The 230,686-nt window shown below is 27.6% G+C and carries 207 protein-coding genes, 4 tRNA genes and 2 pseudogenes (2 of these 213 only partly in view); 79 read left to right on the plus strand and 134 right to left on the minus strand.

What is annotated here, in order from left to right; all coding sequences use genetic code 11:
• The 4 genes from lysS to BMUR_RS03675 all read right to left on the minus strand — a co-directional run.
• Positions 1 to 285: the 5' portion of a lysine--tRNA ligase gene (lysS, locus tag BMUR_RS03660; RefSeq protein ID WP_013113251.1), read on the minus strand. Its footprint begins 1,239 nt before the window's first position; the window shows 285 of its 1,524 coding nt (coding positions 1-285); its start codon is at positions 283 to 285; the stop codon falls past the left edge of the window.
• Positions 286 to 733: 448 nt separating this feature from the next.
• A complete protein-coding gene (locus tag BMUR_RS03665) occupies positions 734 to 1,171 on the minus strand; it encodes a hypothetical protein (RefSeq protein WP_013113252.1) in 438 nt (145 codons plus the stop codon).
• 350 nt (positions 1,172 to 1,521) lie between these two features.
• Positions 1,522 to 3,129: a peptide ABC transporter substrate-binding protein gene (locus BMUR_RS03670; protein WP_013113253.1), complete on the minus strand. Its 1,608-nt coding sequence runs from the start codon at positions 3,127 to 3,129 to the stop codon at positions 1,522 to 1,524.
• 391 nt (positions 3,130 to 3,520) lie between these two features.
• Positions 3,521 to 4,099 carry an RNA 2'-phosphotransferase gene (locus BMUR_RS03675; protein WP_013113254.1) on the minus strand — a complete coding sequence of 193 codons (579 nt, stop codon included), beginning with the start codon at positions 4,097 to 4,099 and terminating at the stop codon, positions 3,521 to 3,523.
• A gap of 128 nt (positions 4,100 to 4,227) precedes the next feature.
• Here BMUR_RS03675 and BMUR_RS03680 point away from each other — a divergent pair, with 128 nt between their 5' ends.
• On the plus strand, positions 4,228 to 4,944 hold the full coding sequence (locus BMUR_RS03680; RefSeq protein ID WP_013113255.1) for a gamma-glutamyl-gamma-aminobutyrate hydrolase family protein: 717 nt from the start codon (positions 4,228 to 4,230) through the stop codon (positions 4,942 to 4,944).
• Between the two features lie 309 nt (positions 4,945 to 5,253).
• Here BMUR_RS03680 and BMUR_RS03685 read toward each other — a convergent pair whose 3' ends face one another.
• The 20 genes from BMUR_RS03685 to BMUR_RS03775 all read right to left on the minus strand — a co-directional run bounded on the left by BMUR_RS03685 (position 5,254) and on the right by BMUR_RS03775 (position 27,433).
• Positions 5,254 to 8,349 carry a DEAD/DEAH box helicase gene (locus BMUR_RS03685; protein ID WP_013113256.1) on the minus strand — a complete coding sequence of 1,032 codons (3,096 nt, stop codon included), beginning with the start codon at positions 8,347 to 8,349 and terminating at the stop codon, positions 5,254 to 5,256.
• Between the two features lie 183 nt (positions 8,350 to 8,532).
• Entirely contained in the window at positions 8,533 to 9,309 is a 777-nt protein-coding gene (locus tag BMUR_RS03690; RefSeq protein ID WP_013113257.1) for a patatin-like phospholipase family protein, read from the minus strand.
• A gap of 17 nt (positions 9,310 to 9,326) precedes the next feature.
• Positions 9,327 to 11,531: a flagellar filament capping protein FliD gene (gene fliD, locus BMUR_RS03695; RefSeq protein ID WP_013113258.1), complete on the minus strand. Its 2,205-nt coding sequence runs from the start codon at positions 11,529 to 11,531 to the stop codon at positions 9,327 to 9,329.
• 314 nt (positions 11,532 to 11,845) lie between these two features.
• Entirely contained in the window at positions 11,846 to 12,265 is a 420-nt protein-coding gene (locus BMUR_RS03700) for a helix-turn-helix domain-containing protein (RefSeq protein ID WP_013113259.1), read from the minus strand.
• Positions 12,266 to 12,268: 3 nt separating this feature from the next.
• Positions 12,269 to 12,952, minus strand: coding sequence for a JAB domain-containing protein (locus BMUR_RS03705; protein WP_013113260.1), 684 nt, complete (start codon positions 12,950 to 12,952; stop codon positions 12,269 to 12,271).
• Between the two features lie 151 nt (positions 12,953 to 13,103).
• Entirely contained in the window at positions 13,104 to 14,603 is a 1,500-nt protein-coding gene (locus tag BMUR_RS03710; RefSeq protein ID WP_013113261.1) for a hypothetical protein, read from the minus strand.
• A 126-nt stretch (positions 14,604 to 14,729) separates the two neighbouring features.
• Entirely contained in the window at positions 14,730 to 15,110 is a 381-nt protein-coding gene (locus tag BMUR_RS03715; RefSeq protein WP_013113262.1) for a hypothetical protein, read from the minus strand.
• 130 nt (positions 15,111 to 15,240) lie between these two features.
• Positions 15,241 to 17,358 carry a hypothetical protein gene (locus BMUR_RS03720; RefSeq protein WP_013113263.1) on the minus strand — a complete coding sequence of 706 codons (2,118 nt, stop codon included), beginning with the start codon at positions 17,356 to 17,358 and terminating at the stop codon, positions 15,241 to 15,243.
• Between the two features lie 105 nt (positions 17,359 to 17,463).
• Positions 17,464 to 19,044, minus strand: coding sequence for a hypothetical protein (locus BMUR_RS14310; RefSeq protein ID WP_013113264.1), 1,581 nt, complete (start codon positions 19,042 to 19,044; stop codon positions 17,464 to 17,466).
• Positions 19,045 to 19,105: 61 nt separating this feature from the next.
• Entirely contained in the window at positions 19,106 to 19,423 is a 318-nt protein-coding gene (locus tag BMUR_RS14885) for a hypothetical protein (protein WP_244833496.1), read from the minus strand.
• Positions 19,330 to 20,901 (minus strand): hypothetical protein, encoded by a 1,572-nt coding sequence (locus BMUR_RS03730; RefSeq protein ID WP_013113265.1) that lies wholly within the window; start codon positions 20,899 to 20,901, stop codon positions 19,330 to 19,332. Before BMUR_RS03730 ends, BMUR_RS14885 begins: the two co-directional genes overlap by 94 nt.
• A gap of 20 nt (positions 20,902 to 20,921) precedes the next feature.
• Complete coding sequence (locus BMUR_RS03735; protein WP_013113266.1) at positions 20,922 to 21,731, minus strand: hypothetical protein; 810 nt, start codon at positions 21,729 to 21,731, stop codon at positions 20,922 to 20,924.
• A 252-nt stretch (positions 21,732 to 21,983) separates the two neighbouring features.
• Positions 21,984 to 22,964: a hypothetical protein gene (locus BMUR_RS03740; protein WP_013113267.1), complete on the minus strand. Its 981-nt coding sequence runs from the start codon at positions 22,962 to 22,964 to the stop codon at positions 21,984 to 21,986.
• Positions 22,948 to 24,291, minus strand: a complete 1,344-nt coding sequence (locus BMUR_RS03745) for an LptA/OstA family protein (RefSeq protein ID WP_041749976.1) — start codon at positions 24,289 to 24,291, stop codon at positions 22,948 to 22,950. The genes BMUR_RS03740 and BMUR_RS03745 overlap by 17 nt, the downstream gene beginning before the upstream one ends.
• Entirely contained in the window at positions 24,275 to 24,841 is a 567-nt protein-coding gene (gene lptC, locus BMUR_RS03750) for an LPS export ABC transporter periplasmic protein LptC (RefSeq protein ID WP_013113269.1), read from the minus strand. The genes BMUR_RS03745 and lptC overlap by 17 nt, the downstream gene beginning before the upstream one ends.
• Positions 24,819 to 25,370, minus strand: a complete 552-nt coding sequence (locus tag BMUR_RS03755; RefSeq protein WP_013113270.1) for a KdsC family phosphatase — start codon at positions 25,368 to 25,370, stop codon at positions 24,819 to 24,821. The genes lptC and BMUR_RS03755 overlap by 23 nt, the downstream gene beginning before the upstream one ends.
• A 41-nt stretch (positions 25,371 to 25,411) precedes the next feature.
• Positions 25,412 to 25,484, minus strand: a tRNA-Arg gene (locus BMUR_RS03760).
• A 32-nt stretch (positions 25,485 to 25,516) separates the two neighbouring features.
• Positions 25,517 to 25,599 (minus strand) — tRNA-Ser (locus BMUR_RS03765).
• A gap of 64 nt (positions 25,600 to 25,663) precedes the next feature.
• Positions 25,664 to 26,407, minus strand: a complete 744-nt coding sequence (gene truA / locus BMUR_RS03770; protein ID WP_013113271.1) for a tRNA pseudouridine(38-40) synthase TruA — start codon at positions 26,405 to 26,407, stop codon at positions 25,664 to 25,666.
• A 66-nt stretch (positions 26,408 to 26,473) separates the two neighbouring features.
• Positions 26,474 to 27,433: an ABC transporter substrate-binding protein gene (locus BMUR_RS03775; protein ID WP_013113272.1), complete on the minus strand. Its 960-nt coding sequence runs from the start codon at positions 27,431 to 27,433 to the stop codon at positions 26,474 to 26,476.
• Positions 27,434 to 27,609: 176 nt separating this feature from the next.
• On the opposite strand from BMUR_RS03775, the gene BMUR_RS03780 reads away from it, so the two are divergent.
• The gene (locus BMUR_RS03780) at positions 27,610 to 28,662 is read left to right on the plus strand and encodes a DegT/DnrJ/EryC1/StrS family aminotransferase (protein WP_013113273.1); all 1,053 of its coding nucleotides are present in this window, start codon (positions 27,610 to 27,612) and stop codon (positions 28,660 to 28,662) included.
• 2 nt (positions 28,663 to 28,664) lie between these two features.
• On the opposite strand, the gene BMUR_RS03785 is transcribed toward BMUR_RS03780, so the two are convergent.
• Positions 28,665 to 29,723 (minus strand): DNA adenine methylase, encoded by a 1,059-nt coding sequence (locus BMUR_RS03785; protein ID WP_013113274.1) that lies wholly within the window; start codon positions 29,721 to 29,723, stop codon positions 28,665 to 28,667.
• A gap of 168 nt (positions 29,724 to 29,891) precedes the next feature.
• On the opposite strand from BMUR_RS03785, the gene BMUR_RS03790 reads away from it, so the two are divergent.
• Together BMUR_RS03790 and BMUR_RS03795 are read left to right on the plus strand one after the other, a co-directional pair.
• Positions 29,892 to 31,016: a hypothetical protein gene (locus tag BMUR_RS03790; RefSeq protein WP_013113275.1), complete on the plus strand. Its 1,125-nt coding sequence runs from the start codon at positions 29,892 to 29,894 to the stop codon at positions 31,014 to 31,016.
• 384 nt (positions 31,017 to 31,400) lie between these two features.
• Positions 31,401 to 32,150: an SDR family oxidoreductase gene (locus tag BMUR_RS03795; RefSeq protein WP_013113276.1), complete on the plus strand. Its 750-nt coding sequence runs from the start codon at positions 31,401 to 31,403 to the stop codon at positions 32,148 to 32,150.
• Positions 32,151 to 32,153: 3 nt separating this feature from the next.
• Here the strand turns inward: BMUR_RS03795 and BMUR_RS03800 are convergent, their stop codons facing one another.
• Positions 32,154 to 33,341 carry a hypothetical protein gene (locus BMUR_RS03800; protein ID WP_013113277.1) on the minus strand — a complete coding sequence of 396 codons (1,188 nt, stop codon included), beginning with the start codon at positions 33,339 to 33,341 and terminating at the stop codon, positions 32,154 to 32,156.
• Positions 33,342 to 33,482: 141 nt separating this feature from the next.
• Between BMUR_RS03800 and BMUR_RS03805 the strand changes: the two genes are divergently transcribed.
• A complete protein-coding gene (locus BMUR_RS03805) occupies positions 33,483 to 34,328 on the plus strand; it encodes a D-glycero-alpha-D-manno-heptose-1,7-bisphosphate 7-phosphatase (protein WP_041749977.1) in 846 nt (281 codons plus the stop codon).
• Between the two features lie 228 nt (positions 34,329 to 34,556).
• Positions 34,557 to 36,431, plus strand: a complete 1,875-nt coding sequence (locus BMUR_RS03810; RefSeq protein ID WP_013113279.1) for an ankyrin repeat domain-containing protein — start codon at positions 34,557 to 34,559, stop codon at positions 36,429 to 36,431.
• 95 nt (positions 36,432 to 36,526) lie between these two features.
• Here BMUR_RS03810 and BMUR_RS15140 read toward each other — a convergent pair whose 3' ends face one another.
• The 9 genes from BMUR_RS15140 to BMUR_RS14895 form a co-directional block, all read right to left on the minus strand.
• Positions 36,527 to 36,652 carry a hypothetical protein gene (locus tag BMUR_RS15140; protein WP_258074898.1) on the minus strand — a complete coding sequence of 42 codons (126 nt, stop codon included), beginning with the start codon at positions 36,650 to 36,652 and terminating at the stop codon, positions 36,527 to 36,529.
• 47 nt (positions 36,653 to 36,699) lie between these two features.
• Entirely contained in the window at positions 36,700 to 38,292 is a 1,593-nt protein-coding gene (locus tag BMUR_RS03815; protein WP_013113280.1) for a hypothetical protein, read from the minus strand.
• Between the two features lie 41 nt (positions 38,293 to 38,333).
• Positions 38,334 to 39,296 carry an ABC transporter ATP-binding protein gene (locus tag BMUR_RS03820; RefSeq protein ID WP_013113281.1) on the minus strand — a complete coding sequence of 321 codons (963 nt, stop codon included), beginning with the start codon at positions 39,294 to 39,296 and terminating at the stop codon, positions 38,334 to 38,336.
• A gap of 52 nt (positions 39,297 to 39,348) precedes the next feature.
• Complete coding sequence (locus BMUR_RS03825) at positions 39,349 to 40,326, minus strand: ABC transporter ATP-binding protein (protein WP_013113282.1); 978 nt, start codon at positions 40,324 to 40,326, stop codon at positions 39,349 to 39,351.
• 111 nt (positions 40,327 to 40,437) lie between these two features.
• Positions 40,438 to 41,421, minus strand: coding sequence for an ABC transporter permease (locus tag BMUR_RS03830; RefSeq protein WP_013113283.1), 984 nt, complete (start codon positions 41,419 to 41,421; stop codon positions 40,438 to 40,440).
• A gap of 19 nt (positions 41,422 to 41,440) precedes the next feature.
• Entirely contained in the window at positions 41,441 to 42,361 is a 921-nt protein-coding gene (locus BMUR_RS03835; RefSeq protein WP_013113284.1) for an ABC transporter permease, read from the minus strand.
• Between the two features lie 572 nt (positions 42,362 to 42,933).
• The gene (locus tag BMUR_RS03840; protein WP_244833498.1) at positions 42,934 to 43,248 is read right to left on the minus strand and encodes an META domain-containing protein; all 315 of its coding nucleotides are present in this window, start codon (positions 43,246 to 43,248) and stop codon (positions 42,934 to 42,936) included.
• A gap of 98 nt (positions 43,249 to 43,346) precedes the next feature.
• Complete coding sequence (locus tag BMUR_RS14890) at positions 43,347 to 43,595, minus strand: hypothetical protein (RefSeq protein WP_013113286.1); 249 nt, start codon at positions 43,593 to 43,595, stop codon at positions 43,347 to 43,349.
• Positions 43,592 to 43,852 (minus strand): hypothetical protein, encoded by a 261-nt coding sequence (locus BMUR_RS14895; RefSeq protein ID WP_013113287.1) that lies wholly within the window; start codon positions 43,850 to 43,852, stop codon positions 43,592 to 43,594. The genes BMUR_RS14890 and BMUR_RS14895 overlap by 4 nt, the downstream gene beginning before the upstream one ends.
• A 138-nt stretch (positions 43,853 to 43,990) precedes the next feature.
• On the opposite strand from BMUR_RS14895, the gene BMUR_RS03850 reads away from it, so the two are divergent.
• Complete coding sequence (locus BMUR_RS03850) at positions 43,991 to 45,994, plus strand: FUSC family protein (protein WP_013113288.1); 2,004 nt, start codon at positions 43,991 to 43,993, stop codon at positions 45,992 to 45,994.
• A 3-nt stretch (positions 45,995 to 45,997) separates the two neighbouring features.
• On the opposite strand, the gene BMUR_RS03855 is transcribed toward BMUR_RS03850, so the two are convergent.
• Entirely contained in the window at positions 45,998 to 47,161 is a 1,164-nt protein-coding gene (locus BMUR_RS03855) for a DUF6348 family protein (RefSeq protein WP_013113289.1), read from the minus strand.
• Positions 47,154 to 47,672, minus strand: a complete 519-nt coding sequence (locus tag BMUR_RS03860; protein WP_013113290.1) for a phosphoesterase — start codon at positions 47,670 to 47,672, stop codon at positions 47,154 to 47,156. The genes BMUR_RS03855 and BMUR_RS03860 overlap by 8 nt, the downstream gene beginning before the upstream one ends.
• A gap of 208 nt (positions 47,673 to 47,880) precedes the next feature.
• Between BMUR_RS03860 and BMUR_RS03865 the strand changes: the two genes are divergently transcribed.
• The gene (locus tag BMUR_RS03865) at positions 47,881 to 50,289 is read left to right on the plus strand and encodes a chemotaxis protein CheA (protein ID WP_013113291.1); all 2,409 of its coding nucleotides are present in this window, start codon (positions 47,881 to 47,883) and stop codon (positions 50,287 to 50,289) included.
• A 75-nt stretch (positions 50,290 to 50,364) separates the two neighbouring features.
• On the opposite strand, the gene BMUR_RS03870 is transcribed toward BMUR_RS03865, so the two are convergent.
• Complete coding sequence (locus tag BMUR_RS03870; RefSeq protein ID WP_013113292.1) at positions 50,365 to 51,792, minus strand: 6-phospho-beta-glucosidase; 1,428 nt, start codon at positions 51,790 to 51,792, stop codon at positions 50,365 to 50,367.
• A 230-nt stretch (positions 51,793 to 52,022) separates the two neighbouring features.
• Between BMUR_RS03870 and celB the strand changes: the two genes are divergently transcribed.
• Positions 52,023 to 53,369, plus strand: a complete 1,347-nt coding sequence (gene celB / locus BMUR_RS03875) for a PTS cellobiose transporter subunit IIC (protein WP_013113293.1) — start codon at positions 52,023 to 52,025, stop codon at positions 53,367 to 53,369.
• Positions 53,370 to 53,451: 82 nt separating this feature from the next.
• Here the strand turns inward: celB and BMUR_RS03880 are convergent, their stop codons facing one another.
• The 6 genes from BMUR_RS03880 to BMUR_RS03905 form a co-directional block, all read right to left on the minus strand.
• Positions 53,452 to 53,742 (minus strand): putative quinol monooxygenase, encoded by a 291-nt coding sequence (locus BMUR_RS03880; protein ID WP_013113294.1) that lies wholly within the window; start codon positions 53,740 to 53,742, stop codon positions 53,452 to 53,454.
• Positions 53,739 to 54,356 carry an aminoacyl-tRNA hydrolase gene (pth, locus tag BMUR_RS03885; RefSeq protein ID WP_013113295.1) on the minus strand — a complete coding sequence of 206 codons (618 nt, stop codon included), beginning with the start codon at positions 54,354 to 54,356 and terminating at the stop codon, positions 53,739 to 53,741. Before pth (BMUR_RS03885) ends, BMUR_RS03880 begins: the two co-directional genes overlap by 4 nt.
• Positions 54,353 to 54,943, minus strand: coding sequence for an aminoacyl-tRNA hydrolase (gene pth / locus BMUR_RS03890; protein WP_013113296.1), 591 nt, complete (start codon positions 54,941 to 54,943; stop codon positions 54,353 to 54,355). The genes pth (BMUR_RS03885) and pth (BMUR_RS03890) overlap by 4 nt, the downstream gene beginning before the upstream one ends.
• 23 nt (positions 54,944 to 54,966) lie before the next feature.
• Positions 54,967 to 55,557, minus strand: coding sequence for a 50S ribosomal protein L25 (locus BMUR_RS03895; protein ID WP_013113297.1), 591 nt, complete (start codon positions 55,555 to 55,557; stop codon positions 54,967 to 54,969).
• A gap of 20 nt (positions 55,558 to 55,577) precedes the next feature.
• Positions 55,578 to 56,531 carry a ribose-phosphate diphosphokinase gene (locus BMUR_RS03900; RefSeq protein ID WP_013113298.1) on the minus strand — a complete coding sequence of 318 codons (954 nt, stop codon included), beginning with the start codon at positions 56,529 to 56,531 and terminating at the stop codon, positions 55,578 to 55,580.
• Positions 56,532 to 56,556: 25 nt separating this feature from the next.
• A tRNA-Gln gene (locus tag BMUR_RS03905) sits at positions 56,557 to 56,628 on the minus strand.
• 208 nt (positions 56,629 to 56,836) lie between these two features.
• On the opposite strand from BMUR_RS03905, the gene BMUR_RS03910 reads away from it, so the two are divergent.
• On the plus strand, positions 56,837 to 58,288 hold the full coding sequence (locus BMUR_RS03910; protein ID WP_013113299.1) for an HD-GYP domain-containing protein: 1,452 nt from the start codon (positions 56,837 to 56,839) through the stop codon (positions 58,286 to 58,288).
• A 234-nt stretch (positions 58,289 to 58,522) separates the two neighbouring features.
• On the opposite strand, the gene BMUR_RS03915 is transcribed toward BMUR_RS03910, so the two are convergent.
• Both BMUR_RS03915 and mtnK read right to left on the minus strand, forming a co-directional pair.
• The gene (locus BMUR_RS03915) at positions 58,523 to 59,596 is read right to left on the minus strand and encodes an S-methyl-5-thioribose-1-phosphate isomerase (RefSeq protein WP_013113300.1); all 1,074 of its coding nucleotides are present in this window, start codon (positions 59,594 to 59,596) and stop codon (positions 58,523 to 58,525) included.
• Positions 59,597 to 59,628: 32 nt separating this feature from the next.
• The gene (gene mtnK, locus BMUR_RS03920) at positions 59,629 to 60,855 is read right to left on the minus strand and encodes an S-methyl-5-thioribose kinase (RefSeq protein WP_013113301.1); all 1,227 of its coding nucleotides are present in this window, start codon (positions 60,853 to 60,855) and stop codon (positions 59,629 to 59,631) included.
• A gap of 438 nt (positions 60,856 to 61,293) precedes the next feature.
• Between mtnK and BMUR_RS03925 the strand changes: the two genes are divergently transcribed.
• The 3 genes from BMUR_RS03925 to BMUR_RS03935 all read left to right on the plus strand — a co-directional run bounded on the left by BMUR_RS03925 (position 61,294) and on the right by BMUR_RS03935 (position 64,530).
• A complete protein-coding gene (locus BMUR_RS03925; RefSeq protein WP_013113302.1) occupies positions 61,294 to 62,652 on the plus strand; it encodes an FAD-dependent oxidoreductase in 1,359 nt (452 codons plus the stop codon).
• A gap of 218 nt (positions 62,653 to 62,870) precedes the next feature.
• A complete protein-coding gene (locus BMUR_RS03930; protein WP_013113303.1) occupies positions 62,871 to 63,428 on the plus strand; it encodes a hypothetical protein in 558 nt (185 codons plus the stop codon).
• A gap of 148 nt (positions 63,429 to 63,576) precedes the next feature.
• A complete protein-coding gene (locus BMUR_RS03935; protein WP_013113304.1) occupies positions 63,577 to 64,530 on the plus strand; it encodes a dipeptidase in 954 nt (317 codons plus the stop codon).
• Positions 64,531 to 64,752: 222 nt separating this feature from the next.
• Here BMUR_RS03935 and queA read toward each other — a convergent pair whose 3' ends face one another.
• The 7 genes from queA to BMUR_RS03970 form a co-directional block, all read right to left on the minus strand.
• On the minus strand, positions 64,753 to 65,829 hold the full coding sequence (queA, locus tag BMUR_RS03940; RefSeq protein ID WP_013113305.1) for a tRNA preQ1(34) S-adenosylmethionine ribosyltransferase-isomerase QueA: 1,077 nt from the start codon (positions 65,827 to 65,829) through the stop codon (positions 64,753 to 64,755).
• A gap of 24 nt (positions 65,830 to 65,853) precedes the next feature.
• On the minus strand, positions 65,854 to 67,488 hold the full coding sequence (locus tag BMUR_RS03945; protein ID WP_013113306.1) for a hypothetical protein: 1,635 nt from the start codon (positions 67,486 to 67,488) through the stop codon (positions 65,854 to 65,856).
• Between the two features lie 10 nt (positions 67,489 to 67,498).
• Positions 67,499 to 68,548, minus strand: a complete 1,050-nt coding sequence (gene lepB / locus BMUR_RS03950) for a signal peptidase I (RefSeq protein WP_013113307.1) — start codon at positions 68,546 to 68,548, stop codon at positions 67,499 to 67,501.
• 102 nt (positions 68,549 to 68,650) lie between these two features.
• A complete protein-coding gene (locus tag BMUR_RS03955) occupies positions 68,651 to 69,880 on the minus strand; it encodes a 5-methylcytosine restriction system specificity protein McrC (protein ID WP_013113308.1) in 1,230 nt (409 codons plus the stop codon).
• A gap of 5 nt (positions 69,881 to 69,885) precedes the next feature.
• Entirely contained in the window at positions 69,886 to 71,082 is a 1,197-nt protein-coding gene (locus tag BMUR_RS03960) for an McrB family protein (protein ID WP_013113309.1), read from the minus strand.
• Positions 71,083 to 71,110: 28 nt separating this feature from the next.
• Positions 71,111 to 71,500, minus strand: coding sequence for a hypothetical protein (locus BMUR_RS14900; protein ID WP_013113310.1), 390 nt, complete (start codon positions 71,498 to 71,500; stop codon positions 71,111 to 71,113).
• Between the two features lie 27 nt (positions 71,501 to 71,527).
• On the minus strand, positions 71,528 to 71,938 hold the full coding sequence (locus BMUR_RS03970; protein ID WP_013113311.1) for a hypothetical protein: 411 nt from the start codon (positions 71,936 to 71,938) through the stop codon (positions 71,528 to 71,530).
• 148 nt (positions 71,939 to 72,086) lie between these two features.
• Between BMUR_RS03970 and BMUR_RS03975 the strand changes: the two genes are divergently transcribed.
• Both BMUR_RS03975 and BMUR_RS03980 read left to right on the plus strand, forming a co-directional pair.
• A complete protein-coding gene (locus tag BMUR_RS03975; RefSeq protein ID WP_244833500.1) occupies positions 72,087 to 72,614 on the plus strand; it encodes a hypothetical protein in 528 nt (175 codons plus the stop codon).
• A 104-nt stretch (positions 72,615 to 72,718) separates the two neighbouring features.
• A complete protein-coding gene (locus BMUR_RS03980) occupies positions 72,719 to 73,591 on the plus strand; it encodes a glycine--tRNA ligase subunit alpha (protein ID WP_013113313.1) in 873 nt (290 codons plus the stop codon).
• Positions 73,592 to 73,724: 133 nt separating this feature from the next.
• Here BMUR_RS03980 and dsdA read toward each other — a convergent pair whose 3' ends face one another.
• Positions 73,725 to 75,041, minus strand: coding sequence for a D-serine ammonia-lyase (gene dsdA / locus BMUR_RS03985; protein WP_013113314.1), 1,317 nt, complete (start codon positions 75,039 to 75,041; stop codon positions 73,725 to 73,727).
• Positions 75,042 to 75,055: 14 nt separating this feature from the next.
• The gene (locus tag BMUR_RS03990) at positions 75,056 to 76,414 is read right to left on the minus strand and encodes a GntP family permease (protein ID WP_013113315.1); all 1,359 of its coding nucleotides are present in this window, start codon (positions 76,412 to 76,414) and stop codon (positions 75,056 to 75,058) included.
• Between the two features lie 288 nt (positions 76,415 to 76,702).
• Between BMUR_RS03990 and BMUR_RS03995 the strand changes: the two genes are divergently transcribed.
• Positions 76,703 to 77,260 (plus strand): helix-turn-helix domain-containing protein, encoded by a 558-nt coding sequence (locus BMUR_RS03995; RefSeq protein WP_041750062.1) that lies wholly within the window; start codon positions 76,703 to 76,705, stop codon positions 77,258 to 77,260.
• Here the strand turns inward: BMUR_RS03995 and BMUR_RS04000 are convergent.
• Positions 77,257 to 77,799 carry a shikimate kinase gene (locus BMUR_RS04000; RefSeq protein WP_013113317.1) on the minus strand — a complete coding sequence of 181 codons (543 nt, stop codon included), beginning with the start codon at positions 77,797 to 77,799 and terminating at the stop codon, positions 77,257 to 77,259. The genes BMUR_RS03995 and BMUR_RS04000 overlap by 4 nt on opposite strands.
• The gene (locus tag BMUR_RS04005) at positions 77,792 to 78,916 is read right to left on the minus strand and encodes a chorismate mutase (protein WP_013113318.1); all 1,125 of its coding nucleotides are present in this window, start codon (positions 78,914 to 78,916) and stop codon (positions 77,792 to 77,794) included. Before BMUR_RS04005 ends, BMUR_RS04000 begins: the two co-directional genes overlap by 8 nt.
• A gap of 1,143 nt (positions 78,917 to 80,059) precedes the next feature.
• Here BMUR_RS04005 and BMUR_RS04010 point away from each other — a divergent pair.
• Positions 80,060 to 81,316 carry a phospholipase D family protein gene (locus BMUR_RS04010; RefSeq protein ID WP_013113319.1) on the plus strand — a complete coding sequence of 419 codons (1,257 nt, stop codon included), beginning with the start codon at positions 80,060 to 80,062 and terminating at the stop codon, positions 81,314 to 81,316.
• Between the two features lie 90 nt (positions 81,317 to 81,406).
• Here BMUR_RS04010 and metK read toward each other — a convergent pair whose 3' ends face one another.
• Together metK and BMUR_RS04020 are read right to left on the minus strand one after the other, a co-directional pair.
• The gene (gene metK, locus BMUR_RS04015; protein ID WP_013113320.1) at positions 81,407 to 82,591 is read right to left on the minus strand and encodes a methionine adenosyltransferase; all 1,185 of its coding nucleotides are present in this window, start codon (positions 82,589 to 82,591) and stop codon (positions 81,407 to 81,409) included.
• Positions 82,592 to 82,754: 163 nt separating this feature from the next.
• Positions 82,755 to 83,741, minus strand: coding sequence for a vWA domain-containing protein (locus BMUR_RS04020; protein ID WP_013113321.1), 987 nt, complete (start codon positions 83,739 to 83,741; stop codon positions 82,755 to 82,757).
• 463 nt (positions 83,742 to 84,204) lie between these two features.
• On the opposite strand from BMUR_RS04020, the gene BMUR_RS04025 reads away from it, so the two are divergent.
• From BMUR_RS04025 to BMUR_RS04035, 3 genes are all read left to right on the plus strand, one after another.
• The gene (locus tag BMUR_RS04025; protein WP_013113322.1) at positions 84,205 to 85,161 is read left to right on the plus strand and encodes a TAXI family TRAP transporter solute-binding subunit; all 957 of its coding nucleotides are present in this window, start codon (positions 84,205 to 84,207) and stop codon (positions 85,159 to 85,161) included.
• An 80-nt stretch (positions 85,162 to 85,241) separates the two neighbouring features.
• Entirely contained in the window at positions 85,242 to 85,748 is a 507-nt protein-coding gene (locus tag BMUR_RS04030; protein ID WP_013113323.1) for a DUF1850 domain-containing protein, read from the plus strand.
• An 11-nt stretch (positions 85,749 to 85,759) separates the two neighbouring features.
• Positions 85,760 to 87,733 carry a TRAP transporter permease gene (locus tag BMUR_RS04035; protein WP_013113324.1) on the plus strand — a complete coding sequence of 658 codons (1,974 nt, stop codon included), beginning with the start codon at positions 85,760 to 85,762 and terminating at the stop codon, positions 87,731 to 87,733.
• A gap of 187 nt (positions 87,734 to 87,920) precedes the next feature.
• Here the strand turns inward: BMUR_RS04035 and BMUR_RS04040 are convergent, their stop codons facing one another.
• Positions 87,921 to 88,679, minus strand: a complete 759-nt coding sequence (locus BMUR_RS04040) for a formate/nitrite transporter family protein (RefSeq protein WP_013113325.1) — start codon at positions 88,677 to 88,679, stop codon at positions 87,921 to 87,923.
• 236 nt (positions 88,680 to 88,915) lie between these two features.
• Here BMUR_RS04040 and BMUR_RS04045 point away from each other — a divergent pair, with 236 nt between their 5' ends.
• From BMUR_RS04045 to BMUR_RS04085, 9 genes are all read left to right on the plus strand, one after another.
• Entirely contained in the window at positions 88,916 to 90,301 is a 1,386-nt protein-coding gene (locus BMUR_RS04045) for a sodium-dependent transporter (protein WP_013113326.1), read from the plus strand.
• Positions 90,302 to 90,422: 121 nt separating this feature from the next.
• Positions 90,423 to 90,761 (plus strand): cupin domain-containing protein, encoded by a 339-nt coding sequence (locus tag BMUR_RS04050; protein ID WP_013113327.1) that lies wholly within the window; start codon positions 90,423 to 90,425, stop codon positions 90,759 to 90,761.
• A gap of 161 nt (positions 90,762 to 90,922) precedes the next feature.
• Positions 90,923 to 91,594, plus strand: a complete 672-nt coding sequence (locus BMUR_RS04055; RefSeq protein WP_013113328.1) for a hypothetical protein — start codon at positions 90,923 to 90,925, stop codon at positions 91,592 to 91,594.
• A 28-nt stretch (positions 91,595 to 91,622) separates the two neighbouring features.
• Positions 91,623 to 92,630 carry a calcium/sodium antiporter gene (locus BMUR_RS04060; protein WP_013113329.1) on the plus strand — a complete coding sequence of 336 codons (1,008 nt, stop codon included), beginning with the start codon at positions 91,623 to 91,625 and terminating at the stop codon, positions 92,628 to 92,630.
• A 75-nt stretch (positions 92,631 to 92,705) separates the two neighbouring features.
• The gene (locus BMUR_RS04065) at positions 92,706 to 93,518 is read left to right on the plus strand and encodes a thioredoxin family protein (RefSeq protein WP_013113330.1); all 813 of its coding nucleotides are present in this window, start codon (positions 92,706 to 92,708) and stop codon (positions 93,516 to 93,518) included.
• Positions 93,519 to 93,569: 51 nt separating this feature from the next.
• The gene (locus BMUR_RS04070; protein ID WP_013113331.1) at positions 93,570 to 94,394 is read left to right on the plus strand and encodes a thioredoxin fold domain-containing protein; all 825 of its coding nucleotides are present in this window, start codon (positions 93,570 to 93,572) and stop codon (positions 94,392 to 94,394) included.
• 146 nt (positions 94,395 to 94,540) lie between these two features.
• Positions 94,541 to 95,437 (plus strand): Rpn family recombination-promoting nuclease/putative transposase, encoded by an 897-nt coding sequence (locus BMUR_RS04075; RefSeq protein ID WP_013113332.1) that lies wholly within the window; start codon positions 94,541 to 94,543, stop codon positions 95,435 to 95,437.
• Positions 95,438 to 95,440: 3 nt separating this feature from the next.
• The gene (locus BMUR_RS04080; RefSeq protein WP_013113333.1) at positions 95,441 to 96,445 is read left to right on the plus strand and encodes a glycosyltransferase family 2 protein; all 1,005 of its coding nucleotides are present in this window, start codon (positions 95,441 to 95,443) and stop codon (positions 96,443 to 96,445) included.
• A 154-nt stretch (positions 96,446 to 96,599) separates the two neighbouring features.
• Positions 96,600 to 98,189, plus strand: coding sequence for a tetratricopeptide repeat protein (locus tag BMUR_RS04085; protein ID WP_013113334.1), 1,590 nt, complete (start codon positions 96,600 to 96,602; stop codon positions 98,187 to 98,189).
• Between the two features lie 4 nt (positions 98,190 to 98,193).
• Here the strand turns inward: BMUR_RS04085 and BMUR_RS04090 are convergent, their stop codons facing one another.
• From BMUR_RS04090 to BMUR_RS04120, 7 genes are all read right to left on the minus strand, one after another.
• Complete coding sequence (locus tag BMUR_RS04090) at positions 98,194 to 99,138, minus strand: alpha/beta fold hydrolase (RefSeq protein ID WP_013113335.1); 945 nt, start codon at positions 99,136 to 99,138, stop codon at positions 98,194 to 98,196.
• A gap of 140 nt (positions 99,139 to 99,278) precedes the next feature.
• Entirely contained in the window at positions 99,279 to 100,637 is a 1,359-nt protein-coding gene (locus BMUR_RS04095; RefSeq protein ID WP_013113336.1) for a family 4 glycosyl hydrolase, read from the minus strand.
• A gap of 59 nt (positions 100,638 to 100,696) precedes the next feature.
• Entirely contained in the window at positions 100,697 to 101,728 is a 1,032-nt protein-coding gene (locus BMUR_RS04100; protein WP_013113337.1) for a deoxyguanosinetriphosphate triphosphohydrolase, read from the minus strand.
• Positions 101,729 to 101,808: 80 nt separating this feature from the next.
• Entirely contained in the window at positions 101,809 to 102,879 is a 1,071-nt protein-coding gene (locus BMUR_RS04105) for a hypothetical protein (RefSeq protein WP_013113338.1), read from the minus strand.
• 48 nt (positions 102,880 to 102,927) lie between these two features.
• The gene (locus BMUR_RS04110) at positions 102,928 to 103,428 is read right to left on the minus strand and encodes a BspA family leucine-rich repeat surface protein (RefSeq protein ID WP_013113339.1); all 501 of its coding nucleotides are present in this window, start codon (positions 103,426 to 103,428) and stop codon (positions 102,928 to 102,930) included.
• A gap of 17 nt (positions 103,429 to 103,445) precedes the next feature.
• Complete coding sequence (locus BMUR_RS04115) at positions 103,446 to 105,734, minus strand: BspA family leucine-rich repeat surface protein (protein ID WP_013113340.1); 2,289 nt, start codon at positions 105,732 to 105,734, stop codon at positions 103,446 to 103,448.
• Positions 105,735 to 105,744: 10 nt separating this feature from the next.
• Positions 105,745 to 106,749, minus strand: a complete 1,005-nt coding sequence (locus BMUR_RS04120) for a segregation/condensation protein A (RefSeq protein ID WP_013113341.1) — start codon at positions 106,747 to 106,749, stop codon at positions 105,745 to 105,747.
• Between the two features lie 123 nt (positions 106,750 to 106,872).
• On the opposite strand from BMUR_RS04120, the gene BMUR_RS04125 reads away from it, so the two are divergent.
• Positions 106,873 to 107,853: a Gfo/Idh/MocA family protein gene (locus BMUR_RS04125; RefSeq protein WP_013113342.1), complete on the plus strand. Its 981-nt coding sequence runs from the start codon at positions 106,873 to 106,875 to the stop codon at positions 107,851 to 107,853.
• A 115-nt stretch (positions 107,854 to 107,968) separates the two neighbouring features.
• Here the strand turns inward: BMUR_RS04125 and BMUR_RS04130 are convergent, their stop codons facing one another.
• From BMUR_RS04130 to gltA, 3 genes are all read right to left on the minus strand, one after another.
• The gene (locus tag BMUR_RS04130; protein ID WP_041749978.1) at positions 107,969 to 109,843 is read right to left on the minus strand and encodes a hypothetical protein; all 1,875 of its coding nucleotides are present in this window, start codon (positions 109,841 to 109,843) and stop codon (positions 107,969 to 107,971) included.
• 14 nt (positions 109,844 to 109,857) lie between these two features.
• Complete coding sequence (locus tag BMUR_RS04135; protein ID WP_013113344.1) at positions 109,858 to 110,478, minus strand: hypothetical protein; 621 nt, start codon at positions 110,476 to 110,478, stop codon at positions 109,858 to 109,860.
• Between the two features lie 451 nt (positions 110,479 to 110,929).
• On the minus strand, positions 110,930 to 112,330 hold the full coding sequence (gene gltA, locus BMUR_RS04140; protein ID WP_013113345.1) for an NADPH-dependent glutamate synthase: 1,401 nt from the start codon (positions 112,328 to 112,330) through the stop codon (positions 110,930 to 110,932).
• Positions 112,331 to 112,737: 407 nt separating this feature from the next.
• Here gltA and rpmB point away from each other — a divergent pair, with 407 nt between their 5' ends.
• Together rpmB and ispH are read left to right on the plus strand one after the other, a co-directional pair.
• The gene (rpmB, locus tag BMUR_RS04145) at positions 112,738 to 112,929 is read left to right on the plus strand and encodes a 50S ribosomal protein L28 (RefSeq protein WP_013113346.1); all 192 of its coding nucleotides are present in this window, start codon (positions 112,738 to 112,740) and stop codon (positions 112,927 to 112,929) included.
• 24 nt (positions 112,930 to 112,953) lie between these two features.
• Positions 112,954 to 114,705 carry a 4-hydroxy-3-methylbut-2-enyl diphosphate reductase gene (ispH, locus tag BMUR_RS04150; protein WP_013113347.1) on the plus strand — a complete coding sequence of 584 codons (1,752 nt, stop codon included), beginning with the start codon at positions 112,954 to 112,956 and terminating at the stop codon, positions 114,703 to 114,705.
• 87 nt (positions 114,706 to 114,792) lie between these two features.
• On the opposite strand, the gene BMUR_RS04155 is transcribed toward ispH, so the two are convergent.
• On the minus strand, positions 114,793 to 115,614 hold the full coding sequence (locus BMUR_RS04155; protein ID WP_013113348.1) for a DUF4912 domain-containing protein: 822 nt from the start codon (positions 115,612 to 115,614) through the stop codon (positions 114,793 to 114,795).
• A gap of 155 nt (positions 115,615 to 115,769) precedes the next feature.
• On the opposite strand from BMUR_RS04155, the gene BMUR_RS04160 reads away from it, so the two are divergent.
• Together BMUR_RS04160 and BMUR_RS04165 are read left to right on the plus strand one after the other, a co-directional pair.
• Positions 115,770 to 116,306 (plus strand): hypothetical protein, encoded by a 537-nt coding sequence (locus tag BMUR_RS04160; RefSeq protein ID WP_013113349.1) that lies wholly within the window; start codon positions 115,770 to 115,772, stop codon positions 116,304 to 116,306.
• A gap of 75 nt (positions 116,307 to 116,381) precedes the next feature.
• Positions 116,382 to 116,454, plus strand: a tRNA-Asn gene (locus tag BMUR_RS04165).
• 42 nt (positions 116,455 to 116,496) lie between these two features.
• On the opposite strand, the gene BMUR_RS04170 is transcribed toward BMUR_RS04165, so the two are convergent.
• The 4 genes from BMUR_RS04170 to BMUR_RS04185 form a co-directional block, all read right to left on the minus strand.
• On the minus strand, positions 116,497 to 118,173 hold the full coding sequence (locus BMUR_RS04170; protein ID WP_013113350.1) for an ABC1 kinase family protein: 1,677 nt from the start codon (positions 118,171 to 118,173) through the stop codon (positions 116,497 to 116,499).
• 94 nt (positions 118,174 to 118,267) lie between these two features.
• Complete coding sequence (locus BMUR_RS04175) at positions 118,268 to 118,582, minus strand: phasin family protein (RefSeq protein WP_013113351.1); 315 nt, start codon at positions 118,580 to 118,582, stop codon at positions 118,268 to 118,270.
• Positions 118,583 to 118,711: 129 nt separating this feature from the next.
• The gene (locus BMUR_RS04180) at positions 118,712 to 118,924 is read right to left on the minus strand and encodes a hypothetical protein (RefSeq protein ID WP_013113352.1); all 213 of its coding nucleotides are present in this window, start codon (positions 118,922 to 118,924) and stop codon (positions 118,712 to 118,714) included.
• Between the two features lie 22 nt (positions 118,925 to 118,946).
• Positions 118,947 to 119,744 carry a TM2 domain-containing protein gene (locus BMUR_RS04185; protein ID WP_013113353.1) on the minus strand — a complete coding sequence of 266 codons (798 nt, stop codon included), beginning with the start codon at positions 119,742 to 119,744 and terminating at the stop codon, positions 118,947 to 118,949.
• 148 nt (positions 119,745 to 119,892) lie between these two features.
• On the opposite strand from BMUR_RS04185, the gene BMUR_RS04190 reads away from it, so the two are divergent.
• Positions 119,893 to 120,633, plus strand: a complete 741-nt coding sequence (locus tag BMUR_RS04190) for a DNA methyltransferase (RefSeq protein WP_013113354.1) — start codon at positions 119,893 to 119,895, stop codon at positions 120,631 to 120,633.
• Positions 120,634 to 120,761: 128 nt separating this feature from the next.
• On the opposite strand, the gene flcA is transcribed toward BMUR_RS04190, so the two are convergent.
• The 4 genes from flcA to BMUR_RS04210 form a co-directional block, all read right to left on the minus strand.
• Entirely contained in the window at positions 120,762 to 124,856 is a 4,095-nt protein-coding gene (gene flcA, locus BMUR_RS04195; RefSeq protein WP_013113355.1) for a periplasmic flagellar collar protein FlcA, read from the minus strand.
• A 105-nt stretch (positions 124,857 to 124,961) separates the two neighbouring features.
• Positions 124,962 to 125,384 carry a F0F1 ATP synthase subunit epsilon gene (locus BMUR_RS04200; RefSeq protein ID WP_013113356.1) on the minus strand — a complete coding sequence of 141 codons (423 nt, stop codon included), beginning with the start codon at positions 125,382 to 125,384 and terminating at the stop codon, positions 124,962 to 124,964.
• A gap of 16 nt (positions 125,385 to 125,400) precedes the next feature.
• The gene (locus BMUR_RS04205; RefSeq protein ID WP_013113357.1) at positions 125,401 to 125,706 is read right to left on the minus strand and encodes a hypothetical protein; all 306 of its coding nucleotides are present in this window, start codon (positions 125,704 to 125,706) and stop codon (positions 125,401 to 125,403) included.
• A 30-nt stretch (positions 125,707 to 125,736) separates the two neighbouring features.
• Positions 125,737 to 126,150 (minus strand): acyl-CoA thioesterase, encoded by a 414-nt coding sequence (locus BMUR_RS04210; RefSeq protein WP_013113358.1) that lies wholly within the window; start codon positions 126,148 to 126,150, stop codon positions 125,737 to 125,739.
• Positions 126,151 to 126,338: 188 nt separating this feature from the next.
• On the opposite strand from BMUR_RS04210, the gene coaD reads away from it, so the two are divergent.
• The 4 genes from coaD to BMUR_RS04230 all read left to right on the plus strand — a co-directional run bounded on the left by coaD (position 126,339) and on the right by BMUR_RS04230 (position 130,076).
• Positions 126,339 to 126,824, plus strand: a complete 486-nt coding sequence (gene coaD, locus BMUR_RS04215; RefSeq protein WP_013113359.1) for a pantetheine-phosphate adenylyltransferase — start codon at positions 126,339 to 126,341, stop codon at positions 126,822 to 126,824.
• Positions 126,825 to 127,050: 226 nt separating this feature from the next.
• The gene (miaB, locus tag BMUR_RS04220) at positions 127,051 to 128,358 is read left to right on the plus strand and encodes a tRNA (N6-isopentenyl adenosine(37)-C2)-methylthiotransferase MiaB (RefSeq protein WP_013113360.1); all 1,308 of its coding nucleotides are present in this window, start codon (positions 127,051 to 127,053) and stop codon (positions 128,356 to 128,358) included.
• Positions 128,359 to 128,375: 17 nt separating this feature from the next.
• Positions 128,376 to 128,984, plus strand: coding sequence for a 4'-phosphopantetheinyl transferase family protein (locus BMUR_RS04225; RefSeq protein WP_013113361.1), 609 nt, complete (start codon positions 128,376 to 128,378; stop codon positions 128,982 to 128,984).
• Between the two features lie 93 nt (positions 128,985 to 129,077).
• Entirely contained in the window at positions 129,078 to 130,076 is a 999-nt protein-coding gene (locus BMUR_RS04230; protein ID WP_013113362.1) for a FecR family protein, read from the plus strand.
• On the opposite strand, the gene BMUR_RS04235 is transcribed toward BMUR_RS04230, so the two are convergent.
• Positions 130,073 to 131,518, minus strand: a complete 1,446-nt coding sequence (locus BMUR_RS04235; RefSeq protein ID WP_013113363.1) for a tetratricopeptide repeat protein — start codon at positions 131,516 to 131,518, stop codon at positions 130,073 to 130,075. The two genes, BMUR_RS04230 and BMUR_RS04235, sit on opposite strands and share 4 nt — an antisense overlap.
• Positions 131,519 to 131,708: 190 nt before the next feature.
• Here BMUR_RS04235 and rplU point away from each other — a divergent pair, with 190 nt between their 5' ends.
• From rplU to selD, 6 genes are all read left to right on the plus strand, one after another.
• Positions 131,709 to 132,020: a 50S ribosomal protein L21 gene (gene rplU / locus BMUR_RS04240; protein WP_013113364.1), complete on the plus strand. Its 312-nt coding sequence runs from the start codon at positions 131,709 to 131,711 to the stop codon at positions 132,018 to 132,020.
• On the plus strand, positions 132,020 to 132,376 hold the full coding sequence (locus tag BMUR_RS04245; protein ID WP_013113365.1) for a ribosomal-processing cysteine protease Prp: 357 nt from the start codon (positions 132,020 to 132,022) through the stop codon (positions 132,374 to 132,376). The genes rplU and BMUR_RS04245 overlap by 1 nt, the downstream gene beginning before the upstream one ends.
• Positions 132,366 to 132,620: a 50S ribosomal protein L27 gene (gene rpmA, locus BMUR_RS04250; protein ID WP_013113366.1), complete on the plus strand. Its 255-nt coding sequence runs from the start codon at positions 132,366 to 132,368 to the stop codon at positions 132,618 to 132,620. The genes BMUR_RS04245 and rpmA overlap by 11 nt, the downstream gene beginning before the upstream one ends.
• A 111-nt stretch (positions 132,621 to 132,731) precedes the next feature.
• Positions 132,732 to 133,478, plus strand: a complete 747-nt coding sequence (locus BMUR_RS04255; protein WP_013113367.1) for a BsaWI family type II restriction enzyme — start codon at positions 132,732 to 132,734, stop codon at positions 133,476 to 133,478.
• A gap of 3 nt (positions 133,479 to 133,481) precedes the next feature.
• The gene (locus BMUR_RS04260; RefSeq protein ID WP_013113368.1) at positions 133,482 to 134,720 is read left to right on the plus strand and encodes a DNA methyltransferase family protein; all 1,239 of its coding nucleotides are present in this window, start codon (positions 133,482 to 133,484) and stop codon (positions 134,718 to 134,720) included.
• Positions 134,721 to 134,779: 59 nt separating this feature from the next.
• Positions 134,780 to 135,856 carry a selenide, water dikinase SelD gene (gene selD / locus BMUR_RS04265; protein WP_013113369.1) on the plus strand — a complete coding sequence of 359 codons (1,077 nt, stop codon included), beginning with the start codon at positions 134,780 to 134,782 and terminating at the stop codon, positions 135,854 to 135,856.
• A 426-nt stretch (positions 135,857 to 136,282) separates the two neighbouring features.
• On the opposite strand, the gene BMUR_RS04270 is transcribed toward selD, so the two are convergent.
• Both BMUR_RS04270 and BMUR_RS04275 read right to left on the minus strand, forming a co-directional pair.
• Positions 136,283 to 136,831 (minus strand): DUF2271 domain-containing protein, encoded by a 549-nt coding sequence (locus BMUR_RS04270; protein WP_013113370.1) that lies wholly within the window; start codon positions 136,829 to 136,831, stop codon positions 136,283 to 136,285.
• A 75-nt stretch (positions 136,832 to 136,906) separates the two neighbouring features.
• Positions 136,907 to 137,416 carry a nitroreductase family protein gene (locus BMUR_RS04275; RefSeq protein WP_013113371.1) on the minus strand — a complete coding sequence of 170 codons (510 nt, stop codon included), beginning with the start codon at positions 137,414 to 137,416 and terminating at the stop codon, positions 136,907 to 136,909.
• Between the two features lie 255 nt (positions 137,417 to 137,671).
• Between BMUR_RS04275 and BMUR_RS04280 the strand changes: the two genes are divergently transcribed.
• Together BMUR_RS04280 and BMUR_RS04285 are read left to right on the plus strand one after the other, a co-directional pair.
• Positions 137,672 to 138,208, plus strand: a complete 537-nt coding sequence (locus tag BMUR_RS04280; RefSeq protein WP_013113372.1) for a 5-bromo-4-chloroindolyl phosphate hydrolysis family protein — start codon at positions 137,672 to 137,674, stop codon at positions 138,206 to 138,208.
• A 31-nt stretch (positions 138,209 to 138,239) separates the two neighbouring features.
• Positions 138,240 to 139,559 (plus strand): toxic anion resistance protein, encoded by a 1,320-nt coding sequence (locus BMUR_RS04285; protein ID WP_013113373.1) that lies wholly within the window; start codon positions 138,240 to 138,242, stop codon positions 139,557 to 139,559.
• A gap of 78 nt (positions 139,560 to 139,637) precedes the next feature.
• Here BMUR_RS04285 and BMUR_RS04290 read toward each other — a convergent pair whose 3' ends face one another.
• From BMUR_RS04290 to BMUR_RS04320, 7 genes are all read right to left on the minus strand, one after another.
• On the minus strand, positions 139,638 to 140,918 hold the full coding sequence (locus BMUR_RS04290; protein WP_013113374.1) for a hypothetical protein: 1,281 nt from the start codon (positions 140,916 to 140,918) through the stop codon (positions 139,638 to 139,640).
• Positions 140,919 to 141,232: 314 nt separating this feature from the next.
• A complete protein-coding gene (locus BMUR_RS04295) occupies positions 141,233 to 142,651 on the minus strand; it encodes a hypothetical protein (RefSeq protein ID WP_013113375.1) in 1,419 nt (472 codons plus the stop codon).
• A gap of 428 nt (positions 142,652 to 143,079) precedes the next feature.
• Entirely contained in the window at positions 143,080 to 144,393 is a 1,314-nt protein-coding gene (locus BMUR_RS04300) for a hypothetical protein (protein ID WP_013113376.1), read from the minus strand.
• Between the two features lie 107 nt (positions 144,394 to 144,500).
• Positions 144,501 to 144,890, minus strand: coding sequence for a hypothetical protein (locus BMUR_RS04305; protein WP_013113377.1), 390 nt, complete (start codon positions 144,888 to 144,890; stop codon positions 144,501 to 144,503).
• Between the two features lie 49 nt (positions 144,891 to 144,939).
• Positions 144,940 to 145,392, minus strand: coding sequence for a hypothetical protein (locus BMUR_RS04310; RefSeq protein WP_013113378.1), 453 nt, complete (start codon positions 145,390 to 145,392; stop codon positions 144,940 to 144,942).
• Positions 145,393 to 145,970: 578 nt separating this feature from the next.
• Complete coding sequence (locus tag BMUR_RS04315) at positions 145,971 to 147,356, minus strand: sodium-dependent transporter (protein WP_013113379.1); 1,386 nt, start codon at positions 147,354 to 147,356, stop codon at positions 145,971 to 145,973.
• Between the two features lie 55 nt (positions 147,357 to 147,411).
• Positions 147,412 to 147,975, minus strand: a complete 564-nt coding sequence (locus BMUR_RS04320; protein ID WP_013113380.1) for an OmpA family protein — start codon at positions 147,973 to 147,975, stop codon at positions 147,412 to 147,414.
• Positions 147,976 to 148,234: 259 nt separating this feature from the next.
• On the opposite strand from BMUR_RS04320, the gene ppdK reads away from it, so the two are divergent.
• On the plus strand, positions 148,235 to 151,210 hold the full coding sequence (gene ppdK, locus BMUR_RS04325) for a pyruvate, phosphate dikinase (protein WP_013113381.1): 2,976 nt from the start codon (positions 148,235 to 148,237) through the stop codon (positions 151,208 to 151,210).
• A gap of 81 nt (positions 151,211 to 151,291) precedes the next feature.
• On the opposite strand, the gene BMUR_RS04330 is transcribed toward ppdK, so the two are convergent.
• Positions 151,292 to 152,149, minus strand: coding sequence for a DMT family transporter (locus tag BMUR_RS04330; RefSeq protein ID WP_013113382.1), 858 nt, complete (start codon positions 152,147 to 152,149; stop codon positions 151,292 to 151,294).
• Positions 152,150 to 152,449: 300 nt separating this feature from the next.
• On the opposite strand from BMUR_RS04330, the gene secA reads away from it, so the two are divergent.
• Positions 152,450 to 155,392, plus strand: coding sequence for a preprotein translocase subunit SecA (gene secA, locus BMUR_RS04335; protein ID WP_013113383.1), 2,943 nt, complete (start codon positions 152,450 to 152,452; stop codon positions 155,390 to 155,392).
• Positions 155,393 to 155,575: 183 nt separating this feature from the next.
• Here secA and BMUR_RS04340 read toward each other — a convergent pair whose 3' ends face one another.
• Positions 155,576 to 156,787 (minus strand): hypothetical protein, encoded by a 1,212-nt coding sequence (locus tag BMUR_RS04340; protein ID WP_013113384.1) that lies wholly within the window; start codon positions 156,785 to 156,787, stop codon positions 155,576 to 155,578.
• Between the two features lie 547 nt (positions 156,788 to 157,334).
• On the opposite strand from BMUR_RS04340, the gene BMUR_RS04345 reads away from it, so the two are divergent.
• Positions 157,335 to 157,913, plus strand: coding sequence for a DNA/RNA non-specific endonuclease (locus BMUR_RS04345; RefSeq protein ID WP_013113385.1), 579 nt, complete (start codon positions 157,335 to 157,337; stop codon positions 157,911 to 157,913).
• Positions 157,914 to 157,975: 62 nt separating this feature from the next.
• Here the strand turns inward: BMUR_RS04345 and BMUR_RS04350 are convergent, their stop codons facing one another.
• The 7 genes from BMUR_RS04350 to BMUR_RS04380 all read right to left on the minus strand — a co-directional run bounded on the left by BMUR_RS04350 (position 157,976) and on the right by BMUR_RS04380 (position 166,990).
• A complete protein-coding gene (locus tag BMUR_RS04350; protein ID WP_013113386.1) occupies positions 157,976 to 160,462 on the minus strand; it encodes an ATP-dependent Clp protease ATP-binding subunit in 2,487 nt (828 codons plus the stop codon).
• Between the two features lie 177 nt (positions 160,463 to 160,639).
• Positions 160,640 to 160,969, minus strand: coding sequence for a hypothetical protein (locus tag BMUR_RS04355; RefSeq protein ID WP_013113387.1), 330 nt, complete (start codon positions 160,967 to 160,969; stop codon positions 160,640 to 160,642).
• Positions 160,966 to 161,538, minus strand: a complete 573-nt coding sequence (locus tag BMUR_RS04360) for an RNA polymerase sigma factor (RefSeq protein WP_013113388.1) — start codon at positions 161,536 to 161,538, stop codon at positions 160,966 to 160,968. Before BMUR_RS04360 ends, BMUR_RS04355 begins: the two co-directional genes overlap by 4 nt.
• A 79-nt stretch (positions 161,539 to 161,617) precedes the next feature.
• Entirely contained in the window at positions 161,618 to 163,432 is a 1,815-nt protein-coding gene (gene clpX / locus BMUR_RS04365) for an ATP-dependent Clp protease ATP-binding subunit ClpX (RefSeq protein ID WP_013113389.1), read from the minus strand.
• 17 nt (positions 163,433 to 163,449) lie between these two features.
• A complete protein-coding gene (rimO, locus tag BMUR_RS04370; protein ID WP_013113390.1) occupies positions 163,450 to 164,772 on the minus strand; it encodes a 30S ribosomal protein S12 methylthiotransferase RimO in 1,323 nt (440 codons plus the stop codon).
• A 139-nt stretch (positions 164,773 to 164,911) separates the two neighbouring features.
• Positions 164,912 to 166,237 (minus strand): helix-turn-helix domain-containing protein, encoded by a 1,326-nt coding sequence (locus BMUR_RS04375; protein ID WP_013113391.1) that lies wholly within the window; start codon positions 166,235 to 166,237, stop codon positions 164,912 to 164,914.
• Between the two features lie 15 nt (positions 166,238 to 166,252).
• On the minus strand, positions 166,253 to 166,990 hold the full coding sequence (locus BMUR_RS04380; RefSeq protein ID WP_013113392.1) for a LolA family protein: 738 nt from the start codon (positions 166,988 to 166,990) through the stop codon (positions 166,253 to 166,255).
• Positions 166,991 to 167,316: 326 nt separating this feature from the next.
• Here BMUR_RS04380 and BMUR_RS04385 point away from each other — a divergent pair, with 326 nt between their 5' ends.
• Positions 167,317 to 167,562 carry a hypothetical protein gene (locus BMUR_RS04385; protein ID WP_013113393.1) on the plus strand — a complete coding sequence of 82 codons (246 nt, stop codon included), beginning with the start codon at positions 167,317 to 167,319 and terminating at the stop codon, positions 167,560 to 167,562.
• A 21-nt stretch (positions 167,563 to 167,583) separates the two neighbouring features.
• On the plus strand, positions 167,584 to 167,928 hold the full coding sequence (locus BMUR_RS04390; protein ID WP_013113394.1) for a hypothetical protein: 345 nt from the start codon (positions 167,584 to 167,586) through the stop codon (positions 167,926 to 167,928).
• Between the two features lie 89 nt (positions 167,929 to 168,017).
• On the opposite strand, the gene BMUR_RS04395 is transcribed toward BMUR_RS04390, so the two are convergent.
• Complete coding sequence (locus BMUR_RS04395; RefSeq protein WP_013113395.1) at positions 168,018 to 168,413, minus strand: rhodanese-like domain-containing protein; 396 nt, start codon at positions 168,411 to 168,413, stop codon at positions 168,018 to 168,020.
• 174 nt (positions 168,414 to 168,587) lie between these two features.
• Between BMUR_RS04395 and BMUR_RS14720 the strand changes: the two genes are divergently transcribed.
• Positions 168,588 to 168,743 carry a hypothetical protein gene (locus tag BMUR_RS14720; RefSeq protein WP_013113396.1) on the plus strand — a complete coding sequence of 52 codons (156 nt, stop codon included), beginning with the start codon at positions 168,588 to 168,590 and terminating at the stop codon, positions 168,741 to 168,743.
• A 30-nt stretch (positions 168,744 to 168,773) separates the two neighbouring features.
• Positions 168,774 to 169,685 (plus strand): DMT family transporter, encoded by a 912-nt coding sequence (locus BMUR_RS04400; protein ID WP_013113397.1) that lies wholly within the window; start codon positions 168,774 to 168,776, stop codon positions 169,683 to 169,685.
• Positions 169,686 to 169,759: 74 nt separating this feature from the next.
• Here the strand turns inward: BMUR_RS04400 and BMUR_RS04405 are convergent, their stop codons facing one another.
• The 5 genes from BMUR_RS04405 to BMUR_RS04425 all read right to left on the minus strand — a co-directional run bounded on the left by BMUR_RS04405 (position 169,760) and on the right by BMUR_RS04425 (position 174,101).
• Complete coding sequence (locus BMUR_RS04405) at positions 169,760 to 170,443, minus strand: endonuclease III domain-containing protein (RefSeq protein ID WP_013113398.1); 684 nt, start codon at positions 170,441 to 170,443, stop codon at positions 169,760 to 169,762.
• Positions 170,444 to 170,471: 28 nt separating this feature from the next.
• Positions 170,472 to 171,524 (minus strand): DUF3298 domain-containing protein, encoded by a 1,053-nt coding sequence (locus BMUR_RS04410; protein ID WP_013113399.1) that lies wholly within the window; start codon positions 171,522 to 171,524, stop codon positions 170,472 to 170,474.
• Positions 171,525 to 171,669: 145 nt separating this feature from the next.
• The gene (gene tpiA, locus BMUR_RS04415) at positions 171,670 to 172,431 is read right to left on the minus strand and encodes a triose-phosphate isomerase (protein ID WP_013113400.1); all 762 of its coding nucleotides are present in this window, start codon (positions 172,429 to 172,431) and stop codon (positions 171,670 to 171,672) included.
• Between the two features lie 29 nt (positions 172,432 to 172,460).
• Positions 172,461 to 173,021 carry an isochorismatase family protein gene (locus BMUR_RS04420; protein WP_013113401.1) on the minus strand — a complete coding sequence of 187 codons (561 nt, stop codon included), beginning with the start codon at positions 173,019 to 173,021 and terminating at the stop codon, positions 172,461 to 172,463.
• A 132-nt stretch (positions 173,022 to 173,153) separates the two neighbouring features.
• Positions 173,154 to 174,101, minus strand: a complete 948-nt coding sequence (locus BMUR_RS04425; RefSeq protein WP_013113402.1) for a flagellar filament outer layer protein FlaA — start codon at positions 174,099 to 174,101, stop codon at positions 173,154 to 173,156.
• Between the two features lie 185 nt (positions 174,102 to 174,286).
• Here BMUR_RS04425 and BMUR_RS04430 point away from each other — a divergent pair, with 185 nt between their 5' ends.
• Complete coding sequence (locus BMUR_RS04430; protein WP_013113403.1) at positions 174,287 to 175,303, plus strand: SDH family Clp fold serine proteinase; 1,017 nt, start codon at positions 174,287 to 174,289, stop codon at positions 175,301 to 175,303.
• A 13-nt stretch (positions 175,304 to 175,316) separates the two neighbouring features.
• Here BMUR_RS04430 and BMUR_RS04435 read toward each other — a convergent pair whose 3' ends face one another.
• From BMUR_RS04435 to BMUR_RS04445, 3 genes are read right to left on the minus strand one after another with little or no spacing between them, the layout of a single operon-like run.
• Complete coding sequence (locus tag BMUR_RS04435) at positions 175,317 to 176,300, minus strand: glycosyltransferase family 9 protein (protein ID WP_013113404.1); 984 nt, start codon at positions 176,298 to 176,300, stop codon at positions 175,317 to 175,319.
• Between the two features lie 30 nt (positions 176,301 to 176,330).
• The gene (locus BMUR_RS04440; RefSeq protein WP_013113405.1) at positions 176,331 to 177,104 is read right to left on the minus strand and encodes a hypothetical protein; all 774 of its coding nucleotides are present in this window, start codon (positions 177,102 to 177,104) and stop codon (positions 176,331 to 176,333) included.
• Positions 177,105 to 177,113: 9 nt separating this feature from the next.
• Positions 177,114 to 177,800 carry a hypothetical protein gene (locus tag BMUR_RS04445; RefSeq protein ID WP_013113406.1) on the minus strand — a complete coding sequence of 229 codons (687 nt, stop codon included), beginning with the start codon at positions 177,798 to 177,800 and terminating at the stop codon, positions 177,114 to 177,116.
• A gap of 235 nt (positions 177,801 to 178,035) precedes the next feature.
• Between BMUR_RS04445 and BMUR_RS04450 the strand changes: the two genes are divergently transcribed.
• The 6 genes and pseudogenes from BMUR_RS04450 to BMUR_RS04480 all read left to right on the plus strand — a co-directional run bounded on the left by BMUR_RS04450 (position 178,036) and on the right by BMUR_RS04480 (position 183,346).
• Positions 178,036 to 178,707: a hypothetical protein gene (locus BMUR_RS04450; protein ID WP_013113407.1), complete on the plus strand. Its 672-nt coding sequence runs from the start codon at positions 178,036 to 178,038 to the stop codon at positions 178,705 to 178,707.
• Between the two features lie 5 nt (positions 178,708 to 178,712).
• Positions 178,713 to 179,216 carry a hypothetical protein gene (locus BMUR_RS04455; RefSeq protein WP_013113408.1) on the plus strand — a complete coding sequence of 168 codons (504 nt, stop codon included), beginning with the start codon at positions 178,713 to 178,715 and terminating at the stop codon, positions 179,214 to 179,216.
• Between the two features lie 412 nt (positions 179,217 to 179,628).
• Complete coding sequence (ftsA, locus tag BMUR_RS04465) at positions 179,629 to 180,876, plus strand: cell division protein FtsA (RefSeq protein WP_013113409.1); 1,248 nt, start codon at positions 179,629 to 179,631, stop codon at positions 180,874 to 180,876.
• 177 nt (positions 180,877 to 181,053) lie between these two features.
• A pseudogene (locus tag BMUR_RS04470) lies at positions 181,054 to 181,994 on the plus strand (Rpn family recombination-promoting nuclease/putative transposase).
• A gap of 201 nt (positions 181,995 to 182,195) precedes the next feature.
• The gene (locus tag BMUR_RS04475; RefSeq protein WP_013113411.1) at positions 182,196 to 182,711 is read left to right on the plus strand and encodes a YfbM family protein; all 516 of its coding nucleotides are present in this window, start codon (positions 182,196 to 182,198) and stop codon (positions 182,709 to 182,711) included.
• Between the two features lie 71 nt (positions 182,712 to 182,782).
• Positions 182,783 to 183,346: a hypothetical protein gene (locus tag BMUR_RS04480; protein ID WP_013113412.1), complete on the plus strand. Its 564-nt coding sequence runs from the start codon at positions 182,783 to 182,785 to the stop codon at positions 183,344 to 183,346.
• A 13-nt stretch (positions 183,347 to 183,359) separates the two neighbouring features.
• Here BMUR_RS04480 and BMUR_RS04485 read toward each other — a convergent pair whose 3' ends face one another.
• From BMUR_RS04485 to BMUR_RS04495, 3 genes are all read right to left on the minus strand, one after another.
• The gene (locus BMUR_RS04485) at positions 183,360 to 184,220 is read right to left on the minus strand and encodes a DUF368 domain-containing protein (RefSeq protein ID WP_013113413.1); all 861 of its coding nucleotides are present in this window, start codon (positions 184,218 to 184,220) and stop codon (positions 183,360 to 183,362) included.
• A gap of 166 nt (positions 184,221 to 184,386) precedes the next feature.
• The gene (locus BMUR_RS04490) at positions 184,387 to 185,721 is read right to left on the minus strand and encodes a PstS family phosphate ABC transporter substrate-binding protein (protein ID WP_013113414.1); all 1,335 of its coding nucleotides are present in this window, start codon (positions 185,719 to 185,721) and stop codon (positions 184,387 to 184,389) included.
• Between the two features lie 451 nt (positions 185,722 to 186,172).
• A complete protein-coding gene (locus tag BMUR_RS04495) occupies positions 186,173 to 187,354 on the minus strand; it encodes a cation:dicarboxylate symporter family transporter (protein WP_041749981.1) in 1,182 nt (393 codons plus the stop codon).
• Positions 187,355 to 187,594: 240 nt separating this feature from the next.
• On the opposite strand from BMUR_RS04495, the gene ispF reads away from it, so the two are divergent.
• The 5 genes from ispF (at position 187,595) to rsmG (ending at position 192,502) form a co-directional block, all read left to right on the plus strand.
• The gene (gene ispF, locus BMUR_RS04500; protein WP_013113416.1) at positions 187,595 to 188,074 is read left to right on the plus strand and encodes a 2-C-methyl-D-erythritol 2,4-cyclodiphosphate synthase; all 480 of its coding nucleotides are present in this window, start codon (positions 187,595 to 187,597) and stop codon (positions 188,072 to 188,074) included.
• Between the two features lie 12 nt (positions 188,075 to 188,086).
• Positions 188,087 to 189,079 carry a squalene/phytoene synthase family protein gene (locus tag BMUR_RS04505; protein ID WP_013113417.1) on the plus strand — a complete coding sequence of 331 codons (993 nt, stop codon included), beginning with the start codon at positions 188,087 to 188,089 and terminating at the stop codon, positions 189,077 to 189,079.
• A gap of 116 nt (positions 189,080 to 189,195) precedes the next feature.
• Entirely contained in the window at positions 189,196 to 191,118 is a 1,923-nt protein-coding gene (locus tag BMUR_RS04510) for a tetratricopeptide repeat protein (RefSeq protein ID WP_013113418.1), read from the plus strand.
• 45 nt (positions 191,119 to 191,163) lie between these two features.
• Positions 191,164 to 191,886, plus strand: a complete 723-nt coding sequence (locus BMUR_RS04515; RefSeq protein ID WP_013113419.1) for a hypothetical protein — start codon at positions 191,164 to 191,166, stop codon at positions 191,884 to 191,886.
• A 7-nt stretch (positions 191,887 to 191,893) separates the two neighbouring features.
• Complete coding sequence (gene rsmG, locus BMUR_RS04520) at positions 191,894 to 192,502, plus strand: 16S rRNA (guanine(527)-N(7))-methyltransferase RsmG (RefSeq protein ID WP_013113420.1); 609 nt, start codon at positions 191,894 to 191,896, stop codon at positions 192,500 to 192,502.
• Here rsmG and BMUR_RS04525 read toward each other — a convergent pair.
• From BMUR_RS04525 to BMUR_RS04550, 7 genes are all read right to left on the minus strand, one after another.
• Positions 192,499 to 193,503, minus strand: coding sequence for a lysylphosphatidylglycerol synthase transmembrane domain-containing protein (locus tag BMUR_RS04525; protein ID WP_013113421.1), 1,005 nt, complete (start codon positions 193,501 to 193,503; stop codon positions 192,499 to 192,501). The two genes, rsmG and BMUR_RS04525, sit on opposite strands and share 4 nt — an antisense overlap.
• A 12-nt stretch (positions 193,504 to 193,515) precedes the next feature.
• Positions 193,516 to 195,033: a DUF5312 family protein gene (locus BMUR_RS04530; RefSeq protein WP_013113422.1), complete on the minus strand. Its 1,518-nt coding sequence runs from the start codon at positions 195,031 to 195,033 to the stop codon at positions 193,516 to 193,518.
• Positions 195,034 to 195,140: 107 nt separating this feature from the next.
• A complete protein-coding gene (locus BMUR_RS04535; RefSeq protein ID WP_013113423.1) occupies positions 195,141 to 195,962 on the minus strand; it encodes a tetratricopeptide repeat protein in 822 nt (273 codons plus the stop codon).
• A gap of 80 nt (positions 195,963 to 196,042) precedes the next feature.
• A complete protein-coding gene (gene tgt / locus BMUR_RS04540; protein WP_013113424.1) occupies positions 196,043 to 197,164 on the minus strand; it encodes a tRNA guanosine(34) transglycosylase Tgt in 1,122 nt (373 codons plus the stop codon).
• A 319-nt stretch (positions 197,165 to 197,483) separates the two neighbouring features.
• On the minus strand, positions 197,484 to 198,128 hold the full coding sequence (locus tag BMUR_RS14905) for a methyl-accepting chemotaxis protein (RefSeq protein WP_244833503.1): 645 nt from the start codon (positions 198,126 to 198,128) through the stop codon (positions 197,484 to 197,486).
• A 50-nt stretch (positions 198,129 to 198,178) separates the two neighbouring features.
• Positions 198,179 to 199,330 (minus strand): PDC sensor domain-containing protein, encoded by a 1,152-nt coding sequence (locus BMUR_RS14910; RefSeq protein ID WP_244833505.1) that lies wholly within the window; start codon positions 199,328 to 199,330, stop codon positions 198,179 to 198,181.
• A gap of 109 nt (positions 199,331 to 199,439) precedes the next feature.
• Complete coding sequence (locus BMUR_RS04550) at positions 199,440 to 199,835, minus strand: hypothetical protein (protein ID WP_013113425.1); 396 nt, start codon at positions 199,833 to 199,835, stop codon at positions 199,440 to 199,442.
• A gap of 214 nt (positions 199,836 to 200,049) precedes the next feature.
• Between BMUR_RS04550 and BMUR_RS04555 the strand changes: the two genes are divergently transcribed.
• The 6 genes and pseudogenes from BMUR_RS04555 (at position 200,050) to BMUR_RS04580 (ending at position 206,161) form a co-directional block, all read left to right on the plus strand.
• On the plus strand, positions 200,050 to 201,894 hold the full coding sequence (locus BMUR_RS04555) for a methyl-accepting chemotaxis protein (RefSeq protein ID WP_013113426.1): 1,845 nt from the start codon (positions 200,050 to 200,052) through the stop codon (positions 201,892 to 201,894).
• A gap of 180 nt (positions 201,895 to 202,074) precedes the next feature.
• Positions 202,075 to 203,635, plus strand: a pseudogene (locus BMUR_RS04560) (peptide ABC transporter substrate-binding protein).
• Positions 203,636 to 203,850: 215 nt separating this feature from the next.
• Positions 203,851 to 204,687 (plus strand): DUF4349 domain-containing protein, encoded by an 837-nt coding sequence (locus BMUR_RS04565; protein WP_013113427.1) that lies wholly within the window; start codon positions 203,851 to 203,853, stop codon positions 204,685 to 204,687.
• Between the two features lie 145 nt (positions 204,688 to 204,832).
• The gene (locus BMUR_RS04570) at positions 204,833 to 205,042 is read left to right on the plus strand and encodes a hypothetical protein (protein ID WP_013113428.1); all 210 of its coding nucleotides are present in this window, start codon (positions 204,833 to 204,835) and stop codon (positions 205,040 to 205,042) included.
• 44 nt (positions 205,043 to 205,086) lie between these two features.
• Complete coding sequence (locus BMUR_RS04575; RefSeq protein ID WP_013113429.1) at positions 205,087 to 205,575, plus strand: Spy/CpxP family protein refolding chaperone; 489 nt, start codon at positions 205,087 to 205,089, stop codon at positions 205,573 to 205,575.
• A 118-nt stretch (positions 205,576 to 205,693) separates the two neighbouring features.
• Positions 205,694 to 206,161 (plus strand): hypothetical protein, encoded by a 468-nt coding sequence (locus tag BMUR_RS04580; protein WP_013113430.1) that lies wholly within the window; start codon positions 205,694 to 205,696, stop codon positions 206,159 to 206,161.
• A gap of 20 nt (positions 206,162 to 206,181) precedes the next feature.
• On the opposite strand, the gene BMUR_RS04585 is transcribed toward BMUR_RS04580, so the two are convergent.
• The 4 genes from BMUR_RS04585 to BMUR_RS15150 all read right to left on the minus strand — a co-directional run bounded on the left by BMUR_RS04585 (position 206,182) and on the right by BMUR_RS15150 (position 207,938).
• Positions 206,182 to 206,757 (minus strand): hypothetical protein, encoded by a 576-nt coding sequence (locus BMUR_RS04585; RefSeq protein ID WP_013113431.1) that lies wholly within the window; start codon positions 206,755 to 206,757, stop codon positions 206,182 to 206,184.
• A 2-nt stretch (positions 206,758 to 206,759) separates the two neighbouring features.
• The gene (locus BMUR_RS04590) at positions 206,760 to 207,248 is read right to left on the minus strand and encodes an STM3941 family protein (protein WP_013113432.1); all 489 of its coding nucleotides are present in this window, start codon (positions 207,246 to 207,248) and stop codon (positions 206,760 to 206,762) included.
• An 85-nt stretch (positions 207,249 to 207,333) separates the two neighbouring features.
• A complete protein-coding gene (locus BMUR_RS15145; RefSeq protein WP_280513014.1) occupies positions 207,334 to 207,462 on the minus strand; it encodes a hypothetical protein in 129 nt (42 codons plus the stop codon).
• A gap of 2 nt (positions 207,463 to 207,464) precedes the next feature.
• Entirely contained in the window at positions 207,465 to 207,938 is a 474-nt protein-coding gene (locus BMUR_RS15150; RefSeq protein ID WP_013113433.1) for an STM3941 family protein, read from the minus strand.
• 155 nt (positions 207,939 to 208,093) lie between these two features.
• Here BMUR_RS15150 and BMUR_RS04605 point away from each other — a divergent pair, with 155 nt between their 5' ends.
• Positions 208,094 to 208,978 (plus strand): DMT family transporter, encoded by an 885-nt coding sequence (locus BMUR_RS04605; RefSeq protein WP_013113434.1) that lies wholly within the window; start codon positions 208,094 to 208,096, stop codon positions 208,976 to 208,978.
• Here BMUR_RS04605 and BMUR_RS04610 read toward each other — a convergent pair.
• The 5 genes from BMUR_RS04610 to BMUR_RS04630 all read right to left on the minus strand — a co-directional run bounded on the left by BMUR_RS04610 (position 208,975) and on the right by BMUR_RS04630 (position 215,076).
• Positions 208,975 to 209,154, minus strand: a complete 180-nt coding sequence (locus BMUR_RS04610; protein ID WP_013113435.1) for a hypothetical protein — start codon at positions 209,152 to 209,154, stop codon at positions 208,975 to 208,977. The two genes, BMUR_RS04605 and BMUR_RS04610, sit on opposite strands and share 4 nt — an antisense overlap.
• Positions 209,155 to 209,224: 70 nt before the next feature.
• The gene (locus BMUR_RS04615) at positions 209,225 to 210,304 is read right to left on the minus strand and encodes a DUF3810 domain-containing protein (RefSeq protein WP_013113436.1); all 1,080 of its coding nucleotides are present in this window, start codon (positions 210,302 to 210,304) and stop codon (positions 209,225 to 209,227) included.
• Between the two features lie 40 nt (positions 210,305 to 210,344).
• Positions 210,345 to 211,148, minus strand: a complete 804-nt coding sequence (locus tag BMUR_RS04620; protein WP_013113437.1) for a hypothetical protein — start codon at positions 211,146 to 211,148, stop codon at positions 210,345 to 210,347.
• A gap of 45 nt (positions 211,149 to 211,193) precedes the next feature.
• Complete coding sequence (locus BMUR_RS04625) at positions 211,194 to 213,596, minus strand: ATP-binding protein (protein WP_013113438.1); 2,403 nt, start codon at positions 213,594 to 213,596, stop codon at positions 211,194 to 211,196.
• A 49-nt stretch (positions 213,597 to 213,645) separates the two neighbouring features.
• Positions 213,646 to 215,076 (minus strand): alpha-amylase family glycosyl hydrolase, encoded by a 1,431-nt coding sequence (locus BMUR_RS04630; protein WP_013113439.1) that lies wholly within the window; start codon positions 215,074 to 215,076, stop codon positions 213,646 to 213,648.
• Positions 215,077 to 215,515: 439 nt separating this feature from the next.
• Between BMUR_RS04630 and BMUR_RS04635 the strand changes: the two genes are divergently transcribed.
• Positions 215,516 to 216,220 carry an ANTAR domain-containing protein gene (locus BMUR_RS04635; RefSeq protein WP_013113440.1) on the plus strand — a complete coding sequence of 235 codons (705 nt, stop codon included), beginning with the start codon at positions 215,516 to 215,518 and terminating at the stop codon, positions 216,218 to 216,220.
• An 11-nt stretch (positions 216,221 to 216,231) separates the two neighbouring features.
• Positions 216,232 to 217,041: a bifunctional hydroxymethylpyrimidine kinase/phosphomethylpyrimidine kinase gene (gene thiD / locus BMUR_RS04640; RefSeq protein WP_013113441.1), complete on the plus strand. Its 810-nt coding sequence runs from the start codon at positions 216,232 to 216,234 to the stop codon at positions 217,039 to 217,041.
• A gap of 66 nt (positions 217,042 to 217,107) precedes the next feature.
• Here the strand turns inward: thiD and BMUR_RS04645 are convergent, their stop codons facing one another.
• From BMUR_RS04645 to BMUR_RS04660, 4 genes are all read right to left on the minus strand, one after another.
• Positions 217,108 to 217,854, minus strand: coding sequence for a hypothetical protein (locus BMUR_RS04645; protein ID WP_013113442.1), 747 nt, complete (start codon positions 217,852 to 217,854; stop codon positions 217,108 to 217,110).
• The gene (locus BMUR_RS14320; protein WP_013113443.1) at positions 217,841 to 219,223 is read right to left on the minus strand and encodes a restriction endonuclease subunit S domain-containing protein; all 1,383 of its coding nucleotides are present in this window, start codon (positions 219,221 to 219,223) and stop codon (positions 217,841 to 217,843) included. Before BMUR_RS14320 ends, BMUR_RS04645 begins: the two co-directional genes overlap by 14 nt.
• A gap of 19 nt (positions 219,224 to 219,242) precedes the next feature.
• On the minus strand, positions 219,243 to 221,273 hold the full coding sequence (locus tag BMUR_RS04655; protein WP_013113444.1) for an N-6 DNA methylase: 2,031 nt from the start codon (positions 221,271 to 221,273) through the stop codon (positions 219,243 to 219,245).
• A 65-nt stretch (positions 221,274 to 221,338) separates the two neighbouring features.
• Positions 221,339 to 222,451, minus strand: coding sequence for a tetratricopeptide repeat protein (locus BMUR_RS04660; RefSeq protein WP_013113445.1), 1,113 nt, complete (start codon positions 222,449 to 222,451; stop codon positions 221,339 to 221,341).
• A gap of 182 nt (positions 222,452 to 222,633) precedes the next feature.
• On the opposite strand from BMUR_RS04660, the gene BMUR_RS04665 reads away from it, so the two are divergent.
• The 3 genes from BMUR_RS04665 to BMUR_RS04675 all read left to right on the plus strand — a co-directional run bounded on the left by BMUR_RS04665 (position 222,634) and on the right by BMUR_RS04675 (position 226,486).
• The gene (locus BMUR_RS04665) at positions 222,634 to 223,677 is read left to right on the plus strand and encodes an ABC transporter substrate-binding protein (RefSeq protein WP_013113446.1); all 1,044 of its coding nucleotides are present in this window, start codon (positions 222,634 to 222,636) and stop codon (positions 223,675 to 223,677) included.
• A 63-nt stretch (positions 223,678 to 223,740) separates the two neighbouring features.
• Entirely contained in the window at positions 223,741 to 224,745 is a 1,005-nt protein-coding gene (locus BMUR_RS04670; RefSeq protein WP_013113447.1) for an ABC transporter substrate-binding protein, read from the plus strand.
• A gap of 76 nt (positions 224,746 to 224,821) precedes the next feature.
• Positions 224,822 to 226,486 (plus strand): ABC transporter permease, encoded by a 1,665-nt coding sequence (locus BMUR_RS04675; RefSeq protein ID WP_013113448.1) that lies wholly within the window; start codon positions 224,822 to 224,824, stop codon positions 226,484 to 226,486.
• Between the two features lie 258 nt (positions 226,487 to 226,744).
• On the opposite strand, the gene BMUR_RS04680 is transcribed toward BMUR_RS04675, so the two are convergent.
• Together BMUR_RS04680 and BMUR_RS04685 are read right to left on the minus strand one after the other, a co-directional pair.
• Positions 226,745 to 226,981: a hypothetical protein gene (locus BMUR_RS04680; protein ID WP_013113449.1), complete on the minus strand. Its 237-nt coding sequence runs from the start codon at positions 226,979 to 226,981 to the stop codon at positions 226,745 to 226,747.
• Between the two features lie 25 nt (positions 226,982 to 227,006).
• A complete protein-coding gene (locus tag BMUR_RS04685) occupies positions 227,007 to 227,774 on the minus strand; it encodes a biotin--[acetyl-CoA-carboxylase] ligase (RefSeq protein WP_013113450.1) in 768 nt (255 codons plus the stop codon).
• 184 nt (positions 227,775 to 227,958) lie between these two features.
• Here BMUR_RS04685 and BMUR_RS04690 point away from each other — a divergent pair, with 184 nt between their 5' ends.
• A complete protein-coding gene (locus tag BMUR_RS04690; RefSeq protein ID WP_013113451.1) occupies positions 227,959 to 228,723 on the plus strand; it encodes a basic amino acid ABC transporter substrate-binding protein in 765 nt (254 codons plus the stop codon).
• A 111-nt stretch (positions 228,724 to 228,834) separates the two neighbouring features.
• Here the strand turns inward: BMUR_RS04690 and BMUR_RS04695 are convergent, their stop codons facing one another.
• Both BMUR_RS04695 and glyS read right to left on the minus strand, forming a co-directional pair.
• On the minus strand, positions 228,835 to 229,569 hold the full coding sequence (locus BMUR_RS04695) for a hypothetical protein (protein ID WP_013113452.1): 735 nt from the start codon (positions 229,567 to 229,569) through the stop codon (positions 228,835 to 228,837).
• 164 nt (positions 229,570 to 229,733) lie between these two features.
• Positions 229,734 to 230,686, minus strand: the 3' end of a protein-coding gene (gene glyS, locus BMUR_RS04700; protein WP_013113453.1) for a glycine--tRNA ligase subunit beta. It continues 1,141 nt past the right edge of the window; only the last 953 of its 2,094 coding nucleotides appear in the window; its start codon lies beyond the right edge, outside the window — the gene reads right to left on this strand; the stop codon is at positions 229,734 to 229,736.

The raw sequence follows: 230,686 nt of genomic DNA on the forward strand, positions 1-230,686 counted from the left end.
AGCCTGAATAGTACCCTGAGAATCTTTTATAGTTAAAAATGAAGATTTACCCATTACTCTGTAAAGCATAATTCTTCCAGCAATGGATACCTCTGTCTGATTCTTTTCTAATTCATCAAATTTTTCTGCTATATCATGAGACTTATAAGTTACATCATAGCTGTTTGGAAAAGGATTAATACCCATATTCCTTAATGTGTTTAATTTCTCTTTTCTGTTTTCTTTTTCTGCACTAGTATTTTTTTCATTTTGCGTATTTTCAGAATTATTTTGATTTTCTGACATTAAATTATCCCTCTCAAATTATTTGTTATTTGTAATGAAAATAACATTAAAAATGTTCTATAACTATATATTAAAAATAAAAAAAATTCTATAGAAAAAATCCTAAAATATATAATGATTTTTTTTAGTTTTTTATTCAAGTATTACATCAGCACTCCATACATAACGGTACTTCCTTCAATGAGGACTGACAGACATCATAAAAGAACTATGGTTTCCAAAGGACATAGAGATTCGGGCTGTTACTGCTTTATATCCGCAGGCGTAATTCCCGAAAGAGGATAGCATCACAAAAGAAGTGGAAGTTATGCAGGGCTAGCCACTGAAAATAACAAAAATATAAAAACTAATTTTTGATAAACTATATTTGTTTATATATATACTAAAATTAATATAAATGGAGAGGAATTACCCTCCCCATCAATACAGAAGAAAATAAAAAGTTTTATTATTTACTGAAAGTTACACTGCCGCTTTCGCCTTTTCCTTCTGGTACAGTAATAGTTACTTTACAATTAACAGTTTCATTATCTTTAGTAAAATTAAGACTAACATTAACTTTATAATTATCATAAGTACCAGAGCCTGAGCCATCTGTAGGAGGTATATACACTTGTTTTTCAGTTTCAAAACTGTAATCATAAGATTGTTTTTCAGATGTTAAATCCCAAGGTATTAATTCTCCATATACACCATTTAATGATGCTAATACTCCTGCGGCATCTGAAGCAATACTAAAAGATACAGATCCTTCTGAGCCAACAGACATAGTTGATGAACCGTTTTTGTATGTACCTATTAAATTTGTTGTTCTTACTTTTGAACAAGCTGTTGAAAATAAAGTTAAAGCTGTTAAAACTAAAACCATTTGTAAAATTTTTTTCATTTTGTTTTACTCCTATTTGTTTTTTTATTAATAAAAAGTTATATCTCGAGCTATAACCAATTATTTGAGAAATTAATTTTTTTGAATGCAATACCAAAAGATGTATTGCTTTATATGATATAAAAAAAATATAAAAATATTTATTTATGAATAATAAAGAAATAACAAATAAATTATTGTTAGTTACTGTAGACTGTAGACTGTAGACTGTAGACTGTAGACTTGTCTTTAATATAAGAAATTACTTTTAATATCATAGTAAATGAATTATACATTATACAATTAAAATGTCAATTAAATTTATATATAAATCATTAAAATATTGCATATTAGTATTAACTATATATATTCTATTCTATATAAGCATTTCTAAAATCATACACAGAAAATATATCGTATTTTACACCATGCAGTTTTTTGCTTTGCATAACAGTAGCCTTATCATAATATATTGGTATTATAGCCATATCCTCTTCTATAAGTATGCGTTCTGCATCATATGCTGCTTTTATTCTTATATCTTCGTTAGCATTAGTCATAGCAATATCAACTAAATAATCATAAACTGCATTAGTATATCCGCCGTCATTACCAAGTCCGTCAAGCTGAAAAAGTCTTAAATAACCAGCAGCCTGATTATAGGCTACACTAGTACCAGCCTTAATCATTTGAAAACTTCCGTCTTTTATTGACTGCAAATATGATGTGGGCTCTTCATATCTTAATTTTAAATCTATACCTAAATTATTTTTATACATGTTTTGAATAGCTTCTGCAGCAAATAAAGATGACGGATTAGTAGTTGTTATTAATTCTATAATAGGGAATTTTTTTATATCGCTGTATCCTGCATCTGCAAGAAGTTTTTTAGCCTCTTCAATATTTTTCTGATAATCACTTTCTTTTAGAGAAATATATTCTGGTGCATGCTCTCTAAAATAATTAGTTCCTATTTTTACATTTATAGGCACAAATCCGTCAGCAGCAACTCTGCCGCCGCCTAAAACATTATTGACTATATAGTTTCTGTCTATTCCAAGTGCCAATGCTTTTCTTACCAAAGGATTATTAAAAGGTTTTCGTTTCAAGTTTACCATATAGTAGGCAATAGATGTTATATCTGCCTCTCTTCCTATACCCTGCTCTATTAAAGAAGCTCTTTCATTTTCTGGAGCCTCTGGATAAAATAATATACTGTCTGCATAAATTGCCGCAACAGCAGTATTCACATCTTCCAAAAACTCAAAAGTAATTTTTTGAGCCTTTACATTATCTCTATCCCAATAATAAGGGTTTTTCTCCATCACTATTTTTACAGCCTCATCATATTCTGTTATTATATAAGGTCCGTTTCCGATATAATGATCTTTACTCAAAGCCCAATCCTCTCCGTAAGTTTCTATAATATCACTTCTCACAGGCGAAGCAATATCACTAGCCATAGCCTCTTCAAAATATGGAAGCGGTATATCAAGTTCTATCTTCAAAGTATAATCATCTAATGCATATACTCCGAGCTCTTCTAAACTCTTTTCTCCTTTCATTATACTCTGAGCATTCTTTATTATATCAAAACCTAAAGAAAACGGAGAAGCAACTTTCGGGTCTATTAATCTTCTTAATGTATAAACAAAATCATTTGCTGTAACTTCTTTGCCGTCCGACCATTTTGCATTATCTCTTAAATAAAATATATAAACAGTATTATTGCTCATAGCCTCCCAGCTTTCAGCAAGTGCAGGAATTATAGTGCCGTCTTCATCTCTTTGAGTTAATGTTTCAAAAGTATGTGTTATGTAAACTGCTGTATTTATGCCTTTAGCAAATGCTGGGTCTAAACTGCTTGGCATTCCTCCTACAGAAACTACTATACCATCATTAGATGTTTTATTATTAGCAGAACATGAAAATAAAAATATACTAGCAATAAAAATTATTATAAAAATATTCTTCTTCATAAATATTTATTCTCTTTTTTTATCAATATATATTTAATGATAAGTCAATATATAATTATGTCAACTATATTATGTTAATAAATAATATATAATTAAAAATAATGAATTTTAATAGATTTAAATTTACTTTAATCCCCGCCCTTTATAGTTTATAAGTCAATTAAAAATCAAAGCATATTTATTTTTTTATATCTATTTATAAAAAGCACACCCGCCCAAATTTTATTTAACTTATAAAAACATAATTAACGCACGGTTAGCGGCATTATATTTATATAAAAAATTATGTTATTTTAATGTGTACATAATTTTTAGTCTATATAACGTGCGTTGTGTAAGTGAAAAATATAAATAAAACCAATGTTTTTTGAATGCATTCTTATTAAAACTTCTATTCAATAATACCTAAAATATATTTTGAATCTACATAATCACAAAGCCAAACCTTATTTTCTGATAAATAAAACTTAATACCGTCTTCATACATCTGTTTAGCATTAATCTTTATTATAGCAGGTTTTCCATGACGCTCTCCAACTTTTTTGGCAATATCTTCTGTTAATGATAAATGGACATGAAGTCTTTTCATTTTTTTAATACCTTCTTTTTTTATGCTGTCTATATTATTAATTGAAGTTCCATGAAATAAAATATCTGGAGGTTCTTTTTCTTCAAACTCTAAATCTACATCTATACTATGTCCTTGATTCGCCCTTATTAAAGTATGATTTTCATTAAAACTAAATCTCTTTTTATCATTATAAAGCACCACTCTATCAAGTATATCTTTATCAATATTTTTTCCTTTTGATTTTATTTTCTCTATTAGTTCATAAACATTAGCCCATCCGTCTTTTGATAATTTAAGACCTATATACTCCGGTCTGTGCCTCAATACCATACTTATGAACTTACTAATTTTTACTTCTTCTTTAGTTAATTTATCATTATTTAATCTATCATTTATCATCTTTATTCCTAAACTTTAATAAATAAAAAATAATATCATTTGGAAATTATTTCAACTATATTAATTATAACTTGTAAAAAAATTATTTTGTTTTAATATATATCACAAATATTTTTAAGGATTGTATTATGGCTGTTATAGGTTTATCCGGAAATCTCTTATATGAAAATAGTTCTATACCAAAAGCATTTGTTAATCGTTCATATGTTGATTCTGTTATAAGGTCAAAAGGAGTGCCTTTTTTAATGCCTATTACAGAAGACGAAGAAATAATAAAGAAAATGGCTGAAAATGTTGACGGTATTATAATGACTGGAGGTGTTGATGTTCACCCTTTTAGATTTAATGAAGAGCCTATAGAAAAAATCGGTACTATATCTGCTGAAAGAGATGACTTTGATTTTAAATTGATGAAATATGCTGCTGAAATGAATAAACCAATACTTGGAATATGCAGAGGAATACAGGTTATAAATGTATATTTTGGAGGCACTTTAATACAGGATATACCTGCTCAAAGAAATACAAATATACTTCATAGCCAAACTGCAGAATATCATGTAGCCACACATAAAATACAAATAGTGAAAGATAGTATTATTTATGATATGCTTGGTGAGAGTTCAGAGGTTAATAGCTTTCATCATCAGGCTATAGATAAATTAGCTAAAGATTTTAAAGTTACAGCTGCTTCAAAGGACGGAATAGTTGAAGCTATAGAATACAAGAAAAAAGATTCTTTTATTTTAGGAGTACAATGGCACCCAGAATTAATGAGTGCTAAAAGTGTAAAAATGCAGAATATTTTTGATATGTTTGTAGAAGTATGCAGGTCAAGAAAATAATCATAAAAAATAATTTTTATATTAGACTTATTTAAAAACTAATTTTATTTATAATTGTTGGGACTAGCCAACCGCTCTGCGTGCATTCAGCAGCGAAAGGTTATATTTCAGCTAAATTTAATAATTTATTATACATGTAAAACATGGTTATTACTATTTAGTATTATTTTTAAATTTGCACTTTCGCGAAGCGTGCCTTTGGCAGCAACTTTGACAAAGTCCAATGTGGTGTGCTGCGAGCCTCGCCAAAAGTTGAGTAAAAAATTGACAAACTTAAAAATTTTTAGTATTAAAAAATTATTAACTAAATTAATTAATAAGATTCTTTACTTCGTCCCAGCTTAATTTATTTATGTCTCCCATAGAGTCACCTACAACAGTATCAATTAGTACTCGCTTTTTATTTTGAAGTTCTAATATTTTCTCTTCTATAGTGCCTCTTGTTATGAGCTTATAATTAGTTACAACGCGTTTTTGTCCTATTCTGTACGCTCTGTCAGTAGCTTGATCTTCAACAGCTGGATTCCACCATAAATCATAATGCATTACAGTATCCGCCTGAGTTAAAGTAAGTCCAGTACCTGCTGCTTTTAAGCTTAGTAAAAATACAGGTGCCTCTCCTGCATTAAATCTGTGAACTAAATCCATTCTGTCTTTTGTAGCACCGTCCAAATAAAAATAATCTATTCCCAATTTCTTGAAAGCACTACGCATAAGATTAAGCATTCTAGTAAATGAGCTAAATACCAATACACTATGTCCGCCTGAAATAGCCTCTCTTATCATCTCTATAAACATGTTAAACTTACCGCTTGTATGACTCTCCCCTCTCAAATCATCATGCATAAGTCTAGGGTGGCAGCAAACTTGTCTTAACCTTGTTAATGCTGAAAATATCTCTATATGAGACTGAGCAAAACCTTTACGTTTAACTGTTTCAAATATTTCTATTCTAGCAGCTTCAAGTATAGACATATAAAGTTCTTTTTGATCTTTTGTCAAATCGCAGTAGCTTACAACAGTATGTTTAGGAGGCAAATCTGTAAGTACATCAGTTTTTAATCTTCTTAATATAAAAGGAGCTATTCTTGTCTTTAAATTATCCAAAGCCTCGCTTGAACTATCTAATCCTGCAAGTATAGGAGCTTCATAATCTTCAACAAAATCTTTATGCTTACCCAAAAATCCCGGCATAAGAAAATCAAACATAGACCACATCTCGCTTATACTGTTTTCTATAGGCGTACCGCTTAGAGCAAGTCTTTTTAATGATTTTAAACTTTTAACCATTTTTGCATTCTGAGTATTAGCATTTTTTATATGCTGTGCCTCATCTAGTATAAGATAATTAAACTCATTTTCACTAAGTGCCTTTACATCGCGTCTTAATGTAGAATATGATATTACAGCAACATCATAATTGCTGACTGCTTTAATCTTTTTCATTCTAGTTTTTAAATTTCCTGATAATACTATTACTTCAAGAGAAGGAGCAAATTTTTTAATCTCGCATTCCCAATTAGCAACGCATGAAGTAGGAGCAACAACCAAAGAAGTAAGTTTATTGCCGTTTTCTTTTTCTTTTAGTATTGTAGCTATAGTCTGAAAACTTTTTCCAAGCCCCATATCGTCAGCAAGTATACCGTTTAATGACATATCAGCCAATTTTCTAAGCCATTTATACCCTACTAATTGATAGCTCCTGAAATCTCCTACTATAGTTTTTGGAGGTGTTTCGTCATAATCTACCCTTTTTATATTCGCTATTGTGTCTATTGCATTATCGTCCAAGTCAAGCTCTATTCCGCTGTGTTTTTCAAGCATATCGGCAAAATAAGGAGCACTAAACATAGGAAGCAAGTATCTGTTATCCTCTTTTTGCTCTATAGGATTTTCTTTAAACATCTTTGCAATATAATCTATTACTTCCAAATCTATAGGTACAAATGAACCATTTTGAAGTCTTATATATTCTTTATTTTCTACTTTTACAGCCCTTACAATATCTGATAAATCATGAAGCTCTTTAACACCTTCAAAAGAAAAATTAATCTCAAAGAAGTTAATATCTTTAGTTAAAGAAACTCTCATTTTAAGAGGCTTAACATTCAATTTTAATGATTTGAAAGATTCGCTGTAATAACAAGTCCAGCCTCTATCCTGAAGTGCCGGAAGTATTTTGTAGCATAAATAAAATATCTTCTCATCATCTGAAGTAGCAAAAGTATAATCTCCTACCTTTTCCAAATATTTTGATAATGTTCTGCAGAAATATTCTTCTTTTTCAGTATCTCTGTAAATCTCTGTAACTTCATTATCAAACATATTACTGCTTGTAAACTTACCAGAATAAGGGTCAACAGTAAAAGAACCGTATTTAAATTTAATAGTTGAAAATACATTAGTGCCGTCATAATCCAAAAATACCAATGCTTGAGCTGGAAAAGCTAATATATCATTTTCTCTAATATCTTCTGGAAGTTCTATATCATCAAAGTCTTTTTTAAGATTAGGAAGTACTCTTGAACAGAAATCTTTTATATAATCTTTTTTTACTATTATGCTGTCTTTAAAAATATTCTTTTTTATTTTAGGGTATGACGGATTAGTTTCATAAAAAATATCTTTATAAAGTATAAAATCACAGTTCTCCCCAAATGTATATACTCTATTTAAATCAACATCTTTGATGCTCAAATTAAGCACTAAATCTTTTTCTTCGTTATAATAGCTTTCTAAATGTAAGTTTAAAATTTCATCGCTGAATGTTATAACTCTACTCTCAAGCCTTATATTTGGAACATCTTTTAATAATAGCAAACATTGATATGCATTATAGTCCTTAAACCATAATTTGCCGTTTTCCTGTATTTGTTTAGCCTCAGCATACAAATTATTTAAAAATCTTATTAATTTAGCCTCTGATTTACTAAAATCTTCAAGCTCTATAGTTTTTTCAATATCTTCTATGCTTTGTTTATCGCCTATAACACATGAAAATAAGAAACTCTCAAGCTCCCCTACTCTGTACTCTTTTTTATTTTCTAAGTCTATTAATTTTAAAGAAAGCCCTAATGTTCTTTCGTTATTGTTATCCCCCCTTAAAGATAAAAGAACCGAAAGGCTGTAATATTCTCTATAAAGATTATCTCTGTAATTATCCATTAAAGGAGATCTGGTATAATAAAGCCAATTCTTACGCGAAGGATCTATTATTTGAGCGGATTCCTCTTTTTTATTTCTATCTATTCTCTTATTATCGCTTTCTGTGATAACAACACTGTTTGCTATAGTTTTGATAGAAGCCTTTGCAAGCTCATCATTTTCTTTTGCATTTGCATTAAGATTTAAAAAAGGATTATCATTTTCCTTAATTTTCTTTTTAGACTTACCCCTAGTGTTCATTCCCATAACCTTACTATATTTTTACACATCATTTTTAATGGCTTTTATGATAATAGAATTATTAATAAAAGTCAATATTTTTAATGTATAAAAAAACATGATTTTTGTAAATATGTAAAAAGCAATAGTTTAAAATATATTATGATAACTAAATTATGTTAATTAAAGAGAAAAATAGTATTTTTATACATTATTTTTTGATGCCATAAATGATAAATACTTTTTGGCATCATTATAGCCCTGCTCTATTCTTCTTGAAGCACCTTCAGGAGAGAAATCCAAAACCCCATTAAAAAAGTTCCCCAAGTTTTTCGAAGGATATATTTCATACACATTAATATTATCTTTTTTCTTAACATGTTTTCTTTTATCCAAATGAACAACTATAATATCAGTACAGTCTTCATAATCATATAACGGAGATATAGGGCAGTCATCGGAATAATAACCATCAATATAATAATGATTATCAATATTTTCTATTGGAAAAACTGCAATTAATGCAGAAGTAGCAAGAAGTATTTTTTTTATTCTTTCATTAGAGCTGCCATTTAGCTTAAAATATTTAGGCTTTATAAAAAAAGGAGCTTTATACTCTGAACAGGAAGCATATATATTAAAATGATAATTAGAAATAATATTAAGATCTATATAGTTATCTATAATTTCAAGCAACCCTTCTCTTGAAAATATACCGAATAGGGAAGATTTATTAATCTTAAAATACTCTTTAAGTTTCTTTGCTGTAAGTATTTTAGTTTTTATCTCTTCTTTCCATACTTTTTCAGCCATATTGTAATTGTTCATAGCAAAAAGGCAGGAGTTCAAAGCTCCTACAGAATCCCCAGAAATAGCAGACACTTTATCATATATACCCGATTCTATTAAATATTTCCAAACGCCTATATGATAAGCACCTCTTCCTCCACCGCCGCCAAGTACAAGCCCCAATTTTTTCATAATATTATAATTACAGATTAATTTCCGCCTGCATTCTGATTAAGAGAAGATTCAAGTCTTTTTCTCTCTCTTTCAGCCTGCTGAAGTTCAGCCTGCATTTGATAATAAGAAGATAGTCTCTGTTGTCTGTATTCTTCTATTCTGTCTTTCTCATCGTCCATTCTTTTTTTATTGTCTTCCATACGGTTTCTTGTCATCATAATACTGTTTTCAACAATACCTCTAGTTTGAGAATAAGGTGTTACAAAATCACTCATAGTATAGGCAACACCAGTATCTGGTATATCATCTCCTGTTATATCATTAGAGAATAGCTCTTCTATACCGTCCATCTGAGTTTCTATTTTATTCATAAACTTCTCTTCATCAACCTGTAGAAAGCCTTTTTTAACCTTAGACCATTCTTCTCCTGCATTTCCTCTGTTTATACCTATTTGGTCAAGAAGAGCAAGTTCTTCTCCATATTCTGTTTCATAAGAATCAGCAACAATCATTCTTATACGCTGCGATATAGTGCTTACAAGAGTATTTCCGCTGAATACTCCTACATAATAAAGTTTTTTCTTTAAAGCGGAATCTGCCATCTCCGGATTATATTCTACACCCAAAGTAGTAGCCAAATCTATAAGCTCAGTTCTGTTCATATTTTCAATACCGTCTCTTATATCTCTGCTTAGAGGTCTTTGAGTGGTATCATTTAAAAGGTCAATAACATCATTGTATGCACTTATAAAATTTACTATTCCATCAACTACCTTTTCTTTATCAACTTCAATAGTAGTGGCAAATGCTTCAGGAGTAACTTTTTTAGCTGTTATATTAAGTCCGTTTACCACATCATTAAACTCATTACTATCACTAAGTACATCAACTCCATCGATTGAAGCTCTGGCATCAGTTGCTTCAGATATTAGATAATTAGGAGCATCTTCCTCTCTTCCCATATCTTCTATAAGCAAATCTTTATAAAATACATTGTATCCTGCATTTTTATTTATTAAAACAACCTCTGTTATAACATCTCCCTCTTCAAACTGACCGCCTATAGGTATATTAAGTCTCTGCCAAGATGAACTTATAGTAGGCAAAGCAAAGAATTTTTCTACTTCATCGCCTGCCTTATTAATATATTTTACTCCTATTATTTCAGCATTAAATCCAGTAGCGTCTATTGGTTCCGGGGCTTCTGCTTCCACTCCCTCTTTAGCTTTACGTTCTGCTTCTAATGCTTCTTTATATTTTTTTATATCTTCAAATGTTCTTGAACTGTCTGCAGGAGATAAACCTTCTCCGTATAGTTCAACATCTTTATATATTACACTGTCTATTTTGTTAAAAGTTACACCTGTATCAGGTATAGATAAATCCACTGTAGGAGGCATAATAGGAGGCTCTTCTGCATCGTCTAATGAATCTGAAACTCTGGCTGTTATTGATAAAGTAATATTTTCATTAGCCTCTGCCTCTCTATGCAAAGGAAGTGATAATTTATTCTCACCTTGAAGAACTATAAAGTCATTTTTTACCATATAGTTTGTAGTTAAATTATCTGATTCATCTTCCCATTTACTTAAAAGCTCTTGATTAAATATATGACCTAAATATCTGTAAGGTCTTCTAGTAAACATATTAAGCTCTTTTAATATGCCTGAATCATCGCTTACAACTTCAACTATATTTTTAGAACCAGTTTTTACCAAATCTATAGTAAGAACCTGTAAAGTTCTTGATTTTTGAGTTATTGTAGTTTTTATCTTTTTTCCAAATGCTTTATCTATAGCTTTTTGCAAATTTACCAAACTTCCGCCTGCAAAATCTATAGTTGTTTCCTCTTCCCCTATTTTCAATACTATTTTACCAGCAGGCAAAGTATCTGCCATATTAAATGCTTTTGAAGAAAATTTCTGACTGGCTGCTATATCTCTTATAGCTATATCATATGTTGTGGTATTAGCAAGTCTATTTGCAGTAACTGTAAAATAATCTGGAATACCGTCTCCAGTACCAACAAAATTTCTAAAAGGAGAACGAAAACCATATAGCTCTTTTGAAGCTGTAGAAAGAGTATCCAATCTGGCTTTCAAATCTTCATATGCCGAAATTTCTCTTTGATAATCTTTAGCATTATCAGCCAAATTAGAAAGCGTGGTACTTCTCTTATTAACTTCAGCTTCTACTGCATTTTGATATACTTCATCAAGAAAAGCTCCTGTTGTTGCCATATAAACATCTCTCCTTAAAATATACTCTATTAAATAAAACTAAAATTTAAATATTTATGTAAAAATAAATCTATTTTTTAATTTTCGGAAATATTAAAAAAATTGATAGCATTATTTATTTTTCATAAATATTAATTTTTATATAGTATATACCCAAACAATTATATTTTGTAAAAATTAATTTTTTTAGTTTTAAATATTATTTTGAATTATTATATAATAATATCACTATATATAAAATCACAGTATGTATAATAAATTCATATTAGATATATGCAAAAAATTATTGCATATATCTAATACATCAATAAAAATCAATCTATAATATTTTTCAAATCCTTTATAATAGTGTCTATATTTGATAACTGCATTATAGAATAATTTTTAAGTTTATTTGCTATACATAAAAGTTTTTTAGTTTTCTCAATATGATCATAACTAAAAAGTACAGCAATTGGCACATTCAAAGTTTTTGCTATTTTATTGAGATTTGTTATTGATATATTTCTTTTTCCAACCTCAACACTTTGTAAATATTTTGATGATATCCCAGACACTTCTGCTATTTCTGATATAGTTTTCATTTGAGATTTTCTTATAGCACGTATATTTTTACCAACAGAAGATATTAATTCCTCATCTTCAATAGGTCTTTCATTATTTTTATCATCTTCGGTTTTGCTGTCGCTGACAATATTATTGTAAAAAGGTTTTTTCAAATTAGTAGTAAGCATTAATCAAACCTCCGCACCATTTTTATATTTATCAAACATTCCGTCTTCTCTGAAACTGTAATAAGAATTAGCGGCAATTATAATATGATCAAGCATTTTTATATCAACCATTTTAAATGCTTTATACAGTACATTCGTTATATTAATATCCTCTTTAGAAGGTTTTGCTATACCGGATGGGTGATTATGAGATACTATTACATAACTAGACCCCAAAGATAATGATTTTTCTACTAAATCTCTAGGATATATAGTAGCTGAATCTATAGTTCCTCTGAATATATGCTCCATTGATATGAATTTTTTATTTACGTCTAAACAAACAATAGAAAAAGTTTCAAATTTTAATTTTCCTAATTTTATTATTAGATAATTTATCAAATCTCTTTTTTTAAAATTAGGCGTGTCCGCTTTTAAGCTGCTTAATAAATAGTATTCTAAAATAGAAGGTATGCTCTTTATAAGTTTTATCTTCTTATCATTAAGACCCTTTACTCTCAAAAGCTCCTTGTCTGAAGCATTAACTATATTATATAAATTATAAAAGCTGTAATATAACTTATCTACTATAGTATTTGCCCTCTCTAAAGATATGCCGTTTGATATAATAGAGGCTAATATTTGTTTTTCGTCTACTAAATCGGCATTACTAAATTGCAGGTTATTATTATAAAAATCATTATACATAAATACTTCCTTAATAAATTATAGTATAGCCTATAGTTAAACAAATTTTTTTTTAAAAATAAGCCATTTATTAAAGAAAATAAACAGTATATACTTTACTTTTTATAATTTTTTAAAAAAACTTAATATTATTATAAAAAAATTATACACTTTAATAAGTTAAAGAATATATTAATTTTATACTTCCAGACGCTTCATTAGCACCGATTGAAGAATTATTTATTGTAATCTCAAATTGTTTAGTTTCACCTTTTTTAAGAGTAAAAGTTCTATCAAATGAAACATCAGAAACATCTCCAGAAGATGAATCAAATACAAACATATCCTGAGTTTTATCATATCTAAACTTTATCAAAGGCTTATCTTGCTCTATCAAAATAGAAGCAGAATCAATTTGCGGTATTTTGTAAGTTCTGTCATACATTGTAATAGAAGCATCTAAATAAAAATAAATTTCATCGCTATCATCATACTGCACATCAAGAGTATATATTGTAGAAAGTATGCTCTTGCTTTCACCAACATTTACTGTGGTCAAGGAATCAAAGAATAAACTAGGCTTACCTTTTGAAGCAATTACATTATAATTAATAGTATCTGTATTTAAATTATAACTAAGTCTTATATCATAACTAAAACCTGCATAATTTAAATACTCTGATGCACCGCCAAGTTTTTTTGATAAACTTTGAGCACTAATATTTTGTATCTGCAAATCCTGAACCTGCAAAGCTATTTTATTTTTCTCAACTATCTTCATGGGCAAATAAGGAGAGCGTCCAGGACTTCCATTGCTTGCTACATTTCTTTTCAAATCGGTAGGACTTCCGTCAAGTCTAGGAGCATAACTATTGTCATTAGCTATAGATAAAGTACACCAAGGATATATTTCTATAGTACCATCAGAATGAACTATACCTACTGGGTCATACTCATAAAAATAAGTAAGCCCTTCAACAGCAAATTTATTCTGTTCATTTAAAGTGGCACTATCAGCACTGGCCTCCCATCCAAGTTCCACTGCACCCCACTCCATAGGAGCAGGTATTCCAAAAATTAATTTCCATTTTGTAGGTATGGCAAAGGCAAATACTAATTTTGAATAACGGTCTATTGCTATTAAATAATTATCAGTATCAAGACCTGCACTTCCAGTAAAACGATAAAACCAAAATCTTTCAAGTCTATCGCTTTTATTATATGCACTTGTTGATGAAAAAGTAGGATTCATATTTTTATACATATAATACTTTACTTTTGTAACAGTAAAACCTGCAGCTTTTGTATTAGTTCCGTCATAATAATATTCATTTCTTGACAAATCGAGAGGCTTCCAAGTATCATCTTTAATAAGCATGTATGTAGGCTCATTTTTAAGTCCGAAAGAAGCTGCTATTACATATTCACTGTCAAGATCAAGAGTAAAACCTCCATAATCATCATTATTCCATTCGCCAGTTTTAAAAGGATCTTCTGCATCACTTAAAATGCCTTCTCCTCCTATATCTGGTTCATCTGTATCACCGCTTATATCACTATTAGACCTTGACATCTCCTGATAATAATATCTAGGATTAAAACGGCTATTGCAAGTATTTAATAATAACACTGCTAGAAGCATTGATAAAATAATAAATATAGTATTTTTCATAGTATATAATTCTTATAAATAATTTTATAATATAATTATACTAATAAAATAAATTAAGTAAACAATATATAAAATTTATTTAAAAAAAAATAGTCAGAATTAAACTGCCTATAAATATAATTATTTTTATTTAGTTGAATTATTTAACTCTACATTTGATATTTTATAGCTTACCGAATCTCTCACACTAAAAAGTAAACTTGTATTTCCATAAAAATTAAGTATATATGTATATGAGCTATTAAGTTTAGACTTAATAGTAAAATTACCAGTAGTTACAACTGAAGTAATATCAAAAGTCTCGCTATTAACTGTAATACCATTAAATGCATAAACAACTATTTTAAGATTCTGCTTATCCTCTTTTGAAACAGTAACTATAATATTTTTATTTTTACTCTCATAAGTACCCGCTCTGTCTTTAAACTTCATTCCAGAACTTCCCAAAGAAGATGTACATGAAAGTATGAATAAAGATATAAGTAATAAAATAATTTTCTTAAACATTTTTATTTATCCTAACATTATTTATATTATTGTATTATATAAAAAAAATTGTGTTTGTAAATATAAAAATTTAATAAAAAGCGGAGAGATTCTTCAGGTACTCCCCGCTAATTTTGTTAATTATATATTATTATTTTCTATAACCCTCATCCCCTAAGAACCACCATTGAATTGTACCTTCTGTAGATGCTGGAGTTGATTTAATTATATCATCATTAGATGTCAATTCCACACCGTAATAATTATCAAACCACATATTATTTACTTTAACATAAACAGCCCTATATTTATATTCTGATTCATTATCATATCTATATAATGTCCAAGTATTTCCATTCCATTCTATAGTTTTACCGTCATCTTTGAATATATAAGTATTGCCATCATATTCAAATGTAGGGTTATCTCTCACTCTATCTAGGAATATAGGACCTTCATCCTTAAATGAAGTAGAACCAACAGCCTGATCTCCTCTATAAAGAGTTTCATTATCATATTTTATACTAAACTCTATAACAGTACCATCATGTTCATATTCAGCTGATTTATCTCCGCCAGATTTAAAAGTATAAGATGTAGTCTTAGTTTCACCTCTCCAAACTTGTTCACTAATATTAAGTGTTTGTCCGTTAGGCGTAAACTCATAAGTATATAATGTTAAACTTTTACCTGTTGCTTGATATTCATTAGGCAAAGGATTAGATAAATCATATTCGCTATAATCTCTAAATTTATATGTTTTACCTTTAACATTTTCTACAAAGTTACCAGAGGCAATATTTATATTTAAATATCCTTCATGATAGCTTATAGCACTTGTAGCTCCAGCAAAAGGAGAAGAACCCAAAGACCAATATAAAGTATCATCTTTATTTCCCTTAGTATTAGCTAATTTCAATCCCCAATATGCAAGACTACCTTCTTTATATTCAGCCTTATCCGAATCTTTATATTCGGCAGAGAATGTGTATGTAGCATCTAACTTACCACTTTTATATTCATATAAAGTATTACCATCTGGACTAAATTTATACTCATAACTTCCATCAGATGCTTTATATGTTTTACCTGCTACTCTGTCTATAAATGCAGGACCATTATCCTGATAGTTAAGAATATATTCTCTCGTACCGTCTTTTATTTTATCATAAGTACCAAGACCTGTTACAGTTAAGTCTCCATACTTTAATGATGTAGCTCCAACAGCCTTGCTGGCATCGCAAGTATATTGTGTAGTAGTTTGACCATCATAGAAATGATCTTTTGTTACAGTAAGAGTTTTTCCATCTTCAGAAAACTTATATGTATATAAAGTTAATCTATCTCTAGCTCCATAAGTTTTTCCTTTTAATTGATCTAATATAGTTTGAGGATCTATGTCATCAATATTAACCATATAGTATGGAGAACGACCTGCACTAGCTGGACCATCATAATAAGCTATGCCTCTGCTTGCATCATGTACTTGAGGGAAATAGGCATTAGCGTCTTTAGCCATTTCATTTTGATATTCTCTATATAAAGTTAATTTTAACGAATCTGATGAGGCATCATAAGCCATAAAACCTATAGGGTCATATTCATAAAAAGGTCTTTTCTCTCCATGAAGCTCTACCGCCTCAAAAGCTGTAGGATATGCCTGACCCATAGTGCTTCCTGTTTTGGTTATTTTACCATAGGCAAATACCAATTTTGAATATGTGTCTACTGCTATCAAATAGTTATTCAATGGAACAACTACGGCATTACCTACAAGTCTGTAGAATACAAATCTTTTCATTCTCTCAGATTTATTATAAGAATTTTCAGGTGCAATTAATGGGTTTTTATAATCATATCTATAGAAAGTAGCATCGCTTATACTATATCCCTGTGCTTTATTTGCCCCATCTTGTGCTTTATATTTATTTTCTGCTGTTGCTGCATCTGAAAGTGTCCAAACAGTACCATCTTTGAAGAAAGTATATACTGGAACATTATTTCCATCAAAACTTGCAGCAAATAAAAATTCTAATATTTTACTTCCGTCAAATTGATAATCAATAGAGTTCCATTGACCATTCAAAAATGGGTCTTGGTCAGTAGGAACTTCTGCAATTCCTAAATCCACATCGGCAGGAGTACCATCTTCTAATGTGCTAGTTGATGAACTTTTATTATAATAATATCTAGGATTAAAGAAATGTCCGCCGCAGGACATCATAAACATAGATATTATCACTAAAAATAATAAATAAGTTTTTTTCATATATATCTCCTTAATATTAAAAAGCTATTTTTCAAGCTCTTTACATAATAATAAACTTTAACATTATAAATACAATAAACAGCAATAATATTACAGTTTATTTTATTATTTAATTACTTCATTAATAGTAAACTTTAAATTTAATTCTATCTTATTATTAAGACCTGTTGCTCCTCCTTCAGGGACTGCATTATAATCTCCATCTTGTCCATCTAATTCAAGAGATATGCTTCCTTGTCCATTATTCAATGACAAACTAATATTAGAATCTATCATTCTTAATCTATTACCATATCCATCAACAGCCGAATCATAATTAAAAGTTTTTGTATCTTTATTATATTTTAATTTTATGTATATCTTATTATCTTCACTGTAACTATATGGCAAGAATAACTGATAACCTGTAATATCTGGATCCAAATATCTTTCATCATATTTTGTTACATTAATACCTATATTCATATACATATCATCACTTTCTTTATACTCTATCTCTATAGGAGACTGAAGCTCATTAATTAAATCCTTAGTCTCAGAGAGATTAACTTGTATACTATCTTTAACTTTGCTTCCTGTTTTTGAAGCAACTGTTGTATAAGAAATTATATCATCACTTGCTCCATAAATAGACATGCCAATATTATATAAGAAATTTCCATAATTAAATTTATCTTTAACTTCACCGTATTCTAATCCAAACCAACCGCCTAAAGTAGAATAAACCCTATTAGCACTTTGAGAATCTATATTTTTTATAGTACCACTAAATACTACATTGATATATTTTTTAGGTGTAGTATCTTCAACATAATATGGAGAGCGTCCCGGATTATCTCTTGTAGCCAATTCTCTAACTTTTCCATCTGATGTTTTATGCACAGAAGGAACATAATCTGTGGCACCTGACGCCATTTCATTTTTATATTCATCATATAAAATAACAGAACCATCTTTATGAACAAAGCCTATAGGATCGTATTCGTAAAATTTTCTTTTATCTGCATATTTTTCTATAGCATCAAATGCAGTAGGATATTTTTGTCCAAATGTAGAACCTGTACTAGTTATCTTAGCATAAGCAAAAATAAATTTAGAATATTTATCCACTGCTATAAGATAGTTATTCATAGGAACATTAGCAGCAGAACCATCAATTCTCATAAATATAAATCTCTCTAACCTAGAAGAAGAATTATAACTTCCATTGGCATCAAGCAAAGGATTTTTTCTTACATATTTGTATACCACCATACCTGATATAGATACATTTACTGGAGAAGTTACCTTATTTCCATCAGGAGAAGCATCGAATGAGAATTCATTTTTTAGAGCGTCCCCTTGTTTCCATATTCTACCATCTGTTGGAATAAAAAATTGGTAGCTTGGAACATTTCCGCTTCCAAAACTAACTTTCATGAACCATTTATCTATAATACTACCGTCAAAAATATAGTCTTCATTATTCCAGCCATCATATCCATCGCCTTTATAGTTAGGATCAAAAGGATCTTCTTCTGGAGATAAATTTTCATCTCCTAAATCTACATCTCCTCCTCCTGATTCTCCAGGATTTGAAGAACTGCTTGATTTATTATAATAATACCTAGGATTAAAGAAACGCCCGCCGCAGGACATCATAAACATAGATATTATTACTAAAAATAATAAATAAATCTTTTTCATGAAATATTTTCCTAACTATAATAGGCAAAAGACTGTTAAGTCCTTTACCTATTATATACTCTTATTTAATTCTATTTGCATTCATATCCAATCCCAAATTAGAAGTAGGATCATCTGGTATATCTATTTTACCCATACCAGGAACATTAATACCATATATACCTGATATAGGATGTAAAGTCATACTAGAACGTATCATATCTCCTTTATTCTCTGCAGGATTAGAAATAACATTTCCATTTGCATCCCTTAAAACAACCCTTATATAATTGCCCAAATCTCCAGTCAAATTAGAACTAATATTCTCATACTTAGCAGTCCAAGTATTTGCAGCATCAGAATCAAAACGTGCAAGTCTGAATTTATATTCAACTGGCACCCAATCTTCATTCCAAGGCAATAAAGCATCATCATATTGATACTTAATAGTAAGCTCTGTACCATCTTCATTAAAGATATATTCCAAATCTTTAAGGTTACTGCCTGTACTAACAGGGAAACTAGCAACAAGCTTTCCAAACCCCAAGCAATATTTTGCTCTCCATCTTTTTTGAAATTTGCATTTTTAAGTCTGTCTACAAATATTGGTCCATAATCTGCAAAATTAGGATCTAATACCTGTCCTGAAACTGATATTGTATTTTCTCCATTATAATCTACTATAGAAATTGAAATACTATCATTAGTATCAGAAATATTTGTATAAGTAGCTCTATCTTTAGCATTTATTTTACTAAGTTTATATGTTACAGTTGAGCTTTTAGTATTTTCAAAAGTTCTATCCTGTGAGATATTTAAAGTTTCTCCATTATCTGTCAATGTATATTTGTATAAAGTAATACTTTTTCCAGAGTATCCTTTTGCTCTCCAATCCTCCAAATCTATTTGAGCTTTTTCATCTGTATCATTTTTTACAAATCCTGAATAATCACGCCATTTATATTCTTTTTGTAATTTTGCGATTTCTTCTTTATATATATTTTTATCTTCTTCACTTGCCTCAGAATTATTAACCATAGGTATATATGGAGAATGACCAGGCTTATTCTCATTATGTTCAGCTACTGTGGTATATCCATGATTCATAGGTAAATATTCTGTAGGATTATTAACGAACTCAGTCTTATAATGCTGATAAAATACAACAGTACCAGTTTTATCAACATAACCTATAGGGTCATATTCATAAAAAGCATTACCTGTTTTTTCTATAGCCTCAAACTCCATAGGAACTTTATCATTCATAATTTCTTGAACATCTATAATTTTACCAAATGCAAAAACAAATTTAGAATAAGTATCAACGGCTATCAAATATTGCTGCAATGTAACTATTCCTCCACCTGTTTCTCCATATATAGAATAAAAGCGAAATCTATCCAATCTTCCTTCTAAATATCCACTTTTATCATAAAGAGGATTTTCTCCATTATATTTGTATATTGTAGCTTTATTTATTGGGAATCCTGAAGCTGTATTATCTCCGTCATTCGGATTATAAAAATCAGCAGACTTTTTCTTCCAATCTAAGCCGCCACTAGACCACTTTTTAGAAGTATCTGAAAAGAATTTATATATAGGTAATTTATCTCCTCTAAAACTAGATTTAAATAACCACTCATCAAAAATACTAGCGTCATATTCTCCATAATCAGGTCTATTCCAATCTCCAACCAAAAATGGATCTTCATTAGGTGAAACTTCTTTAGGAGGTTCTGTAGGGGTTGTATCTGTTTCTACATTAGAATTATAAGACGAACTTTTATTATAATAATACCTAGGGTTAAAGAAATGCCCTCCGCAAGACATCATAAACATAGATATTATCACAAAAAATAAGAAATAGTTCTTTTTCATATAGTGCCTCTAATTATTAATTATCCTTTAAATGCTAAACCTAATGTTATACCAAAATCTAATGAATTGATATAATAAGATTTTAAAGGTGTCTCCATAGTAAAATTAGGAGCTGCAGCCTGCATAAGTGTAAATAAAGAATCAGGCATTGTTATATATTTTGGAGAATACACATTAAATCTTGTATAAGCACCTAATATAACCTCAACTCTGTCATTTACAGGCTGATTATATTCTATCATAAACTTTATACTAAACATTACTGGATTCATATTCTTAATCATAAAGTCAGTAACAATTATCTCTCCTATTTCTGGGAAACCAGGCATTTCACTGTCAAAATAAGCCAAATATTCTGGAGATGTATCTGCTATCAATTTACCGCCTATATGAAGTCCTAAAGCTAATCTGCTGTTTAAGAAATAAGCTTTAGTACCAACCCCAAAACTTATTACTGGAGCATAAGAAACATTGATATAAGCATTTGCTGTTACTCCTTCTATAGTATTACCAGCTATTTGTCCTGCAAATCCGCTTCCTACACCTAAAGAACCAAATACGCTCATGCCGCTAAATTTAGCAGGATCCATTCCATTAAACCATCTTTCAGATCCGAATAAATAGCCAAGCTCAGCCTCTCCGTCCATAGTGTATCCTACAGATCCTTTCATATATGCAGCACCAATTTTATTTAAATCCGACTGACTTATTGAAGGCATGGTTGCTGTACCATTAAAGTTGGCCTTTAATGCCCATATAAAACCTTCGTCAAAACCATATGCAAGCGAAAAACTTGCCGCCATGAAAATATAGATAAATAATTTTTTCATAAGAATTTTCTCCCACTAATAAAAATCGACAAATTATAAAAAATGTTTATATCTACATTCTACTATTTATTTTTTTCTAAGTAAATACTATTTTTACAGAATTTTACAACAAATTTATGATTATGTTTATTCAAGCATAGCATGATAATACATTTAATACATATATTCCCGACATTATTTTAATTCTGTATTGTTTTTGATAGACATTTTTGAGATAATGTTTATTTTATTATAGTTAATTCATACTATTTTTTATGGAAGTGTATTTTTTATATTATCTTTATATTCTTTAATTGTTTTATAAGGGGTTTTTAATTGAAAGTTAACTATATTGCTATACCAAGAAACATAATCAAATCTGCTTACTTCAGACATTATAGAGTGTTTATCCTCGATAATATCATATTTAGGAAACATCATACCAATAGTTTGAATAACATAATAAGAAAACATTTTTTTTATTGTTTCATAGTCAGCATCAGACTGCAGAAATGTATATGTGCTTATTACAGATATAGATTTACAAGGCTTTATGTTATTATTTTCAAGTACAAGCCTATCTACAAAACCTCCGTCTGCGATGGACTTTGCACTCATTGATAAATAATTAGCAGTTAATGGCATATTTACTATAACTATAGAACTATCTTTAAACTCAGAAGCAGCTATCCTCCAATATAATGCTGTATAAATCATAAATCTGCCGCCGTCTAATAACTGGCTTCTATTTTTTAGAGGAGTATTCCAAACATTAAGTATGCTCTGTACATATGAAGGGGCTATATTTTTAGCTATAATATCCAAAGGAATATTGTATTCATATCCAAATAATTTTCTTATATTAGCCCTAGTTTCATTAGAAAGCGAATATAATATATAATATTGAAGCTCTTTATTATCAATATTTTTTATATCTATAAAATCTCTTCTAAATATATCAGCATTATCAGTTATAACTTTTCTATTTATTCTATAAAAATTATCATATTCCATACCATTTTTAAGATTATATTTTATATTATATCCTAAAATATTATATGTAAGTTTTGATAAGTCATCATCGAAAATATCAAGAAAATCTCTAGGGGAAAATGAGTTTATTGCATCATCTTCTATATATGTTATATTTACAGTATAAGTTTTTTCTTTATCAAGAGGTTCTGTACTGTTTTTACAAGATAAAAAGAATAATAAAAATATAATAATACTAGCTAAATTACTGAGGTATTTCACCGCTCACACCCATAGCCTCAACTTTTTGAGTATTTATATAATATTTTATTTCTCTTGCCCTTACAACACTTTCCTTTTGTTTTAAGTATGGATTCTCCCCCCAAAGTCTTAAATATTTCTGCTTATCAAAGTATGTAGCCCAAGCACTTTGCGAGTTCATATCTTTGCCTTCTACATATACATTTCCATTAGCACGCAGTTTTTCTTCATCATTAAACATCTGCATAGTAACTGATGTAATTTTAATACTTCTATTTTCGACATAGGCCTTAGGACTTCCGCTTACCGTTGCAACTTTAGTATCTGGGTCTAAATGCAGCAAATCGCCTTCCAATGATAAATTAGCATCATAATCAACCATCACAACATCATTGTGAAATATTACATCTTTAAACTCAGCATCTTTTTTATATTCTATCCACTCTCCAAAAGCTATAATTCCTCTATCTGGAATTCTCACAGAAGGCTCTTCATACATATACACATGTTCATTATCTATTTCATACTCAATATATCCGCCTTTAAGTATCATATTCTCCTCATAAAAAAATGCTGTAACATTACCATAAGCATATAAAGTACGTGTGTTATTATCTTTTCCACCGTATTCATTTAAAAATAATCTGTCTGCTACTATAATATTATAATTACTAACATTACTCTTTTTTTTATTTGTTTCTGATGTATTTATATAATTATTAGTCTGAAGAACATATATCTTTCCTCTGCCCATAACATTAGCTGTAGCAGTTTTTGCATTATATTCCAATATTTCGCCTTCAAGCCTATCAGAACCCTGATAAAGTCGAGGATTTCCAGTTAATACAGCTGTTTCTTTATCCATATCATAAACTAAATTATCTGCATAACCGTCAGTCTGTCTTTTGCTTTCTTTATCAACATGAGTTAAATGAACATTACTTATAGCTTTGGCAATAGGTGTATTAAAATCTCTCTCCATAAAAGAGCTTCTTATAGTCATATTGTTTGTAGGCGATTTTAATACCGGATTATTTTTTACATATGCATATCTTGTTTTTCCATTATAGCTTGCATACCCGCCTGTTATTGCTGAACCGTTTGTCTTACTCAAAAGTTTAACACTGCCGCTAAATGTTGCCAATTCTGTTTCCTGATAAAATGTCATAACATGGCTTGTGATAACAGCTGATGAATCTTCCATTTTAGCATTGCCTGTATATTGAAAAACCTTTGTTTTATTATTAAATGTAAACTTATCTGCACTTCTTCTTGACTGAGCATTTAAATATAATACTGATAAAAACAGCATAAAAATGGTAAAAACAAGTCTATTTTTCTTCAGCAACAGGTACTCCTATAGCATCCCCTTCATCAACTTCATTATATATCGTAATATGTTCAAGCCCCATATCTGCTTCCATACTGCTTCCAGTAAGCCAGCTTCCGTCTTCCTGTTCCACACGTATAGGAACAGGACTTTTTACCTTTTGGTTATCATTATCCCACTGAAGATATTCTGTATAGAGTGTTGTATTATTTGAAGATTTAGCAATAACATTAGTATATATCTCAGTATATAAGGTATCCTGATTTACTTTTACAAACTCACCTGAAATACTTGCTGCTACTGTACGATTAGAATCATATGTATATGTTCTGCTTTCATACAGCTCTATAAGTTTTTTTTTGTTATAGAATTTAGCATTAGTAGCAAAAGAGTCTAACTGTTTAAAATTTGTATCATAATTTTCTCTTCTAAAACCGTAAAATTCCATATCAGGCGGCGGAACAAAATCATCTTTCTGTTCAAATTCTTTACCGAGATCTTTAAAATTTGTGCAGGAAACACATATCAATAGCATCAATATTAAACTAAAACTGTTTAATAACTTCATTATAAATACCTTTAGCCTTGAGTATCATATCTATAACAACCCTCACAGCACCATATCCTCCTCTTTTATTGATGATTATATTAGCTGCCTTTTTAGCTTCATCTACGGCATCTTTAGGAGCAAATGATACACCTGCATATTTCATAACCTTAATATCTATTAAATCATCACCAATATATGACACTTCTTCTTTTTTTAAACCATATTTCTCAATTAAAGTTAAAATAACAGGCATTTTCTCTTCTTTACCCAATATCAAATCTTCAAAACCATGACGGCTAAACTTATCAAATCTAGCCTTTATGGCATTAGAACTGCTGCCGGAAATAACAGCTATTTTTATGCCCGATTTTAAAGCCATTACTATACCCATTCCGTCCTGAGTATGAAAAAACTTACTTTCCACTCCGTTATCATCAAATATAAGTCTTCCGTCTGTCATAACACCGTCTATATCTGATACTAAGAGTTTTATTTTTTTTAGCTTTTTAATATTAAACAAATATGATATATAATCTCTGAATGTCATTTTAGAAAATCTTTTTTCATTAAGAATTAGGATAAACAATTTGGGGCTTACAGGACTCGAACCTGCCCACACGGTTTAGGAAACCATTGCTCTATCCTGATGAGCTAAAGCCCCCTATAATAAAGAAGCTGTTCGTATTAAAAAATCGGAGAGTGTGGGACTCGAACCCACATGGGTGTTAGCCCGGCGGTTTTCAAGACCGCTGCTCTACCAATTGAACGAACTCTCCAAACAAATATGCTATATATTATAACATATATAAAATTTATTTCAAGTCTTTTTATAATTAAAAATCATTTAAAAAAGGCTCGTCTGAAATAAAGACCATGTGCAGGTGCTGTTACAAAGGCTTCTGTTCTGTTTTCTCTTTTTAATATATCTTCTATAAAATTTACAGGCATCTTCTTTTTCTGACCTTCTACCAAAGTACCTACTATAATCCTTACCATATTGTGTAAAAAAGCATTGCCCTTAATGATAAAATATATAGTGTCCCCTTTTCTTACAGCCTTCACTTTTTCTAAATATCTAAACTTACTGTCATTTTCATCTTCTGTAGAACAAAATGATGTAAAATTATGCTCGCCTATTAAATATTTAGCATATTCATTAATAAGTTTTTCATCTATAATGTTTTTTCTGTAAAACCAAGCATACCTCTCATAAAATGGAAAAGACGTACTGCTGTTATGAACTACATACAAATACTCTCTAAATGTTGCTGAAGCTCTAGCATTAAAATTATCGTCCATCTCTTCGGCTTTTATTATTCTCAAATCTCTGTCTAAACATGAATTCAAAGCTATATGCACCTTATTAATAGGAACAAGCATTTTAGGAACTCGAAAATTAGCAACCTGTCCTAAAGCATGCACGCCAGCATCAGTTCTGCCGCAGCCGTATATTGTAATTTTTTCTCCATATATTTTTTGAACAGCTTTATATATTTCGCCCTGAACTGTTCTTAAATTAGGCTGTATCTGCCAGCCGTAAAAATCTGTACCGTCATACTGTATTGTTATCTTTATATTATTCATAAATATCAAAATAAAAAGCCCATATAATATTTTATACAGGCTTCTTTATATAAAAAATTAAATATCTTACTGTAAATCAGCTGGTATTGTTATACCAAGTTTTTGAGCTGCATTAGTATTTACTTCTAACACTGGATTTTGTATATATTCTATAGGCATAGAAGCAGGCAAAGCCTCTCCTCTCAATATTCTTACTGCCTGTCTGCCTGTAAGTTTTCCAAGTTCATAATAATCTATACCATAAGTAGCAAGTCCGCCAGCTTCAAGCATACCAGCCTCTCCGCATATTACTGGTATTTTAGCAGGCTCTGTAATAGATATAACATTAGCCATACCAGCAGCAACCATATTATCTGTAGGAGCATAAATAGCATCTACTTTTCCTACCAAACTTTGAACTACCTGCTGTATATCATTAGGATTTGTTATAGTAGCATCTATATATGATATACCCATTTCATCTGCTTTTAATTTAGCCATATCTACTTGAAATTTAGAGTTTTGTTCGCTTGAATTATATAAAAATGCTACCCTCTGTACTGAAGGAACTAATTTTTTTAATAACTCCATTTGTTCTTTTACTGGTGTTAAATCTGAAGTTCCAGTAACATTGCCGCCTGGTACATTATTATCTGCAACCAATTTGGAATCTGCTGGATCAGTTACTGCTGTAACAAGTATAGGTATATCTTTTGTTGTATTTGCTGCCGCCTGTGCTGCAGGTGTTGCTATAGCAAGTATTAAATCGGCTTTATCATTAACAAATTTTTGTGATATTGTAATACAGTTTGCCTGTTCACCCTGAGCATTTTGATAATCTATAGTAATATTTTTACCATCTTCATAGCCTGCTTCTTTCAATCCGTCTACAAAACCCTTATTTGCAGCATCCAAAGCATTATGCTCTACCAACTGAAGTATGCCTATTTTAAACATTTTTTCACCATTTGAAGATGAATTAGATGAACTATTTGAACAGGACATAAATAATATACCTGCAAATAATATAATAAATAGTTTTTTCATTATTATATCTCCTTTAAATTCATAATTACTATTATTAGTATAATATAATATAGCTATAATAAAGTCAAATAAAAATTATAAATATATATTTTTTAAATTTATTGAAAACAATATAATTGAAAATAATATATTTTATGATATCATCATCTATAATATTATAATTACGGGGAAATAAATTGATTAGACATTCAAGACCTACTATAAGAAAAAAAGATTTAGAATCTGCTTTAAGAGTAATGATTAGCGATAACCTTGCAACAGGTGATATAATACACGAATTTGAAAGAACATTTGCCAATTATTTCGGAAAAGGTTTTACTGCGATATTTGTTAATAGCGGTACATCTGCATTAGAACTTATATTAAGACATCTTAATATAGGAGAAGGCGACGAAGTTATAATGTCTTCTTTTCTCAATGCCTCACCTCTTCAAGTTGTTACAAATCTAAAAGCAACACCCGTACTTATAGATATAGATGAAGACAGCTTTCAAATATCTATGGATAATGTTATAGAAACTATTAATGAAAAAACAAAAGCAATTATAGTTTCTCATATGTTTGGAAATTGTGCTTTGATTGATGAGCTTGCCGATATAAAAGTACCAATTATAGAAGACGCTTCTCATAGTCTTGGAGGAAAATATAGAGATACTTTACTTGGAAGTTTTGGAGATTTTGCCTACTTCTCACTTTCTGCAACTAGAATGATTACTTCAGGCGGTGCAGGAGGTATGATACTAACAAAGAAAAAAGGAATGGACGCTATAAGAGATATAATACATTATGACAAAAAAGATAATTTTATAAAAAGATTCAATTACTGTGCAACTGACCTTCAGGCTTCTATTGGTATAGAAGAGCTTAAACATCTTGAAAGAATGGTTGAAGTAAGGGCAGATATTGCTTCATTTTATGATAATGCAATACTTGAAAGTAATTTAATGAAATTATCTACTCATGATAGTGAAAGCCCTTCATATTACAGATATGTATGCATGCTAAACGGAAGTATGAATATATATGATGTTACAAAAATGTTTGAGCGTCATAATGTAGAGGCTGCAAGACCTATATTTAAGCCTCTGCATCAATATCTTAATTTACCTAATGAAAATTATCCTAATACTGAAAATGCATATTTAAAAAGCATATCGCTTCCTATATACCCTACACTACAAAAAAGTGAGGCAGAGCTTATATGCAAATTAATAAAACAAATAAGATAATATTATTTTACAATACAGTAATGCAGATATTCAAAAGTTGATGATGCTGAATTATTTCTTTTGCTGTCAGCCTTAAATCTGTTATACTCTTTGACAAATAAACCATATTCGCCCTTATTTGACATTATGGTTTTTATATCCTCTAATGATAATAACCCCTCGTTATTATAGCTTACAAATATATATTTTGACTTTGATTTATTTATTAAATCCTCAAATATATTATAAACATCATTTCTACTGCAGTATAAAGATTTTATTCTGTCATTTCTAAGACCTGTTTTGCCTTTTATATCTGGATTATCATATTTTGCTATTGTTTCAAGCATATGGTAATTATCAGAATACTGCCTTCTGTTATATGGAGGGTCAATATATAAAATATCTGTATCAATATTTTTAATTAACTCATTGGCATCTTTATTGTATACTTTATGACTTTTATCACTCAATACAAAATCGGACGGATAATAATAAAAAGTTTTTAAAGCAGTATTTTTTATATCTTTTAGAAATGCTCCGTATACAGATGCAGTATTGGCACATTTATCTATATTTTCAAGAAGACTTGTAAGAAGAAAATAATACTCATTTTTATTAATCTTATTATTTTGAAACCACTCTTCTATTTTCATCCTTACAGTATCGCATTTCAAAGCATTTTCATCTGAAAAATATATTCTTTGATATTCCTTATTTTTAGTGCCTCCTAAAGAATAATTATTATAAATAAAACCCTCTTTATAAGCTATATTATTTAAATATTCACATACAATTAAATATCTTTCTTTAATTTTACTTCCTTTTAAATCTTTTATATCATCAATAAGATTTTTAAAATATAAATATTTATGATTTTCTATATAATGTTTATTTATAACATAACTATAATACTGAATATCATTAGATATAATAGAAAAGTTTTTAGATTTAAAATATCTTCCCACAATACCAGTTCCTGCAAACAAATCACAGAATGAAGTGCTGTTTTTATCTATTACAGAATTAATAGACTGGTACAAAAAATCTAATAATGATAATTTACTTCCTATATAATTCATTAATATTCCTAAAAATATATAATAATTAAAATATATTCTAGTATACTATTTATAATTTTACAATAATAAAACACTTGACAATATTATTATAAATTTTATAATCCAGCTATAATAAAAAACACTGTATAAATTATACTTGTTTCATAAAATAAATAAGGAGCAGAACATATGCTTGAACATAAATGTGATAAATGCGGAATAGAATTGGGTTATAAAGGTTTATGCTTCAAATGTAAGGCAGAAGAAGAAAGAAATAAAACTCTTGCTTTAACTGATGATGAGATAAAAGAAATAATAAGTAAATATGTAAAAGATTTAAAAGAAAAAGATGTTGATAAAGAATTATTAAATGGTATTTACATTTATGATTTGATTGCATATAGAAATATTGACTTAAAAGATATAGCAAAAAAAGCATTGGAAAAGAAAATTTATTATCCTGAAGTATTTTATTATAAAGCCAGTGAAGAAATAAGAGATGAACTTATAAAAAGAATAAAAGCAACTAAAGATTATTCTGAAGGAGCTAATTTATTATCATGTTTGGCTATGCAGGGAGATGATGTTGCTCTTGACTGCTTATACGATTTTGAAATGAATCCAAGAGAATGGAGAAAAAAACTTTATGTTGATCCTTCTATTTATGCTGAATGTGCAGGATGGACTTTTGATAAGGATAAAAAAAGACAGATACTCAATTTTGATAAATGCTATTATTTAGAAAAGGCTAAAAACAAAGAAGAAAAAGATGAAAGCCCTATTAGTATAGCTTCATTGAGAGATGATAATTGCAAAGAATGCGGATGCAGAAACATTGACATTGCTATTATTGACGGAAGAGATGAAAGACTTAAATTTATAGGGGTTGATGGTATAATAAAGGCTTCATGTTGTCCTAACTGTGTAACTTATAATACTACTTATTCAAAATATGATTTAAAAGGAGGAAGCGAAATACTTCCTTTTGATAAAAAGTCCGAAAATTATTATCCTGCTGAAGAAAACTATATAAAAGAAGAAGAGCTAATTAATATGCAAAATAATAATTATGTACTCTCAGAACATGATGTACCTTTATTTTATGGGGCATTCGATGATACTTTAAATACGATAGGCGGATTTGCCAATTGGGTTCAGGATTGGGAGTATATGAAATGTCCAAGCTGCGGAAAAAAGATGAGATATTTAATGCAGATTCATTGGGATAGTATTGATAATTGCTCAGAAGGCACTTTATTTATAGAGATATGTACTGACTGCTCTATTACAGCAATGTTTCATCAGCAAACTTGATTTTTGAGTTTTAATAATTGTTTTTAATATATACCTAAACAATTATAATTTGTCTAATTTTAGTTATTTATAAATGTAATTATAATTTATTAATAATATAAAATATTATTAAGTATGTTAAAAATGTATTGCAATAAATATATTTTATTAAAAAAATGCAGTCCTTTTGCTTACTTCGTATGGTAGGTGCCTTGCCTACGGCACGCAGAGCGGGGACAAAGCCAGCACAAACAATAATTTTAAAAACTAACTTTTTGACAAGCTTAAAAATTTTCAGTATATAACTATTTATAACTTATTATAACTTATCATTACATTTGTAAATAGCTCAAAATTGACAAATTATATTTATTTAGATATATTTAAAATAAAAAGGAAATTAAAATGAAAAATAAAGTCTGCGTTATAACAGGTGCTTCAAACGGCATAGGAAAAGAAACAGCACTGCTATTTGCTGAAAAAGAATGCAATATAGCTTTCATTGATAAAGATGATGAAAATGGAAATAAACTATGCATACAAATAAAATCACTAGGAAGAGAATGCCTATTTATAAATGATAATATAGACAATGAAAAATCTATAAAATCATTCACTGACAAAGTAATAGAAAAATTCGGAAATATAGATTATTTAATAAATAATGCCTGCTATTCCAATAAAGGACTTTTAAGTAGCTGCAGTTATGATGATTTTTTGGAAATATTAAAAATAGGAGCAGCAGCCCCTTATGAGATTACAAAAAACTTTATTAATCATTTTAATGAAAAATCATGCATTATAAATATAGCTTCAACAAGAGCATTTATGTCGCAGAAAGACAGCGAAAGCTATAGTGCAGCAAAAGGTGCAATTATTGCTTTAACTCATGCTATGGCTGTAAGTTTATCTCATAAAGTGCGTGTAAACTCGATTAGCCCGGGCTGGATAAATACTGATGAAAAAGCAAAGTTCAGCAATGAAGATATGCTTCAGCATCCAAGTGCAAAAGTAGGAAATACTTATGATATTGCAAGTACTGCTTGGTTTATTTGTAATAATGATTTTATAAATGCAGAAAATATTACCGTAGACGGCGGTATGACAAAACTTATGATATATCATAATGATGAAGGCTGGCAATTAAATATATAAAAATTAATTAATATAGATAATAGGCATTACAAAACATACAAATAAAGAAAATATAAAATAAACATAAACAAATATAATTGGTTTACTATTTATAACAATGTTTAATGTATTATTATCTTCTCTGTTTTGAAATGAGTTTATAAAAGATTTAATAGTATTTAGAGAAATAAATATTAAATGTATGAAAAATATTATATTTAAGATGATTAAAGTTAATTTATTTGGTGTAAGCCCATAATTAATTATTCTATATATAGAAGCTGTTATAGTTAATATATCAAAAACTAATGCAAATATTGGGAGTATTACATACATTGCCTTTGTGAATATATTTGTCTTTTTATCCATTCTAACAAACATCAAATTTATCACAGTAAATGCCAAAAGAATATTATATATTATGTAAACTAATCTATTACTGTATGGTCTCAATTCATAAGGAAGCATAAAAAACATCATTATAAATATAGCAAATAAATCAATAACCAAAAACGCCCTTGAAACATATACCGATATAACAGACTTAGTTTTTACATATATTAAATAGGCTATAAACGGAACAAAACCATATAAAAATATGAATAAGCATATCACCAATTTAGCTATCGTAAATCCAATGTCTGAAGAAGATGCAAATAATGATACAACAGAAAAACCTACTACAATAAGCACATTAAATAATATAAATAAAACTGTGCTGCTTGCTGCATTAATTATTACAAACCATAAAAATATATCCCCAAATACAGTAAAAAAATCTGCAATTTTATCAGTATTTAAAGAATCGAATGAATTATATGAAAGCATTATAAGTACAAAAAATATTATATTAAAAAATACTGACCTATTTAATAATACCTGAAAATCAGGAGAATCTACAGGCGGCATATATACATAATTGAAAGAAATATTTGAAAAAACTGCTATAAGACTTATAAGCAAAAATGATAAAAATGTAATTAAAATAACTTTTTTATTTATTAAATTAATATGAAAAAGAATAGTAAAACAAAATAAATAAAATCCAATGAATAAATGGCTATTTAAAAAGATTGGAAATATATAACTTCTATCCATATTTGATAATGTTAGTATATAAATAGACAAAGGAATAGTTGATAATACAGATATAAGCAAATATTTTAATGCTTTTATAAATTTATCTTCGCTATTAATTACAATCTTATTCATTAAAAAAATCTCCGTAAATTTGCATAAATAATATATACCATAAATAAAAAAAATCAATTATTATAATAATATATATTTATTGATAAAAACTCTATTTTATATTAAACTATCTTTTATTGCTGATTTTGGATTTTACACACTATGAATAATAATAATAATAATAATATAGAAAATTACTTTATAAACTTTTATAATACTCTAGAAAAAAATGCCGTTTTAATAGCATTAGACTTTAATACAGATAATAAAAATAAATTACACACAATAGATAAAAACTATAAAATAATAAGAGATGATATAAAGAATCCTTTGTCTGGATATTCATTCAATAATTTTGCGGTTTATAATAATAAAATATATAAATATGATGTTTCTAATTCAGACATCAAAATAAAAATAGAAAATGCATTCAATGAAAATAAATTATACGGTATTCCAGCATATTTTACAGATAACACTAAAAAAATTAATAAAGCATTATTTTTAGACAGAGACGGAGTATTAATGCATGATGTAGGATATATAGGAACTACTGATAGAGTAAAAATAAAAAAAGAGTTTATAGATGTAGTAAAATATGCAAACAAAAAAGGCTATATAACAATAGTAACAACCAATCAGGCTGGAGTGTCATACAATTATTATACAAATGAAGATGTTAATAAAGTACATAATTATATTTATGAAGAATATAAAAAATGCGGAGCTTTAATAGACGATTTTTATTATTGTCCTTATCATATTAAAGGGCATGTTGAGCCTTACAATATATTATCAGTACTTAGAAAACCAGAGGCAGGAATGCATCTTCTTGCCTCAAAAAAATATAATATAGATTTAACTTCATCTTTTATGATAGGAGACAGAGACAGTGATATAATAAAAATACCGTATCTAAAAACTTTATTAATAGAAACAGATGTTTATGAAATAGAAAATAAAAGTAATGTAGTAAAAATAGAAGATATATATAACATACTTATTTAACAATTCTTATTTCAAAAGTACATTTATTAATCATATGTGCTATAAAAAACTAATAATATATTTACAAAAATATAGAAATCATTTAAGTATATAAGTAAATAATTATGTATTTATTTGAATAAGTTTTTTTACTATTTAAACAAAATACATTTTAATTGATATATATAAGTTTATAATGTATAATAATTTTACAAATTTAGAAAAATATTTATGAGGTTTATGAAAAATATGAAAAAAACTATTAGCAGAATAATTATACATTTTACTTTATTAATAATATCATCTTTATTTTTATACTCTTTATACTCAGAAGAATATGATACTAATTTCTATAAAAAACTTTTTGATGCAATGTTTGTAAATGAAGATGAATTAAAAGAAATGGGAAAAGACCCTAAAGAATATATGGAAAACTTGCTAAAAGAGGCAGAAGAAAAATCATTAAAAGAGAAAATGGAACTTTATAAAAAATATAATGTTATAGAAATAGATAGTTTAGAAGATGAATATCAAAGTACTGCAGAAGGTTATGGTAATTTAGAAGATGTTAAGAAGTTTATACAAAAATATGATATAAACGGAGTATATGACGGCTATACTTTGCTTTATACTTATTCAGGATATAGGGGCGAAACTAATATAATAGAGTTCTTAATTGAAAATAATGCTGATATTTATAAAAAATCTATTAATGGTAAAACGCCTCTTTACAGTGCTGTAGATGATTATTTTTATGATGCTGCTGAAGTTATTTTAAAACATTATAAAGACAATGATGATATAAATGATGAGTTTTTGTTAGCTGTTAATAATGAAAATGAGCCTATGTTAAGAATTTTATTAAAAAAGAAATTTTTATTCTTTGGAAATAAATTCAAAATGAATTTAGACAAAGGGCTTGAAATAGCACTTGATAAAGGCAATAAAGATATAGCAGCTGAATTAGTTTTAAGCGGTGCTAAAACTGATAATTTTTTATATTATTTTAAATTGGTATTTGGTAAATATTTAATTTTTATAGCTATTATGATTGCTTTATTTGCTTCTTTTATTTTTGTATATAAAAGAAGATATATTCCTAATATTTATGAAGAGAGTACAATGTTTATAACTTTTAAAGATAAAGTAAACAATATGTATATTTACTGTTATACTTATTATTCTTTCGGACTATTATCTACAATGCTGGGTTTTTTTGGAAATATATTTATAAATAATAATAAGCTAAAAGGATATTATAATATAAACAGTAGTTTAACGGGGAATTATATTGCTATTTATGATTTGTATGATAATAAAAAAAATGATAAGGAATATTTTAGCTGGTATGATGTTGACATAGAAGCAAATGAAAAAGCTATAATAAAATTCGATTGTTCTCTTTATGATTTTATAAAGAGTGATAAAAATGAAATTGAGTATATTGCGGAAATAGCTGACTCTAAAATTATGAATGGAGTTTTTGAAGTAAATAGAAATACTAATGTTAATGTAGAATATTCTAGATTAATGTTTAAAAAGGCTTCAAAAGGTAATCGTTTTATAGGGATGCTTTCCTATTTCTTTAATCTATATCATTTCAATATAAAGAATAAAGATAAAATTAATGCATATATAAACGGAGATAATAAATCGTATTCTGATAAAAAAAATGAATTGGAGATAAATGTTGAACAGATTTTAAAGAAACATGAGAGTATGTCATTAAACGATATTAAAACTAAATATTATGATAAACTTAAAGATTTTTATAATGCTGATAATATAGTATATTTAGATGATAAAACAATATGTGTATATAAAAGATTTGCTAAAATAGAAGCTAATAATAATCTTACAGTAAATAATATATCGCTTATAATTGATTTATATAATGAAAAATTAATAAGCCCTTATTTTAAAGATTTTGTTAATAATGCTGATGAGATATTAAAAAGATATAATACTAATTTTTCTAATAATATAGGCAATTTAATTTTTCTTATAACAGAAGCCGGTATTATATTAATGAAAGATAAGGGGCATAAAAAGATATTTATTTCTTTAGATGATATAAAAGATCATATTAATAAAGATCATTATTTGGCTTATTTGTTTGATTAATTTTTTCGTATACCTAAACAAAATAGTTCGTTAAATTTTAGTTGTTTATGAATGTAATTATAACTTATTAGTTAAAAACTTAGTATTTCATAAACTTATTCGAGTTTATGAAATACTGCTGTGCAAAACCATAGGAGATTTACTTCAGCAGAAAAAGAACTTGTGATAACAAATGCAGTTTCTCTGCTGCCTACAGCACCAAAAACTGGTAATTGCTTCAAATCAATCCATCAAGTATATAAATAATTATTTAAATATTTCACAAAAATTATTTTTCTATATATCTGTATACCTTTAATTTATCATCTCCTGCAATAAGTTCAGCATCATTAGGCAGATTATTTAATATATTATCATAAGGTTTTGATTTACCCGTTGTTTTTAGTCTAACATTTTCAACTTCATAATAGATAAAATATACTAATTTTGAATTATCATCTCTGCTCCAATCTAAATTTGGAAAATAAGCCAGCTTCATATTATCAAAATAATGTTCATCATAAGGTATTATTTTAAAAGCCCTGCCTTCAGCATCTTTAGATATAGCAGTTAATATATTTCTAAATTTTTGCTCTGTATATGGAGCTTCAAATAAATTATAATATCTAGGTAAATGTAAAAATCCCATATTAATACTATTTAATGTAAGAAGTATTATAGAAACCATAAGCAGTTTATTTTTATTTTTTAATAATTCATTAAATAGTATGATTATAGTTATAAAAGAAAAAGCAAATATTCCATATAAGTATCTAAAAGTACCGGGAGCTGATTTAAATATAAAGAATGTAAAACAAGTAGCTGGTATGAATAATAAATAAAATATAAATCCCTCTTTTTCTATAATATTAGCAGAGGTTGTTAATTCAATTTTTCTTGATTTAAACAAAAATATTATAGAATATATAAATGCTGCTAAAGAAATAACTGCAGTAATAGCTAAAAATATCATACCTATAAAGAAAGTATTTTCATTAAACCAAAAATAATTTACAGGTGCAGAATTAGTACCATATAAGACAGAAATCTCATTTGTAGGAAAAATAAGTATCGAATAAACTTGAGGAAGACCTTTAAAACTAGAAGTACTTTGCATATTCAGCATTAAATTAGTATTAAAAAAGCCATTTTTCATTTCTGAAACTAAGTATGGTAAATAAGTTAAAAAAGCTATAAATACGCCAAGCAAATGAGCTTTAATATATTTTAAAGTTCTTTTATATCTGATTATAAGATAAATAATTGTAGTAGGGACAACAGAAAAAAATACAGCAATATGCCCCTGGGCCATTAATGCCTCTATTGGAAAAATCAGCATTGCAGATATAAAAGCTAATTTTTCATTATTATTTGATACATATTCAGAAAATATTATTAAAAGTATAAAAGAAAGCATTAATGGTATATTAGGATTCCAAAAATCATTAGAAGAAAAAATAACATAACCATTAGTAAGTATTAATGCTGATAAAACGGCACATAAATACAGAGAAAACTTTTTATACACCCAAAACAAAAATAAAATAAGTATTATAGTACAAAGTATTATATAAATAATTCTAGCACCTGCAATAGAAGCTCCGCTTAAACTATAGCATAATAGATAAAGTATATAATAAAATCCGCCCGGTATCCTAGCATAACTAGTATTATCAGTAATATGTTCGGGATTCATAAGTCTATTACCAACAACAGGAATAGTTTTATTTTCATAATACTGTTTCATATCATATAAATGGTATATAGGATCTATATAAATAGCTGTTTTGTTAAATGCATAAATGTGTATAAATAACGCTGATATTATTGATATAAAAATTATTATAATAGTCTGTCTGTCTTCATATAATTTATTATCCATATGTGAAGTCTATATTAAAATTTAATAAATATCAAGTATTATTACACCAAATGGCAAGCACAGTAATGCCCGCTTTCTACTTCTCTAAACTCCGGTACTTTCTCAGCACAAACAGCCTCAGCTTTAGGACATCTTGTTCTAAACTTACAGCCTGAAGGAGGATTTATCGGAGAAGGTATTTCCCCAGAAAGTATTATACGTTTTTTAGTCTTTGCAACTGAAGGCTCGGATATTGGTATTGCAGAAATCAAAGACTGTGTGTAAGGGTGTAAAGATTTTGTATATAATGATTCGCTGTCTGTAAGCTCTACAATATTGCCCAAATACATAACACCTATTCTTTTTGATATCTGACGAACTACCGCTAAATCATGAGCTATAAAAAGATAAGTAAGCCCCATATCCTGCTGCATATCATAAAGCATATTGATAATCTGTGCCTGTATTGATACATCTAATGCAGATACCGGCTCATCGCAAACTATAAACTCCGGATTAACCGCTAAAGCTCTTGCTATACCTATACGCTGTCTTTGTCCGCCTGAAAACTCATGAGGGTATCTCTGTGCCTGCTCGGCATTAAGACCTACAAGTTTAAGAAGATTAATAACTTTTTCTCTTCTTTCATTTTTTGTAGAATAAAGTTTATGTACATCAAGAGCTTCACCTATTATATCTTCAACAGTCATACGAGGATTTAAAGAAGCATAAGGGTCTTGGAAAATTATCTGCATCTTTTTAGCATAATTACGGTAGTTTTCATTATTAACCTCTTCTCCGTCAAAAAATATCTTTCCGCTTGTAGGTTTATATAGATGAAGTAAAGTTCTTCCCAAAGTAGTTTTTCCGCTTCCAGATTCTCCAACAAGCCCAAAAGTTTCTCCTTTATTTATAGTAAAAGATACTCCGTCAACAGCCTTTACTGTTTGTATGCTTCTTCCAAAGAATCCGCCTTTTATCTTAAAATGTTGTTTCAAATCTTGTATTTCTATTAAAGGTTTCATAAAAACTCTCTTTTATTGCTTATATTATTTATTTACTATAATTAATCAAAAATTATTTAGGCATCTGATGAAGCCAGCAAGCTGAAAAATGACCTTTCTCAAACTCTGTTACAGGAGGCTTATTATCAATACATACTTTCATACATTCTTCGCATCTGGTACTGAATGGACAGCCAGCTTTCATGTTTAAAAGGTCAATAGGAGTTCCTTCTATAGGAATAAGCCTGTCCTGTTTTATATCAATACGAGGAAGTGATTTCAAAAGCCCCAATGTGTAAGGGTGTTTAGGACGCTCAAATATATCAAAAACTGTTCCGCGTTCTACTATGCCGCCTCCATACATTACTATAATATCATCTGCCATATCAGCAACAATTCCAAAGTCATGCGTAATAAGTATAACAGCCATTTGTATTTTTTTCTGTATATCTTTTATAAGCTCTAGTATCTGTGCCTGTATAGTAACATCAAGTGCAGTAGTAGGCTCATCGGCTATAAGTATTTTAGGACTTCCTGCAAGTGCCATAGCTATCATTATACGCTGACGCATACCGCCTGAAAGCTCATGAGGATACTGCTTTATTCTTCTTCTAGGCTCATTAATACCAACCAATGTAAGAAGTTCAACTATTCTCTCTATGGCATCTGTTTTGCTTATTTTCTGATGCGTAGTTAATGCTTCCATTAATTGATTACCTATAGTGTATACTGGATTAAGACAAGTCATGGGGTCTTGGAAAATCATAGATATTGAGTCGCCTCTGATTTTTTTCTTTTCATGTTCTGAAAGTTTTATTAAATCTCTGCCCTCAAAAAGTATCTCTCCATTCATAATTTTTCCTGGTTCATCAATAAGTCCCATAATAGAATAAGCTGATACGCTCTTACCGCTTCCGGACTCCCCTACTATACCCAAAACTTTAGATTTATCCAAATTATAAGAAATATTATTAACAGCCTTAACCTCTCCAAGAGGCGTAAAGAAAGATACGCTTAAATTTTTTATTTCTAATAAATGACCATTTTCCATATATAAAACTATCCCCTTCATTTATTTACTGATATTTACTAATAATTATATGTTTCCTCTATTACTATTTTATTTATTATTAATTTAATTAAACTATAACAATTTTTATAATTATCTGTTTTTCATTCTAGGGTCTAATGCATCTCTTAATCCGTCTCCAACCAAATTGAAGCAAAGTATTATAATACTTATCAAAGCAGCAGGAAATAGAAGCTGATAAGGATAAGAATAAACACCGCTTACCGCATTAGAAGTAAGAGATCCAAGTGAAACCATAGGGGCACTAACTCCCAAACCTAAGAAACTTAAAAAAGCCTCAACAAATATAGCATTAGGTATCTGAACCATAGCTGAAACTATTATAGCTCCCATAGCATTAGGTATTAAATGCTTGAAAATTATTCTGCTATGAGGAGTACCCAAAGCTCTGGCAGCTGTTACAAACTCCTGCCCCTTTAATGCCAAAATCTGCCCTCTTGTCATTCTAGCCATATTAGTCCAATAAAGCAGAGATATAACTATAAATATACTGAAAAGTCCGGGTCCTAAAAGTCCTATTCCTCTTAATGATTCATTTTGTAAAAATAATTTATCCATAGGAGCTTTGAGTACAACTGATAATAATACAACTACCAAAAGTGTAGGAACAGCACTTATTATATCAACTATACGCATCATAATACTGTCAGTAAGCCCGCCGAAATATCCTGATATAGAACCATAAACTATACCTATTATTACAACTAAAGTAGCTGATACTATACCTATTAAAAGTGAAATTCTAGCTCCTATCATACATCTTACAAGCAAATCTCTTCCCAAAGTATCAGTACCAAATGGGTGTTCAAAAGTAGGAAGGCTATTTTCTACTCCTCTGTTTATCTGAGCATATCCGTATTCTGAAACCATAGGTATAATAATAGAAAGAACTGCTATAATACCAATGACTATAATAGATACTAAAGCAACTCTGTTTTTCTTAAATCTTCTGTATGCATCCTGCCAATATGTTACACTCTCTCTTTTTACTTCAGCCGAAGCCTTTTCTTCATCTGTAGCTTTAACAAATAATGATTTATCCAAACTTTCTTCCATTGTGTATACTCCCCTTATATTAATCCTGTATTTTTATTCTAGGGTCTATAATTCCATATGATAAGTCAACCAAAAAATTCATAGCTATTAAAAAAGCTCCATAGAATATTGTAACACCTAATATTGTAGGATAATCTCTTTGAGTTATGCTTTCAACAAAATATCTTCCAAGTCCGGGTATATTAAATATCTTCTCAACTACAAATGAACCTGTCAATATTGCCGCAGCAAGAGGGCCTATATAAGTAACTATTGGTATAATGGCATTTCTTAAAGCATGCTTAAATATTATTATGCTTCTTGATATACCTTTAGCTCTTGCTGTTTTTATATAGTCCTGATGTATAACATCAAGCATAGAACTTCTCATAAGTCTAGCCATAAAACTTAAAGAACTGAAAGACAAAGCAAAACCCGGCATTATATACTGAGCAAAAGAATCAAATCCGTATGCTGGAAGAAGTCTTAATTTTACAGAAAATACAATAATTGAAACTGTAGCAACTACAAAACTAGGTACTGCTATACCTAAGGTAGCTGCCACCATTACAGCCCTGTCTACAAATTTACCATGCCTTAATGCAGCAACTATTCCAAATAATACCCCTATAGTAGTAGAAATAAACATGCTGAATATTCCGAGTCTAAATGATACTGGAAAAGCTCTTGCAATAGTTCCAGAAACAGACTGTCCTATTTTTGTAAGGGAAGTACCTAAATCGCCTCTTAAAGCATTTTTAAGATAATTTCCATACTGTACTATTTTAGGTTTATCTAGTCCGTATTTTTTATTTAAGTTTTCAAGAGCAACTTTACTAAGAGGCTTTTCTCCTACGAAAGGTCCGCCCGGTACTGTGTGCATCAAAAAGAATGTTATAGTTACTATAACAAAGAGGGTTAAAAGTGATACTAATAATCTTCTAACAACATAAGAAAACATAAAAATACCTTCTTAATTGGGATAATGCAAATAACAAAATTATTATTGACAGTATATTATCTATTAAAATTAAAGTTTTGTCAAACTTTAAATAAAATCAATTTTTAAACAAATTTATATAATAGTATTTTTTTAATCCCCCCATTTATACTTTTTTGTATATTTTTAAATTTTTAATTAGTTTATTGCCTAATCTCAAAATGCAAACCCACACAAGAGTTTATTAAATTTAGCATTTTACACAACGCACGTTTAATCAATTTTTTTATATGATAAAAATCAGAATCACAAATCAATCTATATTTAATAATTTTGCTTAACGTGCGTTACGGATATCATATTTTAAAACTAATTTTATTTATAATTACACACTCTGCATATCTTTAGCATCTGATAAAAATATTTATATGCTAAAATGATAATATAAAAGATTATATTTATAGTTTTCAAACTAAATAATTTTTAAGATAATATATTTAAGAACTATCGCAACTAATCTATTATTAAAAAATTACAGCTGCATATAACTTACAATGTTTTTATATAATAATTACTTAAATTAAATCATAATATTAGTTTATTTCTTCATACATAAGAGGTTCATCTATAAATGTTGTATATATTATAAGTCTGCTTCCGTCTATTTTAAATGAATATGAAGTCTGAAGTATGGATAAATAATCGCCTTCTATTCTTCTTTTTTCTGCAGTATCAGTTTTTCTGGTAGTTTTTATCATGTCTAATGATATTAAATCACCTTCTATTTTACAATTAGCATAATAATCATTTATAACCGACTTACCATACACTCTTCCATCATCTATACTAATAGTTATATTAGCATATGTATACATACTAATTAATTTATATACCTTAATTTTTTTCACTTCATAAGGTTTTTCTGCTATATAAACAGAATTATGAGAACATGATATTAACAGAAAAGCTATTAACAAAATAATATAATATAAAAATCTTCTATGTACTAAAATAAAGTAAGTTCTCCCTCTTTGCTTCCGCCGCCTGTAAGATCTTCAAATGTATCCATACCGCCTGCACTATTATCCATACCGCCTTTAGAATTACCTTTAAGTATATCCTCAAATATCGGAGAACTAATTAATCTAGTATAAGCCTGATTTGAGTTTTTCTCAAACTGTATATTAGGATTTGATTTAATAGCATGAGTTAAAAGCAGTTTAGCAAAACCATTTCTTCTATAAGGATAATTCATATATATATATATTTCAATACACCTTCTTTATTTATATAGTAATAACCATTAATTCTTCCGTCTATGGTTAAAAGTCCTATATTTGTATTGTTAGTATGAATTATTTTATTAAAATAAGCATCAGTATAAACTTCTTCTTTATTATCTTTTATTTTTATATTATGTATAAAATTCTGAAGTTCATTTCTGTATATACTGTTGTATTCGATAACAACCACTGAAGGATATTCTTCATGTTCTATAATTAGAGGCGGCATAATTCACTCCAAGCACTAAAATATATTATTTTAACTATCGGCAATAATTAAGAAATTATATAATTTTTTATTGACTATTTTTATATTTATAATATAGTCTTCTATATAATAATATAATAAAAAATAAAAATAAATTCAATGTTTTTTACAAATAAAAACTTTTATCAAAAACAAAAAGAGATTTTCATAGCTTTTCTAAAAAGAGCTGTAAACTTTGTACCAAGCGTATTAGTTGGAATATTTATACTTGTAATATCATCTAACCTATACGGAAGAGAAAACTCTACCATAGGAATAGTTGCTATTTTTATATGTGCATTTATGAGAGATAGTTTTACAGTATGGTCTTTTCCTGCTGTAGCTTTCAGAGTGCTTCTTTTAGGACTTCTTGCCACTATAGCAGAGCAGAATATTATATTAGTTATATCGCTTAATTTTATAGTACCTTTTTTAATAGTATTTTTACTTTCAGATGACTTTGTACCTAGAAACTATTTTATATACGGTTTTGCTTATGTAATATTTCAGGCATACAATATACCAATATCAAATATACATTTAAGAATGGAAGCTATATTAACTTCGCTTCTTATAGTATTTATATTTTTGGTTATTAATAAATTTATTACAAAACATAAAGTTTCTAATAGTCTAGCCTATAGAAGCATAAAATTGATAAACAAAAAATTAATGCTATTATACAATAAAACTTGCTCTTTAAATAGAAAAGATGAAATATTTTCTATAGTAAATGAATATACTTCGGCTATATATGTAGATTCATTAAAAAGACATGGTATTATGAATAACAGAAACATCAATCACTTTGAAATGGTTTTATTTCTTGAAGACATAAATCAGCTGATACAAAGAGAATATCAGAATATTGATAAACTGACTGACAATGACTGTGAATATTTTAAACATTTATATAATATACTTGAGAAAATAGCGAATTTATTAAAACATGATATATCAAAACATGAGAAAGAATATAATAGTGTAATGAACGCTATGCAGTATTTTAATGACAATTATTCTTTAAGCAATGAAAAAAGTAATTATGAATGGATATATGCTATAAAAAAATTAAAAGATATATTATCAAATATGTTTCAAAATAATAAAGATGACTTGGAAATAGAAAAACTTCTTAATTTAAAATTTATAAGATTAAAAAAAGAATTTAATATTAATAAATCTCATTTCAGATTTTCTTTAAAAATGGGTATAGTAATGTGTATATCATTTACTATCAGATATTTTCTTCCAGATGAAATAGCAGTAAGAGGTTATTGGCTTCCTATACTATCATACATCATGATATATCCATTTTATGAAGAACAGCAGGTTAATCTCAAAATAAATATATTAGGAAATTTTATAGGTGTATTTATATTTGCAGCTGTTTTTAAATATATGCCTTATGAAATGATTATACCTTCTATTGGAATATGTTTTGTACTTTCCTTTGCTTCAATAAATGATTTTTTAAAAAAGATTTACGGAACAATATCGGCTTTAATATCATCTTTTCCTTATATGCCCAAATTAATGTCTGCATCATCAAGAGCTGGATTTATAATAATAGCAGTACTGATAGTATGGGTATTCGATAATTTTCTTATAAAAACTGAAAGTCATAAAGGAATGGTAGATAAAATAAGCGAACTCATAGAAATGGATACTATAATACTTAATCAAATTAAAAAAGCTATAAATAATGAAGAGACTTCACCGTATTTATATGAATGTCTGCTTAAAGCATATATGATTAAAAATAATATTATTATTCATGAAAAAAATCAAACCAGATACAAAGGAACTCCTATAACTGACTCTCTTATAGAAAGCAACAGAAAATTTATAGTAGAAGCCGAACAAATAATATTTCTAATGAAAAAATATAATAGACCTGAAGATAAACATAATATGCTGATATTCACAGAATATATAGCAGGCATATTAGAAAACAGTGCCAAACTATTTAAAAATGAAATAATAGAGTTTAACAGCGGTGAAAATAAAAAGAAAGAAATTATAAAAAATAATTCTTATATTTTCTACAGACTTGAAAACTGCTTTAACTCTATAAATGAAATTAATAATTCTATAAAAAACAATATTGATAATATATTTTAATTTTTATATAAACTGATACTTCTCTGTAAAACTAAAAGTGCATGTTACAAATATATCTTTCATTGCTATGTTAGGTTTATTTTGAATGGTTTCGTATATTGTATTGTATGAACTGCTTATATGAACTAAATCATTAAATGTATCTTTATTAAAAATATTATTAGAAAATCCGTCTATCAAAGCATCTTCTATATGCTTATAGCTTGTAAACTGAGTTTTTAATATTTTGTAAGATTTTTCTCCTATATTAACCTGAGCAATATCATTAAAAACAACTTCTCTAAAAGCATGCTGAGTACATATTTCAGGTACAAAATTAATAATCTCTTCTCTTATATTATTATCAGCTATAATATTAGCTATGCTGTCAATAAACTTCTCATAATCCCCATCAAACTTTTCAAACTCAAGAACATACTCTATAACAAAATATTCAATTTCTTCTCTGCTGTAAGGATATTTAACATATGTAGTATCAGACTGAAGTATGAAGAAAAACTGCTTTATAGAAAAAAACTCCCCATCATTATCCCATTTAATAATCTCATTTTGCACGCAGTTTTCTAATATTTTATTATTAATATTATTAACAGAGCATTCTGCCATAATTTCCCCATCCGGCATTTTGGCTCCATAAGTCTTTATGAAACTCACTCTATTATTAGAAAGTATAAATGGCACCTCTTTTTTTATAGCATTCCATAAAAAACTAGAATATCCGTTATCCTCATCAAAACCTACATATTCATGATAACAGTCTTCTTTATTTTCTATATTTCCAAGCCCTATCATAGGACTTTCACATACTGTAAAAATCTTCTTATTATCAAGTATATAAGTTTCTATTTCATGATGATAAACACCAGACAAAAAGTCGAGTATACCCTGCAAAGCACAATATACAAAATTGTCTGAAGAAAGTGCTATAGCTCTGTATTCATCAGATGCTATACTAGAAGAAGATTCAAAGAATACATTATCAAAAAGAGGAGCTTTTACATAAAAATATATAGTGCATAATATACTGTTTTTCTTTTCTATCTGTACTATTTCAGGCTCAATAGTAATATCATAACTTAATAATCTAATAGAATCTTTTTCTATTAAATTTTTTTCTGTTATAGTTTTATGAAGTCTGTGTAACAGCATATCTTTATAACTATTCATACATCACCATTTTTAATATTTCATCTATGGATATTGGGCTATAATTATGAATATCACATGAAGCGTTAAATGCTCTCTTATGATATTTTTTATCATTATGCCAATGTCCATGTATTAGAACAGTATTATTATAATATCCTTCCCATTCTAATATTGGATAATGAAACAAAACAATATTTTTAATTTTTTTATTATATTCTTCTATATTCAAGAGATGATAATCTTTAATAAATAAAAATAATTTTTTGTCGAACTTATCATTATCTATAAACTTATCATTATTTCCTTTAATAAGATATTTATTTCCATTGAGTATTTTTAAAATATTTGAAGTTTTTATATATCCTTTTTCATTTGAAAAATCGCCTACAATGTATACATCATCTTTATCAGATACTTTTTTATTCCAATTATCTATTAAAATATTATGCATAGAATTACAATCATCAAAAACTTTTTTTCTTGCACTATGCATATAAAAAAAGTGAGTATCGGAAGTAAAATATATCATGTATAATAATATCCGTAAATAAAAACATTATATTAATTAAATATTTATTGTTTTCATTTCTTACATTTTTAATAAAAATATAGACATTTCATAGTTTTTATCATATAATAAATTATTATATTTTCAAGCAAAATATTATTTACTATAGACATTTTTATGTTTTTCCGATAATATATAGTAAGATTTTCAATTTTTACGGGGCGTGTAAATGGATGATTATATAAAAAGTCTGCTTAAAGATTTCTTTGAAGAAGCATTTGAAATGCTTGACAGACTAGAACAAAATATTCTTATTTTAGATAATGAAAGACACAATGTTGATGCCATACAGGAAATATTTAGAGCAGTACATACTTTAAAAGGAAGTGCTGGTGCAGTAGAACTTGTTGAAACACAAAAATACGCCCACAGATTTGAAGACTTACTAGATTTGATAAGAAATAATAAAATAGAAGTAGATGATGCTACGATAGATGTTCTTTTAAAAGGTATAGATATATTAAAAGACCTTATCAATACTGCAAGTGAAGAGGGCGAATATTCAGGCGATATAGAAGCAGAGATAAAAAAGCTGGAAGATTTTAAAAATGCAAAATTAGGCGGTCAGTCCTCTGCCCCTGAAACACCATCATCTAATACTTCTGAAAGTAAAGAGGCTGCTGCTCCAGAATCAGAAAAAAAAGTTAATAAATATGAGCTTTTACCTAATGACAGCGACTTGCTTGGTATAATAAGAGATAATGTTGAAGAGGGCGTAAAGACAAAGTTAGTACATGTAAGTTTTGACCCTGAAAGCCCTATGAGAACTGTTGGAGGTGTTCAGGTATTTGTTGCTCTTAAGGATCTAGGCGAAATAATGGGAAGTATTCCTCCGCTTGAATCTTTGGAAGGCGATGAGTTTTATGAACATGTTACATATATACTTGCCACTATTAATGAAGATAAAACAATAATAGATGCTATTACATTGCCTGATGTTACTAAAGAAATATCTATTGAAGATATTATATTAGAAGAATATGAGAAATTTCTTCAGGAGAAAAATCAAAAAGAAGCAGCACAAAAAGCTAAAGAGGCTGCTGCCCCTTCTGCAAATACTGCAAAAAAACCTGATGCTGCTAAAGGCGGAAAAGATCATAAAGTTGATAGACAAAGCTCTTTTTTAAGGGTTGAAAGCGACAGAATAGATGCTATGATGAATCAGGTTGGAGAGCTTGTAACAAATAAAAGTTCATATGTTCAGTATGATGATGATCTTACTTCATATCAGAAAATCATAGGAAACGGCATTAATGAAGTAAAAAGATACTACAGAGACAGCATTGTTCAGGTACTTAGAAAATTTGAAGAACATATGCAGAAAAAAGAAGCTAAAGAAATCAGAAATACATACATTGACGGATTTAACAATAAATTAAGCGAACTCGTAAAAATGGAAGAAGAGTTTAAAAATACATTAGACAGATTTAGAAACTCTTATCAGCTTCTTACTAGGGTAACTAATGAGCTTCAGGAAACAGTAATGAAAATAAGAATGCTTCCTATAGCTCAAACATTCAATAGATTTCCTCGTCTTATAAGAGATTTGTCAAGAGATTTAGGTAAAGAAGTAAAATTAGAAATGTACGGAGAAGAAACAGAATTAGATAAATCTGTTATTGAGGTATTAGTAGACCCATTAGTACACCTTGTAAGAAATGCTATGGACCATGGTATAGAATCTCCTGAGGACAGAGAAAAAGCTGGAAAGCCTAGAACTGGAACTGTTGTTTTGGGAGCTTCACATGAAGGCAACTTAATCATCATAAAAATATCTGATGACGGAAAGGGAATGATACCGCAGAAGATATTTGAAAGTGCTGTAAAAAAAGGTTTGGTTTCAGCTGATGCTAAACTTTCAGAAAGACAGATGCTTGAATATATATTTGCACCTGGTTTTTCTACTGCCGCTAAAATTACAAATGTATCAGGACGCGGTGTTGGTATGGACGTTGTTAAAAAAAGTCTTGAAAAAATTAATGGTACTATTGGTATAGAAACAGAATGGGGAAAAGGTTCTACTTTCTTTTTAAGAATTCCTCTTACTGTTGCTATTATTCAGGCTCTTATTGTTGATGCAGAAAAAGAATATTATGCCGTTCCTATCAACAGTATATTAGAAACTATAAAAATTGACGTGCAGGATATTCAAGAGCTTGAGGGTATAGAGGTTATTAAAGTAAGAGACGATGTAATAAATGTATTAAGCGTTAAGGAATTATTCAGACTTCCTTCGAGATATAATAATATAAAATCATACTATGCTGTTATACTTTCCTCAGAAGGCAAAAAGGTAGCACTTCTTGTTAACAACCTTATAGGCGAACAGGATATAGTTATAAAAACGCTTAAAGATAATATAACAAAAAGTGAAGGTTTGGCTGGTGCTACTGTATTGGGTGACGGTACGGTAAGTTTTATTTTGGATATTCAAACTATGGTAAGTTTAGGTACTAAGAGAATAATAGAAAGAGGAAAAGTTAATAACAGTTCAAAAACAAATAAAAATGATTTGAGAAGTTTTATAGAAAAATTAAAAAATAATGAAATACCAGAAGTAAATACAAATAAAAAATAATAAATTATTAAAAAATAAAAAGCAAGAAACTATATAAATAGAATCTTGCTTTTTTAATTTTTAAGTTTAACTAATTTATTCTAAATCTTCACCATTACTTTCAATAACTTTTTTATACCAGAAGAAAGATTTTTTTCTGCTTCTTTTTAAAGTGCCGTTGCCAAAATCATCTCTGTCAACATATATAAATCCGTATCTTTTAGACATTTCACCAGTACCAGCAGAAACTAAATCTATAGGTCCCCAAGTTGTATAGCCTATCAAATCTACTCCGTCAATCTCAACAGCGTCTTTCATATTTTTTATATGCTCTCTTAAATAATCTATTCTATAATCATCTTCAACATATCCGTTCTCATCAACTTTATCATAAGCACCGAGTCCGTTTTCAACTATAAACATAGGTTTTTGATATCTGTCATAAATATCATTTAAAGTAACTCTTATACCTAATGGGTCAACAGTCCAGCCCCAATCAGTTTGTTTTAATTCCGGATTTTTTATATCAGCTGCTATATTATCTTTGGGCATAATATATTTAGTTTTATCAGCACTTGCACATCTTGTAGTATAATAAGAGAAAGAGATAAAATCAACAGTATATTTTTCTAAAATTTCTAAATCTTCTTTTTCCATTTTTATATTTAAATTTTCTCTCTCAAATTTTTTCAAAGCATAAGAAGGATATTTTCCTCTTGACTGAACATCAACAAAGAAATACATCTCATCATTTTTTTGCTGAGCAGCTAGTACATCTTCAGGTTTTGAAGAATAAGGATAATAAGTTCCAGCAGCAAGCATACATCCTACTTTATTATTAGGATCAACCTCATGTGCTATTTTAGTAGCTAAAGCACTTGCAACCAATTCATGATGACTCGCCTGATACTTAACCTCTTCTTCATTTTCACCCTCTTCAAAACAAAGTCCTGCTCCCATAAAAGGGGCATGAAGTATCATATTAATTTCATTGAATGTAAGCCAATATTCAACCAATCCTTTATATCTGTTAAATATAGCATTGCAGAGATTTTCATAAAACTTTATGAGCTTTCTGTTTCTCCAGCCGCCGTATTCTTTTATTAGATGCATAGGGCAGTCAAAATGTGTTATTGTTACTAATGGTTTTATATTGTATTTTAAACATTCTTTAAAAACATCTTCATAAAATTTTAATCCTTCTTCATTAGGTTTATCTTCATCACCTTTAGGAAATATTCTGCTCCAAGCAATAGACATACGATAAACACTAAAACCCATTTCCGCAAATAACTTTATATCCTCTTTATAATGAGAATACATATCAATAGCATCTTTTGAAGGATAATAATGCTCCTTATCAAAATCAAACATTTTCATTTTACCAGTAATAACAGCGGCTCTATCTCTGCCATGAGGAGCAACATCAACATTTGCAAGTCCCCTTCCGCCTTTATCAAATCCGCCTTCACATTGATTAGCAGCTGTAGCACCGCCCCATAAAAAACCTTTTCTAAAAGCCATAAATAAACTCCTATTAAAAATAAATTTTATAATAACAGTAATATAGATAATAAAATAATAATATAAATAACTATAAACTCAAACAATAAAATTAGTACATTAATACGGAAATTATTTAATTGGAGTTTTATACTGCATTATGATATTATCATCAATATATAACTAAAATAACAATAATATAGATTATAAATAGTATAAATAGATAGATAAAAAATTAAGGAGACTCTAAAATGAAAGAAAAATTTAATGCTTTTATGGAAAGTAAATTTCTCCCTATTATGTCCAAAGTGGCAGGAAATAGATATCTTAACTGTATTAAAGATGGTTTTGTATTTGCAACGCCTTTCATTATAATAGGTTCATTTGTTTTATTACTTTTTAATTTGCCTCTAAATGATCCTACAAATTTTATGTATTTCAAACCTTATGAAAACTTTGTAAACGCATTTTCTAAACATTATATACAAATATTTAATGTAAGTATGGGAGTAATGTCTTTATTTATATCATTTGGAATAGGATATTCATTAGCCGGATATTATAATATAGATAAACTTACAAACGGATTTTTATCTATGTATTCTTTTTTGCTATTATCAGCAAAATCATTAGCTGTAACTGTAATAGGGGCGGCTTCTCAATTATTGTATGTTGCAGAAGAAACTAATGTAGCTGTATTGGATGCCAGATATATGGATGCTAAAGGTCTTTTTGTAGCTATTATTGCTTCTATATCAGCAGTAGAAATATCAAGATTTTTACTAAACAAAAAAATTATGATTAAACTTCCAGATTCTGTTCCTCCTGCAATATCAAAATCCTTTGAAATTTTAATTCCAGTTGCAGTCATATCTTTCTTATTCCAAACTATAAACTGGATAATACAAAACAGCATGCAGATTATGGTGCCGGATTTAATAATGAAAGTATTACAGCCATTATTAAGTATGTCTGACGGTTTGGTATCTATTATTATTATATTATTATTAGTACATATATTATGGTTCTGCGGTATACATGGGGCAAATGTTGTTCAAGCTATTATTAATCCTATAGTTTTAACTAATTTAGCATTAAACCAAACAGCACTTGCCGCAGGCGAACAAATACCAAAAGTATTTGCAGGAGAGTTTTTAAATAGTTTTGTATATATAGGCGGCTCTGGTGCTACTTTGGGATTATGTATAGCTATGATTATGAGTAAAAGCGAACACCTAAAATATGTAGGAAAACTTTCTATAGTACCCGGATTTTTTAATATCAATGAACCTATTATGTTTGGTGCTCCTATTGTTATGAATCCTATTTTTGTTATACCATTCATTATTACTCCTATTATAAATGCTGTTATATCTTATTCATTTTTGAAATTTAATATAATAAGCAGAATAGTAGGATTGGTGCCTTGGACTACACCTTCTGTATTAGGTTCTTTTATATCTACTAATTTAAACTTTTTAGCACCAGCATTGATAATAGCATTAATTGTATTGGATTATTTTATTTACAAGCCTTTTTTAAATATGTATATAAAAGAGTTAGAAAAAGAAGAGGCATCTAAGCAGCAAAATAACTAATATATTAAAAAACATTGTCTGTATAAAATAAATATATAGACAATGCTTTTTTATTTATGATAACTTTTAATTTTTTAACAAATTAAAAATTTTTTATTTCCTTATATAAAACAGTTTCTTTACCATTTTCTGTAAGTTCAGCTAGTTTAGGTACTATTGACTTGAAATGTTCGGTATTATTATGATTTTCTATAGCTTTCTCATCTTTCCATTCTTCTATAAAAGATAAGTATTTGCCATCTATACTTTCATATAAACTATATGATATGCACCCGTCTTCTTTTCTGCTTTTTTCTATAAGCTCTTTAGCAGTTTCAATAAATTTTTTTTTATTTTCTTCTTTAACAGGATTTTTAGATACTATTTTTATCATGTTTTTATTAACCTAGATTTATTAGAATTATCTTTATTATTGATTTTTTTATTATATTTATTTTGAGCTATTATAGGAGATTCAAATAATGCCGTTTTTACTGCCTCTATAACATTATCAGCAATAACAGTATTTAATTCTTCCATTTCTTTTTTACTAAAATTTGAAAGTACATAATCATTAACTTTTTTACCAGCATTAGGTCTTCCTATACCTATTCTAATTCTAGTAAAATCATCACTATGAAGCTGGGCAATTAAACTCTTTATTCCATTATGCCCTCCTGAACTTCCCCCTTTTTTTATCTTAAAAGTTCCGAAAGGTATATCCATATCATCGTATATTACTATTATATCATCAGTTTTTACATTAAAAAATTTGGATATATAAATGGCAGATTCTCCGGAAAGATTCATAAAAGTCTGAGGCTTAAGCAGTATATATTCTATATCTTTAGATTTTCCTCTTGTATATAAAGACTTCTTTTTATTAGTATCAAAATTAAGAGATAAATTTTCTGCTATTTTATCAATAAGAATAAAACCAACATTATGTCTGTTATTCTTATATTCATCACCGGGATTTCCAAGTCCTATAATTAATTTAGTAATCATGAATATTTCTTTTTTGCCGCCTGAGGAGAATCAAATAAAGCTATACAAGCAGCATCTACAACACTATCAGATATATCTTTAATTTTTTTTCTTTCATCTTTTGAAAAAGGTGCTAAAAGAAAATCGGCTTTTTCCTCATTTTCCGGGCAGGCACCTATTCCAACTCCAATTTTAGTAAAATTATAGCTTTTTAAAGATTCTCTTATACTTTTTATACCATTATGATCTATAGTGTATTCTTCAGTATCTTCTTCTGAATCATCAGTTTTTGAAGGTATAACTCTAAATTCGCCTATTGGCACGCTAGTATCATCATAAATTACGATAATATTTTCAACAGTAATTTTCATAAAGCTAGCCATATAAAGAGCTGCTTCTCCGGAAAGGTTCATAAAAGTAAGAGGCTTTAGAAGTAAATACTCCATTTTACCATGTTTGCCTCTGCCGAAAACTGTTTTTTTCTTTTTGATATCTAATTCAACATTAAGTTTCTTAGCAACTCTATCTAAAATCATATAACCTACATTATGTCTATGATTTTTATATTGTTCGCCCGGGTTGCCAAGTCCCATTACTAATTTCATCATTAAATAGCAATCCTAGACTATAATTATGCCTCAGCACCTTTATTAGCAGCTTCTTCATCTTGAGTAGTAACAACTGTAACAACGGCTTTAGAACCATCGCCAACAGGGTCAACACCTTCTGGGAATTTGATATCACTAATGTGCAAACTATCTCCTACTTTTAATTCACTTACATCAACAATTAATTCTCTAGGTATAGATCCCGGGAAAGCCTTGATAGGCAAACCATATTCAACCTGCTCAAGAGTACCGCCTCCCAAACGTACGCCTTCTGGTATGCCTTCTATATGTATAGGAACATAAGTTTTGATTTTTTTATTTCTATCTATTTCATAGAAGTCTATATGTCTGATACTTCTTTTTATACCATCTATTTGATAATCTTTTACTAATACTTCTCTAGCCTTATCATTTTCTATATCTAAAGTAATTATATCATGCTGACCTGCCAAAGAGAAAACTTTAACAAATTCTTTTAATTCTACAGCTATAGAGTACTGATTTTCTCTTCCATAAAGAGTAGCTAATGCATAGCCTTCATTTCTTAATTTACGGCCGACACTTTTAAATTTTGTATCTCTTTGTAAAGCTTTAATAGTATAATTCTCACTCATGTTTCTTTCCTTATTATATTTTACTTATCAAATAGAACACTTATAGAAAGTTCCATATGTATATGTCTAATAGCATCAGCAATTACAGGGGCTACAGAAAGAACTTCTATTTTGCTTCCTAATCTATCTTTCATAACTTTCAAACTATCTGTAATATAGAGTTTTTCTATATCACTTGCATTAATTCTCTCATAAACATCTCCAGAACATACTGCATGAGTTATAAACACATATATTTTTCTCATGCCTGCTTTTTTAAGAGCCTGCATACTTTTTATGAGAGTACCGCCTGTATCTATTATATCATCTATAATAATGGCATCTTTACCATTAACATCACCTATAATATTCATAACTTCGCATTCATTAGCTCTGTCTCTTCTTTTATCTATTATGGCAATATCAAGGTTAAGCTGTTTAGCTATAGCTCTAGCCCTGCCAACACCGCCTATATCCGGAGATACTATAATAGAATTAGACATATCAAGGTCTTTTCTTATTTTTTCCAAAAACACATTTTTTGAAAGCATATGATCAACTGGTATATCAAAAAAACCCTGTATTTGCGCCGCATGCAAATCAAGAGCTAAAACCCTATGAGCTCCAGCCTCCGATAGCAAATTAGCAACCAATTTAGCAGTTATAGGTACTCTAGGCTCATTCTTTCTATCCTGTCTAGAATAACCGTAATAAGGTATAACAGCCGTAATACGTTTAGCACTAGCTCTTTTTAAGGCATCTATAATACAATAAAGCTCCATCCAGTTCTCACTGCTTGAAGGACGACCTGTAGGCTGTATTATATATGTATCTTTATTCCTTACTGTTTCCTCTATTTGTACAAAAGTCTCACCATCAGCAAATTTACGTATTTCCATATTACCTAGCTTGAGACCGAGATTTTTAACAACATCTTCCGACAATTGAGGATTTGCTGTACCGCTTAATATTAATATTTCGTCTTCTATACCCATATAAATACCATTATAAGTAGAAAAGTTGGGGTGGAAGGATTCGAACCCTCGAATAATTGGACCAAAACCAATTGTCTTACCGCTTGACGACACCCCAGTATCAAATAAATTTAATATATTAAATCTACAAGTGTCATCATTCTACTATATTACAAAAATTTGTCAATACCTTTTTTAACAATATTTGAATTTTTTTATAATTAAAATTTCTAAAATAAAATAGAAAATCATATACAAAAAAGTTGATAAAAAAAATGAAATAGTTTATGATAGTTATCATAATATTGACAAGAGTTATAATTTTTATGAATATTAACTTAGATAAATATATTTTAGTAGATTTAGACTTTATAAAAGATAATAAGGATATTATAAAATTTCATGCTACAGAAATAATATGCACAAATGAAGATAATATATACTTCTCTTTGCCTAATTATAAAATAGATTTATTATTTAATAAAAATTATATCAATATCGATGTTTTTAATAAATTCTATATCACAAAATCATCTAAATATATACTGGATTTAGTAGCTGAACCAAAAAATACTAAAAATTATAAGCAAATTAAAAATATAGATCAATTCCTAAAAGTTTATAAAGACTGTCTTCCAGATAATGAAAAAACTAAAAGAATGGAATATGATATATTAGAGATAATACTTAAAAAAACACCTAAAGAGAGAATTATTTCATTAAAAAATTATTTAGATATATTAAATCAATACTATAATGAAAAATTATATAAAGAATCTGCTGAATATATATTAGATATTATGACAGAGCTTGCATTTATAGAAAGAGTAAATTTAATACATTTAGTAAACGCGGCAAAAGATAGCATAAATCAAATATATTTCGATAATGTTGAATCATATGATACACAATTTATAGCAAACAGCATAATATTATCTGCGGTAAAATTAATAGACAAAATATACCCAAATATTAAAATATTTTATGAATGCGACGCATTTAACTGCAGAAATATTATAGGACATGGAAACAGAATATTTATAATATTTATAGAGTTTTTATTATACTATAATAAGCAAGTAAAAAATAAATTCTCATTAAAAACTATAACAAATTTCAATAAGAAATTTAAAAAATATTATGAAAATGTCTTTAAACATTACAAAATAGAAAAAGATGATATAAAATTCGGGGATATATTTAAAAACGGACTAAAAAAAATATCTATTCAAAACATAGCAACATTCGCAGCCGGAGCATTCTGGCATGATGTTGTAAAAATTAAACAATTAGACTACCTTAATGTAAATAAATCAAAAGAATATACCTTGCAGTCTACATCTCATGCTATTAAAGGTTTTCAATTCTTAAAATTTTTCAGAAATTATAATGATGATATAGCATTAATTGTCGGAACACACCATGAATATTATGGTTATGGTCATAGTATTCTAAAAGGATTGATACAAAAAAATAGAAAAGAAAATAAAACTATAAAACCTTTATGGCTGATATCAAATAACTCGTCTGATATAGAAGCTCTTGACGCTCTAGCATTTTTCCCTGCTAAAGTTTTAGAAATAATAGATTTATATGACACAATAGTAACTCCTCAGAAAAATTATGAAAGAAAAGGAATAACATCTGAAGAAGCTGTAAAACTTATATTTAATAACTATATAAAAGATGAAACTCAAATAGACCCAATTATATTTGAATTATTTATCAATTTCTTATCCGATATAATGAAAGAAGATGTTTCAAATCCGTTTGATTAATATATAAACTCATATTACTTGTTTTTAAACTATTTTAATAACTATTGATAATATGATTTTATAATTAATATGCATATACCTAGCTTTATAGATGCTAAATATATTTTAGGTGATATCCACGTTGTAATCTCATATAATTAATTATTATATAGTTAAATAATTGTATTTTATCAAAATGAATTTGTATAATTTATATATTTGAATGTTAAAGCAGAAACTATAAAAAACTAAAAGTTAATACTCACCTTCATCATTACCTATATAATATTTAAACACATCATAAGGACTGTAAATACCCAAATCTGTTACAACAGCACTTACCAAATGAGGAGGAGTATAGTCAAAAGCAGGATAAAATCCTTTAACACCCTCTTTAGAAGTTTTTACCCCCATAGCTTCAGTTACAAGTTTTTCGTCTCTAAACTCAAAATGTATGTCATCAAATCCATGATAACCTTTATCAGGAGCTCCTGTTACAAAATAAGGAATACCCAAATATTTAGCCACTATTGCTATTTGAAAAGTTCCTATTTTATTTACTACAGCACCATTTAAACATATTAAGTCAGCAGCCGAAGTAAATACATCAATTTTTTTCTCCTGCATAGTGTATGCAACCATATTATCAGTTATAACGGTTACATCAGCACCCTGATCATAGGCAACTGTTGCTGTAAGTCTAGCACCCTGAAAATATGGTCTTGTCTCAGCACATACAACCTTTATATCCTTATTCTTTTTCTGAAACTCCTGTATCATAAATCCTACAACTGATTCTCCAAAGCATTGAGTAAGTATAGTACCTTTATCTGGAAACATTGATACAAGATTTTCTGCTATTTTTTTTATTTTGGAATATCTTTTTGTAGAAAGCTCTATTCCCCTATTAAACATAGCCTCTATCGGATCTTTGCCTGATTTTATAGCCTCAGTACCAGCTTCTAAACATGATTTTGTTATAGACATCATTCTGGCACTTGTTGTAGGTCTAGAATTGGCCAAAGTACTACAGGCATGAGTTAAAAAATCTATTCTATCATTACCTTGTAAATGTTTTGACTCATATCCGGCTAATGCCATACCCATAGCCACAGCAAGGTAGGGACCTGCACTCTGAGTTACCATATCGGCTATAGCTTTTGATACTTCTTTATGAGTTTTACATTCAACAAAATGTACTTTATTTGGATACACTCTTCTGTCTAATATCCTTACGCATCCGTCATCATACCAAGCAATATTTTCAAACTGAAGCATAAAAGCAAGCTCTTTATCTATTCTACTAGGTTTATTAAGTTCATCAGACATAAATGTTCTCCAAAATAATTTATTTAAATTTTTTAAATATTATCAAAATCAATTTTTTGAATTATATTATCTATAAATTTCATAAATTTCTCTTCTTCAGCTAATTTATCTCTATACATAATACATTCAATACCTATATTAAGAAGTACATATTCTATATTCCTTCTAGTTTCTTTATCATTTACAGATTCTATTTCTTTTACCTTAGCACAACCTGTAGTTCTTCTTAATATTTCAAGACCGCATATACCAAAAGCAGTTTTTAATACTTCAAGCAAATAAAACTCTATAAAATCCTCATTATTTTTTACAGAAATATCACTAGTATCATGTATAAATTTGGTAATAAATTTGTTTTTGAAAAGTCTTATAATATCATCTATAACAACAAAAAGAAATGAAGTATAATTCTTATCATTAGTAACATTAAAATGATAAACATAAGCAAATATAAAATTAGCTATTATTGTACCCAAATCATATCCTATAGGTCCGTAAAAAGCAAATTCGCAGTCCATAACCTTTATATAATCATCATTAACAAATATAGAACCTGTATGCAAATCTCCATGTATCAAAGCCTGAGCATTATTCATAAACTCATATTTTAATTTAGCAGCCTCAAGCTGTAAAGTTTTATTCTTATATAACTTCTCTTCAACAAATTTACTTAGTGATTGTGAAAAAGAATTTTCATTAAGTAAATTAAAAAAAGGCTCTCTAAAAACAAGCTCTTCACTTATTTGACAAAGTTCTTTATTTATATATTTAGCTACATTATCTTTCTTTGAAAATGAATTGGCAAAAAAATCAGCAGTAGACAAAGTACTTTCAACAATAAAATCGGTTATCTGCTCCTGCAAATGATGATATATCTGCCCTTTAATCAGAGCATCTCTAAGAACTGTATAATTCTTCAAATCTTCCATAACAAACAAATTCATTACTTTATCTATGCATATTATCTTAGGTGCCAAATCCGGAAGTATATCTCCATAATATGATAAAACTCTAGCCTCTCTGGCATTTCTATTCATATCAAGTATTCTTCCAGAAGAATTGCTTCTAGTATGAACTCCCGCTTGTTTTAATATTATAGAATCCTTGCCATTACTTATTCTATAAACATAATTGATATTTCCGTCACCTATTTCCTTACAAGTTATATTATCATCTTGCTTGAAATACTTTAATTTATTTTTTACATAAAATAATACATCTTTTTCTTCCATAAGAAAATATTCGTTAAATCTAACCATAAATAAAATCCATAATTAAAATCTATAGTTAAAAATATAGCATAAAAAGTATAAATATCAATAATCATATCATACAAATATATTATATAGATTATAATTTTTATAATTAAAAAAACTCAAAATATTAGTCATATAATGTAACAAAAACAATTAATCTTATTACAAAATAGCCAAAATACTTTATAAAATATATTTATATAAAGTGTTATAATATAAAAAAATAGAAATTAAATAATTATACAATACTATTTAGTGTTACTTTATATAGAATTTTGATAAAAAATACTGCAATTAGTGAAATTATTATATAAAATTAGTATCAAAAATATTAAAAAAACTTCATTATAAACATAATATCCTTGACTAAGTACCTATTTTGTACTATAATAATGCCTAAATTTATAATTAAATTATTTTTATATAAGGGGTTAAATTATTATGAAAGTTATAGTAATTGGCTGCAACCATGCAGGTACATGGGCAGCAAAAACATTAAAAGCTACAGATCCTAATTGTCAAGTTGTAACTTATGACAGAAATGATAATATATCTTTTTTAGCTTGCGGTATCGCACTTTGGGTTGGCGGTGTAGTAAAAGATCCTAAAGGTTTATTCTATGCCAGCCCTGAAAGTTTAAAAGCTGAAGGCATTGATGTTTATATGGGACATGATGTAACAAAAATAGACTGGGCTAATAAAAAATTACATGTTAAAGAATTAAAAACAGGTAAAGAGTTTGATGATAATTATGATAAACTTATTCTTGCTACAGGTTCTTGGCCTGTAACTCCTCCTATAGAAGGTTTAATGCAGGAAGGTACTGAATACGGACTTAAAAAAGGTATATTCTTCTCTAAACTATTCCAGCAAGGTCAGGAAATTATTGATGAAATAGCTAAACCAGAAGTAAAAAAAGTTATGGTAGTTGGTGCTGGTTACATAGGTGTTGAACTTATAGAAGCATTCAAAAATCATGGCAAAGAAGTTATCTTAATGGAAGCTATGCCTAGAGTTATGGCTAACTACTTTGATAAAGAAATAACTGATGAAGCTGAAAAAAGAATCAAAGAAGCTGGTATAGAAATGCATTTAGGCGAAACTGTTAAAAAATTTGAAGGTGATGACAGAGTTAAAAGAGTTGTTACTGACAAAGGTTCTTATGATGTAGATATGGTAGTTATGTCTGTTGGTTTCAGACCTAATAGCGAACTTTACAAAGATTATTTAGAAACTTTGCCTAATGGTGCTATAAAAGTAGATACTACTATGAAAACTACAAAAGATCCTAATGTATTTGCTATAGGAGACTGTGCTACTGTATATTCAAGAGCTTCTGGAAAAGAAGAATACATCGCTTTAGCTACTAATGCTGTAAGAATGGGTATTGTTGCGGCTAACAATGCTTTAGGAAAACATGTTGAATACTGCGGTACTCAAGGATCTAATGCTATATGCGTATTTGGATATAATATGGCTTCTACTGGCTGGTCTGAAGAAACTGCTAAGAAAAAAGGATTAAAAGTTAAATCTAACTTCTTCAAAGATGCTGAAAGACCTGAATTTATGCCTTCTTATGAAGATGTATTAGTAAAAATAATATATGAAGAAGACACTAGACGTATGGTAGGTGCTCAAATTGCTTCTAAACATAATCATGCCGAAGCTATTCACGCATTCTCACTTGCTATACAAAATGGTATGACAGTAGATCAGTTCGCATTATCTGATTTCTTCTTCTTGCCTCACTATAACAAACCATTATCTTGGATGACTATGGTTGCTTATACTGCTAAATAATTAAAAAAACAATATTTTTTATAATAATATAGCCCTAGTAAGTTAAAAATTTACTAGGGTTTTTTATGAATAAAAATATCATAAAATAATACCATTTAATATAAAGTAATTTTTTTATTGAAAATAAATTTATTTCAGGTTATTATAATAAACAATATCTTATATAGTATTTTAGAATAATCAGAAAATTATAATTTTATAGCGGGTTTTTGAACAAGATGATAAGCAGATTAAAATACAATATATTAATAATATTCATTGGAATAACAGCAAATTTTGTTTTTACATTTTTAGTATTATTATTTAAAATTCCTTTTCTTTTTATGGATTCTATAGGTACAATATTAACCGCTGTAATACTTGGTCCTATATACGGGGCTGTTGTAGGTATAATAACAAATATAATGACATCTATAACTATAGATTATATAAATCTGCATTTTGCCATTGTAAATGTTATAATAGGATTAATGGCTGGATTAATAGCAAGAAAATATGATTTTACAAAAATATCGGTATCTCTTATAAGCGGTATTATTATAGCAATAGTTTCAGGAGTAATATCTGCACCTATTTCTATAGTGCTTGCTAATGGAATAAGTACTGGTACAGTAGATACTTATATTAAGGCATTGATTAATAGCGGAAAAAGCCTTGTAATATCAACAACTATAGGGACATTATCAGCTGCTATAATAGATAAAATAGTATCATGTTTATTAGTTACGATAGCTGTAAAAAAGGTTTATTTTTTTAGAATTAATAAAGAAAATTAATAAAAATAATTTTCTTTATTATATTATAAAGAATTATTGCAATATATTTGATAAAGTATTATTATGTATAATAATCAATAATATTCTTTCATAAATAGAGAAAATTAAATAATATTAATTCAAATAATAATAAAATAGGAAAATAAATATGATATTTGATGCTCATTCCGATATATGGACTGATGTTGCTGTAAAAACTCTCAAAGGCGAAAATAATATAATAAAAAAATACCATTATAATAATCTAGTAAAAGGAAAAATAGGAGGCTCTATATTTGTTATATGGACAGAACCTAAAAACTATCATAGAGCTTTAGAAAGAGTGATAGAAATACAGGAATGCATAAAAAAAGAATTAGAATATATTAAAGATATTATACTTATAGCAAAAAGCTATGATGATATTATAAAAGCACAAAAAGAAAATAAATTATATATACTTATAGGATTTGAAGGACTTATATCTATAGATGATAATATTGATTTAATAGATAAATATTATGAATATGGAGCAAGACATGCCTCTCTTACTTGGAATGAAGAAAATAAACTTGCTTCAGGAGTAAGAGGAGATTCTAATAAAGGACTAACTGATTTGGGTAAAAAGGCTGTAAAAAAGATGCAGGATAAAGGAATGATAGTTGATGTATCGCATCTTAATGATAAGTCTTTTTTTGATGTAATCAACATAACTTCAGCTCCGATTATAGCGTCTCATTCAAATTCAAGGGTTTTATGCGGCAGCTTAAGAAATCTTACAGATGAACAATTAAAAGCTATAAGAGATACTAAAGGCGTTGTAGGGCTTAATTCTTACAAGGATTTTATCGATGAAAATAAGGATAAACAAACTATTGAAAGAGCTGCAGATCATATAAAATACATAGCTGATAAAATAGGAATAGAGCATATAGGGCTTGGTTTTGATTATAATGAATATTTTGAAGATGAAATTATACCGCCTTCTGTAAAAGGATTAGAAAATGCTTCTAAATCATATGATATTATAATAAAACTAAAAGAAGCTGGATTTAATAACGAAGAGATAGAAAAAATAGAGTATAAAAATTTCCATAGAGTAATAAAAGAGATTGTAAAATAAAAATATTAAATCTTATCTGGTATATAACTAAACAAATATAGTTGATAAATTTAGTTATTTATGAATGCAATTATAATTATTTATAAAATAATATCTTTTTATCAATCAATAAAATTAGCTGTATAGTAAATTACTTATTTGGTATAACAATAGGTAATCAGCCGCTTCTTACTTCGTTCGGTCGCACTGAATAAACAATACCATGCGGTAACTTAAAAATTTTCAGTATATAAACATAGCATCGCCGTATGAAAAAAATCTATAATTATTATCTACAGCTGTTTTGTAAGCATTCATTATATTATCATAACCAGCAAAGGCACTAACCATAGCAAGCAAAGTAGAATGCGGTGTGTGAAAATTAGTTATAAGAGCGTCAACACATTTAAACTTATAAGGAGGATAAATAAATATATTTGTAGAGCCTTCAAGTCTTTTGAAATCATAATTATCATATTCACTTTCCAAAACTCTTGCAACTGTAGTTCCGCATGATACTATTCTTCTACCCTCTTTTTTAGCATTGATTATAATATCATAGCTATCTTTTGGTATTATAAACTTCTCTTCATGCATAATATGATTACGTAAATCATCTTCTTTTAGAGGATTAAAAGTAGAAAAACCTACATGCAAAGTAACATAGCATACTGTAACACCAATAGACTTTATTTTGTCTAAAAGCTCATTAGTAAAATGAAGACCAGAAGTAGGAGAAGCAATACTTCCCTCATTTTTAGCATATACATTTTGATAAAACTCTTTATCATTGCTGTTGTATTCTTCTTCACCTTTTCTTTTCCTGCTTTGAATTATATACGGAGGAAGCGGAATTTTTCCTATAGTATCTAAAATATCATTTGTTAATGGTTTTGAAAACTTTATTAATTTAGTAGATATATTATCTTTTTCTATCAATGCCTCAATATTTCCTACATTATCTAAATGAGCATAATCTAAATATAGTGTATCAGCCTCTTTAATATTTTTACCCTTTATCAAACATTCCCAAGTGCTTTCATCATTGTTAACTTTATTAAGGAGAAGTATTTCAGCATTTCCTCCAGTAGATTTTTTTGCGTATATTCTTGCTGGTATTACTTTGCTGTCATTTAAAACTAATACATCATCTTTATTTAAATAATTAATAATATCTGCAAATATTTTATGTTCTAATTCTCCTGTATTTTTATTTAAAGTCATTAACCTGCAATGATCCCTTTCATAATTAGGCTCTGTTGCTATTAAATTTTCAGGTAAATAAAAATTGTAAGTCTCTTTATTTAAATAGTCTGTCATAATTTTTAATCACTTATTTTTTATTTAGAATGTTACTATTATCTTTCTCTGTCTTAAAAACTTGGTAAGATTTTTTTTAGTAGTAGAAGATGATTTCACAATAGCATATTCATCACTTATTTTTTTTATAATAATACCTTTTCTTTTTGCCTCATGGATAATCTCTTCAAGTTTATTAGCATCTTTAATTATCACAAGCGTAACATTATCATACACATAAGAGATTATTCCTCTGTCATACCATCTTTTTATGCTTGTTTCTACATGTTTAGGCATCTCTACATTACTATCAATGAGTATATTTTTTAATACGGCTAAAAACTTATCAAAAGAATATTCTGATACTTCATCACTGATTATAGTTTTCCCTTTTAAAACACTTTCTTCTGTCATTGTGTATGTATAAACAGTCTCCTGCTTATCGAGTTCAAAATATAAATTGCACATATATATAAAGTTGTTAGAAAATAAATAATGATTAATTAAAGTAAGTTCAAAATTACCATTTATAAAGCATTTTTTATTATTATCATCAATTACAGGTTTTCTAATAGCCAAAATAGCATTCTCATAAAAAGAAACCTCAGTAATACCTAATACAAACATAGAATAAATTATATTGTTATACATTTCCATAGAAAGCGAAATATTATGTTCTTTTAATTTAACGTACAGTGTAGATTTTGAAATACTTCCTTCTTCCAATATATCTAATATTTTTTTATAATAATCATGATAATTTTTATAAATAGTTTTTAATATAAGTTCTTTTCTATCATCTATAGAATTTGACAAATAATTTTTTATATTATCATATTCCAATGATATAAAACCTTTATTATCAAGTTTTATCAAATCTAATTTTGAACATATGTTTATTATGACAGCAGGCTCTATATTGTTGGTAAGAAAATTAATATTGATATCATCTATACATAATTTCTGAACATCGCATTCATATATAAATGTATCAATATCATTTAATATATTAAAATGATTATATATAAATATAGAACTATCAATATTATCTTTAAGGCTCTTTTCCAAATTGGACAAAACATTATTATTATTTATACCTATATAAGTTTGAAGCTCATCACCAAAAAAATAAACCGATACAATATTCGCTTTGCACAAAGCAAATAATTCATCATCATTCATTTTTGATTTATTATAATCGATAATATTTCCATTTTCATATATATTAATTATTTTCTGAAGATATTTTTTATATATATTAGCAGTGTATGTACAATCTATATAATTAGTAATTTTAATACTTTCTTTTAGTATAATACTTTCTATAATAGGTTTAACATTAGGAAGAAAGTATAAGGTATCATCATGAGAGTTTAATCTTCTTCTTTTTATTTTTAAATATAAAAGTCCGGATTTTTTTATTTCATCTATATAATTAAAGAAAGCAGGTATTTGTTTTTGAGTATATTTAAGAGAATATGCTATATCTATAGAGTTTAACTCTTTGCTTTCATTTTTTAAAACATAAAGCACAATGTTTTTAGCTTCTTTAGATAAAGTATAAAATTTAAAAGAAACAATAAAAACATTAGAAGATTTTGTTTCTAAATCATCTGTATTTTTTACTTTCCAAATTTTGTATAATTCTTTTAAACTATCTTGAGAAATTTGATCATACATATTGCTATTCTTATTTAATTATAAAGTATTTAAAAAATCCTTGCTCTACATCATCAGGTCTTTTAGACTGTATCCAAGCAATCATAGGCTGACCTTTTATATGTCTGTACGGAACAAGTCCCCACATTCTGCTGTCGCAGCTTTGATCTCTATTATCTCCCATTACAAAGAAATAATCCTCTGGAACATTATATATATATTCATCAGGTCTGTCTTTGGCATTAGGAACATATATATTCATCCAATACCATAATTTTATATCATCGCTTACTATCTCATCATTTATATAAACTTCAAAAGAGCTGTAATCATTATAATAATCTGTTTTATCAACTATCTTTTTAAATATCATAACATCACCTTTTTTAGGAACATAAATAGGTCCATATATATCTATACGAGGAACAAACTCTCTATCATTTCCATAAAAGAAATAACCCCATTTATCTTCTATTTCATTTCCATTTATAATTATTTTTTTATTTCTAATTTCAACTGTTTCTCCAGCAGTAGCTATAACACGCTTAACAAATTCTTTTCTAGGATCCAAATCTACAGTTTTAAGTCCCAAAAATAAATTAGCAGGTGCTAAATGAGTGCCTCCAGTAAGTTTTTCTCCTATATAGTCTGCAAGTAAAAATCTAGGGTCCCAAGTAAAAGGAGTAAGAGCAAACACCATAACTGGAAGTTTTAAAAATTGAACCAATGGAGAAGGCTCATAATAAGGCATAGCAGACTCGCATCCGAAAGAAGCAGAAGGAGGAGCTCTGAATACCACCAAATCCCCCCTTTGAGGAGATTTTATTTTAGGAAGTCTGTATCCTAAAAGCCCATCTGTAAAAGGCAATTTAACCCCATAAACAAATCTATTTGCAAAGAGTCTGTCTCCGGGCATTATAATAGGTATCATAGAGCCTGTTGGTATTTGATAATTCTGTATTAAAAATGTATTTATAAGAAGCACAATAACTATTGCATATAATATTTCTTTTAATGTATGTTTAAAATTACGGCATTCGCCTATTATTGTTTCTGTAATATTTTTTATAGGATTCTCCATTAACTTAACCCCTTGCAATAATAAATATTGATGTAAAAGTATATAATAAAACTGTTAAAATAGCAATTGTATAAAAAGAATTTACTAGAAAATATAAAATTATTAATCTAATACTGGAAGGCTAACACCGAGTTTATAAAACTTCACTAAATCGCTAATTTGTTCTTTTTTTTCAAAATCTATGATTTTATTGTTTGAATCATCTGAAGGATATATTATAATACAATTTGGAATATAATTTTCAATATCATTTGTAAACTCTTTTACTATACTTTCAACTCTTCCATATCCTGAAAGCTGCCTAATATCTTCTATGTTTATACCATTATTACAGCTGCTTTTATATTTAGTATCTGCTATATAATCATATCCATTGCACTTAATAATAAAATCAGGTTTTAATTTATGACGGCTATATACTTCTTGATATAATATTTTTGCATTTTTATTTTTTAGTGAATCATCAAGTAAAGCATAAACATATTTCTCAAATAATAATGACATATCAATATAGAAAGGAGGAGCATAATTTTCTTTATTTGAATCTTTATACCTTTTTAATTTGATTATATTAATAGCTAATTTTATAAGCAGCTTATATTTTTTGTATAGCGGATTTAATTTTATATTATGAAGTTCATAAAAATGAAGTTCATCAGATACTTCAGAAAAAAAGGTCATACAAGAAAAAGAATTATAAATACTTCCTATATTGGAGTAGCATATTTTTAATGCCTTTTTTAGTATTCTATTTTCCAAGCAGTTTATATCATAATCAAAATAAGAACAGTATACTCTGTCATTTCTAGCAGTCATAATATTTTTCTTTATATGATTTGAAAAATCTATTTTACCTTTTATTTTTGAATTAAGATTTTCTTCTTTTCTTATAAAATTTCTTTTAAGTCCGTTATGAAGCTCTAATTCAAGCATTCTCAAAAAATGTATACTTGTTAAAGCATCAAGTCCTTTTATTAATATGCTTCCTTTATAATCTATAGCAGGCTCTTCAAAATTAATGCTGTATATTTTATCAAAGTCTTTTATCATACTTGAATAAGACAAGCATTTTGAAAACATTTTCATAAAATCAATATTATCTATTTTAGGATTAATTATAATATTTTTTGTATATTCATTATCAAGCCAGAAAGCACCTATATAATAGGAAAGAGTTTTTCCAAATGAATTTTTCCCAAATATGTATTCTCTGTATTTTGAATTATTTATATGTTCAATAAGTGAATCACAATTTATCTCATTATGCTCATTAAATGAAGCAGAATTATTTTTACAAAATTCGCATTCGCATTGATTATTTAAATTATCCATAAGAATTATATTGCCAAATCTTTAATAGATTTTTTTATATTGTCATCACTTTTTAATATACCGTCTTTATAATACTCTAATAATAAAGGCTTTATTTCATAATCTAATTTTCTTTTTAGCTCTTCTTCATCTTTAGCCATAAAATAGCTATGCCCTATCATAATATCATCAATCTCGAATTCTTCATTTAATTTTTCTTTAATAATGTTTTCTATATTATTAAATAGTGTAGAAGCTTTTGATTTTAATTCTTCATTATCATTATAATAATTTTCAATTTTTTCTTTATCTGCTTTAATAGTTATAAATGCAAATCTTCTTCTTAAAGCATAATCAATATAACCTATGCTTCTGTCAGTTGTATTCATAGTACCTATTATATATAAATTGCTAGGCACAGAAAATATTTCTTTGGAATAAGGCAGTTTAACTTCTATTTCATTGTCAGCATTTTTTCTTTTATCAGCTTCCAATAATGTAATAAGCTCTCCGAATATTTTTGCTATATTACCGCGGTTAATTTCATCTATTATAAGTACAACAGGATTTTTATTATTTTCAATAAGATCTGATAAGTTATAATTTTCCTTTAAATATTCTATAAGAGGATCTACATATGATCTATAAGATTTATATTTTTTATAATATATTCCAAATAAAGCAGCTCTTATATATCTCCAATTATCTCCTACTTGGGAAGCAGGCTTACATAATACCTTCCCTTTATCATTAGTAGTTAAATAAAAATCAAGTCCTGTTTTTGTTTTTAAAGTAATTTTACCAATATTATTATTTTTTTCATCAAATCTTATATTTTCTTCAATTAATTTATTTTGAAATTCATTCCATACATCTTCTATATTATTTTTATCATTACCTGCTGTAATTGAATATCTGCAAGCCTCTTTGAAAATTCCGTCTGTGATTTCATAAGATATATTGTCGTCATTAGAAATAGGTTTATATCCTTCAACAAACTCCTCATAATCCATAGACTGATGAAAAGTTGTAAAGAATATCTGATTCTTTTCCATAAGCTCTTTATATCTTTTCATAACTTCTTTTCTGTCATTTGATATTTTTTCGTCAATCAAATTAACAGCAATTTCAGCAGTAGAATAAGTTTTTCCAGTACCAGGTGCTCCTTGAAGTATAATCTGCTTTTTTTGTTTTAGTATATTAATAATCTCTTCTTTTTCCATTTTTTTTAGTTCCTCATAATAAGCTTTGTTACATTTTTTCACGTACTTCATCTTTTTTTATTAAACCTGTACCTCTATTTTCATAGATGATAGGTTCTTCTAGTTCTATCCATCTATTAACTTCAATTATATCAACTTCATCTTCTAAAGAAACACCGTAATAATTAGCTTTTTCTTCATCTATTAAATCTTTCCAAGTGCAGTACTCTTCTGAAACTGAAGCCGCTTCTCCTATAGCTATTATTTTAAAACCTTCTTTTGCTGCTATTAAATCACCAACTTGTAAATCTCTAAAATATTCTATTCTTCTATTGTAGCTTCCTAATATAGCAGAATTATGCTTTTTAAACTCTTCAAAATATGAAGGCTTACCATCACCCCAGCTAACTCCGCATGCAAAAACTTTTCTTAATTGCATTTAACTACTCTTTATTTAATAATAAAATTAATTTCTACCAAAAACTTCATTACATTTTTCACGTACTTCATCTTTTTTTATTAAACCTGTACCTCTATTTTCATAGATGATAGGTTCTTCTAGTTCTATCCATCTATTAACTTCAATTATATCAACTTCATCTTCTAAAGAAACACCGTAATAATTAGCTTTTTCTTCATCTATTAAATCTTTCCAAGTGCAGTACTCTTCTGAAACTGAAGCCGCTTCTCCTATAGCTATTATTTTAAAACCTTCTTTTGCTGCTATTAAATCACCAACTTGTAAATCTCTAAAATATTCTATTCTTCTACTGTAGCTTCCTAATATAGCAGAATTATGCTTTTTAAACTCTTCAAAATATGAAGGCTTACCATCACCCCAGCTAACTCCGCATGCAAAAACTTTTCTTAGCTCCATATTACACTCCTATTAATTATGTATATTTAATTGTAAAATTATAGCATAATATGCTTAAATGTCAATGACAGTAGTTATAATTTATATGTTTTATTTACAAAAAATAAATAGCTTATATAATATAGAGAAAATACTTTTGGAGAAAATATTGAAAAAAATAATACTGCTTTTTATACTTATTTTAATATTATCATCTTGTGCAGCTAAGGTACATTTAGTAGAAGATTCTTTTTATGGAAGCAAATTCTATCAAACAGATTATGTCTCTATAACTTTTTGGTCAGCAACTATTAAATTCAGATTAAGAAATATAAGCGGTACTGATAATATAATATTAGAAGTACAGTACATTACAGACGGCTCTTTTAATATTACAGAAAAAAGTAAAGTAGTGTTAAAATTTTCTGACAGTACATTTTTGGATCTATACTACACATCTTTAATGCCTAAAACAGATACTGAAGTGATATACGGAACTTCTATATATTTTATGGATACGGCATATGTAGATAGAAGTTACAGCATACAGGCAGAAAATAAAATAACAGATATGAAAACAATTACAGATATACGCGTAGAAACTTCTGACGGATTTAAAAATTTCAAAGTAAAAGAAAGTGCTGCAAATGATATTATAAGATTATATAATGAGATGAAAGAGCTTTTATCAAAATAAACTATATACAAAATATTTTTAATAAAGTTATAGCATTTTAATTAATACTATTATATAATCATTCCTATATTATTTTTTATATTAAAAATAGAGAGAGATTTATTATGACTTTCACAGATCTAATTATGACTTTAAACAAATTTTGGAGTGAAAATGGATGTATAATACAGCAGGGCTATGATTTAGAAGTAGGAGCAGGTACTTTTAATCCAGCAACTGCATTAAGAGCTTTAGGACCTGAGCCTTTCAGCGTGGCTTATGTAGAGCCTTCAAGAAGACCAACTGATGGAAGATATGGTGAAAATCCAAACCGACTTCAGCATTATTATCAATATCAAGTTATAATGAAACCATCTCCTGAAAATATTCAGGATTTGTATATACAAAGTTTGGAAGCATTAGGTATAAGTTTTAAAGATCATGATATACGTTTTGTTCATGATGACTGGGAATCACCTACACTCGGAGCTTGGGGACTTGGCTGGGAAGTTTGGCTTGATGGTATGGAAATTACTCAGTTTACATATTTCCAAGCTGTAGGAGGCATAAATTTAAAGCCTATAACTGGAGAGATAACTTACGGACTTGAAAGAATATGTATGTATCTTCAAAACGTTGATAATGTTTATGATTTGGAATGGGGACATGGAATAAAATACGGCGATGTACATTTACAGGGTGAAAGAGAGTTTTCTAAATATAATTTTGAAGTAGCTGATACAGATATGTATTTCAGACATTTTAAAGAATATGAAGAAGAATGCGGCAGATGTTTATCTCAAGGCTGCGTACTTCCTGCTTATGATATGGTTATGAAAAGTTCGCATGTATTTAATATGCTTGATGCCAGAAATGCTATAAGTGTTACTGAACGTGCAGGTTACATTGCAAGAGTAAGAGAGCTTATGAAAAAAGTTTCTGCTGCTTATATAGAATCAAGAGAAAAAATGGGATATCCGCTAATAAAAAATAAGTAACTTCTTATTATATATTTTTATAACTTTTTAGATAATAAAAGGCCTCTGATAATTTTCAGAAGCCTTTTTTACGATTGGAGAAGTTTTATTACAATTTAATGGTTTAATTTATTATTTACTATCAAAATTAATTTTATACTAAATAAGTATTTAAAAAATTATCCATATCTTCTTTAGGTACCATACTGCCTCCAGTAGCCCAGCAAATATGGTATGAATTTTTTATATTATCTCCTATTTTTTCTTTTATATAATTTTTACTTTCTTCATTTTTCATAAGTTCTACAGGACCTTGAAAAGTGGCACAGGCAGAAGGTTCTATTTGTATATTTTCAGTTTCATTTAAATATCTAAGATAATCATACAATCTGTAATCAGCTATAGTAAATTCTCCGCTTAATATAGGCTCCATTATTCTGCTTACAAGTCCTGAAGGTCTGCCTACAGCAAGTCCGTCAGCATGTGTAATACCATTGATTCCTATATCTTTTACGCTAATATTTTCATGCATAGAAGTTTCTAAACCTAATAACATACATGGAGCTAAAGTAGGTTCTATAAAGAATATATAAACATTATCTTTATATATTCTTTTTAACCCATAAGCAACACCACCCGGAGCTCCCCCTACACCGCAAGGTATATATACTATTAAAGGATTTTGTTCATTTATATCTATACCTTTTTCTTCAAGCTGTTTTTTTAATCTTCGTGCTGCTACTGTATAACCCAAAAATAAATCCATAGATTTTTCATCATCTATAAAATAACTTTTTGGATCAGCATCTGAATTTTTACGTCCTTCTTCTACAGCTTTACCGTAATCATCAGCATATTCTATAACTGTTACTCCCTTAGCTCGTAACATATCTTTTTTCCATTGTTTGGCATCGGCTGACATATGAACTATTACTTCAAATCCTAAAGCAGCACTAGTTATTCCTATACTTAATCCTAAATTACCAGTAGAACCTACTTGTATTTTATATTGAGAGAAAAATTTTCTAAATTTATCTTCAGTAAGTATAGAATAATCATCATTAATATTTAATATTCCGGCATCTATTGCTAAGTCTTCAGCATGTTTTAATACCTCATAAACTCCGCCTCTAGCCTTAATGGAACCCGCTACTGGAAGATGACTGTCCATTTTTAAATACAATTTTCCGTATATTTTTGTATTATATTTTTCTTCTAATTTACTTTGCATTTTTAATATTGGCTCTAAAGGCGATTCTATTATACCGTTAGATTTTTGAGTTTCTGGAAAAGCCTTCATAATAAAAGGGGCAAATCTTTTTAAACGCTCCTCTGCATCATCTAATTGCTTATCAGATATAGGTAAATTCTTTTCATACTCAGAAAACCTAATTTCTTTTTTATTAATCCAAGCAATTTCTTCTAATCTTGATAATTTATCTACTACTACATTATTACTAAAATCTTTCATATCTTAACCTCTTTTTATAGAAATATTAATTTTAATATAAATACACATATTAATGCTGTTAATGCCTGAAGTACACTTACTATAGGAAATACTTTATATGCTGTTTCTGGCTTCATCTCTGATGTAGAAGTAACAACCCAAAAAAAGTCATCATTACCATGAAATACCATAAATCCTCCTGCAGCACAGGCAAGCATAGCTATTACAAGTCCCATAGGCGAATTAAACCCTAAAACATCTACTAAAGGAAGAAGCATAGATGCAGCTGTTATCATTCCAACAGTACCAGAACCTATAGCTGTCCTAAATATAGCACCTATTATAAAAGGAACTATTATTCCAACTGATATACCAGAAAACATACTTGTAACTATATCCTGAAGATTAGATAATTTCAATACTGTAGCAAAAGCCCCGCCTGAACCAACTATCAAAACTATCTGTCCTGCAGTTTTTAAAGCTTCCCCAAATATACCATCAAATGTCCAAACTTCCTTATCTTCTTTATTTACAGATCTATATGTAAAAAATGCAATTATTAAACCTATAAATAATGCAATTATGGTTTGCCCCAATATATCCAAAATATTATATAAAGTCCCTTTTCCTAAAGGTGCCGATTCTAATGTTGCAACTGTTCTAAGAAGCATCAAAATTATAGGAATCAATATTGGAGAGAAACTCATAATAGGAGAAGGAAGTTTATTTCCTTTATTTTCCTCATAAGTATTTACACTATTATCTATATTTGGTAAGTAATAATACTTTTTACCAAAAAATCTTCCAGCCAATACACCTATAATAGTTACTGGTATTGATACTAACATTCCGAGAAGTATAACTAATCCCAAATTTGCTTTTAATATGCCTGCAACAGCCAAAGGTCCCGGAGTAGGCGGAACTAACATATGAGTTGCATGAAGTCCCATAGCCAAAGCTACTGCCATAGTGGTCATACTTCCTCCTGTATCTTTGCTTATTCTTTTTGCCAATGGTGATAATAGTACAAAAGCAGAATCGCAAAATACTGGTATTGATACAAAATAGCCTGTTACAGCTAATCCTATATCAGCATTCTTTTTACCTGTTATTTTTAATATGGTTTCTGCCATTGTTTCTGCAGCTCCGCTCTTTTCAAGCAAAGCTCCCATGACTGTACCTATTGCTATTACTATTCCGATACCAGCTATTGTACCTCCTAATCCGCTAGAATATGCCTCTATTATTGAAGGTATAGAATGTCCTGAAATTATACCAAAGAAAAAGGCACTTATTGATAAAGCAAAGAATGGATGCAGTTTTACAAATATAGTTAGTACTATCAAAACTAATATTGATAATATAATAGCAACTATAACAAACATTGAACCCATAAAATACCTCCTAGAATATATTTTTTATAGCACATAATCACATTAATATCAAAATTTTACAGTATTATATATATCATAAAATACATTATTATTATGTATTAGTACTATAATTATTAGAATAGTAAATTTTTATCCAAAAGTCAATAAAAAATTAAATATAATTTAATAAATTTATAATAATTTAATAAAATTTAATTAATATCTATGCATTATTTTTATACTATTGAAAAAAACAAAAAAAAATATATAATTATTTTGAATCAGAGTAAAAATAATAAAGATAAAAACATGTGTAATGAAATAGATATTGGAATAAAAATAAAAGATATAAGAATTAAAAAAGGAATTCTAATAAAAGATTTAGCCAAAAAATGCGGTATATCATCATCTATGCTTAGCCAAATAGAAAAAGGCAATGCCAATCCTTCATTAAACACTATAAAATCAATAGCAAAAGAATTAGAAGTTCCAATCTTTCAATTTTTTATAGAAGATGAAGAAAACATAAAAAAAATAAATATCTTAAAGGAAAGAGATAGAAAAATAATATATACAAGAGAAGTTACATATGAATTGCTATCTCCTGAAGGAACAAGCAATATAGAATTTATAAGAATGATTCTAAATGAAAAAGATTTAGAATCATCTATTGAACCTATGCCTCATAAGGGGGAAGAAGTGGCATTTTTATTAAGCGGAAAAGCTGAAATTACAATATTCAATCAATCTGCTGTTATGTATGAAGGAGATTCAATACATATACCCGCTTTAGCACCGCATAAATGGAAAAATTTACATGACAAAGAAAGTATAATCATTTTTGCAGTAACTCCGCCAGAATTTTAAATCTGATTGATAAAACCTTTTATTAAATCATGCAGCCTTATAAAAGTGTTATTAATATCATCTTCCCAAGTATTATGTGTAAATATTATATCAGCACTCTCTCTGTATAAATTATCTCTCTGTTTTGAAAGCTCTAATAATTTATTTTTATCTTTTGCAAGCAAAGGACGCTCTCTAGGGTCTATGTTTTGCAGTATAATTTCCGGATTTCTGTCTATAAAAATGGTAAGTCCTTTTTCCTTCATAATATTTCTATTTTTTTCGAGAAGTACTATCCCCCCTCCAGTGGATATTACAGCATTATTCATACCGGCAAGCTCTTCTAAAACTTCACTTTCTACTTTTCTGAAATATTCTTCTCCGTTATCTGCAAAAATATCTGTTATTGTTTTCTCTTCTTTTTGTTCTATAAATGAATCCATATCATAAAGAGTATAATTTAATTTTTCAGCTAGAAGTTTTGATAAAGCACTTTTCCCACACCCCGGAAGTCCTATTACAAATATTACTTTATTATCTATATTATTTTTATTATTCATCATACTGCCCTAATATTATAAGATTCTCTACACTTTTCTTAAAATCTTCAAACTCTTCTTTATACCTATCAAAGTCGCCTGTCATATCAATATAAAAATAATACTGCCATTTTCTGTCACTATGAGGACGGCTTACTATAGAAGTTAAATTAAAACTTTTTAATTTATCAAGAGAATTAGCCAAACTGCCGTTTTCATGAGGAAGCAAAAATCTCATAGTCATTTTGTTTCCGCTATTTAAAGCATTATCATAATTAGCTACTATTATAAAGCGTGTAGTGTTTCCTTTTATATTTTCAATATTTTCTTCAAGCATATCTAAATCATAAATCTTACAGGCATTTTTATTTGAAATAGAAGCAATGGTTTTATCATCTCCATTAGAAACTATAAAAGCAGCTTCTGCCGTATTTGATGCTGTTATCTCTTCAAAACTATTTTCTTTTATAAAATTAGAACATTGTTTCAAAGCCTGATGATGAGATATAACCTTTTTAATATCTTTTATACTGATCCCCTTTTTAGCCATAAGACCGTATTCTATAGGTAAATATATCTCTCCAACAATTTTGCAGTTATAATCGGCAAGTATATCCAAAACCTCATTAACCATACCAGTAGAAGAATTTTCTAAAGGTAAAACACCGTAATAACTCTCACCGCTTCTTATGCTTTCAAGTACATCATTAAAATATGCCTTTTTTATGAGACATGCATTTTCACCAAAAAATTTCAAAGCAGCCTCATGTCCGTTTCCGCCTTCTCTGCCCTGATAAACTACTCTCTTATCATATTTTATTTTTTCTTTATTATTACCATTTTCTTTTTTGTTATCACTACCTTCATCAATTAAATGTTTCTGAAGCTGTTTTGATGTGTACATTATATCATTATACATAGTTGTTATTAATGATGATAAATCTTTATTTTCAAGCAGTTCTATTTTTTTTGCTATAACTTCTTTTTCTCTTTTCGGGTCAAATATAGGGGCATTATATTTCTTTTTTGTCTCTCCTACTTTAAGACTAACTTTCATTCTTTCATCTATCAAATTTACTATTTGCTTATCAATTCTGTCAATTTCTTTTCTTAATTCCTGTAATTCTTCAGATAACATAATAATATCCTTAAATATAAAATATTTCTTATTGTAGTAATAAGATTATACTAAATAGGCGTAAATTGTAAAGAAATTTATTTTATATACTGAAATTTTTTAAGTTTGTCAACTACTAATCTTTTAATTTTATTGTTTATGGTGGTTTGTCCACTGCTCTGCATGCTTACGCAACAGTTCTTTTGCGACGAAGGAAGTACTTGACAAAGTCCACTGTAAGTGTAGGTATGACCAAAAGAACCTATATCTTCGACAAGCTTGAATACGCTTTGTGAAAGACTGCATTTTTTATATAAAGCTAGGTGTTATACCATGTTTGATATATATTCTTAAAATATTAAGCTATAGTATGTGAATTTTTTGCAACTTTGACGAAGTCCGCCTGTGGCGTGCGGCGGGAAAAAGACAATAAAAACATTGACAAACTCAAAAATTTTTAGTATATATTAATATAATTAAATAAAAAAACTGATAATTTACTTCATATTATTGTATGTCCAAATTCTAATAAAGATATACTTTCAAGTATAGAGAAAATATCAAATATGAATTTGGAATATACTTGTAGAACTTTAATAAACGATAATTCTAAATTCATAATAATAGATAATAAAAAAAACAATTGAAGCATTAAAAACATTACTACAATTAATAGAATATGGTAGTATAAATTATCAAGATATAATTTTTGATATAGAATACCTTAAACCTGACTATAGCTTCATAGCTTATATATTAAAGAATGAAAAAGAAATAATTTATAATATTAATGATTTTTTAATTTATTTGCCAACTAGGTATTAATTATTAAAAATAATAGTATATACCTAAACAACTATATTTTGTCAGAAATAAATTGATATTTTTGTTTTTATATCTGGGGCTTTGCCCCAGACCCCACTTCTTTTGTTGCCACAAAGAAGCAAAAAGGCTGCACTTGGGCTTTAATTTAATAAATTATTTTACATGTAAGACAATTTTAGTATGATTTAGTACTAATTCTATCCTCGCACTTTCGCGAAGCGTATCCGAGCTTGTCGAGGATATAAGCAACTTTTGCGGCGGGAAAAAGAACAACATAAAAATTGACAAACTTAAAAATTTTTAGTATAATTTAATTAATTTTAAATACAGGATAAGAAAATGAATTTATTTACAAATTCTAATGATAAACATGATTTTTTAAAAACAGCATTGATTGCTAGTATAAAAGAAAATGATGATATATTTATAGCAACTGCATTTTTTAATGATACAGAAATAATAAATAAAGCTGTAGAAAAAAATTGTAATATAAAACTTATTGTAAGATTATCATTAGCAACTTCTATAGAAAGATTAAAAGATGTATATAATAAAAAAAATGTACATATTAGATTTTTTACTTCAGATAGTTTTCACCCTAAATTATATATATTTGGAAATACAAAAGCATTTATAGGTTCATCAAATTTAACTAAAAGCGGTATATTATCTAATCAAGAGATAAATGTTTCAATAGATTCTGATAATATAATTTTTTATGATCTAATAAATTGTTTTTATGATTATTGGGAAAGTGCTGAAGTACTAAATGATAATATAATAGAAAAATATTCAAAAATAGAAGAAGAATATCATGATCTAGATAATAAATTAAAAAAATTTAATGAAATATTAAAAGAAGAAATAGGTGATTTTAAATTTAATAATATTACAACTATTGATAATACTAAAAAAAGTAAAAAATTATCATATATTTCAGATTTTAAAAGAAAATATCAAATATTTTTGGATTGTTATAAAAAATTAACTGAAATGTATACATCATCTCTTATGAAACTTCAAATTAATAGGAAATATAATGATTTACCATTAAAAATAGAAATGGATCAGTTTTTAAACTGGATCAAAGAAAATAAAATAAAAGAAAAAAGTTATATTAAAATTAATGATAATGAAATAGAACTAAAATTACAATATCTTATTAAAGAATATTATGATAATTATAAAATTGAAGATGAATATATTAAAAATTATAACAGATGCCGAAATACTTTAAAAGAAAACAATATAAATACAGTATCTTATAATGAATTATATGAAGCTTTATTATTTATTAATGCTTTTAGAGATAGAAGACGTTTTTTTTCAGATAATTCTATGAAAGAAAAATTTTTGGACACAAACAATAGTTTAGAAAATATAATAAGAACAATTTATTATTTATTATATAATAATGAACCGTATGAAATAAAAATGGCTAACTGTATATATAATAAAGATTTTAAATTACAAGCTTTTGGTGAAAGCTGTGTTAAAGAGTTATATGGTGTTATGAGCGATAATGAAAATATTCCTTTATGTAATGACAGGGTATTTGAAGCTATGGAATATTTAGGATTCGGTAATTTAAAATAATTTTTGATTACAAATAAATAAGGCTTGCTAATATTTTTTATTAACAAGCCCTGAATGTTTAAAACTTTTTATATTTTATTTTTTAATCAATTATTTAGCATTAGCAAACAAATCTTTTATATCTGTTTTTTCCCAAGTAAACTCTGGAAGCTCTCTACCGAAGTGTCCGTAAGCTGTAGTTTTTTCATAAATAGGTCTTCTTAAATCTAGTTTTTTGATTATACCAGCTGGAGTTAAGTCAAGCTCTTTAGAAACTATATTAGCTAATACTTCATCATGTACTTTTGCTGTACCAAAAGTATTAACATATACAGATAAAGGCTCAGGCACTCCTATAGCATAAGCAAATTGTACTAAAGCTCTGTCAGCTATACCAGAAGCTACTATATTTTTAGCAACATATCTAGCCATATAGCAGGCACTTCTGTCTACTTTTGTAGGATCTTTACCAGAGAAAGCACCGCCGCCATGTGCCCCATGTCCGCCGTAGCTGTCTACAATAATTTTTCTGCCTGTTAATCCGCAGTCTCCCATAGGACCGCCTACTACAAATAAACCCGTTGGGTTAATGTAGTATTTAGTGTTTTCATCAAGCATATTAGCCGGACATATTTCATTTATAACATGTTTTTTTATGTCAGCTTCTATTTGTTTGTGATCAACACCTGCTGCATGCTGAGTAGAAATAACAATAGCTTCTATTCTAGCAGCTTTACCGTCTTTATATTCAACAGTAACCTGACTTTTGCCGTCTGGTCTTAAATAGTCAACTGTCTTGTCTTTTCTAACTTTAGCCAAACGTTCAGCCAATCTATGAGCTAAATGTATAGTTAAAGGCATAAATGTCTCAGTTTCATTTATAGCATAACCGAACATTATACCTTGATCGCCTGCACCTTCAGAAACATTTGATGATTCAGAATTAAACAATCCTTTACCAGCACTAACACCCATATCTATATCTGGAGACTGCTCAGCAATAGCCTCCATTACTGCACAAGTATCAGCGTCAAAACCCATTTCACTGCTTGTGTAGCCTATTCGCCTTACGGTATCTCTGGCGATTTTTTGATAATCCAATCTAGCTTTTGTAGTGATTTCTCCAGCAATTAAAATCATTCCAGTTTTTGCTAAAGTTTCGCAAGCTACTCTAGAATTAGGATCTTGTTTTAAACATTCGTCTAAGACTGCATCGCTTACAGCATCGCAAATCTTATCAGGATGGCCTTCTGTTACCGATTCAGAAGAGAAATAATAATTTTTTATCTCTGCCATAGTTTTACCTCTTTTTTAAAATAATCAATCTATTGTATATTGCTTAATCTAAAAGTCAAGGAAATATTTAATAATTATTACAATTTAGTATAAATAACTATTAACTTATCTAAAAATTATTATTATATATAGTATTAATTAATATTATATAATACATATAATACTATGGTATTATCAAAAATCTTGTAGTAGAAAGTATAATACTAAGACATAAAAAAATAAAAGCTAATATAATAAATGGCTTATAAAGTTCATCATACTGAATTAAATCATCATCAAGTATAGGCTTTTTTTCTATTCTGTCTATTGTATTATAAACATTATCCAAAGCAGAAGCATTTTGTGCATTGAAATATTTACCGCCAGTAGTTGAAGCTATATCAATTAAGGCCTCTTCATTAAGACTAAAATCAGCCCTTATTCTTCTTTTACCATAATTAGGATCATCATAAGTTACCCAAGCATGACTTCCGTTAGCATCGCCTATACCTATTGTATATATTTTTATGTTGAAGTTTGAAGCTATTTCTGAGGCTAATTTTGGATCTATTTCACCAGAATTATTTTCTCCGTCTGTAAGAAGTATAATAATTTTTTCATTATCTCCTTTTACACTTCTAAGCATATCAACGGCAGTAGCTATTCCAAGTCCTATTGAAGTAGAACCCTCTTCATCTATTTTAATGTTTTTAATCTCTTCTTCAAGCAAAGTATAATCAAATGTAGAAGGCGAAAGAACTGAAGCACGTAATGCAAATGCTACCAAACTAATTTTATCAAAGTTTCTTTTTTTTATAAAATCTATCATAGTTTTTTTAGAAGCCTCAAGTCTCGTAGGCATCATATCCTCAGCCATCATAGAAGGCGAAACATCAACTACAAGTGAAATATAAATACCCTCTCCATTAATGTCTGATAAATGATCTACTTTAGCAGGACGTGCAAGACCTATAATAGAAAAAAGAAGAGCAAGAATAATAAGAGCAAATGGTATATCTTTAACATAGTATCTTGATTTTAATACCTTTGACATACTTACTCTTGGGTGCTTTACTGAATATGAATGATTCTTTCTAGTTTGTATATATAAAAATATTATAATAGGTAATGTAAAAAGTAAAAATAAAAATTTAGGCGATACAAAAGTCATTTAACAATTTTCCTAGTCATAATTTTATTATTTTGAAAACTATTATACTAAAATACAAATAAAAGTAAAGTTAACAATTTTTTATAATTTACCTGAAAGCTTCACATATTAAATTCATATATTCATTAATTTCTTATAAGCAGAATGTATATGTTTATAATTATAGAAACTATTATTATTTGCTTTATATAAATTAATTTTATTACAAAAATATAAAATTATTTATGACAGCAGATATTTTATGTACTTTTATAGCGGCATCGCTATGTGTACCTACAATAAACTATTTCAATGCATTTTTTCTTGCAATATATATAATTTATACATATTCTGGAATTTAAATTATATATATATGCAATATCTGCTTCACTTAAACAATTATATTATTAATAGTAATATTGACTTTTAAGCATATCAAGTGTATTATTCAATAAATAATGTATATATATAAAGGAGTGTTATTATGAGAAAGATAATAATGTCTATTATTGCAGTTTCTCTCTTAATTATTAGCTGTCAAAAAAGCAATAATTATAATTATGTTTTTGCTACAGGCGGAACTAGCGGAACTTATTATTCTTTCGGCGGAAGTATAGCAAGTATATGGAATGCCAATATAGAAGGAATGAATGTTACTGCTCAGTCAACAGGAGCTTCTGCTGAAAATTTAAGACTTCTTAACAGACATGAAGCTGATTTAGCATTTGTACAAAATGATGTTATGGACTATGCTTATAATGGTACAGACATATTCGCAGGAGAGGTATTAACTAATTTCTCTGCTATGCTTACATTATACCCAGAGATAGTACAAATAGCTGCTACAAAATCAAGCGGTATAAAAACAATAGCTGATATGAAAGGCAAAAGAGTATCTGTAGGAGATGCTGGAAGCGGAGTTGAGTTTAATGCTAAACAAATATTAGAAGCATACGGATTAACATTTGATGATATAAATAAATCAAATCTTTCATTTAAAGAATCAAGCGACGGACTTCAAAACGGAACATTAGATGCTTGTTTTATAGTTGCTGGAATACCTAATGCTGCTTTACAGGAATTATCTTTATCAAGCGATATAGTATTAGTTTCTTTAGATCAGATTCAGTTAGATGAAATGCTTAGAAAATATAAATATTATACAGAAATAACAATACCTGCTAATACTTATAATAAAGTTGATACTGATACTAAAGCTATAGCAGTAAAAGCAACTATTGCTGTTAATAACAATATCCCTGAAGACGTTGTTTATAACTTAATGAAAACATTATTTGATAAAAAAGCTGATTTAGCTGTAGCTCATGCTAAAGGCGAAGAATTAAATATTGAAACTGCTGCTCAAGGCATATCGATACCATTTCATCCTGGTGCTATAAAATATTATAAAGAATTAGGATACGATGTAGGAAATAATTAATATCAATTTTTTATATCTAAAATAATATATTCATCATCTAGAATAATAGATATAGATGATGAATATATTATAATATTATTATGTTTAAAAAAACTATTTTATTTACATCAATTATCATAATATTTATTGTTTTATTATTTATACCGCTATTTCCAAGACTTGTATTAAATAGTGTTAAAAATAATAAAATTAATATGATATTAAAGATTGATAATAAACAATTTGTTATTTCATATACTCATTCTGTAAATAAAGGCAGAGTCGGAGATTTTTATTTTATAGATAAAAACGGAAATATAGTATTAGATAAAACTAGATTTGTTTCATATGGTGCTGGGATTGCTGAGCCTGAAAAAAATGAAAATATTGTTATTACTGATGATTATATAGAAATAAATAATATAAACAGAATTATTAAAAATTTTTATTTATTTATAGGTGTTGTTGCAAATCACACCATAATTATAGATGATAAAATCATAGAATTAGACAAGTTTTTTGAACCTCAGACTAACATAAAAATAGAATATAAAAAATTATCTATACTTGATTATATAGAATCATTTATATACGAAATAAACCAATAGGAGGGAGTGTGATGAAACATAAAAATGAAATTCATATGATAACAGCTGAAGAAATAGATGATTATATGAGTAAATATGACAGTGAATCAAGATACAGAAGATATAATGATTGGAAAAAATATTTAATCATAGTAATATCGGTAATATTCTGCTTGTTTCAATTATATTCAATACTTTCTGGAAGAATTACAGCACAAGTTGTAAGAGCTACACACTTGGCATTTGTTATGCTTTTAGCATATTTACTTTTCCCTATGAAAAAAGATATGCCTAAAGACAAACTTCCATGGTATGATGTAATACTTGCCGTTATAGGTGCTGCTTCTTGGAGCTATATTACTATAAATTTTGAATCTCTTGTAAGACGTGCAGGCATATATACATCAACAGACATTATAATAGGTATAATAGGTATACTTCTTGTATTTGAAGCGTGCAGAAGAATAGTAGGTCTTCCTATACTTATAATATCAATAGTTTTTATTATATATGCATTATTCGGAGCTTATGCACCGGGTTTTTTAAATCACAGAGGATACTCTCTTCAAAGATTAGTTTCACACTTATTTTATAATACAGAAGGTATAATGGGTACGCCTATAGGAGCATCAGCTACATTTATTTTCTTATTTATATTCTTTGGAGCATTACTTGATAAAACTGGAATAGGGCAGTTTTTTATAGATATATGTAATGCCATAGCAGGAGGTTTTGACGGAGGTCCTGCAAAAGTAGCTGTACTTACAAGTGCTATGTTTGGTACTGTTTCTGGAAGTTCTGTTTCTAATACCGTAGGTACTGGGAGTTTTACAATACCTATGATGAAATCTTTAGGATATAGGCCTGAGTTTGCGGGTGCTGTTGAGGCTTCTGCTTCTACAGGAGGACAATTAATGCCTCCTATAATGGGTGCTGCTTCTTTTCTTATGGCTGAAAGTTTGGGCATACCTTATATGGAAGTTGCTAAAGCGGCTATTATTCCAGCTATTTTATATTTTACTGGTATATTTATAATGGTACATTTAGAGGCTAAAAAAACAGGGCTTAAAGGTTTATCAAGAGATTCTCTTCCTAAAATAGGAGAGCTTTTGATGAAAAAAGGATATTTAGTTATTCCGCTTCTTACTATAATATATTTCTTTGTGCTTGGTAAAACTGCTATATATGCTGGTTTAATGGGTATTATTGCTGCTGCTATAGTTGCTTTAGTTAATTCTATAGTAGACATCATAATGAAAAGAAAAGTAAGTTTTGGGCTTAATGATTTAATAGACGTTTTTGTTAATGCTGCTAGAAATATTATAAGTGTTGCTATCGCATGTGCTATGGCTGGTATTATAATAGGAGTTATTACTTTAACAGGTTTAGGATTAAAAATAGGAGCAGGCTTAATATCAATATCCGGAGGAATACCTATACTTTTATTGTTCCTAACTATGATTAGCTCAATAATACTTGGTATGGGAGTTCCTACTACTGCCAATTATCTTATCACTTCTACAATAGCGGCAAGTGCAATAATAGGTTTAGGTTATGAACCTTTAGCTGCACATATGTTTGTATTTTATTTTGGTATTATAGCAGATGTTACTCCTCCTGTTGCTTTGGCTGCTATGGCTGGTGCTGCTATCGCTAAATCAGATCCTCTTAAAACTGGAATAGAAGCAACAAAACTTTCAATAGGTGCATTTATTATTCCTTATATGTTTATATTTAATCCAGACATATTAATGATTAATACTACCATATCTGATATTATACCTATACTTATAACTTCGCTTATAGGTATGTTTGGAGTGTCTGCAGGATTAGAAGGTTATGTATTTAGAAAATGCAAACCTTATGAGAGAATATTATTTATCATAGCAGGGCTTCTTTCTATATACCCTGAAGTTTACAGCGATATTATAGGAATAGGAGTTATAGCTATACTAGTGATTATACAAATCATTACAAAAAGGAAAAATCAAGCTGCAGCTGCTTAAAAAAGAAAGATGATAAAATATAATTATTACATATTTATAAATAATTATATTTTATCCATTTTTATATAATTATTATTTACTGATAACACAAAATATATTTTGTCTCATACTTTCATCTTGTATTTACTGCTTCCAAACTGGTATTTGATAGGAATAAATAATGTAAAGCTCTTGTTTAAATATAAAATTAATTTTTTGCTATCATATGATAAGGAAGAGCTATTAAAAATACACCGCCTATAATATTGCCTATTGTAACAAATAATAAATTGTAAAAATATCCGTGTATAGTGAGATTAGGCTCAGAGTTTGTTAATAATCCTACAGCCATAATAGTCATATTAGCTATACTGTGTTCATATCCGCTTGTTATAAAAGCAAATAAACACCAAAATATCATTATTAGTTTTCCGCTGTCAGATTTGCATCTGAAACTGCACCAAACTGCCAAACATACCAAAGTATTGCATAATATTCCTCTAAATAATAATGCCTCTGGACTTAAAGTCATTTTTGTTAAAGAGGTATTTGCTATAAAACTACCTATATCTCCTCCTGCAAGACCAGTTAAATAAAATAAAACGGATACTAATACAGCACCTATTAAATTTCCTATATAGCTTACAATCCAAACTTTAATAAGATTAGTAAATGATGTCTTTTTATTTAAAACTCCTATAGTCATAATTAAGTTATTACCAGTAAATAATTCAGCACCTGCAATTATTACAGAACTTAAAGCTATACCGAAAGATATTCCCATTATTATTTTGGTACCTTTAAAATCACCAAGTAATCCGCCTATAGAAAATATAAGAAGTATTCCAAGACCTACATATATACCAGCAAGCATTGAAGATACAAAATATCCTAAAATATTATTATTAATCAAATTTGATTTTGATATTGAAGCATTGCATACAGCATTTAATTCATCTTTATACATAGAATACTCCTGATAATATTCTTAAAAAATATAATTAATCAAATTTTTACTTTATAGTTTCGTCAAGAACATTAAGAATTTTTATAAGTATATAAAATATTTTTTACAAAATGAATTATTTTTATTTATTTTACTAATTAATTATTTATTATTAAAAATATAGAACAATTTTTGTTTATAAGTTTTATTAATTTATAATATATAGTATAATTTTCATAAAAATCGGAGTGTATAGTATGAAAGAAAGAGAAAAACTAGGAAGCAGATTCGGATTTATACTTGTATCTGCAGGCTGTGCTGTTGGAATGGGAAATGTTTGGAGATTTCCATATATCACTGGACAATACGGAGGAGGAGCTTTTGTAATACTATACATTATATCTATAATTATTTTGGGTGTTGCTCCTATGGTAATGGAGTTCGCTGTTGGAAGAGCTGGCGGACATGATATAGCAACGTCATTTGAAAGATTAGAGAAAAAAGGTCATAATTGGCATAAAATAGGATATATACAGATACTTGGCAATGTTATACTTATGCTATTTTATACTACTATATGCGGCTGGTGTTTATCATATTTTTATTTTATGCTTTCTGGAAAATTTGAAAATCTTAATGCTAATGAAGTAGGAAATTTTTTTAACAGTGTTTTAGCGAGTGCACCTACTTTAACATTATGGATGGGTATTAGCCTTCTTATTGGTATTATTATATGTTCTTTTGGTTTAGAGAAAGGAGTTGAGAGGGCAAGTAAGTTTATGATGATATCTCTATTTGGGCTTTTAATACTTCTTATAATACGTTCACTTACTTTAAAAGGTGCTGTTGAAGGTTTAAAATTTTATTTAGTTCCAGATTTAAATAAATTATTTGGAAACGGTTTAACAGGTTTTATAGGAATTTTTTATGCGGCTATTGGTCAGGCATTTTTTTCTTTAAGTGTAGGACAGGGAGGAATGGCAATATTTGGAAGCTATATAGACAAAAAACAATCACTTACAGGAGAGGCATTAATAATAATTGCATTAGATACAATAGTGGCTTTATTTGCAGGTCTTGTAGTTTTCCCAGCTTGTTTTGCCTTTAATGTAAATCCGGGGGAAGGTGCGGGGCTTGCTTTTGTTACACTTCCTAATATATTTAACTCTATGCCTTTGGGAAGATTATGGGGAGCTTTATTTTTCTTATTCTTAGCTATGGCAGCACTTACTACTATAATAGGGGTATTAGAAAATATATATTCTTTTATTATGGATAAATTTAAGTTTACAAGAAAAAAAACTTCTGTTATTTTATTTATATCATTATTTATATTAAGTCTTCCTACAACATTAGGATTTAACATATTATCAAATATAAAGCCTTTAGGAGAAAATACTGTTATAATGGATTTGCTTGATTTTATAGTAAGTAATAATATTCTTCCTTTAGGTGCTTTGGTAACATTATTTTTCTGTACAAGAGATTTCGGCTGGGGATTTGAAAATTTTATAAAAGAGGCAAATACTGGAGAAGGTATTAAATTCCCTCGTAAGTTAAGATTTTATATAAGCTATATACTTCCTTTTATAGTGCTTGCAATATTTTTATATGAGTATATTAATAGGTTTTTCTTGAAATAATAAATATTAATTTAAAATTATTTTATAAAAAATTATATATTGTTGCTATGGCAACTGATTTTTATATATAAATGTTAGATAATATGAACAAAACCAAATGATAATTACAAAAGGAGAATAAATGCAAAAATTTATTGATAATATAGATTATAAAAAAGTTACAGCATTAAAAGACTTAGCAGAAATAAAACCTAATTCTATATCAGCATTATCATTAGTTGATAGAAAAAGTTTAATAATAAAAATAGTATCTGCGGATAAAGCATCAGAAATACCTACACACTCAAGCACAGGAGATGTTTTAGTTACTGTACTTGAGGGTAAAGCAGAAATAACAATTGACGGAGAAAAATTTGAAGTTTCAGCTGAAAAGTCAATAATAATTCCAGCCAATGCTCCTCATTCTTTAAAGGCTATAGAGGCATTTAAAGTATTAGTTATGCAGATAAAATCCGAATAACCCTAAATAAATTCATAATTGCGGCATGGGATACTTTTTCTCATGCCGTTATTTTTATACTGTAAAATAATAAAAAATATTCATTAAATACTGTAAATACTGTTTAAATTTAATAAAAATAATATATTATTAGAATATATTATTTTTATAGGAATGAAATTATGGGAAAAATAAAAAATGTTTTTACAATGGCAATCTTGCATCTTATCAATAGTTTGACAAACTTCTCTTTAAGAGTTCTGCCCGTTTTTATAATAATTCTTGTATTATTAAAACTCTCAAAAGTATTGATCGATTTAAATTGGTATGCAGTGCTAAGTATAGTATTATTAGAGGTAATACTTATAATATTTTCTATTTCTTTTAATGCAGTATTTTTCAAAAAACCGAAGGATAATAAAAATGAAAGCACAGAAAATCAAAACAAGGCAAATAATGAGAATAATGAAAGCACTGATATAGCAGTAAAAGAAAATAAATTTCCTATATTAAATGTTGCTGCTGCTTTTTTTGCTTTTTTAGGAATAATATTTGTAATATTAAAATTAGTTAAAGCAGTTACTTGGAATTGGGTATGGGTATTATCTCCATTATGGCTTTCAACTGCATTGGTAATATTAATATTAATTATATGTATTATAGTGTTTATTGTATCAGCTTTAAGCAAAAAAAATAAAGCAGATAATATTGACAATAGCTCATCAGAAAAACAAGAAGTAGAAAACAATAATGCAGAAAATAAAGTTAATAACAGTGAAGAAAAAACAGATAATGAAATAAATAATAATGAAATTTCTGATAATAACAAAACAAATGAAGAGAATAATAAATAATATAATAAATAAAAATACGGATTAATTTATGGAAAATATTTTATTAAACATAGTTTTTACGGCTGTTGGTATATTATTATTGTATCTGGGCGGAACATATATTGTAGACGGCAGTGTTATGGTAGCAAACAGATTAAAAATACCGCCTATAGTTATAGGTCTTACAGTGGTTGCTATGGGTACATCTATGCCAGAGCTTTTTGTAAGTTTATTCGGTGCTTTGAGGGGAGAAAGTGCCATTGCTGTGGGTAATGTTATAGGAAGCAATATATTTAATGTGGTATTTGTACTTGGAGTTTCTGCTTTATTTATGAATATGTCTGCTGGAAAGAAATCATATTATGTTTCTATGATCTCTATGTTCATAATGTATATAGCTTTAGGATTAATGCTTTTTAATATAGAGACAAAAAGATTAAGCGGAGATAAAATATCTATAGTAGAAGGTATTATACTTTTAATTTTATTATGCATATACATTTATTATCTATATAGTGTAATATCAAAAGATAAAGATGAATTAGCAGCTTTTGAAAAAGAAGTTTCATCATCAACTAAAACACATTCTATATCAAGGGCAATATTTAAAATAATAATTGCTATATTAGCACTTGCATTTGGCTCTGACGTATTTATTAAAGGAGTTACTGGAATATTTAGAAATTTTTTAAGCGAACACATAATAGGTTTTATAGTTGTAGCTGTAGGAACCAGCATACCTGAGCTTGTTACAAGTGTTATAGCGGCTATAAAGAAAGAAGCTGATATATCTATAGGAAATATAGTAGGAAGCAATATATTTAATGTTGGAGGAGTTTTAGGTATATCATCTATAGCCTCATTAAAATTCGGAGGTATAATATTAAGTAATACTCAGGATTATTTAATTGACTTCTCTATTATGGTATTTGCTGGGCTTTTGCTTCTTTTATTTACAATTAAAGGAAAAAGTATAGGAAAAGTCAAAGGAATAATATTTTTAATTATATATATAGCATATGTAGCATATCTGCTTAAAACTACATCTGTATCTTAATAATAATTGAAAACTATTGTTTACTTTTACAATTTTTAATTGTTTTATTATTAAAACATATTTTAAGGAAACATGATGAATAAATTATACTTGATAATACTGTGTTTTATTACATTTGTATCATGCTCTAACAGTAAAATAAATTGGGAAGATGATTTTGATAAAGCTATAGAAAAATCAAAATCTGAAAACAAACCGATTATGATGGACATTTATACCGATTGGTGCGGTGCATGCAAGGAAATGGATAAAACTACTTTTAAAAATAAAGAAGTATCAGATTATACAACAAATTTCATTGCATTAAAATTCAATCCAGAAAAATCATCAAATGGAGATGCTTTATTAAAAAAATACAATATACCCGGATTTCCTACAATGCTTTTTATGAACAGCGATGGTTTTGTTATAAAAAGAATAATTGGATATATAGAAAGCGATGAATTAATAAATGAAATGAGCAGTATAAAACAAAAAGAAGAAAATATAAAAAATGCTTTTAAAGATGATACACCCAGCATAGAAAAACTTGATATATATATAGACTCAGGATATGCTAAAGAGTCTTCAGATATGTACGATATTTTATTTAAAGAAAATAAAATACCTGAGGATAGTATAACTAAATATATGTCAAAAATTGCTGTTATGCTTTTAGATAATGATGATTATGAAAACGGTATGAGATATTTTAATGAAATCATTGATAAATATAATAATCAAAAGGAAGTTTATATAGCACATTATTATAAAGCACTCGATATGATAATTAATAACGGGCAAACTAATGAAGGAATAAAATATATAGAAAACCTTACTAATGAAGCACCTGAAGATATAAAAGAACAATATATAAATTTAATAGATTATTTTAATTTAAGCGAATAATATTATTTTAAAAAAAAACTTTAAAATAAAATTAATAAATGGAGTCTAATTATGAATAAAAAAATATTGATTGTATTAATAACTGTATTATCTGTTGTAGCATGCAATAAAGCCAATGCTGAAATAAAATGGGAAAAAGATTTAGCTTCAGCAATGAAAAAAGCAAAAGAAAAAAACCTTCCTATAATGATAGATGTTTATACTGATTGGTGTACTTGGTGTAAGGAACTTGATAAAAATACTTATGCCAATAAAGAAGTTATAGATATGGCTAAAAAAATGGTATCTGTAAAATTAAATCCGGAAACCTCAGAAGAAGGTGCTGAAATAGCTCAGAGATACGGAGTTCAGGGATTTCCTACGATATTATTTATAAGTGCTGACGGCTTTGTATTAGAAAATATAGGCGGATATGTTGAAGGTGAAAAATTTGTACCTTACATGAAAAATGCTATAGAAAAGCTAAATAAAATTAATATAGTTTTAGCAAGTAAAGAGCCTAGTTTGGAAAAACTTGATTTGTATTTAGAATCTGGAAATGAAGAAGAGGCAAAAAAAATATATGATGTTTTAATGGATAGAAAAGCTATATCTAATGAAGCTATGCCTAAATATTTGCTTGGTTTTGGTCTTATAAAGGCACAGAAAAGAGATTATGAAAAAGCAAATGAATATTTTGATAATATAATAAAAAACTATCCTAAATCAGAAGAAGTTTATGTGGCTCATTATTATAAAGTTGTAATTATGGCATTAGCTGGAGAAAAAGACGAACCTAAAAAATACTTAGAAAAATTGATTGATGACCCTAAAGTTCCTGCTAATATGAAAGCTCAGTACGAGAGTCTGCTTTCTTATATTAATGAAAAAAATTAATTGATTGTTTGAGTTTTATAATATTTTCTTTAATAGAGATGTTTTTTATAAAGCATCTCTTTTTTTGTATAAAAATTATACTTTAGAATTTTTAAATTAGTTAAGCAAACTTTGACAATTTATTCTTATTTTAGTATAATATATTTATGAAAAAGAAATTAAATACTAAACAAATAAAATATTTTAATCCTTTGAATGATTATTTTATAAGATATCTATTTACTGACAAAGGAAGCAGTGAAACTATACTTTTGGACTTTATCAATTCTATAATGATTAATGCTAATATGAAGACTTTTCGTTCTGTGGAGATACTAACACCTTTTAACTTTAAGAAGAACAAGAATTTGAAAGAGACAATAGTTGATGTTAAGTGTATTACTCAAAATGGATCTGTTGTTATTATAGAAATTCAGCTTCAAGGCAATTCAAGATTTCCAGAACGTATACTTTATTACTGGGCTGCTAATTACAGTAAATTATTAAAACATGGAGAAAGATACGATGAATTAACTCCAGTAATAAGTATCAATCTTCTTAATTTCAATTTAGATAAAACAAAGAATATACATTCCTGTTATATGCTTTATGAAATGAATAATAAAAAGTTATTAACTGATCATTTGCAAATACATATAATAGAGTTAAAAAAGTTCAAGAAAAATTCTTTATCTAAAGATTTAAATTATTGGCTCAAAATATTCACAAGTAAAAATTTGGAGGCGTCTATGTCTGAAATAGTAAAAGAAAAACCTATAATGGAAGAGGTGCAGAAAAAATACAATAATTTTGTAAAAAGCAGATTGATGATGATGGAATATGAGAAAAAAGAGGCTTATTTATATGGTAATCAAATAATGCTTGATGAAGAGAGAAGATTAGGAATAGAAGAAGGTATAAAAGAAGGTATAGAACAGGGTATAGAACAGGGCGAAATAAATAAGGCAAAAAGCATAGCATTAAAACTTAAAAATATGAATATGGATAATAAAGAAATAGCAAAAATAACTGGACTGAGTTTAGAGGATATAGAAAAGCTGTAAAATATGGTTAGTATAATAATACCTGTTTATAATGTTTCAAATTATTTGAAAACTTGTTTAGAAAGCATTATTAATCAAACCTATAAAGATTTGGAAATAATATGTATCAATGACGGTTCTACTGATAATTCTCTTGAAATATTAAAAGAATATGCTTCTAAAGATAAAAGAATAATAATAATAGATAAAAAAAATGCAGGTGTATCTGCTGCAAGAAATGACGGTATAGAAAAATCAAGCGGCGAATATATATTTTGTATGGATAGTGATGACTATATAGATAATGATTTTATTGAAGTTTTTTATAATAATGCTAAAAAAAATAACAGTGATTTAGTAGTATTAAGCACTTTTTGGAACTTGGACAAAAGAGTAAATAAAGATTATCATTTAGCACTTCCTACATGGTCAATGTTTATAAAAAAAACAATATTGGATAATTATAAATATTTAAGATATCCTTTAAATGTACAGCCCGGAGAAGACGGTATATTTTCGCATGAACTTTTAATGTATACAAAAAATGTTAGTTTTGAATACAGCACTAATTATCATTATGTAAAAAGAGCAGGACAGGATTCTCAAAGGGCTGTAAAAGAACCTTCTATCTTGGTTAATGCTATACCAAAGTGGTTTGAATTATTAGAAAATTTCTATACTAAATATAATTTCTGGGAAAGTAAGTCATTGTCTTTTGCTAAATATATAGAAGGAGAAGCATTTTTAGCTTTTAGAACAAAAAACTTTAAAGTAGAAGATGAAAGAAAAGTTTTTGATATTATAAAAAATACTTTAAATAAGGTTATAAAAAATATACATAAAGAAGACTATAATAAATATTTTTCCAGAGAGTTTATTATTTTTATAGAGTCAAATACTATTAAAGAGTATTACAGCAAAATAAAATATAAATACAATTATATAAGATTTAGAATATTTGATAAAGATGTATCAATACGCTATAGAGAAAACAGATACAAATATTATAAAAATGATAAAAATATTTAGAATAAATATAATACTTTAATAAAAAATTATTAATCTAATTGAAAAATATAACGAGAATATTTAAATTCAAAAAAATTCTTAATTTAGTTATCATATTTATTTTTTTTTATAAAAATCAATCCGATAAATAACCTACTAATATCGGGATTTTTGCATGGAACAAGAGCATAATTTTATAAAAAATGATGAAAATTATGAATATGCAAATGAAAAGCCCGCTTCAAATGGTGTTATGTTAACAATAATACTATTCATAGCTGTCATAATAGCTGGAATATGTTTGTGGATATACAATTCAAATAATGTATCACAAAATAATACCTACTCAAATATAAACAATAATTTTTCTACAAATACAGTAATAAGTAATAAAAATGATATTCTAAACAGAAATAATATAAAAAAGAACTTAGATTATCTAATGAATATAAAATATGATGAATATATAGCACCCCATATTAATAGTTTTAATTCGTTTTTTGATAATAATCAATTTATAAACAGTTTGGATACAAGAACTGTTGTTATTGTTTTTATTTCAGCATTAGCAACAATTATAATAGGAACATTATTATTTAGGGGAAGTTCTGATAACAAAGAAGATGATGATATAAAAATAAATGATATAAAAAATCCTGACAATGAAGAAAACAGCAAAGAAAATAAGGAAATTTATTCTGAAGGAATTTCTGACAATAATGATAACAAAATTATTAATACAAATTATGACGGTGATAAACTTGTATTAAAAAATGATTATTATAAATACAATAAAAAAGGAGACAATGTTTTTTGGAATGTTGTAAAAAAGAATAAAAACACTGAAGAGAATCTTGATATTAATGAATTATCACTTATGGCTATAAAAGAAGTTGAAAATGGAAATGATGATAATGCTATAAGTATATATACAAGGATACTAAACTCAAACGATAATAATACAGCCGTATTAAAAAGCAGGGCATTAATATTCAGTAAAAAATATCAGGAAACTTCAGATGACAAATATTTTAATGCCGCTTTGAAAGATTATAATAGAATTATAGATATTAATAATTTTAACGAAGAGAGCAATATTGATGTATTAAAGGACAGATCCGTTCTATATACAAAAAAATATCACTATACAGCCGATGAAAATTATTTTACCCTTGCATTAAATGATTATAACAGAGCAGTTGAAGATAATAATAATACAGATGATTTAAGCACACTGCTTATATACTCTGATCTTTATAATGAAAAATATAAAAACACAAGCGATAAAAAATATTTTAATATGTCATTAGATAATTATAATAAGGCATTAAATATTGATAAAGATAACACTTCAATATATATAAACAGAGGCTGGCTATATTTAATAGACTATAAAATAAATAATGATATTAAAAGTTTGGATAATGCACAAAAAGACATAGAATACGGACTTAATATTGAAAAGAATAATTTTTATCTTTTAAATAATAAAGGAGTAGCATCTCTTTATAAATATAAAATAGATAAACAGGTAAAAGATTTAAAAGAATCTGAATATAATTTTTTACAGTCTATAAAAAACAATAAATCAAAGTCTGTACTTGCAGAAAGCTATTATTATTTATCATTAGTTTATGATGAATATTCAAAACTTACAACAATTACAGCAGAAAAGATGAAAGAGTATACAGAAAAAAGCAATCATTATTTAGAAGAGTCAAAAAAATTAGGCTACAAAATATTAAATGCTGAATCAGTAAAATAAATATTTACTGCCCGCTAATTCTGCTGCATATTCCTTCTACAGTAATATTATATTCATATGTATTTTCTATATTAAGAAGATGTCCTGCATTTTCTATTATAAATATATCTTTATCTGGGGCTTTTATCTGTTTATAATACTCCTGCACTGTTACAGTGGGTACCTGCCAATCATTTTTTCCGCATATAAAAAATATTGGTATATTAAAATTAGTAAATTTACTTGTATCATAATCTAATAAATAATATATTATATTTTTGTTTAATGTTAATGGACTAAAATTAAACATATCTTTAAAAGAATATATAGGACTTTGTTTTATAATCTTTTTTAATTTATCTTCTCCTTCATAATATCCAGCCAATTTATATTCAGCCTGCACTTCTCTAAAACTCTTAAACAAATCAAAAACGTTATTCTTATTTATATTAAAAGGATAATTTTTTAACTTACACATTTTTTCAATATATTTTTTACTTTCATTTTTTTTTACTAAATCAAAACAATAATCAAATCCAGTTTTCTCCCCTACTCTAAAATTAACAACCTGCCCCATTCCAATATATGCAGAAACTGCATTAGGATATTTCTTTATAAACTCAATACCTAATACACTTCCAAAAGAATGCCCAAGTAAAATAATATACTTTGATTTATATTTTTCTTTTACATAATTAATAGTTTCTTTCAAATCTAATAATAATTTTTCTATTGTTAGATCATTTTCTTTGGATTTATTTTTTAACTGAGTTTTTCCAGCCCCTCTTTGATCATAATACACTAAATTATAATTTTGACTTTTTGAATGCATTTTATATAAAAAATAAGCCTCGCTTTCACCAGGTCCGCCATGCAGAAATATTAATGACGTATTTGATTTTTTAGGATAATGTATAAAATATTCTTCTATATCATTTATTTTTACATACTCTTCAAAAAATATATCCATAATTATTAACTTTTATTTTGTTATTTTTTATATTATAAATATTTTAATTTTTTTAACATAAAAAGTAAAGCCCTATAATAATATTTATTATAAGGCTTTATAACTTTAATTAACTTTTTTTAATATTTAATTATAAAAAATTATTTTAAATAATCCAAATAAGGTTTCTGACAGGATATCATAGTATCAATCATATCTTCAGTATTTTTGCATACATTAACAACAGGATTTGCAAGTATAGCCTGCACAGCATATTCTCTTTTTTTATGTATAGCAGCTTCAGCAGTTAAATCATACACACTTACATAATTTCTTAAAAGCGATAAAAATCCTTTAGGTACATTATTAAGCTTTACCCCTTCAACTTTATTTTTACTAATAACAGCAGGCACTTCTACAGCTATCCAATTAGGCAAATCTTCTATTAATCCCTCATTTAAAATATTTACAGCCTCTTCTGTATAACTATTGCCTGTAACTATAGCATCAATTATACTTGAAGCTCTTTCTTTTACCGTCAGTTCTATTTTAGGCTCAGCTTTAGAAAGAACAGTTCTATATAATTCATAAAAGTCTAATATACCTCTATGATCTGAAACGTCCCAAGCCCAAGCTATATACTCACCAAAATGACTGTCTACTGTTATAGGTAAAAGTTTATAATTATCTAATATTACTTTTAAAAGTCTTCTATCTGCCCATATAAACTCGCCTTTAAGTTTCTCTTCTATTGAATGATCAAAGTTTTCTGTTTTTGAAAAGCTGTTATTTTCTTTAGCATATTTTAATAAATCACTATATCCTACCTCATGTTCAAAATATCCATAGGCATTTTTTAATACATCAGGATATAAATCTTTTCCCGTTTTTTTATCTTTTATTTCTAATAAACAGCTGAAATGATTTAATCCTCCAGCTTTAATTTCAAAATCTTCATAATTCATTCTAAGAATTTTTGGAAGCCATTTATGAAGCCAGCCTATTTCATGGCACATACCTATAAACTTGGCATCTGGATAGGCTCTTTTTACAGCAGTACATATAGCAGTCATAGGATTAGAAAAATTAAATATATAGGCATTAGGACATATATCAATAGCATCTTTTACTATATCAAGCACAGAGGGTATAATTCTTAAAGAGTGAAATACTCCTCCAGCTCCTCCATTTTCTCCATAAACTTGATGAATACCATACTGCATAGGTATTTTCCAATCCTGATCCCATAATTGAAATCGGTCTCCCACTTCTATAGAACTTATGATAAAATCAGCATTCTTAAAAGCTTCTTTTCTTTCTGTAGAGGCATCAACAGTAAAATTTAATTTATTTGCTTCTATAAAAACTTTAACATAATCATATACTTTTTTTAAAGCATCAGGATTAATATCAAGCAATGTTATATGAGAGCCTTCTAATGATTTAGTAGAGAAAATATCTCCAAGCATATCGCATCCGAACTGTGCACTTCCTGCACCAACTAAAACAAATTTAATCATTTATAATTCCTTAATAATAAAATAATCATAGATTGTTTTTATTTTAATTATTGCTTTATTTAAATATAATTAAGTTTTCCGTAAGTAATTTTTTTATGTAAACTTATAGCCTCCGAATCAGTAAGATGTGCTACATAATCTTTAACAAGTTCTTCATCGCTTTTATAAGGAATATCAGCTTTTTTAAATAAATTGTCTTCTTCTATTATTTCTTTATGTTTTAATAAATATTCAAATATAGTAGATATAATTCTATTAACTCTCTCTACATCTTCAAGTATAGCCTTGCTTTCATAGACAGTTTTAAACATAAAAGCCCTCAAATCATTAATAGCCTTTAAAACTTTCTCATCAATATCTATTTCCATTTTCTCCATGCTTGCTTCTATTACACCCATAATCATAGTATCAGCTCTCTCTCCGTATGTAGTGCCTAATATTTTGATAATATCTTTAGGCAAATCCTCATATTTAAGAAGTCCGTATCTAATAGCATCATCAACATCATGATTGGCATATGCTATAGTATCTGATATCCTTACAATCATACCTTCATTTGTAGAAGGACCAGAAGAATCTGCAATAAGTTTTCCATTTTTTCCTTTTGTATGCTTTATAATTCCATCTCTTACCTCAAAACTTAAATTAAGCCCCTTGCCTTTTTCTAAATGCTCAACTACTCTTAAAGAATGAGAAGAATGATGAAAACCTTTGAAATATTTTGATATAGCCTTCTCACCTGCATGTCCGAAAGGAGAATGTCCCAAATCATGACCAAATGCAATAGCTTCTGTTAAATCTTCATTAAGTCTTAATGCCCTTGCTATGCTTCTTGCTATCTGCATAACTTCAAGTGTATGTGTAAGCCTAGTTCTAAAATCGCCTACCGAAAGCATTATAACCTGTGCTTTATCTTTAAGACGTCTAAAATATTCACTATGTACTATTCTGTCTCTGTCTTGCATATAAATTGTTCTTATATCATCTTTTTCTCTCGGGTATACTGTTCCTTTGCTTTCAGATGAAAACGCTGCGGCTTTAGATAAAAAAGATTTTTCTCTGGTTTCTATATCAAGTCTTATTGTTCTCAAAATATTTTCCTTAAATAAAGAGTAATTATAATTATGTTAATAATAAATCAATTAATGAAAAAAAACAATAATATAAAAAATTAATTAAATAAATAAGCCAAATAATGCTCTTTATTTATATGGTCTTTTAAATCATCTAAAGAAATAAATATTTTTTCATATCCATTATCAGACATAACTACAATACCCATATCTGTTATAAGAAATATTAAATTATCATTATAAAAACTATTGGGGGCATTATATATTTTTAATAAATTATCAGAATTATTTACTAAGTCTTTAAAATAAGAGCTTATTAATTTTTGACTATTCAAATCATAAATAAGAGAAATATTATTAATTGTAAGTTTTTTATCTTCTTCTACTTGAGTAATTCTTTTATATATGCAAATAGTTTTTTCATCTAAATATAATATATTAAATGCATATAAATCTTTAAGTTTAAGAAAATACTTTTTTAGTTCATAAACAGAAAATTGTTTTAAAAATGAACTAACTTCATCTGAAAGCTCTTTTTCTTTTTTAAATTTGAAATCTTCTGAAAAATTATATTCGCCATTAATATCAAAGTTTATTTTTTCTTTATTATCTATAAATGGATAATAGAAATTAAATAAATGATTAAGAATTGTTACAGTTAATCCCTTAGTTTTTAAATATTTAAATCCGCATATATGAAATTTTTTTATATTTATTTTAGGTTTATTAATTATTTCAAAAATACCTTCTATTTTTTTACCATTAATATACATATCATATTCAATTTTTGAAAGACTATTATTTTTTAAATTTATTTCTGCAATATTTATTTTGTTTAAAGTTATAAAGTCTTCAGTATCATAATCAAAAACTTCAATCTTTTTACTGTTTCCTGCAATCTCATAAATACCAAAAAAATTAAAATTATTTATAAATATTTTGCCCATATACAAATAATGAATGCCCTCATCGATATTTTCAAATCTACTACAGTAAATATATATATTATTAATATTGTCTTTAAGTATAGTAAAAGTTATATCCTTTATATAAAAATAAGGACAGTATTTATTTTTCATTAAATATTTAAAAATAATAATTAAAATAATAAGAAAAACAATCAATACAAAATATTCACTATGCAATATACTATATAATAAATTTGTCATTCATAAACCCTCATAATTTTTGTATTTTTATAATTTAATAATAAAAACTTATATGTACCATTTAGGACTTTCAGTTAAATTTGTATTTATAAACATATCTTTTGTATAAGTATCTTCTCTCACTTTCCAAGCATCTAAATCCTGATTAAAACTAACAGCATTCTCAAACATACTGCACATATTTTCTACATTGCTTATATCCCATTTATACAAAGGCATATTGAAACTACTAGCTCCATAAAACATATAACTCATATCAGCAACTTTAGAAACATTCCAATCATTAATATTTATATTGAAATTTTTTACATTATGAAACATAGATTTCATTGTTATAACATTAGAAGTATCCCATTTCTCTATACCTGAAAAATCAGACCTTACATTGTAACTCTCATATTCACTGTAAGAACCCTCAAAACATGCAAAATTAGGCTTATCAAAAAGCATAGACATATCAGTTATTAAAGAAGTATCAATATCGCCCAAATATATATTACTATTTTCTATTAAACTTCTCAATTCAATTTTATTTTTTGGTTTATACACAATTAAAATCCTAATATTTAATAAAAAAGTTCTTCTTTTTTAAAATCACTTATCATTAAAACAAGCCAATAATATATAAATCTATTATCAGCTGTTTTATTTTCTCTATTGTAAAATGATATATTAATTTTAACAATATCTCCATTATTAACATATTCGTCAAATTTAATCTTTATAGTAAATTTATCTTTTTTAAAATCTTCAAAACAAAAAATACTCTCTGAATATTCATAAATAACATTCATAGAATATCTGCCTGCAAATGCCTTTAAACTTGAATAAATTATTTCCATATTTTGAAGTTTATCTATTTCTTTTTCTAAATTATAAATGTCCATATTAAAAATTGGAAACTGATTTATAGGCTGTGATATATCATAATCATTTAAATGTATTTTCCATTTTGTTATATCTTCTTTACTTAAATCAAATACACTGCATAAACTAATATAACAATTTTCATTTATGATAACATAATTATCATTTAAGTCTGTATAACTATTATCTCCTAAATATCTAAAAGAAGTTTTAAAATTCATATTTTTATCATATAAATTCCATATCAAACTAACAGCATATTTATTCATTATAGGATTATCAATAAAAATCTCTTTCCAAAAATTATAATTATATTTTTTACCACTTATTAAAATTTTTATCAAATTATAATTCTGGCTCTTTAGTATATTTGGAATCTCTTTTCTAATATACTTTATCTCTTCTTTTATATTTTCTGGAAAGTGTTTTGGTATTGATTTTAATTGTTTTTTATGATTAATATCAAACAATTCTACTACATTATTATTTTTAAGGGATATTTTATATTTATTATCATTCACTTCTATAATTTTCTCTCCCTTTTTATCAAATCCAAAATCATATACCAATTTGAAACCTAATTCATATAATTCTAAATTCATTTTTTCAGCAATAGAGTTTAATAGGTTAACAGCCTCTTTTTTAATTGAAGCTTTTCTATGTCTAGCAAAAACATTATATAATAAACTTAAAGCAAATTTACTGTCTGTATGTAATGCTAAAATCTTCATAAATAATATAGAACTATTTTCTCTATTATACATTTCAATTAAAATATTATCATCAGCATATACACCGCAAACTAAAACAGAAACATCTTTTTTTGAATTAATATATATTTCTCTTATGCAGTTTTTAAAACTTTCCTTATCAAGAAAATTTATTATATTATCAAGACTTTGTATTTTATAAATATACTTTTTTAAATTAAAATATTCTAAATAAATATACTTTATTATTTTTATGTCTATAATTTTTGATTTATCTTTACTAAAGACTTTTATTTCTTTTTCTTTTATTATATCATCAATGAACTTTAATTTTGTATTATTTTTCTTATCATAATTCACAAAATTTTCTATATCTTCTATATTACTAAAATTTAATACTTCATTATTATTCGTTTTTAAGTCTGTTAATTCTCTATAAAATTCATTTTCAAGCATTATTCTAAAATCAGCATATATTTTATTATCATAGTTAATAATGCTTTTATATGCCTCTTTTACATTATTTTTTATCATTTCAAATTGTGTAATCTTTAATGATTTATTCTTTGCTGTTACATATTCAGCAACTATAAATTGTATAGGTATTTTATTATTATTTTTTAATGTTGTTTCCTCAAATGCAAAATCCAAATCTGATACATTATCTAAATTCCAATCTGATAAATCCTGATTAAACATTACAGCATTATAAAACATAGTAGACATATTTTCCAATTTTCTAGTGTTCCATTTATTTAAAGGCTTGTTAAAACTTCCTGCCCCATTAAACATAGAAAGCATATACTTCACATTATAAATATCCCAATCATTTAAAGACTTATTAAAATTATAAGCACCAGCAAACATACCAGTCATATTTTCAACATTAGAAACATTCCATTTATCTAAAGGCTGATTAAACTTTTCACATAAACAGAACATATTAGCCATATTTGTAACATTAGATACATTCCAACTATTAATATCCTGATTAAATTCCTTACAACAAAAAAACATTCCTGTCATATTATTCACTTTTGAAGTATCCCATTTATATAAAGTCTCATTAAATTGACTTAAACCTGCAAACATAGATTCCATATTAATAACATTTTCTGTATTCCAATTCTCTATGCCTGAATATTCTTTTCTATTAGTTTTCCTAAATAAATATGACATATCAGTTATTAAAGAAGTATCAATATCGCCTAAATAAATATTATTGTTTTCTATTAAACTTCTTAATTCTATTTTATTCTTTGGTTTATATTTACTCATAACTTATTTATTAATTTTGATTATCTGAAGTATTTTTATTATTTTCTTCTGAAGAATTACTTTCTATATTTGTACTGTCTTCTGATGTACTTTCCTCTTTATCATTAGAAACTTCTTCTGCATTATCACTTTCTTCTTCACTATCACTATTTTCTTTAGATATAAAACGCTCATCTCTTTTAAATACATATATCTCTTTAAATCTCATCTCTTGTTTAAGGAGAATTTCTTTTTCTTTAACAAGTTCAAGCATAGCCAAAAAGAATGTAACAAGCTGTCTCTTTGTAACTCCATCTTTAAATAATACTATAAAAGGGAAAAAAGCTGTTTCTGATAATTTTATCCTTATCATATCAATAGCATTATCTATATGGAAATTGGACATTCCAGAGAGAACTGCCAAATCTGTTTCAGGCACAAACTGAACCTTTGTAAAAGCATACACCAAATCATAAAGTGTAACATCTTTCCAAGCAACTTCATTATCATCTAAAGAATTAATATTATTAAAAAATTTTACTCTCTCTGTATCTTTACGTTCAAATATAGAATCCGAAGCCTCCTGAAGCCTGTCAAGCTCTTCAGAAACCATTTTATATCTCTGAAACTCAAGCATCTGCTCTACTATTTCAAATTTTAATCTGTCTGTAAACTTATCATCATCTATATCATGCGGTAAAAGCATTTTTGATTTATATAGATGAAATTCAGAAGCAACTACCAAAAAATCCCCTGTAGAATCAAGATTCAATGCTGCCTGAGCTTTTAAATATTCAACAAACTGATCTATAATTTCCAAAATAGAAACTTCATATATATTCTTTTCACTTCTTTTAAGCATATCAAAAAGTATAGATAAAGGTCCTTCATAATCTATACTCGATAATGAAACTGTAAACTCTTTATAATCAGGCTTATTATTTTCTGCTTCTTTATTATTCAATACATCAGCATTATTTTCTTTATTGCTGTTTTCTTTATTTTCTTGATTTGTTTCGTTTATATTCTTTTCCATAATGTTTTATACTATATTATAAATATATAAAAATTCAAGTATATAAGTTTTTATTATATTGACAATAAATAAAATTCTAATATTATTTTATTAATAAAATAACTAAAATAAGGGGTAACTAAAATGAAAAAAATAAATATAGGTTTTATAGGAGCTGGAAATATAGCAGAAACTATGGCAAAAACTATATCTAAAATAAAAGAAGTAGAATCATATGCTGTAAGTGCTAGAGATTTAAAAAGAAGCAAGGCTTTTGCTAAAAAATATGGATTTAAAAAGTTTTACGGCTCTTATGAAGAGATGTTAAAAGATGAAAAAATTGATTTAGTTTATATAGCAACACCGCATTCGCATCATTATGAACATATAAAACTATGCTTAAACAATAATAAAAATGTAATATGTGAAAAAGCATTTACTGTTAATACCAAACAAGCGAGAGAAGTATTGATACTAGCTAAAAAGAAAAAACTTTTGCTTGCAGAGGCTATATGGACAAGATATATGCCTAGCAGACAAATAATAAATGACACTATAAAAAGCGGTATTATAGGAAAAGTAAGTTCATTAACTGCCAACTTAGGGTATGTTATAAATAAAGTTCCTAGATTAATAGAACCAGAATTAGCAGGAGGAGCTTTGCTTGATGTAGGTGTTTATACTATCAATTTTGCTTTAATGGTATTCGGAAATAAAATATCTAAAATAGATTCCTGCTGTGTAAAGACTAAAAAAGGAGTAGATGAACAAAACTCTATTACATTAACCTTTGAAGATGGAAAAATGGCTGTATTAAACTCTACAATGTCTGCATTAACCAACAGAGAAGGAGTTATAAATGGAGATAAAGGCTATATGGTGATAAAAAATATTAATAACCCAGAAAGTATAACAGTTTATTCTCTTGACAGAAAAGTTGTAAAAACTATTAAAGTACCAAAACAAATAACAGGATATGAATATCAGATACTTTCATGCGTTGATGCAATTAATAACGGCAGACTAGAATGCAAAGAAATGCCGCATGAGGATATTTTGAGAGTGATGAATATAATGGATACTTTAAGAAGAAGTTGGAAAATAAAATACCCTTTTGAAAAATAAAAAGATAAATTTATTAATAAAAGAATATTAATTCCAATATTAATAAAATCATATAAACATAAAAAAGCCATGCATGAATATGATTCATACATGGCTATTTATTTTTTAATAACTTTTAGTTATTTGTTTGAGCTGCTTCTGTATCAGTAGCTGTGTTAGCTTCTTCTGTAGCAGTATTGTTTTGCTGCTGATTTCTCAATATCATAGCTTCATCATAAGTAATATATTCCATATTAGGATCATAAGTACCAGATCTTTCTTCTCCATTCATACTAGGTATAGTTAAAACTTGTCCCGGAAGTATTAAATCTGGGTTATTAGGATCTCTTAATATATTTCTATTAGCTTGGTATAATCTATACCATTGTATAGGGTCATTATATATGAAAGAGTATCCAGCTATTCTCCATAAAGCATCAGTTAAAGGAGTTCTTTGTACAACTGTATAATACATAGGAAGTACAGTAACTTTACCTTCAGTATTAACAGTTTGACCAGTAGTTGCATCGATTATCTGACCTCTTTCACCATCGCCGTCTCCTTCTACTAAATCGCCGTCAACAGGTCTTTTTGGTCCCATTTCATATATAGCGTTCATAGAATTATTAGCTTCTTCAAGTTTTTGTCTTGCTAAAGTATTATCATTATTAGCTAATGCATCTTCAGCATCCTTAATAACTTGGGAAAGATTTTGATCTTCTTCGCTATCTGGTATTATATAACCTTGATCAACAAGCTCTTGATATCTTGCTTTAATTTCATCTAACTGTCTTTGATTTTCTTCTCTTGCTATAGTATTATCACGTTCATTAATTAAATCGTCCATAGCTTTAGAAGCTTCTAATGCTTTTTCACTTGCAGCAGCAGGATCAGTTTCAACAATATTATTAGCATCAGCTAAAAGAGCAGATATATTTTGATCAACTTCATTTCCTCTGGTTATAGTATTGTCATTAACAAGACTGTCGTATTTTTCTTGAGCATTGGCAATATCTTGCTTAGCCTTAGCAATTGCATCTGCCTGTTCTTTAGCAAGTGCTTCCTGTTCTGCTTTTTGTCTAGCTTCTTCTTCAGCTTTTTTCTTAGCTTCAGCTTCTGCCTTAGCTTTTGCTTCAGCCTCTGCTTTTGCCTTAGCCTCAGCAGCAGCTTTTGCTTTAGCTTCTTCAGCTTTTCTCTTAGCTTCAGCTTCTGCCTTAGCTTTTGCTTCAGCAGCAGCTTTTGCTTTGGCCTCTGCTTCTGCTTTTGCTTTAGCAGCAGCGGCAGCTCTTTCAGCAGCAGCTTTAGCATCTGCTTCTGCTTTAGTTATTCCAGCAAGAGCAGCAGCAACATTTTGCTGTACGCTTGCAAAATTATCAGATTTTAAAGCCTCATCAGCTTGAGCCAAAGCACCAGATACAGTTTTATCATTATTATCACCTGCTTTTATACTTTTACCCAAAGCAGCATTATATTTAGCTCTTGCATCGGCTATAGTTTTTGAAGCAGTATCTCTTTCTCTGCCTAAATAACCTTCTTTAACAGTATTAGCTGATGATAAAGCATTGCTGTAAGAGTTTAAAACAGTTGTAAAAGTATTTGAAGCAGCGATAAACTCTTCATCAGTTTGAGCAGTAGCATCAGGAGCTGGAATGCTTCCTACGCTGGCATTTCCTTCTTCAAAATATTTAACAGCTTCTTCATAAGTTGTCTTGAATTGATTATCACTAGAAGCACCCATTTGATTTATTTCAGTAATAGCTTTATCAGCATCACTTCTAGTTTTACTTATTCTAACATTCATAAGTCTGTAGAATAATGCCATAGTAGCTTTATCTATACTAACAGAAGCCTCCTGAGATTTATCATAAGACTGCTGATATTGTCCTTCATTTTGAAGTGTGTCAGCCTCTTCTGTAATTCTTGCAGCATCTTCATAAGTTTGTGCTGGCAAAACTGACCATGTAAAAGATAATAAAGCTATAGTAGCTATTATTTTTTTTATTCTCATCATTTACTCCTTATATATTAATTCTGTTCCTGTTCAAAGGCTTCAACTTCCTGCATCATTTTTTCTAATTGTGCTAAGCGTTCTTTTACTGTTCTTAAAGCCTCATCACTTTTATCGAATTGCTCTTTAGTTTTATTATATAAATCAGTATATGCTACTTTAGCTTGATAAAGTTTATCTACCATTGTTCTATAATCTTTAGTTTCAGCAGCGTACATTGCATTAGCTTCCTGATATAAAGTATCAGCATTATTAAACTCATCAGCATACATTACACCAGCTTTAATGTTAATAGCATTGGTAGCACTTTCATCTGTTTGTTTCTTCAAAATTTCAGAATATGGTGGCAAGCCTTTATCCAAAACTAAATTATAATTAGTTTCAGCAGTTAATAATAACTCTTTAGCTTTTTCTGCCTCATCTTTGTTTTCTTCTTTCATGATAATATCAGCTTCTGCATAACCTTTTTCTGCTATATCAAAATCTTCTGGGGCAAATGTTTTTATCTCAGAATATTTGTTTACCACTGTATCTCTTAGAGCGGTTACCCTTTCGTATTCTTTTACTGGTAAGCCGCCGCATGAAATAAGCATAAAAGCTATTAAGGTGATAAAACCAACTTGTACCTTTAACTTCATAATTAGATTAATCCTCCCAATCTTTATTTTATAAAATATATCTTATGGCTTATAGAAATATAAACCATAATTATTAAAATAAGAAAAATATATTATTACAAAAAATATAATTATGTTAACACATATTATTATTAACGGTATAAAAGTCAATAGCTTTCATAGTTTTTTAGTTGTTTTATACAATGATTGGAGTTTAGATAAAAGAAAATTTACTTAATTTTGACATTATTTTAAAATAATTATAATTTATAAAAAACTTATTTATATTTTAATAAAATACGGATATCAGCAGGAAAAATAACTTTACTTCTATAATTTACTGATTTACTAAATCATATTATTTACAAAAACATATTAATAAATATTATTGCTTTACATATGTTTTTTAAAATAAAAAAGGAGACTAAAAAAAGTCTCCTTAAATATTGAAAAATATTCAAATCTGAGTAAATTATTTATTAGATAAATATTTATGTATTCCAGCTGCAGCTCTTTTACCGTCTCCAATAGCAAGAATAACTGTAGCAGCACCTCTTGCAGCATCTCCTCCTGCAAATACACCCTCTATAGAAGTAGCACCTGTTTCTTCATCAATAACATAAGTACCTTTTTTAGTAGTTTGTAATTCTGGTACTTTTCTAGCTATAAGAGGGTTAGGAGTAGTTCCTATAGCAATAATAACTGCATCAACTTCTATATCTTCTGTCTGACCTTCAACAGCAACAGGTTTTCTTCTGCCGTCAGCATCAGGTTCTCCAAGCTCCATTACCTGAGTTCTTATAGCTGTAACATTATCATTTTCATCTGCAAGAATCTCTAAAGGAGCTCTTAAAAATCTAAAATCTACTCCCTCTTCCATAGCATGATGTACTTCCTCTACCCTTGCCGGAAGTTCTTTTTGAGTTCTTCTATAAACTATATATACTTTTTCAGCACCTAATCTTACAGCAGTTCTGCAGGCATCCATAGCTACGTTACCTCCGCCTAATACAGCAACTCTTTTATGTCTTATAACAGGAGTATCTACTTCTGGGAATTTATAAGCACCCATTAAGTTAACACGTGTCAAATATTCATTAGCAGAATACACTCCGCAGAAATTTTCACCGGGTATATTTAAGAAAGCAGGAAGTCCGGCACCAGTTCCCAAAAATATTGCATCATATTCTTTTCTCAACTCATTAAAATCTAAAGACACACCTGCAACTTCATTTATTTTAAAATTAACGCCGTCTTTTTTAAGATTTTCTACCTCATGAGCTACCAATTCTTTTGGCAGACGGAACTCCGGAATACCATACATTAATACTCCGCCTATAGTATGCAAGGCTTCTAATACAGTTACATCATATCCTAATTTAATCAAATCCCCTGCACAAGCTAAACCAGCAGGACCTGCACCTACGACACATACTTTTTTACCGTTCTTTTCAACTTTTAAATCTTCATGCTGTGCATGTTTTCTTTCATAATCAGCAACAAACATTTCCAATTTACCTATAGCTACAGGTTCAAATTTTTTACCGACAACACATCTTTCTTCGCATTGAGTTTCCTGAGGGCATACTCTTCCGCAGGCTGCAGGCAAAGCATTAGTTTCTTTAATTTTTTTAGCTGCTTCTAAAAATTTTTTTTCAGCAACAAGCCCTATAAACTCAGGAATCTTTACTTTAGCAGGACAGCCTTCCATACAATGGGGTACTTTGCAGTCTAAACATCTTAAAGCCTCTGTATAAGCCTGTTCTTCAGTATATCCTGTAGGTACTTCCTTAAAATCCTTTCTTCTTTCTTCCGGACTTCTAGTAGGCATCTCTTGTCTAGGTATTTCACCTAATTTTGATCTTGGGGGCATATATCTCTCCTATTTAGGTTTTTTAACATCAATTAATTATTTTTATGCAGGTATTATACTATAATTTTTAATATAATCAATGGTTAACTTTTTATTTATATAACATTTATATAATAATAAAATTAATACATTTATATATAATTTTCTCTTGTAAATTTCTATATTTTTGTAATTGTATTATCAGTTTTTTAAGAGATTTATTAAACTATTATACAATACTCTTTTTCCTATGGGAAAGTAAAAGAAATTGTAAATGAATAGCTTCCTCAAAATTTAGTTTTTAAATAAGTATGATATAATTATACAAAAAAATAGTATCAAAAATAAATGCTCTATTGACTAGAATAATTTTTTATAATATAATCATACAATTATAAATTTAATATATCATTTCTTGGAGGAAAATTATGGCAAGAGTATGTGAAATATGCGGCAAAGGCAAACAAAATGGTCATAGCGTAAGCCACTCTAATATAAAAACTAAACGTTCTTTTAATGCTAATTTACAAAGCATTAGAATAGAAGTTAATGGTTCAGCAAAAAAAGCGTTGGTATGCACTAGATGTCTTAAAGGCAACAAAGTAGTTAAAGCTAAATAAAATTACAATTAATAAAAATAAACAATGAACGTAGATATAGGTAAATTCGCTGGTTTCTGTGATGGTGTAAAATATGCAGTTGAAAATACTTTTTCTCAGGCTGCTAAAAATAATAATAACGATGATATATATATTGACGGACATTTAATACATAATCCTCAGACTCTTGATATGTTGGAAAATATAGGCGTAAAAACATATGAAGATAATGAGGATATGTCTGTTTTAAATAATAAAACTGTTATAGTAAGAGCTCATGGAATATCTCCTAAAAGACGTGAAGCTCTGTCTAGCCATGCTAAAAAAATAGTTAATCTTACCTGTAAATATGTTGCTAAAATTCAAGGTCTTGTTAAAAAACATAGCTCTCTTGGTTATAGAATTATAGTAATAGGAAATCCTAAACACCCGGAAATAATTGGAGTATGCGGATATGCCAATGATGTCTATGTTGTTTACAAAGACGAAGATTTAAATAATTTACCTAATGATACAAAAAAAACTCTAATAGCAGCTCAGACAACATTACAAAAGTCAGTATTTGATAAATATGTAGATAAAATAAAAGAAAAATATCCTGATACAGAAATTATAGTAAAAAATACTATATGCGAAGCTACAGAACAAAGACAAAATGAAGTATTAGAAATAGCTAAAAGAAATGATGCCGTACTTGTTATAGGAGGATCTGAAAGCTCAAATACTAGAAATCTATATAATATAGCATCATCCATAAAGCCAGCATTTTATGTTGAATATAAAGAAGATTTAGAAAAAATAGATTTATCAAAATATAAAAATGTAGGCATAATGGCTGGAGCTTCCACCCCGGACTGGCTTATAGAAGATGTGGCTCAGACAATCAAAGATAAATATGCAAGTCCTATTACAAGATTTGTTTCTAGAATATTTGATTTTCTTAATTACGGATATATATTTTTCTCTGTAGGTGCTTTTTTAATGTCATATGCTATATATGATATATTATCAGAGCCTTTTCAGTATAAAATAGGTATAGTAATAGCTGCTTATTATCTGTATATGAGTTTGGGAAATGGGTACAGCAATTATACTATTAAAATAAGCGACAAAAGAAGATATTTATTCTATCAAAAAAATAAATTATTTTTTATGACACTTATAACTGTAAGTGCATTATCTATGTTTTATTTGGCATACAAAGTAGATATCGGAATACTAATGCTTACAATACTTTCAAGCCTTCTTGGCATAGGCTATAATATAAGTTTTGAAAATAAATCGAGATTTGAAACTTCGGTATTTTTTAAGCTATTTAAAAAACTTATACCATTTAAAGCTATAGTAATATCAGTTGCTGTTACAGTGCTTTTGAACGGATCTATATTTATAATGCATAGAAATATTATAAAAGAAAAGCCTTTCCTATATATATTTTCTACAAGCATAGTATTTTTATTTATGTTTATAAGGCAGGCATTGATAGAAATAAAATTCTCTCAAAGTGATAAGATAGCAGGTGCTGTAACTTTAACTACATATATAGATTCATCTAAATTAGCAGTGATAACTAGAATAATACCGATTGTACTAATATTATTTATGATTGTTAGTATTCTTATAGGAAAGTTTCCATTGGAGCTAAATAAATTAAAATACTTTATACCAATTATATACAGCAGTGTTGTATCTTTTGCTGTAATGAAAAAGAAGATTATAACAAGCAGACATCTATTTTCTATACTAATAGATTCTCCGCTTTATGTATTATTTTTAGCGGCATTAATCAACATTTAATTTACAGAGTCAGCAAAAACAAAAACAGAAAAATTAATAAAGTATATATCTATTAATTAATACCGCCTAAAAACTTAATTTTTTAATTTAATTCTTTTTTAAGAAAAGTGAAGAAGATGATGAACCAGCTAAATGATGTCTTCTCAAATCTATAAGTTCAAATATAGTAGCAGAAGATAAACTCTCTCTTAAAGCTTTAGGTGATTTAAGAAGTTTAATAATCTCTTCATTAACCATCCACTCCTCATCATAAACATTGCTTATAGAATCTCTAGGAGCATATATCATATTACTTCTGGCAAGCACTATGAATCTATTATTTTCATCATAATATCCTAATTCTCCAATAAAATAAGCATGAGGCATAGCTAAATTAACGTATCTGTCTCCATATATATAGTTAACTTCTATTTCTTTGTGTATCTCTCCATTAGTAATATCATATCCGAATACATGGAATATTCTTACAGATATTCTCTTGTCTTTTAAAGAATGATAAGCTATATCGCTGTCAGATATATCCCAATAAAAGAAACACCATTCTGGGTCACGCATCATAAGAACTAATTTTGTTTCATTATATCTGTCCGGAAGCTCTCTAACGATATCAACTTCATCAGGTATATACTCTTCTTTTTTTTCTTCTTCTTTCTCTAAAACTTCTAACTCTTCATCTTCTTTAACTTTTTTCTTTGAAACTGATTTTTTAGATGATGAAGTTTTTTTACTGCCGGCACTTAAAGCTGTTTTTTTAGTAGATGCAGATTTAACTGCGGCTTTTTTAGCAGAAACTGATGTTTTTTCTTCTTTATCTTCATCAGTTTTTTTAGCATTTACAGTTTTTTTAGCAGCAGCTGCTTTCTTTTTAGCGGTATCTTCAGCTGCTTTTTCTGTTTTTTTTGTAGCCATTAAATATCTCCATAAATTTATATTTTAAAAACATTATAGAATAAATACTTTTATTGTCAATAAGCAATACAAACTTTTTTACTTTTTTGATTTTACTAGATTTATATTATTACGATAATAAAAAAACAGAAAATTATTAACAATTTGGAGTAAAAGTGAAAATAAAATTTATTTCAGCAATATTTTTATGCATTGCCCTATCAGCATTTTCTCAAACAGACCTAAATATACCAATAACGCCAAGTAAGGATCAGGAATTGGATAGAGCAGCAGGATATTCTAGAACATTATCAAATTTTGACGGAAGTATTAATGCATATGCAAAATTAAAAGCATATATAACGCTCTTGGATTCTAAAGGAATGCAGGCATTAAAATCTCACCCATCATACCCAAAACTAGGTGATATTTATATGTATGGTGCTATATATTTAGAAAAAGAGTTTAAAGAAGATAAAATAATAGAACTTTATGAAAAGGCTTTGGAATTAAGGGCAGAACCAAATTCAAACTATAAACTTGCACTTAAATATAAAACTAAATATGATAATGCTGTAAAAAAAAATGATCTTGAAAAAGAAATGGAATACGGAAAAAAAGTATATGAATATTTAAATAACTACATAACGTTATCTGGAAATAAATCTCAAAAATATAAAGAAATACTAGAATATTTTAGTATTTATAAATAAAATAAATAAAAAAATTAGTTTTAGGTATTGACATTTATTATGTTTATGCTATAATACTTAAACATTAAACAACAATCCGAGATAGCTCAGTCGGTAGAGCAGGTGACTGTTAATCACCGGGTCGCAGGTTCGAGCCCTGTTCTCGGAGCATTTTTAAGCCTCCTTATTCAGGAGGCTTTTTTATTATCTTCTATTTCTTCTTAACATACTTATTAATAAATCTGCTTATTATCATTATAAATCCCATAATAGCAGAAAGTCCAAAACCTATCATACCTATAACTGAAGTACCATGAAATAAAGGAGGCATCTTGCTTGTTATAATTAAAGCACTTGCCATTATTAAAGAAGCTAAAACTATAGAGTAGCTAAGACGGTCGGCCAATCCGTCTAATGTACTTGATAATGATTCTAAGTTTTTATGCTCAAGCTGAATTTTCATGCTGCCTTTTTTCATTACAGATACCAAGTCACTGAAATCAGATGGTAATTGCTTTAATATATGAGAATAATCACTTATTAATTTTTTTGCCTGTTTTAATATATTATCAGGTTTTATCTGTTCCTTAACATATCTGAATGCAAAAGGCTTTATATGCTCTATTAATTTTACATCCTTATCTAAATTCCTTCCAACTCCTTCAAGAACTATCAAAGATTTTATTAAAAGCATAATATTGCTTGGAAGACTTAATCTAAACTCTCTTATTATCTCTATAAGTTCATTAAATACATCTTCTATATTAATATTATCCAAAGACATATCAATGTATTTATTAACTAAAACAAATATTGCCATATTAAAATCATCTATATTTTTTATATCGCTGTGATAGCATAAATCTAGTATTGCTTTTGATAATGCCAAATAATCAGCAGAACTTATACTCATAATCAAAGCTGAAAATGCTTCTTTAGAATTTGGAGGAATAAATCCTATCATTCCAAAATCCAAAAAACATAATACATTATTTTCTAAAGCCATTAAATTACCAGGGTGAGGATCGGCATGAAAAAATCCGAGCATAAATATCTGCTCTAATACTGCATCAATACCAATAGAAACAAGTTTTTTTCTGTCATACCTATCATCATCTGGAGATATATCCGATATTTTTATTCCATCTATATATTCCATAGTAAGTATGCTTTTTGTACTGTATTCTTCATATATCTTAGCTATTTTTATATTTTTATTATCTTTAAAATATCTTGCAAATTTAAGAGTATTATTTTTTTCAAAATTAAAATCAAGTTCCTGCAAAAGCTGAGCTTTAAAAGCTGTTATTAGTTTCTGCGGCTGCATTAAGGCAAACTCTTCATTATATTTTTCTATAATACTAGAAAGCCAAGTAATAACTTCTATATCCATTAATATATTATCTTCTATATTAGGTCTTTTTACTTTAATAGCAACTTTCTCACCTGTTTTTAACACAGCAGTATGCACCTGAGAAATAGAAGCACTCGCTTTAGGCTTCATATCAAATGATTCAAACACTTCATCTATTTTTTTGCCCAATTCTGTTTCTATAATATTAATAGCTTCATTTTCATCAAAAGGCTTTACATGATTTTGAAGTTTGCTAAGCTCATCTGTAATATCTTTCGGAAGTATATCATTTCTATTTGATAGTATCTGCCCAAGTTTTACAAAAGTGGTGCCTAAATCTTCGCAGGCCATTCTTATTCGCTCACCTCTGCTGTAATTGCGTAAATCAATACCTTTATATTTTATATTAATTTTATCTATTGGATTTTTTATTAGCTTTAATATAGGGGTTATAGCTATAATATCTCTGAAACCGTAAGCCATTATTATTGAAATTATCTCTCTTGCTCTATTTATAGATTTCATATTATTCATATTCATTTCCTATTTTTATATAAAAAAATGCACTATTAAAAATATATAAATAATTTTAATAATGCATTATTTTTTTAATTATTACTTAATTTTATTACTGATTATCCTTATTTTTTAAAGAGGCTTTTATTTCATCAAGCTCTTTTTTCATAGAATCATATTCTTCTTTTTTTACATACCCCATTTTATCTATAACTTGTTTAATTCTCTCATCTATAAATTCTGTAACCTCTTCTTTTGTTTCAGAAGCCTTATTTACCATATCTTTAACAAACTTTTCTCCCTCTTCAGCACTTATGTTTTTGTCTTTAACAAACTCTCGTGCTGCATCCTCTAGCTTTTCTTTGCCTTTAAGCATCATACCTATGCCTGCATAAAATCCAGATTTGATATCATCTGATATACCCATTGTTATCTCCTTAATAATTTAGAATGAATATTATTATTTACTTAAAAATAAAAAAAGTCAACACAAAAAAATACATATTTATAAAATGTATGCCAATTATATATAGTAAAATTCTTTAATTATAGAGTTTTATTTATCAATGGCATCAAAATAACAAGCCATAAAATCTCCTTCCCCATTCTCAAAATCTTGAACCATAGAAGAAACCTTTTTATTAAGTTCTTTTATCATAATATAAGCTATTTCCTGTGCCTTACTTTCTGTAATATCACTATTATTTTCTCTGATATGCTTTATAACCTTATTAATATCTACTCTTTTATATACACCGTCGCTATCCATTTTTCTAAACTCCTATTATTAATTAAATATAACCGCCCTTTCTTAATGTGCTTTTTAAAACATCTATATCGCTTGTAATATCAATTATATCATCTTTTTGTATATTTTCCAAAACCTTTTTTAAATATTCTATAACTGCTGAAACAGAATCTTTAATATCATGTATAATATTATTATTATTTACAGTTCTGGAAGATGATAAGTCTATATATGAATTAATAAGTTTTAATATAGTAGGTATATTATATTCAAGCATTTTACCAAGCTCTCTTCTTGATATGCTTTTATCTTCACAATTTTTTGACTTATCTATAACGCACATAAACAAACTATTTAATTGCCTTACATTAGATGCAAACTCATAATCAGTTATTGATTTTATACATTCATTAATTGAACTGTGATACTGAAGTGCCTTACATATCAATTCATCTTCTGTATTATAATTATTTTTTGTACTTTCTTTATTTTCTACATCATCAACATAGCTGTACTGAGCTTCAACGGCATTATCAAATCTGTTTGCATAAACTTCTCTCTCTTTATCTAATTCATTATTATAAGAGTATTTATCATCATTATTATCCGAATATTCCTCTGTAAAATAACTGCTGTTATATTTCATATTAAATGCATCATCGCTCATAAATATAAATCTAAGCAAATCTACTACACAAAGCAAATAAGGAATACCCGTAAAAAAGAATACAACATATAAAACTCCTCTCTTATACTGTCCTAAATAAAATTTCTGTATTCCTATACCGCCCAAAAACAAAGATAAGGCAGAACATATTATAGCTTTAAATCTTGTTTTCATTTATATAAAAATCCTATTTAATTAATATTTACAATTATATAATATATCAAAGTATTTTTTTAACAAGTAATTTTTATTTAATGCTTGTTAATAAATATGTTTTATTATAGTATATATATTAAATTTTATAATAAGCGAATAGTAAAATATGAAAAAAAAACTAGAATTACAAAGTACAACATTATGGGACTATCCCTCCCAGCAATATTTAAAAAGCGAAGAAGAAAAACATAAACACTATATAGGTGCCACTCCTTCATATATAATATGGAATCTTCTAAACAGATACACAAAAGAAAAAGACCTAGTAGTAGACCCAATGGCGGGAAGCGGTACAACTATTGATGTAGCCCGAGAATTAAACAGACGTGCCCTAGGATATGATATAAATCCAAAAGCATTGCAGAGAAAGGATATTTTTAAAGCTGATGCCAGAAAAATACCTATAGAAGATGAAAAAGCTGATTTTGTGTTTATAGATCCGCCATATAGTACGCATATAAATTATTCAGATGAAAAAAACTGTATAGGAAAATTAACTGCAAAAGAAAATGAATATTATGAGGCTATGGAAAAAGTTATAAGTGAAATATTTAGAATAATGAGAAAAGACAGATACATGGCTTTATATGTTTCTGATTCCTATGAAAAAGGATTTCCATTTATGCCTATAGGATTTAAATTATTTGAAATTATGAGTAAATACTTTATGCCTATAGATATAGTGTCTGTTGTACGCCATAATAAAACTTTAAATAAAGGAAATTATCATATAGCTGCTATAGAAAACAATTTTTATTTAAGAGGTTTTAATTATCTTTTTATAATGTATAAAAAAGGAAATAAAACTATAGATAATAACGGAAAAGTTCATTTAAGAAATTTATAAAGTTTTAAAAGTACTTAACTCACAATTTTTTTAAACTCTTTTTGATTTAATAATTAAATTATAAATAAAAAAGCAGGACTTATTATGCCCTGCTTTTTATTTATGCAAACCTTTACTATTATCTTAAATTATTTTATATAATACATGTCTTTAGGTATATAATCATCTATAATAACTGATTCTTTTAAATTTCTTCTAGCCTGCATAGACATAATATTATATGTAGCAGCCCCTATATTTTGATCATCAACTAATATAGTTCTTTTTTCTGCTCTTTCCAAATCTATATTAGAAGTTCTAATCTGGTCAAAATATTCGCTTGCCAAAACAAAATGTTTAAATGCTTCCTGTTCATTTACTACAGTATTTGCAGCAGCCGCATTATAAGCGTAAGAAACACCTATATTATTATAAAGGCTAGCCAAATAACTTATAAGTATAAAATCTCTCTCTGTACGCATTTCCAATCTTCCCAAACTGTTGCGTTTAGATAGTACCTGACTTAAAGCATTTCTATAAAAACCATTAGCCAAATTAGCCCTATCCAAATGTAAAAGCGAATTACCTAAAGCATAAGATACTACACTATTGCTAGGGTTTTTCTGGAATAATGCATTAAATCCTTCAAAAGCACTATCATATTCTCCGTCTGCATAATATATCCAAGATAAATTATAAAGCAGCTGATCACTTCTAAGGTTTGGAGCTAAATTATCATAAGCCATCTGATAATACTGTTTGGCTTTAGCATAATCTTTATCTTTATAGAAGTAAACATTACCCAAATTATAATTAGCATCTGGATATACTTCATTAATAGCAAGTGCCTCATTAAAGTTTCTTACAGCATTTCCATATTCGCCCAAATTATAATATATCTGACCTAACATATTATAAACATACTCTTTGCCCTTATTAAAAGGATTAGACTCATATAAAGGCAATGCTGCTGTATTAAGAAGTTCCATAGCTCTGTCATAATGTTTTAATCTTGTCTCATAATCTGCATATCCAACTATAGATTCCAAATTATTAGGATAAGCAGCTAAAAGTTTTTCAAACAATACTCTTGAGCCGTAGAAATCATCTTTATCAAGCAAGTACTGAGCCAATTTAGGATAAACTTCATCATCTATATATCCAGGTTTTAAAAGCTCTATATGATTTTGTAAAGCTTTTACATGCTCATAATTATCCTGATATATCTTTATAAGCATAGCTCTTTTTCTAGGGACAACTCCGTCTCCAAAGAAAGTAACCATATCAATATAATTAGTATAAGCTATATCGTAATACTGAGGCTCTAACATATTTCTAGCTCTGCTTATCATAAGAAGACCGCGTTCATCGTATATAGTTTCTTTTTCTTTCTTCTTACCTGTATAAGCAAGCATATCCTCATATAATTGTTCGCCCAATACATAGTCTTCTTCTGATAATTCCTTTTCACCTTTCTTTCTATAATAGTAACCAAATGTTATTCTAGTTTCAAAATCTCTAGGCTTAATATTTAAAGCACCTTGTATTTTACTGAAAGCATTATTAAAAGTTTCTCTGTCAATATAGGCTCTGGCATATTTATTATACCATTTTATTTGTTTAGGCTTAAGTCTCTCGCCCTCAGCAAAATTACGCTCTGCTTCTTCATAAGCTCCATTTGATATACTTACAAGTCCTTGTTTATAATATTTATTTGCCATTACTGGTTTATAAATAAATTGGAAAGAAAGTATTACCAAAGCAACAAAAAGTACTAAAAATACTGCTGCAACTCTTATTATTTGTCCATAATCTTTTAATGAATTTGGTATAGGTATAAGGTCTATTACATTTTTTCTGCCCTCTTCTTTTATTCCCAAACCTAATTCTTTATTTAAAAGTTCTGTAATAGCTTCGCTGGTTTCGCCTCTCTCTAAAGCATTGAGCAAGGTTTCCATTGAATCTTTATCTATTTTTTCATTAAGTATAGTATCTAAAACATGATATTGTGTAAGAGGAGAAAGATTTTTAATAGCATTTAAAACTTTATCTTTATCTATATCTTTATCAACATCATCATATTTTGAAGCAGGTAAATTATCAGCAGTTTCAGGAGCTGGAAGAGATGTACCTCCTTCAACTATATTAGAAACAGCATTATTTGAAGGTTTTTCTTCATCGTCTAAATTATCTAAATTCAAATCATCATCTGAAGGCTCTTCTTCTTTCTTATCTTCATCTGATAATTCTGATGCTTTTTCTTCTTCCTCATCATCTAATGATAAATTATCTAAATCCAAATCATCATCTGAAGGCTCTTCTTCTTTTTTATCTTCGTCTGATAATTCTGATGCTTTTTCTTCTTCCTCATCATCTAATGATAAATTATCTAAATCCAAATCATCATCTGAAGGCTCTTCTTCTTTTTTATCTTCATCTGATAATTCTGATGCTTTTTCTTCTTCCTCATCATCTAATGATAAATTATCTAAATTCAAATCATCATCTGAAGGCTCTTCTTCTTTTTTATCTTCATCTGATAATTCTGATGCTTTTTCTTCTTCCTCATCATCTAATGATAAATTATTCAAATCCAAATCATCATCTGAAGGCTCTTCTTCTTTCTTATCTTCGTCTGATAATTCTGATGCTTTTTCTTCTTCCTCATCATCTAATGATAAATTATTCAAATCCAAATCATCATCTGAAGGCTCTTCTTCTTTCTTATCTTCATCTGATGATTCTGATGCTTTTTCTTCTTCCTCATCATCTAGTGATAAATTATTCAAATCCAAATCATCATCTGAAGGCTCTTCTTCTTTCTTATCTTCGTCTGATGATTCTGATGCTTTTTCTTCTTCCTCATCATCTAATGATGAATTATTCAAATCCAAATCATCATCTAATGTTTCCTCGGTTTCTTCTTTATCTAAATTATCATCATCTAAAATATTCTCTAAATTATCAAGTTCATTTAAATCATCATCTTCTAATATATCATCTAAACTATCAGATATATCATCAATACCAATATCATTTTCTTTATCATCATTCTCTAATGCTTCATCTTGATACTCATCATCTACATTAGGTAATGTATCTGGCAAAGGAAGATCATCATTTAATACAGGTAATTTATCAGCTTTTATATCATTTTTAACAGAATCTGCTTCATTAATATCTTTTGCAATTTTATCTTCCAATTCTTTATCTTCAGGCAAGCCTAAATCATCGTCATCAGGCAATACATTATCATCTAAATCTTCTGGCAAGCCTAAATCATCATCAGGCAATACATTATCATCTAAATCTTCTGGCAAGCCTAAATCATCATCATCTGTTGGTAAGGCATTGTCTGCTAAATCTTCTGGCAGACCTAAATCATCATCATCTGTTGGTAAGGCATTGTCTGCTAAATCTTCTGGTAAGTCCAAATTATCTACATCAGCTGACAATTTATCATCGCTTTCTGGCAAGTCCAAATTATCTACATCAGCTGACAATTTATCATCGCTTTCTGGCAAGTCCAAATTATCCACATCGGCTGACAATTTATCATCGCTTTCTGGCAAGTCCAAATTATCCACATCGGCTGACAATTTATCATCGCTTTCTGGCAAGTCCAAATTATCCACATCGGCTGACAATTTATCATCACTTTCTGGCAAGTCCAAATTATCCACATCGGCTGACAATTTATCATCACTTTCTGGCAAGTCCAAATTATCCACATCGGCTGACAATTTATCATCACTTTCTGGCAAGTCCAAATTATCTACATCAGCTGACAATTTATCATCGCTTTCTGGCAAGTCCAAATTATCCACATCAGCTGACAATTTATCATTTTCTGCATTACCCAAATCTTCAGGTAAGCCTAAATCATCTGTATTGTTTAACGATTTATCATCATCTTTTGGATTATCATATAAATCCAAATCTTCCAAAGCACCCAAATCATTTAATGAATCATCATCTCCATATAGATCATCAGGTAAATCTAAATCATCAGAAGACTTATTATCCTCCTGCACTATCTCATCATCAGGCAAATCTAAACTATCCAAATCATCAATAGAAGGCAAACCATTATCTTCTGACGGTATAGAACTTGCCATATGTTCATCTGTAAAAACTGACTTAAAACGGTCATAGTCCTCTTGTGATATTTCTTTTGGTAATGCTTTATTTCCTATTAAAAAAGCAATACTTCCTAGTCTTTCTAAATCTTCTATTTTAGGCATATTCAATCATCTAATATAAATTTTTTAGTTAACATATTAATTATATTAAAGCTATAAAAATATGTCAACTAAATTATCGGATAATAATAAAATCACAATAGCATATTATTTAGAAGAAATTTCTATTTGTTTTTTTAATTTGTCAATTTTTTCATTATTTCTCCTAGCCTCTTCGGCATTGATAACCATTTGCTTAGATAATCTGTTTATTTCTTCATTTAACAGTACTGTATCTATATCCTTTGGATACAAAGCCTGCTCTACTAATATACCAATAACATTATTAGTAACTTCAGCTATACCGTCTTCTACATACATATTAATGAGCTTATTATCTTCACTATATACTCTAAGCTCCCCATAACCTATACGTACAATATATGGACAATGATCCAAATATATAGAAACATATCCATTACTAGAAGGTATTTCTACATGATCTATACGCATAGACCTCAATATTGGAGCATTTCTAGTGATTACAGAACAAGTTAATGCCTTTTTATTTTTTTTAGTAGCAACTGCCATATTCAAACTCACAAAATTAAATTATATTCTTATATTTTAAAATAAAAATAATAAATATCAATGATAATACAAGTAAAACAAGCAATATTATTGAAACAAAAAATAAAAAACGTACAACTATCTTTAATGAATTAATCTCTGAATAAACAGACTGAAACTCTTTTCCTACTTTAGCCTCTATTTTTTCAGTTATCTCTTTTTCACGTTCATCTATCTTATCATACAATTTTTTAGCCTTACTTTCCATAGCCGTGTTTTTTACGATATCGCCTACCATGTTGGCTGAAGAAAGAACAGTTAATACAATATTAAGCCAATTCATAATTACCTCTTTTTTTTAGTATATAAAAAATTACTTGCCTTTAGACATTATTTCATATAAATAATCATCTGGTTTTACTATATCTCCGCTTTTTTTATTTACAAATGGGTGAAGAGTATAGCCCGTGCTGTATAGTATATCATTTTCTTTGCTTCTTATCTCATATTTTAATTTTAATGACGCATTTCTTAATTTATCTACACTTGTATGAACAACTATAACATCATCATACTTTATAGAAATCTTATAATCTACAAATGCCTCTTTTACTGGAAGCATTACATTATACTTTTCTTCCATATCTTTATATGAAATACCAAGTTCGCGTAAAAGTTCCGTTCTTCCTATTTCAAAATATCTTAAATAATTAGAATGATAAACCACTCCCATTTGGTCTGTATCAGCATATATCACTCTTATTTCTGTTTTATTAACGTGAGCCATAAAATAACTCCTAATAATTGATAAATATTGCCTAATATTATAACATATAATAACTTATATACAAATTTATATTTTGTAAATATACTCAAATTATTTAAATCACAATTATAATACATGCATTATAATTTATATATAAAAATAATGCTTTTTTGTTGATATTATATCAATTTTGTATATAATTTATTAGTATGAAAAATGGAAAAGTAATATTTCCGGGTACTTTTGACCCTTTCACATTAGGACATCTCGATGTTCTTTACAGACTTGCTGATATATTTGAAAAAGTTTATATATCTGTAGCTGTTAATTTAGAGAAATCTCCTACTTTCACTATAGAAGAAAGAATGAATATGATTAAAAAAGTAGTAGGTGATAACAATACTATAGAAATAGTATCAATATCCGGACTTGTTACAGAATATATGAAACAAAATGATATAAAAGTATTAGCAAGAGGCATAAGAGACAGTGAAGATTTATATTATGAGTTAAAAATGTCAAGAATGAATAAATTATTATATCCGGAAATGGACACCATATTTTTACATACATCAGAACATTATTCTTATGTAAGTTCTTCTTTAATAAAACAAATATTAAAATTTAACGGACCTATAGAAGGATTAGTACCTGAAATTTTAGTTGAAGATATAAAAGCTAAATTTATAAAATAATAATGTATGTTTATATATTACGTTTTATTTATATGAATAAACTCTATTGATATTATATTAATTTTATATATAATCACTTCTAACAAAAAACATTTATTTTTTACATGTTATAATATTATAAGATTTTAATATAGATTTAACTGTAAAAAACTATATTGTTTACAGTATAAATAAATAGTATAATTAAAATTATAAAACATAAATTATAAAAAATAAAGATTGGAATATGAAAAACTTTTATTTAGAAAATTACGGCTGCCAAATGAATAAGGCAGATTCAAACAGTTTAATTAATTCACTCATGCAGGAAGGTTTTATACAAACAGAAAATTATGAAAATGCTGATAATATAATAATAAATACATGCAGTGTAAGAGCACATGCTGAAGAGAGAGTATTTTCAAGAGTAAAACTATTTAATGCAAATAGAAAAAAGAATAAAAAAGACACAAAAATAATAATTATGGGCTGTATGGCTCAAACTTCAAAAGAAAAATTGGAAAGTCTTGGGGTTAATAAAATATTTGATGTATATAACGAAGTAAATATAATAGATTATCTTAAAGACGAAGAAGTTTTTGTAAGGAAGTTTAATGATAATTACATATTTAATAAGTCATACGTAGATGAAGATAAGCCGCATAAGGCATTTATACCTATATCGCATGGCTGTAATAATTGGTGCACATACTGTATAGTACCTCATACACGCGGTAAAATGGTAAGCAGAAAATCATACGAAATTATAGAAGAATTAAAAAGATTAATAGACGACGGAGCTAAAGAGATAACCCTTTTAGGGCAGAATGTTAATTCATACGGGCTTGACATTGATAATGAGATTAATTTTACAGAATTATTATACAAAATTGATAAAGTTATTGATGAAAAAAGTAAAAATAAAGTGTGGATAAGATTTTTAACTTCTCACCCGAAAGATTTTGATAAGGATTTAGCTGATGCTATATGGAATCTAAACAGTTTATGCAAGCATATACATTTACCTTTTCAAAGCGGTTCAGACAGAATATTAAAACTTATGAATAGAAAATATACAAAGGAAGAATATTTAACAAAAGTATCATATTTAAGAGATTATGCTAAAGATTTCCCTATTTCTACAGATGTAATAGTAGGTTATGCCGATGAAACAGAAGATGAATATAATGAAACATTAGAACTACTTGAAAGTATAGGTTTTGAAGAAGCATATTTATATAAATATTCTGAAAGAGAAGGCTCTATAGCATACAAGAAAAGAGTAGAATATGATAAAGCATCAGGGGCAAGAAGACTCACAAAATTAGTAAATTATCAAAGAGAATTGGCTCAAAAACTATTAGCTAATCAGGTTGGTAAAAAAACTTCTGTTATGATAGATGATACAGCAAAAGATAATATGCATTATTTATGCAGGAGTAAAGAAAACAGGATAATACTCATAAAAAAAGAAAAAGAACTTAATATGGGTGATATTTTTAATGCGGAAGTTGCCGAAATAAAAAGCCATACACTAATAGGAAAATTTATTTAAATTATAAGGTTAATTTTATGACTTACTTAGAATACAGCTTTAATGAAAATAGCGGCAGAGAGAACTCAAGAAAAACATTAGAAAATATTATACTTTCTATGGCTAATACTCATTATAATAAAAATAACCTTACTATAGAGAGAGCGGAAAATAAAAAACCTTATTTCAAAAATGAAAATATATATTTCAACGGCACTCATACTTCAGATTTATTTGCTTCTGTTATGAGTGAAGATTATGATGTAGGGATAGATGCAGAAAAAATAAAAAAAAGAGATTTTTTTGATATAGCAAAAGAATATTTTTATGAAAGCGAAATTAAATATCTTGAGAATACTCACAAATTGGAAATAGATTTTTTTACTATATGGACAATAAAAGAAGCGTATATAAAAATGCTTGGGAAAACTATATTCGATATAAAAAATGCTCCGGAAGTTGATTTAATTGAAAGAGTAATAAAAAATGCTGATGATATATTTTTTGCTTCTTTTATACTTGATGACTTATATATAATAAGCATATGCCTTAATACTAAAAATGAAGTTAATCTAAGTCTTAAAGATTTTAATTTAAATATGCTATTTACCTACCCTACTTTGCCAAATATTGATATAAAAATATAAATTTTATTAGTATTGACTTTTTTAATTCAAAAATATAAACTTGTATTACTTAGTGGGATTTGTTATGTTTTTTAATTTTACTAAGGAGTATTTATGATAAATAGAATATTTTTAATACTATTTGCTTTATCATTCAGCAATATTTTATTATCTCAGGATATTTCTTTTAAAGTTACTGGAATATCCGGAATAGCTTTTATAGAAAAAACAGATATAAATAAATCATTGAGAGCCTTCAGAGGAAGCGAAATACATAAAGAATACAGATTAAGGACAATTTCTAATACTCAAGTTGAACTTACTTTAAGCAGAAGAGGCGATAAAGTAGGAGAAATTATAGTTCCTCAAAATACTATAATACTTGTTAATCCTCCGCTTACAAAAGATGATAATACAATTTCATTATCATTATTAGGAGGATATATAAGTGTTTATATAGAAAAAAATATGGGAGTTTCTATTGAAATACATACAGCAAATACATCTTCTATAGTAAAAGGAACGGAATTTGAAGTAGCATTTGCTGAAAACGGCTCTAGTATCGTTATTCTTAAAGACGGAAATGTTGATATTGTTACAGATAATGATGAAACTATATTAAAGCCTAGAGAAGCATATATAAATACGATAGATAATAATTATAAAGTAATTAATCAAAACTCTGACAGCGATCCTATAGTATTTTTAAATAAAGGCGAAGAAGCTTCCAGAGAAAATTTTTTATCTACAATAGAAAATTTAATGAATGCTATGGAAAATATACCAAATAACAATAATAACTATAATTTTGTTTCATTTACAAGTACAGAAATAGAAGAAAATGAGAAGAAAATAAAAGAGCTTGAATTAAAACAGCAGAGAATGACAGCAGCAAATGAAGGATATTACAATACCATAATAAAATTAATTAATTTAAACTCTGATAATAGAAATGAGATGATATCATATGCAAGAAAGTCATTAAGCATATATATGGCCAATCAGAGAGCTATATCAAAAATGAATAATGCTGTTTATAAAACAAGAGAAAAATTTGATAGAATAAGAAAGAAATTTGATGATAGAATGAGTGCTTCAGCATATAATAATTAATAATCAAATATATTTTTTATTTCCGAATATTTTCTAAGTTTAGATATATAAAAATTTCTGTCATATTCTGCTAAAAGTATCTTAGCCCTATTTATAAACTCATCTTCATCATAAACTATTAAATCTATATAAATATTATTTATACCAATGGCTCCGCCAAGTAAAAGCCCTATATCCTTTCCCCTATAACCCAAAACTTCCTTTTCTAATCTTTCAAGTATCTCATATCTTTCATTAAGTATTTCTCTTCTTATCTCATCATTATCATTTTCATCATCATAAGTATAACTTAAAAACAAAGCCCTTGCACCGCATTTTGATATTTCTACTATATCATAAACATTTTCATTATAATAATCATTAATAGTTTCATAATATAAAGTATTTCCAGCTATTATGTCATACCTAAGTATATCAATATTTTTAGGTTCAAAAGTATATGAAAAATACTGTTTTAGAGGATCTCTTATAAATTCTTTTCTGTAAAACTGTAATGTCTTTTTTATATACTCTTCAAGTTCTGTAAGAGATATCATATTATATAGTTTATTGCTGCTTATATCAACATATCTTATATATATCCTAGACAATCCCTCCCCTATAGAATTTTCCATCATAATAAAAAATATATTATACGCTTCTTCTTTATCCAAATTATTTAATTCCGTATTATAAAATATCAAATCGAATTTATCATTTTCTTCATCAAACTCTATTTTTATAAGAACTTCCTGCATTTCTATCTTTTTATTTTGAACCTCTATAGAAAAATTAATCCCCTCAGAACTAGGAAGATAAGGCAAAAAAGTCCATTTTTCTTTTAATTTATAAGGCATAGAAGATATTACTTTAGGTATAAGATAAAAAAGATAATTTTTCCCGTCTACAGTAAAAATAAACTCATAATTTTTATTAATATTAAATGATATATTATCTGATATAATTTTAACTCCGCTTGAAACAAAATTAACCAAATCATCATGATTATTTTCAATCATACTTGAAATATATGCTTCATTTTCTTCAAACCATTTCCAAAATAGATTAATTCTTTCTATAAAATTTATACCATTATCATCATCTTCAAAACATAAAGTATATAATCTTTTAGCTGATTCTTCTATTTCTATATTTTTATGTCCGTCCATAAGTTCTATAGTTTTATAAAAATATTGTTTTGCTTTATCTTTTTCATTTTTATAAAAATAAGAATACCCTGCCCTGAAATTCCATAAAGGATCATCTATTCCGTCCTCTCTAATATACATAAGATTATCCAATGCTTCATCATAATTTTGAGTATTATTCAAAGCCCTTGCAAGTAATGATATAGCATCATAATCTCTCTCTGATTCCTCCATAGAATATACAATCTCTATTATTCTATAATGTTCGTCATTATTATGTAAAGTCTCTATTTTTTCTAATAATTTTTTATCCATTCCTAATAGCCCTATAAATATATTACAATACTTTTACAAAAAAATCTATTTATTATAATATATTAATTTATTTGTAAGTTAGTATCAGTTTTTTGTTTTTATGCTTGACAAAATTATATTATTGTAGTATCATATGTTACTCATAGTACTGTAAAAAATAAAAATATATATAAATTGGAGATAAGCTATAATGTATGCAATTGTAGAAGTAAAAGGCAAACAATATAAGGTAGAAAAAGGCCAGGATATCTTAGTAGAATATCTAGGCGATGAAGCTAAAGATGCTCCGGAAATAAAAACACTGCTTCTCAAAAAAGATGATGAAAGTGTTTTAGTGGGTACTCCTTATGTTGAAGGCGTAAAAGTAAGTTCTAAAATAATAGAAATGATGAAAGGCGATAAAGTAGTTATAGGAAAACATAAAAGAAGAAAAGACTACAGAAGAAAAACAGGTCATAGACATAAATACCATAAAATCACTATTGAAGATATATCTCTTTAATGGCTTCTTTTGTTCATATAGTTTATAATAGTAATTCTATTATGAAATGTATAACAGTTGAAGGTCATGCTGGTATAAAAAAGTTCGGCGAAGGTTATGAGGTTTGTATAGCTTTAAGCGTACTTACTCAGGCTATGTACAAAGCCCTTTTATCAACTATTGGAAAAAAATTCCTGCAATATAAGAAAGATGACGGGCTTTTAAGTTTAGAGTTAATCAATTTTGATAAGCTTGATACTGATAAAATAAAAGAATATGAATTAGTTAGTAATGGATATTTGATAGGTATAAAATCTTTAATTAAAGAGTATCCTGATTTTATAAAATATAAAGAGGAGTATAAAAATGGCACATAAAAAAGGCGGAGGAAGTTCCAAAAACGGACGCGACAGCCAATCTAAACGCTTAGGTGTTAAAGTTTACGGCGGTCAAAAAGTTATATCAGGCAACATTATAGTTAGACAACGCGGTACTCAGTTCCATGCAGGAAACAATGTTGATATAGGCAGAGATCATACTATATTCGCTACCGCTTCTGGTTATGTTAAGTTCCATACTAACAAATTTGGAAAGAAAACTATTTCAGTTGTTGCTGAATAATTAAAATAATTTTTTATTTGATAAAATTTGATATCTCAGTTAATTTTAACTGGGATATTTTTTTAATATATTTATCCAGTAAAAATATAAAAATTAATAACTATATAAAAGATGATTAACAAAGAAGAATTAAAAGAAATACAAGAAATAGAATCTAAATATTATATGATTCCTCTAATTAAAAGACTAAGTAATTATGCAATAAATAATAATTGGATATTAGCTTTCAACTACTTATATAATGTTATAGTAGATTCCAAAGAAGATGTTGAAATATTAATAGAAAATCGTATTAAAAATAATGAAATAAAAGACAAAAGTCAAGCAAGAAAATCAATAGCAGGTAATGCATTTCAATCTATATTAATATATACATTTCTTAAATGTAAAGAAAATAACTTAATAAGAAATGATATTTTTATAACATCTAAAAAAAATAAATTAGATTTCCTAAATGATTTATATACAATAAAAGTTGGTGAAGAAACTCAAAAACCAGATTGTGATATTGTAATATATAAATTGGATAAAACTAATAATTTACAATCATGCTTAATACTATCTTTAAAGACTTCATTAAGAGAAAGAGCAGGTCAAACTTATAAGTGGAAATTGTTAATGGAAATAGCAATAGATGATAGTAATAAGATTAAAGATAAATATGAATTAGAATACAATCCAAAGGTAAAACCTTATGTTGGATTTGTCACAGTAAATTTTTATAATGAAATAAATAATCCACAGCAAAGAGGAATGTTTAAATTTTTTGATAAAGCTTTTATAGCAAAACAATTAGATAATTATAGTTTTATATCCCCTCTTTCAAGTATAGTCGATTTTTTAAATAAGGATTTTTAATATATGTATAATTCTTTTTACAATCAAAAATATGACTTTAAAGAAATTACATATTCTAAATCATTTCCCAATTTACATAAATATCCAGCTGCTATGCTTCCTCAAATAGGTATAGAAATATTAAATGAGTTAAACATAAAAAATGGTAAATTATTAGATCCATATTGTGGCAGTGGTTCCTCTTTTATATCAGCATTAGAATCTAATATATACAATTTTGAAGGATATGACTATAACCCATTGGCAATACTAATATGCAAAGTAAAATTTACTAAAATAGATATAAATATGCTCATTAAAGAATATAATCTTATAAAAAATAAAATTAATAGCAAAAATTATTTTGATAGTGTAAAAGATAAATTATATGACTACATTCCAACTTTTAAAAATATGGAATATTGGTACTCAGAAAATGTAAAAATAAAACTTGCATTGCTAAAGTGTATAATTTCGGATATTAAAAATAATGATAATATTAAAGATTTTATATTGCTTACATTTTTAGAAACAGTTAGAACATTTTCTTATACAAGAAATAATGAATTTAAATTATATAGAATAAAAAATGAAGATATAATATCTTTTAATGAAGATGTTAATTCTTATTTTTTAACTAGATTAATGACTAATATAGAATTTTATAAAAATTATTATTATAAATATTTTAATAATAAAATTAATGCTGTATTTTATAATGAAGCCTTTTCAAATAAAGAAAAAAAATTTAATGTTGTATTAACTAGTCCTCCTTATGGAGATAGTAAAACTACTGTTGCATATGGTCAATTCTCTTTCTTTGCTAATTTATGGCTTGGTAACAATGATGCTAGAAAAATAGATAATATGCTAATGGGAGGAAAAAATAAAAAACAATTACTAAATGATTCTATAATATCAGAACAAATTTATAATATTAATAAGATAGATAAAAAAAGAGCTTTAGAAGTATCATCATTTTATATTGATTTAAGAGATTCAATTAAAATTGTTTCAAACAGCATACTTGATGGAGGTTATGCTATATATATTGTTGGAAATAGAGTTGTAAAAAATGAATATTTAAATACTGATAAATTTATAGCTGAGAGTTTTGAAAGAGAAAATCTAAAACATTTATTTACTTATAAAAGGATAATAAGCAACAAAAGAATGCCGCTTAAAAATTCTCCAACAAATAAAAAAGGATTATTATCAAATACTATGACAGAAGAATTTATAGTTGTACTTAGAAAAAGCTAGTTTGACATTTTCTATCATTTTAGTATAATTTTAAATAATATTTTTTATAGGTGTTTATTATGTCAAATATTACAAATAATTCGGAAGAAAATAAAGAACAAATTCAGCTTTTATCATGTGCTTTGGAAGGAGGCTGTTCAGCTAAAATTCCTCCAGACCTGCTTGAAAAAACTCTAGCTCCAATAATGCAGACTAAGGTAGACTCTAATCTACTTTCTGATGTAGATATAGGAGATGATGCGGGAGTTTATAAAATCTCTGATGATAATGCTATAATATTTACAGTAGACTATTTCCCTCCTGTTATAGCAGACCCTTACGGATTTGGTCAGATTGCTGCCTGCAATGCCATAAGTGATATATACGCTATGGGAGGAGAACCTAAACTAGCTTTAAATATCACAATGTTTCCTAAAGATGATTCATTAAATATATTAGCAAGCATATTAAAAGGCGGTCAGGATAAGGCTGCAGAAGCAGGAGTATTGGTTGTAGGAGGACATACTATAACAGACACCAATGTAAAATATGGAATGGCTGTTGTAGGCTTTGCTAATCCTAATAAAATTACAACAAATGCTGCTGCTAAAGAAGGAGATATAATTATACTTACTAAACCGCTTGGTACAGGTGCTTGTCTTGCTGCTATGAGGCAGGGACTTATAAAAGAAGAAGATATAAAAGATGTTTTTAACTCTATGAAAACATTAAACAAAAAAGCATGTGCTGTTATGAACAAATATAATGTTAAATGTGCTACTGATATTACAGGATTTGGACTTATAGGACATTCATACAAAATGGCTAAAGCAAGCGATGTTACAATAGAAATACAGTTATCTGCTTTACCTATGTTTAATAAAAGCTATGAAGTACTTGATATGGGCTGCATACCTGGTGCTGCTTTTACTAATATGCGTTATGTAGGGGAAAATATATTAGCAGATGATGATGTTGACTATAATTTAAAAATGCTCTCTTTTGACCCTCAGACAGCAGGAGGTTTATTTATATGTGCTGATAAAAATAATGCAGAAAATATTCTTGCTGATTTATGGAGAGAAGGAATTGACTGTGCTTCCATAATAGGTAAAGTTCATAAAAAAGAAAAAGAATACATACATTTGGTTAAATAAACTATTAATAAATAAATTTTTATTAAAAAGCCTGCAAAGTATAAAAAATACAATGCAGGTCTTTTTATTTTTTATATATTAGACTTGTTTCAAAACTAAATTAAAAAAATATTTATACTATTTTAATTTTCAGTATTTTTGTTTTTATAACTGGGGCTTTGCCCTTACGAAGTACACAGAGTGCCGCTCTGCGTGCTTACGCAAAGCCCTACTTCTTTTGCCGTCCGCTCTGTGTGCCGTAGGCAGGCGAGAAGCAGGCACAGCCCACAGTCGCGAAGGACTACATATTTATATATTAAAGCGATAAATTATACAACATGTAAAACATATAATTTATGTAATAATTAATATTATATAAATTAGCATAAAATAACAAACTATTAAAATTATTTGTCAAGTACTTTTGAAACAAGTCTATTTAACTAATTAAGGAATAAAACTTACAGTAACATTTTTTATTATATCAATAGTTTTAGCCTCTTCTTTAGAATATTTAGCCTCTGACTTTTTGGTCTCAGCATTATTTCCTATATTTATATAAGAAGTGTAAAGCACATTATTATCCTGATATATTGTGGCTTCCACAACTATTTTATATGTTCCATTTTTAACTGCCCTACCCTTTGAATCTTTACAGTCCCAAACTATATTAACTTTACCAGTTTTAGGTGTAGATTTTGACACTGCATCAACTATTCTTTTATCTAAATTAACAGCATCAGCTTTAATCTGCCAGTTATTCAAAGACTGAGGTCTTCTCTTCCAGCCTTCCCTTCTTCCAGTGAAATCTGTGATATATATAGTAGTTATATAATTACCCTTATCATCTTCTGCCCAAACAGCTATTTGATTGCTTGAATATCCAGCTCTTTTGGTATAGTCAAAACTAATATTAACTTTTTTAGAAGAACTTTGAGCATAATTTTCATTTGCATAAAAAGATATAAAAATCATAAATATTATAAGTTTTTTCATAAGATAAAACTCCTTTATTTATAAATTTATTTTTTATCACAGTTCTTTTATTTATAATATTAATTATTAAATATATTAATATTTTTCATAGTGTATTTTATTAGGTTCAAATCTATCAGGCATTTGGGGTTCTCCGTCAGCATACCCTACAACTACCATTCCCAAAGGCTTAATATGTTCTGGTAAATTAAATAATTTTATAACCTCATTCATTCTCTCTTCACGCGGAGCAAGCCCAATCCATACAGTACCCAAATCTTTAGCCTTAGCAGCAAGCATCATATTTTCCAAAGCAGCCGAACAGTTCTGCTGCCAATAAAGTTTACCAGACTCATCAGATAAATCTCCGCATATAATAATAGCCATAGGAGCAGTTTCAAGCATTTTAGCATATGGGTGAAAATCCATTATTTTATCAAGTGTATCTCTATTTTTTATAACGATAAACTCCCAATTTCTCCTATTATTAGCTGAAGGAGCATACATAGCAGCTTTAAGCATATATTCTACCTTTTCATCTTCAACTTGTTTGCCTTTGATGTATTTTCTTATGCTTCTTCTTGTAAAAAGAATATCTTCGCTCATTTTTTATCCTCCTAAAATAAATTGTTATAGTATTATAACATTAATAAAAAAATTGTAAATTAAAGGTTAAAACTCATAGCTATTTTGAATTATGTATACAAAAATTGAATATATTATTATTGTAAATAATTAATCTCTTGCAAATATTACATTAATTATTTATAATATACTTGTTATAGTAATAAAAATATCTTTCATTGTTAAAATACACTTATTTTGAAGTTTATTAATATTTAGTTTATTTAGAGGATATATATGGCAAGAGATGAAGATGATATTATTTTTCAAAAATTAAGGCAGAATGTTCAAAGAAATTTCCCAAGAGAAGATGATAAAAATAATTATAGTATGAATAATTATAAAAATGAAAATTATTCTAATAAAGATAGTTTAATAATCTTAGAAACTCAAAGAAATGTAGAAAAAATTACAGATTTATCAAAAAAAATAAACGATGCTGAACTCACTCCGGCATTAAAAGAAATGATATCAATATTAGAAGAAATGGTAAATTACAGCAAGGTAAATAAAGAGGGAGAGAAAAAACTTGAAAAAATTAATGAGTATCATCTTCCAACCGCTGTAAAAATGCTTAATTCATATATAGATTTCTGCAATTTTCCTGTAAAAAATGCTAATATGGAAAAAACAGCTCAGGAAATAGAAGATGTTATAATAAAATTAAATGAAGCGTTAAAAAGTATGCTTGTAGAAATGAATCAGAATAAACTAATGGATATAAACAGCGATATAGATGTATTAAAAACTATGCTTGAAAAAGATGGTTTATAATAAAAAATAATATAAAATACGGAGAAATTTTATGGAAAATAATAATAACGAAAATCAACTAAACAATACAGAAGAAAATCAATCTAATAATCAAAACGGCATGACAGCCGACAATCATCAAAACACAGTACCTAACAACATGCAAAACGCATATAATCAGCAAAGCATGACAGTTAATAATATGCAAACCCCAATGACTAATAGCATTCCTATGCAAAATACAATGCCTAACAATATGCAGAACTTTCAAAATAATACTCAGCCTATTATGAATTATCAGCCGCAGAATGCTGCAGCAGAAGTATTGAATCATATGAATAATCAATTTTCTAATGAAGACTTGCAAAAGATAAACGAATTATCAAACAGTATAAATCTAAAAGATTCAGTATCAATAATGTCATATGGTTCGGCTGCTCAAAACAAAATGATTCAGTTTTCTGAAAATACTTTAAGCAATGTTATGAATAAGGATTTAGGCGAAGTTGGAGAGGCTATTACTGACGTTATAACAGAACTTAAAGGTTTTGATATAGAAAGTGAAACTAAAGGAAAAGGACTATTCGGATTTTTCAAAAAAGCTGGAAATAATTTAGGTAAATTAAAAACCAAATATACAAATGTTGAAACTAATATTGACAATATAGTAAAAACATTGGAAGCACATCAAAGAAACTTACTAAAAGATATAAGCATTTTGGATCAGATGTATAATTATAACTTGGAATACTTAAAAGAATTAGAAATATATATAGAAGCAGGAAAACAAAAACTCAATCAATTAACAGCTAATGAAATACCTGCACTAGAAGCCAAAGCTATGACAAGTAATTCCCCTCAAGATGCTCAAATGGCAAGAGATATTAAGGATTTGGCAAACAGATTTGAAAAAAGAATACATGACCTAGAACTTACTAGAGCAATATCTGTACAAACTATACCTCAAATACGTTTGGTACAGAATAATAATGTTATAATGACAGAAAAAATACAGTCTACTATATCAAATACTATACCTCTTTGGAAAAATCAGATGGTTTTAGCTATAGGGCTTCATCATTCTAATGAGGCAGCAAAAGCACAGAGGGCTGTTACTGACACTACAAATGAACTATTAAGAAAAAATGCTGAAATGCTAAAAACTTCTACTGTAGAAACAGCAAAAGAATCAGAAAGAGGAATAGTTGATATTGAAACATTAAAATATACAAATGAACAGCTTATATCTACTTTAGACGAGGTAATGAAAATACAAACAGAAGGCAGAGAAAAAAGAAAAGCTGCTGAGGCAGAATTAAGAAATATAGAAAATGAACTTAAAGCAAAAATATTAAATATATCAAAAAATTAATATAAAATTTGATAAATAAAAAATGCTCATATGTATATAAAAAATATAGATGAGCATTTTTTTATAAAATACTAAAAATTAATTAAATAAATAAGCCAAATAATGATCTTTATTTATATACTCTTTTATATTCTTATAATCGATAAATATTTTTCCGCAGCCTTTTTCATTCATTATTATGATAAATGAATCAGTTATGCCAAAAATTAAACTATCTATATTAGAATAAAAATCACTAGGGGCATTATATTTTTTTAATAATGCTTCAGAATCATTTACAAAGTCTTTAATATAAGGACTAATCAATTTTTGACTTTCCAACTCAAATGTCATAAACATATTATCTATTTCGGCAAGCTTCAAATCTTCCAGCTTTGAAACTCTTTTATATAAAGATATTGTTTTATCATCATAGTATAATATATTAAAACTTTTAAACTCTTTAAGTTCATTATAATAATCAGCATAATTATCAATATAATTTAATATACTCTCGTCCATTAATGATTTCCAATGTCTTTGTTTAGATTCTTTTACATACGATTCTACTATATTCTTATTTTCATTTATTTTATCTTTTAAAAACTCATCTGAAAACTCTTTCACTCCATTAATAGAAGAATTTATTTTTTCTTTTCCATTTATAAAAAGATAATCAAAATTAAATACATTACCTGAGAATATTCTCTCAGAACTGAATAAAATACTTTCAACATTATACAAACCAAATATGTCTGCATTATGCAGTCTTATTATTTCTGCTTCATCTTCTTTTATAATTTCAAAAGTTCCTTCTATTTTTACAGGCTCTCTTAAAGTTTTTTTAATATTATCACCAACATAGTCAACAATACTGTCATAAGGCTTAAATTCAATAATATATTCAATTTGTGATTTTGATATATTATCTAATTTTGTCTTGAATTTTATTTCAGCAAAAGTTTCAGGCTCATATCCATAAGATCTATTACCCTCTGATGAGTGCTTATTAATTAAAATTGGATTATCTTTATCATAATAATTTTTAACTCCTATTCTTTCAGATGAAAAATAAACATCATTTATAATAAATCCATTATCATTATTTATATATACCCTTCCTAAATATGGAAACACATTATCTCTAGGTAAGTATAAATCATTATAATTATCATTTTTCTTGTGTTCATAAACATAAACATATATATTGTTTACTTTATCTTTAAGCATGAAAAAATTATTTTTGTAAAATCTTACAGGATTTTTTTTAGCCTTATTTTTAGGTATATTAAGAATTATTATTACAGCAGCTACTAAAATCACTACTGCTAACAAAATTATTATATCTTTATCCATAAATTTAGTTATTAAATTTTTCATAATAGCTCCTATTATTGTTATGCTCGCCTTTTATTATTGCTAATAAAAATTGTTCGCTAATTGTATCTAGCAAATAAATTTGCTAGATGCTCACAATTTTTATATTTAGATTTCTAATATTTCATTATGTTTGCATTTTATTGTTGCTAGTGAGTAAACTTACTAGCTGACTTTGGCTTAGCTTATTAATCCTTATGTTCTCCCGCTACTAACTCGGCATATAATAACCTATTTGCTCTTGTTTAATTCTATATTCAACTTTTATATTTTAAATTATACCCTCAGCATTATATAAAAATTAATTATAAAAACAATTATTGCCTATCAAAAAAACTAAATAAAGAATGACTTCTATTTAAATAATTTTTTAAATCATTTGATGAAATAAATATTCTACTTGCAATTTTTTCATTTGTATTTTCCAAATCATAATCTTCATCGCTAAGAATTAGATTTGTATATTCAGGCATTACTATAATACCTGTATCTGTTAAAAGAAATATTAAATTATCTATATTGTCGTAAAAATAGTCGCCAACTACATAATTAGATAATAACTCTTTACTATCAATAACTAAATCTTTTAAATAGGAACTTACACTTTTTTCTCCGTTCAATTCAAATATAAAAGAATGATTTTTTACTATAGCTTCATAGCTTCTCTCATCTGCTTTTACACTTCTTTTGTATATGCATATTAATTCATCGTCATAGTATAATATATCAAAGCATCTAAAGTCTTTAAGTTTCTTATAATATATAATACCAATTTTATCAGCATAATAGGCTTTGTTTTGATCATAATGATAGAATTTTTCTATAATAAGTTCTTTATTTTTTAATTCTTCTTCAAGCTCTCTTCCTTTTTCTTCTTTGAATCTTTCATCAAAATTGTAAGCTCCGCTGATAGCCATATTTATTCTTTCTTTGCCTCTAATAAAAGGATAATTGAAATTAAATAAATAATTAGTGAGCATTTTTCTTACTTCGTCCATACCAAGATAAGCTGAATATTTATCATCAGTAAAAGTAGTCTGTTCTACTGGAATATAAAACTCTCTTATTTCCATTTCAGGCTTTCTAATAACCTCAAAAACTCCTTCTACTCTTCCGCCTTCAATATCCATAGTATATTCAATTTCTGATGTTCTTTCATAATCGAATTCTCTTTTGAATTTTATCTTTAATAAAATTTCTCTATTGTTTTCTTTTGAACTCCAACCGCCAAATTTACGTGCTTCTTTCCATGAATTTTTATAAGGATCATCGTATTTAAATTGCTTTTCTTCTAGTCTTTCAAAATAAGACATATCATAATCACGGTAAACATTAATTTGATTATTATTTAATTCATTAGTTTCACGAATCATTAACTTATTTTCGCTATTTATAAACATTTGACCTGTAAAAGAAGCAAAATATTCACGTGCAAAATTATCAAATTTTGATTTAAGTACATACTTAATTTTACCGCGATATTTTCTGTACCATTCATCATAATTATTATCTTTATATTTATAGCAATTAATATATATATTATTTACTCTATCTTTCAGCATAAAAAAACTTTTTTCATATACCAATATTTTATTTTTAACATACCATTTTTTTGCTTTCTTCTCAATTGTAAAAATTACAGCTAGAAAAATAGCAATCGATCCAAACAAAATAGGCCAGAAATAGTCACTAATAAGAAAAAGTCTTAATGGTTCCAATATTCCAAATGATATCATAAATAACTCCTATTATTGTTATGCTCGCCTTCGCCTAAAGGTTTGACTTAATAAATTAAGTCAAAGGCTTCGGCTCGCTTGTTAGTTGCTATGTTAGCCTCAGCTTAATATGATCTGCCAACTAAAGTTGTCAGTTGCTCGTTTATTGCTTTAAAAATTATTTTTTATTGTTATGTTAGCCCACACGAAGTGTGCCTACTTGGTTCGCCTAAAGGTTTGACTTAATAAATTAAGTTACACGTCTGTATCCCTGTGGGAAAGGCTTCGGCTAGCTTATTAATTATTATGCTCATAGCGATAAACTTACTTAATATATACTGACAATTTTTAAGTTTGTCAATTTTTATATTTTTTCAACTTTTTCCCGCCTTCGCTCTGCGGACTTCGTCAAAGTTGCAAAAAATGCAAATACAAAATATAAAAATTAATTATCTCCTATTAAAAAATTTAAATAAGTAATGACTTTTATTTAGATAATTTTTTAAATGATCTGTAGCTATAAATATTCTTTCTGCCGTATTTCCTAAATTCATATCTCTATCATTAAGCTCCATATTTGGGTATTCAGGCATTACTATAATTCCTGTATCTGTTAAAAGAAATATTACATTATCTATATTATTAGAAAAATTATCAGTAAGTTCATAATTAGATAATAATTCTTTACTATTAGAAACTAAATCTCTTAAATAAGAACTTATACTTTTTTCGCTTTCTAATTCAAATATAAGAGAATGATTTTTTAATATAATTTCTTTAGGTGCTTCTACTTCTACAGTTCTTTTGTATAAACATATTATTTCATCATCATAGTATAATATATCAAGGCATCTAAAATTACTAAGTTTATTATAATATGCAATACAAGTTTTATCATCAAGACAGAATTTATCTTCTAAAAGCTCATCTTTATGGTTCAATTTCTCTTCAAGCTCTTTTCCTTTTTCTTGTTTGAATTTTTCATCATAATTATAAGCTCCGCTAATAGCCTTATTTATTCTTTCTTTTCCCTTAATAAAAGGAAAATTGAAATTAAACAAATAATTAGTCATCATGTTATTCATGTCAGACCAAGCTGTATCATAGGAATCTATCTGTTCAATTGGAAGAAAAAATTCTTTTATTTCTATTTCAGGCTTTCTAATAACTTCAAAAACTCCTTCTATTCTTTTATTTTCAATATCCATAGTATATTCAATTTTTGATGCTTTTTCATAATCTAATTCTTTTCTGAATGTTATTCTTGTCAATTTATCTCTTATTCCTTCTTTTGACTCAAATTTATCTCTCTCTTGTATAGCTGAATGATTTTGTTTGAAATATATTTCTTTAAAATATTTAACATCATAATCATGATAAACTATAATTTGATCTATGTATAACGGACTAGTTTCACGAATAATTAATTCATCGCTGTTATTTATAAATATTTGCCCTGAAAAAGAGTCAAAATATTCATGTGCCCACAAATCGAAATCTAATGAAGGAGATACATCTCTCAGCTTACGGCAGGATGCCCCGTATGAATAATAATGTTCATCATATTTAATTTTATAGCAATTAATATATATATTATTTATTTTATCTTTCAGCATAAATAATTCTTTTTCATTTAACCATATTTTATTTTTAGAATACCATTTCTTTAGCGACGGTAGAATTTTACCAATATTAAGATATAATACCAGAGGACCCAGAAATACAATAAAAACTAAAATACCTATGATAAGTTCAATATCCATAAATAACTCCTATTATTGTTATGCTCGCTTGTTAATTGTTATGCTCGCCTTTTATTATTGCCAGCGATAAACTTGCTTAATAATATAATCGTTTATCGCTGTAAAAATTATTTTTTTTGTTTTATTACATTGATTATAATGGGTTCTTCGCCTCTAATATTATAAATAAGTTCAAGTGATGTATCAGTAAATTTAAATTCTGCATAATTGCCGTCTTCATCTGCAGTTTTATAATAATTATCTGACACTTTCAATAAGTTTTCATTTAGCATACCGCCTTTATAATTTTCTCCACTTATCATAATTCTTATACCTTCAGAACCTACTGTTACAATCATTTTTCTTATTTTCTCTTCAGAATTATTAGGATCTCCAACATAAGTGCCGTACCATTTAGGAGATATTACACCTGATTCTTTAGGATATGCGGATAAATTCATAACTAAAAAACTTGGAACTAATAAAGCGAATAAAAATTTTAAAATACTATTTTTCATATAACCTCCTTATTGTATCTAATTATAATTTTTCACATTAAGATATTTTTCAATATTTTTTTCCTAATTTAGGCAAATTAATTGATCTAACCTGCTCTGTTCCTTCATAAACAGACATTTCAAGTACTCCATTAGTAAATTTAAACTCCAAGTGAGCATCATTTGTAGATATAGTTTTATAATGATTATCTGATACTTTTGATAAATCATCATTTCCTATATCGCATTTTACAGCTCTGTCGCTTTCTAGTACAACATCAACACACTTTTTTACAACTTCTATTGTAGATTCATCATTAGGATAATCAATTTCTAATCCATCATAACCTACAATTACATAAACCGATTTCATATATGTTTCATTTGGCGACATAAAATATTGCCCGTATAGGTCTTCAGGAATATTTGTGTTTTCTTCTGTTTTCTTAGAACATGAAATATTAATGAATAAAAAACTTGAAATTAATAAAAATAATGAAAAATTTAAAATTCTACCTTTCATATCATATAACCTCCTATAGTATAGGATTATAAATACATTTTGTAATTATGTCAATAAAAATTTATTTATGTATAAAAATATTTGATGTTCTTTACTTAGCTTCATTATAAACTATATTCACTTCTATAAAATATAGTATTAAATTATACTAATAAAAATTATTATTAAAAAATTTTGTTTTATAATCACAAAACAAAATATATACTAAAAATTTTTAAGTTTATCAATTTTTTTATTGTTCTTTTTCCCGCCGCAAAAAGAACCAAAAAGTGCAAGTATAAAATTAATACTAAATCATACTAAAATTGTTTTACATGTAAAATAGATTATTAATTTAAGCAAAAATATAGCCCTTCGCAACTGCGGGCTGTGCCTGCTTCTTTGGGGCACCACCGAGTAGGTGCCTTGCCTACGGCACGCAGAGCGGACGGTAAAAGAAGTGGGGTGTTGCGTAGCACACAGCGTGGTGGGCAAAGCCCCGCAAATATTTTAAATTTAAAAAATTAATTTTTGACAAAATATAGTTGTTTAGGTATATATCAATTTTATTTATATTCAAAATTAAACTGACTAATTAATTAAATAAAAAACCTATTTACATAATCTATCACAAATATAGCAAGCACTATAAAAGGAAGTATATAAGACACATAAAATCTAGCCCATTTAGGAAATTTAATTCCTTTTCCAGTGTCAGCCTCTTTTATAAAATTATCCCAACCCCAGCCAAAATTTCTAGTACAGAATATAAGTATTATTATACCGCCTAAAGGAAGGAAATTATTGCTCACCAAAAAATCAAGCCCATCAGCTATAGTGCTTCCCTCTCCAAGAGGTTTTATAAATGAAAGTACATTAAATCCCAATGCTGTAGGCAAACTTAATATAAATATACTTACCGCTACGATTATAGTAGTTTTTTTACGAGGCATTTTAGTTTCAGACATAGTAAAAGCTATTATATTTTCAAATACAGCTATGATTGTTGTTAAAGCTGCCATAGCTAAAAACAAGAAGAATAAAGCCCCCCAAAGTCTTCCCAAAACCATAGAATTAAATATATTAGGCAGAGTAACAAATGCCAAACCAGCACCTTCCCCCGGATTAATACCGAAAGCAAATGTAGTAGGAAATATTACAAGTCCAGAAAGAAATGCTATTAAAGTATCAAGTCCTACAACCATAATAGATTCTCCTGTAAGAGAATAGTCTTTTTCTATATAGCTTCCGAATATAGTCATAGCACCAATACCTAAGCTCAAAGTAAAAAATGACTGCCCTATTGCCGCATAAGCTACAGAGAAAAATCCTTTTATTCCTCCGCTGAACATTTTATTAAAATCTGGTAAGAGATAGAATTTTAATCCCTCTTTAGCATTAGGCAAAGTAATAGCCCTTATTATAAGCACAAAAAGAACAAGCAAAAGTAAAGTCATCATTACCTTTGTAACTTTTTCCACTCCATTTTCAAGCCCCATCATACAAACAATAGTTGCTATTACTACAGATACAGTCATCCATAGTATTAATGTATAAGGAGAAGCAAGCACAGTATTAAAAAACTCCCCAACCTGCTGCGGATTGAGTCCTTGAAGTTTTCCAGCCGCCATAAAATAACAGTATGATAAACACCAGCCTGCTATAGTAGTATAAAACATCATAAGAAGCACACAGCCGAATAACTGTATATATCCTACAATATGCCATTTATATCCTTTTTTTTGTAAAGCTCTGTAAGAACCAGCCAAATCTCTTTTTCCAGCCCTTCCAACAGAAAACTCCATAATAAGTATAGGAAGCCCCAATATAACAAGCGATATAAGATAAAGCACAACAAATAAAGCTCCGCCGTACTTTCCTGTAATATAAGGAAATCTCCACACATTGCCAAGCCCTATGGCACAGCCTGCTGAAACTAATAAGAAACCTAATCTGCTTGAAAGTTTTTCTCTGTCATTATGCATAAGTATATACCCAAAAATTGTTATTTTTATATTGATTAATTATTATATAATAAAATTAAAGATTTGACATTATTAATTTATTTATATAGTTAGTATATATATTCATATCATTAGTATTTTCTATCAAAATAAACTCAACTCTTCTATTTTTTTTGATATCTTTATATTCACTAAGTAAATCCTGAAGTCCGTAATTGGTTAATTTGCTTGTATCTCCATTAGTTATAGATAAAAACACATTATATGAACGCTGATACGATAAATCCTCAAGATTTCTTCTGTTGTAAAGAAATAGTATATCTTTTTTATCATAACCATTTGTAATTCTTTTTATTTCATCGCTGCTGGAATGTCCTTCAATAATAATATTCATAATATTTGTACTAGCAGTTACATCACCTACATATTTCAATGTTTTTAAATACTTTTTTAAATCAAGACTGCTGCTGTTGAAATCAAATAATATATTTGTAGGAACTATTAATACCTTACCTCTTTCTGTAAGTTTATATTTATATTTGATTACTTTAGGCTTTTTGTATGTTGAAATAACTATAGCTCCATAAGCATTAATGGCTATTAAAAATGCTATAATTATTATATTAATTTTTTTTAACATTTATATGTTTCCTCTTTTTATTTTAATTATACAACAGATGAAAAAAATTTAAATATCTTTTTAATATTCGACTAAGATATATTGAAATTTTAATTTAAGTATATTAATATAATATCCATTTTTATATCATAAAAACCTAAATAATAAAAAAAATTTACATAAATATTCATAATCAAATTGACAATAAGAAAAATACTATTATACTAGTAATAGTAAGTTTAAATTTATATAAATATTTTATTTTAGAGGAGAGTTTATTATGGCATCAAAAAAGTTGGTTTACTTCTTTGGCAATGGTAAATCTGAAGGCGCTAAAGAAACTAAAGCACTCCTAGGCGGTAAAGGTTTAGGACTTGCCCAGATGACAGAAAGTAAGGTACCAGTACCTGCCGGCTTTACTATCACTACAGAAGTATGTGATTATTATTCAAAAAATAAGTCATATCCTAAAGGCTTGGAAAAACTAGTTGATGAAAATATTAAAAAACTAGAAAAAGCAATGAATATGCAGTTTGGAAATGCTGATAAGCCGCTTTTAGTATCTGTACGTTCAGGTGCTGCTATTTCAATGCCTGGTATGATGGATACTATACTTAATTTGGGTATTAATGAAAAAGTGGTAGAAGGTATAGTTAAGAAAACTAATAATCCTAGATTTGCTTGGGACGCTTATAGAAGATTTATACAAATGTTCGGTGATGTTGCTATGGGCGTTGATCATGATAAATTTGAGGAAATTTTGGACGAAGCAAAAAAATCTATAGCATCTAAAGTAGGAAAATCAGAAAAAGAGGTAAAAGATACTGATTTAGATGTTGAAGATTTGAAAGTAGTTGTTGAAAAATACAAAGCTATGTATAAAGAAGAAAAAGGCGAAAGTTTCCCAGATGATCCTAAAGTACAATTATGGCATGCTATTAATGCTGTATTTAGAAGCTGGAACAACCCTAGAGCTGAAGCATACAGAAAATTAAATGACATAAGAGGTCTTTTAGGTACTGCTGTTAACGTTCAGGCTATGGTATTTGGAAATATGGGAGACACTTCTGCTACTGGCGTATGTTTCTCACGTAACCCTGCTACTGGTGAAAACAAATTCTACGGAGAGTTTTTAATCAATGCACAAGGTGAAGATGTTGTTGCAGGTATCAGAACTCCTCAGGAAATTACATTAGAAGGCAGCTTGGAATGGGCTAAAAACAATGGCATAAGCGAAGAAGATAGAAAAAATAAATATCCTTCTCTTGAAGAGGTTATGCCTAATGTATATAAACAATTAGTAAGCTATAAAAATCAATTAGAAAAATACTACAGCGATATGCAGGATATGGAATTTACTATTCAGGAAGGCAAACTTTATATGCTTCAAACACGTAATGGTAAAAGAACTGCTGCTGCTGCTGTAAGAATTGCTGTTGAACTTGCTGAAGCTAAGATAATATCTAAAGAAGAAGCTATAATGAGAGTTAATCCTTCAGATTTGGATCAATTACTTCACCCTATGTTTGACCCTGCTGCTAAAAAATCAGCTAAAGTTATAGCTAAAGGATTAAATGCTTCTCCTGGTGCTGCTGTTGGTAAAGTAGTATTTGCTGCTGACAGAGCTGAAGAAATGAAAGAGGCTGGAGAGCAAACTATACTTGTACGTATAGAAACTAGCCCTGAAGATATTAAGGGAATGAATGCCGCTGAAGGTATATTAACTGCAAGAGGCGGTTCTACTTCACATGCTGCTGTTGTTGCACGTGGTATGGGTAAATGCTGTGTTGCAGGCTGCAGTGCTTTAGAAATTGATTATGAAGCAAAATCTATGAAAGTAGGCGATGAAACTGTAAAAGAAGGCGACTATATATCTATAGACGGTTCTACTGGCGAAGTTATGCTAGGAAAAGTTGCTACTAAAGAAGCTGAAATGTCTGAAGACTTCAAAAAACTTATGGAATGGGCTGATGCTGCTAGAAAATTAGAAGTACATACTAATGCCGACACTCCTCATGATGCACAAATTGCTAGAAGTTTTGGTGCTGAAGGTATAGGTTTATGCCGTACTGAACATATGTTCTTCAATGCTGACAGAATTAAAAGCGTAAGACAGCTTATACTCGTTGCTGAAGAAGTAAAACAATTAAAAGAAAAATTAGAAGCTGCTGAAAAAATAGGCGACAAAAAAGCTATAGAAGAGATTGAGCCTCTATATAAAGAACCTAGAAAACTTTATGATGATGCTTTAGCAAATATTCTTCCTATGCAAAGAGAAGACTTTATCGGAATATTCACTGCTATGAGCGGATATCCAGTAACTATAAGACTTTTAGATCCGCCTTTGCATGAGTTCATTCCTCATGAAGATTCTCAGTTGCAAGAGCTTTCTAGTGAAATGAATGTTTCTTTTGATAAACTTAAAGCTATAAGAGATTCTTTACATGAATTCAACCCTATGCTTGGACACAGAGGCTGCCGTCTTGGTATTACTTATCCGGAAATATATGATATGCAGGCTAGAGCTATTATTGAAGCTGCTGTTAAAGTTAAGAAAAATGGTGTTGATGTTCACCCTGAAATAATGATTCCTCTTGTAGGTACTTTAAAAGAATTAAAAATCATTAAAGACAGAATTATCAAAATAGCTGATGAAGTATTTGAAAAAGAAGGTTCTAAAGTTACATATAAAGTAGGTACTATGATAGAAGTTCCTAGAGCTGCTTTAGTTGCTGATAAAATTGCTACTGAAGCTGAATTCTTCTCATTCGGTACTAATGACTTAACTCAAATGGGCGGCGGTTTCTCAAGAGATGATGCAGGTAAATTCTTAAAAGATTATGTTAATAAAGAAATATATGAGAGAGATCCTTTCCAATCATTAGACCAAGAAGGTATCGGAGAGCTTTTAAGAATAGGTGTTGCTAAAGGAAGAGCTGCAAATAAAAAACTTGTTATTGGTATATGCGGTGAGCATGGTGGAGATCCTGCTACTGTTATGTTCTGTAATGATATAGGACTAGATTATGTAAGCTGTTCTCCTTACAGAGTACCTATAGCAAGACTTGCTGCTGCTCAGGGGGCTATAAAATCTAAACCAGCTAAAAAATCTGCTGCTAAGAAAGCTCCTGCTAAAAAGGCAAGTGCTAGTGCTAAAAAAACAGCCGCTAAAGTAGAAGTTAAAAAATCTGCTGCTAAAAAAGCTGCTGTTGCTAAAAAAACACCTTCTAAATCTTCAAGTAAGAAAAAGAAATAATAATAAAATATTTATATAAATAATAAAGAGGGGCTTGCAGTAGTAATCTGTAAGCCCTAATTTTTTAATAAAATTAACTAATCATCTCTTACTTCCAATAACCATAGTAATAGTTGAAAGTATTATCAAAACAGAGCCGATAACTATATTAAAAGTTAAATCTTCATTATATATAAAAATAGAAGCTGCAACTGTAGTAGTAGGTTCAAACATATTAAGTATCGATGCTAGAGAAGAGCCTAATTTTTTTACTCCGTAAAGTAAAAGACCTAAAGAAAATATAGTGCATAAAAGTGATACAGCAATAAAATTGTAAAAAACATTAATATTGTTTAAAACCTGCAAAGAATTTGTAAATATTCCAGCTATAAAAAAGGTTAAAGAAACAATCAAAGACATATAAAAAAGAGAAACAATAGTATCAATACTAGAAAAGCTGCATTTTTTATTTGCAACTATATAACTTCCGTATGTAACTGTTGTAACGAGTGCATATATTATTCCCAAAAATGATTCCACCCTTACAACTTTTGTAAGAAGAACTATTCCAGAAACAGCAAACAGCATTGAAAGTATTTTTAATATATTTATCTTTTCTTTAAATAAAAATATCATTATAAGTAAAACTACAACAGGATACCCGAAATGTATCATATTGCTAAGTCCTGCCGATATATAAAGCAATGACTGCGACAAAAAGAAAAAAGTAAGTCCAAGTCCTGTAATACTGAATATTAATAATTCTATAAATTGTCTTTTTGTTATCTTAAAACTTTTTCTTGTAACAAGTATTATTATAAACAAAAAAACAGCAGTAAAAAAATATCTATAAAAAACTATAGAAAGAGATGAATAATTATATGCTATAATATTTTTAACAAAAATTGGTAAAAACCCATAGGCAATAGAGCCTATTATAACTAATAAAACATTTAACATTGAAATCCTCTATAATTAAAAATTTAGAATAAAATATTTGAATACAGTTTAAAATTTATGAAATAAAAGAAATTATTAATGCATATATTAACCCTAAAATTAATTATGATTATTAATCATATACAATATTTTTAATAAATCAATAGAAAATATAAAATTATGTATTTTATTCATTAATTATTTACTTTTAAAAATCAATTTTTTCTACTTTATTATATTTACATTTTATGTTATTATTGAGTTTTAATAAAAAAATGTTATTAGTTTAGACAATTTTACCTTTAAGGAGATTTATATCTGATGGGAGCAATGGATTTAGTATTCAAATTGATATTCGGCTCTAAAGAACAAAATGACGCTAAAGTATTAAAACCTATAGCAGAAAAGACATTATCATTTGAAGAAGAGATAAAAAAATTAAGTAATGAAGAACTTACAAATAAAACCAAAGAGTTCAGAGAAAGAGTAGAAAAACATATAGGCTGCAAAACAGAAGAATTAGATTTAAGCAAAGAAGAAAACAAGAAAAAACTTCAGGATATATTGGACAGTATACTTCCAGAGGCATTTGCAGTTGTTAGAGAAGCTAGTATAAGAACTACAGGAATGAGACACTTTGATGTTCAGGTAATGGGTGGAACTGTACTTCATCAGGGAAGAATTGCTGAGATGAAAACAGGTGAAGGTAAAACACTTGTTGCCACTCTTGCAGTGTACCTTAATGCTTTAACAGGACTTGGAGTGCATGTAGTTACAGTAAACGATTATCTTGCCAAAAGGGACGCTGAATGGATGACTCCTATATATTCTATGCTTGGAATATCTGTCGGCATACTTGATAATACTAGACCTCATTCTCCAGAAAGACGTGCTGTTTATAACTGCGATGTTGTTTATGGTACTAATAATGAGTTTGGATTCGATTATTTAAGAGATAATATGGTTACAAGAAAAGAGGATAAAGTTCAGAGAAAATTCTATTTTGCCATAGTGGATGAGGTAGACAGTATCTTAATAGACGAAGCTAGAACTCCTCTTATAATATCAGGACCAGCTGAAAAAAACATAAAAATGTATTATGAAATTGACAGAATAATACCTATGCTTAAACAGGCTGAAGTAGATGAGAGAATGCGTGAGGTTGCAGGTACTGGTGATTATGTACTTGATGAAAAAGATAAAAATGTATACCTTACAGAAGAGGGAGTACATAAAGTAGAAAAACTCCTTAATGTAGAAAACTTATACGGTGCTCAAAGCAGTACAATAGTTCACCATGTCAATCAGGCTTTAAAGGCTCATAAAGTATTCAAAAAAGATGTTGACTATATGGTTACAGACGGAGAAGTTTTGATTGTAGATGAGTTTACAGGACGCGTACTTGAAGGAAGAAGATACAGCGACGGACTTCACCAAGCAATAGAAGCCAAAGAAAAAGTTGCTATACAAAATGAATCACAAACTTATGCTACAATAACATTCCAGAACTATTTTAGAATGTATCCTAAACTTTCTGGTATGACAGGTACTGCAGAAACAGAAGCAGAAGAGTTTTATAAAATATATAAATTGGATGTGGCAGTTATACCTACCAATAAACCTATAGCAAGACAGGATTTATCAGACAGAATATACAGAACTAAAAAGGCAAAATTTGAAGCATTGGCAAAATATATAAAAGAACTTCAAGACGCTGGAAAACCTGCACTTGTTGGTACTGTATCAGTAGAGATGAACGAAGAACTTTCTAAAGTGTTCAAAAGACATAAAATTAATCATGAAGTATTAAATGCTAAAAACCACTTAAGAGAGGCACAAATAATAGCACAGGCTGGAGAACCGGGAGCTGTTACTCTTGCGACAAACATGGCAGGACGCGGTACCGATATTGTACTTGGAGGAAACCCAGTTGCTAAAGGTGTATCTGAGATAGAACAGGTGCTTGTGCTTATGAAGGACAAAGCATTTAAAGAAAGAGATCCTTACAAAAAAGAAGAATTAACTAAAAAAGTAAAAGCAATAGACCTTTATAAAGAAGCATTTGTAAGAAGTGTTATTGCTGGAAAAATAGATGAAGCTAAAGAATTGGCAGAGAAAAATAATGCCGATGAAATGATAGAAAAAATTGACAGAATTATTCAGATAAATGAAAAATCTAAAATAGATAAAGAAAAAGTTCTTGCAGCAGGCGGTTTGCATGTTATAGGAAGCGAGAGACATGAAGCAAGGAGAATTGATAATCAGCTTAGAGGAAGAAGCGGAAGACAGGGAGATCCGGGGCTTAGCGTATTTTTCTTATCGCTTGAAGATGATTTGATGCGTTTATTCGGAGGCGAGAGAGTATCAAGAATGATGCTTGCTATGGGAATGGGCGAAGAAGAAGAACTTGGTCATAAGTGGCTTAACAAATCAATAGAAAATGCTCAGAGAAAAGTAGAAGGCAGAAACTTTGATATAAGAAAGCATTTGCTTGAGTATGATGATGTTATGAATCAGCAGCGTATGGCAGTTTACGGAGAAAGAGACTATATACTTTATTCTGATGATATATCTCCTAGGGTAGAAGAAATTATAGCTGAAGTAACAGAGGATACTATTAAAGATATAAGCGACAATAAAAAACATGTTGATCCTTTGGAAGTAACAAAATGGCTTAATAGTTATTTAATAGCAATAGATGAAGATGCAGCAAATAAAGCTGTAGAAGGCGGTGTTGATAATGCTGTGAAAAATCTTACTAATCTGCTTTTAGAAGCATACGGAAAAAAATCTTTGGAAGTAAATGAAAAAATATTCAGAGAAGTAGAAAAAAACATATTCCTATCAATAATAGATAACAGATGGAAAGATCATCTATTTGCTATGGATAGTTTAAGAGAAGGTATAGGTTTAAGAGGATATGCTGAAAAAAACCCTCTTACTGAATATAAACTTGAAGGATATAAAATGTTTGTAGCTACTATGAATGCAATACACAATGAACTTGTAAACTTAATTATGAGAGTACGTATTATACCTAATTCATTTGATGCTATGGAAAGAGAAAGTGCCTTTGACGGCGGAGTTGAGGAGAAAAGCAGTGCTAGTGCTATGAATGGAAACAACAATCAAAACATTCAAAGCAAAGTAAAAACTGCTCAGCCTAATGTAAAAATGACTCAGAAAATAGGAAGAAATGATCCTTGTCCTTGCGGAAGCGGAAAAAAATATAAACACTGTCATGGAAAAGATAATCAGCAGTAAAATAATATAAAAAACATAATTTTTAAAAGGCATATATACTAATTATATATGCCTTTTTTACTGGTATAAAAATATATCTATATAATTGCATTCGTAAAAAACAATAATAGTCTATCAAATTATTAAAAATTATATTTTGTAAAGAATGTATTCAATATTTTTATTATAAGGACTAAAATAATACTATTGAATATCCACTATATCTATCACATAATGCGATATAGGCCTGCTTGAAGAAGCATATAAATCTGAACCTATTGCCCCCATATTTGTAATGACATCTAAAAAATATTTATTTGCTTTGTAATTGGCATCATTTAATATTGATTGATAACAGGCATTTTGTATTGCAGAAGTATCTCCTCCGCTTGCAACTAAAGATAATGCTTTTGTTAAAGATTCTTGTGCTTGCATCTTATAAGTATTCATATCACTTATTAAATCGTTTATTTTATACATTTCACCACCGCCATGCTCTACCAAACGTACTAGATAATATTTTCCATTCTTTTTAACAGGTAAAAGCCATAACTGACTAGCAGAAGCAGTAGAGCCAATATATACATAATTAGTATCATTGTTCAAATAGTTTGTAGGATTTAATCTAAAGTGTGAATCAGAACTTCCGTCTTCGTTTAATCCTATATCAAACATATGATGATTATTAAAATCTTCTTCTTTGAAGTCGAATTTAGTTTCTAATCTTTGAGCTAACTGCTTCATTCTGTCGGATAATCTTGATATACTAAATTCTCTAGCACCCGGAGAATACATATAAATATATATTTTTCCATTTTGAGATGTTATAGGTATTCTGTATTGGTCTATAGCTTTTTTTATAGATGCATCTGTAGGTATTTGATTTATTTCAGTCCAAGTTATAAGGTCTTTACTTGAGTAATATTTATTGCCGTCTTCTATAAATATAGTATCAGCATTTGTATATGCTTCTCCATTAACTATCATTGTAAAGGCTCTTATTATTCTTGCATCATCACCTGAGTAATTAATATTTGTTCTTACTTCCTTCATATAAAAATTATCATTTACATCTATTTCTAACAAATTATAATATGATGTATTGGTATATTTTACAGTTTTATCTTTAGAGTTATAAGAGCATTTATCAATAGCAGTTAAATAATATCTTCCATTAAAATCAAAAAAATTTCTATAATTATTATAAATTAACCATGTATATGATTCACTGCTGTATATACTTTCAATAGGTGTAACTTCTACAGCTGCGTCTTTAGATGGTATGCTTAAATTTGCTATAGGGTCTTCTATGAATTCTGTTCTTTGAGGTATGTTGGGATTAAATACATTTCTTCTGCACGAAAATATAGTTAACATAATTAATATACAGGATATGATTATTAATATTTTTTTCATTATTTATCTCCTAATTTGAAATTGTTTATTATAAAAAATTGATATGTTTGTTTTATTGGTTTTATGAATAAATATACTATTAAAATTTTGTATTTTATGATATCAGTATATGATATAATATATACAATTTTGAATATTTTATCGGTTTCATATTATTTATATATTTTGTTAATAATAGAAAATGATAGTAATATGATGTTTTGAAAAAATAGATATGTTTTTTTAATGAAAATAGAAAGTTTAAAGTATTAGTCTGTTCTGTTCTGTTTATTATTCATAATAAAGATATATACTCCAAATATATATGTACATACTATCATAATTATAAATATTTTCAAGTATTAAAAAAAACAGCTGTAATATCATTTTTTATAAATTACATAATAAAGTATTATTCATAGATAGGTAAGAAACAATATAAGATGATACCAAATATAAGATGAATTTCTACTAAAAAAATATAAAAGTCATCTTTTAAAATGTTGTATACAGCCAAATATTAATTATAATATATCAATTAAACTAATCGATAATAAATCATGTAATTATGAAAAAATATATTTTTTATTTAATGCTTATATTATTTTTAGTTTCCTGCAAAACAGTTCAGGTATACAATATAAGAGATGATTCTGATAAATCTCATTTTGTAAAAATAAACAGAGTAGAATATTTAAAGCCCAATATAAAATATAATATAGACGGAACAGAATATAACACTGATACACTATCAAGAATATACAAAGTTACAAGAAAAAATAGTTTGATACTCTCTAATGCTAAGCGAAATAATTATGCTCAGAGAAAAATAGTAGAACTTTACGGCATAAAAGACTGCGATCAGGGAGGGCATATTATAGGCAGACAATTCGGTGGCTCTCCTAATATTGATAATTTAATACCAATAAGCAAAAGTTTAAATATAGGCGAAATGCTAAAAACAGAGATGGAATGGAGAGATAATCTCAATGAAGGCAATGAAATAAAAGATATAATAATAAATATAGAATATGTATACACAAATATGCGTCCTAATATAATAAGAATTAATTATACAGTAGATAAAGATTATACCAATTATAAAGTAATAAAAATATTTACAAACATAGCAGAAACAAACAATTAAAAAACGCCCCAAAATTATAATACAATTTTGAAGCGTCTTAAATATTTATAGGAGTATGTTAACTAACTTTTGGATAATTCCTTATCTTCAGTCTTAACTGACTTAGTATAAGAAAATATCAAAGAGCCATCATTAGCATCAACATTAATAATATCACCCTCTTCTATATTACCAAACAATATTTCTGTACTCACATAATCTTCTATCTCTTTTTGTATAGCTCTTCTTAAACTTCTAGCACCATACTTCTTATCAAAGCCTTTATCTATAATATAGCTTTTGGCTTCTTCAGTCAAATTAATTACTATATTTCTTTCTTTAATAGCTTCATTCAATTCTTTAAGCATTATATTAATGATATCTTTAAGATCATCTTTAGTGAGGGTATGGAAAACTATAATATCATCTATTCTGTTTAAAAACTCCGGATTAAAGTTTTGTTTTAATTCTTCTAAGGCAAAATTTTTGATATCATTAGTATCTTTTTCGCTTCCAACTGCATTAAATCCTAAAGAGCTGCCTTTAACTATATCTCTGGCACCTAAATTACTTGTTATTATAATGATAGTATTAGAAAAATCAACCTTTCTTCCAAAATTATCAGTAAGCTGCCCCTCTTCAAGCACCTGCAAAAGTATATTAGTAACATCAGGGTGAGCTTTTTCTATTTCATCAAAAAGTATAAGAGAATAAGGTTTTCTTCTTACTTTTTCAGTAAGTCCGCCTCCTTCTTCATAACCGACATATCCCGGAGGAGCTCCTATAAGTCTGCTTACAGCAAATTTTTCCATAAACTCACTCATATCTATTCTTATAAGTGCATCGCTGTCTCCGAACATAAACTCTGAAAGCACTTTAGCTAAAGCAGTTTTTCCAACTCCAGTAGGTCCTAAGAAAATAAAACTTCCAAGCGGTCTTTTAGAAGTTTTAAGTCCTGCTCTGCTTCTTCTTATAGCTCTTGATATAGAAGCTATAGCCTCTTTTTGACCTACAACCTTCTGATGAAGTTCATCTTCCATGCCTATAAGTCTTTTGCTTTCTGAGTTTAGAAGTCTTTTTATAGGTATATTAGTTATTTCTGATATTACATGTCTTATATCATCTTCTTCTATATAAGTTTCAATTTTTTCTCTTTCTTCACGCCATTTCTCTTCTTTTTTAGAAAGCTCTTCCTGCAAAGCTGTAATTTCATCTCTTATTTTAGCAGCCTCTTCAAAGTTCTGATTATCAACAGCATTCTTTTTATCCTGATTAAGCTCTTCTATTTTCTTTTCTAAATCTTTAAACTCCTGAGGTCTTGTCATATTCATAAGCCTTGCTCTTGAACCAGCCTCATCTATCAAATCTATAGCCTTATCAGGCAAATGTCTTTCAAAAATATATCTTTTACTTAAAACAGCAGCTGCTGTAATAGCCTCATCAGTATATTTTACTTTATGATGTTCTTCATATTTTGATTTTATACCATTTAATATTTCTATAGTATCTTCTATGCTAGGCTCTTCAACATTGATAGGCTGAAATCTTCTAACCAAAGCACCGTCTTTTTCTATATATTTTTTATATTCATTTATTGTAGTAGCTCCTATACATTGAATTTCACCGCGTGAAAGAGCAGGTTTTAACATATTAGCAGCATCTAAAGCACCCTCAGCTCCTCCCGCACCTATTAATGTATGAAGCTCATCTATAAATATTATTATATTATTAGCTTTTTTAATTTCCAAAACTATATTTTTTATTCTCTCTTCAAATTCACCTCTATATTTAGTACCTGCAACAACAGATGACAAATCAAGAGTTAATACTCGTTTTTTGAGAAGTATATCAGGCACATCAGCAGATACTATTTTCTCTGCCAAACCTTCAACTATAGCCGTTTTACCTACACCTGGCTCACCTAAAAGTATAGGATTATTCTTTTTTCTTCTTGAGAGAATCTGTACTACTCTCATAACTTCATTTTCTCTTCCTATAACTTTGTCCAAAGCCTTATCACGTGCTAGTTTAGTTAAATCGCGGGCAAACTGATCTAATGTAGGAGTTTTTACTTTTTTTACTGTTTCATCTTGATGAGTCTGCTCTGAAGAAGATATACTGCTTCCAGCTACACCAAGCATTTTTAATATTTCCTGTCTTAATATAGTAAGTTCAAGCCCCATACTTGTAAGTACATTATATGCTGTACCGCCCTCTTCTCTTAAAAGTCCAAGAAGTAAATGTTCTGTACCTATATAGTTATGGCTTAAAGCTCTAGCCTCTTCTGCCGACCTGCTTATGAGTTTTTGTACTCTAGGAGCAGTAGGTAATGTACCAAATACTTTTGTAGATGAAGATTTAACCATAGCAGATTCAAGCTCAAGTTTTAATCTGTCCAAATCAATTTTCAATCTAAGTAAAACACGTGTAGCCAAAGCCTCTGATTCATGAAGAAGCCCCAAAAGAATATGCTCTGGAGTAACCATATCATGATTTAATCTTTTAGCCTCTTCCTGAGCATATAATTCTATAACCTTTTTTGCTTTACTTGTTAAATGAAATTGAAACATATTACAATCCTATATATAACATTATATATAATATATAATTATCTTTATAATTTTTAATTTAATAGCTATTATTATCGGCTATAATAGAAATACTATTATTAATTAAAGCCCGATAAAATCATAGATTTTACATATAATGATGCTAAGAGATAAAAGCATTAACAGCAATTTTTTATTTTAAATAAAACTGCTGTTAGCTACATTAACAACATTTATATTATTTCTCGTAGTTGATGCAGTATTTGTCTTAATATTAGTATCATCTTGAGGGGTTGAATATAATAATGATAATACCAATGCTAAAACTATTGCCGAAGACAAAGCAAAAGAAAGCCTAGCAGAACACATAAAAGCATAAAAAGGATTAAATTCATTTTTCTTAGAACTTTCCATCTTAGCCCTTTGAAGCATGTACTGCCATTCTCTATCAGGCAAACTAGGCAAATCGAAATAATGTTTTCTTCTTTCAATTTTGCTTTTAAATTGCATCATCTCATGTAATTTCATAAAAGAGTCCTTTCTTTTTCTAATAGCGATTTCATTTTTTTAAGGGCATAAGAATAGTTGCTCTTAGCCGAATCGCTTGATATATTTAAAATATCTGCTATTTCTTTATATGAGTAATTCTCATAATATCTCAATATAAAGACATCTCTCTGTTTTCCCTTCAATTTTCTAGAGGCATTATATATTTTCTCCTGAAGGTATATCCTCTCATATTCTTTTTCGGTATTATACCTCTTATCATCTACTACCTCTAATTTTTCCAAATAAGGCGACTCTCTCCTATAAGCCTTAGAATACATGTTTATAGCGGTATTGCTTATTATACGGTATAGCCAGCCTTTGAAATAATTACGTTCTTCATATCTGTCTATAGCTTTATAAACACGTATAAGTACATCTTGTGTTAAATCCATAGCATCTTCATAATTATGCATGAAACGATATGATAAATTAAATATATAATTTTTATATCTAGTTAATAATAAGTCTAATGCTTCGCTGTCGCCTTTTTTATGTGCCTCTATAAGTTCATAATCTTTTAATAATTCTTTTTCTTTAGTTTCTATCATCTCTGCAAACTCCAATTATCTGTTCTTAAAATAATATATACACATTATTTATAACAAATACAATAACATTTAAGTAAAATCAGGCCATATAACTTTCTTTGACAAAATTCTTATTAGAACCGTCAGTTTTCTTTTTATCATTTCCTGAGTTTACTGCCTCTTTCTCATTAAACGCACACTCTATATCATATTTAGTAAGAGTGAGAGTATTGCCTTTTATACCGTCCAAATTAAAAAGTATATTGACCATTGCTGTTTCTACTATACTTTTTAATGACCTTGCCCCCATATTCATACTAGAAGCCTTATCAACTATAAAGTTAATAGCTTCTGAAGTTACAGTAAGTTTTTTACCTATACTTCTAAAAAATTCCGTGTATTTTATGATAGGAGATTCTTTAGTTTTTGTCAAGATATCTTTTAAATTTTCCTTAGTAAGCTCATTTAAAGTTACTATTATAGGTATTCTTCCTATAAACTCCGGTATCATACCATATTTTTCTATATCTTTAACATCAACTTGACTTAATATTCTATCCTTTTGAAGTTTATTAATAACTGCATTAGAACCGAAACCTAAACTATTTTCTCCTTTCAAACGCATTTTTATAATATCATCAAGCCCAACAAAAGCACCGCCGAATATGAATAATATATTTTTAGTGTTCATAAGTATGCCGTCGCTTGAATGCATCATACGCCTATCTCCGAACTCCGGAACCCTTATGTCCTCTCCATTCATCATAGAAAGCAAAGCCTCCTGAACAGCCTTATCTGAAGGGTTGCCGGTAGTAGACTGATGTGCATCTGCCTTCGCTATCTTATCAACTTCATCTAAAAATACTATACCATGCTGAGCATGCTCCAAATCTCCATTAGCCTTTCTATATAGATTGTACAAAACAACCTCTACATCATCTCCTACATATCCTGTTTCTGTAAGTGTAGTAACATCGGCACGTGCAAAAGGAAGTCCTAAAATATCGGCTAATGTCTTTACCAAATAAGTTTTTCCAACACCTGTAGGTCCTATCATAAGTATATTAGACCTAAAAGGTATTTCTTTATTTCCGCTTATTCTAAGGCAATGCAGATATGCATGTACTGCCAATGCCTTTTTAGCCTCATCCTGACCTATAACTGTTTTATCAAGTTCTGCTACTATTTCTTTTGGTGTAAGTATATCTGATGATTTTTTCTTACCTGATGCCTTATTTTCTGATGTATATTTTCTTATAACTTCTTCGCTGTTTATAACTCCTTCTATAATACTATAATTCTCTTTCTCCAAAAAAGCAAAAATGATTTTAGAGTTAATAAATGTTATAAGCGTATTTGATATCTCTAATATGCCGCCGCTTGGATACGGTTCATGAGATAATGTAAATATACCGCTTGACATTAATTTACCTTTAGGGTCAAAATAATGATATTTATTTATATATATATCTGAATTTAGAGTAATAAGTTCTAATATACGTCTGATAGATATGGCAGACATAGAATCCCCATAAATTGTATATACTAAAACTGAATATAATATAAATCTCTCATCTAAATTAAGTTCTCTTTCAGTTATAAATTTTTCTATATTAAAATTATATTTCTTAAAACCAGATATTTTTCTTACATCACTCTTTAATGAATTAACAAGCAAATCAACCTCATTGGCATTATTAACAGCTTTTTCATTGTTAGAAGTCATTTCATCTTCATACCCTAAAGCTCTGTCAATATTGCTTGATAATCTTCTAGTCATATCATTTCTATCGGATATCAAATTTAATGTATAAACTATCTTAGTAATTATTTCAAAATATGCCCTGAAAGCATCGTCTCTGTCTTTGTATTTTTCCTGATTTTCTTTAGCTTCTTCATTATTTTTCTTCTTCATAAATAATCCTCCTAAAACTATTTAACCAAATCACCTATTAAATCATATTCTGTATGATGAGTGATATTTACTTTAACTATATCACCTATATTTATATCATAATTATTTTCATTATAAACCTCAACACAGCCGTCAACCTCTGGGGCATCATATTTGCTTCTTCCTATAAACTTATTATCATCTTCTTTTTCTTCTATCAATACATCTATAGTTTTTCCTATAAATCTTTCAAGCCTCTCTTCAGAAACCTCTATAGCAGCCCTCATAAGTCTCTCTCTAAGCATCATTTTTTTGTTTCTGCTTATTTTAGGCTTATCTATAGTCAATGCTTTTGTATTCTCCTCTTCGGAATATGTAAACACCCCTACCCTATCTATTTTGGCACTTCTCACAAATTTTATTAACTTCTTAAAACTCTCTTTGGTTTCACCCGGAAAACCTACTATTAAAGAAGTTCTTATTACAGCATTTTCATCATAGCTTCTTATTCTATTAATCATATTTCTGTAAAATTTGTATGCTCTTTTTCCTCTATTCATATCTTTAAGTATTTCTTCATCAACATGCTGCAAAGGTATATCAAAATAAGGAACAACTTTATCTATAGTAAAAAATGCTTTTATTATATCATTATTTAGTACAACAGGATTTTGATATAATACCCTTATCCATTCAATACCTTCAATCTTTGAAAGTTCTTTTAGCAAATCCGGCAAAGCTAATCTTTTATAAATATCATGTCCGTAATATGTAGTTTCCTGTGCTATTAAATTAATCTCCTTAGCACCATTTCTAGCATAATTCTCTGCCTCTTTAACTATATCTTCAATCTTCCTGCTTCTATGATCTCCCCTAATACCGGGTATAGCACAAAAACTGCAATTAGCATGACAGCCGTCACTTATCCTTATATAAACACTATATTTAGAACCAGTATTTATTCTATCCCCATACTCTTTATATTCGGTATTATCTTCTCCGTCATAAAAACCGTCTTTATTTACAGCTTCCAATATCTTTTCCAAATCATGTATACCTATAGCAGCATCAACCTCTTTAAACATATCAAGAAAATTATCTTTATACCTTTCACTCATACAGCCGGATACTATAAGTCTTTTACATTTTCCGTATTTTTTGTACATAGAATGGTCAAATATAGCATCAATTGATTCTTTTTTTGAATCTTCTATAAAAGCACAAGTATTTATAACTATAACATCAGCATCTTCCGGATTATTGGTAACATTAAATCCGTTTTTCTGTAATATAGCTAATATATGCTCTCCGTCAACCGTATTTTTCTCGCAGCCCAAACTATGTAAATATATATTCTTCAATTAATTATCCTTTATATTAAACTTTGTATCACATAAACTTTATATTCACTTAACTTAATAAAGTTACAATATATTTATAAAAAAACTATAACAATTTAATAATTTCTTATAAAAATAATTATTTTTTAATCCAAAAATATTATTTAGTATCTGACATAATAAGATTATATCTAGTAGAATCATTAAGATTCTTAACCCATTTTATAGTCTTATTAACAGTCTCTCCAGCACCGCCCACATTAATAACTTTTCCATTAACCTTAACTACTACCTCGCCAGCATTACCTATAGTAAGCATAACAACATCTTTAGCTTCTAAATATAATGTCTTTCCGCTTAAAAGGTTTGTTGTAGCAGGTCTGTTGGAATCTATAAAATATCTTACATATACAAAATGCTTAGCAGTTATCTCTATTCTAATATCAACTTTTTCTGTATCCTGCTCTATATAAGTTTCACCGTTTATAACAAGAAGATTAGTAGAAACTGTATTATTATAGTTTGTACTGTTTAATTCTGCCTGATCTATTTCTGTATTATAACCTGTATTAACCATCTGATTTTCTTCAAGCCTTTCCATCTCAACTGTGGCAGAATTATCATATACTTCTATAACGCTTATCTTAAAATCATTTATACCATTTCCGTTTAAATCTAATATTATAGGATTGCTCTTAGAAAATGATAAATCCTGACCATTTATATTAATATGAACAACATTACCTATAGTATTAAATCTTATAGTAGCTGATATGCCTAGAGGCTTAAAATATATAATGTCTCCTACCTTAACACTCTGTCTTGCCTTACTGTCAACTATATTTTTAGATATTTCTGTCTCATTTCTGTTTTGTTTTTTACTTGGAGTAAAAAAGCCCAATATATTATTTCTATTAACAAATATAACAGCAAGAACTACAATTACAGCAAGTATAATAATAATTGTAGGAATTACAGATTTATTTTTATTTCTTAATTTATACAAATCTCTTTTTGCCATAAAAAGTAAATCTGCTTCGGCATTATTAGAATTCATATTTTTATTTTTTTTATTTGTTTCTTTTATAGTTTTTTCTTCATTTTTTTCTGTATTTATGGCATCTTTTAGACTTTCTTTTGCAGGCGTCTGATTCTCTTTTTCTTTACTGTTATCCTGTTCAGTATTTTCTTTTACTTTTTTTACATTCTTACTGCTTTTAGTATTTTTTAATAGATCCTGTTCTGATTTTATGCCGTTTTTCTGTAAATTATATCTCTCCAAAACCATATTGGCATCTAATGATAATTTGTCGCTTAGATTCTTTATAAATCCTTTAACATATATCTCACCTGGCAGTACATCAAATTCCTCATTTTCCAATGCTTTTATAAATCTAGCAACTATATGAGTAGAAGCCTCTAATTCTTCTATTGTAAGCCCTTTTTTTTCCCTAGCATTCTTTAATATTTGACCAATAGTTTCCATATAAATCCTTAAAAATTAATTATTTGGTACTAAACCATCTTTCAATACTTGCATATTTTCTTCTATTACTGGTTCAAAATCTTTGTTTCCGTCTTCATATTTTGGGTTATATCTTATACTTGTAAATAAATACTCTACTGGAACATTAGTTGTAGTTATGCCTAATATTCTTATAATCATACCAGTATCATCTACCCATAGATGTATTTTTGTAAAGCCTGTTCTATCCACACTGGCCTGCTTAGAAGTCAAAAGCATATGATAGGCTCTTCTGTTATCATTGCCGGCATAAGAGGCACTATTGTATTTTGCAATGCCGAGTTCTGAGTCTTTAAAACTATTAACAGATACCAATTCGCGTTCATTATAAAAATCTATATTGAATTTACTCGTTAATCTTAATATACCTTCCGCTGTATAAATAGCTCCGGAATCGCCGTAATTAAGTTTCTGCTCTGCTACAACATTATTTCTAGGAAAAATTATCCATAAAGTCTCTCCGTTGCAGTATATTGACTGTCCGTTGGCACCGCTTGTATATTCCATTTTAAATAGATTTGGATTTTTAGTTATTAATTTGCCGTATGACAATTTTTCTCCGTTACGCTCTACAAAATTAGCTGAAAACCCGTTTATTTTTGAAAATCTATTGGATATCATGCTGACAACTCTTTCGGGAGTCATTATTTGAGTATATGCTATTGAAGATAATGATAGAGATAATAGTATAATAAAAAGTATTATTTTTTTCATAGATATTTTTATTTGTCCTTAAATGAAATAGATGTAATTTATACTAATATTATATGATATAATAAAAATATATAAAAAACAAGTATTTTATTTTTTATTTGTAAATTACGAAAAATTCATACTCATTTTTAGCAAAAAACGAGTATGAAACTTGAATTTTTTATCTATATATATATTTTTTATCAATTATAGGAACTATATATTACATCAAATTAATGACTTATTTTAAATATAGAGTATATTTTTAACGTATAAATAATTATTAAAACAAATCACATTATACATAAAAATAAGTTATATATATTTGAAAAAATAGGAGGATAACTATGAAAATAAAAAAAATAGATAATACGAAATATAATATGTCAAAATATAAAAGCATATACAGTAACAGAAGTGCAATAATACAAAATGATGAAGAAATAGTGCTTCTTCTTGGAAATGAAATGCGTAAAGAAGGGGTTGTAGATGTAGAAACTGCTGTATATTTATCTTTGCCTAGTTTTCTAAGACTATATGATACTTTAAAAGAAAAAGTTGATATGTTCAGAGATGGAGGAAATTTATTATAGTAAAAGGAGATTATTAAGTTTATGATAAAAGAATACTGCATTAAAAATAATAAAAATATAATTCTTATAATAGAAAAAGATATTAATAAAAAAATGTATAATGAGCTTTACTGCATACTAAACAGAATTCTTGAAAATGGAAGCAAAAACATTATCATATATTTCAGAAACAGTATAAAATATATTATTTCAAATGCGATATATTTAATGCTTGAAACACAAAAGGTTCTTGAGTTTAGAGGAGGAAAAATGATACTTACCGGATTAAACGAATATGCAAAATGGTCTGTAAAATCATTGGAAGCTCATAAAAAAATAAAGATATTTGATAATATTCAAAATGCTATAAAAGAAATTACAGCATAATAAAAACATATAATAAATAAAAAGCAAGGATAAAAATCTCCTTGCTTTATTTTTATAATAAAAAATATACAAATCATAAATAATAAAAATTAATTCTGATTAGTTAATACAGCATTTACAAAATCTGCATAATTAACATTAGCCAAATTATAAACATGAAGAAAACCATTAGTAAACATTATAGCAGATGCTATTGCAGACCTATTCCCGCTTCTGCAGTAAACTATATACTCTTTATTTTTATCTAAAAGATTTACTTTGCTTGTAAAATCAGTATTTAACACATCAATATTAATAGAATTAGGAGCACTTCCAGACATATATTCTTCAGGAGTCCTTACATCCAAAAGAACTAAATTTGTAGATTTGCTAATTAAATCTAATGCCTTTTTCATATTAATATTATCATAGCCGTTTTTGGAACATGATGATATCATTAATAAAAATCCTAAAATCAAGGCAAAACATAATAAATATTTTCTCATATTTTATATATCCTTTTATAATTATTTTTTAAATATTATGTTAATTAATAATATTAATAATATTATATTTATATATTTTGTCAAACTCTTTTAATAATAAAATAGTTTTAATTTTATATTTTCTTTACTTTTCTGTTTTATATAGTAAAACTTTTATACGGGAAATTTTAAATAATGATAAAGAAAATATATTGTTTATTAAGTATAATAATGTTATTATTAATATCATGTGCTGATAAAAGTGAAAAAGAATCAAAAGAAAAAAAATCTCCCAACATTATGGAAGATGATGAATATATAAAAAATATAATAAAGGATTCTTCTAAATAATTTAAAAGCATTAAAAAATGGAAAACAATCATGTTTATTAATCAAAAAACAAAAGCCTATGCTGGAACTATTTTCAGCGTATTAATTTGGGGTGTAACCTTTATTTCTACAAAGATATTATTGAATGATTTTTCACCTATAGAAATTCTTTTAAGCAGATTTGTATTAGGCTTTATACTTTTAATGATAATATATCCTAAAAACAATAAAATATATTCAAAAAAAGAAGAAGCATTATTTGCAGCTGCCGGAATAACTGGAATAACGCTTTACTATCTATTTGAAAACATGGCATTAAATTATTCTCTTGCTTCAAATGTAGGAATCTTGGTTGCAGTTGGTCCTCTATTCACTGGTATTTTTTCATCTTTAATATTAAAAGAAAAATTAAGAATAAATTTTATTATAGGATTTATATTTGCAATAGTTGGAATATCAGTTATAACATTTAATGGAAAGTTTATATTAAAAATAAATCCTCTTGGAGATATGCTGGCTATTCTTGCTGCTGTTATGTGGGGGATTTATTCTGTACTTATAAAGATGATAGGAGATATGGGATTTCATTCTGTTACAATAACAAAAAAGACATTTATGTACGGCATAATATTTATGATACCAATAATGTTTTTTATGGGGTTTGATGTTAATATTAGTGATTATATAAAACCTATAAACATTATAAACTTTTTATTTTTATCATTTGCAGCATGCACTTTATGCTTTATAGCTTGGACATATTCTACTAAAATTTTAGGTGCTGTAAAAAATAATACTTATATATATTTCATACCAATAATAACTCTTATAGCTTCAAAAATAATATTAAATGAAAACATTACAATATTTGCTTTAATAGGAGTAGTATTAATATTATTAGGTGTTATAATATCAGAGTCAAATTTGGCATCTTTTTTATTAAAGAAGAATAATAATATTTGATGCTATAAGTATATTATATACTCTACAAGCTCAGATACGCTTCACAAAAATACAAGTATAAAAATGATACAATTTTATTTACTTTTTTTAGAAGACTTTTTATCTTTATATTCATTTTTAAAATAGTCGCAATACTGTGATACAGTGCATTTAGAGCATAAAGGAGAAATAGGCTTGCATAGATTCTGCCCATACACTACCAAAGTATCATTATAAATACGCCAATACTCTTTAGGAAGTTTATCACGCAAGGCAAACTCAGTTTCTTCAGGTGTTTTTGTATGAACATAACCAAATCTGTTTGATATTCTATGCACATGAGTATCAACACATATTCCGTCCTTATCAAATGCTTCAGTTACTACCAAATTGGCAACCTTTCTTCCAACACCTTTAAGTTTAAGAAGTTCATCTATTTCATCAGGTACTTTTCCGCCGAAATCATCTATAATCATTTTTGATACTTCAAGTATATTTTTTGCCTTTACTTTATAAAAACCTACAGGATATATAAGTTTTGCTATTTCCTCTTCTGTGAGTTTTAGCATGTCTTTAGGACTGCCTGCTTTTTCAAACAAACGCATAGAAGCATCTCTTGTAGTAGGGTCTTTTGTTCTTAGAGAAAGCATTGTAGATATTAAAATTTTATAAGCATCTCTATTTGTAATTATTTTTATTTCAGTTACAACAGGCATAGGCATTTCTTTTGTAACTTTAGTAAGTTCTTTCATTATTGGGTGAATATCATTGTCATTCATAAAATAAAACCTTTATTTATAATAATTATTATTGTTTATCAAATAAATACCAAAATTTAGAATCTCTTTTTACAAAAGGTTTTAATTCTAAATATGTAAAATCAATTTCTATAATACCCTGAGCATATCCTGATATTTTATATAATGGCCATATAAATTTGATACCTGAAGGAGTAATATCAAATACATCGCTAAGTTCTATAGAATAAAAATCAAAAAAATCTCTTTCAGTAAAGTTTCTAAGCAATTTACTTTGCATTAAATTGATAAGCTCTCTGTCATTTTTATTTTCTAAAAGTTCTGATGAATTAAGTCCTATTCTCTCACCGGTTGAAATTAAATATATAGAAGGTATAAAATTATATATTCCATGTGTTCCGCCTGCATATGAATAGTTATAAACAGAAAAAGATATTATTTTTTCATCTAAAAAAGAAACATTAATTTCCTTCTTCATATAAAAATCTGAACTGCTGTAAGATGAATCTTTCCAGCTTTTATAATCATCTATAATCTCATTATTTAAAAGTAATTCCATTCTTTCCGAATTAAGAGACCTTATGCCGTCAACATCTAAAGAAATTTTATCTACAGAATTGAGTCCCTTATCATTATCAACAATAACAGCATCTTTACTCGATTCAAAAATATAATCTCCGTAATCTATTTTTAATGATGAATTAATAATATCTAAATTATTTATAGGATAAGATTTATTATTTGCAAACTCAAAATTATATTTACTGTTTCCATCATAAGAAGACCATTCTCCTGAAAATACCATATCCTCTGAAACAGTACCATTAAAATATCCAGTTATTCTATTATTTACTTTTTCATTTATATCAATAATATTATTTGATATGCTGCCTTCTATATTGATAAACTGATTTATACCATCATAATAATATTTTCCTGTAACGGCTTTATCATTAATATATAAGTATAAATATATTTTAGAGTTTCCTATATTACCGCTGCAAAAATAAAATTTTTTTACATATGCTTTTGGCAATTGAGAAAATAAGATATTTGAATAAAAAACAAATACCAATATAAAAAAAATTCTAAACAGCTTCAAATTACACTCTTTTATGAGATTTTTAATTTTATTATATATATTTATAAAAAATAAAACAAGTACTTTATAATCATATTTTAATATAATGCAAAAAAGAGTACATCATATAAAATGACATACTCTATAATATTAAATACTTTAATTTTTATTTAGCAATATAATTAACTATTCTAGCGAATTTATCAGCTACTAATGAAGCTCCTCCAACCAAAGCACCGTCTATATTAGGCATATTAAGCAAATCATCAGCATTTTTTTCATTAACACTTCCGCCGTAAAGTATAATCATTCCTTCGGCAACGCTTTCATTATAAAGAGATTTTAAAGTTTCTCTTATAGTTTTATGCACTTCATCAGCGTCCTGAGGAGTAGCTGTTTTGCCAGTACCAATGGCCCAAACAGGTTCGTATGCTATAACAACTTTTTTAGCTTCAGCTTCGCTTAAACCTTTGAATGCTTCTTTAGTTTGACTGCTTACTATATCAGAAGTAATTCCTTTTTCTCTTTCTTCTAAATGCTCGCCTACGCATAAAACAGGTATTAGATTTTTATCTAAAGCTCTTTTTACTTTTTTATTAATAAGTTCATCTTTCTCACCGAAAATATCTCTGCATTCAGAGTGTCCTACAATAACATATTCGCATCCTACAGCCAAAAGCATATCAGCAGAAATTTGACCAGTAAAAGCACCTTTCTCTTCAAAATATAAATTCTGAGCTCCCAATTTTATATTACTTCCTTTAACAGCATTATGTACATCACTTAAACAAGTAAATGTTGGAGCTATCATAATATCTCTGTCTTTAACATCTTTAACTAAATTCTTTAACTGATTAACTAATTCCAAAGCTTCTTTATTAGAATTATTCATTTTCCAGTTACCAGCAATAAGTTTTCTTCTAGCCATTTTAAAAATCCTCCGATTATTTTTTAATATTATTCTTTTAATAATTTACTAACTTCTTTAAAGCAATCAACTTTACAATGTTCTATATGACCAAAAAGTATCATTTCGGTACTTACTATATTAGCACCCAGTTTTCTCATTTGATTCAAAGCTATTTCTTTATTCTCTTTAGTTCTTGAAGATACAGCATCAGCAACAACATAAACATTATATCCATTTTCTATTAAATGAACTACACTATAATAAACACATACATGAGCTTCTACACCAAAAACAATAATATTTTTCTTATTAATAAAATTAAATTCCTTAACAAAATCTTCAGAACCAAATACAGTAAAATACTCTTTAGCAAACAGCTTATGATTTTTAGGAAGAATTATTCTTTCATCAGTAGCTCCAAGTCCTTTAGGATATTGTTCAGTTATAAGTGTAGGTATATTATGTATATCAGCTGTTCTAAATAAAAGATTTGTATTTTTGATAACTGTATCTATATCATTAATGGCAGGCATAAGTTTAGCCTGCAAATCTATACAAAGATATAAAGAATCTTCCTTTTTAATTAATGGTTCATTCATTATATTCATAAATAAAACTCCTTTATTATTTTACTCTATAATTGTTAATTATAAAATAAAATAATAAAAAATACAAATAAAAAAGGGGAAACTTTCCAGTTTCCCCTTAATTTTCATATTTAGTTATACTAAAACTGATTATTATTGAGCTTGCTCTTGAGCAGCACCTGTATCATTATCAGCAGTACCTTGTTCTTGAGTACCGTCACCGATACGTCTTTGTTCAAGATCTCTTAATTCTGCTTGTTCACGTATTCTAGCAGCTTCTATAGTTTGTTTTCTATCATTTTCAGTTTTTAAGATCTGCCAAGTACCTTCATCATCGATATCTTCTTCAGGATCAACAACTACTACATCGTACTCAACTGTTACATCTTTAACATAAGTAATGAAATCGCCGCCTTGAGTATCTTTAGTTCTGTAGAAACCTAAAGAATCTAATTTGATAGAAGGAACCATTCTAGGATAAAGAGGTTCTCTTACTAATACTCTGTCGCGAACATTAGGCAAATATTCTCTGTTTTCCCATCTTACTTGTCTCCAACCATTGAAGTAAACAGTACCCATAGGATAAGATTTTAATTCACCGAATTCATTTTGTAAGTTTACAAAATAGCTAACTAAGAAATTACGTCCATAAATCCAAGAACTTATAGATTTAATTTCGCCAACATTATGTATAACACCTTTACCTTCTGTATATTTAGTACCGTCAGTACCGCCATACATTTCAAGTTCATATACTGGTTTTACTAAAGCATAGCTGTTCCAAGCTGCTAATGGGAAATGTACTCTTATACCAAGAACTTTACCAGCTTCCCAAGCACCATTGTTACCTTTACTGTCTACGTTAGTAACATAAGAATTTCTGCGATTTTCTGTTAATCTAGCAGATTCATTCAACCACACTACCCAGTTATCATTATAAAGATTTTCTGCAACTGGAACTAATTCATTTGTATCACCTTCTCCACCTTGTAAGTTATCAGCATTACCAGTTAAAGCAAAATCAATTAAAACTGAGTTTGTTAAACCGTAAGCAGATGCAGCGATAAAAATGGAAGTTAATACTACGAATAACTTTTTCATAATTTATTGCACTCCTTGTACTAATTAATAAGCATAATAATACAACTTTTATACACTAAATTTCTTAATTTGTCAAGCAAATTTAATTAAAAAATAAATCATTATTTGACATTATCTATTATTAATGTACAATCTTTTAAAGAAATGTAGTTATGTAAATTAAACAGATAAAAAAAGGATAAGAAATGGCTTCAAAAAAGACATCTAATAAAACTAATACTATTAAACCGCCGATACTCTTTTCAAAAACGCAGGAAATTATTAATAAAATAACAAAACAATTAGATGCTCCGCTTCTTTCTTACTGGAATTCCAATGGAGGAAGTGTATGTCAGAATGATGTTATAGTATTATCTGATGTACTTAAGCATATTGGCAAATGTGATAAAATATATTTCTTTATAAAAAGTTCAGGAGGAAGCGGACAGGCTTCTTTAAGGATAGTACATCTATTAAGACAATCATTTAAAAAAGTAATTGCTCTTCTTCCATTAGAAGCGGCAAGTGCTGCTACTATGCTGTGTTTAGGGGCCGATGAAATACAGATGGGACCTTTAGCATTCATAACAGCTGTAGATACTTCTATTCAGCATGAATTATCCCCTGTAAATAAAGACAATAATTTAGTTTATGTAAGTCAGGACGAATTGGCTAGAGTTATAAAGCTATGGAAAGAGCAGTCTGTAAACGATGATAATAATCCTTATGAGCATATATACAAATACATACATCCTTTAGTTTTGGGTGCTGTTGACAGAGCATCAAGTTTATCAATAAAACTATGCAAAGATATTTTATCATACCATATGGACAATCAAAAACTAATAGATAATATATCAAACTCTCTTAATTCTGCCTATCCTTCTCATAATTACCCTATAACTATAAGAGAAGCCAAAAAATTAGGTCTCAATGTAAAAGAAATGGATGAAAAATTAAATGAATCATTAATGTCTCTAAACGAATACTATTCTGAAATGGGTCAGAAATCATGTACTGATTATGATGAGTTTAACTACCATGATAATGAAATACTTAATATACATGAAGGTACCGGAGTTCAAATATACTATCAGGAAGATAAAGACTGGCATTACAGAACAGAAGAGAGAAGATGGATACCTATGAATGACAACAGCGGATGGATAAAAAATACTTTAATAAACGGAAAACAAAATAAAAGCATATTCCATATAAGATAGTTTTATATAGGTATTAATTAATCAATTCTTCAAACTTCCTTATAACTTCATCAGGTTTTATAATTTCTCTGCATTCAAAAGTATTAAGCTCGCACTTCTTTCCGCCGCATATACAGGCTGGATTATCAGGCTTTTTCTCTATTGCCTGACTATTTATGCCTATTGGAAAATTTTGATATGCTGGTGTTGCAAAATAAAGTGCTAAAGTAGGTATGCCGACTATAGAAGCTACATGCATAGCTCCGGAATCATTTCCTATAAAACCATCGCATAAACTTAAAATTGCTGCTATCATATCAAGAGACATATACGGTATAATAGGATCATTGTAAAGCATAGCCGATATTCTGTCTGATATCTCTTTCTCATTCGGAGTAGTAATAAATAAAGTCAAAGCATCATATTTCTTTGATAAATAATTAGCCGTTTCAGCAAAATATTCCTCCTTCCAAATCTTTCCAAAGCTATTAGTTGCCCCTATACCATATGCAAATATTTTTTTATTATCCGGATTTACAGTTTTTAAATAATCTTTAGCTTTATTTAATAGTTTTTCTTTTATATTAAGTTTGATAACAGGTCTTTTTTTATCTATTCCTATAGCCTTAAGCAAATTAACGTAATAATCTGCCGTGTGTATCCACCTCACTCCCTTTCTATCAACGGCGTCTGTAAGCATAAGGTCTCTGTAATCAGCCCTATATCCTATACGCCTTTTTATACCATGACCGAAAACCCTAAAAGCACTCTCAAATGAATTTGGAAACAATATTACAGTATCAAAACGATATTTTCTTAAATGCGGAAACCTTTTTAATTCCAAACACTCATCAACCAAGCTGCTAGCTTTGAATATGCCAAACATAGATTTTTTTGTCATTACTGTAATTTTCGCATCTTTGTATCTTTCTTTTATAAGGGAAATAGCGGGAAAAGACATAATGATATCACCAAGCCAATTAGGCGAATGTATAAGTAAATTTTTAATATCTCTCATAAATAAACCAATCTTAAAAACATAATAAATTTAAAGATCATCTAAATCGTCCAAATCTATAAAATCGTCCATAAATCTTTCATAACCCGATATTATGTTTTTATAAACACTTCCTTCCATAATTAAATTGTTAGATTTTCTAAGATTTATAAAATATTCATAAAGCATAGAAAAATCATTTTTAAAAGTATTTTTCCACACATCTTTAGCAGATTCAATAACATCAATATTATGACAATTTATTATCATATATCTTAGTCTATTACTATTTGCTGACTGAGTGGAAATAACTATGTCTATATGCTTATCATTAACAAATGCTAATTGATCCTGACAATAAATAGAATTAATAACTCCCTCATCTACAGGTATTAATTTCTCATTTTCATCTAAACAATTATTGGCATAATAGTTAATACCGTTAAATATCAAAGTAATATAAAAAGGCTCTATACTTTTATTCATAGACTTAAGCTCTATTAATGTATTAGCTAAATTAGTCAAAGCTATATCATTCAACTTAATTTTTATCTGAACATCTGATATATACATGTCCTCTATTATAGAACTATGCATCTGATTAACGCCTATATAATCAACACTTTTTCCTAATCTTGACGAATTAGAAAATAAAAAATTCTTATAAACGTTGTCAGAAACATAACACCTTTCAAAAGTTTCATCGTCTAAAATAATAGCATCTTTATCTGAACGTCCCTGATACTGACTATAAAACACAGTTTCATATACACTTGGCGAAAGCATAGAAGCTATCTCATATAATCTGACGTTATTATAATCCATAATCAAAAACTAAAAAACATTTCCCATACTTTTTATATCATAATCCATCACAAATAAATCATATCTAGAAGTTATATTAGGATTCCTGCTGTAAAAACCCTTATCAACACAAGTAAACTTAACCGGAATATTTTTTTCTTTTGAAATTTCAGAAGCTATCATCTCGCCTTTTTCTATATCTTCTGCTGAAGTATAATTCATTAAATGGGTATTATTAATTATAGCTGTAGCCTTTAACCCAAGAACTGCCTCTATGCTTATTAAATGACCAATAGCATATTCTGCTGTAGAGTTTTCATCTCTGTTGGCATTAAGTACAAAAAATACATCTGTTTCATTTATATCTGCATTATCTCTGAAAGTGGCAAAAGATAAACTTCCAGCAGAGTTTCCTCCCATATCTACTATTCCTATAATATCTTTTCTGTCAAATATGGAGTAAACTTCAGCAGATACAGCAGGTATATCAGCTCCAGACTGAGGAAGATAGGTACCTATCACTTTAATATTTTTATTTTTTAAATACTCTGAATGTTCTCTAGACCTAAAATAAGGATTTACTACATCCAAATCGGCTATATAAATTTCTTTATCTGTATTTTTCCTAATATACAAACTATAGTTAATAGAAAAAGTAGTTTTTCCAGATCCGTAATGACCGCATATTATTGTTACGCGATTATAGTATTTACTCATCAAATAATCCTAATAAATTTACCAATATAAAATATTTAATAATTTTTTCAAATTTTTTTTATATATAATAATTTATTAATTATAAAATTTATTCTCATAATGTCAAATTTAATATACCCAAAAATCACTATAAAAAATAAAAATTAGTGCTTGAAAATTCAAATAAAGCCGATATTATATAGTAAGATTGTATTTTACTATATTAATTAAAAACTAAAATGATTAGGAATAAGCTATGAAAAAATATATAATTATCTTGATATTTTTATTTGGCTGTTATCTGTTTCCGCAGTATGCTACAAACGATGCATATGTACCAAATAATAATAATAACACAGTAACAGAAGAAAATAATAATAATCAGGATAATAACAATACAGAATATATAACCAATGATGCAGTTATGGGAAGAAAGCCTGCTGTAATAAATACTCCTATAACTGGTTTTAAAAATATTAAACTTGGAGCAACAAGAGAAGACACTATAAATGCAATATTAGGCGACAACACTATGACTTTGCCTAAACAATATATGACTGGTACTGTAGATTTATCGGCTGAAGAAAGTGCTGATTTCTTAGCATTGGAAGAAAATAAATTCTACAAAAGCGGTTATTTTGTTTTTAAAGATGATTCGCTTTATTCAATAACTATAAATTTTCAGCCTAATCAGGTTGATTTTTTGGAGATTTTATCTGCATTAAATGCTAAATATACTAAAGGATCATTCCTAGATGCTAATACTGTTGCTTGGCAGAATGGAGATATAAGAATAATATTAGAAAGACCTAGCGTAGTTAAATATCTTAATATGAGCGATATTACAAGTACTTCGGATACGAGAATAAAAGAAAAAGAAGAGACTCCGCCTCAAAATATAAGGAAATCAATACTGGAAGGACTTTAATAAAAATGCATAAATATACATTAGTATTAATCATTACAATAATATTATTAATATCATCATGCAGCAATAATAATAAAGAAAATATACAGAAAAGAGTAGAAATTATTTTAAAAGATGATATAGACAGTATAGAAAATAGAGAAGTAATAGAATATGATGAAGATAAATTAAAACAGCTTGCTTTATCTTCTTTAAAAGAGTTCTATTCAATGCCTTACAATCAAGAAAATGTACGCATAGCTTATGAAAAATTCTATTCTGCAAACTATAAAGAAATATTAAGAAAAAGCAGAAATATAAAAAATGCTGATGAATATGTACAAAGTAATCCTTCACTTGATTTTGAATTTGAAACTAAAATAGATAAAGTATATGATATAAAATTAGACGGACAAAAAGCATATATTGATGCCGACTCTTCAGTATATGACAGAGTGGAAGATACTACTTCAAAAGCAAGACAAACTTTTATAATGTGCTATGAAAATAACAAATGGGTTATTTTATAAAAATTGTAATAGACTTAATTTAATGATAAAACAAATAAGAATTTATTAGAGCATTTAAAATATATTTTTATTACCAAATAATTATAAATATAGCTCTAAGAAAAGAAATAATGAAATGTTTTGATGAATATATAAATGCATATCTTCATTGAACAATATAAAAATCCAAGTTTATAAATCTAAAATTTTTGCTTATTTAGAAACAATAAAAAATACAATAAATATAATATATAAAGAAGAAAATAAAAATTATATTGATAAAGATACATTGTACATAGAAAATATTTATTTAAATGAATTAATAACTTTCTTATATAATGAAATTAAAATGATAAAAAATAATCATTAATCATACTCTATATTTTTCCGACACTATTAACATAATATTATACTATTTAACTAGGAGTTTACCTTGAAAGAGCCAATTATAGCGGGATTAGATGCAGGAAGTGCATCAGTAAAAACTGTCATTGCCCGTGTTAATGATGATAAATTAGATATTATAGGAATAGGTGAAAGTGAAAGCGAAGGCATCAAAAAAGGGGTAATAATCAATATAGATGCTGCTGCTAATGCCATAGAAAAATCTATCAATGAAGCCGAACATATGGCTGGCTTACAGGCTCCTGATATAATTGCGGCAATAGGCGGAGATCATATTAAAGGATTAAACAGCAAAGGCGTTATTGGGGTAAACACAAAAGATAAAGAAGTTACTCCTCTTGAAATTGACAGAGTTTTAGAAAGTGCTAAAAATATATTAATACCTGCTGACAGAGAAATAATAGAAGCTATAGAACAGGAATACTCGTTAGACGGACAAGATGAAATAAAAAATCCTATAGGTATGTCTGGTACAAGACTCGAAACCAAAGTGCATATTATAACAGGTCTTAAACATGTAAGTGAGCATCTTAGAAAAACTTTAAATAAAATGCGTTTTTCTGGAAAGGATTTTATAGTTAATATACGCGGAAGTGCTGAAGCATGCCTTACTGATGATGAAAAAGAATTAGGTGTTGTTGTATTTGATATAGGACATTCTACTACTTCTATGATGGTATATTTGGAAGGTTCTGTTTGGCATACTGCCGTTATACCTGTCGGAAGTCAGCATATTACTAATGATATAGCTGAAGGACTTAGAATAACAATACCTTCCGCTGAAAAATTAAAAAAAGATCATGGATTTGCTTTTATAGACATGGTAGGAGAAAAAGAAATTATTGAAGTACCTACTGCAAGCGGACAAATGCGTACTATACCTAAAAGAGTTTTAACTGAAATTATACAGCCTAGAGTGGAAGAAATATTCAGTTTATGCGGAAAAGAATTAAGCAAAATGAAATATATTGATTCTCTTTCTGCTGGAATGGTATTTACTGGAGGAGGAGCATTACTTCCTGGGCTTGTGGAGCTTGCTAAGGCTTATCAAACTGCTGTTAAAGGGGCAGCACCAATAACTGCAAGAATAGGTGTACCTGATAAAATAGAAGGTATAAGAGATATAGCAAATAATCCTGCCTACTCTGCTGTTGTTGGAATACTTATGATGAGTTTAGACGAAGCTACTCAGGTTAATGTACCTCATAAAAAAACTTCTGAAAAAGGTAAGTTTAAATTCAACTTTAAAAATCCTTTCTCTGAGTTTTTCAAATAATTTGAAATTTAATATATCAACATAATTAATATTATACCTCATATATAACTTATTGAGGTATAATATTTTATTATACCCAATAATCAGATATTCATAACTTTTATAATAAATATTATAATACTCAAAATCAACCATATACATTTTGACAAATTAAATCATTTTTAGTATAATTAAACTATGAAAGAGATTAACAGACTTAATGATTTATTTGTACGATACTTAATCGGTACTGAAGGCGATGAAGATATATTAGAAAATATTGTTAATGCCGTTTTAAACGATGCAGGCTTTGAATCTGTGAGTAATCTTGAAATTATAAATCCTTACAACTTACCTGAAAATGAAAATTTAAAAGAATCCATACTTGATGTTAAAGCAAAAACTAAAGATGGTAAGAAAGTGCTTGTTGAAATACAATTAGTAGGCAACAATAATTTTATAAAAAGGATATTATACTACATAGCTAAAAATATAGTTTCTGAATTAAAAGAAAGTGATTTATACATTAATATAAGCCAGATGATTAGTATTAGTTTTATAAATTTTAATTTAGATATTGGAAGTGAAGCTGATATAAAAAAGAACATAAATGTTTAACATTTGCTGATATTAACAATCCCAGCATTAGACTGGACGATTTCCAGATACATTTTATCGAAATTAAAAGATTTGAAGAAATATTAAAAAATGCTAGTACTAATGACTATAACAAAAATAAACTTTTATCTTGGATTGATTTTTTTACAACAAAAGATTTAGAAAAAGATATTAATAAACTTATAGGAGGTAATGATATAATGACTAAAGTTATAGATAAATATAAAAGATTTGTAGCCGATGAAAAAGAAATGTCTGCCTATAATGAAAGAGATACTTTTCTTTACGGACAGTCTGTAATGCTCCAGTATGAAAGAGAAGCAGGAAAAAAAGAAGGTATAGAAATAGGATTTCAGCAGGGTATAGAGAAAGGTATAGAACAGGGTATAGAAAAAGGTATAGAAAAAGGTGAAATAAATAAAGCAAAAGACATAGCATTAAATTTAAAAAATATGAATATGAGTAATGAAGATATAAGCAGAATAACAGGTTTAAGTATAGATGAAATAAAAAAATTATGAGCATCTGATAAGTTTACTTATCAGGTATTTTTATAGAATAATTTTTTATGTATAAATAAAGAAATAGAAGAACTACATTAAAATGTTATGTATTATTGCTGATAAGTCTTTTATAGTTAAATATAAATAAAAAAATTTAAATTTTACAAAATCATTATTGAAAAGTTTTTAATAAAAAATTAATTATACGGAGATTAGATTATGGGCTGTTTAGGAGTATTATTTGCTTTAAGCGATAAAGATTTAAATAAATTATTAAAAACTTCAAGACTTGAAAGACCTGATTTTGTTTGTGAATATTTAGAAGAAATATACTTTGAAAAGCATAGAAAATATATTTATGAACTTGATAAATCTTGGGACGCTATGCATAGATGTCTTTCTAATGATGGGCTTTTGGTATTTGGTGATGATAATTATCCTTTAGGCTCTGTAATAATGGGAGGCGATGTTTTATACGGAAATGGTGATGAAGAAGAGGATTATATTATCACATTAAAAAAAGCAAATGTAGTTAAAGATATAGCTCAAAAAATAGAAACTATAACAAAAGAACAGTTCAAAGAAAAGTATTTTAAAATAGATGAAAAAGGTTATGAGTATCCGTTAAATGATGAAGACTTTGAATATACTTGGGACTATTTTTACAGAAGTATAGAGTTTTGGAAAAATGCTTCTGAGTCAAACAGAGCTATGATATTTACAGCTGACCAATAAAATTATTATTAATAATGAATAAATATTTTATTTTTTTATTTTTTACTATTTATATAAATGCTTTTTCAATTATGGCTGATGATATTTATAAATTAAGCGATTTAAAATATAAAGGCTATGACATACACAGAGAAAACTCTGATATAATAGGTTTTCATAAAGATGAATATAATTACAATTTATTTTTAGAAGATAATAATTTTGACACTAATAATTTATATATAGAAACATTTGATAAAGATGCAGATATTGAATTAAAAATAACTGCAAATCAAAATCAAAAATACAATATAAAAATTTTAGAAATAAATATAATGAAATTAGGGCATATATTAAGCACATATAAAATCAATATATACCCTACTCTATTCAATATAGAAATCACAGACGGATATAATAATTATAAACCTATAAAAGAAAACAAATTGCTCCTAATACAAATACCAAAAAATATTTATGACAGTATAAATGAAAAAAATATAAACTCATTTCTAAAAATAAACTTCTTTTTTAATGGCAGTAAAAAAATAAAACATTATAAAGAAAAAAATAATTATAAAACTTTTGATATAGAGCTTTTCAGCAGATATCCTTATTATTTTAATATTTATAATATAAAGCTAGTATATAACTAATCTTAAAAAAACATTATCTATTATCAGGATCAAATCTCTGTAAAAGTCTTATAAGGAAATAAGCCGCTAAAAACATTATAGGACATAATGCCCACTCTATGCCTTTTGGAAGTCCGGGAAAAACCTGTATAATAGAACCTAATACAAAACCGGATATTATTAAATAGGAAGCCTTTACATAATGCTCCATCCAATATTCTAAAATTTTAGTAGTAAGCACAACCCCTAAGATAGCACCTATAGCTAAAGGAATTAAATAAGGGAAATAAAGATTATGTAGTGCATCAATAGTTTCCTGATATATACCCAAAAGTAAAAACATATATGACACACTTATACCCGGAAGTATCATAGCAATGGCTACTATTAAACCAGCTATTATAAGTATAAAATACATAAATACTTCGCTTCTGTCTGATGAGCTGCTGAAAAAACCTTCTGGTATAATTGATATTAAATATACTATCGCTGCTCCTAATAGTATGTATATAATACTCACAAAATTGAATTTATAAGCTTTAGTCTTATTATAAACTGTATTAAAACCTCCAAGTGCTGCCCCCATAAAAAAGAAGGCAGAAACAGTGTAATACTTATCTATCAGGTTTGATAAAGGCTTTGATATTATCACCATTCCTAAAAGAGATCCCGCACAAAAAAATATTAAAAATAAAAAGTTAAACTTATTTTTAATTAAATAATTTTCGTTTTTTGAAAAAGTTAAAATACCGCTTAAAGAGGATATTAATTTATCATATATACCAAGTATCATAGCCATAGTTCCTCCGCTGAAACCCGGTACAAGCATTGAAGCTCCTATAATAAAACCCTTTATAACTGTGTATATATAATTCATAAATCCTAAAAATTTCATATTTTTTATAATCCTCTAAAATATAATTTTTTACTTCATATTAGAGAAAGGATAATACAATGTAAAACAATTTTAATCAAGCATATTTTTACAATTATTTTACAATATTTACAATTAAATCAAAATTTAAGCTATTTTTTAAGAATATATACAATAATTTTTTACTTTAATTAATTATAGGAGTGTATCCAGTCTCTTCAACTAAATACTGACCTTGTTCTGAAAGTATGAAATCTATTAATTTTTGAACATTTGGATTCTCTTCCAAAGCTCTTTTAGTTGTTGCAGCATAAAATGTAGTTGACAGAGTGTAAGAACCATTTTGTATATTTTCTTTATTTGGTTTTATATTATCTATAGCAAGAGTTTTTATTTCATTGTTGTTTATCATTTCATGAATATTAAATAAAAATGAATATCCTATAGCATTTTTTCTATTGCGGTATTCTTTTACATTTTCAGTAAATCCAGAATTCAAATCAAATCCTATTTTTGTATCAGGCTTCATTATGCTATTTTCAGCATTCATTGAAGCCATAAAGTTTGTAAATGTAATTTGCCATTTTCCAATATTATCCATTTGATAGGCTCTTATTTTCATGTTATCTCCTCCAACTTCTTTCCAATTATTGATTTTTCCTGTGTATATGTCCTTTATATTCTCTTTTGAAAGATTATCTATTTTGTTTTGAGAGTTTACAAAAAATACAAATGCCTCTTTTCCTATAGGTATTAATATAAAATCTATATTATTAGTTTTAGCCATTTCTATATCTTTATTAGAAGGTGCATTTACAAAAACTATATCAACTTTACCATTTATAAGATTTTTATAAACATTATCATATAAAAAGCTTTTATAAGTGTTGTAATAAATTGTTGAGCATAAAACATAAGCTGTATCATAATTGCTGTTTGTTGCTCTGTCGTAAATAGTTTCTATTGTTCCATCATCATTAGTTAGCATGTACTCTTCAAATGGAACTTGCTTTAAAAACATATTAGTATATTTATTATTTGTAACTGTTATTTTATAAACAGCATCTGCAAATGCTGAATAAATCGGAAAAAATTCAATTTCACCATCAAGTCTTGGAAAATTATTTGTTATTATTAAACTTGATTCATTTGTGAGCTTTACCACTTTTGAATTAGTGTTTCTTATATCAGTAAAAGGATAATATAAATCAGCTATTACATAATTATTAACTTCTTTAAAATTTATATCCCTGTTATTATAAATATATATAATATTAATAAATATTATTATCAATGAAAATACAAATGTTAATGAAAATATTATAGTAAATGTTTTATAATTATTTTTTATAAATAACATTATAGAATTGATTATAAAAACTATAGAAGCTGCAATCATAAGATAATATGTAATCATAACATAATCTGAAATTATCATTATTATTGAAGAAATAAAAATTAATAAAATAGAAATTGGTATTAAAATAACTGCAAATATATTGATTAATGTTTTTGTATTCATAATTTTTTATCTTATAATAATTTTTGATAATAATACAGTAAAATAAATTATACTTCAATAGGGTATTAAAATCTTTTTCTTTTTTGCTTTATTTTAATTCCCGCCCTATATATTTAGTATTCTGTTTATGATAATAACTATTATATTTTTTATAATCTTCTCTGTAATTACAGCACCCGCCCAAAATTTTATTAAAATTTACAATATCTAAACCGCACGCAGAATCAAATTAAAAATACAAATATATTAATAATAACATACAAACTATATAAAAAAAATCGCTCACCGTGCGTTTAATATAGCAACAAATTTGTAAGCACTAATTATCTGAGTTATAATAAAATAAAAAATGTACGCCAAATTTAATTACAGTAATAATAAAAAAAGACAGCTTCTTAAGAACTTTAAGAAACCGTCTTTTTATATTCTCATTTTAATTTAAATAATAAAATCAAGCAGCATCTTTTTTAACTTTATTTTGATAATACCAATCAACAAATACAGCAATAGCATTATCTCCAGAAACATTAGCAGCAGTACCAAATGAATCCTGAGTTAAATATAATGCTATCATAAGTCCCTGCAATTCTTCTCCAGTGATTCCAACCATATAAAGGAAAGGCAAAGCACTCATTATAGCACCGCCCGGAGCACCGGGAGCAGCAACCATAGCAATTCCCAACATAAGTATAAAAGGAAGTATTGAACTATATGTAGGATTTTGTCCTAATATTAATATAACAGCAGTAGAACAGCATGTAATAGTTATCATAGAACCTGCCAAGTGTATAGTAGCACAAAGAGGTATTACAAATTTTCTAATTTGTTCGGATACTCCGTTTTTCTCTGCCGCTATCAAACTAACAGGTATAGTTGCCGCACTGCTTTGAGTACCTATAGCTGTAAAGTAAGGAGGTATTTGATTTTTGATAAGCATTAAAGGAGATTTCTTTCCTATAATACCCGAAATAATAAATAAAGCTGTTATATAAAGCAAATGAAGAATAATAACAACAACAAAGACTTTAGCAAATATCACTATAATATGCTGTATGCTTCCTGCATATGCTAAATTAGCAAATGTACCCAAAATATGAAGAGGAAGTATTGGAATAATAATATTTTTTAATATAGTTTGTATAACCTCTTCAGAATCTTTTACTATAGAAAATAATTCTGCCCCCTGTCCTTTAGGTCTTAACAAAGTAATTCCTATACCTAATATAAATGCAAATATTACAGCTGATGTAACATCAAATAAAGGTTTTAGTGGTATAGTAAAATAACTTTCCAAACCAGATTCCAATTTTATATTGCTTAAAGTAGCAGAACCCAAAAGCGTAGGAAATAGATTTGAAGCTACAAAAAATGCTATACTTCCTGCTATCAATGTAGAAGCATATGATATAATAACTGTAATACCTATTAACTTAGGAGCTCCTTCCGTTAAATTAGCAATACCATACCCTATAAATGTTACTACCATCAAAGGTATAATAAAATTTAAAAATAAACTGAATATCGCACTTATAGTTACAAATATTCTCACTATAGGTGCTGGAAGAAACATACCAACTAATATACCCAAAATTATACCTATTATAATTCTAGGTAAGAGACCTATTTTTTTCATCTGTCTTGCTCCGTAATTTTTTCTATACATAGTATTATATAAATTTTTTCTATGCATTCAATGTATATATATAGAATTTAATTTTTTTTAATGTTTACATTATATTAAACATGTATTTAATACTACATATAAAACATATAATAAACTATATGATTAATATTTAAGGTACATAAAATAGTTTGACAAATTAATCTATTTTTGTATAATTTATACATAAAAATAAAACAGGAAATTAATAAAATGAGAATAGGTAATGGTTACGATTTGCATATACTTACTGAAAATCGTAAGCTAATATTGGCAGGCATTGAAATACCATATGAATTAGGGCTTAAAGGTCATTCCGATGCTGATGCAGTTATTCATGCGGTTATAGATTCTATATTTGGAGCATTAGCTCTTGGAGATATAGGAAGCCATTTTCCAGATAATGATGAAAAATATAAAGACATATCTTCAGTTATTTTATTAAAAGAAACTGTTTCTATAATGAAAGAAAAAAACTATAATATCGGAAATATAGATATTACAATAATTTTGGAAAAACCAAAACTAAGAAATTATATAGATACAATGAGAGAAAATCTATCTAAATTACTATCAACTGATATAGAAAATATTTCAATAAAAGCAAAAACAAATGAAAAGATGGACTCTGTAGGTAAAGGAGAGGCTATTGCTGTTCATTGCGTATGCTTATTAGAAAAAATAAAGTGTTAGGAAAAATAATATATGGCTGCTGCAAAAATTAATACTAAATATTTACTAGACCTTGTTTCAAGAAGTTTTGCTTTAACTATACCTTTACTAGATAAAAATAAAAAAAATAAAGTAGAAGTTCAGTACTTACTTGCAAGGATAATAGATACTATAGAGGATTCAAGCCATACAGCACAGGATAAAGAAACATTAATAACTGGATTTATAAATATTTTAAAATCAGAAAATACTGATAATTTAGAAAACTTTAAAAAGGTAGTTATAGATCATACTATCAATGAAAATGATAAAATATTAATAGAAAATATAGAAGTAGTATTGAAGGCATTTTTTGCTTTTAAACAGGAAATAAAAAATATGTCAGTATCCTATTTAAGAGAAATGGGCTATGGAATGGTATATTATCAGGATCACACTATATCTACATTTGAAGATTTAGACGATTACTGTTATTATGTAGCAGGTACTGTTGGAGTTTATCTTACAGAACTTGTAAAAATGCTTGATAATTTGGAACTAGACAGAGAAAAAGCTAAAAGTTTAGGAAGATTCCTACAAAAAGTAAATATTATAAAAGATGCCAAAATTGATTATAAAGAAAAAAGAGTGTTCTGGCCTTTAACATTATTTGATAATGAAAATCCAGCTCCATATTTTGAAGATGGTGCTTATATGGATAAATCTATGGAAATTTTAAGTAAAATGATAGAGTCAGCTATGCATGAGTTTAAAAACTCCATAGAATACATAATGACTATAGAAAAAAAATCTCTAGGCTACAGACATTTCTGCCTTCTTACAACACTTATGGGATATGAAACCATAAAACTTATGAAAAATAATTATAATATCTTTATGGGCGAAACTATAAAAATACCTAGAAAAACTACTTTAGAAATAGCAGCCAAAGTAAAAGCTGACTTTTATACTAATAAAAAATTAGAAGATTTGCTTGAAAAGGCATTTGCAAAAGAAGCTGAAGAAAAACCTAAAGAAGAAGAATAATTAAATCATTTCTTTTATACTCTCTTAAAAATATATACATATTTTGTATATTGATATAAATGCCGATATATATTAAAATTATGTAAACTTTAAAAAATTCTGGAGTTATGAGTAGTATGTTTAGACTTATTAGTATTGTATTGCTGATTTTTAGTATGGCAGCTGGTATATCATTTGCCCAAACTAATGAAAAAAATGTGTATGAAGGTTCACAGTATATAAGAAATGAAGAAGAAGCAAAAGCAGCTTATACTTTAGCTTTGTATTATAAAGAAAGAGCATTAGCTTCTAAAACGGCAACAGCAGAAACTATTAAAGACTTGGAAAGTGCAAAAGTGATACTTTTAGAAGTTCTTAAATATGTTCAAAATAAAGATATATATATAACATTAGCAGAAACTCATGAAGCTTTGGGAGAATATTATCAAAGTTCAAAAATTTATGATAATTTAGTTCTAAATAACCCTGAAGATACAGAACTGTTAGTTAAAGCAGCCGAAAGAAATATTTTTATAATAAACAATATAGACAAAGCAAGATACTATCTGCAGACTGCTTATGAAATAGATAATACAAATAATGATGCATTGATATTATTAGGTTTTACATACTATCAGAAAAGAGAATTTGAACAGGCTGTATATTATTTTAATAAAGTAAATGAAAATAACAAAGCAAGCAATAATTATATACAGTATTATAATTTTTATTATGGTATGAGCGAGTTTTATTTAAGCAAATTTAATAATGCTCTATTAAGATTAAATAAACTTCAAAATGTTCAGTTAGCTCCTAGTGATGAGTATAGTGCTTCTTATGCAGTAGTAAAAAGCTATCAGGCTTTAGAAAAATATAATGAAGCCTATTCCAACAGTATTATAATTGATGATGCTTTATTTTTAAGTGCATATTTAAGTTTTATGGCTGATAAATATAATAATGAATTATTTGATGAAATAGATCCTTCATACCCTAATACTCCTAAAATATTATCAATAATTATGGAAGCAGAAACTAACGGATACAGCAATGCATTAAATATGATAGAAACTGATTTAGACAGAAGAGAAATAGATTTGGATATTATACAAACATATTATAAAATGATAACTGAAACAGGAAGCAAAGATGATAAAATAAAATCAGAAATGGATATAATATCATTCTATCTTATGATAAAAAATATAGATGCTTTACCTAAACATATAGACAATTTAATAAATTATGATAAAAGCGGAAAGTTTAATAATCTATATCTTCAGGCTGCATTAGAGTTTAAAAACCAAAATAATTATAAATCATCTAAAGAAATGATAGAAAAATATTTATCTTTGGATAATAAAAATATAAAAGAAAATGAATTAGTATCATTGGTATTAACAGCAAGCGATATAGGAGAGGCTAATTTAGCAATAAGTGCCGCTGAAAAATATGAAAAAACACAATATTCATTCAGCTACTTAAAAGCATATGCATCATTTGTTAATAAAGATAGTGAGAATACTATTAAATATTTAAATGAAGACTTTGAATATTTTTCTAATAATAAATCAAACACAAATGATTACAGAATAAATATTCCATATGTAACAGCATTAGCAGCAAATAATAAAGACTCAGCATTGCTTTATGCTAATTATAAATATTCATTAGACACAAACTCAGCAGAAAATATAAACAGCCTATCTTGGGCATTAACTGATTTAGGAGAGGATTTGGACAGAGCAATAAGTCTCTCAAAAAATGCTGTATCATTAGAACCAAAATCTCCTCACTATATAGATACTTTAGGAGTGGCATACTATAAGAAAGGCGATTATGATAATGCTTTAAGAACTTTATTAAAGGCATTATTATATATAGATGAAGGCTCTAAAGCTGAGATATACGCTCATATAGCAGACGCCTATTACGCTAAAAATGATTATAAAAATGCTCTTAAATATTACAGAAAATCAATATCATCTTATGAAAAAGAATTTGATTATGATGAAAATAGAATAAAAGAGAAAATAAAAAGTTTAACTGAGAATAATTAAATAGGTTTTATCATATATAATTTTTAGAAAGAGGATTTACAAATAATGATAAATAAAAATATTATTTTTTTAATTATATTTATATTAGTGTCGTCGGTTACTTTATTTGCTCAAAATGAAAAAGATGTAATGAAAGAAGCTTTTAACAGATTCTCAAAATCTCCTTTTACATCTATATACTCAGCAGGAGGAGCATTTTACAGCGGCGATGATTTAGACCAAATGCCTATGCTTGTTAATTATTATAAAAACAGCAATAATAAATATATGAATGTAGTTGACGGTCTTTTAGGAAGCCTTATATTTGATGCTGAAGTTAATAATAACAATCTTACATTAGATTTACCTGAAGCAGAAACTCCTTTAAAAAGGAATTTTGATGAGTTTGCTTTGGAAGCTCCTATTATGCGTTTTCCAAAAGTTTATGCTGATATACTCGATTATAAATTTATAGACTTATCAAAAAAAATAGTAAGCAGCAATATCACACTTGGAAAAAATTGGCATACTTTACAAATAGGATATATAGACAGAGTAGATACAATAGTTTTTTCAGCTAGCTCATATAGAATAAGGAGTTTTTCTACTGCTTTTATGGATAATGTTATTGATGTACAGTTAGGCTCTTACACTACAGTGAATAATATACCCTACCCTCAGGAGTTTATTATGAAAAGCAAAACTGATAAAAGAGAGATAAGATACAATATTACAAATGTATCAGCAGGCGATAAAGCAAAACAAGATGCTAAAAAACTAGGCTGGTAATAAAATAATGTTTGATTATAATTCTATAAGCTCTATTACAAATATGCAAATAACTGAAGAAAATAAAAATAAACTTTTAAAATATGCAAATCTTGTAATGGATTATAATAAAAATGTTAATATTACAGGTGCTAAAACCACAGAAGATTTTTTTTATGATCATATAGCAGACAGTCTTTTGGCATTAAATATATTTCATGATTATGATAATATAATAGATATAGGAAGCGGAGGCGGACTTCCGTCTATACCGCTTGCTATTATCTATAATAATAAAAAGTTCACATTATGCGAATCCAAAAATAAAAAGTGCGAATTTTTAAGACTTGCCAAAAAAGAATTAGAATTAAACAATATAGAAATAAAATGCATCAATGCTTATGAGATAAAAGAAAAATACGATACAGTAACTTCAAGAGCTTTTTCTGATATATCTACACTTATAAAAATTTTTAATAAACTTAAAAAAAATAAAAATTCAAAACTAGTATTGTATAAAGGCAAAATGGAAAAAATAGAAGAAGAACTATCCAATATTCAAAAAAATAAATATAATATAGAAATACTAAAATTATTGAGTAAAGATAAAGAACGCCATATATTAATTATTTCTTAATTTGCTTCATTATTATCACTTTTAGTGGCAGTTTTTAAATCTACACCAAGCATAAATAAAAATATAAAACCTATTATAATTATAGGCACTATTCCCATCATATGATAAACAAGAGCATAAGGAGCAGCAACAGTTCTGTCTACCCCTATTAAAGAAAGCCCAAATATAATAGCCCATTCAAAAGGTCCTATTCCAGAAGGAGCAGAAGGCACAGCAAAACCAAAACCTCCTACAGCAAATACAAATAATGCTATTATAGGAGAAGCCTTAATATCAAAAGCCATAAGAAGAAAACTTATAGTAAGTATCTGCCCTATAAGATAAAGAATAGTATAGAAAAATATTAAAAATATATGTTTAGCATCATTTTTAAATCCTATACCGTCTATAAAATTGCATGAAAATAAAATAAGTTTGTCTCCAATATTTTTAGGAAGTATACCAAATACTTTATGAAATACCTTATGAGCAAAATCACGCTTCCAAACCAAAAATATTAATACCAAAAAACCAACTATAGATAAAACAAATAAAGCAATGGCAGCATATGTAACAGTTGAAGGCAGATTAGGTATAAATATAACTGAAAGACAAAGTATAACTCCTCCCGTTATAACATCAAATAATCTTTCAGTAACAACTGAAGCTATCAATGCCGACTTGCTCACATCCTCTTTTACACCCAAAATATAAGCACGTGCCACCTCTCCGAGTTTGGCAGGAAGTATATTATTTCCCATATATCCTATATATGTAGCCATCACAACGGTTCTTTTTTTTATATGTTTCTTAAGAGGTATAAAACATTCCCATCTTAAGCCTCTTAATGCTATTATAACAACGCTTAATATGAGAGAAATAACAAAATATAAAATATTAATATTTTTTACTACTTCTAATGATTCTTTTATATTAATGCCTCTAAAAGCAAAATACAGACATACTATACTAATAACAATTCCTGCTATAACTTGTATAATAGTTTTATGTGTTTTATTCATCAGAAATATCCATTATCTTACAAAATTTTTCATTAAAGCAATAAAGTTATCAAAATCATTAAGCATATGTTTTGCAATGTCCAAATTAAATTTAGGTAAATACTGAATTTTATTTGCATTACTTATTTCTATTTTTGTACCATTTCCGCAGTCTTCAAGTATATTCTTTACTATAGTAGTCAAATCTAAAACAGCATTATAAACACTAAGAATTATTTTGTTTCCTTCAGCATCTATTTTATTAACCATAGTTTCTATCAAATCTCTATTAGCATTAGCCTTATTTTTAGAAACTATCCAGCCTTTAAGACGCTTAAAGTTCTCAGATTCCGGACTTAATGTAGTATCAAATTTCTGTATAACTTCCCTAGCATCGTTCAATATATAAAAGGCATCTAATCCTAATGAGTTTCTATCTTTATGAACAAACTCAGCACCCAAAAACATATCATTAAGCGGATCTTTATAATTTACATCAAACATCTCTATAATAAAAGTTTTTATATACTGAAGCGGCTCTACACAAGTAAATATAGGGCAGTCAAATTTTTCAAGCTGCTCATTTTTCTCTTCATTAACATTTGATAGTTTTAATATTTCTATACCGCTGAACATTTTATTACGCATTCCGGCTATTTTACTGCTCTTTATATCAGCAACTATACTGTCCATATCTTTTTTAAGATTATTAGTGAAGTCTGTAATATAATTTACAAATATATTCACATTTGAAGGACTTACTGTGCATTTGTATGTAAAATCTTTAAGCAGATATACTATAATATCATGAAGCAAATTAGGAGTTTGCAAATATTTTACCCTAGCAAGAAAAGATTTGATATTTTTTTCCGGTATAGCAGGAACGCCTAAATACTGCTGAAAAACATTTAAAGCAGATAAAAGTTCTTTTCTTATTACTATAGAACTAACCGCATAATCCAATTTTACCAAGTCATCAACTATCTGTATATTAGAACTAGGCTTAAACTGAGGATTAGAACTATAAGCACCGTCTACAAATGAAGGACAGAAAGCTCTTAGAAATAGGAAGAAATCGAAATTTGAAAGCTGAGCAAAGTCTTTTAGAAGATTAAATGTCAAATTTATCTCCTTACCGTTTTCGCCGCTTATATATTTTTTAAACTTCACAAAATTATTTTTTACTTCGCTGAATACTGAATTAGGATTATTTCCCTCCTGTATTTTAGCAAGCATATAATCTCTATTTAAAGTCGAATATATTTCTTTAATCTCGCTGCTGAAAGAAAACTCTATTAAATAATACGAAAACTGCTTTCCGTCTTTTACTATAAACTCTTCTTTTAGAGGAGCAAGCAGAGGACCTATAACCTTATACATTTCAAATATAAATTTAGCACAAGCAGCTGTAAGAGCTTTTGTTTTCAAATCTACAAAATCATATTTCTGCTTTGATATTCTGTCCGAATACTCTTCCATACGCATTTTTTCTACTAATTCGGGTGTTCTTATGTTAAATAAATTGTACTTAATATAATCAAAAAAATTCACTGTTACGATACCCCATTAACGTTTTTTCAAATTTTAGATACCATATAGTATACTAAATTAACTAATATTTAAATGTTTTTAAACAAATTTTTCCTATTAAAAAATATCTATTCTTTAATAGCATTCAAAGCATTTTTAGCTTCTTCATAATTATTATCTATTTCTAAAGACTTTTCAAAATTTTCTGCTGCAAGTTTTTTATTTCCAGTAGCAGCATGTATTAAACCTATATTATAATATACTAATTTATTATTCTTATCAACATCTAAAGCCTTTTCTAAATATCTTATTGCCATTTTATTACTATTTTTTTTCTTATAGCAGGAAGATATATTGCATAAAACATAAGGATTAAGCCCCTCATAATTGGCATTAACCTCATGAAAAAGCGAAAGTGCCTTATCATAATCCTCATTGTGATGATATATGCATCCAAGCAGATTAATAATATCGTTTGTAGGCTTAGCATTATATGCAAAATTAGCATATTCCAACGCTATATCATACTCTCTCCAAGCAAATGACTGAAAAGCTATATATGAACATCTTTTATAATCTTTCGGTCTTATTTTTGTATTTCTGGATAATTCCAATGCCTTTTCTAAATATACTTTTCTATTTATTTTATCCATAACAGCCATATATTCATATACAAAAGCATTTTCTTTACCATTTGCTATAAGTTTATTAAAATAACTCAAAGCAGCATCATATTGATTTTTTTTCATATAAAAAAACGCAGTCATATATAATGCTTCTGGGTAATCTGGGCAGTTTAATAATATTGAGTTATAATACTCTTCAGCATCTTTAAGTCTAGCTTCTTTAAGAGCAATTCTAGCCAAAATAGATAAAGTATACGGATCATTAGGCTTTTTCTCTAAAATAGCGTTATACTTATTTAACTGCTTAGCATATTTACTAGCCATAAACAAACTCACTAAATTATTTTTATAATAATGTATATAATACAATAATTTATAATATATGTAAAACAATTATTAATCAATTATTCATAAAATTTTAACATCATATCTTTTCTATAATCGGCAAATCTGTCATTTTCAATAGAACTTCTTAAATCTTTCATAAATCTCTGCATAAACCTAACATTATGTATGGTCATAAGCGTAGAAAAGAGTATTTCATGTACTTTATCCAAATGATTAAGATATGCTTTAGAAAAATTACGGCAGGTATAGCAGTCGCATTTATCCTCAAGAGCTGTATCATCTGTTCTGTATTTAGAGTTTCTTATTCTAACAATACCATTCATAGTAAATGCTTCGCCGTTTCTGGCATTTCTGGTAGGCATAACACAGTCAAACATATCTATACCTTCCATAACAGCATTAAGTATATCACGAGGCTCACTAACACCCATCAAATAACGAGGCTTACTTTTATCTGTATAAAGCATCACTTTAGAAAGCACATCATGCATCTTTTCAGGCGTTTCCCCCACAGAAAGTCCGCCTATAGAATAAAAAGGAAAATTCATATTTACTAAAGTTTCAGCACTCTCTTTTCTTAAATCATCAAACATACCGCCCTGTATAATTCCGCCTAAATACTGATATTCGCTGTTTGGTGTGCTGTCATGATAGTCTTTACATTCTTTAGCCCATTTATGAGTTCTAAGCATAGCCTCTTTAGCATATTCATATGAAGCATCAGCTTTAGAACACTCATCAAGACACATTATAAAATCTGCTCCTATAATATGTTCTGCTTCCATTACACTTTTAGGCATAAATAAATATTTAGATCCGTCAATATGGGAGCTGAACTCAACACCGTCATTATTAATATTTCTTAATTTTGCAAGTGAAAATACCTGAAATCCGCCTGAATCTGTAAGCATAGCACCTTTCCAAGCCATAAATTTTTTAACACCGCCGAATTTCTTTAATACCTCAAGCCCCGGTTTTAATACCAAATGATAAGTATTAGCAAGTATTATTTTACTTTCTGTCTCTTCTATCATAAGAGGCGTCAAAGCCTTAACAGTTGCTTTTGTACCTACAGGCATAAAAACTGGAGTATCTATTTCTATACCATTTATTTCAATTTTTCCTAATCTGGCTGAAGTTTGAGAACTTGTTTTTAATACATTAAAAGAAAATGACATACAATACCTTTATTTTAAATATTTAAATGATATTTTATACGAAAATGAATAAATATCAAATTTTATAATATAAAAAAGGGGACTTATAAATCCCCAGAATAAATATATACAACAAAAATATTATCTTATTGTCATTATATAATTATTATAAATAAAAGTTTTAAGTATAAACTAATAATTGCATATTACATCATTTTTATCAAAAAAAATTATTAAAACAACAATATTTTTTAATGCATTTATAAAAGATTACTGATGCATATAATAAAAAAGCTCTGCATCTCATAAAAGAAATACAGAGCTATTAATTTTTTATAAATTATCTGCTGCCGTTTGGAAGCTGGAATACATTCACTGCAGACATCAATTCCTCAGACTGAGCAAATAATACTTCAGCAGAAGCAGTTGCCTCTTCTACTAAAGCAGCATTTTTCTGCGTTGTAGCATCCATTTCATTAACAGCAATTTTTATCTGATCTATTCCATTTTGCTGCTCAACAGCACTCTGACTTATACCTTCCATAATTTTTGAAGCATCTTCTATTTTATTTTGTATATCTATAAATATTTCCTGTGATTCTCTAGCTGTACCTGTTGCTTTATCTATTTTTTCATAAACGTTTTCTATTAAGTCTGTAATACTTTTTACTGAAGTTTGAGTAGTCTGAGCTAAGTTTCTAACTTCGCTTGCTACAACAGCAAAACCTTTACCTTGTTCTCCGGCACGTGCTGCCTCAACAGAAGCATTAAGTGCCAATATATTAGTTTGAAATGCTATATCTTCAATAATTTTTGTAATATCTTTAATTTTAGAACTAGCTTCATGAACTTCTTCTATATTTGAAGTTGTTTCAGCAACGATGTTTCCGGCATTCTCTACAGAAGTTTTTGATTCTAATATCATCTTACTTCCATTAATAGATTTATCAGCAGAATCCTTAATGGTTGATGAAATTTCAGCCATAGAAGCAGATGTCTCTTCAATACTAGCAGCCTGACTTTCTGTTCTGTGAGCTAAACTGTATTTTGTTCTGATAATTCTTTAGCAGCCATAGTTATATTATTAGCAGATTCCGCAACTACTCTTATAGTTTCTACAAGTTTTATTCTCATAGCTACAAATGCATTAGACAATTCTCCAAGTTCATCTTTACGTTTTATTTTTTGTTTTGTAGTTCTCAAATCACCATCTGCTATCTCTTTAGCTAAACCAACCAATATATTTAAAGGTGCTGTTATTGAACGTATAAATGCTGATATAAAGAGGGCTATAACCACTATGGCAATAATAGATATAATTATCATCATTTTCATAAGAGCAACATTAGCTTCATATATCTCGCTTTCAGTCATTGATACGCCTAATACCCAAGGCTGTGATTTTAATGTAGTGTATGAAGCTACCCTTTTATAACCGTCAAAATCATAAGTCAATATACCGCTATTTTTATTAAAAGCATCAGTATATACGCTTGGAGCTGCAGCGTTAATATTTTTCAAATTACTATGTATTTTGATAATTAAATTTTTATCTACAGCAAACATACTTCCTGTTCTGCCTATAACTAATTTTTCTATATGAGTTTTATTCAAAGTTGACCAATCTAATATTATATATAAATAACCAATAATCTGATTATTATTATTCATCACTTTTTCAAGCAGTATCAAAGACCAGCCGCCTGTTGTTAAAGAGCGTGTAATATTTTCTCCAAACACGCCTTTGCTGCTTGAATTTATCTTTGTTCTTAAATCAGGGTGTATATCAAACATATTCTGTCCGACTAAATCTTCATTGTCTGAATCTATTAATACAAGTCCGTTACTGTCAGATAAACCTATATTAATGGCATATTCATTTAATGATTTAAATTTCTTAAGATTATTTAAAGCAATAGTTTTTAAATCATCAGTACGAATCTCTAAATACCTTATTAATTCTTCAGATGTTCCATATATGCTTGCAATAGTTAATTGATCATTAAACCAAGTATCAATTAATGAAGCATATCCCAATACAGTATTATTAAATCCGCTGTATGTAGCATTTTTTATACTGTCAGATGCTTTAATTTCTGTTATAACTATTAATGCTATAATAAAAACAGTAACCATAGAAATAATAATAAGCGGCATCTTAATTTTTAGACTTTGGAACTTTCTCATATATAATATTCTCCAGAATTAATAAAATATTTTTACATAATAAAATTATAATTATTTTTTAAAAAAAGTGTTATAGTTTTTTACAATAATAATTCAGTATAAATAAATATTATTGGAATATATCCTTTATATAATCATAAGGAAGCAAAGAATTTTTATCAGTATAAAAAAAACTGCCTATAGAAGCTGTTTCTGAAGAATACACAGTAATATTACTTAACATATTTTTATTTGTAGAATAAATATTAATGTTATATCCATTCTGATAATTACCTATTTTTAGTATCACTTTATTTAGAGAGATGCTATTTAAACTTTTTACTATAAAGTCTATATTATTTGTATCTGTTATAGATATTGAAATGCCGTTATAAGATATATCTATTTTTGATACACTTTCAGGGCAGCATCTTATACCATTAATAGGTACTTTATACCATAAAACTGCTATTATTATGATAAATAATGGAATAAAACCAAAAGCTTTTTTTAATTTATTTTTCATTATTTTTACTTTTCTATATTAGGAAAGAAGTATAACATATAAAAAATTATTTATCAAATAAAAATAAAAAAAATATATATAATTACTTAATCTAATATAAAAAAAATAATAAATTGATAACTCTTTTTTTTACATAAAAAAACGATAAATAACTAGATATATTTTAGAATATATAATACTATTTAAGTGATATTTTATTAGTGAGGCTTTGTATATGAAAAAAAGACATTCTATAAGATTTAAAATGCCATTGACTATAAGCATAATAACAACTATACTTCTAATCATCACAATAATTATATTGTCTTACAGGTCATATGTAGGTATTACTAAATCAACATATGACGGATATCATAATACTTTAGGCGGATACAAAAGTATGCTTGATACTTGGTTTGAAGAAAATAATACCTTAGTAAGAACATATTCTATTACACCTGCCGTTATCAACTACTTGTATGGAAATAAAACACCTGAAGAAAGTACAGCATTAATAAGCACTCTTCAGCAGTTTGAAAGAATAAATAAATATTCTGTAGATATAGGAATAACCGATATAGACGGAATAATACTTCAAAACTCAAAAAGCATAAATTTGGGAAGAAATATAAAAGAATTGAGACCGGGCATTTGGGATAATTTGGTAAAAAATAATTACGATGTAGCCTACGGAACTAAAATAATAAAATCATCTACTGGAAATGAAATGACTTTTGCTATTATGGCTGGAGTAAAAACTAACGGAATATTTGCAGGAACTATATACATGCTTCTTAATTGGGACGCTTTAGTATCAAAACTTCAAGAGCTTCAATTATCTGAAAGCGGAAGATTGATGGCTATAAACAATGAAAGAAATATAATGCTTGATACTATAAATCAAATAAATACACTTGCAAATGAAAGTTATGGAGAAGTTATAAACTCTGGACAATCTGACGGAACGCTTCAGTATATTTCTGATTCTAACGGAGAAAAAAGAACTGCTGTGTACACTAAAATGGATACTATGCCTTGGACATTATCTATGGCTACTGACAATAGAATAATATACGCAGAAAATATAAATATGATAAGAATAGCTGTAATAGTATGTATATTATCAATTATATTTATAAACCTTTTCTCTGTATCATACATCACTAAAACTATGAATCCTTTGGATAAATTAATGAAAAAAGCAAATAAAATCTCTGAAGGAAATATAGAAATAAATAAAAATGAAATTTTAAGAAAAGATGAATTCGGAGAACTCGAAAAAGCATTTAATGTAATGAGTGAAAAACTTGCAAATGTTGTAAGCGATGTTAATGATGCTTCTAATGAGATAGTTTTAGCTTCGCAGAGAATGATGGAAAGCAGTGTAGAACTATCAGGAAGAACAGAATCTCAGGCTTCAAGTTTGGAGGAGACTGCTTCAAGTTTAGAAGAAATAGTCTCTACAATAAAAGCTTCAGCAGACAATTCAGTATCCGGAAAAAATATGATGTCCGAATCTATGGACTATATTGAAGGGGCAGCTAATATAATAGCTCAGACAACTTCAAATATAGAAGATGTTCATCAGGCAAGCGATAAAATAAAAGATATAACTAAAATCATCGAAGATATAGCATTTCAAACTAACATATTAGCACTTAATGCTTCTGTTGAGGCAGCACGTGCCGGAGAACAGGGTAAAGGTTTTGCTGTTGTAGCAAGCGAAGTAAGAAACTTAGCTCAGACTACTCAAAGTTCTGTTAAAGATATTACTGCTCTTGTTGATAATACAGCAGAAAAAATAGATACTGCTACAAAAACTGCAAGAGAATCTCAGGAATTATTTGTGCAGCTTCAGGAAAAAGTATCCGGAACTTCTGAATTAATGCAGAATATAAGCACTACTTCATTAGAACAAGAGGCTGGAGTTTCACAAATAAGCATAGCTATTAATAACATAGAAAGTGCTACTACGCAGAATGCCTCCTTAGCTGAAGAGTCAAGCGAACTTTCAAAAAAATTGTTTGATAAAGCTAAATTTTTAGAGGAAAGTATTAAGTTTTTTAATATTTCTAAATAGATGTAAATTAATAATTTTTTGATACATGATTAAAGTTAATTTTTATTAATTATTATCTTTAATAATATTTTATAAAAAATATAAAATTCCCGAGAGTAATTTCTATTTTAGGCAGGCTGCCTAATTAAAAAATATAGTTCTCAAATAAAATACAATCAATAAAAATTAAGGGAGTATTATATGAAAAAGATAATACTAATACTATTATATTTTACTTTTCTAATATCATGTTCAAATACAAAAACAGATAATGGTCTTTTAATAAATATAGGACCTGACCCTACATACACAGAAACATATGACGGTTCTGCATATATAGCTCATACATTTGAAGGATTAACTTCAAGAGACAAAGATGATAAATTAATTCCAGCCGCTGCTGAAAGCTGGGATATAAGTGATGATTATTTAACATATACTTTTTACTTAAGGACAAATGCTAAATGGCATGATGGAGTACCAGTAACAGCAAATGATTTTGTATATGCTTGGAGAAGAGCAGTTGATCCTAAAGAGGCAAGTTCTAAACCCTATAAAAAATGCAGCGAAAATAATTAACATAGAACTTCCTATAGAAGAATTGGGAGTAAAAGCATTAGATGATTATACTTTAGAAGTTACATTAGAAAGTCCTACTGCATACTTTTTGGACTTGCTTGCAATTACAATATACAGCCCTCTTAGAGAAGATATTATAAATGAATACGGAGATTCTTGGAGTCAGAAAAAATATATAGGAAACGGACCTTACTATGTAAGCGAACATATTAATAATGATAAATTAGTAATGATAAAAAGCACCAACTATTGGAACAGCGAAAATATCACTGCTGAGAAACTTACATTTGCACTTTTATATAATCTTAATACTATAGTATATTCTATAGAAAACGCTACTTTAATGTTTGGAAGCAATCCTCCTCTTCAGGATATACCTAAATTGACAGAAGAAGGATATATTGATTATGTTCCTTTGCTTGCAATTTATTTTTTATCTGTTAATACCACAAATGAAGTGCTAAAAGATAAAAGAGTAAGAAATGCACTTTATCTTTCAATAGACAGAAACTATATAATAAAAAACGTTACTAAAGGTGCAGAAACTCCTGCTGCTGCTTTAGTTCCTCCTCCAGTATATGATATAGAAGGCTCTTTCAGAGAAAAAGGAGGAGATTATTTCAGCACAAAAGAAGAAGATTATACTAAGAATATAGAAGAGGCAAAAAGACTGCTTGCTGAAGCTGGATATCCTAACGGAGAAAATTTTCCTGTTATAGAGTTTACTGTTGAATCAGAAAGCCCAAAAAATATATTTGAAGCTGTGCAGCAAATGTGGAAAGAAAATTTAAATATAGATACTGTAGTTAATCAGCTTGAATGGGGAGTATTTATGCAGACTACTAGAGGAGATAAAAATTTCCAAATAGCACGTTCTGGCTGGATGGGAGATTATAATGATACTATGACTTTTCTTGATACTTTCTTAAGCTACAGCCCGCAAAATACAGGAAGCTATTATAATAAAGAATATGAAGAGCTTATAAAATCTGCACTTACTAACGGAGATAAAATTTCAAGAATGCAGACACTTCATAAGGCAGAAGATGTATTAATGGATGATATGCCTTTCATACCTTTATACTTCTGCAGCAGAGTTATACTCCTAAGACCAGAATTAAAAGGTGTTATGATTAGTGCTGTTATACCTCCAAGATTTTTTTATGCTTATATAGAAAAATAAATAAAAAATTAAAATGGGGCTTATAATAATTATTATTATTAAGCCCTATTAATTATTAAACAATACATATTTAAAAATTATTCAGTAATTACTAATTTTAAAAAATAGTTTTACCTCAAGTATATTATAAGTATTATATAAAATTAAAATAATATTGAAAAAATAATAATACATGATATGTTTATAATATATTTCTATTAATGGGGGTAATAGTTATGAAAAAAATAATCATCATATTAATAAGCATATTTTTATTATTATCATGCGGCGGAAACAGCGGGACATCTACTAATCTTTATTCTAAATCCTCTTATGATACTGCAGCAAGTATTACTGAAGAAGAAATATCTGATGAAAGAGAAGATATTAATACAAGTGAAAATATTGAGAGAAAATTAATTATAACTGCTAATATAACAATTAATTCAAAAGATGTTGAAAAAACATATAAAAGCGTAGAAGAAAAAATAAAAGAATATAAAGGATATTTTGATAATGTAGAATCCTCAAAAAATAGATATTACCTTACAATAAGAATACCTAAAGAAAATTTGAATAATTTCATTTTATTTTTAGAAGAAAATGAAAATGTAGAAAATAAAAATATTAATACTAAAGATGTTACAGATACATATTATGATACAGAAAATAGAATAAAAAACAGAGAAGTATTATTAGAAAAATTAAGAAATTATTTAAGAGAAGCTAAAAATATAGATGAAATATTAAAAGTAGAAGACAGAATTAACACTTTAACATATGAAATAGAATCTATGAAAGGAACATTAGAAAATCTTAATTCGTCTGTAAACTATTCTAAAGTAACTTTAAACATTTCAGACATAGAAGCTATGAAGTCTGGAAATAATAATCTTTATAATAAATACATAAATTTAATATCATTTTTAAAAGCATTTTTCTCTTCAATAGTATTCTTTTTAATTGGTTTTGTGGCAGTTTCAATACCTGTAGTACTAATAGCAGCATTATTCTACTATATATGTTTTGGAAAAATAGGCTTAATAAAAAAATTATACAAAAAAATTAAATAAATTATCATACTTACACCTAGTATATCAAAAAAAATCGTTTTTTTATAAAATTTCAGAATTTTTTGGGAACTTTTAAATATAGTCTGCGTCTAATAAAGCATAAGAAAAACAAAAAATAACAAAAATAAAATTAAGGAGAAAACATATGAAAAAAGGCGTCATCATTTTTTCAGCATTAGCAATTATGCTTCTTGCTTCTTTATCTTTATTTGCTCAGTATGGAAGAGGAGTATACGGAAGAGGAAATTATTGCGGTTATAATTCTGGCTATGGCAGATATAATAATCCTGATTACAGATATAATGATGGATATAGAGGAAATTATAACGGCTGTTATTATTACAATGCACAATAAAAAAATAAATAAAAATTATTTATAAATAAAAAAAGGAGAAAAACATGACAAACAAAATTAACAAAAAAGCAATTATATTAATATCAGTAGCAATTATGATTTTTGGTTCAGTATCTTTATTTGCTCAATACGGCAGAGGTTATGGAAGAGGATACGGTGCTGGTTATGGTGCAGGATATGGTAGAGGAGGATGCGGTGCTGGATACGGAAGAGGATATTATGGTGCTGGTTATGGCGGATGCAGATATGGTGCTGGATATGGTAGAGGATACGGATATTATAACAATCAGCTTACTCAAGAACAAATTGATCAAATAAGAACTATACAGGATAAATATTACCCTCAAATGGACACTTTAAGAAGAGAAATATATAATCAAACACAAAATATTAATACTGAAATGAGAAAAGATGCTCCAGATCAAAATGCTATAAATACTGCAATAGATGCAAGAAGCAAAGCATCTGCTGATTTACAAAAATTGAGAACTCAATGCTTTTTAGAAATAGACAAAGTATACCAAAATAAATAATTTTTTAATCGCTCAACTTTAATATCCCGTGTAATAATAAAATTATTATGCGGGAGTTTTTATTTTTTTTAGGTTTATCTGTTTTATAAATTATAAAGTATATAAGGAGAGTACAATTATGAAAATATTATTTATATTTTTAAGTGTTGCCAGTTTAGCTTTTTCACAATATTATTACAGCCCAGCACCTAGAGTTGGAAATGTAAAGCCTTATGTACCTCCAAGAGCAAAATCTGCTATACCTCTTTATCCGTATAAAAATGACCTCACAACACCAAGATTTGCAAACCCCGGATATACTAAAACATACTATAGAAACGGAAGATTTCATTATTTCGGAAGCGGATATATGAGCTATAGAGACAGACAAAAATTAGAAGCTATAAATGGAAGATATTCTCCAAGATACAGAATGCTTGAAAACCAAATGAAAATAAATAATTCTACAATTAAGGCACAAATAAATCAGAAAAATCCTAATAACAATACTGTAAATAGTGCTGTTAATGATAATTTTAGAATACAGATGGAAATGCAGATGATTAGAACTTTGAGAGAACTTGATATAAACAGACATTTTAAATAAAATTAATTTAATAAAAATTATTAATAGTAATCTCTGTAGTATTTTTTATAATCTTCTTCTTTGCTGGTATTTTTATTGTCATCAAAGTCATCGTAATTATCATAAAAAAAGTCAAACATACTATTAATAAATTTATTGCTTATATCCAAATCGCCCAAATGTATATATAAAGGATTTTCTGATATTACCCTACCCTTAAACTTTCTTAAATAATAACTTTGAGGATCTTTTAAATATATAAATAAATATCCGCCTATAATATCCAAATCTTTTATCTCTTTCCAAAGAACATATATATAACTTTTTACTAATAAATTATTATAATATATTCCATTATCATCTAATATAAAACTAGGAATCTTAAAGAAAATACTTTTTATCAAAATTATAGATAGTATAATAACACCAAAAATAAAAAAGCACACTACAAATATAATAGCAGCTCTCATCTCACTGTCAGTCTCTGTAAATAATACGCTTATAAGAAGAATAGCAATTATTAAACCTATCATCATTACAGCAAAATACCTAATATTATTAATATAAACTTTAACAGAAAATTTACTGTTTGAAAATAATTTATTAATATCTTTCATAATCAAACAACCCCAGTGCTTTTTTCAAAATAATATGTTATCATAGCTAGAACAGTAACAGGATCTTTTAATCCCAACATATAAAAAACAATAGGTTCATTAGGATTTTTTCTATTTATAGATAAACTGCTTTCTTCTTTTAAGTATAAATATATAAATGTTTTTGAAAAAGATATCTCTCTAATATCAATCCATTTTACAAATATATTTTTATTTTTCAATAGCATATTATACATTATACCATTTTCATCTAAAATAATTATAGGCTTTCCCGATTTTAGTAACTGAACCATAAACACTAAAAAGTGTATTAAAAAAAATGACAAACTAATAACAAATAATATTTTTTTATAAGAATTTGAATGTACAAAAGATAATATTGAAATTACAATAAAAACAGAAGAAAATAATAATAATAAAGCTAATTTTCTTTTGCTGTTATATATTTCAATTTTTGGTAAATCATTATCTAATAATAATTCTTCATACATAAAAATTATAGCTCCGAATTTATATCTCAATACTAATTTTATATATTAAATAAAAAAATAATTCAATAGTAAAAAATAATATTAATTAAAAATCAGTTATAAGAAGTATGGCAACTATTAAACCTATCATCATTATGGCAAAATACCTAATATTATTAATATAAACCTTAACAGAAAATTTACTGTTTGGAAATAATTTATTAATATCTTTCATAATCAAATAACCCCAGTGCTTTTTTCAAAATAATATGTAATCATAGCTATAACAGTATCTTTCTTCATTTTTAATTCCGACATATAAAGAACAATAGGTTCATCAGGATTTTTTCTATTTCTTGATATACTGCTTTCTTCTTTTAAGTATAAATATATAAATGTTTTTGAAAAATATATTTCTCTAATATCAATCCATTTTACAAATATATTTTTATTTTTTAATAGAATATTATACATTATACCATTTTCATCTAAAATAATTATAGGCTTTCCCGATTTTAGTAACTGAATCATAAATACTAAAAAACAAATTAAAAAAAATAATAAACTAATGGTAAGTAATATTTTCTTGTAAGAATTTGAATGTAGAAAAGCTAATATTGAAATTACAATAAAAACAGAAGAGAATAATAACAATAAAGCTAATTTCCTTTTGCTATTATATATTTCAATTTTTGGTAAATCCTTATCCATTTTAAGTGCCTCTTTTAATCACTATTATAACATATAATTAAATAAAAAAACAATTCAATAATAATTCAATAAAATAAATGCATTTGACAAATAATAATTTTAATTTAAAATCCTTCAAAATAACAAATCAATAAAAGTATAAAGAGTATTATATAATGCTTAAAAAAATAGTGCCAATTTTTCCTATACTAGCAGGCATACTATGGGGTGCTACTGGTATATTTATAAGAAAATCTGCGGAATTATCAATGAACAATATAACAATAGTATCTTCAAAAGCTGTAACTGCATCCGTTATAATGTTTGCATCAATATTATTATATAATAAATCATTAATAAAAATACATTTAAAAGACATATTCATATTTATATTCGCTGCTTTAATAGGAATGCTTGGAGTAAATATATTTTTTAATGAGAGCGTTAGTTTTTTATCTTTATCTTTGGCAGCAGTTTTATTAAGTCTGTCTCCTATATTTGTACTTTTACTATCATATTTTTTATACAAAGAAAAAATTACATTAAAAAAATTAATATCTATTATACTAGCATTTGTCGGATGCATACTTGTAAGCAATATACTTAAATCAGAAATAAAAATATCATTATGGGGGGTAATAAGCGGACTGCTTGCTGCTTTTTCATATGCACTTTACAGTATAATATCAAAAAAAGCTATGCTTAAAGGGTATCATTCTCTTACTATTACTCTATATGCTTTTATATTTATTGCTATAATAACAGCACCTTTCGCTGATTGGAATTTAATTATAGATTTAATAAAAAAAGATAATAATATATTTATTTTTATAATACTTCATTCTCTATTAGTTTTAATACTGCCATATGTATTTTATACTGTATCATTAAATTATATGGATACTGGAAAAGCCTCTATACTTGCATCATGCGAACCTATTGCAGCATCAGTATTTGGAATTATATTCTTTAATGAAATACCAAATATTTTTTCAGTTGCAGGTATTATATTAACAATCACAGCTTTAACATTATTAAGTATAAATACTAATAAAAATTAATCAGCTGGTTTTACAATATGATCAATATTTTTAGTTCTTGAACTTTTGCAGTATGGACATCTTTGAGGATTAATTTTAAAAATAAGTAAATTTATAGTATACTTTTTTCTTCTTAATGAAAATCTTCTTTTACATCTTTTGCATTGATAAAAATAAGGAGGCTCATCTAGTTTCATAAAATACCTTATTAAAAGTTTGTTATTATAAAAATCAATATTTAATAATTATCGTAAAAATTTCAAAACATTAAAGATGAGAATTATTTTTATAATAAAGCACCAATAATCTTACAACCCTAGAATAGCTTTTTACTCCATACTGCTGATTATTAGCTTTTAAATATGTATCATTAACTTTTTCGCTTACTTTAGATAATTGTCCAGAATATCCCTGCCAAAACTCATAATATTTTTTTATTTCATCTTTAGTTTCACTATTTAAATTAGACATCAAATGAGAATAATTTTCATCTCTCTTTATCTCTCCAAGTACATAAAGAAGTGCCTCAAAATTGGCAGAGTATCTTACAAAAACATCTGTATTTTTTGAGCATGCCGCATATGATATAAAATTAGCCTCATCTTCGTAAGCTATACCTATTTGATGAGCCATCTCATGTGCTATTGTAAATGGTATAGATACACTAGGAATAAGAATATTAACATTAGCTTCTGATGTAAAAGGAGAATATATTCCAGTTATCTGCAGATGTAAAAATAATTTTGATATCTTTATGGGTTTTGTTTTTGAATAATGCATATTAAGAAACTCAAAGTATTCAAATACCTTATTATATTCACTTTCTACAATTCTATTTAATACCTGATAATTAGTATTAATATCAGTATATTTCATCTCATCTTTAAGATCATTAACGTTTCTTATAAGTCTGTCAGCCAAATTATATATATCATCATCTGTAATACTGCTGTTATTTGCATAATACTCTATTAAAGGTACTCTGTAATAATTAAGTCCCCATACCAGCATAAAAACTATATATACTATTACTATAAAACATATAAAAACATATATAAAGTTTAAAGCCATTTTTAATTTTTCTTTAATTGAAGCTATATTATGATTAAAAAAAGAATGTTTAAAAGCAAGTATTATAAATAAAATAACTGTTATGATAAAAACAAAAAGCAGAACTTCTCCTATAGAAAAACTCACATTAGAAGAGAGTTTATTTAAAGAACCTGCTATAGTTTTATATATAGTTCTAGAATAAAAGTTTTCTACAAAATTTTTAGAAAAAGTTATTATTTTTAATATAACAGCAATAAAAACAAGTGATAATATTAATGTTATTTTTAATTTCATCTTAATTAATATTATACTAAAAAAGAAAAAATTGTCAAAACTACTTCATTTTTTTTATGTCGGCATCCATTTTCTTTTTCCACAAGTCATACATTTTCTTTTTTTCTTCAGACTCTTCAGATTCATTTAAATATACATGTATTCTTCTAAGCGAAGCTATTATATTTAAAGCCATTTTCATATCATCTAATCTTTTATCCTGAAGTTCATACTTTGTTCTGTACTGCTCAGCGGAAGCTGCCAATAATTTTTTTACAAGCTCCATCATTTTAACTCTGTATTTATAGCCTTCTATTTCTGGGCTTAAATCTCTGATATATGTTTTGAAATCTATCATATTTTTCCCCAAAGTAGCAAATCTTCCCTCTATTTCAATAAAGTTCTGAAGCCATTTTGAGTTTTCACCATAGCAGTATTTGAAATAATCTATAACATATCCAAAAGAGCAGATAAATTTGTATTTCCATTCATCTGTTAATTTATCTCTTAAATAATCATGTATTTCTTCGTTTAACGATAAAGAATCATCAGTATGATTTCCGAAGACCTCTTCCAAAAGCATAATCGCTTTATTAATATAGCGTCTTCCATCATTAAGCTGATTATCAGAACGCACATCTATATATTCTATGGCAATATAGCAGGTGGTTGCAATAAAAGAAGAAGCCTGTATATAAAGAACAGCAGCATCTATCTTTTTTTTACATATTTCAAAATGATCTTCTAATATTAATAAATCTTTTTCTACTTTTACCAATTTTGATTCTACACCAGCAAGCAGATCTTTATATTTATTTTGCATTCTTGTACATTCAGCTTTTGCAGCCTCGCTTATTTTTGCCATAATTAAATCTCCACATTTTTATTGTCGGAAAATGTTTAGAATTTTTTAATTATTTAAACTAACAGGGATAGAAACAAAAAAAGTTGTTATTTTGAAAGAATCATTAACACTTTTTAATACCATACTTCCCCCATGAGCTTCAACTATTCTCTTAGATATAGCAAGACCTATACCTACACCATGACTTTTTGTGGTAAAAAACGGAGTAAATATCTTCTCTGCCAAATCCGGTTCTATATATGAATCTGTATTTTCAACTATTATATCTATCATAGATTCCCTATATGCATTATCATCAAATATAACACTGATAAATGAACATTCTTTATTATTATCTTCTATAGCATCTATGGCATTGATGATAAGATTAAATACAACCTCATTCATTCTGTCATAATCCCATCTTACAGCATCTTCTTTTGTCATTTTTAAAGCATAGAATTTGATATTTTTACCGCTTTTTTTAATGTATTCTTTTGAAAGAATAGTTAAATATTTTATCATGTCATCAATTTTTATATTATCAACTTCCAAATTAATACTTTTAGCAAATGACAAATTTCTTCTAATATAATTTTCCAAATTTTCTACTTCATTAGCAATTATCTGGGCATAATTTTTAATAGTTTCATCTTTGCTCACCTTTACAAGTCTATTTGCAAACCCAGCAATAGGAACTATAAAATTTCTTAAATTATGTGCCATAGAAGAACTCATCTCTCCTATTATAGCCAAACTCTTTAAATCAAGTAATGTTTTCTCTGCTGCTTTAAGAGCATTATTATTTTTTTCCATTTCATTATAAAGAGAAGAATATTCCAAAGCAACAGCCGCCTGCCTTCCAAACATTTTTAAATAATCAAGATCATCTTCAGGTATAGGCTTTCCATTATAAGGATTATCAACAACTATCATACCTATACAATTAACAGAGTTCATTATTGGTATAATAGCAAAAGGATAATCTCCAAATATATTGGTATATTTTTTTATTTGATTTACTTCATCATTATTTTCTACATTGAGTACATTAATACTATTTTTATTATTAAATACATCAAAAAACAGTCTGCAGTTTTCATTATTAGGTATAACAGTGTTTAAAAACTGCTGATTTAAATCCCATGCATCTTCAACACTTCTTTTATCAAAAGAAAGCATTAATTTTTCTCTTAAAGCATATTTATTCAAATTCTGCATATTGCTCCATATCATTCCCGCATCCTGAGCATTTTTTGGGGCTACACACATACGTCCTCTAAATACATTAAACTCTTTATCGTAAAGAAAAGCAAAAGCCCTATTAAAAGCAAATACATCTCCTATAGTTGTAATAGTTAGAAGCAAAAACAAGATATCTTCGGTTTTAGAACGCTCTAATAAAATATTGCTTATATCATATAATGTGTTTAAACGAGACATATGCTTTGTATTTTTTTCATTTGCTTTACTTAATTCTATCATATTGTAATGTTCTGAGATTCTGCTTGATATATTTGCTAAAAGAGGATTAAATAAGTTAAGATCATTAATATCAAAATCGCCAAGAGGATTAACAGCATCCGGAATCTTATCTATAACAACAATATAGCCTATACAGCCTTTTTTTACTGGTATTCTATTAAAAAGAACTGATCTGTTTATTATACCTTCAAATTTCTTATAATATTTATTATTGGCAGCATTATTTATAAAAAAGATATTATTATCCCAATATTCTTCTATATAAGAATTATCTTCAAAAATAGAATAGTCAAAATTTTCAGGAAATCCGTAACTTGACCTTAAATACAAATTATTATCTTCATCTCTAAGCCTAATAAAAGCCTTACTCGCTGTAAAAATATTAGCAATATCCGAAGCCAAATTATTAAGATTATTTTCAAAATCATCTACATCGCTTAATTTTAAATAAAGCTCTCTAAGAAGTTTTAACTGCTTATCTCTTTCTTTGTATGTTACACTTTGAAGTACATTATTAGCATAAACAGCAAAATGACCTATAACATTTTTTATCTCATCAACTATTTCTCTATAAAATTCAATTCTATTTTCTTTATTTCTAAATACAACAACACCTATAGGGTGAGCGTAGAAAAATATTGGAAGTACAAAAATTGATGCATAATTAGAAAATACTTCTATATTTGTATGATTAATATTTCCGCCTATAAAAATTTTTTGTTCATACAATACATCTTTACAATGACTAGCCTCTATAGGAAAATCCACTTTACATACATAGTATCTGTCTATACCATATACTCCTCTTAATATAAGATAATCTCCTTTAGGAAAATAAACCTCTCCGCAGTCAAATCCGTAATACTGACAAGTTTTCTCCAAAAACAAATCAACAACTCTGTCTATCTCATTGGTATTCTCGGCAAAAAGAAGCCCCATAGATAAATCTGAAAAAAAACTGTCTATCGATTTTCTATCTTCCATAAAACAAACGCCTTATATAATTTTTAATCCTACAATTGTTAATTATTTTTTACGCCCAATAAGTATCTTCTCTTAATCTAAATATTTTAAGCTCATACGGCAATACTTTTACAGTATCTGTAATATTACTAACCACATTATCAAAAGAGATATCATACTTAATGCCGTATTTATTAGCATCAAGCAGCCTTTCTTTGGAAGTAATATTTACAACTATTAAAACTTTATCCTTGCCATCTAAACTGTATTTATAAAATTTTCTAAAAGGATCTTTTTTATTATTTTCTTCCTTACTGTTATCCTCATAATATTCATGATGCTCATGATATTCATATTCTTTTTTTAATTTTTCCAGTTTCTTTTTTTCTTCTATATCAAGAGAAACTATTTCACCACAGTCTGCAAGTATACTGTTTTGTTTTACATAATTTATAATATTTTTGATATATTCGCTTAAGTCATAGCTTATATTTTCATAATCTTTCTCACTTCCACCTACAACATTGCATCTGTTTATAAATCCATATTCATCACCTGTAGTTATCATCCACATATCACATACTATAGCTGTAAATAAAAAAGTCTGCTTTACTCTCCAAATATTTCCGTCATACTCTGTAATAAGTCTTTTAGTATCATGATTGCTTGGAAAAGCTATTTGTCTGCATTTTTTGCGTACCAAATCATACTGTTCTACAAACCATTCTCCCTCATAATCCCACCATTTAGCACTGCTTGCAACATAATCAAATCCTGCATCTATAAGTTTTTCCGTATCCTCAATAGAACAGCCTAAACTCTCAGCAAAAAATATAACATCTTTATTGTGTTCTTTAGCATTATCTATCAAATACTTCCATAATTCTTTAGGTACTTTATATGCAGCATCGCATCTAAAGCCTTCAAATCCCAAATCAAGATTATGTTTTATCAAATCATTCCAATAATACCATATAGGATTTAATATTTCATTATTTGTAGCTTCAGGATTATTTTCATTACTATTATCTTTATTTATGTCTTCTTTTTCTTCTTCATCTTTTTCATTAGGATCTCTTTTATTATTGAATATAGCCAAATCGCCCCATTCAATCCATTTACCATTATCCCAAGCCCCCGGCGACTGCAAAGATCCGTCTTTAGTTTTGTACCATTCTATATGCTCCTGAGTTAAATTACAGTCTTTTGAAGAGTGATTAATAACTAAATCTATCATTACTTTAATCTGCTTACTACGGCAATAAAGTATAAAATCTTTTAACTCTTTTTCAGCTATATTTTGATTACTGCTTGTAAAAAATGAAGGGTTATACTGATAATAATATTTAGCGGCATACAAACTGCCGCTGAAACCAGGATATGTAATAGGATTTATATATATCCATTCAAACCCCATAGCCTTGATTCTATCAACATGGCTGTACCAATTTTTTATATGCCCCAAAAGCGGCGGAAACAAATTATATCCAGATACTCTCATTCCTATAATTATATACGAATAATAAAAAAAAAACAACTTTTTATAACGGTATTTTAATAATAAAAACACTATTATATTTATTAAGTTTGTACACTATGAACATTTGAAGAACATTATAAAGTTTAAAATTATATAATAATTTTTTACATTTCTACAAATAAATAATATAAAAAGTATATCATATTTATTTAATAATTAGATTGATTATTTTATATATAATTTTATAATCATCACATTATAATGCTTTTACAAAATATAAGTTTCACTTAATTTATACTATTCTATTTTTTAGTATTTTATTAACTATAAATTTTATATAAAAAACATTTTAAATTGATAAAATTCATTTTGACAAAATTTAATTGTTTTAGTATATAATATTGATTTTAATTGTTTCTATTATATAATAAACAATATAGTTTTTATTAGGTATAATATTATGCGTATATTAGTTTATGATTCATCTTTACAGACAAGAGACAGTCTTATCAGCATTCTTATAACTGCAGGGTATGAAGTAGTAGCAGTAAAGGATAAAAAAAGCATACTATCTATGTTTGGAAAACTTCCTTTTACTGCAGCTATTATAGAAGCTAATGAAAGCGATGAAGAGATGGCTGACATTTTAGAAAAAATATATTTAGATGACAGGTATAATGTTCATGTTATAGTGCATGTTGAAAATCCGAGTAAAGAGTTTTTCAGCAAGATGATGCGTATAGGAGTTTCCGGATTTTTATTAAAGCCTTTTAATGAAAAAGATTTTTTAAACAGATTTACTTTACTTTTAGAAAAAGCAAATATTAAACCTAAAAAATTAAAACATATAGTAATTAATGATTTGGATAATTTTAAATTGGTATTCAGGCATGATGGAGTAAGGCAAATACTTCATGGTATGATAATAGAAATGTCGCCTATTGGATTAAAATTTATTATGCCTCCTGAAGAGGCAAGTATAGAAGTGGGACATATTATTAAAAACGCTTCTATGGCTATAAGTTCATATAAAATAAGTTTTTCTATAATAATAACTGAAAAAATAGGTAATGAATATATAGGAACTTTTGATGAATTATCTGCTTTTAATTCTAAGCTAATATGTAAGTTTATATACGATAAATATATAGAAAAATTAAAATAAAGGACAATAGAATGATAAAGGCATTAACTATAGCAGGATTTGACGGTTCGGGAGGAGCTGGCATACAGGCAGATTTAAAAACTTTTTCGGCACTTGGCTGTTACGGAATGTGCGTACTTACTGCCCTACCCGTACAAAATACACAAGGAGTGAGAAACTGTTATGGTATAGAATTAAAAGCTATAGAAGAACAGTTATACTGCATATTTGATGACATCATACCAGACGCCATTAAAATAGGAATGCTTTTTAACAGCGATATAATAAAATTAGTAGCGGACTTCTTAAAAACTCATGCCAAAAATATACCCATTATAGTTGATCCTGTTATGGTGGCAAAAAGCGGGGACAGATTATTATTAGAGGAGGCTGTTGCTAGTTTGAAAAGCCGTATACTTCCAATATCTGCTGTAGTTACTCCGAATATACCAGAGGCTGAAGATTTAACTTCAAGAAAAATCAAAACCGATGAAGATATGATTAATGCCGCAAAAGAGATACTGGATATGGGAGCAAAAAATGTTATGCTTAAAGGCGGACATATGGAAGGCGAGCTTTCGAGAGATTTGTTTATGAACAGAGAAGGCAAAGAGTTTTTGGATGCCGTTAGAATAGACACAAAAAATACTCATGGAACAGGCTGTACATTATCGGCAGCTATTTGCAGTTATATAGCACATGGAAAAACTCCGCTTGAAGCCTGCAAACTCGGAAAGGAATATTTATTTAATGCCTTACAATCAGCCAAAACCGACAGCGTTGGAAAGGGTCATGGTCCAGTAAATCATTTCTATGACGCTTGGAAGCATTTGGATATATAAATAATTTTTATTTCTCTATACATTCTTACATTCTTACATAATATAAGCATTTGGATATAAAAATTATTAATAAATATTATCAAGAAACAATTTATTAATATCAGAATTTTTACTGTTTATCATATAGTTTTTTATTTCTTTTAATAGTTCATTTGTAATTTCTGGATTAATATATTCTAATGCCAAATAATGTCTATTAAATATACTACTGATTAATAATGTATATAATAAATATTTTTTTGAACATTTATTTTTTTTATGATAAATATTTGAAAAATCATCTTTGTATTTAAACATTAGTTTGTCTAATATACAAGCAATATCTTTAATTTTACAATATAATATACAATACTCTAAATGAATTTTCCTGTTTTCTGAAAATATCTTGCTTACTGTATTTTTAGATATATTTGACGACATAATATCAAAAATAATATCATAACTATCTTTTATAACATTAGACATAGGTTTTGTTATTACATAATGATGCTGTACAGGATTTCTATATTCCTCTGTAATGTCTCCTAATTTTTCTATAGCTTTTTTTAATTTCTTAGAGTAATTATCCCCTTCTATAAAAAAATTATTTACATTTTTCCAATAGCTAGCATAGTTAGGCTTCTCTTGCTTTCCCAAAAAAACATCATATTCATAAGACAACATTAATTCAGATACTCTGGTAAGCAGAATAATTAACTGCAATTCTTTATCTTCTATATTTTCCAAAGTCAAAAACAATATAGTTTTTAATGAAGTAAATATATTATTTTTATAAAATTTATATTTAGCTTCATGTTTATTATCTTTCCCCATTTTCTATAGTATCCTCAACTTTCTTTTTAGCCTCTTCAAGTAAAGCCTTGGCCTTATCCCTAGCCTTATAAGCCTCCTGAACCTTCTCAGCTATAATATTTTGAACATTTTTATCTAAATTTGGAATTTCTATATCACATATAGCATTACTATCAAAAGCTGTTAATATTGTTCCTTTTGTTATCTTTTTTAATAACTCTTTTATTAAAGTTAATCTAAAAAAACAAAATAATGTTTCAGGATTTATAAATTCATTTTCATTAAAAACTAAAAAACCAGTTGAACAAAGTAAATTATTCTTATTATTGTAGATTAAAGATGATTTATCTAAAGAACCTTCTACAGATGATATAATAACATCATTATTATTTAATAATCTTCTAGCCCTAGATGGTAATTCATATCCGTAATATAATTCTAAATTATTTATAAATCCCATTGAGTCTATATTAGAAAGTTCTATATATTCATATTTTTTATTTTTATCTATAGAAACTAATTTATTATTTATTGAATTCAAATCAATTATTTTAATACAACCATTTTTATAAGACTGTATCTTATCCATTATTATTTTATATTTTTCCTGATAATACTCTGCATCTATTCGCTTTGCTAATAATGTTTCGCTGTAATTAACTATGGAATAATTAACTTTTTTCTTTTTAATTTCTAATTTATCAAAGCCAATTTCTTTTTCTAATATTTGATTAGCCTCTTTCATTAAAGAATTAGATTTCTGCCTTTGATTATGAGCCTCCAATACAAGTTTTTCTATAGACTTTTGAAACTCATCACTGAATATTGGAACTGGTACTTTTCTTACAGATTCTTTATCAATACTTGGAGGAACTGCACCTGTAACTCTTTGATGTAAAAAAAGTTGCCCATAATAAGAACTTAAATAAATATATAAATAATGACAATTGATATTATTTATTGGTACAATAGAAAAAAGATTCATTCCCAAAGTCATTGGTATATTTAAATTTGGAACCTGATATACATTTCCAGGACTTCCAACCTTATTTATAGCTATTTCAAATCCTCTTAATTTTGATTTTTCTAAAAAATTATAAGCTGATTCAGATACATATAAAACGTCATTCTCAAAATCATTATTTTCAAGTTCTTTTGTTCTTAAATAGTAAGCATAAGATTTATAATTTAATAATGTTACATGGTTTCTTAATGTTTCATAAGAACCATTAGAATGATAATCACCCAATGAATATATAAGTTCCCTTAAATATTTCCATTTATACTTTTTTATTTTACTATATGCTATTTCATATTTTGGTAAATAAAACTCGGCATCGAAACGCTTTTCTTTACTTGCTTCGCTAAAATAAACTATAGAATACTGCATATAAAAAATCCTTATAAAATTAGTAAGTCCAGAAACTAAATTTTTCTTTCTTAGCAAATTCTATAAATGCCTCAGCTATACCGTCATCTAATGAACCATCATGATTATGAAGATCATGATCTTTTATTTTATGTCCATGTTTATCTAAAAGTTCATTGCCGTTTTTATCTTTTGCATATACATATTCTCCGCTATTATCTTTGCCTGCCTTTTCACTTACAGCAAAAAATATTGGATAGTCTTCTACTTTAGGGCAATAATATAATGGATCTGAATTATCATTATTCCATTTTTGCAAAAATATTACGCTTGTTTTTGTTCCTGTATGCGGTTTGAATGTATTTCCATGAAGCCCTACTACTGCAAGTATTCTAGCTTTTTCAGAAATAAAATCTCTTATATATTCATCTGTAGCATTATTAAATCTTCCTTGAGGTAAAACCAAAGCTAAACGTCCGCCGTCACGAACAAAATCTAAATTCCTTTCTATAAATAAAATATCCCTTCCTATAGATTTTTTACCTTTTTTTGCTATTTCATATTTTGCTAATATTCTATGCTCTTTTATCTCACCTGCAAATGGTGGATTAGCAAGTAATAAACAAAAATCAAATAGTTTATAATCTTCTTTATTAACTGAATGCTTAATTAGATTATTAAATGCTTCTCGGTAATCTGAATCTCTTTTTTCGTCCCAACGTTTCTTATCATAATCTAATGTGTTAATATGAAGTACATTAGTTTCACCATCACCAGCAATCAAATTCAAAGTTCTTGCAACACGTACAGCTCTTTCATCAAAATCAAGCCCAAATATATTTTCTACATATTCTTTTTCATCATCATTAGGTTCTTGTCCGTCAAATAAATGTCCTATCATATTAAACCAAGTATGAACAGGAAAACCGCAGCTTCCAGCGGCTGTATCAATCATACTTTCATTTTTATGAGGATTAAGCATTTTCACGCACATATCTATAACATGTCTAGGTGTAAAATATTGTCCTTTCTCACCTTTGGAGTCTTTATTTATCAAGTATTCAAATGCTTCATCTATTACTTCGAGATTAGAATTAAATAATTTTACTTTCTGTAATGAAGATACGCAAACAGCCAAATGAGATGATGAAAGAGAAATTGTACTATTTGCTGGAAATACATTTTTCCACTTTTTCTGGGCTCTTTCAAATAAATCATTTATAGCTTTTTTTAATTCATCATCATAGCCGTAATTATAAAAACCCAATTTCTTTAATTTTGAAAGTCTACTGTCATTTGAATATTTTAATTCTTTTAATTTTTTTATTTTTTCTATAAACGGTTCTTCTTCATCTATATCAGCAAGTGTATATATTGTGGCTTTATCTTTTGAAATTACTGAAAATTCATCATAAAGTTTAGTAAATATTAATTTAAAACCTTCTTCAAATACATTAACTCCTGCATTTGCTAATACTTCATCTTCCATATCTTTAATAATTTTTTTTAATGTAATATTTTTCTCAAGCAGCCGGTCTTCTATCATTAAATCTAATAATGTAAAGGGTTCATTTAAATAATCACTTAATTTTTCTCCTTCTTCTGGTATGCCCTTAATACTTTCAAAATAATTTGGATCCTTTCTATGCCAATATTCTATATCTATACCATTAGTCCATACAGCAAGAGGTGCACCTGTGGCATTTGTATAGCTTTTTAATTGTTCCTTACCTTCTTTTTCTTTAGATTTTTTTAATTCTATGATAATTTTTGCATCACCATCTTTATTGTTTATAACAATATCAGCTCTTTTTTTCTCTCTTCCAAAAGATATTTCACTTTCTAATATTATATCAGAAGGGTTATATTTATAATCTTTCATCAATCTATACAAATATAATTGGCGTACAAGCTCTTCTGGTGTAGCTTTTATATCTTTATTTCTAATTTGACATTTTATTTTTAGAATATTTTTTTCATCAATCGTACATAATTTTTCTATATGATTTTTTTCTTCATTATTGAATAAAGTCAATTTATTTAATTCTTCAGACAAAACAGAATTTTGCATAAAATAAACCCTAAATATTTTATTTTACCTATCGGACATAGTGAAAAAATTATTAGATATTTATATTACTTCTTCTTGGGCAAATGCTTTATAATCTGACCTTCAATCTGTATTGATTTTTGTTTTGCATCATAGCCTAAAATCTTGCCGTACACTTCTATATAATTTTTAGGTTCTAATGTTACAGTTACATTCACTATTAAATCAGCAACACCTGCAATGTCTTTATCATTAGTGTCGTAAATTAATATTCTTGCTTTCTTTTTTGGTATGCCGTCAATATTAGTCTGAGTTACTCTGTTTACATCGGCTTTCCATTTCACATATCCGCCATTGTATAGGTCGTAATTCTCTGCTACTGTAAGATAACTAGGACTCTCTCTGAATATATTGTAGTCTGGTGCTATTACAAATTCTTTTAAAACTCTAAATCGCTCTTTTAAATATTCATTAATGTCGCTTTTTAATGCACCGTTTATTATCATAACAGCTTCATTAACAGATGCACTTCTCATATTGTTTTTAGCCTTATCAAACATTTCAGCTACTTCGCGAGGTGAGTATGTAGGACTTTTTGCACTCTCTGGTATCTTTCCGTCTTCAAGCCCCTCGAATAAGTAAACATTCTCTAGTTTTTCTCTTAACTCTTTTTGATCTTTATCAAGAAGTACATATCTTATTTTGGGGTATAATCTGTCTATTGTTATGTATGAAACAAATGTAAGTATAAATGCTATTGGAATAAGAAAAAGAAATTTTGATACTGCTATTTTCTTTTTGCCTAGTAAATATGATCTTGGATTAATCTCATCACCTCTAGCATTATTTGTAAGAAATCTTATCCTCTCTATATTGTCTTTTGCAACTTTATTTTCAGGCTCTAAATCTAATATTCTAAAATACTCTCTCAAAGCATTTTCTCTATGCCCGTTATTAAGACTTATATATGCCTTTGCAAGCATACCGTTAATACAAAAACTGTCTTCTCTAAGAGCTTTTCTTGAAAGTTCTTCAGCACCATAAAAATCTTTTAAAAATATATCAGCAAATGAAAGCATAGCAAGTGCATCTGCATCATTTACAATTCTTGATTTATTACTTAGAAGAAACTCCTTTGCTTTTTTATACTTCTTTTTTTTGATTAGAGTATATGCTGTAGAGGCTATTTTGCTTTTCATAATATAGATTACAGTCCTAGTATTAAAATGTTAACATAATTATCGATATTATGATAACTTTTATTAGCATTTTTTTATTATGTAAACTTATATGTTATATTATTTATAAAAAACAAGGCATTTTTTATTGACAAAAAAACAATATAATATATTTTATTCTAAAATAATTTGGGGATAAAGCCATGTATTTTTTTAATAAGTTAGTAAGAATAGTTATGTTGTTAGCTGTATTTGCGATAATATTTTCATGCAGCAAAAATATAAATAATCAAGAAAAATCATCTTTAGTAATATACTCTCCTTCATCAAGAGATTTTATAGACCCATTAATAGAAGACTTCAAAAGTAAAAATCCAAATATAGAGGTAGAAGTTATTATAGCAGGCACAGGTGAATTAATAAAAAGAATAGAAACAGAACAAAATGATCCTCTATGCGATGTTTTAATGGCAGCTAATATTAATTTGGTAAAAAATAATCGGAATCTATTTGAAAATTATATAACAACAAATGAAAATGAGATAATGGACAGCTATAAAAACATAGAAGGCTCAATGACTAGATTTATGATAAGCCCAAGTGTATTAATAGTTAATACTAATCTTATAGGAGATATAAAAATAGAAGGATACAGTGATTTAACTAATGAAAAGTTAAAAGGAAAAATAGCTTTTAATGATCCTTCTTCGTCATCATCTTCTTTTAAGCATTTAGTTACTATACTATATACTATGGGTAAAGATGATATAAATAATGCTTGGGATTATATAGAAAAATTATGTGCTAATTTAGACGGCAAATTATTAACAGGTTCTTCTGCAGTATACAAAGGAGTTGCCGACAGTGAATATGCTGTAGGACTTACTTTTGAAAATGCTGCTGCCAATTATGCGGCTGCTGGTTCTCCTGTAAAATTAGTATATATGAAAGAAGGCGTCATAATGGAGCCTGCTGGAATATATATTATAAAAAATGCTAAAAACTTGGATAATGCCAAAAAGTTCGTTGATTATATGACTAGCTTTGATACTCAAAAGAAAATGAATGATGAACTTAATGCAAGAGCTATAAGAAAAGATTTAGGCAGTTCTCCTATTTTAGTAAATATAAATGATATTAATGCTATTACAGATAATGCTGAATTAGAAAAAATAGATAATTTTGTAAAAGAAAATCAGGAAAATTGGCTTGAAAAATTTAAAGATATCATAACATCAAAATTATAACAATATAAAAAATAATATTGTTTGATTTAATACACATATATATAAAAAAATAGGAGCAATCTTATGAAAAAAGTTATTTTATTATTTCTAATATCAATAATAATATTTGCATCTTCATGTTCAAAAAAAGAAGATAATCAAAACAGTTTAGTAATTTATACTCCTGCAACTAGATTTTTTATTGACAGATTGGCAGAAGATTTTAAGCAAAAAAATCCTGATATAAACGTAGAAATTATTATAGCTGGTACTGCTGAAATAATAAAAAGAATAGAAGCAGAAAAAAATGATCCTTTAGGCGATATATTTTTTGCTGCAAATGAAAATATACTTAAATACAATTCCAGTCTTTTTGAAGAATATGTTTCAACAAATGCTGATAATATATATGATGATTACAGAAGCAAAGAAAAATATATCACTGGTTTTATGCTAAGCCCAAGTGTATTAATAATAAATACAAATTTGATAAAAGATATAAAAATAGAAGGATATGCTGATTTACTTAATCCTGCATTAAAAGGACAAATAGCATTCAATGATCCTACAACGTCATCATCTTCTTTTGAACAATTAGTTAATATGCTTTATGCTATGGGAGAAGGTAATCCGGATAATGGCTGGGATTATGTTGAGAAATTATATGCTAATTTGGACGGCAAACTTTTAAGCAGCTCCTCTGCAGTATATAAAGGAGTCGCTGATAGTGAATATGCAGTTGGGCTTACTTTTGAAAGTGCTGCTGCCAACTATATACATACAGGCTCTCCTATAGAAGTAGTATATATGAAAGAGGGAGTACTTACTAAAGCTCATTCTATGGCTATAATAAAAAATGCTAAACATTTAGAAAATGCCAAAAAATTTGTTGACTATGTAACAAGCTATGAAGCCCAGAAAATCATTAATGATGAGTTATTTACAAGAGCAATAATAAAAAATTTGGAAGGCTCTGAAATACTTATACCTCTTGAAAACATCAATGATATAAAAGAAGATGAAGAGATGGTTGATAAAAATAAAGATGCTTGGCTTGAAAAGTTTAAAAATATAGTTACAGGATCATAACTATATTGTATATAAAAAGCTGCTTAAAAAATAAAAATGCACAAATACTAAAAATATACTAATTAGAACTATAATTATGAAAAATAATATAAAATATTTTTTCAAAAAAATGGACTTTTGGACATATATTACGTTTTTAATTGTTTTAATATTTGCTTTATTTTTAGTTTATCCGTTATTTTCACTTTTTTTAAGCAGCTTTAAAGATATAAAAACAGATGCTTGGACATTTGGTAATTTTATCAAATTCTTTACAAAAAAATATTACTACAGCACATTAATAAACAGTTTTACAGTAACTATCTCTGTAACAATTCTTGCTGTATTAATAGGCACTCCTTTGGCATATTGTATGAAGATATATAATATAAAAGGTAAAAAAACAGCAGAAATATTAATAATAATATCTATGATGTCTCCTGCCTTTATAGGTGCTTATTCATGGATACTGCTGCTTGGAAGAAATGGAGTTATAACCAGATTTTTTTCATATATAGGTATTAATATTCCTACAATATACGGCTTTGGAGGAATACTTTTAGTTTTTTCATTGAAATTATATCCTTTTATATTTATGTATGTAAGCGGAGCTCTAAACAAAATAGATTATTCTCTTTTGGAAGCTTCAGAAAGTTTAGGAGCTTCAAGCTTTATAAGAAATATTACTGTTACTATACCTTTAATAAAACCTACTATACTTTCTGCAAGTCTTATTATATTTATGAATGCATTAGCTGATTTCGGTACTCCTATGCTAATAGGAGAAGGTTATAGAACTATGCCTACTATGATATATTCTGAGTTTATAAGCGAGGTTGGAAGTAATGCTAATTTTTCTGCTTCTATGTCTGTTATAATGATAGTTATTACAACAATAATGTTTATTATACAAAAATATATTGTAAATAAAAAATCTTATGCAGCTAATTCTATAAATACTATAAAGCCAAAAAATATAAAAGGTATTAAATCAGTATTAATTCATCTATTTTTATATGTTTTAATATTTATTTCTTTACTTCCTCAAATAACAGTTATATATACTTCATTTCTTAAAACCAACAGATCAGTATTTACTAATGAATACTCACTTGAAAGCTATATAACAATATTTCATTCACTAGCATCATCTATAAAAAATACATATATATACGGCATAATAACAATTATATTAATAATCATAATAGGAATGCTTACAGCTTATATAACATCAAGAAGAAAAAATGTACTAACAAATATAATTGATATAGTATCAATGTTTCCATATGTAATACCGGGTTCAATATTAGGAATAACATTTTTACTTGCCTTTAATAAACCGCCTATAATATTAACTGGAACTTCCATCATTATTATAATATCATTAGTAATAAGAAGACTTCCATATACATTAAGATCTAGTTCAGCTATACTCTATCAAATAAATAAAAATGTTGAAGAGGCTTCCATAAGTCTTGGTGCCTCTCAATTAAAAACATTTTTTAATATCACATCAAAATTAATGCTTTCAGGTGTATTATCAGGGGCTGTACTTAGCTGGATTACAGTTATTAATGAATTAAGCTCTTCTATTATACTTTATACTACAAAATCGCGTACAATGTCTGTAGCTATTTATCAGGAAGTTATTAGAGCAAGCTACGGAACAGCCGCTGCACTTTCTACTATACTTACATTTACTACTATCATATCACTTATTATATTTTTTAAGATAAGCCGTCAAAAAGAAATAAGCCTATAAACTATTATTTGTATAACATGTAGAATTTTGTATAATATGTAAAATATTACACGTAAAAGTTGTAAATTAAGTCATTTATTTAAAAATATTTTTAAATTCTGTATTGACAAAACCGATATATAGTATACTATACATATTAGATTGTTTTTATTTTTTATCATATGTTTTCTTAAAAATGCCTATCAAGTAAAACCCCATTTATTTGATAGGCTGTTTTTTATCACATATAAAAAATTGATAATTAATACTAAAATAAATCTAATCTTTTTTATTAATTAAAAATTCTCTCGCTAAAAATATGCTGAACACTATAAGTATAATACCGCTTATAGCTGCACTTATATACGGTGTAACTCCAAATAATAATGATATAATAGCCGTTGTTACAGTGGCTAATATAATGACTATTAATTCTAATATCACAAGCACTATAATTCTTTTTTTATTAATAGGCTTTTTTTCTTCTGGTTTTTTATATGGTATTGGTTTTCTCATAATTACCTTCCATTTAAGTTTATTTTTAATAATTTGTATCTATATCTAAAGAAGCTCTTGATATCCAAGTTTCTGTTTTGTTATCAGTCTCTACTACCAAATAGCCTTCTTCTGTTATATCTTTTACCAAAGCTTCAGTGTCTTTACCGTCTTTTTTTGCCTTGATAGTTCTTCCTATCATATTACTGTACTCTCTAAAATATTGTGCCAAACTTTTATCGCTGTTATAAACTTCCTCAAAATAATAAATTAAGTCCTTATAAAAAATCTCTAATCTAACCTTGCTGCCTGTTTCCATATAAAGAGATGCTGCCTTATTCTGTATATCTGAAGTAAAATCTTTCTTTTGATGATATAAGTTAACACCAGTACCTATAACACATGCATTTTTGTCATTAACAGAAGTAACTTGAATTAATGTTCCAGATATCTTTCTGTTTTTTACCAAAACATCATTAGGCCACTTTACATGAGCTAATATATTATATTTTTCTCTAAGGCATTTACTCAATGCAATACCCGGAAGAAAACTCAAAGCCTCTTTTTTAAATGGGCTGTAAAGCAAAATACTAAACCATAATCCTAAATCATTATCAGACTGCCAAGTATTCCCGTAACTGCCCTTTCCTGCTGTCTGCTTCAATGCTATATATACACTTCCCTCTTCAAGTTTTACACCATTATTTAAATCTTCAATCATTTTTTTGTTTGTACTTTCTAATGATTCAAATAATACTGTATTTTGTCCGTATATTTTTGTATTCAAATTATTTGTAAATATGTTAACTTTCATATTTTTATTATATATTAAATAATCATTATATCAATATTATGATAACTATATTTTTTAATATAAAACATATTTAATTTTAAAAATATAAAATTATATCCTTGACTTTTAGATTATATTGAAGTAATATTTTTGCAAATAAATACTATAAATAGTATTTAACAAATTAAATAAAAGAAGGTTCAAAATGAAAAGAATATTAATATTTATTATGATTATTTCATCAGCATTATTATCATCATGCTCAAACAATTCAAAATCATCAAATGCTTCAAATACAGCAGAAGAAACTATAAAAGATCCTATATATGTAGGTATAGATGTAGATTTTCCTCCTTTCGGATATTTGGATAATGGTAATATAGCTGGTTTTGATTATGATATTATGAGCGAGGCTCTTAAATTAGCAGGAATTAATGGAGAGTTTGTTCATATGCAGTTTAGCGGACTTTTACCTGCTTTACAGGCTAAAAAAATAGATGCGATAGTAGCTGGTATGACTGTAACTGAGGAGAGAAAACAGTTTGTTAATTTTACAGAGCCCTATTATGTATCAAGTCAGGTAATGCTTGTTCATAAAGATGATAATACTATCAGTACATTTGATGATTTAGCAGGAAAAAATATAGGTGTTGTTATAGGAACTACTGGAGATACTGTAATGAGTGAAAGAACAGATATTAATGTTGAAAAATTTGATACTGGTGCTGCTGCCGTACTTGCTTTGAAATCAAAAAAAATATCTGCTGTAGTATTTGATAAAGAGCCTTGCAAAAACTTTGCAAAATATAATGATGATATAAAATTAATAGAAAGCGATGCTATAGAAGAAGATTATGCCATTGCTGTGAGAAAAGAGGATACTTTACTTTTAGAAAAAATTAATGAAGGACTTGCTCAGATAATGACAAACGGAACTTATGAAAAATTAATAGAAAAGAATTTCAAATAAAATTGTAAAAATATATTTCATACTCCTTAAAAATAATTTTAAAAAAATTATAGGCTTTTAGAAACTTCAAATATTCTAAAAGCCTTTATTTATTAATTCAAAATATAAAAATTATTTTACTTCTTTCAAATTACCTTTTAAAGTTAAAACACCATTTTCAAAAGTACCCTGTAAATCTCCCTGCCAATAAGCAATACCATCTTTGGCTTTATCAGTAACCATTTGTATATTATTAAAATCTATATCGTTAGAAACTTGAGAAGTACTTATTTTATTATTATCTAAACCATAACCTATTTTGAATATTCCATTAGTATCAGACTTTAGCTCATATACCCAAGGATAAACTGTAGGACCTCCTGCATGAGCATATCTTATAGTGATAATGCCTGCTTCATCTTTAGTTACCCCTGTACCTGTAACTTTAGGTCCGTTAGTACCGTCTAAAGTTTTTTGAGATATTCCGCTGCCGTTCATTCCGTCAAATCCGAAAGTTTTAGCAGGGGCAACTCCATACAATACAAAAAATCCGAATCCTCTTTCTATTTTATTATTAGCAAATTGATTATTCTGATATCTGTAAGCGTCCCAAGATTTTGTAGCTCCTTTTGGTGTTGAAGCTCCTGTTTCAGCATCTACTTTAGCATCAATATTTCCATAAGTACCTGTAACTTTTAAATATGAGCTTTCCATTAATTTATTGTCATCATTAGCATTTTCATCAAATACAGCTTTAAAATCTATATCCATAGTTCCTGCTGCATCATTATTTGATGATGTATCTGTTTTCGTACATGAAGATATCAAAACAGATATAATAAGTACAATTAATATTATTTTGTTCATTCTTACTCCTTTTTTGTATTTATCATATAATAAAATATATACAAAATATTACAATAAGGAAATGTAAATTTTTTTTATATTTAATAAATTACATAGTTAAACAAAAAAGCACCTCCATTTTTTTATAAACGAAAGTGCTTTTATAATTATTTATTTTTTAATTACTATTTTACCAAACTAGAGAAATCAAGCATGTTTTTGAAAATTTTATCTACTGAAGAAAGCAAAGCTATACGGTTATTTTTAATCTTTTCATCTTCCACATTAACCATTATATCTTTAAAGAATTTATCCAAAGGTTCATAAAGACTCGCAAGAAGAGAGAAAGTTTTTTCATATTCTCTATTTTCCATAAGTTTATTCACTTCATTTAATTTTTCTTTATATGTATTATATAATGATTTTTCTGCTTCTTCTTTTAATAAAGCTTCATCTAAATTAACATCTTTAGCAGATTTAATCATATTTTTAATTCTTTTAAATACTGTTAAAAGATTAGAGAATAAAGCCTCATTTTTCTTTCTAAACTCATCAATAGCTTCTATTTTTAAGTAAGCATCATACATATCGTCTATACCTGTAGAGAGAACTCCTGCAACAGAGTCTTTAGCAAAATCAATATCATTTTCAAAACGTGATTTAAAGAACTCAAATATATCTTTTATTAAATCTTCGCTTTTATTATTTCTTGCATCTTTAGGCATAGAATTAATTGCATCTTCTATTAATTTTTTAAGATTAACATGCTTTTTAGATTTTATAAGTATATTTATAATACCAAGAGCCTGTCTTCTTAAAGCATTAGGGTCCTGAGAACCAGTTGGTATATCACCTACATAGAATCCTGCCGCTATATTATCCATTTTATCAAGTATTGCTATAGCTTTACCAGTATCATTAGAAGGTATTTCATCAGCAGCAAATAAAGGTCTGTACTGTTCATTAATAGCTAATGCAATATCATCATTAAGATTCATAGCTTTAGCAAAATATCCGCCCATTATACCCTGAAGTTCTGGGAAGTTATAAACCATATTGCTTACTAAATCTGATTTCATATATTTAATAGCTTTAAGTATATTATCCTTATCTTTTTCATATCCTAAAAGTTTTATTA

It is taken from the genome of Brachyspira murdochii DSM 12563, assembly GCF_000092845.1.
Taxonomy (GTDB): Bacteria; Spirochaetota; Brachyspiria; order Brachyspirales; family Brachyspiraceae; genus Brachyspira; species Brachyspira murdochii.

Bases quoted from the DNA above. Each gene is read 5' to 3' on its own strand.
- BMUR_RS03665 (WP_013113252.1), bottom strand. From the start codon at position 1,171: ATGAAAAAAATTTTACAAATGGTTTTAGTTTTAACAGCTTTAACTTTA.
- BMUR_RS04320 (WP_013113380.1), bottom strand. From the start codon at position 147,975: ATGTTAAAAAAAATTAATATAATAATTATAGCATTTTTAATAGCCATT.
- BMUR_RS04175 (WP_013113351.1), bottom strand. From the start codon at position 118,582: ATGGGTATATCAGATGATATCAAATCTGGATTTTATGCAGGCATAGGT.
- BMUR_RS04420 (WP_013113401.1), bottom strand. From the start codon at position 173,021: ATGAATATAATGAATGAACCATTAATTAAAAAGGAAGATTCTTTATAT.
- BMUR_RS04645 (WP_013113442.1), bottom strand. From the start codon at position 217,854: ATGGGGAAAGATAATAAACATGAAGCTAAATATAAATTTTATAAAAAT.
- BMUR_RS03735 (WP_013113266.1), bottom strand. From the start codon at position 21,731: ATGAAAAAATTATTTATCTATATTTTCATGGCGGCAAGTTTTTCGCTT.
- BMUR_RS04390 (WP_013113394.1), top strand. From the start codon at position 167,584: ATGATAAAAGAATACTGCATTAAAAATAATAAAAATATAATTCTTATA.
- dsdA (WP_013113314.1), bottom strand. From the start codon at position 75,041: ATGAAAGATTTTAGTAATAATGTAGTAGTAGATAAATTATCAAGATTA.
- BMUR_RS04445 (WP_013113406.1), bottom strand. From the start codon at position 177,800: ATGAGTAAATACTATAATCGCGTAACAATAATATGCGGTCATTACGGA.
- BMUR_RS04115 (WP_013113340.1), bottom strand. From the start codon at position 105,734: ATGAGTAAATATAAACCAAAGAATAAAATAGAATTAAGAAGTTTAATA.
- BMUR_RS03805 (WP_041749977.1), top strand. From the start codon at position 33,483: ATGAATAATAATAATAATAATAATATAGAAAATTACTTTATAAACTTT.
- BMUR_RS04230 (WP_013113362.1), top strand. From the start codon at position 129,078: ATGATAAATAGAATATTTTTAATACTATTTGCTTTATCATTCAGCAAT.
- BMUR_RS03830 (WP_013113283.1), bottom strand. From the start codon at position 41,421: ATGGAAGAAAGTTTGGATAAATCATTATTTGTTAAAGCTACAGATGAA.
- BMUR_RS03900 (WP_013113298.1), bottom strand. From the start codon at position 56,531: ATGGGTATAGAAGACGAAATATTAATATTAAGCGGTACAGCAAATCCT.
- BMUR_RS04575 (WP_013113429.1), top strand. From the start codon at position 205,087: ATGACAAACAAAATTAACAAAAAAGCAATTATATTAATATCAGTAGCA.
- BMUR_RS04655 (WP_013113444.1), bottom strand. From the start codon at position 221,273: ATGCAAAATTCTGTTTTGTCTGAAGAATTAAATAAATTGACTTTATTC.
- BMUR_RS03935 (WP_013113304.1), top strand. From the start codon at position 63,577: ATGATATTTGATGCTCATTCCGATATATGGACTGATGTTGCTGTAAAA.
- BMUR_RS03960 (WP_013113309.1), bottom strand. From the start codon at position 71,082: ATGGAAAAAGAAGAGATTATTAATATACTAAAACAAAAAAAGCAGATT.
- BMUR_RS04340 (WP_013113384.1), bottom strand. From the start codon at position 156,787: ATGAAAAAAATATTAATAATCATATCCTGTATATTAATTATGTTAACT.
- BMUR_RS04205 (WP_013113357.1), bottom strand. From the start codon at position 125,706: ATGAATTGGCTTAATATTGTATTAACTGTTCTTTCTTCAGCCAACATG.
- BMUR_RS04345 (WP_013113385.1), top strand. From the start codon at position 157,335: ATGAAAAAATATATTTTTTATTTAATGCTTATATTATTTTTAGTTTCC.
- BMUR_RS04570 (WP_013113428.1), top strand. From the start codon at position 204,833: ATGAAAAAAGGCGTCATCATTTTTTCAGCATTAGCAATTATGCTTCTT.
- BMUR_RS04310 (WP_013113378.1), bottom strand. From the start codon at position 145,392: ATGAAAGGTAGAATTTTAAATTTTTCATTATTTTTATTAATTTCAAGT.
- truA (WP_013113271.1), bottom strand. From the start codon at position 26,407: ATGAATAATATAAAGATAACAATACAGTATGACGGTACAGATTTTTAC.
- BMUR_RS04010 (WP_013113319.1), top strand. From the start codon at position 80,060: ATGAATTTATTTACAAATTCTAATGATAAACATGATTTTTTAAAAACA.
- BMUR_RS04580 (WP_013113430.1), top strand. From the start codon at position 205,694: ATGAAAATATTATTTATATTTTTAAGTGTTGCCAGTTTAGCTTTTTCA.
- BMUR_RS03930 (WP_013113303.1), top strand. From the start codon at position 62,871: ATGATAAGCAGATTAAAATACAATATATTAATAATATTCATTGGAATA.
- BMUR_RS04070 (WP_013113331.1), top strand. From the start codon at position 93,570: ATGAATAAAAAAATATTGATTGTATTAATAACTGTATTATCTGTTGTA.
- BMUR_RS04255 (WP_013113367.1), top strand. From the start codon at position 132,732: ATGATTAACAAAGAAGAATTAAAAGAAATACAAGAAATAGAATCTAAA.
- BMUR_RS04225 (WP_013113361.1), top strand. From the start codon at position 128,376: ATGACTTACTTAGAATACAGCTTTAATGAAAATAGCGGCAGAGAGAAC.
- BMUR_RS04080 (WP_013113333.1), top strand. From the start codon at position 95,441: ATGGTTAGTATAATAATACCTGTTTATAATGTTTCAAATTATTTGAAA.
- BMUR_RS04120 (WP_013113341.1), bottom strand. From the start codon at position 106,749: ATGGAAAAGAATATAAACGAAACAAATCAAGAAAATAAAGAAAACAGC.
- BMUR_RS04210 (WP_013113358.1), bottom strand. From the start codon at position 126,150: ATGGCTCACGTTAATAAAACAGAAATAAGAGTGATATATGCTGATACA.
- BMUR_RS04455 (WP_013113408.1), top strand. From the start codon at position 178,713: ATGCATAAATATACATTAGTATTAATCATTACAATAATATTATTAATA.
- BMUR_RS04355 (WP_013113387.1), bottom strand. From the start codon at position 160,969: ATGAAATTACATGAGATGATGCAATTTAAAAGCAAAATTGAAAGAAGA.
- BMUR_RS04245 (WP_013113365.1), top strand. From the start codon at position 132,020: ATGGCTTCTTTTGTTCATATAGTTTATAATAGTAATTCTATTATGAAA.
- BMUR_RS03785 (WP_013113274.1), bottom strand. From the start codon at position 29,723: ATGAATTATATAGGAAGTAAATTATCATTATTAGATTTTTTGTACCAG.
- BMUR_RS03680 (WP_013113255.1), top strand. From the start codon at position 4,228: ATGGCTGTTATAGGTTTATCCGGAAATCTCTTATATGAAAATAGTTCT.
- BMUR_RS04635 (WP_013113440.1), top strand. From the start codon at position 215,516: ATGCGTATATTAGTTTATGATTCATCTTTACAGACAAGAGACAGTCTT.
- BMUR_RS04555 (WP_013113426.1), top strand. From the start codon at position 200,050: ATGAAAAAAAGACATTCTATAAGATTTAAAATGCCATTGACTATAAGC.
- BMUR_RS04510 (WP_013113418.1), top strand. From the start codon at position 189,196: ATGTTTAGACTTATTAGTATTGTATTGCTGATTTTTAGTATGGCAGCT.
- ppdK (WP_013113381.1), top strand. From the start codon at position 148,235: ATGGCATCAAAAAAGTTGGTTTACTTCTTTGGCAATGGTAAATCTGAA.
- BMUR_RS04060 (WP_013113329.1), top strand. From the start codon at position 91,623: ATGGAAAATATTTTATTAAACATAGTTTTTACGGCTGTTGGTATATTA.
- ispF (WP_013113416.1), top strand. From the start codon at position 187,595: ATGAGAATAGGTAATGGTTACGATTTGCATATACTTACTGAAAATCGT.
- BMUR_RS03835 (WP_013113284.1), bottom strand. From the start codon at position 42,361: ATGTTTTCTTATGTTGTTAGAAGATTATTAGTATCACTTTTAACCCTC.
- BMUR_RS04485 (WP_013113413.1), bottom strand. From the start codon at position 184,220: ATGAAATTTTTAGGATTTATGAATTATATATACACAGTTATAAAGGGT.
- BMUR_RS03820 (WP_013113281.1), bottom strand. From the start codon at position 39,296: ATGAAACCTTTAATAGAAATACAAGATTTGAAACAACATTTTAAGATA.
- BMUR_RS03990 (WP_013113315.1), bottom strand. From the start codon at position 76,414: ATGGGTTCAATGTTTGTTATAGTTGCTATTATATTATCAATATTAGTT.
- BMUR_RS04155 (WP_013113348.1), bottom strand. From the start codon at position 115,614: ATGGCTACAAAAAAAACAGAAAAAGCAGCTGAAGATACCGCTAAAAAG.
- rpmB (WP_013113346.1), top strand. From the start codon at position 112,738: ATGGCAAGAGTATGTGAAATATGCGGCAAAGGCAAACAAAATGGTCAT.
- BMUR_RS04685 (WP_013113450.1), bottom strand. From the start codon at position 227,774: ATGAAAGTTAACATATTTACAAATAATTTGAATACAAAAATATACGGA.
- BMUR_RS03700 (WP_013113259.1), bottom strand. From the start codon at position 12,265: ATGCTTACTACTAATTTGAAAAAACCTTTTTACAATAATATTGTCAGC.
- BMUR_RS03815 (WP_013113280.1), bottom strand. From the start codon at position 38,292: ATGGATAATAAATTATATGAAGACAGACAGACTATTATAATAATTTTT.
- BMUR_RS14900 (WP_013113310.1), bottom strand. From the start codon at position 71,500: ATGCAATTAAGAAAAGTTTTTGCATGCGGAGTTAGCTGGGGTGATGGT.
- miaB (WP_013113360.1), top strand. From the start codon at position 127,051: ATGAAAAACTTTTATTTAGAAAATTACGGCTGCCAAATGAATAAGGCA.
- fliD (WP_013113258.1), bottom strand. From the start codon at position 11,531: ATGGCAACAACAGGAGCTTTTCTTGATGAAGTATATCAAAATGCAGTA.
- gltA (WP_013113345.1), bottom strand. From the start codon at position 112,330: ATGCCCCCAAGATCAAAATTAGGTGAAATACCTAGACAAGAGATGCCT.
- BMUR_RS04280 (WP_013113372.1), top strand. From the start codon at position 137,672: ATGGCAAGAGATGAAGATGATATTATTTTTCAAAAATTAAGGCAGAAT.
- BMUR_RS04590 (WP_013113432.1), bottom strand. From the start codon at position 207,248: ATGTATGAAGAATTATTATTAGATAATGATTTACCAAAAATTGAAATA.
- BMUR_RS04105 (WP_013113338.1), bottom strand. From the start codon at position 102,879: ATGACAAATTTATTATATAGTATATTGCATAGTGAATATTTTGTATTG.
- BMUR_RS03860 (WP_013113290.1), bottom strand. From the start codon at position 47,672: ATGATATATTTTACTTCCGATACTCACTTTTTTTATATGCATAGTGCA.
- BMUR_RS04495 (WP_041749981.1), bottom strand. From the start codon at position 187,354: ATGAAAAAAATAGGTCTCTTACCTAGAATTATAATAGGTATAATTTTG.
- BMUR_RS04040 (WP_013113325.1), bottom strand. From the start codon at position 88,679: ATGTATAAAGATGAATTAAATGCTGTATGCAATGCTTCAATATCAAAA.
- BMUR_RS04585 (WP_013113431.1), bottom strand. From the start codon at position 206,757: ATGAAAGATATTAATAAATTATTTTCAAACAGTAAATTTTCTGTTAAA.
- BMUR_RS03895 (WP_013113297.1), bottom strand. From the start codon at position 55,557: ATGAGTGAGAATTATACTATTAAAGCTTTACAAAGAGATACAAAATTT.
- BMUR_RS03690 (WP_013113257.1), bottom strand. From the start codon at position 9,309: ATGAAAAAATTGGGGCTTGTACTTGGCGGCGGTGGAGGAAGAGGTGCT.
- BMUR_RS04055 (WP_013113328.1), top strand. From the start codon at position 90,923: ATGGGAAAAATAAAAAATGTTTTTACAATGGCAATCTTGCATCTTATC.
- BMUR_RS04425 (WP_013113402.1), bottom strand. From the start codon at position 174,101: ATGAAAAAGTTATTCGTAGTATTAACTTCCATTTTTATCGCTGCATCT.
- BMUR_RS04675 (WP_013113448.1), top strand. From the start codon at position 224,822: ATGAAAAATAATATAAAATATTTTTTCAAAAAAATGGACTTTTGGACA.
- BMUR_RS04170 (WP_013113350.1), bottom strand. From the start codon at position 118,173: ATGAATAATATGAAATCTATAAATAGAGCAAGAGAGATAATTTCAATA.
- BMUR_RS04435 (WP_013113404.1), bottom strand. From the start codon at position 176,300: ATGAGAGATATTAAAAATTTACTTATACATTCGCCTAATTGGCTTGGT.
- BMUR_RS04235 (WP_013113363.1), bottom strand. From the start codon at position 131,518: ATGGATAAAAAATTATTAGAAAAAATAGAGACTTTACATAATAATGAC.
- BMUR_RS04430 (WP_013113403.1), top strand. From the start codon at position 174,287: ATGGCTTCAAAAAAGACATCTAATAAAACTAATACTATTAAACCGCCG.
- BMUR_RS03810 (WP_013113279.1), top strand. From the start codon at position 34,557: ATGAAAAAAACTATTAGCAGAATAATTATACATTTTACTTTATTAATA.
- rplU (WP_013113364.1), top strand. From the start codon at position 131,709: ATGTATGCAATTGTAGAAGTAAAAGGCAAACAATATAAGGTAGAAAAA.
- lepB (WP_013113307.1), bottom strand. From the start codon at position 68,548: ATGGAGAATCCTATAAAAAATATTACAGAAACAATAATAGGCGAATGC.
- pth (WP_013113296.1), bottom strand. From the start codon at position 54,943: ATGATGAAATTAGTAATGGGACTTGGCAACCCGGGCGAACAATATAAA.
- BMUR_RS03775 (WP_013113272.1), bottom strand. From the start codon at position 27,433: ATGAAAAAACTATTTATTATATTATTTGCAGGTATATTATTTATGTCC.
- celB (WP_013113293.1), top strand. From the start codon at position 52,023: ATGAAAGAAAAATTTAATGCTTTTATGGAAAGTAAATTTCTCCCTATT.
- BMUR_RS14320 (WP_013113443.1), bottom strand. From the start codon at position 219,223: ATGCAGTATTCTATAGTTTATTTTAGCGAAGCAAGTAAAGAAAAGCGT.
- BMUR_RS03705 (WP_013113260.1), bottom strand. From the start codon at position 12,952: ATGTATAATGATTTTTATAATAATAACCTGCAATTTAGTAATGCCGAT.
- BMUR_RS14310 (WP_013113264.1), bottom strand. From the start codon at position 19,044: ATGAAAAAGATTTATTTATTATTTTTAGTAATAATATCTATGTTTATG.
- BMUR_RS03800 (WP_013113277.1), bottom strand. From the start codon at position 33,341: ATGAATAAGATTGTAATTAATAGCGAAGATAAATTTATAAAAGCATTA.
- BMUR_RS03880 (WP_013113294.1), bottom strand. From the start codon at position 53,742: ATGATAAAAATAGTATCTAAAAATCCTGTTAAAGAAGAAAATAAAAAA.
- flcA (WP_013113355.1), bottom strand. From the start codon at position 124,856: ATGCCTAAAATAGAAGATTTAGAAAGACTAGGAAGTATTGCTTTTTTA.
- BMUR_RS03855 (WP_013113289.1), bottom strand. From the start codon at position 47,161: ATGAATAGTTATAAAGATATGCTGTTACACAGACTTCATAAAACTATA.
- BMUR_RS14720 (WP_013113396.1), top strand. From the start codon at position 168,588: ATGATAAAGAAAATATATTGTTTATTAAGTATAATAATGTTATTATTA.
- BMUR_RS04630 (WP_013113439.1), bottom strand. From the start codon at position 215,076: ATGAGAGTATCTGGATATAATTTGTTTCCGCCGCTTTTGGGGCATATA.
- BMUR_RS03915 (WP_013113300.1), bottom strand. From the start codon at position 59,596: ATGTCTGATGAACTTAATAAACCTAGTAGAATAGATAAAGAGCTTGCT.
- BMUR_RS03850 (WP_013113288.1), top strand. From the start codon at position 43,991: ATGTTTTTTACAAATAAAAACTTTTATCAAAAACAAAAAGAGATTTTC.
- BMUR_RS04305 (WP_013113377.1), bottom strand. From the start codon at position 144,890: ATGAAAAATAGTATTTTAAAATTTTTATTCGCTTTATTAGTTCCAAGT.
- BMUR_RS04490 (WP_013113414.1), bottom strand. From the start codon at position 185,721: ATGAATACAAAAACATTAATCAATATATTTGCAGTTATTTTAATACCA.
- selD (WP_013113369.1), top strand. From the start codon at position 134,780: ATGTCAAATATTACAAATAATTCGGAAGAAAATAAAGAACAAATTCAG.
- queA (WP_013113305.1), bottom strand. From the start codon at position 65,829: ATGACAGACTATTTAAATAAAGAGACTTACAATTTTTATTTACCTGAA.
- BMUR_RS03945 (WP_013113306.1), bottom strand. From the start codon at position 67,488: ATGTATGATCAAATTTCTCAAGATAGTTTAAAAGAATTATACAAAATT.
- BMUR_RS04035 (WP_013113324.1), top strand. From the start codon at position 85,760: ATGAAACATAAAAATGAAATTCATATGATAACAGCTGAAGAAATAGAT.
- BMUR_RS04480 (WP_013113412.1), top strand. From the start codon at position 182,783: ATGGCTGATGATATTTATAAATTAAGCGATTTAAAATATAAAGGCTAT.
- BMUR_RS04385 (WP_013113393.1), top strand. From the start codon at position 167,317: ATGAAAATAAAAAAAATAGATAATACGAAATATAATATGTCAAAATAT.
- BMUR_RS04295 (WP_013113375.1), bottom strand. From the start codon at position 142,651: ATGATATCATTTGGAATATTGGAACCATTAAGACTTTTTCTTATTAGT.
- BMUR_RS04300 (WP_013113376.1), bottom strand. From the start codon at position 144,393: ATGGATATTGAACTTATCATAGGTATTTTAGTTTTTATTGTATTTCTG.
- BMUR_RS04440 (WP_013113405.1), bottom strand. From the start codon at position 177,104: ATGGATTATAATAACGTCAGATTATATGAGATAGCTTCTATGCTTTCG.
- BMUR_RS03825 (WP_013113282.1), bottom strand. From the start codon at position 40,326: ATGGAAAATGGTCATTTATTAGAAATAAAAAATTTAAGCGTATCTTTC.
- BMUR_RS04525 (WP_013113421.1), bottom strand. From the start codon at position 193,503: ATGAATAAAACACATAAAACTATTATACAAGTTATAGCAGGAATTGTT.
- BMUR_RS03710 (WP_013113261.1), bottom strand. From the start codon at position 14,603: ATGAAAAATACTATATTTATTATTTTATCAATGCTTCTAGCAGTGTTA.
- BMUR_RS03795 (WP_013113276.1), top strand. From the start codon at position 31,401: ATGAAAAATAAAGTCTGCGTTATAACAGGTGCTTCAAACGGCATAGGA.
- BMUR_RS04475 (WP_013113411.1), top strand. From the start codon at position 182,196: ATGGGCTGTTTAGGAGTATTATTTGCTTTAAGCGATAAAGATTTAAAT.
- BMUR_RS04375 (WP_013113391.1), bottom strand. From the start codon at position 166,237: ATGGAAACTATTGGTCAAATATTAAAGAATGCTAGGGAAAAAAAAGGG.
- BMUR_RS04090 (WP_013113335.1), bottom strand. From the start codon at position 99,138: ATGGATATATTTTTTGAAGAGTATGTAAAAATAAATGATATAGAAGAA.
- BMUR_RS04275 (WP_013113371.1), bottom strand. From the start codon at position 137,416: ATGAGCGAAGATATTCTTTTTACAAGAAGAAGCATAAGAAAATACATC.
- BMUR_RS03970 (WP_013113311.1), bottom strand. From the start codon at position 71,938: ATGGAGCTAAGAAAAGTTTTTGCATGCGGAGTTAGCTGGGGTGATGGT.
- BMUR_RS04395 (WP_013113395.1), bottom strand. From the start codon at position 168,413: ATGAGAAAATATTTATTATGTTTTGCCTTGATTTTAGGATTTTTATTA.
- BMUR_RS03685 (WP_013113256.1), bottom strand. From the start codon at position 8,349: ATGAACACTAGGGGTAAGTCTAAAAAGAAAATTAAGGAAAATGATAAT.
- ispH (WP_013113347.1), top strand. From the start codon at position 112,954: ATGAACGTAGATATAGGTAAATTCGCTGGTTTCTGTGATGGTGTAAAA.
- BMUR_RS03870 (WP_013113292.1), bottom strand. From the start codon at position 51,792: ATGGCTTTTAGAAAAGGTTTTTTATGGGGCGGTGCTACAGCTGCTAAT.
- BMUR_RS03925 (WP_013113302.1), top strand. From the start codon at position 61,294: ATGAAAGTTATAGTAATTGGCTGCAACCATGCAGGTACATGGGCAGCA.
- BMUR_RS14910 (WP_244833505.1), bottom strand. From the start codon at position 199,330: ATGAGAAAGTTCCAAAGTCTAAAAATTAAGATGCCGCTTATTATTATT.
- rsmG (WP_013113420.1), top strand. From the start codon at position 191,894: ATGTTTGATTATAATTCTATAAGCTCTATTACAAATATGCAAATAACT.
- pth (WP_013113295.1), bottom strand. From the start codon at position 54,356: ATGATTACTAAATTAATTATAGGACTTGGAAATCCCGGTGATGAATAT.
- BMUR_RS04670 (WP_013113447.1), top strand. From the start codon at position 223,741: ATGAAAAAAGTTATTTTATTATTTCTAATATCAATAATAATATTTGCA.
- thiD (WP_013113441.1), top strand. From the start codon at position 216,232: ATGATAAAGGCATTAACTATAGCAGGATTTGACGGTTCGGGAGGAGCT.
- BMUR_RS04180 (WP_013113352.1), bottom strand. From the start codon at position 118,924: ATGGATAGCGACGGTGTATATAAAAGAGTAGATATTAATAAGGTTATA.
- BMUR_RS03675 (WP_013113254.1), bottom strand. From the start codon at position 4,099: ATGATAAATGATAGATTAAATAATGATAAATTAACTAAAGAAGAAGTA.
- BMUR_RS04660 (WP_013113445.1), bottom strand. From the start codon at position 222,451: ATGAAAAGCAAAATAGCCTCTACAGCATATACTCTAATCAAAAAAAAG.
- BMUR_RS04350 (WP_013113386.1), bottom strand. From the start codon at position 160,462: ATGTTTCAATTTCATTTAACAAGTAAAGCAAAAAAGGTTATAGAATTA.
- BMUR_RS03715 (WP_013113262.1), bottom strand. From the start codon at position 15,110: ATGTTTAAGAAAATTATTTTATTACTTATATCTTTATTCATACTTTCA.
- BMUR_RS03720 (WP_013113263.1), bottom strand. From the start codon at position 17,358: ATGAAAAAAACTTATTTATTATTTTTAGTGATAATATCTATGTTTATG.
- BMUR_RS03755 (WP_013113270.1), bottom strand. From the start codon at position 25,370: ATGACATTCAGAGATTATATATCATATTTGTTTAATATTAAAAAGCTA.
- BMUR_RS04190 (WP_013113354.1), top strand. From the start codon at position 119,893: ATGAAAAAAAAACTAGAATTACAAAGTACAACATTATGGGACTATCCC.
- BMUR_RS03865 (WP_013113291.1), top strand. From the start codon at position 47,881: ATGGATGATTATATAAAAAGTCTGCTTAAAGATTTCTTTGAAGAAGCA.
- BMUR_RS04065 (WP_013113330.1), top strand. From the start codon at position 92,706: ATGAATAAATTATACTTGATAATACTGTGTTTTATTACATTTGTATCA.
- BMUR_RS04695 (WP_013113452.1), bottom strand. From the start codon at position 229,569: ATGAACAAAATAATATTAATTGTACTTATTATATCTGTTTTGATATCT.
- BMUR_RS04020 (WP_013113321.1), bottom strand. From the start codon at position 83,741: ATGACTTTTGTATCGCCTAAATTTTTATTTTTACTTTTTACATTACCT.
- BMUR_RS04050 (WP_013113327.1), top strand. From the start codon at position 90,423: ATGCAAAAATTTATTGATAATATAGATTATAAAAAAGTTACAGCATTA.
- BMUR_RS04690 (WP_013113451.1), top strand. From the start codon at position 227,959: ATGAAAAGAATATTAATATTTATTATGATTATTTCATCAGCATTATTA.
- BMUR_RS04200 (WP_013113356.1), bottom strand. From the start codon at position 125,384: ATGGCAGTTGCTACTAAAAAAAATAAAAAGGCATTAACTTGTTCTGTA.
- BMUR_RS15145 (WP_280513014.1), bottom strand. From the start codon at position 207,462: ATGAAAGATATTAATAAATTATTTCCAAACAGTAAATTTTCTGTTAAG.
- BMUR_RS03995 (WP_041750062.1), top strand. From the start codon at position 76,703: ATGTGTAATGAAATAGATATTGGAATAAAAATAAAAGATATAAGAATT.
- BMUR_RS03955 (WP_013113308.1), bottom strand. From the start codon at position 69,880: ATGGATAATTTAAATAATCAATGCGAATGCGAATTTTGTAAAAATAAT.
- BMUR_RS04185 (WP_013113353.1), bottom strand. From the start codon at position 119,744: ATGAAAACAAGATTTAAAGCTATAATATGTTCTGCCTTATCTTTGTTT.
- BMUR_RS04380 (WP_013113392.1), bottom strand. From the start codon at position 166,990: ATGAAAAAAATAATACTTTTTATTATACTATTATCTCTATCATTATCT.
- tpiA (WP_013113400.1), bottom strand. From the start codon at position 172,431: ATGGCTAGAAGAAAACTTATTGCTGGTAACTGGAAAATGAATAATTCT.
- BMUR_RS04000 (WP_013113317.1), bottom strand. From the start codon at position 77,799: ATGAATAATAAAAATAATATAGATAATAAAGTAATATTTGTAATAGGA.
- BMUR_RS03790 (WP_013113275.1), top strand. From the start codon at position 29,892: ATGCTTGAACATAAATGTGATAAATGCGGAATAGAATTGGGTTATAAA.
- BMUR_RS04360 (WP_013113388.1), bottom strand. From the start codon at position 161,538: ATGATAGAAACTAAAGAAAAAGAATTATTAAAAGATTATGAACTTATA.
- BMUR_RS04665 (WP_013113446.1), top strand. From the start codon at position 222,634: ATGTATTTTTTTAATAAGTTAGTAAGAATAGTTATGTTGTTAGCTGTA.
- BMUR_RS04405 (WP_013113398.1), bottom strand. From the start codon at position 170,443: ATGAATGACAATGATATTCACCCAATAATGAAAGAACTTACTAAAGTT.
- BMUR_RS03980 (WP_013113313.1), top strand. From the start codon at position 72,719: ATGACTTTCACAGATCTAATTATGACTTTAAACAAATTTTGGAGTGAA.
- BMUR_RS04615 (WP_013113436.1), bottom strand. From the start codon at position 210,304: ATGAAATTAAAAATAACATTAATATTATCACTTGTTTTTATTGCTGTT.
- BMUR_RS14890 (WP_013113286.1), bottom strand. From the start codon at position 43,595: ATGAATTATCCTTATAGAAGAAATGGTTTTGCTAAACTGCTTTTAACT.
- BMUR_RS04075 (WP_013113332.1), top strand. From the start codon at position 94,541: ATGAAAAAGAAATTAAATACTAAACAAATAAAATATTTTAATCCTTTG.
- tgt (WP_013113424.1), bottom strand. From the start codon at position 197,164: ATGTCATTTTCTTTTAATGTATTAAAAACAAGTTCTCAAACTTCAGCC.
- BMUR_RS04400 (WP_013113397.1), top strand. From the start codon at position 168,774: ATGTTTATTAATCAAAAAACAAAAGCCTATGCTGGAACTATTTTCAGC.
- coaD (WP_013113359.1), top strand. From the start codon at position 126,339: ATGAAAAATGGAAAAGTAATATTTCCGGGTACTTTTGACCCTTTCACA.
- secA (WP_013113383.1), top strand. From the start codon at position 152,450: ATGGGAGCAATGGATTTAGTATTCAAATTGATATTCGGCTCTAAAGAA.
- BMUR_RS04030 (WP_013113323.1), top strand. From the start codon at position 85,242: ATGTTTAAAAAAACTATTTTATTTACATCAATTATCATAATATTTATT.
- BMUR_RS14895 (WP_013113287.1), bottom strand. From the start codon at position 43,852: ATGCCGCCTCTAATTATAGAACATGAAGAATATCCTTCAGTGGTTGTT.
- BMUR_RS04005 (WP_013113318.1), bottom strand. From the start codon at position 78,916: ATGTTATCTGAAGAATTACAGGAATTAAGAAAAGAAATTGACAGAATT.
- BMUR_RS04025 (WP_013113322.1), top strand. From the start codon at position 84,205: ATGAGAAAGATAATAATGTCTATTATTGCAGTTTCTCTCTTAATTATT.
- BMUR_RS04095 (WP_013113336.1), bottom strand. From the start codon at position 100,637: ATGATTAAATTTGTTTTAGTTGGTGCAGGAAGTGCACAGTTCGGATGC.
- BMUR_RS04125 (WP_013113342.1), top strand. From the start codon at position 106,873: ATGAAAAAAATAAATATAGGTTTTATAGGAGCTGGAAATATAGCAGAA.
- BMUR_RS04270 (WP_013113370.1), bottom strand. From the start codon at position 136,831: ATGAAAAAACTTATAATATTTATGATTTTTATATCTTTTTATGCAAAT.
- BMUR_RS15150 (WP_013113433.1), bottom strand. From the start codon at position 207,938: ATGGATAAGGATTTACCAAAAATTGAAATATATAATAGCAAAAGGAAA.
- BMUR_RS04605 (WP_013113434.1), top strand. From the start codon at position 208,094: ATGCTTAAAAAAATAGTGCCAATTTTTCCTATACTAGCAGGCATACTA.
- rpmA (WP_013113366.1), top strand. From the start codon at position 132,366: ATGGCACATAAAAAAGGCGGAGGAAGTTCCAAAAACGGACGCGACAGC.
- BMUR_RS04680 (WP_013113449.1), bottom strand. From the start codon at position 226,981: ATGAGAAAACCAATACCATATAAAAAACCAGAAGAAAAAAAGCCTATT.
- lptC (WP_013113269.1), bottom strand. From the start codon at position 24,841: ATGAAGTTATTAAACAGTTTTAGTTTAATATTGATGCTATTGATATGT.
- BMUR_RS14905 (WP_244833503.1), bottom strand. From the start codon at position 198,128: ATGGCTGAAATTTCATCAACCATTAAGGATTCTGCTGATAAATCTATT.
- BMUR_RS04130 (WP_041749978.1), bottom strand. From the start codon at position 109,843: ATGATGAGAATAAAAAAAATAATAGCTACTATAGCTTTATTATCTTTT.
- BMUR_RS04290 (WP_013113374.1), bottom strand. From the start codon at position 140,918: ATGAAAAATTTAATAACTAAATTTATGGATAAAGATATAATAATTTTG.
- BMUR_RS04135 (WP_013113344.1), bottom strand. From the start codon at position 110,478: ATGAAGTTAAAGGTACAAGTTGGTTTTATCACCTTAATAGCTTTTATG.
- BMUR_RS04515 (WP_013113419.1), top strand. From the start codon at position 191,164: ATGATAAATAAAAATATTATTTTTTTAATTATATTTATATTAGTGTCG.
- metK (WP_013113320.1), bottom strand. From the start codon at position 82,591: ATGGCAGAGATAAAAAATTATTATTTCTCTTCTGAATCGGTAACAGAA.
- BMUR_RS04260 (WP_013113368.1), top strand. From the start codon at position 133,482: ATGTATAATTCTTTTTACAATCAAAAATATGACTTTAAAGAAATTACA.
- mtnK (WP_013113301.1), bottom strand. From the start codon at position 60,855: ATGGTTAGATTTAACGAATATTTTCTTATGGAAGAAAAAGATGTATTA.
- BMUR_RS04330 (WP_013113382.1), bottom strand. From the start codon at position 152,149: ATGTTAAATGTTTTATTAGTTATAATAGGCTCTATTGCCTATGGGTTT.
- BMUR_RS04620 (WP_013113437.1), bottom strand. From the start codon at position 211,148: ATGGCAAAAATAAGCGAGGCTGCAAAAGCTGAATGTACAAGAATGCAA.
- BMUR_RS04450 (WP_013113407.1), top strand. From the start codon at position 178,036: ATGAAAAAATATATAATTATCTTGATATTTTTATTTGGCTGTTATCTG.
- BMUR_RS04505 (WP_013113417.1), top strand. From the start codon at position 188,087: ATGGCTGCTGCAAAAATTAATACTAAATATTTACTAGACCTTGTTTCA.
- BMUR_RS04285 (WP_013113373.1), top strand. From the start codon at position 138,240: ATGGAAAATAATAATAACGAAAATCAACTAAACAATACAGAAGAAAAT.
- BMUR_RS04610 (WP_013113435.1), bottom strand. From the start codon at position 209,154: ATGAAACTAGATGAGCCTCCTTATTTTTATCAATGCAAAAGATGTAAA.
- BMUR_RS04565 (WP_013113427.1), top strand. From the start codon at position 203,851: ATGAAAAAAATAATCATCATATTAATAAGCATATTTTTATTATTATCA.
- clpX (WP_013113389.1), bottom strand. From the start codon at position 163,432: ATGAAGAAGAAAAATAATGAAGAAGCTAAAGAAAATCAGGAAAAATAC.
- BMUR_RS03730 (WP_013113265.1), bottom strand. From the start codon at position 20,901: ATGAAAAAGAACTATTTCTTATTTTTTGTGATAATATCTATGTTTATG.
- BMUR_RS04085 (WP_013113334.1), top strand. From the start codon at position 96,600: ATGGAACAAGAGCATAATTTTATAAAAAATGATGAAAATTATGAATAT.
- BMUR_RS04315 (WP_013113379.1), bottom strand. From the start codon at position 147,356: ATGCATAATGACAGAGAAAAACTTTCAAGCAGATTAGGTTTCTTATTA.
- BMUR_RS04535 (WP_013113423.1), bottom strand. From the start codon at position 195,962: ATGGCTAGTAAATATGCTAAGCAGTTAAATAAGTATAACGCTATTTTA.
- BMUR_RS04550 (WP_013113425.1), bottom strand. From the start codon at position 199,835: ATGAAAAATAAATTAAAAAAAGCTTTTGGTTTTATTCCATTATTTATC.
- BMUR_RS04625 (WP_013113438.1), bottom strand. From the start codon at position 213,596: ATGGAAGATAGAAAATCGATAGACAGTTTTTTTTCAGATTTATCTATG.
- BMUR_RS03670 (WP_013113253.1), bottom strand. From the start codon at position 3,129: ATGAAGAAGAATATTTTTATAATAATTTTTATTGCTAGTATATTTTTA.
- BMUR_RS04045 (WP_013113326.1), top strand. From the start codon at position 88,916: ATGAAAGAAAGAGAAAAACTAGGAAGCAGATTCGGATTTATACTTGTA.
- BMUR_RS03910 (WP_013113299.1), top strand. From the start codon at position 56,837: ATGAATATTAACTTAGATAAATATATTTTAGTAGATTTAGACTTTATA.